A 230,686-nucleotide genomic window follows, 5' to 3' on the forward strand; every position below is an offset into this window, starting at 1 on the left:
CTTAAAATGGGATCTGTAGAAGACCTGATACGCAAGCACAATGCCCGTATCCTGGAGATCAACGAGGTATGTGTCGTTTTGGAAAAAACCGGACATTATGCCGAAACAAAAGCCCTGTTTAAGGAGCTGAGCGAAATGATCGGCGTGTTGCAGTTTATCCGTTCGGGCAGAATTGCCATCAACAAGAGCAAAGTAGAACGGTTGAGCGACATGCTGGCCCTGATGGAAAAGAAAAAACAAGAAAAAGAGAAGGCAACGAATGAGTAAGATCGGAGAATTCCATTTTGTATCTGAATCCTATTTGCTCGATTTCAGAGGACGGGTAACCATCCCGATGATGGGTAATTACCTGCTTCATGCCTCCAGCACCCATGCCGAACAAAGAGGCTTTGGCTTTAACGCCATGGCAAGTCAGGGATGTGCCTGGGTGCTTTCGAGGATGGTGATAGAGATGAAATCCTATCCCACCATGCTTCAGCCCTTCTCCATTACAACCTGGGTGGAAGATGCGAATAAACTCTTCACAAGCCGTTGCTTTGCCATCCGCAATGCAGAAGGCGAGGCGATGGGCTATTGCAGAACACTTTGGGCGGCCATCGATCTGGAGAGCCGTAAACCCACCGATTTGGCGCGCCTGGATAATAACCTGCATTCATTTATTGTGGACGAACCCTGTCCCATCGAAAAACCCGGTAAGATACAGGCGGCAGAGAAAGACACGGAGGGCGAACCCTACAAGGTACGTTACAGCGACCTCGATGTGAACGGACATTTCAACAGCATCAAGTACATCGAGCACCTGCTGGATATGTTTGACCTGTCGATGTTTGCAGATAAAGAGGTGAGCCGTTTCGAGATTGCCTACATGGCAGAAGGAAAATACGGAATGGAAATGTTCCTTCATAAAAAAGAGATAGATCCCCTGCGGTATGTAACCTCCATCTGCGATAAGGATGGAAAGGCGATATGCCGGGCGGAGATAACCTGGAAATAAGAAATAAATTTGGTTTTTAATTTAAAAATAAAGAAAACATGGCAGTAATGAATTTTGGCGGTGTAGAAGAAAACGTAGTTACCCGCGAAGAATTTCCATTGGAAAAGGCAAGAGAAGTATTGAAAAATGAAACAATCGCAATTATCGGTTACGGAGTTCAGGGTCCGGGTCAGAGTCTGAACCTGCGCGACAATGGCTTCAATGTAATTGTTGGTCAGCGTAAGGAATCAAAAACATGGGATAAAGCCGTAGCCGACGGATGGGTACCGGGCGAAACCCTTTTTGATATCGAAGAGGCATGTCAGAAAGCCACCATCATCCAGTATCTGCTTTCGGATGCCGCTCAGATCGAGGTCTGGCCAACTGTAAAGAAGCACCTTACTCCGGGCAAGGCCTTGTATTTTTCTCACGGATTCGCCATCACTTACAAGGAACGTACCGGAATCGTACCTCCTGCCGATGTGGATGTAATCCTGGTTGCTCCTAAAGGATCTGGAACAAGTCTGCGCCGTATGTTCCTTCAGGGACGCGGTCTGAATTCAAGCTACGCTATTTTCCAGGATGCTACCGGCCGTGCACACGACAGAGTAGTAGCTTTGGGTATCGGCGTTGGTTCGGGTTACCTGTTTGAAACCACATTCAAACGCGAAGTATATTCAGATTTAACCGGCGAGCGCGGTACATTGATGGGTGCTATCCAGGGTATCTTTGCTGCACAGTACGAAACACTACGTGCCAACGGCCACACTCCATCCGAAGCATTCAACGAAACCGTAGAAGAACTTACCCAGAGCCTTATGCCTTTGGTAGCCGAAAACGGAATGGACTGGATGTATGCCAACTGCTCTACAACTGCACAACGCGGTGCATTGGACTGGTGGAAAAAGTTCCGCGATGCAAGCAAGCCTGTATTTGAAGAACTTTACAGCGAAGTAGCTAAAGGAAACGAAGCACAACGCTCTATCGATACAAACAGCAAACCCGACTACCGCAAAGGTCTTGAAGAAGAATTGAAAGAACTTCGTGAAAGCGAAATGTGGCAGGCTGGTATGGTAGTTCGTAAACTACGTCCGGAAAACAACTAATCGGATTTATCCATCATAATAAAAGCCCGGAAGTATTCGAAAGAATACAACCGGGCTTTATTCATTTATGCGATATTGCCGCCTTATAAGGGCATGTTGCCATGCTTCTTGGGCGGATGGGTAACACTCTTGTTTTGTGTCATCTCCAGCGCCTGAATCAATTTATAGCGAGTCTGCTTCGGCAGGATAATCTCGTCGATGTATCCCAACTCGGCTGCCCGGTAGGGATTGGCAAATTTTTGGGTGTATTCGCTCACCGCTTCGGCTTTCGCCTCCTCATTTTCGGAACGGTACAAAATATTAACAGCCCCCGAAGCCCCCATCACGGCAATTTCTGCCATGGGATAAGCCAAGTTCACATCGGCACCGGTCTGCTTGCTGGACATTACGATGTAGGCCCCACCGTAAGCCTTGCGGGTAATAAGCGTAATTTTAGGAACAGTAGCTTCGGCATAGGCATACACCACTTTGGCACCGTGACGGATTATACCGTTGTGCTCCTGGTTGGTTCCCGGCAAGAAGCCCGGAACATCCTCGAAGGTAATGAGGGGAATATTGAAACAGTCGCAGAAGCGGATAAAGCGTGCGGCTTTGTCGGATGCATCAATATCCAGCACCCCGGCATAATAGGCCGGCTGGTTGGCAACAATACCCACGGAACGTCCACCCATACGGGCAAACCCAATCACCACATTCTTGGCAAACGAAGGCATCACCTCGAAGAAATAATGATCGTCCACCACCGGCTCTATAATATCCTTGATGTCGTAAGGGATGTTCGGATCGTCGGGTATCACCTGCTGCAGCGACTCCTCTTCCCTCCGTATATCGTCGTTGCAAGGACGAACAGGCGCATCTTCCATATTGTTGGATGGCAGAAAACTGAGCAGCTCCCGTATGGAAGTCAGCGTCTCCTCTTCCGTATCATTCATGAAATGAGCCACGCCGCTTTGAGAAGTATGGGTATAGGCACCCCCCAGATCCTCTTTAGTAACCTCTTCGTGCGTTACCGCCTTCACCACATCCGGACCGGTAACAAACATATGGCTCTTCTCCTTTACCATAAAGATAAAGTCGGTCAGCGCCGGCGAGTAGCAGGCACCTCCGGCACACGGTCCCAGAATGGCCGATATCTGCGGAATCACACCAGACGAAAGCGTATTCTGATAAAAGATGGAAGCATATCCTGTAAGACTCTCCACCCCTTCCTGTATACGCGCCCCTCCGGAATCGTTCAACGCAATAACCGGAGCACCGTTCTTCAGGGCCAATGTCTGTACCTTAAGTATCTTATTGGCATTCGATGCACTAAGCGAACCACCCAATACGGTAAAATCGTAGGCATATACAAAAACCAGTCGTCCATCAATTTTACCATGACCGGAAACAATCCCGTCGCCGGCAATTTTGGATTTCTCCATGTTAAAGTCGGTGCAGCGGTGAACCACAAACTTATCCATTTCCACAAATGACCCTTTATCCAGCAACAGATCAATACGTTCGCGGGCAGTTAGTTTACCGGCTTCATGCTGTTTATCAATCTTACTCAAGCCTCCACCAAGCGAAGCCGCCTTGTCGAGTTCAATAAATTCCTTGTATCGTTTTTCGTTTTCCATCTTATTCTTCCGTCTTATTAATTTCGAGCGTAATCAACACCTGATCGTTTGTAACAGTGTCTCCTTCTTTAACCAGTACCTCCTTAACACAACAGTCGGAGTTAACCTTATAATTGCTTTGCATTTTCATGGCCTCAATCACCACAACCGTATCGCCGGCCAACAGATTGTCGCCTTCCTTAACAAGCACCTTCACCACTTTGCCGGGCATCGGTGCGATTATTTTGTTATCCGGTTTGTTTTCGTCTTTGCGTCTCATGCGCAGATACTTGGCCTGGGTATCCACAATCTCTACCGGATACGAAGAGAAGTAGGTACTCACCTTATATGAGCGGCCGTTTTCTGCCCGGATAAGTTCGGCATTATAGGATTTTCCTTCATGCAGGATGGAGCAATAACCATTTTCTACAATCATTATATCCACCTCAAACTCCTTACCGTCTATTGTAAGTAACACCTTGTTACCCTCTTTGCTTTTCAGTTCTACTTCAGCAACCCTGTTTCCGATATGTATCTCCATAGTGTTTCGTTTAAATTCTTAATACTCCCTTTTGCATACCAAACTCTTTCCACCGGCTGATAGGCCGGTTGTCGGCAGCCTGCGAGGGTTTATTTTCATCCAGGTTCATCAGGTAATCGATGTAGGCCGCAATCAAGGCAATATTTTCAGATTTTTCTTTGTTGATGCTTACGCCCTTAATTAAAAAGTCTGCGTTGGTCTCAATAAACTTGGTATCGTAGGTACCCTGTTCGAAGTCGGGCGTATCCAACAGATGACGCAGGTAGCTGATATTCGTCTTAATGCCCGTAATTTTATATTCGTGAAGCACACGCTTCATCCGTTCGATGGCAAACTTACGTGAAGTAGCCCATACAATCAGTTTACCGATCATCGGGTCGTAATACACCGGAATTTCGTAACCCTCGTAGGCATAACTGTCAATCCGTACACCGATGCCCGTAGGCTCGGCAAGCTGACGAATAATTCCCGGCGAAGGCATAAAATTGTTTTCGGTATCTTCTGCACAAATACGGCATTCGATGGCATGTCCGCGCTGCACGATATCTTCCTGCCGCAAATGCAAACGCTCTCCGTTAGCCACCCGTATCTGCTCCTTTACCAGATCTACACCCAGCACCTCTTCGGTGATGGGATGTTCAACCTGCAGGCGCGTATTCATTTCAAGAAAATAGAAATTATATTCGTTATCGACCAGAAACTCGATTGTTCCCGCATTTACATAGTTTACTGCTTTGGCAGCGGCTACGGCTTTTTTACCCATTTCATCGCGCAGGGCGGGAGTTATAAAAGGAGAGGGCGACTCTTCCACCATCTTCTGGTTTCGTCGCTGGATGGAACACTCACGTTCGCAAAGGTGTATAATGTTTCCGTAATTGTCTCCCAGAATCTGAAATTCAATGTGATGAGACTTTTCAATGTATTTTTCTACATACACAATTTCGGAACCGAACGACGAAAGAGCTTCCGAACGGGCTGCCAGAAAGGCTTCGGCGGCTTCACTCTCTTCACGTATCAGCCGCATCCCTTTGCCACCGCCACCCATGGAGGCCTTCAATATAACCGGAAATCCAATCTCTTTACAGATACGGATGGCCTCTTCCGGACTGTCTATCTGCCTTTCTATACCCGGAACAACCGGTACGCCGGCTTTAATCATTTGCTTTCGGGCCGATATCTTATCACCCATCGCTTCCATGGATTCGGGAGCCGGACCGATAAAAATGATTCCGGATTCGCGTACTTTACGTGCAAACTCTGCATTTTCTGATAAAAAACCATATCCGGGATGGATGGCATCGGCACCACATTTAAGAGCAACCTCAATAATCTTAGGTATATTAAGGTAACTTTCCTGCGAAGCAGCCGGACCGATGGGATAGGCCTCGTCGGCATATAAAACATGTCTCGATGAACGGTCGGCTTCCGAAAAAACAGCAACCGATTTAATATTCATCTCTCTGCAAGAGCGCATTATACGAATGGCAATCTCTCCACGATTGGCTATTAAAATCTTTTTTATCATGTTCCTAACACTCTTTATTATTCAACCAACTAGTTGAATTCAGTTTGACATTACTATATATAACAAAGTATAGACGAAAATGGGTTAGAAGAAATTGAATTTTCATCCGTGCCGGCTATGAAACGAATTAAATGCAAAAACATCTGTCATCTATCATTTTTTGGCTCAAAACCCTTTATTGAAGCGGAGTTTGAAAATGACAGATGCTTTTTTCATCTATCATTCATCTGTTATCTGTCATTCGCTGTAAATCGGCTTTTTATCTTTTAAAAATCAGATATAAATACATGCAAATTTTTGATACGATAAAACAACTTTAAATATTAAGCCAAGATATTCAAAAACAACGATATACAATGATTTTTACTTAAGTGAACTAATCGTTTGACAATTGTCGAAATGCATTACGACAATTGTCAAAAACGATTACGACAATTGTCAAAATACATTCTGACAGCTGTCGAACGATTCCTTTACTTAAGTAATCAAATTTAGTTCCTTAAGTAATAATTTTTTTTCCCTTATGGATGTAATAATGTACTTCGTTACCTAACATTCGCTCATATTGGGATTCAACTTAAGTACGTTAATGATGCAGCAACAGATCCTCTTTACAGCGGAGCTTTTAACTTTGTGAATGGGGCATCAGGTACCGGGACAGAATATGTTTACGATGCAAACGGAAGTTTGGTTCAGGATTATAACAAGAAGATAGCTAAGATTCAGTATAATCTGCTAAATTTGCCATCAATGTTACAGTTCCAGAACGGCAATACAACCAGTTACCAATATAGTAACGATGGAGTCAAGCGTAAAGTGACGCACCAGACAGCCATCGCGAATGTTGTTATTCCTATGGGAAGCATTCAACCTTTGTCTTCGGGACAGATTGCTTATACTTCAACAACGGATTACTGTGGAAATGTAATTTACGAGGATGGCATATTAAGTAAGATCCTGACCAACGAGGGATATATAACATTAAGTGGCACTACCCCCACCTATCATTACTACCTGAAAGATCACTTAGGAAATAACCGGGTTGTAATTGATCAGAATGGTTCAGTCGAACAGGTAAATCATTACTATCCGTTTGGAGGTCTTTTTGGAGAAGGTACCTCAAATACAAATCAAGCCTACAAATACAACGGCAAAGAGTTGGACCGCATGCACGGACTGGATTGGTACGATTACGGCGCCAGAAATTATGATACAGCGTTACCCGTCTGGACTACTGTCGATCCATTGGCTGAGAAGTACTACAATAGTTCAACTTATGCATATTGTGCAAATAACCCGATTATTTATATTGACCCAGACGGTCGAGATTGGGTGAATAGTAAAAAAGATGGGTATATATGGATGGATAACGTAACTTCCCCAAAAAGCACACCTAAGGGATATCGATATGTGGGTTCTGAAAACTCGTCAATACTTTCTGACCTAAATGTAAACTATTCTTTACCTGAGCAATCTTCAAATAGAATTGGATATGTTGCAGCAGATGCAGAAGAAGGTAAATATGCCGTAAGCCACATGACTAATGTTAAAGCAGAAAGTAATGTTGAAATAACAGCAAATGTTCGTTATGATATAAAAAATGGCACAGAGAATAATCAACTTGGACGTAAATTTGAGGGGGTAAATGTTTCTGGAACTTTAATTACTTCAAATACAGCAGTTGATGGAGAGGCTAATGTAGGTGCCATGATGAAAGTAAATTATGGCGGACAAACTTATACATCAACCTTTGCTGAGCCTAATCAAACTTATGTAAAACAAACAGGAACAGGAGTTGGGGTAGCTAATATTAATATCCCGGCTTCAATGTTAAGCTCAGTAACAAGTTTTATAGATGTAAGAGTTAGTGGAAGTTGGTGGGTTACGAATTCCACAGGCTTAAAAACTCCTGTTGTTTACCATTCTCTTGCTCCGATTCCATTGAGTTTTAATCACAATTGGGTTTTTCCCAATAAATAATTTAACACGATGAGTAAGAATTTAATAATTGTAATATTCTGTTTTTTATTCCTTTGCTGTCGAGGTGAGTCTAATGATTGCAAAAATAGCTATCAAAAAGCAAAGATAAACTTAAACAAATATTACGAAGATCGTTCGAGTAGTCATCTTGATTCAGCATTATATTATGCGAATCAGTTAAGTGCTTGTACTGAGTATAAAGTTCGTGCGGTGAATCTAAAAATTACCGTGTATACTCTTTTAAAGAAATATGAAATGGGCTGCAAGTATGTAGATTCTTTGAATGTGAACGATTTTAGTTTACCATATCAAAAGACATTATATATGAAAACATTTGAAGGATTATCTTTTGAGCAGAGAGATGATTACACAAAAAGAGATGCTTGCTACAAAGAAATTGTCGCTGAGATTGAAAGATATCTAAATACAAATCCTTTGGATAAAAATGCAATTGCTGACTTATTTTATACTAAGCTTAAATACGAAGAAAAAAAAGTTGTAATAAATGAAATCAATTTAATGCAATCTCAAAAAAAGAATGACAAAGAGTTTTTTGAAGCTTTAAAAGAAACAATTAATGCAATGGAATAAAAAGATTCTATATCTCATTAACCCAGATGGGTATAATACTCCCCAAAACCTGGACCACTTGTGAAGTCGAATAAAAAGGGTTTAATTTGAATCAAAAAAGAGTATTTTAGAGATGGGGAAAAGAACACATTACACGGCCGAATTTAAGGCCAAGGTTGCTATTTCAGCCTTAAAGGAACAAGAAACGCTAAGTGAGTTGGTTCATCGCTTTGGAGTAAGTGCCATGACGATCAGTAAATGGAAACAAGAGTTTTTAAATGGCAGCAGCAAGGTTTTTGAGGGTGCTCGATCAGCTGAAAAAGAGGACAGTGAGGAGGAAATTCAAAAACTACATGCTACGATCGGCCGCCTGACCGTCGAACGGGATTTTTTAGCAGATGCCTGCAAGAGAGCCGGTCTAAAAAAGAAATGAGACAACTTGTAAATCCCAGGCATAAAGAGCTCAGCGTTCGTTCACAAACGGAATTATTGGAAATACCAAGAAGTACACTGTATTACAAACCGATAGGAGAAAGTCCTGAAAATTTGGAAATAATGCAAAAGATGGATAAGCACCATATTGAACATCCCACTTGTGGCGTGTTGGGGATGCAGGATATGCTTCGTTTAAATGGATTTCAGATAAACCACAAACGAATCCGACGATTGATGCGCTTGATGAATATCCGGGTCAAATATCCTCAAAAAAGCTTGAGTAATCCGGGTGCCCGCAAGTACATCCTCCCTTATCTGCTTCGGGGACTTGATATTGTAAAGACAAATCAGGTGTGGTCCATAGATATCAGTTACATTCCTATGAAACAGGGGTTTATGTATCTAACAGCCATCATGGATGTGCAAAGCCGCTACATTGTGGGCTGGAGCTTATCCAACACACTTGAGAAAAGTGTTTGCCTGGATCTGGTTGAAGAGTCGATCAGAAAGTATGGTGCACCGGAAATCATCAACTCCGACCAGGGTGTTCAATTTACCAATCCGTCTTGGATCGAAACGCTTAAAGAAAATGGTATTAAAATAAGCATGGATGGAAAAGGACGTGCCAAGGATAATATCTGGATTGAACGATTTTGGCGCACGATCAAACAAGAGTATGTATATTTGAATCCGTGTGATGACGGACTGGAGCTTTATAAGGGAATCAGGAAATATATGCAATATTACAACTACAACCGGGCGCATCAGGGGATAGGAAGACAAATTCCCGGTGTGGTGTATAAAACGGTTGCCTGAGCGTTCTTTTCTTTTAAATGCAAAGAAAAGGTATGCTCCGATTCTTGAAAGGCTAAAATGAACAACCCTTCGCTAAAGCTACGGGTTGGCCTTGCATGAATCTACTCATACCTTAAAAAAGCATTGAAAAGAAAAAAACGAATAAAAATATTAAAAGGCCTTCATATAGGTAAAAGGCTGATCAAGTGGTCGAAAAAGAGGGAGTACTATATTTCTATTATTTCGTTGATGTCGATGATTTCAAGGTTCTCAATAATTTCGATGTTTACAGGGATTAAGACCGGCATAGCTAGGGTGCAAGGTTACAATATATATTGTCGAAATAAAGTCCAATCACCCTATAACGTTTGGACTTATTTATTATGATAGAGAAAAACACCTTCCTTTGCTATACGAAAACAATAAAAGAGTAGTACCGTATCATTCTTTGTTTATTCATTCAAAACAAAAATCGGGTATTTTTCTTCTGAGATTTAATGGTATAATGGTTCAAAACTTAAAAATAAAAATTATGGCAAGTAATCTTACAATTCTAGTTGAGACAGCTCTTCCTGCTCTCTCTGGTTCTGCAGTAACATACAATGCAGCAAAGAACATTTACCTATCATCTGGTTATACTAGCGCTGCAGGGAATACCTATTTTCAAGGTATAAGACTCTCAGATCGTATCATAATCAACTATGATTTCGGTCAAGGTTATGCCTATCTCTTCCTGAATGGTATTAGAATCTATGGTTTTGATGGACGTGACAAGAAACTCATAGCCTCTCGCTCATACTGTTGTAAAGGACATTCTGAACAGTTTGCTAAGAGTGAATGCATCAGCATGATCCAAGAATACATGAAAGGCCAGATAAAGATGCTAAACGCATCCATCACCGAGAGTCAAATACAAGATTTTTCGGAAAAGTTGATTGTAGACACATTAAACAATAAGAAAATACTCGCTTAATACTTAACATCATGGCACAACTAACTAGTATATCAAATTCATTATTCGACCAAATGCTTCCTACATTTGGGAATCCCGGCAACAATCTTCCTGTATGGAACGAGGGTCAGAAGATGTTCATTTCTTCGGAGTATGAGAGTGCAGGAGGGAACAGATATTATAAAGGCCTACGCTTTTGCGATCAGCTCGCTATCATTGAAACTTGGGGGACCTATCACACCTGGACATACATCAATTCAGTCGAGATATATACCTTTGATGGTAATAAACCTAGACTTGCTGGTAAGAGAACATTTGATAAGCAATTCTATGATACAGCTTTCATCAAAGGCCTGACTGAAGAGATGGTTCAAGAGTACATGAAGGGTCAATTGAAGATTCAGGATTTAAATCTCCCCGCAGTCCGTTTGCAAGAGCAAGCTAAGTCTATCGTGGACAGAAGCTATAAGAGTTTCTTGGACGACGATTACATCTCCCGCATTCAGATGATTTTACAACTATTAACTACCAACAAGTAAAAGACAATGAATACAATAGAAATGACAAGCAAGCAACAACAGGCATATGACTTGATTGCTAAAACTAACACCAGCTTTTTCCTTACGGGTAAAGCCGGCTCAGGAAAGACATCATTCCTGAAAAAAGTACAAGAGGAAGTCAATAAAAACTTCATCATATTGGCTCCTACTGGAGTTGCTGCTATCATAGCAGGTGGAGAAACTATCCATTCTTTCTTCGGATTCCCTATGGAGGCTATGCCCATATTAAGTGTAGGCAGAATCAGTCAAGAGCGTTATTCTGTATTGCAGAATGTAAATACTATCATCATTGATGAAGTATCAATGGTTAGATGCGACCTGATTGATGCCATTGATGCCACTCTTAGAAGCTGTATGCACACCACAGCACCTTTTGGGGGGAAGCAGATGGTATTCGTTGGGGATCTGTTTCAGCTTGAGCCTATATTAGCATCAGCGACTGACAAGGAAATTATTAAGGAAGATTACAATACAGATAAGCCTTTCTTCTTCAAAGCAATAGTTTTCAATCGCCTCCAATTGCCTTCTATTGAGTTCAACAAAGTCTACAGACAAGATGATGAAACATTCTTGCGCATCTTAAACAATATACGTAATGGCAATGTCGATTATAACGGCCTCGAGATTCTTAACCAAAGGACTAAAGTAGGCATCCCTGAAGACGAGATGGTTATTACACTAGCTTCTATCAACAAGGCTGCTAATCAAATCAACTCTTCTAAGTTGGACGCAATTCTAGAGGAAACCTTCTCGTTCGAGGCAACCATCCTAAAAAATTTCAAGAAGGATAAAGCGCCTGTCGAAGATGTGCTTACTCTTAAGAAGGGCGCTCAAGTAATGTTTTGCAGAAACGATCCTGCACGTCGATGGGTTAATGGCTCCATCGGAGTTGTTTCGAAGATTAACAAAGAATCCATCCATGTTACTCTGAAGGATGGCAATGAATATAAAATTGAGCCTGTTACTTGGGAGTCTAATAGCTACAAGTATGACAAGTCGAATAGAAAACTCGAGAAAACCGTAAATGGTTCATTTACTCAATACCCCTTGAAGCTCGCATGGGCAATCACTATCCACAAAAGTCAGGGCATGACCTTTGATAAGATGATTCTTGACTTGAGTAGAGGCATCTTCTCTGATGGCCAGCTTTATGTAGCACTTAGCCGTGTGAAGACTTTGAATGGCTTGTATTTAACCAGACCTATTCAGCCAAACTATGTAAGAGGCAGTAAAGAAGTGCAACGCTTTGCAAATCAATTCAACAATGAAGCTCTTATCCAGAATGAACTAGAAAAGGGTAAACAAATCTTCAAGTTTTTGTCAGAGCATGACTATGATTCTGTTGCTTTGGAATTACTCAACATGAGTCTCAACAAGGTTCGTGAAGGTAAGATTAAAGAAGCAATCTATCTCATTGGAGACATGTTTAACATCATGATTTCTGATGAGCATATGTTGAACATTCTTACCGATATTCCTTATCTGAAGGAAGATTGCATCACCTGCAATATGCTCAATGCAGTGTTCTCACTCTACAGTGGCAACTACAATGATGGCATTAAGTATGCTGATCGAATCATCTCAATCCACCAGAGCAAAGAAATCATTTATGTCAAAGCTCGTTGTTTGGCTTTGCTTGGTAAGTATCAAGATGCTGATGTCATTCATATACAGCTAGGTGATATCATTGGCAAGGATGTAGATCTGAAAGTGTATTATGCTATAGCTGTTGTTAATGAAGCTATTGGAGACCCAGGTCTTGGCATTATGCAAACAGTGTTCAAGGTTCAGCCTAAATATTTGACCAGTCTGAAAACTCTACGTAAACTCATGAAGGACAAGAAGATAAATTTATTCTACAACAACACAAACGAATTAGTTGATCTATTTAACTCTGATGTTTCAAAGAATGGTTTCATTGAAGCATATATCAAAAAGGACGATAAAGAGAAAAAAGAATTCAACAAAATTGTATTGAATCAGGCTTTCTAACGAAGATATCCATTATTGATAGAATGAATTCCCTTCTCGATACTACTCTAAAATTTACACCACGGAACGCTGTCAAATATACAGTTTCAATCTGGTTGTATTCTTATTGAAAATTAAGAGATTATTTTTCATATCTTAAAGGCTTTCTTTTTATGAGTCGCTTTCTAAGAAAAATAGAAAAATTAAAGAAAGAAAATATAAATTTGTAACCGAAAGTCATTTTGTAAGATCCCAGACTGGGTGGATATGACCGAAAGGGCTGGGTGGGTATCACCGAAATATGCATATTAATTTTGCCTTTTCAAGAAAAAACACGTTCATAATACTATTTTCAACTCAATAACATGAAATCACTTGTTCGGCTATCTGTTGCAATTCTGCTTTTACTTTCTGTAACCAGTTTCTCTCAAGGCATGGGTCCGACGGATCATTCTCCCAATTCGGAACGGGCAAAGTTTGTGCTACTTGATGGACAAGTCGTAACAAAAGGAAACCGCGTTGGAGCCGATGGGAACATTCATCAAGTAAACGCTCCGTTGCTCCACTTGATGCGTACCCAGTCAAAAACGCCCAAAGGTACCGTCCTGTTATTGCCCGGAGGCGGATATGAAGTATTACATGTAACGAATGAAGGCATGAAGACCGCCCGGGAACTGAATTCGGCACACTATGATGTTGCAATCCTCGAATATCGGGTGGCGGCAGGGATGCAATTCCGCGAAATGGCTTTGGTTGATGCGTTGAAGGCTTTCCGATTCCTGAAAAAGGAGCATTCCTCTCTTGGGGTGTGTGGCGATCGGTTGAATATTGTGGGATTTTCATCCGGAGGCCATCTTGCCGCACGAACGGTTCAACGGCTCAATGAAGATGAGCAGCCAAGCGACCTGATCCTGATCTCTCCTTTGTACCTCAAAGAAACAGTGGCAGGAACTGTTTATCCTGCAGTACGGCCGCCCCTAACTCCTTCGGCCCGGCTTGTAACGCTCCTTTCGGGCAATGAAGATAAAGCGCAAATTGCCAGCAGCGAGGAGTACACCAAAACATGGAAAGGGTACGATGGAGAGGCGACTTTGCAAATTCTGACAGACAGCGCGGATGTGTCCGGCCATAAATCAAGTAAAAAAGGGAATCCATCGGATCATCCGGCGAAGCTATCCGGCATACTCGCAAAATTCCTGGAGAATCATACCGGGGTAAAGCCTCTTGAAATCAACCCGGCAACTGTTCCGGTTGCTGGCTATAGCCCGCAAAGGCATGCCGAGAAGCTGGCCCTCGTTGCCAAGGAGAAGTACAACTTGATTCTACTGGGTAATTCCATAACAAATAACTTTGAAAAAACTGAATACCAGGCCGTATGGAATCAATTCTTCGCTCCCAGAAAAGCCTTGAACCTCGGGTTCAGTGGTTACCGAACCGAAAATATCCTTTGGAACATCCGGAACGGTGAGCTGGAAGGTCAGTCTCCCAAAGTTCTTGTCCTGGAGATCGGGACCAACAACGTTGATGAAAAGAACTATCCCACACGCCATACGGCCGGTCAGTTGTCGGGAGGGATCGAAGCGATCGTTAAGCTTCTTCGCGAAAAGCTTCCTGAAACAAAAATCATCCTGCTTAGGTGTTTCCCGGGCTGCTACGGCGGTCCGAATCCCACCTCGCACCGCTTGATCCTCGAACGGGCTTCCGATATCGCATCTAAACTTGCTGATGGAAAGCATGTTTTCTATTGCGATGTGAATCATGTATTCCTTAACCTGGATGGATCTATCAATAACAAAATGATGAGCGACTGGCTGCATCCCACCCCCGCGGGCGCAAAAGCCTGGGCGCAGGCAATGGAGCCTTTGCTGTCCGAATTGATGGGCGACCAATCATTGGACACGGAGATTCCGTCCAATACGGCCCTTGTCCCGGTATCTAAATTGGAAAACGACAGCTACGACTGGTGGGAACGGCATTCGGAAGTGCTTCGGATAAAAGACTCTATCAATCCCGAGGTTGTACTGATCGGCAATTCCATTACCCATTTCTGGGGAGGAGAGCCTCGGCGGAAAAGCCAGAATGGGACGCTCCAAACGCCCAATGGCCCGGAAACATGGAACGCTTTATTTAAAGGCCATCGCGTCCTGAACCTTGGCTTTGGATGGGATCGTACACAAAACGTGCTCTGGCGACTTGACCATGGAGAATTAGACGGACTGCATCCCAAACAGGTCATTATTCACATTGGGACCAACAATACGAGCGAAACGAAAAATGCCCGGATGAATACGGCTCCCGAAATCGTGGAAGGGATCCGTGCCATCTGTTTGCGGGTCCGGTCGAAGGTTCCTGGTGCAAAAATCATACTGATGTCGGTCTTCCCCCGAGAAAAAGATCCGTTTCATCCGCGTAGAGTTTTGATAAATGAGATAAACCAAGCCCTTGATGTATTTGCAAAAGAACAAAATATAACCTTGATAAACATCGGCCCCAAAATGCTGAATGCAGATGGAACAATGCCCAAAGAAATAGCCCCGGACTTCTGCCACCCGTCCGAAAAAGGGTACCAGATCTGGGCAGACGCCCTCCGGCCCTTCATTGAAGAGCCCTGAAATTTAGATCGGGACATCAAGTTGCAAAATCAAGAATGTGAGGAGGCGTTATTTTCCAAATTGATCAATATACCCAAATTGAGTTTTTGTGATGAAAAGTAGTAAAAAATGAAAGCAGTTAGAGTTGGCATCGCTCCACTCTAACCGCTTTCAAATCATGACACTTTATAAAATTAAGGCAACTTTTCTAACGTATAATCTTCTACAAACAAAGAGGTATTCGTTCGATCCCGATGCAAACTCAGGATGGTGGACGGTGATAGCTGCCGATAATAAAGGGAGTCGCGCCCCGTAAAGATAATGATCACCCCGTCAGAATAAGTCCAGTTGCCATGTTCGGTTAACGGTTCAACGTCGTCCATCTCTTGGCTGATAGAACCAATTCTTACCGTTCCGTCTTTCAGGAAAGTAACTTTTGACTTCAATCCATTACACGTAGAGCAATTTACCTCTCCCAAATAAGTTCCAATCACATCGGATTGTTTTCCTGCCTCACGGCAGGAAAACAATAAAACCACAATAATGGAAACAATAAATCTACACATCATCTAATTTGCCTACTGAATTAATGCGACTTCGTTGATGTCGGTTGTATATTTTCCACTGAATTGTTTGATTTTGATCAGACGGATTTTAGTACACTCCACTGGTTTCTTGAATTTGACATAGCAAGCAAGAGACTTGGCGGAAATTTCAAACGCACCATTATTAACCCACTCGCCATTCTCTTCGACCAGTACATCACACCCTTTTAGGGCATAGCCTGAAGTTGTATGTAATAATAAGCCCTTGATTGAGGTCTTTTCTGGTATAATGATATCCAAATAAGAGGCTTCTGTACTGGTATACCATTTATTAACAGTTAGATCTCCATCCTTTAATGACCCCAGTTTGTCCGGACGGATATTCGATTCGAAGGTCAAATTACTATTAAAGAGAGTTCCCTCAATTGGCATATTGCTTGAATCAACATTATCTAACTGGATTTCAACTCTCATTCTGACGAAATAGTTGACGCGAGTTTTGGCTACTTGCAGATTTTGATGAGTTCCTTCGATCTGAAGCTTCAAGGCCATCACATACCCTTTGTTGTTGTTCAACTTATTCAGATTCTTGAAAGTAATTTTGAAAACAGCCTCCGTCTCTCCAGCTTTTACGATGGCTGGTTCAAGTGAATACGTATCTTCGGGAAAGATAGAAATGCCCTCCACTTTCTCAGGAAATTGAGACATAAGATTGTCGTCCTTCACCAAACTAACTGTAACGTTTTCTTTGTAAACGTTAGACAGCTTAACCTTTACCGAATACTCGGTTCCATTGGGAATCGTGGTATTACTTAAATCGTTCTTAGCATTTATTTGCAAGTAAGGAGAATCATAATATCCCAAATAAGCCAGATTCGTAAAAGGATCAATACCTAATTGTTCGCGGATATCTTCTTCAATATACTTCCGATCCATCTGCCAACTTGTGTCTTGCTGTACGACCTCTACTTCGTTTGTATTACAGGCAGAGAATGAATAAAGGAAGCATGCTCCCAAAAGCACTTGAATTAATTGTTGTATTTTTCTCATGATAATTCGTTTTTATGATTATTTGTCCGCTTCAACAATTACTAATTCATCAGCGGGAAACTTCACATTTTCTATAAAAATAATTTTAGTTGGATTAGTTCGCTTCGGAATGTTAGAACCATCAGGCACTTTCAAATCGATGGGATATTTGTACCCGTCAATCTCTTTGGATGCCTCTTTGGTGAAGGGAAGATATGAAATCAAATGAGGGGTATCCGGATTCATCGGCAAGTATAAACAATCGATGATCTCAGCCTCGGTAAGCGCCTTATCCCACAACCGGACTTCACGGATGTAGTCATTGTTATAACTCGTGTTCCCAATGGTAAAGTGTGTATTCTCATTAAAACTTATGGTGCTGTTTTCAAATACTCTTTGAACTTTTCCATTGACGTAAACCGTTGTCTTTTTATCTTTATGAACAAAGCTAATATTCAACCATTTGCCCGCTTGTAACGGAATCTGCGTCCAAGTATCCGCTCCATCGCGTCCATTTTTCACCTGAATACCTTGGGTCGCATCAATACGGGTGTAAAATTCGCCTTTAGCATCATTAAAATAGATGGTTGTCAGGTTACTTCTATTTAACGAAGAATAAATGGCGCTCAGCTGCAAGGTCCATTCCGGCTTATTGTGCATGCCAACAGGCTGCACGCGTACACCGTCTCCGCCTGTCATCTTCCCAACGGAGGTGACGATAGAGCGGTTGAGCAGCAAGATAGCAGAACACTGCGAAGGAATGGTAGTGTACTTAGAGGCCGAAGTGATACTCAACGGAATAGCATATTTCCTGTTTGCAGGAAACTCCTCCGGATTAAGTTTGCCAACTGAAACCCCAACGCGAGTTGAGAAGTCTCCCGAAGGCACCGTAATTGTGGCTGTACCATTGAACTCCTGACCTTCCCCGTTAAACAGCTTGAATGCAGTTTCAGGAAGTGGTTCGTATGCAGTTCCCGCTTCTCTGTTGTACTTTTCCAATGCCTGTTTATCATAACTAAGTTGGATATCTACCGGGACATTGGTAATATTGGCCAGACGTGGAGTTAAGGTGGTAGTTCCCCCCATTGATTCTAAGGTAAAACTAACAACGCCTTTATTTCCGGGGGTTTCTAAGTAAACGCCATTCTCTGAATCGTTGCCAACTCCGTCCGCATAATCACATGAAGCAATGGAGAATACAGTCATCCCGGCAACTGCAATGCAAAGTATATTATATAATGGATATTTCATAATTCATCTTTTTAAATATTATTATCGAACTGATGGATTCATGATAGAAATCGCTTTTCTTACGTTTTGGTACGCATTATTTTCAAATGCGTCTTCGTTGATGTGAAACACGCCGATGCCTCCGATGTTTCCTTGTCTAGAATTTACATAAGGAGCATAAACATCTGAGATTCTCTTGCGTGCACTAGCATTGTTCTGAAAACTTTCGGTCACAATGATTCGGTCTGGTTGTACATCGGGCAGACGACTTTGTGTTCGAGAAATCCAGCCGTCGAAAGTGCCTACCGTGCCATTGTAAGACTGAGCCACAAAATAATCAAAATACTTTGCTGCAGAGGGATCAAGCCAGTCGAGCGAACCGTTCAAATTGAAAATCATCTTCTTATTTTCTTTTACTCCGAGTTCGTCCAATTTCTTTCGCATCTGTTGCATGAAATAGATTTCCTTTTCTTTCCCGCCGTCACGTAAGCAAGAAGTTAGGTCTCCGCAATGGTTGCCCGGTTTGAAAGGTGACTTGTAAGATGGTTCATAGTCATAATCGAAACCATCGTATCCATATTTTGCAATTGTATCCACGATGCTCTGAGCATAATTTTCAATTGCAATTTTGTCATCTACCGGCCACTGGTCGCGGCCCCACTTAATCTGATCGCCAATGTTTTCAATAATCCAACCAATAATCACCTTCGTGCCTTTAGCCTGCACGGAGCGCAATTCTTTGATTTTCTCGTCATTCAGCGAGTGCCAGTTACCCCAGATGGAAACAATGTCCATACTATCCGGAATTAAAGACAGCTTTGGATACTTTCCGGCTCCAGAGGGATCCCAGGCGTTAAACCAGCCGAACATAATCGGGTGCTTGGTTGCTTTGTAGGCACGTAGATTCTCAAGATACTTCTGATATGCAGCCTCATTCTCTTCATGTCTTTTATCTTCTTCGGCCCATTTGATCGAATCTCTTTTTGAATAGAGCTCTTTAAGGGCTGTAGGTTCAATATCCTCTCGCGAAGGCATATTCCAATCATCGCAAGAAACAATACACAACAGGATAATTGAGGTAATAAAGGTGAAAATACTATTTCTCATATTCATATTATTCATATTAGCTGGTTACTTATTCTTTTTGTCCCACCATAGATTTACGGAAGCCTTGTCGAGTCCGCCAAGGTCTTTGTTTATGGCATTCTGCAGATTTTCTTTATTCTGCTCGTATTCCTTGAGTGGATAAGTCATTCGGCGTACTCCCCCCTGATCGAATCCGTTACCGATTAATGCCCCTGCATTAGTACGGTTTTCTACAATCACAATTTGTTTGGGGTAGCCTGTACGTCTCCATTCGGTCCACGCCTCGTGTCCATTCGGGAAAATAGCTAAATATTTCTGCGTAATGATGCGTTCCAATTTTTGCTCTTCATTGGCTGCATTATCCCATTTGATGGTAATGGAACTTGGGGCAGTGGCACTGAGAGAGCCATTAAATCCATCCGTGAAATTGGCGGGCTTATTAGCGATGTTATTGAGATAGGTCTCTGCATTTGAAACGCCATTTTCCTTGAAAGACATTCGAATGCCTTCATTGTAAAATGTCTCGGCCGTTCCGCCCATCTCAAATCCAGCTAACGCACCTTCCGCTTTCAAAAAACAGACCTCTGATGCTTTCATCCAATACAACGGATCTTCATCTTTCACCTTCGGTTTAGAGCAAGTTTCATACCGGCTTCCCGAAGAGGCAATTCCGGAACGGATGGCCTTAAACTCTTCTCCTTTCTCAAAATAGACTTCTGCTCGAGGATCGTTATATCCAACCAAATAAGAATAAATGGTAGCCCCCATACGGGTGTCGTTATACTCCTCTTTGATCATTTTCAACGGATTTCTCATTTGCAGACCTACGCCTTTACCCATCTTGGCTGCCTGGGCATCACTCTCTATTAGGCCCTTCTCGTGTTTAACGGCCTTTTCGGCATATGCTTTTGCCAAGGCCGAATCGGCATACCGCACACGGATGGAAAGCCTCAGCATAAGTGAATTGGCAAACCGAATCCATTTGTTTACATCCCCTTCATAAACAATATCAAAATTGGGAAGCAGCCTGTTGCTGATGTTGGAGTAAGCTGTCAACACAGTGATGGCCTCATCCAGTTCCTTCAAGAAAGAACGATAGACCGCTTCCTGCGAATCGTAAGCTACTTTAAAAGAGCCCTTACCTACTTGAGAATAAGGAATCGGACCGAACATATCCGTGGTACGGTGCAGAGCCGCAATCTTGATTATTTGAGCCAGAGCGAAGATTTCGTCGTTCTTCACACCTTCATCTTGCGACATACGCTTGATCTGCATCCAGGGTGTGTACACATCAGTCACCATGAACCCATATACGTAGTTTACCCAGTTTTCGTACATAAAATAAGTGGTGAAGTTATTGCCTCCGTTGAACTTATTGTCCCGAGGTGACATATAGCCAGCCCAAGCATCGCCCGCCAAATTTACACCAATCTGATAACGGTTTATTTGCTCTGTTCCTTCCGTAAGGCTGCCAATAGGAATTACACTCTTCTGCATACTGGGCAGATAAGAACCATATATTACCCCATCCCTCTTCTGATCTTCTTTTGTGGGAAGTAGAGGGTCTCGGTTGATGTCTTCGTCGATGCAAGAGCTAAACAGCGATACGCAAAGCGCACCTACCAGAAATAGCTGGTTTCCCATTTTTCCTAATATATTATTATACATAGCGTCTCTTTCTAATTTGAAGTTTATAATTCAATCTTAATACTAAATCCGATGTTCCGCAAACTGGGTGTCATAAACGTATCACCTCGGCTGTAAGTACCCGTTGAAGAGGTCATTTCGGGATCGAATGGCGCCTTGTTGTATATCATCAAGAGGTTTCTGCCGATAGCCGAAACGCTCAGCTTGTTGATGTAGTTCCTAAACCATTTTTTAGGGAATGAATAGGTCAGATTGGCTTCCTGCAAACGGATATTGGTTGCGCTGTAGGTATAGTATGCCATAAGTTGTTCACCTCCGATGGTAGAATAGTACTTATGGGCGTCGTACAGATTCCCGTCTATCATAACACCTCCATTCTGACGGGCATCGTAGGTGTCTTTTGATACGCCATAGTCATCTAGAAAAGCTTGTGTAGTAGAAGTAACGATCCCTCCAAAACGTCCGTTAAAAACAACATCCAAAGAGAAGTTGTTCCAATTGATATTGTGTCTCCAACCCATTGAGAAGTCGGGATTAACCGAACCAACCTTGATACGCTGTGAACGGTCCACCTGATAGCCAGACCCTTCTTCTATCAACTTTCCATCTCTCCCGCGCGCCAAGATGCCTTTTACGTATACGTCGCCGATGGCGTCGCCTTCGCGCAAGTAAGCGCCCTTATCCTGCAAGGTGAGTTCGGTGATACTGAATAGTTCGCCATCAAAAGGATTTTGGTAATCATGAACCATCCTGATAATTTTATTCCGATTGGCTGTATACGTCAGACTGGATGAATAGCCGATAGGGCCTAATTTTTCGTTGTAAGATAAAGACAATTCAACACCCTTGTTGCGAACTTTACCGGCTTGTACGTAGAAGCCCGAGTACCCCGAAGCTGGCGACATTTCTGAAAGGAATGTCTGGTTGTACGTATCGGTAAGGTATAGGGTTGCATCCAGGTTAACCTTGTTGAAGAAGCGGATCTGCGTTCCCAACTCATACGATTTTGTCTGTTCCGCCTTGAAGTTAGGAAAAGGATAGATGGAAATCGGATTGATGGTTCCTCCCTTCATGGGGTCGGTAATGGTGCCAGGTGTAAGGCCGGTGTAATTGATTGGAGCTCCAACCTTGGCATAAGATGTGCGCAGCTTCCAGAATGAGATAAATTCAGGAAGGGTAACCATCTCCGAAATGATGCCCGAGAGACCGGCGGATGGATAAAAATAGGTAGGCTGATCCGAGTTGACCAACTGAGAGGCCCACTCTTGACGGCCCGTAAGAGTCAAATAAAGCATGTTCTTGTACCCAAACTCCGCACTGCCAAAAATGGCATCGTTGCGAGTGTGTCTGTGCTGCTGCGAACCTGGTCCTGAAGAGGGATCAAAGTTGTTGGCAGAAAACAAGTTGGGTACAGTAAATAACTTACCCCCAATCCCCAAACCTGTGGTCAGGTGGTCTTCGTAGCTGAAACCGACATTACCGGTTAAATGCAAAGAACCGAAATTCTTATTCACATTCACCATTACATCAGCATACGTTTGCTGATATTCTTCCGCGTTTCTGCTGTAAAAACCCTTGGGAGACTGAGCGAACAAAAGCAAAGTGGAGGCGTAAAACTTTTTCTGAGTGGTGGTGTTGGTGTTGTCCACACGGATACGGGCAGCCACATTCAACCAATTAAACACATCATACTTGGCGTTCGCATAGAACATATAACGCTTCTTATTTGAGGGAAACATTTCTCGATTAACGATCCAATATGGGTTCTCTAAACTTAAACCCTGATCACCATAAGGCCACTCTTGTACGGCGAATTTACGCGTAGCATCGTAACGTTCAAAAATCTTGACAGCCTCGAAATCTTCTCCACGCGGAAACAAATACAACGGGACCAATGGATTAAAATAACGTCCGGCCGAAAGCATATTCTGGTCTCCTTGAAGGATATAACTTGCACCTAAATCTAAATTCAACTTATTGTTCAACATGGATGCCGTGTTACGAACCGTGAAGTTATAACGATAATATTCGTTGTTTGGAATCACACCTTCTGAGTTGGTAGTAGCCACGGACACGAAAGTCTGGTTGTTTTTGTTCCCAACCGACAGGTTGGCCGCATTCATTATATTGGCACCTGTTTGGAAAAAATCCCGAGGGTTGAATTTGGCAGACTGCTCCATGAGTTCGCCCCAGCTCTTGAATGAACCCTTCACATTGCCATACTGATTCTGAAATTGGGGTAAAAGAGAGGGGGTCATAAACTCTGTGTTGTTGGTTATAGTCACCTTCAACTTACCCTCTTCACCTTTTTTCGTATTGATCAGGATGACTCCGTTGGCTGCAGACGAACCGTAAAGAGCTGCGGCTGCAGGACCAGTTAAAACCGATATGCTCTCGATATCTTCCGGGTTGAAGTCGGAGATGCCTTCCCCTCCAGCTGGCGAACTATAGTCGCTGCCGATTTCTCCTTTCGATGAGTTGCCAATTGGCATACCATCAACCACATAAAGCACATTGTTGTTCCCAACAATGGATTTCGCTCCACGCATGATCACACGAGTGGCTCCTCCGATACCGGATGAACTGCGGTTAATCGTAACACCAGCCACTTTTCCTGTAAGTCCGTTCACAAAGTTGGGATCTTTCACGGCATTAACAGCGTCGGACTTCACTTGTTGAACGTTATAACTCAAGGCCTTTTCAGAACGCTTAATACCCAGGGCCGTTACCACGACCTCATCCAACGCTTTTGCGTCTTCCTGTAACACAACGTGTATGGTCGCCCCATCTCCCACTGTAACGAACTTTGAAGCGAATCCAATATAAGAGAAATCAATAACCTCTCCTTTTGCAGCCTGCAAAGAAAATTCTCCGTCTATATTCGTTATCGTTCCAGAAGAAGATCCTTTTATAGAGACATTTACACCTATTAGAGGTTCTCCCTTCTCGTCCTTTACCATTCCTGTTATTTTTTTCTTTTCCGCTACGGGCTTGACCTGCGGAACAATCATGATATACTTATCTTTGATTTTGTAAGAAAATCCAGTACGAGCAAGGATGGTAGTCAAGGCTTTCTCTAAAAAGACCTTATTTAAATTCAAGTCAATTTGTTCTGTTTTCTCTAGTTTAGATTCGTTGAAAGCAACCATATAGCCAGATTGTTTTTCAACTTCCTGTAAAGCCTCTTGCAGTGTGATGTTTTTTTTATTGATAGTAATCTTCACTCCACTTTGGGCAAAAGCAACTGTTTGCAATAAAAAACAGCTAAAAATTATAAAAGAAATTGATTTTAATCGGTAAAAATTCATAGATTTGAACGATTTTTAGTGTTAGATCATAATTTTATTCTCAAAAGTAAAGCATCAACTTTAATGCTAAAAAGCTAGATTTCATATCCGGGATGAGGTGGCACCCTTGTTCCGGATACTTTTTGGCATAAGCATCTATATTTTAAGGTTAAACAAATTCTATTTTGAGCGACTATTTTCGTTGCTTTTGAAGTCCTTTGATATAGCAAATATCACCATCCAAACGATAACTGAAAGTTCCCACAACTTCTTGCATGATTGTCATTATATCATTTATGCTTGATTTTTCATGGAAACGAAAATTATACTTATCGTCATTGAACAAATTGGCGTTATACTGAAAAGTAACCGCATATCTGTGTTCCAAAGTAGCCAAAACGTCCTTGATCGTCACACCCTTGAACACAAAAAGACCTCTTTGCCAAGCCGTTACATCCTCAATATCAGCCTTAAGCAGTTGGACCGCAGATGTATTTCGCTGATAAACAACCTGTTGCCCCGGATTCAATATAAAATTTTTCGAACCGCCCCCAAAATCAACTTTTACCTTCCCATGAATGAGTGTCGTAGTCATTTCTCCATTTCCGGGATAGGCGTCTACATTAAATTCCGTACCTAATGCAGTTATAGACATATGGTCCGATTTTACAATAAAAGGTTGATCTGGATTTTTCTTTACCTTGAAGTTGGCTTCTCCCACCAGATATACGGTACGGGTGGCTCCGTTAAATACTTCTGGGTAAAAGAGCAATGTCTCAGAATTTGTCTGCACTTCACTCCCATCCGGAAGTTTAATCACAGCCATATCACCAGCAGATGTGAAGTGTTGCACCATAGCAACCTCCGACGAAGCGTGATGAGAGATGAAAAAGAAGGTTGCAGAAATAGAAACAGCCAGGATTACTAATGCAGCAACTGAATACTTCCAAACAGATGACAGGAACAGTATTCCCCCTCGTTTGCTTTTACCGATCTTGTTATAGACCTTGTCAAGTGAGATCAATGTACTCATATCAACATTTCCATCCGTCTCTTTCCACAAGCTCTTCAATGCCGCTTCCTTTTCTTCTGCATGCTTTTCATCAACCAACCATCGATACACTTCTTTGGTTAGGTCTTCACTTGGGCTCGAAGCCACAAATGCACTTATTATTCTTTGAATGTAATTCTTCATCTTAAATTGCTCTATATAATAGATACAACTTGCTAAAAGGAACTACTCAATCGAAATAGAAAAAAAATGCGATTAAAATGATTTTTTTTAATTCTTGAAGCACCAGATAAATGTGGCGTTCCACAGTACGAATGGAAAGTTTAAGATTATCAGCTATTTCTTGATTACTCAGACCCATCTGCCGACTCATTATAAATACCTTTCTCCTCTGCGGGGGCATATTGTCTAAAGACAATTTAATTAAAAGTTGAAGTTCTTTAGCGTATAGTTTATCATGGATATCAAATTCAGATAGGGAAGAAAAATCTTCTTGAACAAAGCTTTCCTGATAATTAAGCTCTATGGTTTTTCGTTTTAAGAAATTATACATTTGGTTACGCGCCATCGTGTAGATATAACTATCCCACGTTTCTTTATCATTCCATATCTCCGGATTATCCCACAATTTAACAAATATATCTTGGGCTAGATCTTCAGAATCCTCCTCAGACTTCAAAATTTTCCATGCGAAAGCCTTTACCTTCGGATAAGTGGAGATAAAAAACAGCTCAAATTTTCGTCTTGTTTCCTGTTCATTTAAGTTTACCATATATATTCAATCCTTTAAAAATTGTGGTATTTGTATCATTTATGATTTATTAAGTAATACGATAGCAGTGGATCAACTAATTCTGAGGGTGCAAAAGTATAAATTAAAACAACATCCTAAATGATAATTCGAATTATTGTTACCAACCAACAATTCTACAAAAATGCATTTACCTTAGCTGCGCTTGAGTTTCCATGAGATAGAAACAAGATAAAAGGCAGATGAAAATAGGATATCCTATTCTCATCTGCCTTTTTTATAAGATTGTTGGTAAGCATCTTAGATCTCACCAAAACATACCAGATCGGTTTTGAAACAAGACCGGATTATTGGGCCGGCTTGGGGGATTTGCGGTCGAAGAAGGGGTTCTTGGACGACGCACTGAGGTATGACGTTCCCGGCTCTCATTAACGGTACTGATACAAATTTAAATATAACTCCTCAGTCTCTGCCGGAGTTGGCTACATTCTTGTCAGCAAGTTCTTTGACTGGGACGAATTATTTGACGGCATTTACAAACGAGGTTTGGTCGTCTTCGGGCGGTCCTCAATACGGCGAAAAAACAAAGATAAGCCCTTCGTATCAAACTATCCCTGCTGGGGTTAATTCTCTCAAGTGGAATTCAATTGCTATGACGGCTACATTTACTGTGCCATCTGGTGGGTCTGGGGATCCGGACAGAAAGGGCGGTTTGTGGATTTCGCTTTATGCTCACTTTTACAACGGCTCCACTTATCTAGGTCGGCAGTTTATGGGTACGGTTGGCGGTATGGGTACAACTCGAACTTACAACCTTAGCGGATCAATATCAGCAGGGCAATGCTCTGTGCCAACCAATGCAAATCGGGTGTACCTCTATGCGCAATTTGCTTGCGATGTGAGGTATACAACTCAAATAGCTCCGGATTGCACGCTTAATTTTACAGCACTGCCCTCGTTGGCTTACTTTGCCAGCTCTACAGGGGTTTATAAGACTCAGGTCGCTCCCGATGGAGTTGCAGTAGCCCGTGATGCAAGCAATTACATCCACATTAAAGCTGGGAATAATAAGATGCTTTTGTCATTTATGGGCGATATAGACTCAAACAGTATTGCTCAGAAGCTTTTAACGATGAGTATAGCTGCCAGCGGACTGATCGTTAATAGCGGGGGTTACATGCGGATAGCGGGATTAGCCACAGGATTGTATGTTACAAAAGTGAGTACCGGCGTCTGGAAGATCACGCATAATATTTACTCCAATTGGGGGTTGGGGCCATCCTCCTATACTGTACATCCTACGGTGGCAAATGCTGGATATAACATCCCTGCGTACATCTATCAGTCGGCTTCCGATACTGTGAGCTACAATTGGACGGAGATTCGTGCCATGAATCATCAGGGGGTATTAGTAGATACAGAATTTTATTTAACAATTATGAGGATATGAGAAAGCAGATAGGAAAATACGTGTACTGTCTTAAGGAGGATGGCAACATTGATGTGCTGTTTAACGAGGGAAGTGATGAACATTTGATTATGGTGTTTATCAAGAGAGGGGCGCAAATTTACAGTCAAGGGGAAGTGACAAACCCCGACTATATTGAGATACAAACTAATGCAATATTAATATTCACCGGTCAAATAACGATGGAATAATGGCAGTAAAAGACTATACGGTAATAATACAATCGGCAGACGGGGTTATCTCCGAAACAGTTCTTAAGTCGATATCTCCTTCAAGGCTGGGTCAGATTCTTAAAGATCTTGCCGAAAAAGGTCAGGCGGTTGAATTGACTAAGGTTGATAAGATAGAAGGCAGCTCGCTTATGACACAGGCTCAAAAGGATAAGCTTGAGGGCCTTGTTAACTACGTCCATCCGGCGAGTCATCCGGCTACGATGATTAGCCAGGATTCAAACAATCGTTTTGTGTCTGATGCTGAAAAGGCAACTTACTTGGATAAGTATACAAAGAATGAAGTCGACAACAAGCTGTCGACCCTTGTAACGGGGTTAGACTGGAAGGAAGCTGTAAATACATTTGCGGATCTTGCAACCACCTATCCTAATCCGGATGATGGATGGAGTGTGTATGTTAAATCGGAAGATATAACGTACACCTTTAACGGCACTGCGTGGGTTACATCATCGCAGGGCGATATCCCATTGGCTACGACCACGACAGCCGGTAAAATGTCGGCCGCTGATAAAACGAAGCTTGACGGTATAGCTGCCGGCGCTACAGTTAACGATACGGACGGCAATTTGAAAAACCGCGCAAACCATACCGGAACACAGTTGGCTGAAACGATATCGGATTTCGCAGCAGCATCAAGGGGTGTTGTGTTGGCTGGTTTGTCTTTGCTTTCGTCGGCAGCAATTACAGCTTCAGATACGATCTTGTCAGCCCTGGGTAAGCTGCAAAAGCAAATAACCGACTTATCAGCTGTCGTAAATAGAGATAAGGGCGTCAGTAACGTGTCTACACTGGTTTCTATGCCTACGGCCAAACGTTTGGTTTATGCGACCGTAACAGCGGCGACAACATTGTCCTTGTCAGCCGATTTAGAAGTCGGAGACGAGCTTCATGTCGTCGTATACAACAACTCAGCTTCGGCTATCACTCAATCTCTTCCGAATTCGGGAAGCTTTATGTCCTTGTCTGGCGCTGCGATCAGCATCCCGGCATCGGGACGTGTAGAGATAAATGTCTTATGTGTTGCAGCAACAACCTACCTAATACGAGCACTGTAATGTTAAGGCGTAGGACAATATTAAAAGCGGCTGAGACTCCAACGGGAGATTTAAACACAAAGTTGTTATTGCATTTTGATGGGTCTGTTGTAGACGCGTCTCCCTATTCGGTGCCCGTTTTGGCAGAAGCTGGAACATCCTTCGCTGCAGGAAAATTCGGGCAGGGGTTTATTGGTAAAAACATTTCCTCGGCCGCGGATCCGTCTCCGATAACTACTCCTGATGGGTATATAAGTGACATTATAAAAGGAGACTTTACGTTTGAATGTTGGTTTGAGGAGTCAACAATAAGTAACACCGCAGGAGCAAGTCTTATCACGACTGCTATTAATTCGGATGGAAGTAAGTTTGCTTTTGGAATCGGGGTTTCACCTAAATACAACATACCTCCTATGAGTCGTGCGATAACTGTTACGGAAGGTTTCTCTGGGAGTTATTCTCCTATTGCTGGATCTGTTATTGATGCCTCTTATTTATCTGGGTGGTGCCATCTTGCCCTAACAAGACAGGGGTCTGTTTTGAGACTGTTTCTTAACGGTACTCTTGTAGGGGTTAATAATTCCTATACGTACGATGGAACAGGGAATGATGGCGTGAGGACGTATATCGGTATAGATACCACTTTGATAGACGAATTACGAATCTCAAATATAGCACGTTGGACGGCTAATTTTACACCACCGGCGGCACCTTATTAATATTAATCATTTAAATAAATAATAAAATGGCAACACTTACAACATTAACATTTGCCGCCGACGGAGTTGGCCGCTTTGTTTCATCCGCAGTTCAATTAAACAACCGTGTAGCATCCGTAGCAGTTGCTTTGTCAGCCGCCGGATCTATCTCTATTGAACGCAGCTTAGATAGTGTAAACTTTAGCACCGTGTCCGAATTTTCAAAATCACTTTCGGCTGCAGGTCGTTTAGAATTTGGTTTGTCAGATGCTCCGCAGGGTCAGTTTATTCGGATAGTTACAACCGTATTGCCAACTTCAATCAAGGTGCTGTCATGAAACTAAGTAATTTCAGTTTGTCAGCATTTTCGTTGTCTAGCCGGATATCTACCCCCGGACTAGATAACGATACCCTGCACGGATTCGAATACACGCCCGGGCAAAATGATGACCGGGTAGACTTCATCGGAAACATGGCCTACAACGTCCAAAAGCCTATACAGTCCGCTATGCGCCCGTTTGAGGAGATTATCACCACTAAGCAGCGTTTTTATCAGCACGATAATGTAGCTTTTAGAATTGACGGTTCTGCCTCTCATTTGTTTGATCCGGCTTATCTTCAAAAGGTGAGTATTCCGGAGTTTTGGTATGGAGCGCGTTTTGACTCAGTACGTAACAAAGTGCAAGTGTGGTTTAGTCTTGTGCCTGTGCCCGGGTTTATGCATATTGCTCAACAAGCGGTGTGTCGTTATCCTGGTTATATTGATGGTACTGGCAAGGCTTGTTCTCATTCTGGTTATAAATACCCGAATAATAAGAATCTGATTGAATTTACTACAGCGTGTCAATTAACGAGCGAGGACTTGTTTGTCCTGCCTTACTACACCTACAACGCTCTGTCGTTATTGCTGTTGCATGATATCGGAAGGCGTAACGCTCAAGCGGTTTGGTCAGGCTTGCGGTCAGGATCTACCTATTCAAACATCACTTCTGGGAAAACAGACGTGCTGACGGCGCCTTCTGGCGAGGCTCCGGCGGATGCTGAAACGGCATCAAACAAGCCGTTCCGATGGCGATTTATAGAAAATATCTATGGTGATTGCTGGAAGATCTTGTCAGGTGTGTATTGCAATCAAGTAGGTGCGGATCGTCGTGTTATGGTGTGTCCGGATCCGTATAAAGCGAATACGAGTAGCGTTATATCGGCTGATTATGTTCAAGCTTGCATCATCGCTGCTGGCGAAGGATGGCTAAAGGATACTAATTTGCCGTGGATTAATGCGAAGGCTTACGGAGCTAGTTCGACTACAGGATACTCCGATTATACATACAACAATACAGCGGATAAGACTATCCTGCTTGCTGGTGGGACCTCGGGCAGCGGTGCGAATGACGGTCCTTTCTACTTGTATTCGTACGCCTCTGCTTCGTTCCGGTCCATCAACATTGGCGCGCTCTTTGCCTCGATTGACCGATTGCCCGCGGCGACGCAAGTCGTCGTTCCGGCTGTATAATATATAAGGGTGTGGCGCTTTGCTGATTGCTGGTGGGAACTCGAACAACGGTGCGAATGACGGGCCTTTCTACTTGAATTCGAACAACTCTGCTTCGAACCGGAACATCAACATTGGCGCGCTAATTGCTAATATTTTTTTTGCAAGCGCCACATCCAAGCACCGAAGGTAGTGCGATAATTTCTAATACTTCTTTAAAGGTGGGCTGGTAGCTTTGGCGAACGTCCGCCGGAAGTAGCAAAGATTAACTAAAATTTATTTCAATGAAACGAATAAGAATTGACTATGAAGATATGATACGTATGGACAACCTGCTTGCGGCGGATATAGTTGTTAGGCAGGGAAAGAAATACACAAGGGATATGAGAAAGTGGGATGCCAATTGGCAAACCAATTTCCAGCTCTTGTATGATGATTTGATAAACGAAACGTATACGCCTCTTCCGTGTCGTGAAAGCGTCCGGATGACTGACGGAGGTAAGGTGAGAAACATTAAGGAGGCGATGCACCGGGATAAGATTGTGGCTGAAATGATTGTTCAGGCGCTTGATCCGATCTTCACCCCAACATTCATAAACAGGACGTATGGCAACATTAAGGGCAGGGGTCCATTAAAATGCCAGCATCAAGTCATTAAAGATTTGAATAAAATTGAGAATCCGTATTGCCTTAAAATTGATATTCGAAAGTATTATGAGTCGGTTGATCCTGATATTATGATGGATGTGATTAGCCGAAAGATCAAAGGCAGTCGCGTTCTTAGGCTTATATCTGTCGTCATGAACTCTCACGGACATCTTCCTATTGGCGGTAGGCATAGCCAGTTGTTTGGGAATATCTATTTAAGCGAATTGGATCATTATGTTGTTCAGGTGCTTGGTCTTAAATCTTACGAGCGATACTGTGATGATGTGGTGATATTCGATAAGGATAAAAAGGTTTTACATACTGCTTTGAGGGATATCAGGGAATATCTTACAACAAAGCGAAAGCTGGATATAAAGCCCAACTGGCAGGTGTTTCTTGTTGATTCGCGAGGTGTTGACTTCTTAGGGTCTGTTTTCTATACGTACAAGATCGATTTAAGAACCAGAACGAAACATCGGCACCGGGCAAAGCTGTCAAGGTTGAATAAAAGGCCTTCTGATCCCCTTTACGAGGATCTCTATATGGCTTCTTTAAATGGTATATTAAAGCACAGAGATACTGATAATTTGATTAAAATATGGAGGATAAAGTATGAAAGAGTATTTAAGAGACATGAGCAACGTGCGGCAGTCCGTGCTGCTTTTAATGAACACAAAAGAAGGGTTAAGGCATTGGAGGCTGAACTTCAATATTACGGAGATGTTGCCGACCGAATCAGGCGAAGAGAACACGAGTCAAGGAACGCAGTATGAGTGTGACTTTGTTCCGGAAGAGGGCGGAATTGAGGGTAATCCTCCATTATTTGAAGAGTTTGAGGTGTTGCTATTGGACCGGGGATTGTCTATCGAAGAAATTGAGCAAATAAAAGCGGACTATGATGGATTTGTGGACTCCAACAAAGAAGCGTTTCCTTAAGAAGTCGTTTAAAGGCCGGAGGGTTTTTATAGGATCGGTATTGCGAACCCCTTTAGTCGTCGCAGATTATGAGTTAACGTACTCACAAAAGAGTGAGGATAAAGAACTGCTCGTTTTGCAGCTCATTATAGGAGGTTCTTTAAGAATGTTATGGACGGAAGCATATAAGTTGATTAATACGATCAAAGAGGCTGAGAAGGCGAATAGAGCACCTCCGTTTTATACAAAGATTATTCAATCTAAAGGCTATTATGAGTTTGCAAAACTAACCAAGTCAGAGAAGGATAGTCTTAATTTTAAATAAGATTTAAATACAGGTTAAATGAGATTGAAAATCATTGACCTGTATTTGTTTTAACACATTTCGTTTCAAAAAGCGTTACATTTCGTTTTGCCGATTATAAGTGAGGAGGAAATTCAAAAACTACATGCTACGATCGGCCGCCTAACCGTCGAACGGGATTTTTTAGCAGATGCCTGCAAGAGAGCCGGTCTAAAAAAGAAATGAGACAACTTGTAAATCCCAGGCATAAAGAGCTCAGCGTTCGTTCACAAACGGAATTATTGGAAATACCAAGAAGTACACTGTATTACAAACCGATAGGAGAAAGTCCTGAAAATTTGGAAATAATGCAAAAGATGGATAAGCACCATATTGAACATCCCACTTGTGGCGTGTTGGGGATGCAGGATATGCTTCGTTTAAATGGATTTCAGATAAACCACAAACGAATCCGACGATTGATGCGCTTGATGAATATCCGGGTCAAATATCCTCAAAAAAGCTTGAGTAATCCGGGTGCCCGCAAGTACATCCTCCCTTATCTGCTTCGGGGACTTGATATTGTAAAGACAAATCAGGTGTGGTCCATAGATATCAGTTACATTCCTATGAAACAGGGGTTTATGTATCTAACAGCCATCATGGATGTGCAAAGCCGCTACATTGTGGGCTGGAGCTTATCCAACACACTTGAGAAAAGTGTTTGCCTGGATCTGGTTGAAGAGTCGATCAGAAAGTATGGTGCACCGGAAATCATCAACTCCGACCAGGGTGTTCAATTTACCAATCCGTCTTGGATCGAAACGCTTAAAGAAAATGGTATTAAAATAAGCATGGATGGAAAAGGACGTGCCAAGGATAATATCTGGATTGAACGATTTTGGCGCACGATCAAACAAGAGTATGTATATTTGAATCCGTGTGATGACGGACTGGAGCTTTATAAGGGAATCAGGAAATATATGCAATATTACAACTACAACCGGGCGCATCAGGGGATAGGAAGACAAATTCCCGGTGTGGTGTATAAAACGGTTGCCTGAGCGTTCTTTTCTTTTAAATGCAAAGAAAAGGTATGCTCCGATTCTTGAAAGGCTAAAATGAACAACCCTTCGCTAAAGCTACGGGTTGGCCTTGCATGAATCTACTCATACCTTAAAAAAGCATTGAAAAGAAAAAAACGAATAAAAATATTAAAAGGCCTTCATATAGGTAAAAGGCTGATCAAGTGGTCGAAAAAGAGGGAGTACTATACACTTCAAAAGAGAGATATTAGTGTTTAATGTCATTTCGTTGATAATAACTATTGATTGGAATAATTTAATACGTTAATTAATAGATAGCATTGAATATGGGAGATTTTGGGGAATTATCGTATAAAAACAACAATAACACCGTAAAGGTTACTACATAAAGTAATAAAAGCTTATGGTAAATAAAGTTATTTTAGCATTAGTGCTTTTTTTTGTCTCATGTATTTTACAAGCTCAAACAATTATTAGCGTTGATCGTTACTGTTTAAGAAAAAATGTGGCGACATTATCACAAGCCTTGATTGATTTAAAAGGGAAAGAGTTCGTCACTAATTTGTTGAATGATAATGTTAGTTTTTCCATGATTTGTGCTGTTGACAATGAGTAATTTATAAATTGAACAGCCCGGATTTGCCGATCCGTTTTCATATAATGCTGCAATTGATTTTAATCGTTTGATATAATAGTTATAAAATAGCATTGGAAGTAATATAAACGTAATTAACAGTTATTTAAAGTAATTAGTTATATTTGCCTTAATGATTCAGATTACATACACCATACACTGAATTGAAGATGAAGGGAATGCAAATATACACTAGATATATGAATAGAAAAGTTGCCATTATTGTTTTTAGCTTTTGTGTAAGTATTGTATATTTTGGATGCATTCCTGCAAAAAAGTACACGGAAGCCTTTCGATTCAATAATAAATGCCAATGTGACTCCATATTGATAGAAAGCAATCAATTTTTAATTGATAATGATAGTTCATTATATAGTATATTTAAAAAAGCTCCATTCGATTACAGTTTATTTATTGATACGGGATTTGTAACAATTAATAATAGAAAGTACTATTATTTAATGGCCGGATTAGATATCGACACAATTGGGTTATTAAACATTTCGAACGATAAATATTTATATAAGAGAAATCGTAATGAAGCAGGTGTGTTGTTATTTGATTTTAATTCAAAAATTGGTAATAGTTGGATGATAAACCGTGAAGGCTTCTTTAAAAGCTATAATATTGTGTTAAATGAAATAAAGTATAACTCTTATATTGGAGATAGCGTTTATTGCTTTACTCTAGACTATAAAGGGCCTAAATTTTCTAATGGTTACTATTTTGTTCGGTTTGAGGTTTCCAAATATTATGGAATTACAAGCTTCAGTTTTGATAATGGAATTGATTGTTTATATTCGTTACCCCAAAGAATGTCTAGTGTTCAAACTCTTTCACATTCAAAAGAGAGATAGTCGTGTTTAACCAAGTTAGATGGATATTTATAGTTTAAGAATTAATGCTCTTACATAGATTTAAAGCTTCACAGATTTTAAAAAACATCCGATGTCTGGAGAATGCGGTTTTTATGCTTGTTATCCAATTTTTAATTTTCATTTAATCGTTTAAGGATTACTGGGTCTTTATTCATAGTAATCAATTATATTTGCCTTGACGTTACAAATTAGAAAAGAAAATGCCACAAGAAAACAGTTATTCCTCGTTTGGAGGTCTTTTTGAAGAAGATAACTCAAATACAAATCAAGCCTACAAATACAACGGCAAAGAGTTGGACCGCATGCACGGACTGGATTGGTACGATTACGGCTCAAGAAATTATGATGCAGCGTTACCCGTCTGGACTACAGTGGACCCGTTAGCCGACCGCCCAAAACAGGCTGGAATGTCGCCTTACTCAGCTTTCGCCAACAATCCAATTAGATATGTTAACTCAACTGTAATATGGGGAGACGCTAACCAAGCGGAAAGATTGAATAAGTCCATAATTAAAAGAATCGAAAGCATAGATAAGAATAGTGAGAAAATTCAAGCTAAAATATGAAAAGATATTTGATTTTTATCCTGTTCTGTTTAATAAATACTGCATGTGTTTATTCTCAATTAAATAAGAAGCCTCATATAGAGTCTGGAATCTTTGTTTGTAGAGCTAATCAATATATAATCTATATGGAAAATGAACAATTAGATTCTGAGATGCCAACCTATGCAATTAAAGCTATAAATTTAAAAAGCAATGAAAGGATAGTGCTTGACAGACAAATAAGTAACAAGTGTGTTAGTATGTCTGATACGGCAATATTGTATATAAAGGGTTCTGATCTAATGCTTTGGGACTTTGAATTGAAAAGAAAGACTGTATACTATAAGGCTAACAAAGACATGAATATTATTGGGGTTAGTTACAATAGAAATACTTCAAGTTTGCTATTAATACAGATTAACTTTAAAACAAATGAGCTGTTTGTTAAGATATTAAATAGCGGAAAACAAATTGTCTTTTGTCAGAAGGTTAAATTCAACGAAATGGAAGGTGTAACTCCTATTTTGAACACTTCGAATAATTTCTTTGTTTTTTCTGTTCAAGATAAATTGTATACTATTGATAGTAAGAATTTGGAATTAAAATTTGTTTCAAATAAATGTGATAGTTACGCCCTAAATAGTGAAAAAGTAATATACTATAGGTTTGTTACAGATGAAAAAACCGAAGGCTATTCTATTGATCTATCAACCAGAGAGAGTAAGAAAATAGACAATTCATTGAATGAGAAAATATATAATTGTGAAAAGTCTTTTTTATTTACAGCTAATATTGATAACAGTTTTACCCCTACATATACTATCTGCAATAAAACTTATTTGTGGGTAAATATTAAGTGGGAAATTACGTCAGAGGCTTTTGTTTATAGAGATAATAAACTAATCGTAAAAATGCCTTTTGAAGGGGGAATAATCAAGGATGATCATTTTCAATGGGAGTTCCGATAATAATTTATATTCCTCAAAACAAGCTCACTCCGAGTTTTTATATGTGGTTTTTGTTACAATAAAGCAAAATTGAGTTTAAGCGCAAAAAAACAAATCAATAGTTCACTTCCTGTTCGGTTTCGTCTATTTGGTAGCCAACCGTAGTGCTCAGAATCTTCGCGATTTTCCTTGCAACCTCAATCTCTTTAGAAACTTCGCATTTCATATGTAGAATGCCACTCGTTTATTGCAGCAATTGATTTTGATCGTTTAAGACAATAGTTATTAGATGGCATTGGAAGTAATATAAACATAAATAACAGTTATTTAAAGTAATTAGTTATATTTGCCTTGACGTTACAAATTAGAAAAGAAAATGCCACAAGAAAACAGTTATTCCTCGTTTGGAGGTCTTTTGGGAGAAGGTACCTCAAATACAAATCAAGCCTGCAAATACAACGGCAAAGAGTTGGATCGCATGCACGTTAATGCAGATTAAAACCGCAGATAGTAGTGTGGTTTATGAAAAGCTAAAAGATAAAAAGAAATGAAAAAAGCATTAGTTATATTGATAGTATCATTTCAACTTATAGGATGCTCTTCGGCAAAAGGTCAAAAAACAAATACTCAATTTTCAGGAGTGTATGAGAGGGAAGAAAGTTCAGAGAAGTTAGAATTAAAATCCGATGGGACATATACGCTCTGGAATCCTGAAATCACATTTACCCCTGTAATAGAACAATGCGATTATGCCTCGACAGGTAAATGGACGATTTTAGCTGATAATGTAATAGAGATTACGAGTGAGAATTATTATACAGAGCAGAAAGGGTTTGGATATGACCTTAAAAAAGAGAATAAATTATCTCAAGATAGCCTGTATATCCAAGTAGTTTTTCCAACGGATTTTCATCCTGTAAACTTAAATTTTACGTTTAATCATAAAAACAACAAATCTATTACTACAGATAAGACTTACATTGTTTTGCCAAAATCTAAATATTTATGGAACAGAAGAACTGCAACAAACCAAATTAGTTTCAATCTAAATGCTGACGTATCGGGAACAGAGATTTATAAAGGCAGAATATTATTTAAAATTTTTGAAGAAAGCATCGATACGGAGAAACATAATTATCTTACAATCACTCTTCCCAGTTTTGATAGATGTTTTTTTGAATTTGAACCTTTTTATCAGGACTTGATTTTAATTAAAAACAAGACTACAATAATATGGCAGGGAGATACTTGGAGTAAATAACTTAAAGCCCGCTTTTCGGGCTTTATCATTACATAATACTTTGCAATTTAGTTTGTTTAAGGAAGGAATCGAGCAGTTCCATTACCACGTTTCTTTTATCGTCCGGGAGTTTTTGGATGTCGGCAATTTTCTTTAGCAAATCCTTTTCTAAAACGGTATCGGTTTTGCCAACGAGATAATCCAAAGACGCATCCAACACATCTGCAATTTTGGTTGCAATCTCAATGGAGGGTTTAATCTCGTTACGTTCATATCTTCCAATGGTAACGGCAATCGTTCCCACTTCTTTGGCTAACTCAGATTTGATATACTGTTTGTGCAATACAGGCATACTCTTCTCCTTAAGTTTTCATATTAGGAGTTGTAGTCTGGCTAGTCTTTTAGCCTTCTATTGAGCAAAATAAAAAGCCCAGAATTGCTGGGTTTTTTGCTTTATAGCGTAGCAACATTCTTTTGCAGATAGTTTTTAAATGTTTATACGGGGATGTACGCTAAAATGTGTCAGTGCGAATTTTTATAGAATACTCGTAGCATTTATTCCATTGATAAGCATCCAATCAGTAACTTTACTAAAATGCCAGAGATGTTCTTGAACATAATTGAATCTAAATAGTATGATTTAGTTGTGTACCTCCTATTTATTCAGTTAATTAGAGGGATTTTCTATATTTTTGATTAATTTCATAGAGATTAAATTGATATACAACCTTTTTCGAAAATTATGAGAAACATGAAAAAAACGAATTTATTTTCAGCAATTACATTCTTATTCATAATGGTTGCATGTGTTGGTACAAAAGATCAATTAGAATATGATTTGATTACAGTAGATGTAAACGCAAAATATCCTAAAAAGGAACTTATTCTTCAAGATTTTATGGACGTGGAATACAGAGCTTTAGAATCTTCCGATGAATATATTACTCAAGGCGTAATTAAAGCGGTAGGTGAAAAAATTATAATAGTAAGTAACCGAAGCGTAGATGGGAATATATTTATTTTTGACCGAAAGAATGGAAAGGGTCTGAGAAAAATAAACAGATTAGGCCAAGGTCCTGAGGAGTATTCACAATTTACAGATATAATCTTAGATGAAGACAATGACGAAATGTTTGTAATAGCATATAGTTCAAGAAAAATATTGGTGTATGATCTTTATGGAAATTTTAAAAGAAAGTTCAAGTTTGTAAACGAAATGGAATTTTATAATTACACATTTAATTACGATAATGAGTTCTTGATTTGCCACAAGGGTTACTCTCCTGGAGTTGAAACGGAACGTTCTTCACATATACTTATTTCCAAACAGAATGGGCAAATCAAAAGAGAAATTGAATTGCCATATAGTGGAGTAATTAAAACTCCAGTTATAATAGAAGGAGAGGGAAGTATTACACCTGATTTTTACTTAACTATTCCAAATCAAAAAGATTGGGTAATTATGAGGACATCATCTGATACAATTTATAACTATTCAGCTGATAAAATATTAACTCCTCTCATCGTAAGGACTCCTTCAATTCAAACGATGAACCCTGAAGTTTATTTATTTCCTACCGTTATTACAGATCGTTATTATTTTATGAGAACAATGAAGAAGGAAATAGATTTTACCACCTTTAAAGGATTTCCCGGAACTGATTTAATGTTCGACAAGCAGGCAAAATCTATTTTTGAATATGTTGTGTTTAATAATGATTTTTCACCCAAACGAGAAATTTCGTTAGGTAAGAAACCCAATAGCACTATGGCTACATGTCTGACCTTAAATGCATCTGACCTTGTAGATGCGCTTGAGAAAAACGAATTGAAAGGCGAATTAAAAGAAATTGCCCAAGAGCTAAATGAAGAATCCAATCCCATAATTATGTTAGTAAAACATAGAAATTAAGTCAAGGTTGTATGTAGAAGGTGGAATTAATGAGTGTTTATTGTATTAACAATTGAATCTCGATGACAGATGAAAAAAATAGTTAAGCTAGTTGCAATTCTCTCCATTATTATATTTTGTAAAATAAATAACATATATGGGCAGACTTATGAAGAGACATATAATCTCAATTTCAAAATTGTCGATAATGTTTTTCGCGGATGGATCGCTGATGTAAATGATTCCTATATCAGTTATGTAACTGATACTACTGATCTGAGCGGACCTATCAAATTTTTCCAAAAAGAAAGATGGGGTTTCAGAGAAAAAATGAATTTGAATACGTACAGTTCGGTGATTTTACTTCCACCGCTCTCCGATGACATTTTAAAAGTAGAAATATCCTATAAAAGTAAAAATCTGAAGACCGGCAGATTGTTTGTTTATTCAATGAATCAAAAAATGGATATATTCAAAACGGACAGTATTCTCCTGCAGAACAATGACAAATTTGAAGAAGACTTTGTTGAAATAAACACCAAAGATTTGTGCTTTTTATTTTTCAAACTGCGAGCGGTTGGAAAAGACAGCACCTATACTAATAATTTTAGTTCAGTCAAGACATCCATCCCTCAAGAAATATCAATTAATCGGATAGAGTTGCTGAATGGCAATATGAACATCAACACTCTTCCGTTTCAAGATATTAAGGCATCAACTTTAGATAAATCCAAAGTCCTACCTTTATCATCGGACACTTTGCTGACAGAAAAACAACTTTCTCACATTTCCAAAAGAATTACTGCACTCGGCGAAACGGTGCATGGAAGTGGTAAAATTGGTTGGGCTAGCAGCGAATATATAAAATCGAGCGTACTGAATAATCAGACAAATCTAATTTTGCTAGAACATCCAACATTGATGATGCTTTTTTTCAACAAATATATTCAAGGCAGTAATTCTATTGATGAAGATAAACTAAAAGAAGTTATAAAAATGAATATTAGAGAAGCTGAACCTATGATAGAATTATCAAGATGGCTTAGGAATTATAATAAAACGGCTGTTGAAAAAGTAAATTACTTGGGTATTGACTGTCAATATGAAAATAATGAATTGGATTTTTTCCTAAAAGATTATTTGCTAACACTCAATAAAGAAGCACGTTCATCAGCAGTGGATTCAATAGTGTCCGTTTTGCAAATAAGAGATGTCGAAAAAATAAAGGATATGGCAGTAACAACACTTCATATCATCGAAAATAACGAAAAAGAACTAAGTAGCGCTATAGGAAAAGATCTTGCAATCATTACTTTCTACTTGAAAAGTCTAATAGAAACTGAAATAAAAAATGAAAACAGTTACTACGAAAGAGACTACCGAATGTTCAAAAACGTCTCTTTTTTTATAGATAATCTTTGTAAACCTAATCAAACGATTGTTGTTGACTGCCATCTTGGCCACGCAAATTACATGAATATCATCAACATTCCGTATCATAAATCATTTGGATATTATATGAAAAAAACTTACAAAGATGAGTATGCCTGCATTGCACAAACAGTATATCAAGATACAGTAAAAGCATTTTTTGGTCATGAGCTTGAAAGAAGAGAGCTTCTGTTACCTTCTCAAACCAGTTTGGAGGCTGTTTTTTCAAAATCGGGTATAAAATATGGTTATATTGATGCAAAAGAATTGGATGATATTGTCAAAATACGCATGCAAGGAGCGGGCCATAATCAGTCAATAAACGAAGATTACATCAAACCCAAGGATCAGATACAGGGTGTGTTGTTTATAAATTGATTCTTACAATATAACAGCAAAAGTTGAACCGTATGCACGGCCTGTATTGGTATTATAATTATGGTGTCAGATATAAGGGTGCGGTGAAATCAGAGAGGACTTCTATTCTTATTTTTAAGGGTGGATAGAGTCTTTTGAGTCTTATATATAAAGTAATATTATTATGAAGAAGATATTTGTTTATTGTGGGATGGCTTTATCTCTATTTTGTATGGATGTTTCGGGAGTTGGTGTGGCAGAAGATAAGCCAACAGTACGTAAAGCGGCTGCTCCGCTCTATCGCGACCCGATAACAGACGGTGCTGCAGACCCTGTGTTGATATGGAACAGACAGGAGAAAACATGGTGGATGCTCTACACGCAGCGCAGAGCGAATCAGGAAACAGCGGATGTAGCTTACTGCTACGGCAACGGAATAGGCATTGCTGAGTCTGCCGACAATGGCAAGACTTGGGTATATCGCGGCACCCTCGACTTGAATCTTGAACGTGGTCATAATACATTTTGGGCTCCCGATGTGGTATATCACGACGGCAAATATCATCTTTTCGTGTCTTACATAAAAGGTGTGCGCAATCATTGGGGAGGACAGGCTCATATCGTGCACTTTGTAAGTGACAACCTGTGGGACTGGGAGTATAAAGGCAGTCCTAAACTGTCGTCGGACAAGGTGATCGATTGCACGCTGATGAAAGGCGACGACAATGTGTGGCGTATGTGGTATAAAGACGAGATGGCTGGTGCCCACACTATGCTCTCGGAAAGTAAAGACCTCGACAACTGGTCGCCGGCCAGAGAGGCTATTGGCGGAGGTGCGCATGAAGGTCCGAAAGCTTTCAAGTATGCAGGATATTATTGGATGGTGACAGACGAATGGCATGGCATGAGAGTGTATAAATCGTCGGATCTGGAGAAATGGGAAAAGCAAGGATTGATTCTCGACAAGCCTTCGCAGAGAAAAGATGATACCCCCAGCGGTGCGCATGGTGATGTGGTGGTGCTTGGAGATAAGGCGTATGTGTTCTATTTTACTCATCCGGGCAGAAAGTCTCATACCCAGGATGCGCACGACGAAAACGGAAACGTGCCCTACGAGCTGCGCCGTTCATCTATTCAGGTGGCTCCTTTGGAGTACATAAACGACACATTGGTGAGTAACCGCGATATAGACTTCTACTTCTATCTTCCCGAAATGGCAGATTAAAAGTTAAAATCACATTTATGCAAAATAAATTAAACAATAGAAAATGCGTAAACTATTATTACTGACATCTCTGCTTATGGTGGGAATATCATTCAGCATGGCTAAAAAGAATGAAAAAATAAATCCGCCCTCTTTCCCTATCTCGTCCAACAAAACACTCGTTCCTCAGCCAGAGGGACTGTGGGCTATTGCTACCGGATGGCAAGACGACTGGATGACGGGATGGAAGTATGCCAACCCAACTTCGGAAGAACAAAGCGGCGATTGGCACATATTGAAAGGTTCTATTGTGCTTCCGCAGGGCGAAATGAAGCTGAGGGATGCTTACAAAGAGCTGAAACCGGGTTTGATTAAGTATGTGCGAAGATATGAATGGACTGGCAAGGAGCCGCTCACTCATGCCACTCTTTCTGTGAGATGGCGCATGGAGGGGGAGAATCTTTCCCTTTTTATGCCGGGTATATTGTATTATGGAAATAAGAATGGTGCTGCCGTAAATTCAAATATTATTCCGGTGTATGAAGGTAAAGAGGGCGAATTTGCTATTTTTGAGGATCATCGCTTTCCGATGCCTTTCGTTATGCTTGAAGATGGTGCAGCTAAGAATGCCGCTGCCATTCACACTACCCCGAGTCCGGTTAGAGGAGCCGTGTTGGCAGACCAGTGGTGGTCGATGGGTGTGGAGGCAGGTAAAGGTTACACCGACTTTGTGCTTTATAGCGGACCTATCGGATACAACAAGCAGCACAGCGTTGCAAAGGCTCTGCAGCAACGACCGATGAGATATTCAGACACTTATATCACTATGGAACCGGGAAAGGTGATTGAAAAAGAGTTTTATATAGAAACATATGCCATTTCTCGCCCAGGTACTGGCTTCCAAAAACCGGTTTACACGTCGATAGACATACATAAACCGTATGATGTTGACAAATTTGCCGACTTCCAATCCATTATTGAGAGCAAGTACAGATTTGCGCTGGACCGTTGGTTTGGGTTCGATTCCGAAAAGCAAGGCTTCTGCATGTACGACCTCTCAATGAGAAAGGATATTGTGATGGGGTGGTGCGGTCAGGCTGATTCGCCCGGCTATGCTTTGCAGGTTCTTGGTTCAATAATTGGCGACGGCTCGATTCCTGAGAAAATACAAAAGTCTATGGACTACCTGTCAACTTTCCCGGTGGATGAGACTACGGGTGTTTTCCCTGTAGGATTCAACGGAGAGAAATATCATGGAGGAGATCATGTATCGTGCGGACAGGCAATGTATAATTTCTCGAAAGCAATAGAGTCCGCACGCAAAAGCAAAAAATACAACACCGCAAAATGGGAAGCATTTCTGAAGAAGAGTGCCGAGGGGCAGAGTATACGTATTCTCGACCCGGGCTGGAATCCGGTTTCCACTGCCGAAGGTTTCTATATAGCTCCTCTTATCCGCGCCTCTAAACTGTTTAAGAACAAGAAATATGAGCAGGCAGCCGTTAAAGCCGCTCAGGTGTTTGCCGACCGGCATTTGCAGATGAACGGATGTTATTGGGGTGGTACGCTTGATGCAACCTGTGAAGACAAGGAGGGTTCGTGGGCGGCATTTCAAGGGTTTCTCGAACTTTACGAGCAATTGGGCGAGAAGAAATATTTGGATTGGGCAAAGCACGCTATGGATGTGTGTCTCAGCTATACAGTTGTGTGGGACATCCCTCTTCCTGCAGGCAGAATGGCCGACTATAATTTCAAGACAACCGGATGGACAGTCGTTTCACCGCAGAATCAACACATCGACGTGTATGGTGTTATTTTCACTCCTGAGATTTATAAGATGGGCACATACCTTAAGGATAAACGCTTGCAGGATCTTGCCAAAGTGATGTTTCGCTCGTGCTATCAGCTGACCAACATTTATGGTTCGCAGGGGGAACAGCTTCAGCAGACCAATTTCGCACAGCACGGAGATATGAGTAATGTGTATAAACTGCGTGGCGGATATTCGGAAGGGTGGACCGTGTTCTGGATTACAGCCCACTTCCTAAATGCCGGCGCACGATTCATGGAAATGAATGTCATCCCATGATATTAGTCCATTTAATAATATGTTGTAATACAGTAAGTTGTTGATTTGTATAGATTGCAGATGACAAATGAAAAGCATCTGTCATTTGCATCTGTCATTCTTGAAACCCTTTACTGGAGAGGGTTCTGAACTGAAAAATGATACATGAGAGATACTTTTGCATTTAATTCGTGCTGCAGAATTGCAGCATGAAATTCTTTAAATTTGGTGCTTAAAATAATTTGAAAGAGGCGATTGTATTATACTTATAAGTTCGGAAAAGTATGGAGGTTGTAATTACTTGTCCTTTACCACTTCCTGCTTTAATGCTAATTCTCTATGCCATCTCTCTAATGTATTATTTTTGAAAATGAACATATAGAATTCATCGTCCTTGTAAAAGTCTCTGTAGGATAATACCTCCACTTGTACTCCATTTTCTATTTTCTTTTCAGCAATAGTGTAATTGCTGCCTAAGATCTCTGTAACTTGCTGTTTGGACATTCCTAATTCAAGTTTATTCATCTTTTCGCTTGTCATATTTACTACAGATGAACAGGCGGTTGTTATAAGTACTAAGATAAATAGTATACAGATTCTTGTTTTCATATTTTAATACGTATAGATTGTATTATAAATATAATTAATGTATTTGACAAATGTTTAATTTGATTTATTGATTTTAATTCGTTTTGCTTTTTAGTTCCAAGGTGTGGTAAAATACAAAAGAGCAACTGCTTTTGTTGCAGTTGCTCTTTTGTAGAGCCGAAAGCCGGACTCGAACCGGCGACCTATTCATTACGAATGAATTGCTCTACCAACTGAGCTATTTCGGCGTCTTTTTTTATTTTCGGGTGCAAATGTAATCAGTCTAATCGATATCTGAAAGAAGTTTTGTTAAAAATTCGTCCAATTCAGTGTCCAAATCTTTTAACAAAGGATCGTCTGCACGTAGCATATCATCGTCAACAAACAGAAGTTCCTCTATCTCAACAAAATCATCGTCCGTAAGAGTTACAGATAATGGTTTCATAAAATAGTCGCGGTCAAACACTCCTTTGTTTGCCAGAGAGGTGAGGGCTGCCTTGCTGGATTCGGCCACCCGTTTGTTAAATGCATCTTCGTCGTCGCTGTTGTTTATCCAATCGAATATAATGACCTTATCCAGCAACTTTTCATTGTCGTCGTATATCTGTAATTCGCCGCTTTCCTGGTCTGCTTGCAGAAATAAGTCGCTGATAAAGCCGGCGGACTCATTCTTTGCCACTTTATCGATAGCCGACAAAATTGCAGTTTCGATTACAGCTTGTACCTTTGCATTATTTGTGCTCATATAATATCGTGTTAATTCTTGTTCGTATAATTTGCCAAAAGTAATAAAAAAATAGCAAACAAGGTGTTATTCCTTTCCAAATTGCATGTTAAGTTTGTTGTTGGCTTGTATACGGGAGGTGATTACCTGCTCATAGAGTGTGAGTAGTGCCACATTGCTGTCTTTTTCGTCGCTTGTCTGTTCTTTGAATAGTGCCAACGATTTTTTTGCCCAATCGAGTGCTTCATTAAACTTCCCGACCATTTCGTATCCTACGGCTATATTGGCGGCTGCTTCGGCTTTTGATTTCTTGTTTGTCTGCGCTTCGTAAATGGATTGCCAGATGGTTAAGGCTTCTTCCCATTTCTCTTTGGCTGCAAAGGCTGATGCCTGTTTCCATCGGGTGCCCGAATTGGTGTAATACCAGCGTTGTGCCTGTTCCCAGTGCGGAACAAAGTTTCTGTAGGCTCCGGAAGTCAGGTAGGCTGCTGTTTCTCGTAATGCAACTTCTGGTTTGGGGAGGTAGCTGTCGAGGGTTCTCAGGTTGCTGGCTCCTTCCGACCAAAACAAACTGTCTGTAAGATAGATGGTTGCCATGGAGTTGTTTCTCCCCGGCATATAGGCTCTCAATACGGCGGTTGACTGTACCTTGATGGTGCCTGCCATAACTTCTCCAAAGGGGAATACGTCTTTTTCCATGTTGAACAACAAACGGTCCAGAGAGATTATCGCTTCGGCTCCACTTTCGTCGCAGATCGTTTCTACCTGATCGGGAGTAAGTTTGGTATCCTGGAAGAAAAATTCGTCCTGGCGCACGGCATCGTTGTACAAACGTACGTCTTTAAAAAAAGGCTGATCGGCAATGGCTTCACCCAAGGCCTTGCAGGCATCATACAGGGCGCTGTCGGCCACCATGTGGGTGGTATCTTGTTCTACTCCCATTATTGTATACTTGTACCCCGGTTTTTTAGGCTGAGGTACGGCATTATTCACAATAACAACCGTTTCGACCGTCTCCGGGAATGTAATTTCGGCCGGAGTAAAGGTTTCAATACCAAAGTATTTAACCGAACCGCAGGAGGTTAAAATTCCTGCCAGCAGAATTAAAGCTATGAATATCGTATTTTTCATTTGATCAATTATTATTATGGGACAATGGGAGTAGAAAGGATGCCTTGATCCGTCAGGCTATATCGCTTACTGCTTTGAAATATCCGATTGATTCGGCAATGCCGAGGAAGGGATCTTTCATGTCTTTTTCGTATTCCAGACTACATACGCCGGTATAATTTACTTCGCGCAGCATGCGTATCAATGCCGGAAAATCAATTTTGCCTCGTCCTATCTCAATTCCTTTACCTGCTTTGGATGCTTCTGTTACATCTTTGATGTGTACATCGAATACGCGGGTATGGTATTTCTTGAGGTCGGCCACGGGATCGCAACCGTTGCGCAGATCGTGACCCACATCCAGGCACATGCCGATACGCGGATCGAGCATATGGGTATGATTCCATACGTCTGTAGCGTCGGGATAGGTGGCGATGTCTGGTCCATGCAGGTGGATTGCATAATTAAAGTTGTATTCCTTAACCTTCTTGTCTACATAGGGGAGTAGCTCGTAGTTAGGAACGCCTACAATTGTTTTAACACCTACTCTTTTAGCATAGGCAAAGGCGTTGTCTATTTCTGCTTCACTTTTCATGTAGATGGGGCCAACGGCATAGCCCGTTACCTTTTTGGCAGCGAGTTTGGCATGGAAGGCGGCTATCTGTTCGTCTGTACTTGTAAAAGGTAAATGGAAATCCTTTATGCACAGGTAATGTACATCCAGCTTTTCCATGATATCCAATGTTTTGTCGATATCAAAGTTTACAAAGGTATACCCAGCCATACCCAACCGGAATGGGTTGGTGGCTTTGGGTGCTTTGGGTTTAACCGGGTCGGTTATTCCAGCTCTTGCAAAGGAGGCCGTGCCCACTAAAAGTGCGCCGGCTAATCCTTGCTTGAAAAATTTTCTTCTGGTGTTATTCATGGTTTTTCAAATATAGGAATTTATTTTAAGGCTGCGATACTTTCCTGCAAGCTGTTGATCTTGCTTTCGGCATCGGCCAGTTTCTTACGTTCCATCTCAATAACTTTGGCCGGAGCTTTGCCCACGAAGCTTTCGTTGCTCAGTTTTTTTAGTACCGATTCGCGGAAACCCTGCAGGTATACCAGCTCTTCGTTTAGTTTGGCAAGTTCTTCCTCAACATTCAACAATGAACCCAATGGTACTGCGTATTCGGTGGTGCGGACCAGGAACGAGCCTGCTCCGGCTGTTTTTTCGGCAACGCGGGTAATTTGGGTAAGGTTGCACATTTTGGTTATAACGGCATTGAAGCTGTCGTCGTGTTCTCCTACTATTTCAAGCGTAAGGGCATCTTTGTTAGGGATGTTCTTCTGCAAGCGTACCGAACGGACGCCGGCAATGATTTCCTTAACGATTTCGAATGCTCCGAGGAAGTTATTGTCTACCTGAGCCAACTGAGGCATCTGTTGCATCATGATGCTTTCGCCGTCGTTGCGGTTGTTGGTTGCCTGCCACAGCTCTTCCGTGATGAACGGCATAAAAGGATGTAGCAATTTAAGCAGGTCATCGAAGAATCCCAGGGTGGCGTTGTAGGTCTGCTTGTCGATTGGCTGCTGATATCCCGGTTTTACCAACTCCAGGTACCAGGATGAAAACTCGTCCCAGAAGAGTTTGTATACTGCCATCATCGCTTCACTTAGTCGGTATTTGATGAATGAATCGTCTACTTCGGCAATGGTTTTGGCCAGCTGCATCTGGAACCAGCGGATGGCTGTTGCAGAGGCTTCAGGTTGTTCGATGGTTTCGTCTACCGTCCATCCCTTAACCAAACGGAAGGCATTCCATATTTTGTTGTTGAAGTTACGTCCCTGTTCGCACAATGAATCATCAAACAGCACGTCGTTACCTGCAGGTGCTGCCATCATGAGTCCCATACGTACACCATCGGCTCCGTATTGTTCCATCAGGGTAATAGGATCTGGCGAGTTTCCGAGCGACTTGGACATTTTACGTCCCAGCTTGTCGCGTACAATACCTGTAAGGTATACATTACGGAAAGGCATATCTCCCTTGTATTCGTAACCGGCAATGATCATACGTGCTACCCAGAAGAATAAGATATCCGGACCGGTTACCAGGTCGTTGGTGGGGTAGTAGTAATTGAGCTCTTCGTTGTTTTTGTCCATCACATTGCCGAATACCGACATAGGCCATAACCAGGAGGAGAACCAGGTGTCGAGGCAGTCGGAATCCTGACGCAGGTCTTCTGCCGTAAGCGATTGGTTTCCTGTTTTTTCCTTAGCCAGTTTAAGCGCTTCTTCCACAGTGGAGGCAACTACGTATCCTCCTTCGGGTAAGAAGTAGGCCGGAATGCGGTGTCCCCACCATAGCTGACGCGAAATACACCAGTCCTTTACATTCTCCATCCAGTGGCGGTAGGTGTTTTTGAATTTGGCAGGATGAAGCTTGATATCATCATTCATCACAGCATCCAGTGCCGGTTTGGCCAGATCGGTCATCTTCAGGAACCACTGCATGGATAATTTAGGTTCGATGGGTACATCGGTACGTTCGGAGTATCCAACTTTATTGTCGTAATCTTCCACCTTTTCCATCAAACCGGCTGCCAGCAGGTCTTTCTCAATCTTTTCGCGAACATCGAAACGATCCATACCGGCATACATTTCGCCATGTTGGTTCAGCGTTCCGTTGTCGTTGAATATATCTATGGTCTGCAAGTTGTACTTTTCGCCCAACATGTAGTCGTTCACATCGTGTGCAGGTGTAACCTTAAGGCATCCGGTACCGAATTCCATATCCACATAGTCGTCCATTATGATTGGTACGGCACGGTTGATTATGGGAACAAGCACTTTCTTCCCTTTAAGGAATTCAAAACGGGGATCGTTGGGATTCACACAAACGGCGGTATCACCTAAGATAGTCTCCGGACGGGTTGTGGCAACTACAATGTACTTGCCTTCGCCTCCTTCAATCATATACCGGAGGTAATAGAGTTTACTGTGAACTTCTTTGTACACAACCTCTTCGTCCGAAAGGGCTGTAAGTGCCTTGGGGTCCCAGTTTACCATTCGTACACCGCGGTATATCAATCCTTTGTTGTACAGGTCGATAAATACATCGATTACACTTTCCGAACGAACATCGTCCATGGTGAAGGCGGTACGGTCCCAGTCGCAGGAAGCGCCCAGCTTTTTAAGCTGTTCCAGGATGATGCCCCCGTGCTTGTCTGTCCACTCCCAGGCATGCTTAAGGAAGTCTTCGCGGCTGAGGTCTGTTTTCTTAATGCCTTCCTGAGCCAGTTTATTAACCACTTTGGCTTCGGTGGCGATAGAGGCATGGTCGGTACCCGGAACCCAGCAGGCGTTTTTGCCCATCATGCGGGCACGGCGCACCAGGATATCTTGTATCGTATTGTTAAGCATATGTCCCATGTGGAGTACACCGGTCACATTGGGTGGAGGAATTACAATTGTATAAGGTTCTCTGTCGTCTGGTTTCGACTTGAAGAACCCGTTGTCCAACCAATACTTATACCATTTGTCTTCTACTTCCGCAGGATTATACTTACTTGCAATTTCCATGATCCTATCTAATTCTTTATTTATTATACAATGTATATCGGGTACCTGAATGCCCAATTAATTTGCAAAAGTAAAAATAATATTTAAACGAATCTTTACGTGATGTATAACTTCTATTAATAAATCCTTAATTCCATCGTTTTATTTGAGTTTTAACTGAATCATCGTACCTTTGTAAGCTATTAAACTGAATATGAAACAAAGACGTTACACGGCGAAAGCTAAATCTCGTTCGGCCTCTTCGAAAGGAAGGCTTGTTACGGTAAATGAAGATACAACCTTGCTGCCTTTTCTATTTGAGTTGTTGAAAGAGCAGAGTAAAAGTTCTGTTAAAAGTATATTGGCCAACCGCCAGATTTCCGTAAACGGAAGAACAACTACGCAATTTGATACCCCGCTTAGATCGGGCGATGAAGTGAGAATCAGCTTTCAACGGGGCAGGGAGGATTTCCGTCACCCGATGCTAAGGCTGGTATGGGAAGACGATTCCCTGATTGTTGTTGATAAGCGGAACGGTCTTTTGTCTATGGCAACAGATAAGATAAAAGAAAAAACAGCTTATCATCTGTTGAGTGATTATGTAAAAAAGCTTGATCCGGCCAACAAAATATTTATCTTACATCGCCTGGACCGTGATACTTCGGGCTTGATGATGTTTGCCAAAACCAGGAAAGCCCAGCAGATATTGCAGTCTAACTGGAATGAAATGATTACGGAAAGAAGTTATGTGGCCGTTGTAGAAGGAAAGCCAGCCAAGGAAATGGATTTGCTTACCTCTTTTTTAGTCGAGAATTCAGCCATGAAGGTCTATGTAAGTACACAAGGTGACGGTCAGGAGGCTATCACCCGCTATAAAGTACTTAAAAGTACGAACCAGTATTCTTTGTTGCAACTTGACCTGGAAACCGGACGAAAGAATCAGATCCGTGCACAGTTGGAGTCGATAGGTCACCCCATAGCTGGAGATGAAAAGTACGGAGCGGCTTCGAATCCGGCCGGACGATTGGCATTGCACGCGCGCAAACTGTGTTTTATTCATCCAGAAACAGGTGAAGAGTTGCGTTTTGAAACAGCTATACCGTCCATTTTCAATGCGATAGTTAAACAATAAACAGTTCCATTTGTTTTTTACGAATAAATAAGACCCTATGAAGAGAGTATTTAGTACATTGTTGATGAGTTTTATGTTTCTGGCTGTGCAAGCTCAGATTCACACTCCTGTTAAATGGAAAATTAAACTGGAGGATTCCGGTAAACCAGAAAAAGAGATTGTGTTTACTGCTGTGGCCGATAAAGGATGGCATCTGTATGACATGAATCTTCCGGCTGGAGGACCTGTATCTACATCCATTACGTACGAAACAATGAAAGGTGCCGAGTTGGTTGGAAAGGCCGTATCTTCTGTAGCTCCCACTTCTGTATACGACGAATTGTTTGCAATGAATCTTCGCTGGTATAGCGGTACGGTTACGTTTACACAAAAAATTAAAGTGACGGATGCCAAGGCTTTCAAGCTTGCCGGCGAACTTGAATTTATGGCTTGTAACGACGAAACATGTCTGCCTCCCGAACGGGTGGAATTTTCGTTTAACCGTAAAAATATAACCATGACGGATGCACCTGTTGTAGCTGTTGAAAGTAATGATCAGGCTGCCGCGGACAGTCTTGCAATTGCGCAGGGTGCCGATTCTTTATCGGTTACGGCTGACGGAGAGAATGCGGGACAGCTGGTGAATCCAACTAAAATAGCCGAGGCTTTGTCTGACAACGTGGATCTGTGGACTCCGGTGATAGATGAGCTGAAGGCTTTTGGTGAGAGCCCGCTGGACGGCACGGATTCGAGTCTGCTTTTCATTTTTCTTGCCGGTTTTGCCGGTGGATTCATTGCGCTGCTGACGCCTTGCGTGTGGCCAATGATTCCGATGACTGTAAGCTTTTTCCTGAAGAGGACCAAAAATAAGAAGAAGGCTATCAAGGATGCGGTGATGTACGGGGTTTCCATCATTGTAATCTATCTGGTGTTGGGATTACTGATCACTGGTATTTTCGGTGCCAGTGCGTTGAACGACCTTTCTACAAATGCCGTATTCAATTTGCTTTTCTTTGCCTTGCTGGTGTTGTTTGCTGTTTCATTCTTTGGTGCTTTCGAGATGGTTTTGCCTTCGTCGTGGACCAATAAACTGGATGCTAAAGCGGATTCCACTTCCGGAATTTTGAGTATATTCTTCATGGCCTTTACCTTGGCTTTGGTTTCGTTCTCTTGTACCGGACCGATTATCGGTACGTTGCTGGTACAGGCGGCATCTATGGGATCTATTGTTGCTCCGGCTGTAGGAATGTTTGGTTTCGCCTTTGCGCTGGCTATTCCTTTCAGTGTTTTTGCCATCTTCCCCAATATGCTTCAGAGTATGCCTAAATCCGGTGGTTGGCTTAATTCTGTAAAGGTGGTGTTGGGCTTCCTGGAGCTTGCGTTGGCATTGAAGTTCTTCTCGGTGGCCGACCTTGCTTATGGATGGCGTATCCTGGACCGCGAAACGTTCCTTGTCTTGTGGATTGTTATTTTTGCTATGCTGGGCTTTTACCTGTTGGGTAAGATTCGTTTTAGTCACGATAGCGAATTAAAATATGTTTCTGTTCCGCGTCTCTTTATGGCAATTATCTCGTTGGCTTTTGCTGTTTATATGGTACCGGGACTTTGGGGTGCTCCTCTTAAATCGATCAGTGCTTTTGCTCCTCCTTTGTATACGCAGGATTTCAATTTATACGAAGACGAGGTTCATGCTCAGTTTGACGATTACGAAGCTGGTATGGCTTATGCCAAAAAGAATAATAAACCGGTAATGATCGATTTCTCTGGTTATGGTTGTGTAAATTGCCGTAAGATGGAGGCTTCGGTTTGGACTAATCCGGGCGTGAAGCAAATTATTGAGAATGATTATGTGCTTATTACGCTGTTTGTAGATGATAAAACGAAGTTACCGGAAGTTATCGAGATAGAGGAACATGGTAAAACAAGAAAACTGAAAACAGTAGGGGATAAGTGGAGCTACTTGCAGCGTAGCAAGTTTGGCGCCAATGCACAACCTTTCTATGTATTGCTTGATAACAACGGAAAGCCGTTGTCTCATTCTTATGCTTACGATGAAGATGTAAATAAGTATATTCAATTTTTACAGGGCGGATTAAAGAATTACAAGAAGTAAGATGAGTACAAGAGAGGAAAAAATGGAGGCTTTTGGCCGCTTGTTGGATATTATGGATGAACTTAGGGAGAAATGTCCCTGGGACCGCAAGCAGACGAATGAGAGTCTGCGTACCAACACCATCGAAGAGACTTACGAATTGTGCGACGCGATTATCAGGGACGACAATACCGAAATAAAGAAGGAGTTGGGCGACTTGTTACTGCATATCGTCTTTTATGCCAAGATTGCTGAAGAGAAAGAGGCATTTGATATAAAAGGGGTATGCGATAGTTTGTGCAAAAAACTTATCTACCGTCACCCACATGTGTTTGGCGATGCTCAGGCAGATACAGCCAAGAAGGTTGAGCAGAGCTGGGAGCAGCTTAAATTGAAGGAAAAAGGAGGGAATAAAACGGTTCTTGAAGGTGTTCCTGCTTCGCTTCCTTCAGTGGTGAAGGCTCATCGTATGCAGGATAAGGCACGTAATGTGGGTTTCGACTGGGAGCAACGTGAACAGGTCTGGGACAAGGTTCTGGAAGAGTTTACGGAGTTGAAGGACGAAATAAAAAAGATGGACGCAGATAAGATGGAAAACGAATTCGGAGATCTTTTCTTTAGTCTCATCAATGCGGCCCGTTTGTATAAGATTAATCCGGATAATGCGTTGGAACGAACCAATCAGAAGTTTTTACGCCGGTTTAATTATCTCGAATCTCAAACCATTCAACAGGGGCGTTCATTAAAGGATATGTCTTTGGAAGATATGGATAAAATCTGGGATGAGGCCAAGGCAATGGGTATGTAATTTTCGATTATAGTATAGATAAACGGGTTGTCGCCAAGAGTGATAACCCGTTTTTTTATGCGCTGGAATAGGTTGTCTTATTTATTATCTTTTTTCTATGAAATTAAATGTTTATTAATGGATAATGTATATGAAAAAGATTACATTTGTTGTCAATACTTGACTAATGATTTACCTCACCCTAATTCGGAAAATTATGAATAAAAGAGCTTTGTATTGTACAGTGATTTGTTTGTACCTTTCTTTTTCTGGCTTTGCTCAGGTTTATGAGGACTTTAATCTGAGCGAATATGTAACCCCTGATATCGTAAGATCTCAATTGGATTTCTCTTTAAGGACTGCCGGTTCTTTTACTGATAACGAAACATCAAAAAATGATTTGTTTAGAATTAATGGCGATCTAAATACAGCCTTTGATAAATATAAGAATACACGACCTTATTGGAATAGGCAAATGCTTGTTGTTGGTATGTCCGGCAATTATAGAAATGAGTTGAAAGAGAAAAACAGTGACTACGGACTTACATTTAATTATCAGAACGTAAACCGGTTTTATACGAGCGACATGCGTTTCTTTGAAGTATCTCCTTCCGTAGATGTTCAGTTGCTTGGCTATAAAACAGGCGGTTTGTTGGTTGATGTTAAGACTCATAACAATAGTTATTACGCAAATATCCCAATGTCGGTGGGAAAAGGCAGGATTGAGCAGGTGGAGGATGCCCGTCAGGCGATTTACATCCTGGAGAATCTGGATAAACAGGGTGTGCTGAACCGGAAACTGACCACAGAAGAGATTCATGCATTTGCTCAAACCATTTCAACTGTCAAAAATAAACGTTTTCTGGATGCCCGGTTGCGTATGATTGATGAGATTACGACCGTTGATTCAGTTCTAGTAAATATGGGTGTGCTTTCGTCCGGTGGAGCTCCTTACTTTACTACCTTATATGATTATTGGATGTACGGAGATCTTTTCAGCCGGGGATCGGGTACGGTTTACAAAGTGGGATTAACTCCGTTTATTAATCATCGCAACTATAATAATGTATCCGATCTTCAATCCGTAAAATTAACAGGTACAGGTGTTACTGCGAAACTCTCGTACGAAAATGAAAAACCTTTGAATTTATATTGGCAGCAGAGTATATGGGCAGAAGCTTCCGGAAGTTATTGGCATAGTAAAATAAATTTACCTTCTGATAACACCTCCCATATGGTGGATATGGGACTCAATGGAAGATACACTTTAGGGTATTACCCCACATCGCGGACCAATGTGAATTTTGGATTTGATGAGAGTCTTTATTGGGGTCAAAGAACCTATAAAGATACACCTGAACCCAACGATAAGTATACCTTTCTGACATCGTATACAGGTGCGTTTGTTGATTTATATTATTATATTTCTCCCCAATTCAGATTTGCACTGAATGCCAATCTCGGTTTAAGATATACAGATAATATCAAACCAAAACAAGATGATCCAAAGAATCTGATGTGGACCGGCAACTTTGTGGCAAAGCTTACCTATTCGCTGTTTTGAGTGGGTACTGAAAAATTGGTTTATACTTTGTATTTGTTGGTTTGATAGTTATAATCTTGTTATTAATGAAAAATCCCTGAAAGTTTTATCTTTCAGGGATTTTATCTTATTCTTTGCATGTGGTGCCACCAGGAATCGAACCGGGGACACAAGGATTTTCAGTCCTTTGCTCTACCAACTGAGCTATGGCACCATCGTTTTCATTACGGGTGCAAAGATAGGGAGATTTTTTAATTCTGCAATAGTTTCATTAAAATTATTTACTCTTTTAAGGAGTTCCATCCCTGTGCAATTAACTCAATTTCGTTTCCATCGCGTGTTACCATGTAATTTCCCAGAGAAGCGTTGGTCACATGTCCGATTACTTTAACACCTTTCATCTCTGAAACCTTGTCGTGACAGGTAAGGGGTACTGTAAACAGCAACTCATAGTCTTCACCTCCGTTCAAAGCAGTTGTTACAAGATTCATGTTAAACTGTTCCGCCATAGCTGCTGTCTGATAATCAATCGGAATGCGCTCTTCGTAAATACGGCAGCCTGTATTACTTTGTTTTGAGATGTGAAGCAATTCTGACGATAAACCGTCGGAAACGTCAATCATAGCTGTAGGCACAATTCCGGCCAGCGCAAGTTGTTCAACTATATCTTTGCGGGCTTCGGGTTTAAGTTGGCGCTCCAGTATATATTCCTTGCCGGAAAAGTCTGGAGTGAATTCTTTTTCACCCTTGAACAATTGTCTTTCTCTTTCAAGCAATTGTAATCCCATATAAGCTGCTCCAAGATCGCCGGAAACACATATAAGATCTGTTTCTTTTGCGCCGCTTCTATAGACTACCTTTTCCTTTTCTGCTTCACCAATACAAGTGATGCTGATTGCCATTCCGGTAAGAGAGGCGGATGTGTCTCCCCCTACGATATCTACACCGTATATATCGCATGCAAGCTGAAGACCGTCATAAAAAGATTCCAGGTCTTCCACGCTGAACCGTTTGGATATACCCAGGGATACAGTAATCTGTTTAGGGGTTCCGTTCATGGCGTAAATGTCTGAGAAGTTTACAACTGCAGCTTTGTATCCAAGATGTTTCAGCGGACAATACATCAAATTGAAATGAATACCTTCAAGCAACAAATCGGTTGTAACAAGAGTCTGCTTGTCTTTGTAATCAAGTACTGCGGCATCGTCTCCCACACCTTTTATACTGGTAGCATTTTTTAGTTGTATTCTTTGTGTAAGATGGTCGATAAGGCCGAATTCTCCTAAAGTTGCTATTTCTGTTCTTTTGCTCATTTGCTTAACGGTAAATATTGTTTTTGTAAAATGTAGTAATATGTTTTAATATCATATCATCAAATTCGTCTCCTTTATCCAAATCAAACTTAATCCTGATGGGAAGATAAAAGAGATTGTCTTTCCACTCCTCCGGAACCAATTTGTTGTCCACCAGTCTGGCTGCATCTTTCTCTGTTACAATCAGGAACTTGCGTTCAGTCTTTATCAGGTCTAGTGTAGTCTTGATTTTTTTTACATCCTGCAGCGAGAAGTCGTGATGATCTGGGAACTGTATTGAGAGTACTTTACCCGGATACTTCCTTATCTCGTCGTAGAAACTGCCAGGAGAGGCAATTCCTGATACAACAACGCATGTATCATTTGCCCGTATATCCGAAAGGTGCATTCTATTCTTGTGATTTCCAAATACAGGAATAAGCTCGTCGTAGCTTATTTCGGTGAAAAACACTTTTTGATGGGCCACCAGATGCATATCTTCCTCTATGATACGGTATTCGATTGGCTTTAAATCGGGCTTGCATTTGGTGACTATCACAACGTCGGCCCGTCGTTTTCCTGAAATTGGTTCGCGCAATAATCCCACAGGGAGTAACTTATCCCAACGAAAAAGACGGTCGTACGCTGTAAGCAAAATACTGAATGACGGTGTAACATACCGGTGTTGAAATGCATCATCCAACAAAATGACTTCGGGCCTTTCCTTTTCAGGGAGAGCCAGAAGCCTCTTGATTCCATTACGCCTGTCGGCATCAACAGCTACGGTAACCATCGGAAATTTTCGTTTCATTTGTAAAGGCTCGTCCCCTATCTGCCAGCTTGTACTATGTTCGTCTGCCAGAATAAAGCCTTTGGTTTTTCGTTTATACCCCCTGCTGAGTACTGCAATACGGTATGCAGGTTGCAACAACCTGATGAGATACTCGGTATGAGGCGTTTTTCCTGTTCCTCCAACTGTTAAGTTGCCGATACATAGAACAGGAACAGGGAATTGTTCCGTTGGTAACAATCCCCAGTCAAATAATTGATTCCTGCATCTTACCCCTAATCCATATAGGAATGAAAAAGGAGCTAATAAATGGTTGATTTTTCTTGTGTTGTCTGTCGGCATGTCTTTTATAAAGGTTGCACATCATAGGGTAACCGAGTCTGGATGGCCGGAGCCGACTTGATTAAATTAAGAGTTTTGAAGTATTCAAAATCTTCACCCATAAGTTGTTTCACCACATTCAATTTTACTTCGTCAAGTTGTTTTTCGAATAGATCTTTCAGGAAGTCCTTGCTTCCGGAAACTTCTACCAGATTGTAGTCTTTCAGGTCGGCCAGCTTGGCTGCAACGGCAATTGCTTTTTCGATGCCTCCCAATTCATCCACAAGACCCTTTTCAATAGCTTGTTCGCCAGTCCATACGCGACCCTGACCAATTGAATCGATCGCAGCTTTAGTCATACCCCTTCCGTCGGCGCAGCGTGTGATGAAGGTATCGTATCCAGATTCAATACGGCCCTGGATCAGCGCTTTTTCGTCTTCACGCATGGGACGGCTTACATCACCAAGGTCTGCATAGGTGTTTGTCTTTACCACATCGGTGGTAAGCGCTACTTTGTTAAAGAGTCCGGTCATATTCGGAAACATCCCGAATATACCGATGGATCCTGTTAGCGTATTAGGCTCTGCAACAATCTTATTGGCTGCACATGAAATGTAATATCCGCCCGAAGCGGCAACATCTCCCATGGAAACAACAATCGGTTTTACCTTTTTCAATTCAAGGACCTGTTTCCATATCTGTTCGGAGGTAAAGGCACTTCCACCGGGTGAGTTAACCCTGAGTACGACAGCCTTTATTGATTCATCCTCTTTTAGTTTGATAAGCTCTTTGGCTACCTTTTCAGTGATAGATTTATCCATACTGTAAGGAGAAGTAACCGCTTCGGTAATCTCTCCTTCGGCATATAGAACGGCAATTTTATTTTTGCTTTTACCTTCTTTGGATTTAATGTTCCGTACCTTGTCCACGCCAACAGTCTTTAGTTTCTTGTCGGTTTGTCCGGCAAGGTCCTTAACATACTCTTCCGCTTCAGGTTTGTATTTAAGTTCGTCAACAAGTCCGCATTCCAAAGCCTTTTCGGGTAATGCAATCGCAAATCCCTGATCAGCGTAATGATTTACATCTTCGACGGTTATTTTTCTTGATTTGGCAATGTCGGCTGTTATATTGTCCCAGATGCCATTCATGTAAGAACTTATCTGCTCACGGTTGGCATCGCTCAGTTTGTCAAGCATAAAAGGTTCTACAGCCCCTTTATAGGTTCCTACTTTAAAAATAAGCATTTCCACACCAAGTTTATTTAGCAAACCCTTATAGAACATCGTTTGTGAAGACATACCTGTGAGTAACAGCGCTCCCTGCGGGTTGATGTATACTTTATCGGCAACACTGGCAAGGTAATAGCTTCCCTGGGTATATTGATCTCCGTAGGCAACAACAAATTTACCGCTTTCCTTAAAATCGGTTATTGCACGACGTATTGCATCAATACTGGAAGAACCTGCCGAAAAGTTTCCGGCTTCAATATATATACCCTTAATATTATCGGAGTTTTTAGCCTCTTTAATAGCTTTCAAGATATCTGTAAGAGATAATTCGGTATCCTCTTCGCCCAAAAGCATTGCATACGGATTGTCCGTTTTTTGATCACTCAATGCTCCGTTCAGCGCAATCTTGAGCACCGAATTAGAAGACGGAGAGAAGGCGGTAGGCTGACTCATACTGGCAGAAATGCCAATCAATAGGAAAATTGAAAGTGTAATAAGCAATCCGGCAGCAAGGATGGCACCTAAAGCCGAAGCAAACATCATTTTGAAAAATTGTTTCATATCTCTTATCCGGTTGTAAAGGTTTATTGAACAGCAAATATAACGAACATATTTGGAGAAGCCCTACTTTTTAATCCTTATTTACTAGAAAGATGTTGGATGGAGCGACATACATCCGCGAATAAGTCGTCCGAAAGGAAAAGCTGACTGTACATCTCCGAAAGCAAAGCTGGCGTTATTTTATCAAAATCCGCTTCGTTTTTGGTAATAATCAGTCCCCCTGCGTGAACAGCTCCCGGATTAATAGACAGCTTTACTTTAGCTGGGTTCTCCTCTCCCCAAAAGTAGGGGTGTCTTGGAAATACTACAACGGTCCACGTTCCATCTTCGTAACTACTGATGATATTCATCATAGGTTCCGGTTCCCCATCTGATTCGGGTAATGCCTGGTAGATAAGTCCGAATAGCTTTCGGGCAGCGGTTAATGTTCGGGCCTTGAGTATAAAACAATTCCTTTTTACCGTATCTGAAAGGGCAAACAAGGTAGCGGTAGGTTCGGTGATAATACTTTTACCGTGTTTGTGGAGTAATGTGTCCACTTCATTCATAAAGGGAAGCACTCCTTTGGTGCCTGCCTGGAAATGTGCATGACCAGGTATGGAGGTGCCACACGAGGGTCCGCTGTAATATAAAATAAACCGCTCCAGCCGGATACTTAATTCTAGCATGTCTCCAAATCTGGAAAGAATACGCTGAGGCGAATGTACCCTTGATGGTATGGTGAAATGGTTCGGGAAGATTGGATTTGGATTGCACAGCACGATGTAATCACGACCAAAAACCAATCTTTCTTGCAGGATAGGGAGGTTGTTTACACAAAGCGGGCATCCATTGGCATAGGGAATCCCTGCATTATGCTCCGGCCGCAGCATGATTGTACGTGCCGGATTAAACTGAACTTTAATACTAAAATCATCGAAAGAATAACATTTCTCTTTTACCTTATCCAACGTCTGATAGTTGGTGGCAAAAAAAGGCCAGGTGGCAAACTGTTTGCATAGCAATTCATTTGCCTGTGCGGAACTTATCGTAAAATTAGGTTTCATAGGCTTCGTATACAAGTATACAAATATAATAAAAGTTAATGAATATAAATCAACTTGACCTAAAAAACCATCATACAAAATAGACGAAAGATGCCTGTCAGATTCAAATGAATATTACCCGTTTGAGAATAATATTCTTTTACCTTGCAAGTGGAGTAATTACTGCAGATCTTATCGGATGCTAGTCATTCATAACACCCATTTAGAATTCCTGACCCATGAATGGTTTAATTGAAACGGAAAGACCCTTGCTAATTAGCAGTAGCGTCAAAACTCCTTTTTTAGCCGTTCCAGCAAATTGAATACTGCCGGACAAGTTGCTGCATTTTTTATGGTTAGCGCATGGATCTGATAGAATTTCTTACGGTCGGTATGAGGATATTCCCTGCAGGCTTTGGGGCGATCTTCATAGATACTGCAATAATTATCGGCACCCAGAAACGGACAGGGCATGGTTTTAAATACGTAATCGTTGTCTTCGTCTATTCTTAAGTATGTAGATACCACTTCGTGCTGCTTCATTCGGGTGGCCGACGCTATCCTTTCAATATCCTTGTCCGTAATACGTGGTCCGAGTGAACGGCAACAATTGGCGCACTCCAGGCAATCGATCTCTTCAAAGACCTCTTCGTGAAGGTAGTGGACCATGTCGTCCAGTTCCCGCATTCTGTTTTTCTTTATATTTTTAAAAAAAGACTTTGTTTCTTTTTCTACTTTTTTGGCTCTCTCGTTCAATGAGTCAATATCCATATACTTCTGCTTATGATATTCAATTACGCGTACAAAAGTAATCTATATTTTAAACAAGAACGGCACCTTCTTTAAACTTGTGATTGTTTTCTATATATAAAATATGCTGAACAGCAGCCTTAAAAACAGATAAAAGAACGAATCAGAATAAATAAAGCGATATATATTATAAACCGTAAGAAAAATATTGATAAAAATATCGAATTATATTTGCATGTTACAAAAAAGGCTCTATCTTTGCAACGTTAAAAATAGAAGACAAATGATACAGTATTCAGCAAACAGCATTATTATTATTTCTCTAATTGATATTCTACTCTGGGAACGGACTAGGAAGTGAGACTGCTGTGCTTTTCTGAGCATTTGTAAACAAAGAAAGAGCCTTTCTCACTTCCATGTGAGAAAGGCTCTTTTGGTATAGTTAATTCAAACAAATAAAAAATAGGATTATGTCAGACAAATTGTTTATTTTCGACACCACATTGAGAGATGGTGAACAGGTGCCTGGTTGTCAGTTAAACACCCTTGAAAAGATTCAGGTTGCCAAAGCATTGGAAGAATTAGGCGTCGATATAATCGAAGCCGGCTTTCCGGTGTCAAGTCCGGGTGACTTCAAAAGTGTAGTGGAGATTTCCAAGGCCGTAACCTGGCCAACCATTTGTGCACTCACCCGCGCTGTTGAGAAAGATATTGAAGTGGCTGCCCAAGCATTGAAGTTTGCCAAACGCGGACGTATCCATACGGGAATCGGTACATCTGATTATCATATACGTTACAAGTTTAATTCCAATCAGGATGATATACTTGAACGAGCCAAGGCCTGTGTGAAATATGCCAAAAGATTTGTCGAGGACGTAGAGTTTTATGCAGAAGATGCCGGACGTACCAACAACGAATACCTGGCAAGGGTCGTGGAAGCGGTTATTAAAGCTGGAGCAACCGTGGTTAATATTCCCGATACGACTGGTTACTGTATGCCCGACGAATATGGTGCAAAGATTCGTTACCTGATGGAACATGTGGATGGTATTCATAATGCAATAATATCCACTCACTGTCACAACGACCTGGGAATGGCAACAGCCAACTCAATTCAGGGAGTAATGAATGGTGCACGTCAGGTTGAAGTAACGGTAAATGGTATAGGTGAGCGTGCCGGAAATACAGCTTTGGAAGAAATTGCCATGATTTTCCGTAGCCATAAAGAGACGGGAATTGTTACTAATATAAACAGTACGAAAATTTATTCCACCAGCCGTATGGTTTCGAGCCTGATGAATATGCCGGTTCAGCCAAACAAAGCCATCGTAGGAAGGAATGCATTTGCGCACTCATCGGGGATTCACCAGGACGGAGTTCTTAAGAATCGGGAAAGTTACGAGATTATCGATCCTAAAGATGTGGGAATAGACGACAATGCCATTGTTCTTACAGCCCGTAGCGGACGTGCTGCATTAAAACACAGACTGAATATATTGGGCGTGGATCTTGATCAGGAGAAGCTGGACAAAGTGTACGAAGAGTTTCTTAAGCTGGCAGACCGGAAAAAGGATATCAACGACGACGACGTTTTGATGCTTGCCGGTAAAGACCGCACAGCTATGCACCGGATTAAACTGGAGTATCTGCAGGTTACATCGGGAGTAGGTGTACAATCGGTTGCCAGTATCTGTCTGAATATCGCAGGAGAGAAGTTTGAAGCGGCCGCATCCGGAAACGGACCGGTAGATGCAGCTATTCAAGCGGTTAAATCAATCATCCATCGTACCATGACGATTCAGGAGTTTCTTATCCAGGCTATCAATAAGGGAAGCGATGATGTAGGTAAGGTTCACATGCAGGTGGAATACGATGGAAATAATTATTATGGTTTTTCGGCTAACACGGATATCATTGCAGCGTCCGTTGAAGCCTTTATCGATGCAATTAATAAATTTGTAAAATAAGATAAAACGTATGAATACTCTTTTTGAAAAAATATGGGATAAGCACGTGGTGGATACCTTGGCAGATGGCACCATCCAATTGTATATAGACAGACATTTCTGCCACGAAGTAACAAGTCCCCAAGCCTTTGGAGGTTTACGTGCCCGCGGATTAAAGGTGTTCCGTCCGGAACAGACCCTTTGTATGCCCGATCACAACGTACCTACCCTGAAGCAGGAATTCCCGATTGAAGATCCGATTTCAAAGAATCAGGTCGATACCCTGGCAAGCAATGCTCAGGAATTTGGTATCACCTATTACGGCATCGGAAACAATAAGAATGGAATTATCCACGTGGTTGGTCCGGAAAACGGATATACACAACCGGGTATGACTATTGTTTGTGGAGACTCACACACTTCTACGCATGGTGCCATGGGAGCTATTGCTTTCGGTATCGGTACCAGTGAGGTGGAAATGACTCTTGCTACTCAATGTATATTCCAGCGTAAGCCTAAGACAATGCGTATCACGGTAGACGGAAAGCGCAAACCGGGTGTAACAGCCAAGGATATTGCCTTGTATATTATTTCGCAGATGACAACCGGTGGTGCAACCGGCTATTTTGTAGAATATGCAGGCGAAGCGATCCGGGCTACTTCCATGGAAGAACGCCTTACCATCTGTAACCTGAGTATTGAAATGGGTGCCCGAGGTGGTATGGTTGCTCCGGACGAAACAACATTCGAATACCTGAAAGGACGTGAATTCGCTCCGAAGGGAGAAGAGTGGGAGAAGGCTTTGGCCTATTGGAAGACATTGAAGAGCGATGAGGATGCTGTTTTCGACAAAGAAATTGTTTATCATGCCGAAGATATCGAACCGATGGTTACCTATGGAACAAATCCGGGTATGGGTATGGGCATCAGCGGAACAATTCCTTCCTTGGAAAGCGTGGACGAGGCAAGCCGTATCTCCTACAAGAAAGCATTGGATTATATGGGATTCCAGCCGGGTGAACCTATTCAGGGTAAATCTATCGATTACGTATTCCTGGGTAGCTGTACCAACGGACGTATCGAAGACTTCCGTGCTTTTGCCCACTTTGTGAAGGGGAAGAAGAAGGCTGATAATGTAATTGCCTGGTTGGTTCCGGGTTCATGGAATGTAGCTCGTCAGATTAAAGAGGAGGGACTGGATGTAATTCTTACCGAGGCAGGCTTTTCTTTACGTCAGCCCGGTTGTTCGGCCTGTCTTGCCATGAACGACGATAAAGTACCTGCCGGCAAGTATGCTGTAAGTACAAGCAACCGTAACTTTGAAGGTCGTCAGGGTCCGGGTGCACGCACCATCTTAGCAGGCCCATTAGTAGCAGCCGCAGCCGCCGTAACCGGAAAAATAACAGATCCAAGAACATTATAAGCATCAGATAAAAATGGAAAAATTTGTAACATTGACATCAACGGTAGTTCCTCTTCCAATTGAAAATGTGGATACCGATCAAATTATACCTGCCCGTTTCTTAAAAGCAACAACCCGCGAAGGATTTGGCGATAATTTGTTCCGCGACTGGAGGTACGACAAAGAGAACAATCCGGTTCCATCGTTCGTATTGAATCAGGATACCTATTCGGGTCAGATTCTTGTGGCCGGAAAGAACTTTGGTAGCGGATCGAGCCGCGAACACGCCGCATGGGCAATTTCCGGATATGGATTCCGTGTGGTGGTAAGCAGTTTCTTTGCCGACATCTTCAAGGGTAACTCCCTTAACAACGGATTGCTTCCGGTTGTGGTATCACCCGAATTTCTTGCGGAGATATTTGAAACAGTAACATCCGATCCGAAGACTACCTTAACTGTAGATCTTCAGAATCAGAAAATTACCAACAATGCGACCGGAAAAAGCGAAAACTTTGAAATCAATGCCTATAAGAAAGACTGCCTGTTGAATGGACTGGACGACATCGATTACCTGTTGTCCAACAAAACAAAAATCGAGGCTTATGAGGCTGCCAGGAAATAAACTGATAGAGATAATGGATACAACCCTGAGGGATGGCGAACAGACCTCGGGCGTATCTTTCTCTGCACACGAGAAAGTCAGCATAGCCCGTCAGCTTCTGTCGGATCTGGGCGTAAACCGTATCGAAATCGCCTCGGCCAGGGTGTCTGAGGGCGAATACGACGCGGTAAAGCTTACCGTACGCTGGGCTGAGCGTGCAGGCTACCTTTCGCGTTTGGAAGTATTGGGTTTTGTAGACGGCGAGACATCGCTTAACTGGATAAAATCTGCCGGATGTAAGGTTATGAACCTGCTTTGCAAAGGCTCGTTCAAGCATGTAACCGAGCAGCTCCGTAAAACCCCCGAGCAACATATCGCAGATATTACGGAGGTGGTAAATAAGGCGCAGGAGATGGGGATTGAAGTTAATGTTTACCTCGAAGACTGGTCCAACGGTATGCTTCACTCGCCGGAATATGTCTATCAGTTGATGGACGGATTGAAAGACCTTCCTATCAAGCGTTTCATGCTGCCCGATACATTGGGTATTCTCAATCCACGCAACACCTACTTCTTCTGTAAGGAGATGCTCACCCGTTGGCCGAAACTCCATTTCGACTTTCATGCGCACAATGATTACGACCTGGCGGTGGCCAATGTATATTCAGCAATAGTAGCCGGAGTAAAAGGTGTGCATACAACCGTAAACGGATTGGGCGAGCGTGCCGGAAATCCCCCTTTAAGCAGTGTGTTGGCTGTAATACATGATCAGCTTAAATTAAAGACGAGTCTGAATGAAAAGAAGATCAATCAGGTAAGTAAGCTGGTAGAAACCTACTCGGGTATCCATATCTCAACCAATAAACCCATCGTAGGTGAACATGTGTTTACCCAATGTGCCGGAATTCATGCCGATGGAGATGCCAAGAACAACCTCTATTTCAACGACCTGTTACCCGAACGCTTCGGGCGAACAAGAGAGTATGCGCTGGGAAAAACCTCCGGCAGGGCCAACATCCGTAAAAACCTGGAATCGCTGGGTATTGAGATGGACGAAGAATCCATGCGCAAAGTGACCGAACGAATCATCGAACTGGGTGATAAGAAAGAGGCGGTTACAAAAGAGGATCTACCCTATATCATTACCGATGTGCTTCGTCACGATGCCATCGAGAATAAGATAAAGTTATTAAACTATTCACTATCTTTGACGCAAGGTCTGAAGCCGGTAGCTTCGCTCAAGATTGAAATTGAGGGCAAAGCGTATGAAGAAACGGCCTCGGGCGACGGACAGTACGATGCGTTTGTGAGGGCACTTCGCAAGATTTACAAATCCTTGTCGAAACCCTTCCCTATGCTTACAAACTATTCCGTCTCCATCCCTCCAGGCGGACGTACCGATGCTTTCGTTCAAACGGTAATCAGCTGGAATCACGAGGGTGTCGACTTTAAAACCCGTGGACTGGACGCCGACCAGACGGAGGCGGCCATCAAGGCTACGGTGAAAATGCTGAATAAGATTGCATAGTTTATAAATAATACATCGGATAATGAAAAAACAATTGACGATTGCGCTTGTTGCGCATGATAACCGTAAAGCGGATATGGTTGAGTGGGCTGTTCACAATGCAGACATGCTATCCATTCATAAACTGGTATGTACTGGAACTACAGGTAGTCTGATCAGAAAAGCCTTTCAGGAAAAGGGTATTGAGGCAGATATCACCTGTATGAATTCGGGCCCGTTGGGCGGAGATGCCGAAATCGCAGCTATGGTGGTGCGTAAGGAGGTGAATCTGGCTATTTTCCTAATAGACGATTTGAATGCCCAGCCACACGAAGCAGACATTCAGATGTTATTACGTCAGTGTCGTGTACACAATGTGCCCATTGCCTGCAATAGGTACAGCGCCGACCTGATGATTACCAGCACGTTGTGGGACAACGAAGATTACGTTCCCACCGAGCCAAAGTATATCTATTTTAAACGATAAGAAAAGAATAATAAAATGAAATTGAATATTGCAGTATTGGCGGGAGATGGTATCGGTCCCGAAATCATTGCCGAGGCACTTAAGAGTGTTCAGGCAGTATGTACCAAATTTAATCACGAACTTACATACAAAGAGGCATTGGTGGGCGCTTGTGCAATCGATGCTACGGGTAATCCTTATCCGGAAGAGACTCACAGTCTTTGTATGCAAAGTGATGCGGTGCTTTTTGGTGCGATCGGATCTCCTTTTTACGACAATAATCCTTCTGCTAAAGTGCGTCCGGAGCAGGGCTTGCTTGCCATGCGTAAGAAATTGGGCCTTTTTGCCAACATCAGACCTGTAACTACATTTCCAAGTTTGTTGCACAAATCTCCCCTTCGTTCGGAATTGATTGAAGGTGCCGATTTTATGTGTATCCGCGAACTTACCGGAGGAATGTATTTTGGTCGCCCGCAAGGTCGCAGCGAAGACGGCGATACGGCATATGATACCTGTGTATATACGCGCGAAGAGATCGATCGGATTGTTCGTCTTGCGTATGGATATGCACAGAAACGCCGGAAAAAACTTACCGTAGTTGATAAAGCGAATGTATTGGCTACATCGCGTTTATGGCGTCAGGTATCTCAGGAAATTTCGGCAGAGTTTCCAGATGTGGAAACAGAATATATGTTTGTAGACAATGCTGCCATGCGACTGATTCAATGGCCAAAGAGCTTTGACGTGATGGTAACCGAGAATATGTTTGGAGACATCCTTACCGACGAGGCATCTGTAATTACCGGCTCATTGGGTATGCTGCCTTCGGCTTCGGTTGGTATTCATACATCAGTATTCGAACCGATCCATGGATCCTATCCTCAGGCTGCCGGAAAGAACATCGCTAATCCGCTCGCTACCATTTTGAGTGCCGCCTTGATGTTCGAGTACGCATTCGACCTGAAGGAAGAGGGTAAACTTATCCGCGAAGCTGTTGCCGCTTCAATGGATGCCGGAGTTGTAACCGAAGATATTTCTGAAAAAGGAAAAGCCTATTCTACTTCGGCCGTAGGAGACTGGGTGGCATCCTATATCAAGAATAAATAAGCATACTTTGTTCGGAGTTTATCCGTACAAAGGAACAGAAAAAGAAAAGGTGATTCCGGGCATGCTCAGAATCACCTTTTTAATAGTATCGAATTAATGAACACGCTCTATATCTTAGAGGTATTAAAGTCTGGTGGGAGGTTTATTATTTGCAAAGCTTTATCAGCTCGCGGATTGTTTCCGGATCGTATCCCATCTCCTGGGCTTTTTTGAAATCGATTGCTGCCGAAGGTTTTTCGTACAATGCCAGTTTAACTTTACCTCTCAATACATAGAGGGCGGCTGTAGGAGTAGTTTCGGCAAACACCTTATTTATATCGGACATGGCCCGCGCATTTTTCCCTTTCATGAAATAGAGGTCGGCTCGCCCTTCATACAAAGACCAATCTTTAGGAAGTTCGCTTATCAGGTAATTGTAGATCCGTTCGGATTCGTCAAAGTTTCCTCTCATCTTTTCCAGAATGGCATAACCCACTCTTCCGCGAACCGACTTGTCGTTCACCTCCAGAATCTTCTCAAAATCCTGCTCGGCCGAAAGGTAATTTTTCTGTTGCAGATAGATCAGTCCTCTGTTATACAGAGCCTCTTCGTTTGTGGGAGCCAGAGCCAGCAGGGTGGAATAATCATTCAGAGCCATTTCCGTATCACCCATCTCGGCATATAAGGAAGCCCTGCTTTCCAGGATACCCTGGTTTTGCGGGTGACCGCTTAATGCAGCACTGTAGGAAATCATAGCCTCTTCCAGCTTACCTTGCCGGCGTTGGATGGTACCCAGATTGGTAAGCAACGCAAAATTGTTTGGATTGGCTGGTTCAAGCCGCATGGCGGCTTTCAGACTCTCTTCTGCCGCGGGCAGATCCTTCTTCTCCAGGTAATCGTACGACTTGCTTATAAGCTCCTCATATCCTTGAGCCTGTATGGAGGTAACCCCCAAAAACAGGCAAATCCATAACATGATAATTCTCATCGTTTGTCTCTCAATATTAGTTTGCAAATGTAAGTATTAAAATGTCATCATTTTAACTTTTAAATTTTATTTGTACCTTTGCTTACTAATAACAAACTCATATACGTATGAATATATTGTCTTTGATCTTATTACAGGCCGAGGTAATCTCGTTAACCAAAGCCGAACAGCTGATGAAAGTGCTGATGGATTCGGGTATCGACCTCGGCAAACGAATCATTACAGCGGTAATCGTTTTCCTTGTGGGACGCCTTGTTATCAGCCTGCTCAATAAACTGTTCCGCAAGATTCTTATTAAACGAAATGTGGAATTATCCATCCGGACTTTCCTGAGCAGTCTGGTTAATATTTTACTTACTATCCTCCTGATTGTTTCTGTTGTAGGAGCATTGGGTGTAGAAACCACCTCTTTTGCCGCCTTGCTTGCCTCTGCCGGTGTGGCTATCGGTATGGCTTTAAGCGGGAATCTGCAGAATTTTGCAGGGGGGCTGGTCGTTTTGTTATTTAAACCCTACAAAGTAGGCGATGTGATAGAGGCTCAGGGGGTAAGCGGTACGGTACGTGAAATACAGATTTTTCATACCATATTAACCACCTACGACAATAAAGTGGTATATATTCCCAACGGAGCTCTTAGCAGTGGGGTAGTTACCAACTACAGCAACCAGTCCACACGAAGAGTAGATTGGGTATTTGGTATCGAATATGGCGAAGATTATGCCAAGGTGAAGAGTGTAATTGAACGTTTGGTTGCACAGGATGGACGTATTCTGAATGATCCGGCTCCCTTTGTGGCCCTTCATGCCCTGGCCGACAGCAGTGTGAATGTTACCTTAAGAGTTTGGGTTAAAAGCGAAGACTACTGGAGTGTCTATTTTGATATGAATCAGAAGGTTTACGATACGTTCAACCTCGAAAAGATCAGCTTCCCGTTCCCACAGCTTACGGTGCATCAAAATTAAGTATCGTTTAAAAACTTGTGAAGCCGTCTGGCTTACGTTTTTACGAAAAACATCTGTCATCCCTCATTTTTAGGCCTCAATCCCTTTGGTGGAGCGGGTTTTAGAAATGAGGGATGCTTGTGACAGATCCATTCTATCTGTCATGTGTCATCATAATATCTCTGCTCCCTCCTGTTTCCTTCTGCGTTGATAACGTTGTACACTTTTTTTACTATAGATTTAAAGCGTTTCCCCAACGCCTTTAGTTCTTTTCATCATATATAATAGACGGTTAACCAAAGGTATATTCTTCGTCTTCCAACTGAGGGATCATTGTCACACAGCTGAGGGACAATGGTCACACAGCTGGAGGACGATGGTCCCTCAGCTGAGAGACGAGTAAATAGAGGAATGAAAAAGACTAAGATGTGTATATTCCGGCTTTAACACTGTTATTAAAATGCATATTTAATTGGTCGAAAATTGGTTTTAACCAATAAAGGAAAAATGAATTATCTGAATACTGATTTGCAAGAATTCAATAAATTAGATTATGTCCTTAAAAACATGTAATACGTACAATAAACCTGCATGTACGTACTACAGTTGTATAATTCGTTTTATATATATTATGTAGATAGGGTTAAAAGTATAATTTTGTAATGAATTAATCAGCTTTACGATTTGCTTACTGTCTAATATCCAACTGTTTACATAATAATTGAAAATCTATGAATAAATTAGCCGACCTAAAAATCAAGGCACTCTTGCTTTTCCTGTTTACATGGAGTGGGTCTACTGTGTCAGGTATAAATGACTTTCCTCCTGTGCACGATGGATTAAATTTGTTAACCACACCCAAAATCTTGCAATGGAATAACCAGTCCAGGCTTGAAGCTCCGGTAGCAGGCGGAGCGTTGGTTCAGGGGGTATATCTTTCTTTTTCCGATGGGGGAGAGGGTTCGGTTTGGAACGAAATGGAAGTAAATAAACTTGTGTCGGCACCAGAGACAAATCCTACTACAACAGCCTGGTGGACCGATGGCTCTGCCTTAAATCTGTTTGCCGGAGAGGCTAAGCGGATGGCTGTAACCTTCCAGCTTTCAACCAAATACCTGAAGCAGGTAAATGATTTGGAGATTGTATTGGATGCCAATCGTTTCGAAGGAGCCAATATGGATCTGGATTTCGATCTTAAATTAGAGGTCTTCGACCTGAATGGTATACCTGTCCCTTATAGCTCGGTTTATGCCGGAGGGACCTCTTCTTTTGGTGTAATACCCGGAATTTACAATACGGGCGACGGACGAAAAGTGTTGAATTTTTTCCAACATAGTACGGATCCGGGCGTTCCTTCGCCGTTTATTCCCGGTTCGCTGGATAATAAACTGCTCCGTATTACATTGGTTTCGGGTATTCCGGTAGGCGAAATAGGAGCTCATGCCCCGGCTGCACTGGTGGTAAACCGTATTTCGATACAGTCAGAAACACCGTCGCTAAACCTGCATTTATCCAATTCCGGGGTTTTTGAGGCAGGAATGAATTGTATCACACCTTTTGTACCCGAAAATACCGTTACTTTATCTGCATCCGGACTTACGTTGCCGGCATTTGTTGTTCCAACTTCGCAGGTTACAACCAAAGGAGCTGTGCAAACACCGGATATCCGGATTGTAAGTCCCCTGGGATTCAGTCTTAACGACGGTCAGAATCAACCGGTAGATTCGCGGGAGGTTACGTTGCAGTCCGCTTCCCTGAGTTTCCAATACGCTTTTAACCCTGTCAATATAAATACATTTAACGGATCATTTACGGCAACAGCTCAATTTACCAACCAAAACGATCCGCTATCACCCATCGAAGTGCTGACAACCTCTTCTGCTTCAGTTGCCGGGAATTCGGTTCCGGAGCTTTTTTTATCGGCTAATAAAATAACCTTTAATGAATCAGGGAGCACACAGTCTGTCCAAATCTGGGGAAAGAATATTCCTATGGACGATCGCTCCGATTTTTATTACGAAGGAATCTGCTCTTCCGATGATCCGGATGGCTCGACGTGGAGCTTTGCCCAGGTAGAAAATCACTTTACGGTAAGCAATTTAGGGGTGATCGAAAAACTGCCATCCAATACCCTGGATATTACCTTTGCGCAAGAAATGAATAACCTCTACCTGGATGTGGCTAAATACCTTCGGATCAATACAAATTATTCCATCCCATTGGCTATCAAAGGAGTGAATACGTTTACGGGAGCTGAGTATGCCGATTTCTCCAATGCAGATATCAACCTTTCACCTTTTCCGCAGGTGCTGGTCATCGGAGATGTGGCCGTGGTCTGGTTTGAATACGAGAAGGCCGGGGGAGTGCCGGGTATGGTAGTAGGAGATTTATCCACCGCTTTCTATGCTCCTTACGATGAGACGATTGCAGAAACATTGTACTCCAGACCAAAGACTTTTGTTTTAAAAGGGGCGAAAATCAAACCCGATGCAAATGATGAGGCAGCATTCGAAATATCGTTGGAGAAATACGGCGCGCACGAACTGGATGGTCATCATGCCTTTATGTATAGCACAGACCAAGGAGCTACATGGAAAACTCCGGCTACAAAAGATACGCTTCGCGTAAAATTACTGACCGTGCAGGATGCCGTAGACTTTGCCGAGAAAGGCGTGAAACTGATGGTGCGGTTCAGACCCGATTGCCGTGGGTACGAACCCTGGATGCAAACAGCAACCGCTTTGCCCCAGCCTCACGAGATGTATAAATGGACACCTCATCATAATTTGTTGAAGGCTGTTCAGGTAGGTAAAATGGAAACGGTACATACAGAAGCTCTGGTTTACGGAGATACTCGGGCGGTACTTACCAATACTATCAACAGTTGGCATTTTGAGGATGTGATGGATACAAATTACATGGGTATTTGGGGTAGTTCATTAACGACGTCCAATTTTAGAAAAGACTACGGAATCACCTATCTGAATACGTGTGGAGAACAATCCAACCCCTTAAATAAAGGTGAATTTTATATCACAGGCTATAACCTTATTAATAATGTACGCGTACATTATAATAAGGACGTAAATAATCCGTCAGCTTTTCAGGTTTCGGTGGAGGCTTTGGAGGGCTTTGGCGAAGTGGATGGTCTGACCATTAAACCAAATAAATACGGTGAAGTGGTTGCCCGTGTGTCGGTTGTTTTTGCTCCAACGATGAAGGCTGCTGATTGCCGGACTGTAACAGATTCCATAACGGTAGTCTATAGTGGCAAAGCGATCAGGAGCAGTAGCGATCAGGTGTGGGACCCCAACTTTAATTATAACGATTACTTTAGGGGATACGATGCCGACAATTCCTTTATTTATGCATCGTATAACTATCCGGCTGCACATATAAGGGGACAAGTCTACGAGCCCACCTTCCATAAAGTGGAAGTAGCTGATCTGACTACTTCGGTTAATACTTCAGCTACCGGACGGTTTACCTTTATGGCTACCGATCTGGACAGATCGAAGAAAAAGGTTTCCATTGCTTTAGTGGGATCAAAAACATCCCCTTTTTCCATTACCCCTACGGAATTCCCCATAGATGCCAATGGAAACGTAAGTGCAGAAGTGACGTTGACGTTTACACCTATTCCGCAGAATCTATGCGATAACCAGATAAGTGCTATGACCTACACCTATGGTGATTGCCAGCAGGGAGATCTTCCCTTTTCGGGAGTTCTAGGGACTACAGTGGTTGAACAGCCAGCCTTCCAACCCTTTGAGGCAGGTGATATTCAGGGCGATCGGGCCGATTTGCGTATTGTGCCTGCAATGGGTGCAGACAATTACCAGGTGGGTGTCGGAATCTTAAAATACAGCAAGAAGACCTCTTCCATATTTATGAGCGAAGTGTATGCTAAGAGCAACGTAATCTATGTTGAGTTGTTTAATGGTACGGGCGAAAAGCTAAACGAAGAGATCCTTGTGGAGGGTAGTCCCAATTATTACCTTGAAGTGTACGAGGGAGATAATCTGGTAAAGTCGGTAACCATCGGTACAACCGACAGTCTGCTGTGTAATCCGTACGGAATTACCATCAAGACAATCCCCTTGGATTTGTTGTCTAATCAGAATTACCGGATACAACTAAAGCAAGGCAGACTGTCGCTGGATGTGTATGAATTTACCGGCGATGTAAGTCACAAGACCAAAAGAGACAACTTGCCAGCAGATAGTTATCTGTGTGATACCTTTCAGGAACAATCCTGGACCACCGTAGGCGGTTGGCATACCAGCCTGGGTTATGCCACACATGAACCCCGTTATGCAAGTATGTTTCTGGATGAAGTGAACGGAGCCGGATTCAGGGAATATTTCGATACCCAGTCCGTTGAAAGATCCAGCTACGGATTTGATAGCGGATTATCGGTAAGCGGATTAAAAAAGGGTACCACCTATACGGCCTATGCCTATACAGTATCACCCTGCGAAGGCGTAACAGTTCATGGAACTCCCTCGGTAAAGCTGATTCCCTGCAGCGATTCCGACAGATTATCCGGTGATCCGATGGAGGGTGTTAGATTCGGCTACTTTACAGGTGTGGATAGGCTGGATGCTAAACAAAAGATTTATGCATCCGAAGGAAAAATAGTTGCCGTAGGAATTACAGAACCTTTATCGGTTTACAATGCTTTGGGGATAAAGATGAAAACCGCGACTGCTGAAGAGGCATATTCCGGTATCTCTGTACCGGCAGGCATCTATATGGTTAAGTCGGGAAGCTTATCCACAAAAGTAGTGGTTGGAAGATAATACGTATTGAGTAAGTAATGATCGCCCCGGATTCTCTGTTGCTGAGGATTCGGGGTGTTTGTTTTGATAAGGCTATATTCATTGCCAGTGTTTACATTTCTGTTACACCCCTGTTAAGGATTCATTAACCTCTTTTTTGTAAAAAATGGCACGAAAATGGGTTCGTCCTTAAAACAATGGGGTTTGATAATAAACCCTTGACCTTGGTTGTGACTCCCTGAAATAGGCCTTAAAAACCTATGTAGATTCCCTGTGAATCCTAACTTTGCATTGAAAAATAGTATTTTGAGTAAGAAAATAGAAGGAGATATTTAATAATCCTAACAATTTATCCATTCAAAAAACTAACTTTTTTAGTCGCTTATTTGTAAGAGCGGCTTATTCGATGAGAAACTAATATTCCTTTTATTACTAATTAAATTAAATTTTTTATGATTAAATTTACAAACTTTAGAACGAAAGCTCTCGCACTCGTTGCGATGACAGCTTTTAGTGTCGGGTCGGTATTTGGTCAGGCTCCTAATCCATTTTTTACGGGCAGCATTACAGGTCATCCTAAAATGTTGCAATGGAACAACCAGACTAAGATCGATGCTCCTGTTAATGCAGGTCAGTTGGCTCAGGGTGTAAAGGTAACTTTCTCCGGCAGCACAGATGCTCAACCTTTTGTTGCGGTTTCTCCTGCTGTTGCTTTGAGCTCAACTATTCCTACCACCAATCCTAATCAGTCCAGCTTCTGGATTGGCGAAGATGGTAAATCTCTTAACATTTTTGCTTCTGACCAGAATCGTGCAGCCATCTCTTTCGATATTACTACAAAATATCTTAAGAATGTGAAAGACCTGCAGGTTATGTTGGATGCCAATACATTTGGTGACGAAGCCAATAAGAATGTTAATTGGGACATGCATTTGCAAGTTTATAACCTGAATGGAACATTGGTAGATTATGATGATATTTACCAAGGTGCAGGTGTAACACCAGGACACTGGGCCTATGTTGGCTTTTTCCCCTTTGGATCATGGACTTGGGTACCTGCTGTTGGAGCAGACATGACTATGTGGTATGAAAATATCTACAACACGTCAATGGGTGCAAAAACTTTGAAGTTGTTCCAGATTGCCAATGATGTAATCGAAGATCATCCTTTTATCCCTAATTCATTGGATAACAAGATTATTCGTATTACGTTTGTTTCTGACAGACCTGCCGGTGATGTAATTGATACAGCTCCTGCTGCTACTATTGTTAAGAGTTTGTCAATTGCTTCGGATGTTCCAAGCATGACTCTTTCAAGAACTGCTGATTACAATGGTACAGGTATGTTCAATGCTGGTATGGGTTATACATTGGACGATGCTGATAATTATGTAACAGTTGCTGTTGCCGGTTTAACACTTCCAACTCCCGCTGCAGTTGTAGACGTTACAGCTCCTGCCGGATTTGTGATGCATTCATCTCATGTGGCTCTTGGTCAGGTTTCTTTGACTTCTGCTACAGTATCTTCTCAGTATGATTTTGCTCCTCCTACAATCAATACTTTCTACGGTGCATTTAACGCTGCTGCTCAGTTTGTTAATGCAAGTGATGTTCTTTCTCCAATTCTGTCATTGACTGCTACTTCTGAAACTGTTTATGGTAATTCAGTACCTGAACTGTATTTGGATAAGTCAAAACTGACTTTCGTAGAAAACATGACTTATCAGGATGTTCGTATCTGGGGTATCAATATTCCTATGCCTGACCAGGGTGACTTACGTTATGTAGGTGGATTTATGGACGATCAGGATGATTCTTCTTCTGCTGCTGCTGGCGTATCTAACAATTTCACTGTTGGAGCACTAGGTGTTATTGCAAATACTCCAAGTAACTATTTGAGAGTTAATTTTGCACAATTCTTGAATAATGTAGATGTAAACGTTGCTAAATATCTAAAAATCAGTAGAAGATACTGGATTGATAATGCAATTAAGGGTACACACGACTTTACAGGTAGAGAAGTTGCTTCTTTCACCAATCCTAATGATAATCTAGTACCATTCCCTCAAGTATTGGTAGTAGGTGATATCGCTGCTGTTTGGTTTGAATACGAAGGAACAGAAGGAACTCCTGCTCAGATGGTAGGTGATATCTCAACTGCGTTCTATGCTCCTTACGATGCTACTTTGTTGCCAGAACAACAAGCCGTTTCAAGAACAAAAGCTTTCTATTTGAAGGGTGCTAAGGTTAAGACTGATGCAACTAACGTAGCTAAGTTTGAAATCTCTCTTGATAAGTTAGCTCAACACGACAATGATGGTCACATGGCATTCAGATATAGTGTTGATAATGGTGCAACTTGGAATACTCCGGCTGTTAAGAAGGTAATCAGTATTACTTTGAATACTGCTCAGCAGATTGAAGACTTCCAGACTAAGGGTTATAAGATTCTTGTTCAGTTCAAACCGGATTGCGATGGTTTTGACGCTGCTAACTTTATGGTGCCTAACATGCCTCATCAATTGTTCTATAGTTGGAATCCTCATTTCAATGTATTGATGGCTGAACAAGTTGGTTTCGACCAGGTTGGTACAGGTGCTATCGTATTTGGTGATACAAGAGCAAATCTTGAAAACACTATTCATGACTGGAACTTCGTAGAAGTAATGGACAACAGTGCTCAGGTATTGTGGAGCGGTTCATTCTTGACTAAGAGCGAATTCCGCAAAGATTATGGTAATACATATCTTGGCGAATGTGGCGAACAGAATAATCCTCTTTCTGAAGGTGTATTCTATGTAACTGGTTATAACTTGACCAAGAATGTAAACATCGTTGAAGCTGTTGATGCTTATTATAAAGGCGACAAAAAAGCATTCTTCGTAACAATTGAAGCTTTGGAAGGTTATGGAACAGTTAATGGTATGTCAATCGAACCTAACCAATATGGTGAAGTAGCTGCTAAGGTAACTGTAAACTTTGAACCTTCAGTAAGACTTGCTCAAAAGAGAGACGTTCAGGAATTTATCACCGTTGCTTATGATGGTCGTACAATTGAAGACGGTCGTCGTTGGTGGGATGCTGAATTCAACTATGTTGATATTTTGATGGGTCACCATGAAGACAATGCATTTATCTATCCGATGTATGAATACCCAGAAGCAACTCTTTGCGGACGTGTATATGATCCTACATTCCATAAAGTAAATGTAACTAATATGCAGTCAACAATCAATGTTGCTGTAACACAACAGTTCACATTCTCAGCAACTGATCTTGATAAATCAAAAGGTACAGTTAAGATTGCTATGGTTAAGGGTGCTAAGTCTCCGTTCACAATTGCTCCTACTACATTTACAATCGACGATAACGGTAATGCAGGTGGTACAGTTACTTTGACTTTCAAACCAGACAGCACTACAATCGCTAATTGTGACTATGTTGTTGACGCTATGACTTATACTTACGGTGATTGCACAAACGCTGATTTGGCATTCTCTGGTGTAGAAGGTATTACAGTAGTTGGTCAGCCAACATTCGGAGCATTCCAGGCTGGTGACATCCAGGGTGACCGTGTTGACTTGAGAGTAACTCCTGCACAGGGTGGTAACAACTATGTAGTTGGTATCGGTATCTTGAAATATAACAAGAAGACTTCTTCAATCTTCATGTCTGAAGTTTATGCTAAAGACAACGTGACTTATGTTGAGTTGTTCAATGGTACAGGTGAAACTTTGAATTATGACATTATTTCTGAAGATTCTCCTAACTACTACATGGAAGTTTGGGAAGGTGCAACTAAGAAACAAACTATCATCTTAGGTGCTTCTGAAGCTGCTCTTTGGACTCCTTATGGAATCGCAGTGAAGACTATCAACTATAATCTTTCTGATGATAAGGAATATACACTTGTATTGAAACAAGGTCAGATTACTCTTGACGTTTATAAATTTACAGGTGATGTTACTCACAAAACAAGAAAAGACAATTTGGATGCTGCTGCTTACAAGGTTAGTGCATTCAATGAAGCAGACTGGACAACAGTTGGTGGATGGCACACAAGCTTGAATGCAACTACTCAGACTCCGTTGTATGCTAGCATGTTCCATGCTGAAGTACCTGCAGCAAACTTCAAACAGTATTTCGATGACGTAACTGTTGAAAGAGCTCAATACGGATTCCAGACAGGTCTTTCTGTTAACAACTTGAAGAAAGGTGTAACTTATACAGCTTATGCTTATACTGAACCTACTTGCGACGGTGTAACTGTTACTGCTCATCCTGCTGTTAAACTTGTGGCTGCCAGCGATTCTTACCGTGTTGACGGTGATCCAATGGACGGCGTAACATTCGGTTACTTCACAGGTATTGATCAGGTAGAAGTTGCTAAGAACATCTACGCTGTAAATGGTAAGATTTATGTAGTTGGCGCAACTGAAGCTGTAACAATCTTCAATGCATTAGGTATGCAGGTTAAGGCTGCTTCTATCGAAGAAGCTGCTGCTGGTATTGATGTAGCTAACGGCATCTATATGGTTAAATCTGGAAGCAAAACTGCTAAAGTTCTTGTTAACAAATAATTCCATAAAATAAATTTAAAAAAGGCGTCCCATTGTGGGCGCCTTTTTTTATATTTGTGCATACTCTAAATCACCCAATTATGAAGAAAAATTTACTCCTTACCTTTTTCTTGCTATGTTTGCTTCCATTTGCCGTATTTGCGGAAGTAACACCCCCTGAACTTGATACGGTCAAAGTTGTCAAACCTCAAAACTCAGTTGTAAAAGTTACTTTTACCTCTGCAGTTACGCTTGCACAAAAAGATACGGTTCTTACACAATCTGGAACCTATAACGGATCATTGCTGGTTGTTCATGGTACGCAATTGATTGTTGAAGTAATACCTAATGAATTCTATGATTTTGAGAAAATAATGGTTGGAGAGACTGTGGTAACAAATAATCCTCATACCATTACAAGTGTAGAAAGTGACATTACAATATCCTCTTCTGTTGTTCGTATGCGTAGCCTTACAATCACTAAACCTGTAAATTGTACTGTGAAAGTAAGCTATATACCTAGTCCGACGGTTGGTACAGAAGTACTAGAAGAATCGTACGATTCTTCTAGTGAGGCGGATGTTGTGTTGAAAGTAAAAGATGGTACGCACGTAATCCTAACCGTTATTCCAGATTCCGGATATGCTTTTGAGCACTTGTCAATTGGAGGAACTAATACAACCTCTAATCCTGTCTCTATTTCGTCCATGACAAGTGACCGTACTGTTGTAGCATCCGTTGTGAAAGTACATAGTGTTAAGATTTCAAAGCCTGCTAATTCTACTGTTCAGGTTCATTTTACGGCTCCCCTGGGAAGTACCGCAAAAGATACAACTTTTACAGCTTCGACTCCTTATCATGATGAATTGGAGGTAAAGGATGGGACAGAACTTACCGTTAAGGTAGAACCTAATTTGGGCTATGAGTTTTCAAAAACAATAATGGGTACAACCGAGTCAACTGCCAATCCAACAGTAGTTTCAAGTCTGACAACCGATTTGGAAATTAGTACAGAGGTTGTAAAGAAGAAATATACACTTACCATTACTCCTCCAACTAATGGAACTATTACAGTAATGGCAGGAAGTACTCAGCTAACTTCGGGAGCTTTGGTTGAGCATGGTACTCAGCTTACAGTTACTGCTACCCCACAAGCAGAACATGAATTAACATCGCTTACTGTTAATAGTGAAGATCTGACAAGTGGCTCTACCTATACGGTCTCCGGACCTGTAACTGTTCAGGCTGTATTTACCTATGTGGCTCCTAAATATGCGATTACTTTCGCACAGCCTGAAAACGGGACACTTACTGTGAGAAGGCGTGTTGTTGATGGTTCAAATGAAGCATATGTTTTGGTATCTTCCGGATCGTTGATTGCTAAAGGAACAGTTTTGTATATTTATGCCGATCCGGCCGATACATATGTTGTTTCTTCATTTAAAATAAACAATACTTCGGTAGATGATATTACAGCTTTCCCAGTATTGAAAGAGGTGGAAGGTGCTACTTCCATTGCGGTTACGTTTACGAAAGGTAAACAACTTATTACGATTACTCCTCCTGTTAATGGCGAAATAACGGTTAAGGATAACGATCGTTTTATTAATTCGGGTTCATCTGTTGATAGGGGGACTGTGTTGACTCTGAATGCCTATGCAAAACCCAATTATAAATTTAAGAAATGGTGGGATGGTAATACGGATGCAGAACGTCAACTAACTGTCGATGTTCTGGACATTACCGTATCGGCCGAATTTGCTTTAATTACCGGTATTGAGGAGCTTTATACAGGAATGAGTGTATATGCTGCTGATGGTGCTATTTATTTGAATGGGGTGACTGAAGATGTTACTTCAGTTTCAATCATTGATATGGCTGGCAAGATAGTGTATAATAGTAAACCTGAGTTTGGACAGACTGTTTTATCGCCTGTTAACCGGGGTGTTTATGTTGTACTGGTGAAAGGTACTAAAGGAAATGTTTCAACAAAGGTGATTGTCAAATAAAGCGGTGGTATTTTGGTGATCATTCAAAAAGGGGAGTCCCTACGGATTCCCCTTTCATATTTCTATATTTGCCCCCTAGAGCCAGACTGGTTTCAAATATTCAATTCTCAGAGAGTTCAGTTTGTTGCTGTTTTTTGTTTCAGGTAAGCAAGTCGTTGTTCACTTTTCTGTTTCTCTTTGTTCATCCGGTTGATATCTGAAAGAACAATGGCAAATGCATAGGTTGAAGTTATCGCTTTTTTATCACTGTCGGCTAAGTAGATGGTAAATGGCTTTCCTCCGGTATATTCTACCTTAATCCTTTCTTTTTCGTTGGATGCGATAAACTTTACAGCATCTTCACCCTTCTCTGCCTTATATGTTACGACTTCTGTTGTATTGCCCAAATCCTTGAAACGATAATTTAATCCTCCATCGAAAGGAATACTGGCAGTTTCTGCATAGGAACCATCCTTAATGCTTACTTTTATGCTGGTATGATTGATAGGAGTGTTTCCGAAATAAACACTTGCCAGATACATTTCTCCTTTTTCGTTTACCCCGCTACGTATATAACAACGGTTTATATTTTTCTCAATGGTCTGTTGCTTCCATATATAGTTACCCACTTCTTCGTATAAGCTGTCCTTTTCAAATACGAAATCTTTATTAATCGCAATTAATTCTGCTGTTTTTATGGGGAGCAGGCTGTCGCAGTAGGCAATTGTGCGTTCGTTTTCCTTGATCTCCACCAAGCGCATCAGCGACAGGGTTTGTTTCAATACATCGAACTCTTTTGGGTACAGTGTCCGGATACTGTCAATTTCGTTCTTTGCGGCAAATAATTCATTGTTTTCGTACATGGACTGCGCTTTTGCCAGACGTGCTTTTGCCTCTTCTCCAGTATTGCCACAACTCATCGTCAGTGAGGCGATAAACAATCCTGCTATTAACTTTTTCATTGTATTTGATTATTAATGCGTTCCAAATGCAAAGATATTGGAAAATGGGGAATTAGCAGCAATGGAAGAATTTAATTATCTTTGTACCCTCAAAAGTATTGAACATACTGCATGTATATAGATAAAGAAGTAATAGATAAACATCTCTCCTCGCGTACTTTCAGACAAGTAAGCGAAGCAGCCGACGAATTAGGGCTGGAAGCGTATGTGATCGGGGGGTATGTGAGAGATATATTTTTACGCCGTCCGTCCAAAGATATTGATATTGTTGCTGTTGGAAGTGGTATAGAATTAGCTAAAGCTGTTGCCCGAAAAATGGGACGCAATGCACATCTTTCTGTTTTTAAGAATTTCGGTACGGCTCAGGTTAAATTAGGAGATATTGAACTTGAATTTGTTGGAGCCCGTAAAGAGTCCTATACTCGCGACAGTCGTAAACCGATTGTTGAAGATGGAACTTTGGAAGACGACCAGAACCGGCGCGATTTTACGATCAATGCCCTTGCTCTGTGTTTGAATGCATCAAGGTATGGAGAATTAGTAGACCCATTTGATGGGTTAGGTGATATGGACCGGCTTACTATCCGCACGCCTTTAGATCCCGATATCACTTTTAGCGATGATCCATTGAGAATGATGCGGGCAGTACGTTTTGCTACTCAACTGGGATTTGATATCGATCCGGTCACATTTGAGGCAATTGAACGTAATAAAGAGCGAATTGATATAATATCCAGAGAGCGAATCATTGATGAATTGAACAAGATTATTCTGTCTCCCCGGCCATCTGTCGGATTTGTTTTACTGGATGCTTGTGGTTTATTGCCAATCATATTTCCTGAACTTCATGCCTTGAAGGGTGTGGAAACAAAAGAGGGTATAGGTCACAAGGACAACTTTTCACACACGTTGATGGTACTTGATAATTTGTCTCGCAATACGGATAATCTGTGGTTGAGATGGAGTGCGCTTTTGCACGATATTGCCAAGCCTGCAACCAAACGTTTTGATCAGAGATTGGGATGGACATTCCATAACCATAATTTTATTGGGGAGAAGATGCTGCCCGGTATCTTCCGAAGGATGAAACTTCCTTTGAATGAAAAGATGAAATATGTCCAGAAAATGGTAAGTCTGCATATGCGTCCGATTGCTTTGGCTGATGATGAGGTGACTGATTCGGCTATCCGCAGACTCCTTTTTGATGCCGGGGATGATATTGATGACCTGATGAAGCTTTGTGAAGCGGATATTACAAGTAAAAATCCGGAGAAGGTCCGTAAGTTCCTGAATAATTTTCGTTTGGTGAGAGAGAAGCTGACAGCCATTGAAGAAAAAGATCGGGTGAGAAATTTCCAGCCGCCTGTTTCCGGTGAAGAAATAATGGAGGTGTTTGGCTTAGGTCCTTGTGCTCAGGTGGGGGCGATTAAATCTTCTATTAAGGATGCGATTTTAGATGGAGTTATTCCCAATGAATACGATGCCGCTTATAAGTATATGATGAAAAAAGCAGAGGCAATGGGATTAAAACCTGTAACGAAGTAGTCTTGCTTGATAAAATAAGAGAAAGAGCCCTGTTTACGAAGAATAAACAGGGCTTTGTTATGATTTAGGAATTGAGTCTTTCGACGGATTTTACTCCTTTTACTGTTTTTATTTTCTTTATCAACACATTCAACATATTGGTGTCACGTATCAATACGGTAAAATTGCCCTGGAAAAGTCCGTCAACCGAGTCGATATTGAATGACCTCAGGGTAACCCCGGACTCCTTACTGATAACCGATGTAATGTTGGTTACAATGGCAATATCATCCCTTCCAACAACCCGGAGTGAGATAGCATAACCTGCGTTGCTTTTTCCACTCCACCGAGCCTTGATGATACGGTATCCGAAGCGGCTGAACATCTCTTGGGCATTTGGACATGTCATCCTGTGGATTTTAATGCCTTGGGTGGAGACAAACCCGAATACTTCGTCGCCGTAAATAGGGTTACAGCATTTGGCTAGTTTGTATTCAATGCCCGTAAGGTTTTTGTCAATTACCAGAACATCCTGACGGTTGGATATTTCTTCCACCTCGGTCGTTGTAATGTAGTTTTCGGCACTTTTAGGTCCGCTGTGCTCATATATCTCCTTTTCCTTGCGTTCCAGATCCAGGTATTCGTCAATTACATTGTTCAGATCTAAACGTTCGTCCGATATATCCAGATAGAAATCAGTAACAGTTTTGTATCCCTTTTTCTTGATTAGTCGCATCAACGTACCTTCATCCACATCAATCTTACGGTTTTTAAAGCGCCGTTGCAACATCTCTTTCGAGAAGTCGGCTGTCTTAGCAGCCTCTTCACGCAGGGCTTGCTTGATTTTAGTACGTGCCTTGGATGTAGTTACAAAGGATAGCCAATCTCTTTTGGGACTTTGGGTTGGCGAGGTTACTATATTTACTGTATCTCCATTTTGAAGTACATATTTGATAGGAACATTTTTCTCATTTACCTTGGCCGACATGCATTTACTTCCCAACTTGGTGTGGATGGAAAACGCAAAGTCGAGTACGGTGGCTCCCTTAGGTAATTTAATCAGTTCACCGGTAGGGGTGAACACATATATTTCATCCGAATACAGGTCAAGTTTGAAATCCTGCATCAGTTCGCTGGAATTGGCTCCTTTATTTTCGAGAGCGGCCCGCACCGTATTCATGAATTCATCCAGTCCGTTTTCTGCTTTAATTCCTTTATACCTCCAATGTGCAGCCAGTCCGCGTTCCGCAATTTCATCCATACGTTTTGTCCGGATCTGAACTTCCACCCACTTGTTTTGCGGGCCCATCACGGTGATATGTAAACTCTCGTAACCATTACTTTTGGGAATGGATATCCAGTCTTTCATTCTCTCCGGATTCGGTTGATACATATCGGTAATGATAGAAAATACCTGCCAGCATTCGGAACGTTCCTTATCAACTGGTGTATTAAGAACCACACGGATGGCAAACAAATCGTATATCCCTTCAAAATCAATCTTTTGTTTTTTAAGCTTGTTATTGATGGAGTGGATTGACTTTGTACGGCCCTTAATGTCGAATTTGAAACCCGCCTCTTTGAGCTTCTGCTCAATAGGTGCGATAAACTCTGCGATATAAGCATCGCGAGAACGTTTGGTCTCGTTCAGCTTCTGCTTGATATAATCGTATGTTTTACGATCTGTATATTTTAGAGACAAATCTTCCATTTCGCTTTTGATGCTGTATAATCCCAAGCGATGAGAAAGCGGAGCATACAAAAAAGAGGCTTCAAGGGCGATACGTACCCGGTCGCTGTTATCTTTAAACTGTTTGCCGATTCGGAGCATATGCAGACGGTCGGCAATCATGATCAGAATCACCCGTACATCTTCGGCAAATGATAAAAGCAAGTGGTGGAAGTTTTCCGAATTTACAGCCGTATTACGTGCATAAAGATCGGATGTTTTAAGTAGCCGGCTGATCATAAGAGTTACATCCGGACCAAACTCCTTCTCAATCTCTTCCAGAGTGAGTGCTTTTTTTAGTACGGTACGATAAAGCAAGAGGGCAATTATGGGTGTTCGTTTCAGTCCGATTTCCGAAGTCGCGATAAGTGCCGTATTAATATTTCGCAGCAGTCCGTTAATTCCGTTTTTATCTCTCCCATAACAATCCATCGAAACGGTACGTTGAATAAGGTTCCGCATTTTTCGGACATCATCTTTTTGGAGAGAGAAGTGAATGCTTTGAAGCAGCTTTCTATATTTAAATAGAAATTCCTTCTTTTCTTCGGGTGTAAAGAATGCTTGTGTATTCATACTGTTCTTGTTTTGCCTTATTAGGCCTATACAGGCTGTAAACTTTTGTAAAAGTATCTTTTTTCCTTGAAAACAGAGGTATCTCTAATGGTATTTTTGATACATTTGCATTATTTATAGGATGACACGTTTTCAGTTACGGCGACTGTAATTATTAAAAACAATATACTATGCTTAGTACGAAAGACTTGGCTTTGCTCGGCCAAAAGGGAATAAGCGAGAAGCAAATTGAAGAACAACTTGACTGTTTCAGAAAAGGATTTCCTTTTCTTGAAATTATGGCTTCGGCATCAGTTGAAAAGGGAATCAGCGTAATTGATAAAGAGGCTCAGGTTGGCTACATGGAGGCTTGGGATGCCTATCTGAATCAGAATAAGCGTATTCTTAAGTTTGTACCCGCTTCGGGAGCAGCCAGCCGGATGTTTAAAGACCTTTATGAATTTCTGGATTCGGATTCGAATGAACCTTTTTCCCCCTTTATGGAAAAGTTTTTTGCAGGTCTTACCTCTTTTGCGTTTTATAACGCCTTAGATGCTGTATGTCTGAAAAATGAAAAACGTACCATCCCCCAGTTATTGTCTGATAAAGAGTATAAGGCAGTAGTAAATAATCTGTTGTCGTCAGGTGGGCTTAATTACGGCCAGCTACCGAAAGGCCTGTTGCAATTTCATACGTATCCTGCCAGTGTACGCACTGCTATGGAAGAACATTTGGCAGAAGGAGCCATGTATGCCAAAAATAATGCTGCAGAAGTAAATATCCATTTTACAGTATCACCGGAACATAAGGCTTTATTTGAGCAACTGGTTGCTGCAAAAGTTCCCGCATATGAAAATAAATTCTCGGTTCGGTATGATATTTCTTTCAGTGTACAGAAGCCCAGCACTGATACATTGGCTGCCGATTCGGAAAATCAACCGTTCAGAGATAAGGAAGGAAATTTACTTTTCCGTCCCGGAGGACATGGTGCTTTGATAGAGAATCTGAATGATGTGGATGCAGATATCGTTTTTATTAAAAATATTGATAACGTGGTGCCTGATTCTTTTAAATGTACCACAATTATCTATAAGAAGGTGCTGGCTGGAGTGTTGGTAACTTTACAGAAGAAAATATTCCGCTATCTGCATCTGATTGAAAGCGGACAATATACACACGCTCAGGTAGAAGAGATGATTCGCTTTCTGCAGACCGAATTATGTATAAAACATCCGGAAATGAAAAACCTGGAAGATGCAGAGCTTATTCTTTATATTAAATCAAAGCTGATACGTCCGATTCGTGTTTGCGGTATGGTTAAGAATGTGGGAGAGCCCGGCGGTGGGCCATTTCTTGCATTCAATGAGGATGGTTCTTACTCTCCGCAGATACTGGAAAGTTCGCAGATTGATCTTGCCGATCCCCGTAAAAAAGAAATGTTCGAAAAAGGTACACACTTTAATCCTGTTGATTTGGTTTGTGCATTAAAGGATCACAACGGACAAAAGTTTAATCTGCCTGATTTTGTTGATAAAAATACTGGATTTATTTCAATGAAGTCCAAGGATGGACGGGAACTTAAAGCCCTTGAATTGCCAGGTCTGTGGAATGGTGCTATGAGTGACTGGAATACAGTTTTTGTTGAAGTGCCGATTGAAACATTCAATCCGGTTAAAACTGTAAATGATTTATTAAGACCGGAACATCAATGATATCTATAGATTGTGAATGATTGATGTTATTTTACGATACAAACAAAGGGTTGCCCGCTTATTGGCAACCCTTGTTTATTAAATAGGTATGGGAATCTGGTTATATTTTAGGAAGTTCCCATGGTGAACGGTAGTTGGGAACCAACAGATTGTTTGCTGCTTCATCGTTCGTAAAACGAATCCCGTCCCAGACTAATTTTTTGCCGGTTCGGTAAGCAATATTGCCCAATTGAGAGAACTTGGCGATATGAGCCCCAATCTCAATGCTGGCATTACAATTCCGATTGCGGCTTTTGATGCACTCCAGGTGGTTCTTTACATGTAGATTGAGACCTCCTTCACCGTAGGCCTTCTTTAAAGGAACAGCCTCCATGCGTGTATTACCGTTTACCCGCTCAGGAATTACTTCCCAACCGCCACGATCTAATACCAAAGTGCCGTTTTCGCCAACAAATCCTAATCCGTGGTTCCGTCCGTAGGCTCCGTCATCAATTCCAATAGCATGATCCCACATAACAGTAAAGTCGTTGAATGTATATATGGTTTGAAGTAAATCAGGAGTTTCACAGGCATCATCCGGATATCCGAATTTACCACCCGAAGCCATAATGGAGTTAGGTGCTGTAACGTTCATTCCGTACAAAGCATAGTCAAGCAAATGTACACCCCAGTCGGTCATCAGTCCTCCAGCGTAATCCCAGAACCAACGGAAGGTAAAATGAAATCTGTTTCGGTTGAAAGGTCGTTTACGAGCCGGCCCGAGCCACATGTCATAATCAACACCAGCCGGAACAGGTTCGTCGGCCAATACCGGAATGGATGGACACCATCCCTGATATGAGAATACGCGAACAGTACGTATCTTCCCTAGTTTGCCGCTGTGTACAAACTGCATGGCATCTTGCCAGTGAGGATCGCTGCGTTGCCATTGTCCAACCTGAACCACCCGGTTATACTTTTGTGCCGCCCGAACCATTATATTACATTCCTCAATACTGTTGCCCAAAGGCTTTTCACAATAAATATCTTTGCCTGCCTGACAAGCAGCCACCATTTGCAGGCAATGCCAATGGTCGGGTGTTCCTACAATCACCACGTCTATATCTTTATTGTCGATTAGTCCGCGCCAATCTTTATACAGATTCTTTACCCGTTTACCAGAAATCTTTTCGGTTTCGGCGGCTCGGTTCTGCAACACATTCTGGTCTATATCCGCCAGAGCCACACATTCAACTTCCGGGTTACGCAGAAATGCTTTGAGGTTTTCGAACCCCATTCCATTACAGCCAATCAAGCCAACACGGATTTTATCACTTGGAGCAATGCTGCCCCCGGCTTTAATAATAAAAGGACTAGCGGTAAGTCCTACACCCAACAGGGAGGCCTGTTTTAGAAAATCTCTTCTCGAAGTCATTGATCTTATGAATTTAAGGAAAACAATAGTCTTTTTGCAAAGAACATAAAAATAGGCTTATGTTGTATGTTGCATACTCCATTAATTTTTATTTTATTTTGACATAGGTCAAAACTCTTTCAGGCACTCTCTTTTTGTCTTATTTCCTTTAGGTTATTAAAACAATAATGATAACTTTGTGACTATATTTTTGCCTACAAGGATACTATTAACAAACTATTAAATGAATTACCATGAAGGAAAACACTAAAAAAGGAGTAAGCCGTCGTGAATTTTTGGGTTTATCTGCTTTGGGACTAGCCAGTCTCACGATCCTGCCCAGCTGGAAAATGGCCGGAGTACGTATTGCTCCAAGTGACCGTGTTGTGTTAGGTTTTATTGGATTGGGGCAACAGGCTTTATCGGATTTTGCCGGTTTTGCTGCATGTCCGGGCGTACAGGTTGCTGCCTGTTGTGATGTGGATTCACTAAAACAATTACGTTTCAAGAAAAGAATTGAAACATGGCAAGCCGCCAAGAGCATGGCTCCCCGTTGCGATATGTACGAGTTTTATGAAGATTTGCTGGAACGTAAAGATATTGATGCCGTTGAGGTTGCTACACCCGACCATTGGCATGCTCTTAATACCATTCATGCAGCACAAGCCGGGAAAGATGTTTATTGCCAGAAACCATTAGCTTTTACTATCCGTGAAGGTCTTGAAATGGTAAAGGCCGTTAGAGGAAATAAACGCGTGTTGCAGGTAGGTAGTCAACAGAGATCAAGCAAGGAATTCCAAAAAGCGATTGAATTGGTTCAATCCGGAGCTATTGGTCATATCGAAAAGATTTATGCAAGAGTTGGTGCGCCTCCCAAACCATTGGATTTACCTGAAATGCCTGTTCCTGGAAATTTAAACTGGAACAAATGGATGGGACCACTTAATGATCCAAAGATTCATTATCATCCTGATTTGTGTCCTCCTATAACTGTAGATCCGGAACAGAATGAAAAACTGTGGGGTGCCTGGAGATGGTATCAGGAAACCGGCAACGGATATACGGCTGACTGGGGTGCTCACATGTTTGATATTGCTCAGGCTGCTATAGGAATGGACGGATCTGGTCCGACTGAATTTATTCCTGCCGGCTATAACGGATCAACTTATGCAGCAATGAAATATCAGAATGGTATTGTAATGACAGAACAGCCCTTCCTGGAAGGTAATGATGGAGCACAAGGTATAAAGTTTATCGGCGATAAAGGCTGGATTGAGGTGGCACGTGGTTATCTTGCCTGCTCAGATAAGTCGAAAGTTCCTGCCGAACTTGCCGGTCAGCGTCCTCTTACGATGGAAGAGATGAAGAAAAGATGGGAAGAGATGAAAAAACAGGCAGAAAAACAAGGAAATAAACCTAAAGGTGGTATGGCTGGCAGCTACGAAACCAGCTCTCCGCATATGCAGAATTTTATTGACTGTGTACGTTCCCGTGAGAACCCAATTGCACCGGTTGAAGTTGGATGCAGTACCAATACTCTTTGCTGTTTAGCTAACATTGCACGTGAATTGAATCGTCCGGTAAAATGGAATCCTGCAACATTGAGCTTTATCAACGATAAAGAGGCTGCTGCACACCGGTTGTATGAATATGAATACAGAAGACCATATAGTCTATAATTAATTCTCAATAACAGTATGAGTAACAGACGTGATTTCTTACGAAATGTTTCTTTCTTGACTGCCGGAGGTTTGCTGGCAGGCAATGTTAGTTCATTACACGCATCTACTACGACTTCTTCTAAAGCCGCAGCTGCAAAAAATATAGGTTTGCAAACCTATTCGTTGGGAAAGGAATTGTTTGAGGATGTACCCGGAGGTATGAAGAAACTCAAACAGATGGGTTACACCAATCTCGAACTTGCGGGATACAATAAGGGTAAGATCGGTACGGTCGACATGATGGAATTTAAAAAGATGGCGGAGGATGCCGGATTGAAGATTACCAGTTCTCATGTAAATCCACCGGTTCGAGAATTTTCGCAGGCAAATTTCAATGAAATAAAGGAATTCTGGAAAGTTGCTGCAGCCGATCATGCCAAGCTTGGAGTTAAATATTTAATCCAACCTATGATGCCCAAATGTGAGTCGCATGAGGATGCAGCCTTTATTTGTGAGGTGTTCAATGAATCGGGTAAAATTGTGAAAGAGGCTGGAATTCCATTCGGTTACCACAATCATAATATGGAATTTAAAAGGGTGGTAAAACCAGAGGATGCAGCTCAGGCAGGTAATCCTTGGATACCTAAAGGTGATCAGATTTATGATTTATTTTTAAAAGACACAGATCCTTCTCTAGTGTTTTTTGAAATGGATGTATATTGGACCGTGATGGGCCAGAATGACCCGGTTGAATATCTTAAAAAACATCCGGACCGGATTAAAGTGTTGCATATTAAAGATCGTGCTGTATTAGGTCAATCAGGAATGATGAATTTCGAAATGATTTTCAAACAGGCGTATGCAAATGGCATCCAGGATTATTTTGTTGAATTGGAAGGTTTAAGAACCGGAATGTCTCAGTTTGACGGAGTAAAAGGTTGTGCTGAATATTTATTGAATGCACCATTTGTGAAATAATTACCTCATTATGATAAAGACTCCCCGGATTGATAAATCTGAGGGAGTCTTTTTTATTGTGTATACTACTTCTTAAACACCAGATAAACGGCACAGACCAACAGCACACAAGCCAAAGCATGATTCCATTTGAAGGATTCGGTCTTGAATGCCATCGAACTGAATATCATAAAGATGACAAGAGTGATGACTTCCTGGATAACCTTTAGCTGAATCAGACTGAACGGACCTCCGTTTTCACGAAATCCGATACGATTAGCTGGTACCTGGAAACAATATTCCAGGAAAGCAATGGACCAGCTGAAAGCGATTACACCAAGTAGCGGAAGTGAATCAAACCAACTGAACTGTTGTTTCATCTTTAAATGACCATACCATGCAAATGTCATAAATACATTGGACAGAATCAAAAGTACGATTGTTATAGCTCCTTGCATTATATCTCTTTTTTACGGGGTAAATAATCTTTCTGGATATGTGTCATACTTCCCCATAAATTATATCTGGCATGGGGATTTATCTCTTCAAGTCTGGCAAGGACTCCTTTAAGGTCGGGCCTGCTTGATGTCGACTCATGGGGACAGTTTTTTAAAAGTTTCTTATATCCTTTCCATTCAGCAATCCGGATCAATTCTTTCTCTTCAACCAAGCAGAGCGGACGGATCAGTGTCATGTCAAATTTATCCATTTTTAAACGGGGAGGCATCGTGCCGAATGCTCCTTGGAAAGTCATGTTCATAAGCAGGGTTTGCAATAGGTCGTCTTGATGATGTCCTAATGCTATTTTGTTACATTTATACTGCTTGGCAATATCGAACAGCGCCTTTCTACGTGTCCATGAACACAAGAAACAAGGCGATTTGCGCTTATCAGTCGTCGGATCGAATGACGTTTTATGAACTACAAAGGGTAAATTATGTTCCTCAGCACATCCACGCAAGTAGTCGAGATCTGCATTGTAGGGTATATTTTCCATTATGATGTGAGCTACCACAACTTCAAACTTCGGACGGAATATCTTCTGCCTTCTCCCCAGTAAATCGACTAAGGCAAGTGAATCTTTTCCTCCCGAAAGTCCAATTAATATTCGGTCTCCATCTGCAATGAGGTCGTATTCCCAAATTGCTTTTTGTATTTTTGCTTCTATTTTGCGAAATAGAAGTTCTTCTTCAGTTTTTATAGCCATAGTTTATTTTCGGGCGCAAAATTAGAAAAAAAAGGATTGATTTTTAGAGCTCAATTGCATTTAACATGTTAATTTATGCAATTTAATCGGGAAGGTTGCAGGTTATTTTAGTTATTCCTGTATGCTGGAACAAAAAAATTCATATCTTTGAATCTCTGTAACCATAAACAAAGTCAAGGCAAAATGAATGGGATGTGTTTAAAACTTTTTCTTGTGTCAGGTATGACGTTGTTAAGCAGCGTATTAACAGCTCAAAGCCTTGATCAAGCAAAGAAGTTATATAACGAAGGTAAATTTGAAGAAGCTAAACCTGCTTTTGAGAAGTTAGTTGAACGGACTCCTGGCAATTCATCTTATAACCAGTGGTATGGTGTATGCTTGTATGAAACGGGAGAAAAAGAGAAAGCCGAGAAATATTTACGGGTAGCTGCCAAACGTAATGTTCAGGAAGCTTTTCGTTACCTGGGGGAGTTATGTTACGATACCTATCGTTTTGAAGAATCGGAAGAGATGTTTCAGGAATACATTGATTTGCTTGCAAAGAAAAAACAAGATACGCTTCCATGGGAACAAAGACTTGAACAAGTGAAAAATGCACTCCGAATGATGGAGAAAACTGAAGATGTTGAAATAATTGATAGTTTGGTAGTTGATAAGGAAGCATTCCTCACTGCCTATAAGCTAAGTGAGGAGAGTGGTTCGTTGATGCTTTTTTCTGATTTTTTTCAGCTGTCAGATGCATCGGAGTCAACTGTTTATATGAATCAGAAACAGGATAAGATTTTTTATGCACAAAAAACTCCTGAGAATCAGTTTTGCTTATTCACTCAATCCAAATTAATGGATAAGTGGGGAGACAAGAAGATGTTACCGATGACAATTAATAGTGCTAATAATGAAAACTATCCGTTTGTAATGTCTGACGGAGTGACAATTTATTACGCAAGTACTGGCAATGGGACCTTAGGAGGATATGACCTGTTTGTAACAAGATACAATATTAGTTCGGACAGCTATTTAGTCCCCGAACAGTTGGGAATGCCTTTCAATTCTCCCTCCAACGATTACATGATGGTTATTGATGAATCGAAAGAATTGGGTTGGTTTGTTTCCGATCGCTTTCAACCGGAAGGGAAAATCTGCGTATATCTTTTTATTCCGAATCCTGATCGGAAAAGGTTGCTAACCGATGATCTTGAATTGAAACGTTCCCGTGCAGCTATATATTCAATTAAGGATTCATGGAAAGCATCTGCTAACTATAAAGAACTAATTGATCTTGCACATAAAGAGATAAGGTCTGGAGTAAGTGAGGTTAAAAAAGATTTTGAGTTTGTGATTGTTGATCAGGTCGTATATTTTTCTCTGGATGATTTCCAAAGTCCGGAAGCCCGAAGTTATTATGAAAAAGCTTCCGCTTTGAATCGACAGATAGTTGAAGAGAGTGAAAAGCTTCTTTCTTTAAGAAAGTCCTATGTTGAAGGAGACAAGGCTACAAAAGAAAGGCTATCCAGCTCAATTTTAACTTTGGAGAAACAACTTGAAAACATGATAAATGAGCCGCTTGTTCTTGAGAAAAAAGCCCGGAATGCTGAAGTGAATTTCCTTCGGAACAAACGATGACTAATTAAGGGAAAAAACTTTATTAACTATGATACTAGATATTGCCATTGTTGTTTTTCTACTTGCAGTAGCAATTGTATTGCTTTTGCTAGAAATCTTTTTACTTCCAGGAATAACTGTGGCAGGAATAGGAGGTTTTCTATTTGCAGCAGGAGGTATTTTATATGCTTACAGCGAGTTGGGAGTACAAGCTGGAAATATAAGCTTGATTGTATCAGCAGTAGTATTTGCCGTATCATTTTTTTGGTTGCTTCGTTCAAACTCATTCAATAGGGTTGCATTAAAAAAAGAGGTAGACAGTAAATTGATCTCCACCCGCGATCTGGGAATTGTGCAAGGAGACGAAGGAATTGCTGTTTCGCGCCTTAATCCGATGGGTAAGATCCGGGTAAAAGGAATTACGGTCGAGGCTAAATCAATTGATGGTTTTGTAGATGAAAATACACCAATTGTGGTTACAGGAATCGATGCCAGTAATTTATTGGTTAAAATTAAAAAATAAACAGTATTCACCTTTTAAATACAATGTCTATGGAAATGACCTTTCTGCCGTTGATTCTGCTTGGAGCAGCGGTGTTGCTTTTGTCCATTTTCTTTTATTACGTGCCGTTTCTTTTATGGATTTCGGCAAAAGTATCGGGTGTAAATATATCCCTGATACAGCTATTTTTGATGCGTATCCGTAAGGTGCCTCCCTACATCATCGCCCGAGCAATGATTGAAGCTCATAAGGCTGGTTTAAAACAGCTCACGCGTGATGAACTTGAAGCTCACTATTTGGCTGGCGGACATGTTGAAAGAGTGGTTCATGCACTTGTTTCTGCTTCTAAAGCAAATATCGATTTATCGTTTCAGATGGCAACTGCAATCGATCTAGCTGGTCGTGATGTATTCGAAGCTGTACAAATGTCAGTTAATCCTAAGGTGATCGATACACCTCCGGTTACAGCTGTTGCAAAGGATGGTATTCAGTTAATAGCTAAAGCTCGTGTTACGGTGCGAGCTAATATTAAGCAATTGGTTGGTGGTGCCGGAGAAGAAACAATTCTGGCCCGTGTTGGTGAAGGGATCGTTTCGTCGATCGGATCATCCGAAAGTCATAAAACAGTGCTTGAAAATCCAGATTCTATTTCAAAATTGGTGCTTCGTAAAGGATTAGATGCCGGTACGGCTTTCGAAATTCTTTCCATTGATATAGCTGATATCGATATTGGTAAAAATATTGGTGCATTTCTTCAGATGGATCAAGCTCAGGCTGATAAAAATATTGCTCAGGCTAAAGCTGAAGAACGTCGTGCCATGGCTGTTGCCTTGGAGCAGGAGATGAAAGCAAAGGCTCAGGAAGCGCGTGCAAAAGTAATTGAAGCTGAGGCTCAGATACCACAAGCTATGGCGGAAGCATTCCGTAGCGGTAATCTGGGTATTATGGATTATTATAAGATGAGAAATATCGAAGCCGATACCTCTATGCGTGATGCGATAGGGAAACCGGCTTCAAGTTCATCCAAACCATTAAAAGACTAATTAGTCGTGCGAGTAATTCCACCTTCAGAACTTATAATTAATGCAGATGGAAGTGTATTCCATCTGCATTTAAAGCCGGGTCAACTGTCGGACAAAATCATACTGGTAGGTGATCCCGAGAGAGTGTCGTCTGTTGCATCCCGTTTTGATTCTATTGAATGCGAGGTATCTAACAGAGAGTTTCACTCAATTACCGGTTACTTTCAGGGAAAGCGCATTTCGGTTGTTTCTCATGGAATTGGAACAGATAACATTGATATTGTTCTCAATGAGCTGGATGCGCTGGTTAACATTGATTTTACCTCTCGTACGGTTAAAGAGATCTTTACTCAATTAACGTTGGTTCGGATTGGGACTTCAGGAGGTTTGCAGCATTTTGTTCCTGTAGGTACTTACGTTGCAGCCGAACGTTCAATTGGATTTGATGGCGTACTTTATTTTTATGCAAATAATAAAAATACCAGAGACGTAGCTTTTGAAGAAGAATTACTCAGCCAGCTTGACTGGAAAATTTCAGAAATTCGTCCGTATGTCGTTGCTGCAGACAAGTCGCTGATTGAACAAATAACCAGCAATGATATCCTGAAGGGGGTGACGATTGCAGCCAATGGCTTTTACGGACCGCAGGGTCGGGAGCTACGCTTACCTTTAGCGGATCCGGAGTTGAATAAGAAAATTGAGTTGTTTAACTATAATGGTGCTCAAATTACTAATTTTGAAATGGAAAGTTCTTCTTTAGCGGGACTTTCGGCTATGATGGGGCATCGGGCAATGACCGTTTGTTGTATAATAGCAGGGAGGGTTGATAAAAAGATGAATACCGATTATAAGGAGAGCTTACCCATCCTTATTGATAAAGTGTTAAATCGTATTTAGTATCAATAGGAATTCGAGAGGATTTATTTATAACAACTCGTATAATAACGAAATAAGGGTGTCTTTTAAGACACCCTTATTTCGTTATTTACAATGAATTCAAAATTACATAAATCCCTGATCTTTGAGTACTTTCAAGAACACTTCTGAAAAGTATTCATTATTTTTCTTTGTGTATCTTACATCAGTAAATACTTGAGCCAATGTCTCTTTATTATTTTCGGCTATAAATTTCTTATTCTCGGCCAACGATTCTTTAGCTTCATAATATAGATTTATATCGTCGGCCGTATAATCTTTGTATTTTTCATTATGCACAATCGCTTCCAAAGGGAGTCGTTCAACCTGGGCAGGCAAGCCGTCGGGATAGCCCAATGTGATTGTTGTAATTGGGACGACCAATGAGGGTAGGTTAAGAATTTCGATAATTTTATCCGCGTTGTATGTTGTTGTTCCAAGATAACAAATTCCTAAACCGTTGTCTTCAGCCGCGTTGCAAAACGTTTGCGCAACAAGCATCGAGTCGATAACAGCAGCCATAAAGGTCTGAAAATTGTCAAAGCCAGGTTCTGCATTCCGTTGGGCACACCATCTTACAAAACGGTTTACATCGGCACAGAACGTAATTACCACAGGAGCTGTAGTTACCATGGATTGATTAAAATGTGCCGGAGCAAGTCTTTTTTTCTGTTCAGTATCCTGGGTAATTACTATACTGTAAAGCTGCATATTACCAGTATTGGAGGCACGGCAAGCCACTTCAAGCAATTCATTCAATAAATCATCCGAAATACCTTTATCCAAATATTTGCGGACAGTACGTCTGTTTTTCAATCCCTCTATCATAATTGTCATACTTATATAGATGCAAATATACTGAAGATTTCTTGATTACTTATGTTTCTTCCTAATTCGTCTGATAAACATCCAGTAGCCGGTAATAGGAAGACTTGAACCTATAATGGCTGCTATAAATGTTATTATTTTTGTAATCCAACCTCCCCACGAACCTGTATGCAATACATATACCCAGCCATTCATTTTGCGCTGATTTTCATCCTTATAATATTTTACTGATTTGATTTCGTTTGTTTCAGCATCAAACGAATAAATATCTGTAGCTCTTTCATGAAGCGCATCTACTGGAAGTACTGTTGCCTTATCTTCTCCTAATCGTATATAAGAATATTTCGGGACCTTTTGTTTAATCGTCTCCAGCATAGCATCCCATTGAATAACTGAATGAGAACCTGCTTTTACATCATTCTTCTTTTGTTCGTTTCGACTTCCTTTGGTATTTCCTCCTCCGTGCTTTCCTTCTGACATCTCAATACTGAAGATTCGTCCTACTGCATTTTTATACCAGTCGAAACTCCACATAAGTCCCGTTAATGAAAGTGTAAGCAAAACAATACTTGCGTAAGCACCCAGGACTTTGTGAATATCATAGAGTTTTCTATTAAAGCCGGCTTTCCTTTTTATGGTAATGCTGGATTTTATTTTTTTCTTCTTATTTGGAAACCAAAGAATCAATCCTGTAATTAATAAAATGACCATAAATATTGTAGATACTCCAGTAATCCATTTACCGGTTGTTCGGCTACTATCCATTAACCATCTGTGTAAAGACATCACTTTAAAGAAAAATGTTTCACGGTAAGGAGAGATGGCTAGTACTTCACCCGAGTATGGGTTAATAAAAGCAGATACCCTGAATCCTTCTTTTAGAGTAGCAACAGCTGTACGTTCGGGATCATTATGCAACTGGATCTCAGAAACACTATTGTTGGGAAGTTGCTTATTAACTATGTCTATTAATTGATTTAATGGTAGAGGAGCCTGAGTCGTCTTTTCAACATAATAACGAGACGGATTAATTAGCTGGTTTATTTCATCATCAAAAACAAGGATTGCCCCTGTCAGGCAGATAATCGTTAAAACGATACCTGCCGGAAGGGACAAAACCAGATGAATGTACTTTATTGCTTTTTTCATTTGATTGTCATTCAAGGTTACTTATTAAAAACGATAACTGATTACTGCTGCAGCATTGAATGGATCAGTCGGATTGATATATCCTCCCCGGTAATAAGAGGTATAGCCGATCCCATTAAAAATATTGTTGAATAAGCCGCGCACCTGAAACTTGTCGAATGCATAGGCGATCTGAGCATTTACAGTTGTGTAAGCATCCAAATCAAACGGTTTCATGTTAGGAGTGGTATTTGTATGAGTTGCTTTGTAGGTAAATTCGTTAACCGGACGCTCACCCACATAATATGCTCCCACACCAAGAGATAATCCTTTTAAAGTTCCATTGTTAACAGTATAATATACCCACCCATTTCCAGTATGCTTGGGGGCATTCATCGGAGCTGATCCTTCATGATATGCCGGACTATCCTTGTACTGTGCATCCAGGTAAGCATAACCTAAAATTACTTGTAAATTCTCTAAAATGCGGCCGGTAAGTTCTGTTTCAATACCCCGACGCATCAGCTTTCCAGCTTTTCCATACTTTCCTGTTGCTGTCCAACTTTCATCATAAACGGAATAGGTCAGATTGTCATTCATTATATGGAAGAATGTTAGATTAAAGCGGAGGCGGTTATTAAGCCAATCTGATTTAATACCGGCTTCAAATTGATCAGAACGAGAAGCTCCTACTGGAGTGTTGTCCTCCATCAAGTTGGCTGCAGATCTTAAATCTGTCGTGCTTGCGTAGGATCCAAAAATATTCAAACCCTTCAATGGTGTGATAATTATGCCGGCCATTGGATTCCATGCATCACCGGTTACGAATCCCGTAGATGTATCCGTATTACTATTCCCATAACTATAACGAATACCCAATGTTGCTTTCAAATACTTGTTGAATGTAATAACATCTTGTGCCATAAGTCCGTAGCTGTATGAGTTTGCAACGATAGCCTTACCCGCAATTAATTCAGCTGTAGATGAAGGTAATGTATTGTTAATAGGTTTTAGAACATCGATTGTATCAACCAGGATAGCTCCATAGGCAACCGTTTCGGTATGATTTGTTCGATAATCGAATCCTACCTGGAAAGTATGCTTCGTTTTTCCTGTAAATACATCCCTGCCAATTAAGTCAATCTGTAAAGCACTGTTGTTGTCTGCACGTGTTGAACGTGTAAGAGAGCGGCTGCGCAAGTTGTATAACCCGGTTTTTGATACATTCTTTAAGGTCGAAGTACTTGCTCCGGTATTGTCTGTATCAAGTGTAGATCCAAAATAAGCAACCCGTACACTAAATAAATCAGACAAGGATCGGTCAAACCGTAACGCATAAGTAAGATTGTTTGTCAACGCTCTATCTGTCTCAAAACCCAAGAAATTGTTATGAGGCATTTTATATAAAGCATTCACGCTATCTGCTGCTAGATTTACGGTTCCTCGGTCTGGCGTACGAGTGTCGTGCATGTAGTCCATCTCAACTGTTACAGAAGTTTTTTTGTTTGGCTTCCAGGCAAAGGATGGATTAACATATATACGGTCTTTTGATACATTCGTCCTGTAATTATCTGCACGTTCAAAAGCTCCGTTAATACGGAATCCAATAGCTTGCTCCTTATCTAGAACTGTTTGAACATCAAAAGTAGGACGGAATTGTCCCCAACTGCCGCTTCGCAAGCTTACTTCTCCAGCATTTACAAATTTAGGTGTTTTTGTCGCGATGTTAATTACACCACCGGCACTACCTAAGTCGTTCCCGATACCCTGTGTAATAGCCGCAGTTCCTTTCAATACCTGAATGCTTTCCACACCCTGCATATCTGTAAGAAATCCACCTCCTCTGAAATCGGACTGAACCCGTACGCCGTTCTTCAAGGTTGGGATTCCTCTGTACCCTCTGGTTGACAGACTTTCCTGCGCGTTACCAAAAGAGGCGAATTGAGTAACCCCCACAACGTTTCGTACAGCATCAGTAATGGTCATATTACCCTGCTCTTCGATTACTTTGTTGGATATAATAGAGATACTTTGTATTTGTTCACTCGGACGAAGGGGTAAACGAGTTACTGCATTTAGTTTTTCGGGTTGTTTTTCTCTTACTCCAAATACCTCGATGTCTGTCAATTCGTTAACATCTGGAATAAGCTCGAAGTGCAAAACGGCAGGTCTGCCATCTGCAACCTGTGCTTCAAGAGTCTGTTGTTTATATCCTATAAAACGGGCTGTTACTTGTCTTTTGCCTGATGGGATCTGATTAAAGAAGAATGATCCGTCATTATCGGTCGTTGTGCCAACCATAGATCCTTCAATATATACAGCAGCTGCAGGCAGCGGTTGTCCTTTTTCGTCGACAACCCGTCCTTTAATTAAAGGAACCAGTGCGTCTTTCCCGAAAGCGCTGCAGACGATCAGAAGCGTTAGAATCAAAGTTGTGATTTTAGTCTTTCTCATATATAAAATTGTTACATTAAATTTTTTATGCAAATTTCACAAGTTTGAAATGATCATGCAATCACCTTAAATAATGAAAATATAGACCTGAAATATGCTGAAAAGCATAAAATGAGAAATCTGATACCTATTAATTGGTATTTTCTATGAGTCGATAAATTCAATTTATATGATTTGCTTTATCGATTCGCAAATATTTACCATCTTTGTAACGCAATGTTCCATAACCGTATTCTCGGGGAGGATTAAAAGGGAATCGGGTGTAAATCCCGGACAGTCCCGCTGCTGTAAACTTCATAACGTACCGGATTGATCGCCACTGTTTTTATTTAACGGGAAGGCTTCGGATATGGAAGTAAGTCAGAAGACCTGCTTTGCACACAATTTCAAAAGCTTCGAGGAAAGGCTACTGAAACATATGAACCATCATATCGTTATTACAGATTCCCTGTTGTTTCTTGAATTGTGCTTTATGCAAGTTTTTAATTATCTGCCATAATAATTAGAAAAGAAGCATGAATTTGTATACGTGTGAGCAGCGTATCAGATTTGTGCTTTCTTTATTGTTTGAACTCTTAATGTTTTTCATTTGTTTTCTAAATGAAAAGTGCTTTTATTTGCATGTGAAACCAAGAAAAAAGTTTGTGATGAAAAAGTCAATTGTGTTAGTATTTGTAGCCCTTATGCTTGGAGTATTATATGCTCCATTAAATGCACAAGTGAAATTTGGGGTGAAGGGTGGAGTGAATATAGCTTCGGTCCACTTTAGTGATGATGTTATAGATCCGAACAATGTGACAGGTTATCACATTGGACCAATGATTGAGGCGATGATTCCTGTTACAGGGTTAGGTATTGATGTTGCAGTGCTTTACTCTCAGAAAGGTCTCGAGTTTGAGGATGAAAGCATGAAGACGGATTATATTGACGTTCCTGTAAATTTAAAGTGGAAAACGGGTGTTTCTGTAGCAAAATTGTATGTTGCCGCAGGTCCCTATTTAAGTTTTCGTGCTGGAGGCGATAAAAAGTGGGATTTAATTGAATCACAGATTGAGGCAAAATCTTTTGGAGCGGGAGTCAATCTGGGTGCCGGGGTAGAGTTGTTGAACCATTTACAGGTTGGTGTAAATTATGGTATTGGGCTGACTGATAATTATAGTGTAAATAAAGTTGGATTAGGTGATCTAAATGACGGAAAAAACCGTACTTGGTCAATAACTGCTGCAATTCTGTTCTAAAAAACAAATATTCAGGAAGCCGGACTTTCAGAAGTCCGGCTTTTTTTGTTATTTTGAACTCTCTATGATAGAAAAAATGAAATACGCAGATGTAATTCTCCCTCTTTCTCTTGCCAACAGCTATACGTATCGCATCCCTCAGGATATGCAGGCTGCACTTGTTGCCGGATGTAGGGTTATTGTCCATTTTGGAAAAAGAAGGTATTACACTGCGATTGTGTTGGAAGTTCATAACAGACAACCCCAATCTACACTTGAAGTTAAAGAAATCTATGCATTATTGGATGCCAGTCCGGTTTTACGCAGACCTCAATTGCGCTTCTGGCAATGGCTTTCGGAGTATTATTTGTGCAAGTTGGGCGATGTGTACAAGGCAGCTTTACCTTCCGGCCTTAAATTGGAAAGTGAAACAGCCGTTTCTTGTATCAAAGATTTTGAAGCCCAATTCCCTTTGAGACCAGCCGAACAAGCGGTGTTGGATGCATTTTCAGATGGTCAGAAATTAACTGTATCCGAGCTGGAAAAGAAAACCGGTCTTCGTAATGTTGTTTCCACATTGTCCGTTTTGCTAACTTACGGAGCAGTAGAGGTACAGGAAGAATTGAAAAAAGGATTTGCACCCAAATTGGAGACCTATGTTTCTCTTTCTGACGAATATAGAGGCCATGATGCTTTGCAAAAAGCATTTGATCTACTAAAAAGGGCACATAAACAAGAACTTTTACTTATTGCTTACCTGGATTTAAGTCATATTCTAAACCCTACCTTAGCCACAGAGGTTACAAAAAAAGAGCTTTTACAGCAAAGTGAATGCAGTGTATCTGTGCTGGATGGGCTTGTTAAAAGAGGAATTTTGAAATACTACGATAAGGAGGTTGGTAGATTGCAAGTTCATATATCCAGATTGCAACCGCCGCAGCCTTTATCTCCTGATCAGGAAAAAGCTTATGCTGATATTCATGAATCGTTTAAAATAAAAGATGTTTGTTTACTACACGGTATTACTTCAAGCGGTAAAACAGAAATATATATACGGTTGATATCGGAAGTTTTATCTTTAAACAGACAGGTGTTGTATCTTTTGCCTGAGATAGCGATTACAACACAGATTACCAATCGACTTACGAAGGTATTTGGAGATAAATTACTTGTATATCACTCAAAATATTCCGACAACGAACGTGTGGAAGTGTGGAATAAGTTGCGGGCAGAAAAAAAACCGCTACTTATATTGGGTGTAAGATCTTCATTATTTCTCCCTTTTTATGATTTGGGACTTGTTATCGTAGACGAAGAACATGAACCCGGATATAAACAGCAGGATCCTGCGCCTCGTTACCATGCACGAAACGCTGCAATAATGCTCGCAAATATGCATGGAGCGAAAACCCTTCTGGGCTCTGCAACGCCTTCACTCGATTCATATTTCAATGCGTTGACTGGTAAGTATGGTCTGGTTTCTTTAAATTTACGTTATGGAAATACCCTGATGCCTCAGATTATTCCTGTAAATGTAAAAGAACTGAAGCGGAAGAAGATAATGAAAGATGCTCTTTTTTCGCCTATACTTATTGATAAGATAACCGAAGCTTTGAATAACGATGAACAGGTTATTCTTTTCCAGAACCGACGGGGGTTTGCTCCGGTAATTGAATGTAAATCCTGTGGTTGGGTACCCCATTGTGTGAATTGTGATGTAAGTCTTACTTTTCATAAATTTCGGAACCAGCTGGTTTGCCACTATTGCGGCTATACATATCAACTCCCTCCGGTTTGTCCGGAGTGCAGGGAGTCAGACCTGAAGATGATGGGAGTGGGTACAGAGAAGGTTGAGGAAGAGATTGCATCTTTGTTTCCTGCGGCTAAAATTGGTCGCCTGGATTTTGATACTGCCAGAACCCGCACGGCATACGAGCGGATTATCGATGACTTTGATGGAGGAAAAATATCCATACTCATAGGAACTCAAATGGTTTCAAAAGGGTTGGATTTTGGAAATGTAAGTGTAGTCGGAATTATTAATGCTGACAGCTTACTTAATTATCCGGATTTTCGTGCTCACGAGCGTGCGTATCAATTGATGGTTCAAGTTAGCGGACGTGCTGGAAGAAGAGATAAATCGGGTACTGTTATTCTTCAAACCACTCAACCAGAGCATCCATTAATTCAAATGGTACAGCGTTTTGCATATCAGGAAATGGCAAAGATGCAATTAACCGAGCGAAGCATGTTCCGCTATCCGCCATATTACAGATTAATTGTAGTAGTTCTAAGAAGCCGTAATGAAACCGTATTGCAAGAACAATCTCTATTGTTTGCGGCTAAACTAAAAGAAAAACTGGGCGACAGGGTTTTGGGACCGGTTTCGCCTCCGGTTACAAGAGTTCAATCATTACACATTAAGAAGATTGTTCTAAAAATAGAAATATCGGCCAACATATCTCCTGTTCGGAAACTACTTGATTCGGTACAGTGTGAAATGCAGCAGAATTCCGATTACAAGCAGTTATTGGTACATTTTGATGTTGATCCGGCATAATGGTTTATTTAAGAAATTGATTTGGGTTACTTACCCTTTATTTATTAATAGTTAGTATACGTATGAAACAAGAAAAATTAAGATTATTGTTTGTCTGTTTAGGAAATATATGTCGTTCTCCTTCAGCAGAAGGTGTGATGAAAAAACTGGTTAAAGAGTCAGGTTTAGAACATGAAATCGAGATTGATTCGGCTGGAATACTTGGCATTCATCAAGGAGAGCTTCCCGATCCCCGTATGAGGAAGCATGCTTCTAAAAGAGGCTATACATTGGATTCAAGATCCCGTCCCGTAATAATAGCCGATTTTTATAATTTTGATCTTATCATAGGAATGGACGACCGAAACATACAGGATTTAAAGAAACTTGCTCCTGATTTGGAATCTTCGGCCAAAATACATCGCATGTCCGAATATTTAAGCACACACACATACGATCACATTCCAGACCCTTACTACGGTGGTGCTGAAGGATTTGAACTGGTGCTTGATCTTTTAGAAGATGCCTGTTCCGGATTATTGGAAGTTATTTCTTCAGATCGGGATAACTGATTCTTGTATGGTACATTGTTTTTAATTTTTCACAAAATACATTTTTAATTGTCTCCACATCACGGTAGGTAAGAGGTGTATTTCTAAGCAGACCATCGGCTATTTGCCCTTCGACGATCCGGTTTACAACTTCTTTAATATTTTCTTCAGTGTACTCTTTTAAACTGCGGGATGTAGCTTCCACGGCATCGGCCATCATAAGTATGGCCGTTTCCTTGGTAAAGGGATTCGGTCCCGGATAGGTAAACAGACTTTCATCAATTTCCTGATCAGGATTGAGATTTTTTAGCGAATTGTAAAAGTACTTCGCTTTACCATTTCCGTGATGAGTTCGTATAAAATTAATTATTGCTTTAGGTAGCATTGCTTTCTCTGCAATTTTAACACCTTCAGTAACGTGACTGATAATAATTTGTGCACTCTCGTCAAGTGATAATTTTTCATGTGGATTAACACTGCTTTGGTTTTCAGTAAAGAATGCCGGATTACTCATCTTACCTATGTCGTGATACAATGCTCCGGTACGCACCAATTGAGAGTTCGCACCAACTCTGGATGCGGCATCAGCTGCAAGAATAGAAACATGCAGGGAGTGTTGAAAAGTTCCCGGACAAGTCTCCGACAGACTTTTTAACAGTGGATTATTGATATTTGATAATTCGACCAAAGTTATACTGGATACATACCCAAAGGTTTTCTCTAACATGTAAACCAATAAGTAGGCAAAAGTGAGCAGTATAAAATTAATACCGAAATAAAGCAGCATCATCCAGTTTATTTTCTGGAAATCAGCTTCCTGATAAACCGCCAGACTTAAGTATATTATAACATAAGCTATAAAAATAAAGAAGGATGATCTGATTAACTGTGATCTTTCAGACAACTCTTTCAGACTAAACGTAACTACCATACCTGCTACCGTCTGTAGTAGAAGGAACTCATGAGGAAAAGGAACCATTAACGAACACAAAAGAATGGTTACCAGATGCATGAATAAGGCTGTTCGCGAATCAAAAAATGTACGAACAACAATGGGGGCAATTGCATATGGAAGAATATATACGTTAAATAAGCCATAGGTAACGCAGAATTCCGTAAGCAAACATGGTACAATAATTGTTAATAACAAGAATATAACACTACGCTGATTATGAAAAATCTTTACCCGGAAAGACCACAAATACAACCACATACATAGCATGATTCCCATCACAAGAACAAACTGTCCTCCGAGGATCATTCCCATCCGCTGATTACCTCCTGTCTTATTTTCGTACACTATCTTTAACGACCGTAACACATTGTAAGTATATCCATCAATAATTTCTCCACGGTCAACAATACGTTCTCCAGCTTGTACCATTCCAGATGCAAGTGATACATTTTGTAACAGTTCATCCTTTACTCTGGCTGTCATTGTGCTGTCGTAAGACACATTCTCCACCAGATAATTATTTATATCACAAGCTTTAAGTACTTTCTTGTCTAATCGGGGAGGGCAATTGTTGATAATAAATTCGTAAGCCGTTTTAACCGTAAATAAATCACTTACAAAGTGAGTTTTCGAAACATTGTTCTCAACTACATTTATTTCAGCATAATTGTCCTTATTAAGTTGATTCAGTGATTCGTAGGATACAATTCCTCTGGCATACAGATTAGATAAAGAGTGTTCTACATATTGCATGTAGGAAGATCCGGCAATATGTTTCAACGTTGTTGCATAGTCTTTTCTAAGCTTTTCTTTTTGCGCTGCCTCTATGGTACGATTAATTTTGTAATAGGGCTTGAAATCTTTAAGAACGCTGTCTTTTTCCAGTGCTACCTCTTTATCTGTCTTGTAAATAGGGAAATTGGAGGGCGCAGTCAAAAGTCCGTATTTCCAGGGCTTTCCTTCAAAAAATTGGTATCTGAATTTCCCCTCTCTGGGAAAGAAGTAGGCAATAAGCAGAGCGGTTACAATAAAGTAAACTGCAGAAGGTATTTTGAAGTTTTTTACTGTCATATTGTTCGTTATTTCTGGTCAAAAGTACATATTTTATGGCGAAATGTACATAAAAAAGTTTACTATGAGAAAAAAAAGGTCTACTTTTGCCCAATTATTATAACAATACAAGAACATTATGTCCCAAAGAAAAGTTAGAGTTCGCTTTGCGCCAAGCCCCACAGGTGCATTACATATTGGTGGCGTACGTACAGCTTTATACAATTACTTATTTGCTAAACAAAATGGCGGTGATTTAATCCTTCGTATCGAAGATACAGATTCTCAACGATTTGTGCCTGGAGCAGAAGATTATATCATAGAGGCATTAACATGGCTGGGTATTAAATTTGATGAAGGAGTAGGCTTTGGTGGAAATTACGGTCCATATCGTCAAAGTGAGCGTAAGGAGATATATAAGCAGTATGTAGATCAGCTTATAAGCAATGGGTTGGCATATATCGCATTTGATACTCCATCAGAGTTGGAAGAAAAAAGAAACGCTATTGCCAACTTTCAGTACGACGCTTCTACCCGTATGCAGATGCGTAATTCACTTACTTTATCAGCTGAAGAGACCAACACATTGATTGCTGCAGGTAATCAGTATGTGGTCAGGATTAAGATCGAGCCCAATGAAAATATTGTTGTAAACGATCTGATACGTGGAGAAGTGATCATCAACTCTTCTGTATTGGATGATAAAGTTTTATATAAATCAGCAGATCAACTTCCCACTTATCATATGGCCAATATAGTAGACGACCATTTAATGGAAGTCACTCATGTGATTCGCGGTGAAGAATGGCTTCCCAGTGCACCATTACATGTATTGTTGTATCGCTACCTGGGATGGACAGATACAATGCCTGCCTTTGCCCATCTTCCGTTATTGCTTAAACCTGAAGGAAATGGAAAGTTAAGTAAACGGGATGGCGACCGATTAGGTTTTCCCGTATTTCCTTTGGAATGGAAAGATCCTGTGAGCGGAGATATCTCTTCAGGATACAGAGAAAGCGGGTATTTGCCTGAAGCAGTTGTCAACTTCCTTGCGTTATTAGGCTGGAATCCGGGAAATGACCAGGAAATTTTAACTATGGATGAGCTGGTTAAATTGTTTTCACTTGAACACTGTAGTAAAAGTGGAGCCAAGTTCGATTATGAGAAGGGAAAATGGTTTAATCATCAATATATACAGAAAAAAGATAACGCAACGTTAGCGGCATTATTTCAACCAGTCCTGGCAGAAAATGGAATTGAAGTTTGCTCCTCTTATGTAGAAAAGGTTGTTTCATTAATGAAAGAACGCGTAAACTTTGTCAAAGAACTTTGGGATCAGTCGGCATTCTTCTTTGTAGCACCGCTTTCATACGATGAGAAAACGGTAAAGAAGCGTTGGAAAGATAATTCGTCAGCCCAGTTGACAGAACTTATCGAAGTATTGCGTACTGTAGATGATTTCGGAGTAGAGAATACGGAAGAGATTGTAAAGGGATGGATTGAACAGAATCAGTACCATTTAGGAAATATAATGAATGCATTTCGCCTGGCATTGGTGGGAGAGTCCAAAGGACCGCATATTTTCAATATTACAGAAGCCTTGGGTAAGGAGGAGACTATTGCCCGTTTGCAACGTGCTATTGAAATATTAAAATAACAAGTATATAAGATATGTATAGTCTTATCATCCACCTTTACGCATTTTTTATTGAATTGATTTCTCCTTTTCATAAAAAGGCCAGATTAATGCGTTTAGGCCAATGGAAAACGAACGGAATTCTTCGGGAGAAGATAGACCGGAATGCGAAGTATATTTGGTTTCATGCCTCTTCATTGGGCGAATTTGAACAAGGACGCCCTTTAATTGAGAAGATTAAGGCAGAACATCCTGAGTATAAGATTCTGCTTACTTTTTTCTCTCCTTCGGGTTATGAGGTAAGAAAAAATTACGGAGGGGCCGATGTGGTATGTTATCTTCCGTTCGACACCCCATACCGGGTTAAGAAGTTTCTTGACCTGTCAAAACCTGTGATGGCGATATTTATAAAGTACGAGTTTTGGGATAATTATTTAAGTGAACTGAAAAGACGCAATATTCCGGTATATATCGTTTCAGCCATATTCAGGAAAGAGCAACTGTTTTTCAAATGGTATGGAGGAATGTACAGAAAGGTCCTTTCTTATTTCACTCATATTTTTGTACAGGATGATGCATCGCGCGAATTGCTTTCGAAGTATGGTGTTACGAATGTTTCTGTCTTCGGAGATACTCGTTTTGATCGGGTACAAGACGTGTATAAGAACACTAAGCAAGTTCCAATGGTCGACCTGTTTGTTAATAATAACAGATCCGACAATCAGTTAACGATGGTAGCCGGAAGCTCCTGGCAACAGGATGAAGAGGTTTATCTGAATTATTTCAATGATCATCCGGAGTTGAAACTTATTATTGCTCCACACGAGATCCATAAAGATCACCTGATGCATATTGAATCAATGTTAAAACGACCCTCTATTCGTTTGTCTGAGGCAACGGAAAAAGATATTAAAGGAAAATCTTGTCTTATAGTAGATAGTTTCGGTTTATTGTCTTCTATCTATCGTTATGGAGATTTAGCCTATATCGGAGGTGGTTTTGGTGCAGGTATCCACAATGTTTTGGAAGCTGCTGTTTATGGAATGCCAGTGATATTCGGACCGAAGTATCAGAAGTTTAAAGAGGCTAGAGATTTGTTGCAGGTAGGAGGCGCATTTTCAATAACAGATGAAAAGACTTTCGAATCCAAAATGGAAGAACTTTCTACCTATCGTGATTTACTTGAAGCCGCCGGAGCTGCCGCTGGAGATTTTGTAAAAAGCAACATTGGAGCAACAAATAGAATAATTGCATCGATACCCTTGTGAGGATAAATATATCGGATCAGCAATCATTCAAAAGAAAAAGAAAGGTTACAGTTCAATTGAGCTGTAACCTTTCTTTTTTTACCAAACCAATCCGTCGTGGCGGATGTGCCATAGTTTATTAGGGGCGGAAAGTGTGAGTTCGTAGTACCCAGGTGTTGTATATAATTTAATACGTTTGGCTACTTCGGGTTTGCAGACTTCTTCAGGCTTGAGAGTTGAAACCTTAGAGGCGTATTCGCCGTTGACCGATTTATATTCTTGTTGACGGTAATATAACTGACGCAAAATCCACTTATATTCTTCATCAGGATTTGCTTTAAATACATCTTCTCCTTTTCCTGCTAACTTATTTGATAGTTGCACATATCCCCAATACTCCGGCAAGTGAATATTAATTACTCCGGTGGGAGCCCAAACCCAGTTGTATTCAGCAATTTTATCTTGCCCTTGTTTGGGGACTTTCACATATTTGTTATTCTCAATTTTAGTTGGCCATTGCACGCGTGAGAAGTTAATACGAAGCTGATCACCGTCTTGAGGCTTTTCCTTTCCACGCATAACCTGATAAATGGACTTCCAGGGAATAAACACTTCAACACTCCAGGACTTATCCTTGTCTTTTGGATTATTCAATGTTCCATCTACATACACGGCTTTTTTCATGCCGGCAAATTCCCAGTTATTTAAAACAATATTACCCGGATCGCGATAAGGCTTGTTTAAGAAAAGGTCCCAATCCGTGCCGTAAGCATTGATTTCGTATTCAAGATAGTTATGTGTATCTCCCGAAGGATTCAGGAAAATTTCAAAATCATTGTCATGATATATTACGGCATCGTGCTCCTTGATGGTTGCCCAAACGTGAGGTTCTTCCATCAATACGGCAAAATACATCCCGTCCTGATCGTATGTCATCTTTGCCCGGGTTTGAAGATAGGGGAGTGGTTGCTTATCTCCTTCAATATCTACAAAGTCGGATGTCCAGGGTATCGCATCCCATTCAGATTTAGATAATTTACCGTCTATTGTAATTTTAGAGGGAGCTTTATAACAAATGTACGTAGGAGGATTTAGCGGTTCGGGAGTTTTATACATGATCTCTTTATCTTTCAATGCCGGAAAAGCAGAAAGAGAAACCTGCGATAATGCTACAACGCTTAAAAATAATTTAGTGTAATTCATTGCATATCTGTTTAGAATGTTTTGTTTTCTTTTTGATTCAATAAGTCGGATGCTGCTTTTAGCCAAACATCAATATCGTCAGGATAATGCTGACTTGTATAATTTTCGCCTCTTTTATGTCCAAGTCTCACAACAATGGCTCTTTTGTCGGGAATTACAAATACATATTGTCCAAGCATACCCCGCATGTAAACTACTTCAGATCCTTCAAAATTCAATTTCCAGAATTGATATCCATAGTGCCTGTTAGGTTCATTGTATTTTTTATCTATCAACAAGGTATCCGGAGTAATTGCTTCTTTAATATAAGATGCAGATACTAGCTGATTGCCATCCCAGGAACCGTTGTTTAGAATAAGCTGTCCAAACCGCGCGAAGTCTCGCGCATTAGAATTGAAACAGCAATACGCCTTTTCCGATCCACCTTTATGATCCAGGCTCCACAAAGCATCCTCTTCTGCATGCATTGGAGTCCAAAGTCGTCTTGATACATAAGCGCTTAAACTCTCGCCAGTAGCTTTTTTTAAGTTATCCCCATAATAGAGTTGCGTTGTTGGAGAAAAAGGAGAAACATACGACTCTTCAAAATCAACACCAGCACTCATGGTGAGCAGGTGTTTTATCGTAAGCTTCTTTCCGTTAAATGAATTGAATTCTGGAATAAAATCACTAACAGCCTGTTCAGTGTTGGCAATAAAACCATCATCAATGGCACATCCGATAGCCAGGGAGACTATACTTTTAGCCATAGAAAACGAGTTACTTCTTTTTTGATCCGAATAATCCTCCCAATACTGTTCAAAAACTAATGCACTATCTTGAATCACAAGAAAAGCAACCGTGCCGTGTTTTTTAAACTGGGGTAGATAGGCCGGGTTAATAGACAGTTTGTTGTATACATCAGCTGTTTCCCATGGTTGAGGATCTTTTGCCGAAACTTTTCTGTTTTCAAAAATTGGATATTGATCAATTTTGGGATACAAATGAACGATTGTTTGCCGTAGATAATAGTTGGAGGGTATTAATAGATACCCTCCAACAAAAATACAAACAAGGAGCAATGCGCCTATAATCTTTTTCATTTATTCAGATTCCTCTTTGTACCACGAAGCATACATATGGTAATTGTTCGCTATTTTCTGATTCATCTCTTTAGCCTGTTCCGGATCTACCTTCTTTATAAACTTTGCCGGAGCACCAGCATAGATACTTCCCGGTTCAACCTGTGTATTGCTTAGCACCACGGCTCCAGCTGCAATAATAGCACCTTCTCCAATCACCGCATGATCAAGGATAATTGATCCCATGCCCAATAAAGCTCCATCGCATACTTTAGCTCCGTGAATTACCACGTTGTGTCCAACAGATACGTTGTTTCCAATCTCAATGATCGATTTCTGGTACAACGTATGTAAAACAGATCCGTCTTGTATGTTGACCCCATTCCCGATGCGAATAGAATTTACATCACCTCTTAGCACGGTTCCAAACCATATGCTGCATCCGTCCCCAATTTCAACATCGCCAATGATAGTCGCATTATCGGCCAGGAATGTATCGTTCCCGATTTTGGGAGTAAATCCTCTTACTGATTTTATTAAAGCCATTTTATTTGTTATTTATTTATTGTAACCGTCTGTTTACAGTTCGGCTGTTTTGTTTTTAAGCCATTCCTTTTCTTCTTCAAATAAGAAAGGACTTAGTTTCTCGTATACAAGTTGGTGGTACCTGTTTAGCCATGCGTGTTCGCGGGCAGATAGCATCGAGGTGATCACCAGGTTTCTGTCAATCGGGAAAAGGGTAAGCGTTTCAAAACTATAGAATTTGCCGAATTCCGTTTCGCTTTCTTCCCTGACCAGAATCAGATTTTCGATGCGGATCCCGTATTCGTCTGTTCGGTAAACTCCGGGTTCGTTACTGATAACCATGCCTGGTTGCAGAGCTACCGGGTTTTCCTCCATCCGTATACTTTGCGGACCTTCATGCACGTTTAGGAAATGACCAATTCCATGTCCGGTTCCATGCATATAGTTGATTCCGTTATCCCATAATGCTTTTCTGGCTAATATGTCAAGCTGAGAGCCCCTTGTTCCCTGGGGAAATTTACATTTTGCCAGACTGATGTGACCTTTAAGCACCCGGGTGAAGTCTTTTTTCATTGCTTCTGTAGGTTCACCCAGAGCAATAGTGCGTGTGATGTCTGTTGTTCCATCGAAATACTGTGCTCCAGAATCTAACAGAAGTAATCCGTCGTTGGCAAGTTTCGCATTGCTTTCGGGAGTAGCTCCATAGTGAACAATAGCACCATGAGCATTATATCCTGCAATTGTTTCAAAACTTTCACTTACATAATGGGACTGCTTACTCCTGAAGTCTGCCAACTTTTCACTTAGACTTAGTTCGGTAACCTGTTTCCCTGCAGCCAATGATTTCTCCAGCCAGATGAAAAAGCGGGTAAGGGCAACACCATCTCTTACCATTGCATTGTTAAATCCTTCAATCTCTTTTTCATTTTTGATGCTTTTTAGCAATGCTACCGGCGACGGACCTTCTATAACATCGCAAGAGAATGGCAGAGCGTTATATAGTGCAAAATTTGTTTTTTTAGGATCCAGATATAAGCGCGTATTCTCTTTTAATTTTGCCAGGTAAGAGGTGATTTTGGTGTAATCGGCCAGAATAACTCCTTCTGCTTGTAGCTTTTTAGCCATGTCGGAAGTTAGCTTTCCCGGAAGTACAAAAAGAACTGTCTCTTCTTCCGAAATAAAGGCGTAACTTACAACTACAGGATTATATTCCACGTCGTTTCCCCGGATATTGAAGGTCCAGGCAATTTCATCCAGGGCAGAAAGTACAATGCCATCGGCTCCGGCTTCGTGTAATTTCGTATTTATATCGTCCAATTTATCTCGTGTCGATTTCCCGCTATACTCTATAGGTAATTCAAATAGCATACCTCCGGGTAAAGCCGGCCTGTCTTTCCAAATGGCGTGGATTAAATCTCTTGAAACATCCAGCGAGATTTTCTTTTTCTTCAATACCGAATTTAACTCTACAGCATCAGCCACACTGTAAGTCTGCCCATCCAATCCTACAGTCTCATTTTCATTCAGATTTCGTAATAGAAAAGCTGCAATCCCCGGAGTTTCAGGTAGACCTGCTTTATACAACTCTATACCCGATCCTTCCAGTTCTTTGGATGCTTGAAGAAAATACCTTGAATCTGTCCACAATCCGGCTTTGTCGGCCGTAACGACAACAGTTCCCGCCGAACCAGTGAAACCAGATATCCATTGCCGTGATTTCCAGCAGTCCGCCGGATATTCACTGAGGTGAGGATCCGAACTGGGAATTATATAGGCTCCCAAGCCAAAATGCTTCATAGACTCTCTAAGAGCACTGATGCGTTGCTGAATGATTGTTTTCATCGTATTTTTTATTTAGAGATTCATACTAACTAATGCAAAAATAGGGAATATATTTATATACTACACGAGGTCGTTAACAAAATAAGAAACCTTGCTGCAGAAGAGACATTTCTCTGCGATGTTGTTTTATTAGATTATCCATATATATAACAAAAGTGCATACGTATTCTGTTTTCAATATTTATAATCCGATTTAAATTAACATAGAGTTAAGCAAAAATTTGCAGGTACATTTTCTTCAGAAAGTATATACTTTTTGGAGAAAATGTTATGACTTTTAAAATGAAAAGTACCTGGGATTTTTGATCATTGCTATTAGATTGTTTTTTCATTGTTTATTGAGGGTTTTAAAAGATCTGGTAACCTTGTTTCAAAGTTAAATATATCGATTTCCAAAATATTGAAATTTAGTTCAATGATAGACTAAGTATTTTTTCAAAGGATACGGACAAATTAGTGTTATGATATGAAAATATTACTATTTCGTTTGGGGATTTAAATAAGTTTGGTAGAGGTGTAGGGATGTTCTTTTATGCTGTTTTAGGATTTATTTTTTCAGAGAAGAGATTTTTTCGTAACGTCAACGATGTTATCTTCACTTTTTTTGAGCACTAATTGACAAGAGAGCCGTATTTTCTCCTGTTATATGCTGAAACGTTCCTTATTCACGCTGTATTGCACTTTCTCTTAATATATATAATGTACGCGAGGGGAAATGGGTTCGAAACGGGATGTAGGGGGATTGAAAAAAAGTTTTGTGCGTAACGTTCTGGTATTCAGAGGTTAAGGTGAAATGTGTTAAAATCCTTGTAAAAATAGTTTGCAAAAGGTTTGGAGTGTATGTTGTAAAGCACTACTTTTGCACCCGCATTCAAGAGAGAACGGCACAGCAAACATGATGAGGGAATTTAAATGGATAGCATAAGGTGAGGTTAGCGAGGCTAAGCAAAAATCCTGCAGCGACATTGGAATGGCCCGAAACTTTTTTAAAAAAACTTCCGAAAACATTTGGTAGTTTAAAATAAAAAGTCTTATCTTTGCACCCGCTTTCACGCCGGATCAAAACGGTTGAAAATGCAACAAACAAGAGTTCTTTGAAAGATTTACATATCAACAAAAAGTAGTACAAGAATGAGAAGATCAGTGATGATTTTCTTGGACGTAAAGAATCAAAATTAATACCGTCAATTGTAAACTAATAAAGAAAGAGGGAATTCTGAGCAAGAGATATTAAGACAAACAAATTATACAACGAAGAGTTTGATCCTGGCTCAGGATGAACGCTAGCGACAGGCTTAACACATGCAAGTCGAGGGGCAGCATAGAAGTAGCAATACTTTGGTGGCGACCGGCGCACGGGTGAGTAACGCGTATGCAACCTACCTATCAGAGGGGAATAACCCGGCGAAAGTCGGACTAATACCGCATAAAACAGGGGCACCGCATGGTGATATTTGTTAAAGAAATTCGCTGATAGATGGGCATGCGTTCCATTAGGTAGTTGGTGAGGTAACGGCTCACCAAGCCGACGATGGATAGGGGAACTGAGAGGTTGGTCCCCCACACTGGTACTGAGACACGGACCAGACTCCTACGGGAGGCAGCAGTGAGGAATATTGGTCAATGGGCGGGAGCCTGAACCAGCCAAGTCGCGTGAAGGAAGAAGGATCTATGGTTCGTAAACTTCTTTTGCAGGGGAATAAAGTGCAGGACGTGTCCTGTTTTGTATGTACCCTGAGAATAAGGATCGGCTAACTCCGTGCCAGCAGCCGCGGTAATACGGAGGATCCGAGCGTTATCCGGATTTATTGGGTTTAAAGGGTGCGTAGGTGGTTTGATAAGTCAGCGGTGAAAGTTTGCAGCTTAACTGTAAAAATGCCGTTGAAACTGTCGGACTTGAGTGTAAATGAGGTAGGCGGAATGCGTGGTGTAGCGGTGAAATGCATAGATATCACGCAGAACTCCGATTGCGAAGGCAGCTTACTAAGCTACAACTGACACTGAAGCACGAAAGCGTGGGGATCAAACAGGATTAGATACCCTGGTAGTCCACGCAGTAAACGATGATTACTAGCTGTTTGCGATACACAGTAAGCGGCACAGCGAAAGCGTTAAGTAATCCACCTGGGGAGTACGCCGGCAACGGTGAAACTCAAAGGAATTGACGGGGGCCCGCACAAGCGGAGGAACATGTGGTTTAATTCGATGATACGCGAGGAACCTTACCCGGGTTTGAACGTAGGGAGACAGGGGTGGAAACATCCTTTTCAGCAATGACTGCCTACGAGGTGCTGCATGGTTGTCGTCAGCTCGTGCCGTGAGGTGTCGGCTTAAGTGCCATAACGAGCGCAACCCTTATTTCCAGTTACTAACAGGTCAAGCTGAGGACTCTGGAGAGACTGCCAGCGTAAGCTGTGAGGAAGGTGGGGATGACGTCAAATCAGCACGGCCCTTACATCCGGGGCGACACACGTGTTACAATGGTAAGGACAAAGGGCAGCTACCGGGCGACCGGATGCGAATCTCTAAACCTTATCTCAGTTCGGATCGGAGTCTGCAACTCGACTCCGTGAAGCTGGATTCGCTAGTAATCGCGCATCAGCCATGGCGCGGTGAATACGTTCCCGGGCCTTGTACACACCGCCCGTCAAGCCATGGGAGCCGGGGGTACCTGAAGTTCGTAACCGCAAGGATCGACCTAGGGTAAAACTGGTGACTGGGGCTAAGTCGTAACAAGGTAGCCGTACCGGAAGGTGCGGCTGGAACACCTCCTTTCTGGAGCCTGAGTTCCCTTTTACGGTTTGCAAGGTATTAAGGAAGGAACAAAACTTTATGTTCCTTGTACTACTGCTGTTTGATATGATAAACAATATATGATCTTACAAAACTGGGAAACCAGAAGAGAAACAAGAGGCTGAAGCGCCGCCCGGATATCTGCCCATAAAGGAAGATAAAGAAAAGGAAAGAGCTTCAGGCAAAGGTAAGAAAGCCAGTCCTATAGCTCAGTTGGTTAGAGCGCTACACTGATAATGTAGAGGTCGGCAGTTCAACTCTGCCTGGGACTACGAACGAAAAAAGACGGGGGATTAGCTCAGCTGGCTAGAGCATCTGCCTTGCACGCAGAGGGTCAACGGTTCGAATCCGTTATTCTCCACAACAACCGGAGCCGCAAGGCAAAGGTAAGAAGATCTTTGACATGATGGACAACAAAGCAATAAAGTAACAAAAAAAGAGCAAGCTTTAAAGATATATCAATCCGACACATGCCTGAGGGCGTTATATGTGCACGGAAAGAGAAAGTAAGCAAGGGCAGACGGTGGATGCCTTGGCTCTCGGAGGCGAAGAAGGACGTGATAAGCTGCGATAAGCGCGGGGGATGTGCAAATAACAATTGATCCCGTGATTTCCGAATGGGGCAACCCGGCAGGTTGAAGGCCTGTCATTCCGTAAGGAAGGCAAACGTGGGGAACTGAAACATCTAAGTACCCATAGGAGAAGAAAACAAAAGTGATTCCCCAAGTAGTGGCGAGCGAACGGGGAACAGCCCAAACCTATGCTGTTGAGGCAGTATAGGGGTTGTAGGACTACGATGTGGCAAGAAATTAGTAAAGTGGAACGTTTTGGAAAGAACGGCTATATAGGGTGACAGCCCCGTACACGACTTACTGACGAAGCCTAGTAGTATCCTGAGTAGCGCGGGACACGAGAAATCCTGTGTGAAACTGCGGGGCCCATCCCGTAAGGCTAAATACTCCCGAGAGACCGATAGCGAACCAGTACTGTGAAGGAAAGGTGAAAAGAACCTCGAACAGAGGAGTGAAATAGACCCTGAAACCGTCTGCCTACAAGCGGTCGGAGCATCTATAGGATGTGACGGCGTGCCTTTTGCATAATGAACCTACGAGTTACTGTCATTGGCAAGGTTAAGGACTTCAGGTCCGGAGCCGAAGCGAAAGCGAGTCTTAATAGGGCGCTTAGTCAGTGGTAGTAGACGCGAAACCAAGTGATCTACCCTTGGTCAGGTTGAAGGTTAGGTAACACTAACTGGAGGACCGAATCGGTAAGCGTTGAAAAGCTTTCGAATGAACTGAGGGTAGGGGTGAAAGGCTAATCAAACTTGGAGATAGCTCGTACTCCCCGAAATGCATTTAGGTGCAGCCTTTGTTATTACTAGTATGAGGTAGAGCGACTGATTGGATGCGAGGGCTTCACCGCCTATCAAGTCCAGATAAACTCCGAATGCGTATTAGTTTAGACAAGGAGTGAGGGCATGGGTGCTAAGGTCCATGTCCGAGAGGAGAAGAATCCAGACCATCAGCTAAGGTCCCCAAATAACAGCTAAGTTGAATTAACGAAGTCAGATTGCAAAGACAGCTAGGATGTTGGCTTGGAAGCAGCCATTCATTTAAAGAGTGCGTAACAGCTCACTAGTCGAGGAATTTGGCGTGGATAATAATCGGGCATAAGCTGTTTACCGAAGCTATGGAATCATTTAATTATGATTGGTAGGGGAGCATTCTGCTCGGCTTAGAAGGTAAGGGGTAACTCTTGCTGGAGCGTGCAGAAAAGCAAATGTAGGTATAAGTAACGATAAAGGAGGTGAGAAACCTCCTCGCCGAAAGACTAAGGATTCCTGATCAACGTTAATCGGATCAGGGTAAGTCGGGACCTAAGGATAAGCCGAACGGCGATTCCGATGGAAGAATGGGTTAATATTCCCATACTACTTTATAGAGCGATGTGGAGACGGAGAAGTGACAGTCCTGCTGCCTGACGGAATAGGTAGTTGAAGGGTGTAGACGTTGATTGGGGTAGGCAAATCCGCCCTGAGAGTCGAACCTGATAGTATGCGGAGTGCTTGCACGAAGCAATATGGATGTAAACAGGCTCCCAAGAAAATCTGCTAAGCATAATTTATAGAGTACCCGTACCGTAAACGGACACACGTAGTTGGGTTGAGTATACTAAGGCGCTCGAGTGATTCACGGTTAAGGAACTAGGCAAAATAGTCCTGTAACTTCGGGAAAAAGGACGCCATCAGCAATGGTGGCCGCAGAGAATAGGCCCAGGCGACTGTTTAACAAAAACACATGGCTATGCAAAATAGAAATATGAAGTATATGGCCTGACACCTGCCCGGTGCTGGAAGGTTAAGAGGAGATGTCATCGCAAGAGAAGCATTGAATTGAAGCCCCAGTAAACGGCGGCCGTAACTATAACGGTCCTAAGGTAGCGAAATTCCTTGTCGGGTAAGTTCCGACCTGCACGAATGGTGTAACGATCTGGGCACTGTCTCAACCGTGAGCTCGGTGAAATTGTAGTATCGGTGAAGATGCCGATTACCCGCGATGGGACGAAAAGACCCCGTGAACCTTTACTATAGCTTTACATTGCATTTGGGTAATTAATGTGTAGGATAGGCCGGAGGCTACGAAGCGGGCACGCCAGTGTTTGTGGAGCCGACGTTGAAATACGGCCCTTTGATTATTTGAATTCTAACTCCCGGTATGGGAGGACACTGTATGGTGGGTAGTTTGACTGGGGTGGTCGCCTCCAAAAGTGTAACGGAGGCTTCTAAAGGTACCCTCAGGCCGATTGGTAACCGGTCGTAGAGTGTAATGGCATAAGGGTGCTTGACTGGGAGACAAACAAGTCGATCAGGTAGGAAACTAGAGCATAGTGATCCGGTGGTTCCGCATGGAAGGGCCATCGCTCAAAGGATAAAAGGTACTCCGGGGATAACAGGCTGATCGCTCCCAAGAGCTCATATCGACGGAGCGGTTTGGCACCTCGATGTCGGCTCGTCACATCCTGGGGCTGGAGAAGGTCCCAAGGGTTGGGCTGTTCGCCCATTAAAGTGGCACGCGAGCTGGGTTCAGAACGTCGTGAGACAGTTCGGTCTCTATCTATCGTGGGCGTAGGAAATTTGCGAGGCTCTGACACTAGTACGAGAGGACCGTGTTGGACTGACCACTGGTTTACCGGTTGTTCCGCCAGGAGCACTGCCGGGTAGCTAAGTCGGGATTGGATAAGTGCTGAAAGCATCTAAGTACGAAGCCAGCCTCAAGATTAGATTTCCTTATAAGGGTGGTTGTAGACTACGACCTTGATAGGCTACAGGTGTAAGGGCAGTAATGTCGAAGCCGAGTAGTACTAATAGCCCGAAACTTTCATTTCCGTGTGAGCGGGTTGATATATTGAAAGAGTAAGCTCAGAAGAGTGTTACTGAATTGCTTTGTCCAGCATGCAAACATCTTAAAGATATTAAGGTGGTTATAGCGTTGGGGTTCCACCTCTTCCCATTCCGAACAGAGAAGTTAAGCCCACCCACGCCGATGGTACTGCGTAACAGTGGGAGAGTAGGTAGCCGCCGTTTTTAGAGAAGGAGTTAGTTCAATTGAACTGACTCCTTTTTTTGTTTTATACCCTGTCGGATGGCCATTGCGTATCATATTATAATATTCAATTTTATTGTGTAACTTTGCCAGCTAAATATTGATAGAATTATGCCATTAAATTTACAGAAGAATCTGCCGGCCATTGAGTTGCTCAAGAAGGAAAATATATTTGTAATGGACTCGCTACGCGCATCCGAACAAGATATTCGCCCGCTTCGCATGGTTGTGCTTAACTTAATGCCGCTAAAAATAACGACTGAGACTGATTTTATCCGTTTACTATCCAACAGTCCGTTGCAGATAGAATTGGATTTTCTCAAAATATCGTGTCATACGCCTAAGAATACGCCAATCGAGCATATGGAAGAATTCTATAAAGATTTCGAATCAATAGCAAACGATTATTACGATGGAATGATCATTACCGGAGCCCCTGTCGAATTGATGGAGTATGAAGATGTTAATTATTGGAATGAGGTAACCCAGATTTTTAACTGGGCACATACACATGTAACATCTACACTTTATATCTGTTGGGCTGCTCAGGCAGGTTTGTATCATTTCCATGGCGTTCCCAAATACGAATTACCTGCAAAGATGTTTGGTGTATTTAAACATACACTAAACGACGCATCGAATCCAATCTTCAGAGGTTTCGACGATGAATTTTTTGTTCCGCATAGCAGACATACTGAAATCAGAAAAGAAGATATCTTGAATGTTCCGGAGCTTACGTTATTGTCGGAGAGTAGTGAGTCTGGAGTTTACATGGTTATGGCACGTGGTGGCCGCGAGTTTTTTATCACAGGACACTCTGAATATTCTCCCAACACGTTGAACGAAGAGTATCTTCGCGATGTTGCGAAAGGTATGGATATTGAAGTTCCACGTAATTATTACAGAAACGACGATCCTGCTCAAGGGCCCTTGGTACGCTGGCGTGGTCATGCCAATTTGTTATTTACAAACTGGCTCAATTATTTCGTCTATCAGGAGACACCGTACAATATAGAAGATATCAAAAATCTGGGAAATTTATAACATGCCTAAAGTCCGTTCAATTGAACTCCTGGCTCCTGCCAAAGATTTACAATGTGGTATTGAAGCCATTAATCATGGAGCCGATGCCGTATATATAGGTTCTCCAAAATTCAGTGCCCGTGCAGCAGCAGGTAATACGTTGGAAGATATCCGGACTCTATGCTCGTATGCGCATCAGTTTGGAGCCAGAATATATGTTGCTTTTAATACAATTCTGACAGATGAAGAGCTTTCTGATGCCGAAACAATTATCTGGGAACTATATCGTGCAGGTGCAGATGCCCTGATTGTTCAGGATATGGGAATACTATCGCTTAATTTACCTCCAATCCCTTTACATGCAAGTACGCAGACCGACAACCGTACGCCAGCCAAAGTGAAATTTCTGCAAGATGCAGGTTTTACACAGGTGGTACTTGCCCGTGAATTATCATTAAATGAAATACATGCCATCGCATCTGAAACAACAGTTCCCCTTGAAGTATTTGTTCATGGGGCGTTGTGTGTAAGTTACAGTGGGCAGTGTTACATCAGTTCTGCTTTAAGCGGACGTAGCGCCAACAGAGGTGAATGTGCTCAATATTGTCGGTTACCCTACACTCTGTTGGATGCCGAAGGAAACGAAATATTGAAAGATAAACACTTGTTGTCCCTGAAGGATCTGAATCAGTCGCAACATCTGGAAGCTTTGTTAGATGCAGGTGTAACCTCATTGAAAATAGAAGGACGGCTTAAAGACGTTTCCTACGTTAAAAATATTACAGCCTATTACCGTAAGAAATTAGATGCCCTGTTTGCAAAGCGTCCTGAATACAAAAGAGCATCGGCAGGTCACGAAACCTATACCTTTGAACCGATAGCCGAAAAAAGTTTCAACAGAGGTTTTACCTCCTTTTTTCTTCAGCAACGGCAAAAAGATATTACCTCATTCGATACCCCCAAGTCGGTGGGTGAAAGGGTAGGAACCGTAAAAGAGTTAAAAGGGAATTCCTTCACCATAGCCGGAACAAAACAATTATCCAATGGCGACGGACTTATATTTTTTAATTCTGAAGGCAACCTGGAAGGATTTCGTGTAAACAGGGTAGAAGAAAACCGGGTATTCCCACTAGAGATGCCTCGGATATCTCCAAAAACTATCTTATACCGTAATTACGATCATGCTTTTGAAAAGCTTCTTGAAAAGCCTTCGTCAGAAAGAAAAATAGATGTCTCGATCGAATTTTCTGATAATGCTTTTGGTTTTACATTGTCGGCTACCGACGAAACCGGTTGTCGGGCCATGGTTACTTATGCATTTGATAAGGAGCTTGCCCGTAAACCTCAGGAGGATAATATCCGCACGCAACTTCAAAAACTGGGAGGAACAATCTTCAAGGCAGCAGATATAAAGGTCAACACCACAGGTAATTGGTTTGTTCCATCTTCTATAATCGCCGAAATGCGGAGGGAAGTAATTGAAAAGCTTCTTCAGGTTCGAATCATTTCCTCTAAGCGTGAGCTTGTAAAGCATTCCAACAATCAAATAAATTTTTCGTACCCGGTCAAAGAGCTCACTTATTTGGGAAATGTGTATAACAGTAAAGCGCAGACATTCTACGAAACTCACGGAGTAGAGAGAATTGCGCCGGCATTCGAGGCGAAACCGTTGAAAGAGGTACCCTTGATGTTTACAAAGCATTGCATCCGTTACAGTATGGGGTGGTGCCCGGTACATCAAAAACAAAAGAGCCCTTGGAAAGAGCCCTTTTATTTAGTCTATAAAGATACACGTCTGAAACTGGAGTTTGATTGCAAACATTGTCAGATGCTTGTTTTTCACGATAACAAATGATAAACGGAGACTGGGATTACTTTATAAAAGTGATTCCAGTTTCTTTATATATGCATCGGCTGCATCTTTGTCTTCCGCAGCAGGACTCCAGGGAGCCAGATTGTCTGCAGATAACGGGGCGAATGGTCCTTGTTTCACCTCATAAATTACTGAACCGGATTCAAGAACCACCATTCCATGCCATACTCCTGCTTTTATCTCAGCGCCATACATACCTTCAGCAGGCGAAAGAATGATTGATTCAGTTACATTTCCAACCTCATCAAAAATAAATACCGCAGCCTTACCTCTAAGGAGAATAAATACTTCGTCTTTATCCGGATTGAGATGCCTGTGGGGGCGCAAGTAGGTACCTGGCTCCATGGCATTTAGTAACCTGTTTACGGGATCGTCCAACTCTTCGTGGAAATTATAATTCATTCGCAAGCGAGGATTCGCTTTTGCCTTAGCTGTTGTCTCATCGAGTAAATGCTCTGTAATAAGTTTCATCATCAATACGATTTATGTAATATTTTCCAGTTATACTATAGGTGAAAGAAATAAATATATCTCTTTATTTGGAAAAAAAGTAAATAAGAGATAAAATATATAAGTGTTTGAACTTTTTTAATACGATACTGTTTTAAGGATATAGTGTTTTTTCATGGTATTAGAATTAAGTTAGATTAGGTTATCCGTCTTGTTCGTGAGAATAGGACGGTTTTTTTATGTTTGAGCGGTAGGCGGGGGTCGAACCCGTGACCTTCGGCTTGGGAAGCCGACGCTCTGCCAACTGAGCTACTACCGCATTCATGGCTGCAAATGTATGTAAATCTTTCGAAATATCTTAACTTTGCATCAAAATTATATTAATTCACACATTAATGGACAAGCTTACAATTATAAAGGTAGGTGGGAAAATCGTCGAAGAAGAAGCTACACTGCGTAAGCTTTTACAAGATTTCTCCGCTTTGGAGGGTTACAAGATATTAGTACACGGAGGTGGCCGATCGGCAACTAAAATTGCTTCGCAGTTGGGTATTGAAAGCCAAATGGTAGAAGGCAGGCGAATTACCGATGCAGAAACACTTAAAGTGGTTACCATGGTTTATGGCGGACTTGTAAATAAAAATATTGTTGCCGGCTTACAATCATTAAACGTAAACGCATTAGGTTTGACCGGTGCAGATATGAATCTGATTCGTTCGGAGAAGCGCCCTGTAACAACGGTCGATTATGGATATGTGGGCGATGTGAAAGAGGTTAATTCAACTTTGCTCGTATCGTTGATTAAACAGGGTATTGTTCCTGTATTGGCTCCTTTAACACACGATAAAGAGGGAAATATGCTCAATACAAATGCAGATACCATTGCTGGAGAGACTGCCAAAGCTCTTGCTACTTCATTCGATGTTACCTTAGTTTATTGTTTTGAGAAGAAAGGGGTCTTGAGGGATGAAAACGATGACAATACGCTGATCCCTCTTATAAATCGAAACACCTTCGCACAATTGGTGACCGAAGGTGTTATTCAGGGAGGAATGATTCCGAAACTTGAAAACTCTTTTCAGGCAATTGAAGCTGGTGTAAAAGAGGTTATAATAACTAAAGCAGACGCAATTGCGCCGGGACAAGGGACCTGTGTGAAGTAAAAAGAATATAAATCGTATTAATTCGTATAGGGGGTGTTACAAATTATTTTGTAACACCCCTGTCTTTTTGCAATCCGTTTATGCCTTCTTCGTGTTGTTAACAATTGTTGAATACTGTTTACTAAATGAAATGTACAGGGAATGTGTTATTATGTCAAAAAGATAGATAAGTGTTAAAATAAAAAGTAGAATGTTACTTACAAATCGAAACCTATCAATAATCATAATATTAGCGGTAAGCTTGATGTATAATCAAAAAGATTGCCTAAATGGAAAAATAATAACACAAAACCATAAAAAACGCTTTAAAACGTTGTTTTGTGTTTTTTTATATTACTTTTGCATTTTAATAAAATTAAGCTAAAGTGTGTGTATTTATAAGTTAAATGTTAAAAGTATGTCTATGAAAAAGTTGACTTTTCTATTTTTATGCCTTGTACTAGGCATTGGATTGGCAACCGCTCAGACGCGGGAGATAACAGGTTCTGTTGTTTCAGCCGAAGACGATCAGCCAGTCATTGGAGCGTCGGTAATTGTTAAAGGAACAACTACAGGAACTGTAACGGACTATGACGGTAAATTTAGTTTAAGCGTTCCTTCAGCAGCAAAAACGCTGGTGATTTCTTACATTGGTATGGCAGCACAAGAAGTTGCTATTGCTCCCAATGTACGTGTTCTATTGAAAGCAGATACTCAAAATCTGGATGAAGTTGTTGTAACCGCTTTGGGTATCTCTCGTGAGAAAAAAGCCCTTGGTTATGCAGTATCAGAAGTAAAAGGAGACGAAATGCTTAAAGCCCGCGGTGGTGTAAGTAACCCTATCAACGCCTTGCAAGGGAAAGTGGCCGGTCTTCAGATCCAGGGAGGTGCAGGTTCTATGGGTGGATCTTCAAAAGTAATTATTCGCGGTGTAAAATCAATATCCGGAAACAACCAGCCCTTGTTTGTTATCGATGGAGTACCTATTGAAGGAACCGATTTCAACTCTACCGATGCAGCCAGAGGTGCTGGCGGTTACGACTATGGTAACCTTATTCAAGACTTAAACCCGGATGATATTGAAAATATTTCTGTATTGAAAGGTCCGAATGCTTCTGCACTTTACGGTTCACGTGCAACCAACGGGGTGGTAATGATTACAACTAAAAAAGGGAAAAAAGGAGAAGGTTACGGTGTAACATTCAATAGCTCTTTAGGTTTTGAAGTGGTTACCAAAATGCCACAGATGCAGAAACTATATGGTGGTGGTTATGGTTTTGAAACAATCACGATCAATGGCAACGAGTATTTATATCCAGATATGGCTACAGACGAGACCTGGGGCGATAAGTATGAAGGTCAAGAAATTGTATCATGGTACGACTTAGCCAAATGGGAAGCCGGAGGTAAAGTTGGGAACCCAACTACATCTAAATGGCAGACTCCTGCAAACGATATTGATTCTTTTTTTGAAACCGGAGTTGTTTTTACAAACAATGTATCGGTGGCTCAGGCAACCGACAGAGCTTCTGCACGTATCTCATATACCAACTCAGATTTGAAGGGATTTATGCCAAACAGCTCATTGAAGAAAAATATTTTCAATGTTTCGGCTTCAACTACCAGCGCCGACAAGCGTTTGGAGTTATTCACAAATGTAACCTATTTCAACTCGGCAGCAAAAGGTCGTTCGGAAACTGGTTATGGCGATAACAACGTAATGCAAAAATTCGTTCAGTGGGGACACCGCGAATTGGATATGAAGGAATTGAAATCTTTATATCAAATGCCGGATGGAACGCAGGCAACATGGAACCGTGTAGCTTGGGATGATGCTACACCCAATTACAGTAACAACCCATATTGGAGTCGTTATATGAATTATCAGAATGACTCACGTAACCGTGTCTATGGTAATGTTGGTATAAGTTATAAAATTGCTGAATCCCTGAAATTTCAATACAAAGCTAACTTGGACTTCTTCGTAGACAAGCAATTTGAACGTAATGCTGTTTACTCGCAGGAACAATCCAGATACAAAGAAATGTCTCGTCAGCAGGCGGAAATGAACCATGAATTCTTGTTGTCATTCAATAAAAATATAACAGATTATTCATTCAGTGCAAATCTAGGATCCAACTTGATGAGTCGTAGATATGAATATGTTTATGGTGAGACCGATGGCGGACTAGCAATTCCTGAATTCTATAACCTGAAAAACTCTGTGAACCCTGCAACAGGAACAAATTATTTGAGAAAGAAATCTATCAACTCAATCTTTGCAAGTGGAACAGTGGGTTATAAGAGTATGTTATATCTGGACTTGTCATTACGTAACGACTGGTCTTCTACATTGCCTAATGGTAACAACTCCTATTTGTATCCATCTGTAACAGGAAGTTTCATCTTCTCTGAACTAGTAAAAGAAGATTTACCATGGTTAAACTTCGGTAAAGTTCGTTTAGGCTTTGCTCAGGTAGGTAACGATACAGATCCCTATCAAATTGTAGACACATATACTCAGTATACCAATATTACTTCAACACCAGGTTATGTTTTGGCCAATACATTAAAGAATAGTGGATTAAAGCCTGAAACTACCAATTCTTATGAAGCAGGACTTGAACTTTCATTGTTTAACAACCGTTTCGGTATTGAAGCGACTTATTATTCAAGTGAAACGAAGAATCAGATTATTCCTCTTTCAATTACAGGAACATCCGGATATCTTTACAAAGTTGTTAATACTGGTTTGATGACCAACCAGGGTATTGAGTTAAGCATTCATGGAACTCCGGTTCAGACAGCTGATTTCACTTGGGAATCATCATTGGTTCTAGCTTCAAATAAAAATAAAGTTAAGAAGTTGCTTGAAGATGTAAGCTATTACAGACTCACAACAGCTCCTTTCAAAGTTGAAGTCGGAGCAATGGAAGGCCAGGAGTATGGTGTGATTATGGGAACTGATTTTGTTTATGATGCAAAAGGCAACAGAGTAATTAACGAAGATGGTTCATATGCCGCAACAGATGGTAACGTAAACATCGGTAGTATTTATCCTGACTTTACAGGAGGATGGACTAATACATTCCGCTTCAAGAATTTTGATTTGAGTGTGTTGCTTGATTTCTCAAAAGGTGGCAACTATTTCTCTACTTCTTATATGTGGGGTATGTATTCTGGTATGCTTGAAGAAAGTGCTGCTATAAATGAAAATGGAGTAAATATACGTGAATCTATCGCAAATGGTGGAGGTGTATTGTTACAAGGTGTACAAGCTGACGGAACTCCTAATACGGTTCGTATGGGAGCAGAAGATTTTGGTGCACAACATTACTCAGGTCCGGCTGCTCAGAATGTTTTCAAGTCGGATTATGTTAAACTTCGCGAAATCAATTTAGGTTATACTATTCCTATGAAGAGCAATTATTTTGTAAAATCTCTTCGTGTATCTGCGTACGGACGTAACCTGGCAGTTTGGGGCCCGGATGTAAAGCATTTCGATCCAGAAATGGCTATTACAAACTCAGGTAATATTCAAGGTATCGAAGGTGGAGCACTTCCATCGGTCGCAAACTTTGGTATGAACGTTAGTGTTAAATTTTAATCAATTCGAAATATGAAAAGTTTATTATATAAATTTCTTTTCGTTACAGCATTGTTTACTGCTGTATCGTGTGAGGATTTTGAGACTGTAAATTCAGATCCCAACAATCCCAAAGAAGTGCCTACCAATATGATTATGGCGGGTGTACAAAAACAAATCATGGACAATGTATATGATAACTGGTTTAGCGGTCGCCAGAGCTTGGTGTATAGCCAATATTGGGCACAACGTAACTATACGGAAGAAGACCGTTACCAGATTCGTGAAAGTGTAAACAACAACTATTTTAATTATCTGTACCAAAGTGCAGCCAATCTGGAGGAAATTATTAAACTAAATACTGACGAAGCAACAGCGGTTAAAATGTCAGCTTATGGTGCTAATGCCAATCAGATTGCTGCTTCTAAGATTCTAAAAGTTTGGTTGTTTCAGGTGATGACAGACACATGGGGTTCCATCCCTTATACAGAAGCATCTAAGCTGAAAGAAGGATTGTATTATCCAAAGTATGATGATCAGAAGGAAATATATACTTCACTGATTAAAGAACTTACTGATGCAGCAAACATGATTGACGAGAGTGAGCCCGCTTTTGTAAGTGGAGATCGTATCTATGGTGGTGATGCTACAAAATGGAAACGTTTTGCCAATTCATTGAAATGTCGTTTGGCAATCCACGTGTCTAAAGTTGATTCTAACTGGAAAACGTACATTGCAGAAGCGCTTGCAAGTGGAGTATTCCAAGGTAATGCTGATAATGCTGCTTATCAATATTCATCTACAGCTCCTGAACAATGTGGCTTTTATATCGGATACTTCGAAGATAAACGTAACGACTTCACAATTACCCGTCCATTTGTTGATATATTGAAAGGTCAGAGAGATACATTAAATGCAAAATCTCACCCATGGGAAGGTGTTATTGATCCACGTTTGCCAATCTACACTACATCAAGAAACGGTGCTTATGTAGGTATGCCTTATGGTATTCCAAGCAACACGGTTACTTCAGCTATGAGAAATGCAGCTCCGTCGTGGTATAGTACAACCAATCATCCGTTATGTTTAAATGCTGATTTTACTGTGCCATTGATGACTTATGCCGAGTTGCAATTTATTCTGTGTGAATATAAAGGTTATACAGCTGAAGAGTATAAGAAAGGAATTCAGGCATCAATCGACTATTGGGGTACTTTGTTTGGATCTGTTCCAGATGCATCGGGATATATTGATGCAGTAAGTACAACGGTGAATGCTGAAACTTTAGCATTGCAGAAGTATATTGATCTTTACATGAACGGAACAGAAGCTTGGGTTGAGTACCGTCGTACGGGATACCCGACTCAGATTCTAAAACCTGGAGAGATTTCTGTAATTTCAGGAGGAGAAGAAATACCATTCTCTACTTTGTCAGATACCAAGGGTGATATTATCTCTCGTGTAAAATATCCTACTAACGAAAGTACATTGAATGCACAGAGTTTTACTGATGCTGTAGCCAAACTTCAGGATGGTAGCAACAACTATTATTCAAAGATGTTCTGGGATGTACGAACTACATCAAATCCTCATCCGGCTAACAAATAATAGCCAATCATAATCAATATAAAGGGACTTTCCGTAAGGAGGTCCCTTTTTTTTGCCCGTAAGTTGCTGTTAATAATTGATTTGAATGACTTATATAATGCTAACAATTTTCTTATTTTATACTTACAGTTTATAACATTCCAAAACATTCATAATGCATAAATATGCAAAAACGGAACATATAGATAGGTTTTATGCAGTCATAATTCAAATTTATTCATAAAAATGCATGTAGGTATGCTATAAAACATAAAATATTGTTACTTTTGTCACTTCTAAATTTTTGCACATTAATTAGCTAATGCTAAAATGAACGTGTGGTTTATATATTTAAATTCTTAAAGATTGTCTATGAAGAAGTTGACTTTTCTATTTTTATGCCTTGTGCTAGGCATCGGATTGGCAACCGCCCAGACGAAAGAGGTATCAGGTACCGTTATTTCGGCTGAAGACGCAATGCCGGTAATCGGGGCTTCTGTTGTTGTAAAAGGAACAACTACAGGAACCGTATCCGATTATGATGGAAAATTTAGTCTGAATGTTCCAACATCAGCTAAAACGTTGGTAATTTCTTATATCGGAATGGAAAGCCAGGAAGTGGCTATTGTTCCGAATATGAAAGTTACATTAAAATCAGATACTCAGAATCTGGAAGAAGTAGTGGTAACCGGTTATGGCGTTATGAAGAAAGCAGCTTTCACCGGAGCAGCTCAGGTTGTAGGGGGTGATAACCTTACAAAGAGAACCGATGCTAACTTCATGAAATCGCTGGAAGGAAGCGTAGCTGGTCTTCAGATAAGCAGCTTTACCGGTCAGCCGGGTGCATTCGCGGCAACAACCATTCGAGGAAAAGGATCTGTAAACTCAGGCACAGAACCTTTATATGTTATCGATGGAATTGCTATCTATTCAGACAAAATGGGGGTAAACAGTGCATCTGGAAGCGGTGATATGGCTGCAAGTCCGATGGCTAATATCAATCCTAATGATATCGAAAGTATTACCGTACTGAAAGATGCTACAGCAACAGCTATCTACGGAGCCAGAGCAGCTAATGGTGTAATTGTTGTTACAACAAAGAAGGGTGCTCAGGGAAAAGCCCGTTTTAATTTCAGTGCCAAGGCAGGAACAAGCTTTGTAAACGCACTAGATCATAACTATAAAACCGTTAATCTGGATCGTTATAAGGAAATCTGGAAGGAAGGTCTTATGAACTCCGGTGACGCTGAAAATATGGATGAAGCAGAGAGTGTACTAAATTACTATGTTGACGGCTATTACGGTGTAAATCTGGCAGAAAATATTCAAAGTGTGGATTGGCTGGATGCTGTTTTGCAAAACGGAACAACGCAAGATTACAACCTTAGTGTTCAGGGTGGTAACGAATCTATGCGTTATTACATCAGTGGAGGCTACTTTGAAAACACAGGTGTACTGATTGGTACAGGGATGAAGCGTTATTCCGGACGTGTAAGTCTGGATGGCAACCAGGGCCGTTTAGGCTATGGCCTTTCTGTGAGCGGAGCATTGTCGGATATCGACAACAGTATGACCGAAAGTCAGTATATCAATCCGATCGTTGCAGTATACGACCTTCGCCCTTTCCAGCAAATTAGAAATGCCGACGGATCGTATAATTTGGATGCTTACTATAACCCAGTAGCAATTAATGATAAGGAAAATGGCGACAAGCGTAATCAGAAGCAAACAACTTTGGTTGTTAATCCGTATGTAACCTATAAGCTTACGGATAACCTGACTTGGAAAACCAATGCAGGTTTAAGCCTTATCGACCTGAATGAGTTTTTCTACAGTTCAAAATACAACCCCCAATACTCAGACAGTGGTCTAATGGGAGAGAAAAATCTGGAACGTGCAACTACCTATTCTATTACTAATACATTGAACTTTGTAAATACATTTAATGAAGTACACAATATAAATGTATTACTAGGACAGGAAGCTCAGAAGGTAGCTTTCAATCAGGTTTATGCTGCAGCAAGCGGATATCCCAGCGATGCAGTATTCGAGTTGGACAATGCTTCTACGCCTGTTAGTGCCGGATCTATGAAAAAGGCAAGTACACTTTCCTCTTTCTTTATGAATGCAGAATACAACTATAATAATAAGTATTATGGATCTGCTTCTTTAAGATATGATGGTTCATCTCGTTTCGGTGCCAATAACCAATGGGCTCCCTTCTGGTCGCTCGGTGCTAAATACCGTATTTCAGAAGAAGACTTTATGGAGAACACCAAAGAATGGTTATCTGATCTTACCATTCGTGGTAGTTACGGTACCGTAGGTAACCAGGATATTGGTTATTATGCAGCTATGGGTCTTTATAGCTATGGATATTCGTACAATTCAAAACCCGGAGCTGTTCCTACGCAGATTTCAAATCCGGATTTGAAATGGGAGACTGTAGCAAAAGCAGATATCGGTTTGAATGCTGTATTGTTCAACCGTTTCACAGTAGAGCTAGACTACTACAATCAACGTACCAAGGACATGATTTTTGATGTGCCTTTGTCATTTACTACAGGATTCTCTTCTGTAATGAAGAATGTTGGCGAAATGGAGAATCAGGGATTTGAATTCCTTGTAAATACAAATGTAATGAAGACCGACGAATTCAGATGGGATGTAAATCTAACCGGGACCCTAAATCGTAATAAGATTGTCAAACTGGCAACAGACAAACCTATCGAAAATACAACGACTATCCGTAAAGTTGGCGAAGCATACAACACTTTCTATATGGCAGAATATGCAGGAGTTGATCCCGAAACAGGTTCTCCCCTTTGGTATAAAGGTAAAGAAGGTAAAGAAACTACTTCCAATATTAACGAAGCCGGTCAGCGTATCGTTGGTTCTGCCGATCCAAAGTTTTATGGTGGTGTTGGCATGAACTTCAAATACAAGAATTTTGATTTATCGCTCGATGCAAGCTATACCTTGGGTAATAAAGTATATAACTCCGGTTTTGCATACGATATGCAGGTGGGACATTACTTCCTGGGCCCGGTTTCCAACTATGTTTACGAAAACCGCTGGCAGAAACCAGGCGACATAACCAATGTTCCTAAATTTGAAGCAGGTAGCAGCTCAAACGCTGAGGCTCACTCTACCCGATTCCTGATGAGCGGTTCTTACCTGCGCATGAAGTCAATCGTATTTGGTTATACATTGCCAACCAAGCTTCTTGCACAAGCCGGAATCTCCAACTTAAGAGTATATGCTTCGGCTGACAACCTGTTTACTATCACTTCAAGTGATTACATCGGGTTTGATCCTCAAACAAGACCAACCGGATTCCAATCATGGTCTTATCCTGTACCAACCAATATCATGTTTGGTATTAATTTAGGTTTTTAATTTATAAAGAAAGTAGAGTATGAAAAATATATTTTTGATCGCACTTTCAGGAATGCTGATGATAAGCTCTGTTTCTTGCGATGATTTTCTTACGGAAACACCGTCGGTATCCATTCCGGACAATCAGGCATTTAATACCTCGCAAGATTATACAAATGCATTGAATGGACTGTATCAAACATTGGGCCGTTATTCTTTCTTAGGAAGAAACATTCTTGCTATGGGAGATGCCTCTTCTGATTTGGCAGCACATACTGCTGCTACCTCACATTTCTATAATATTTTCAGATACCAGGTATTGGATACCAATACATATCTGGAGGAAATTTGGGGAACAGGGTATTATGCCATTGACCGTGCATCACGTATCATAGCAGCATCAGAAACTTCGGCTCAGTTTACCGAATCGGAATCTGTTGTGGTAAATCGTTGTGTTGCTCAAGCTTATGCTGTAAGAGCATTAAGTTCATTTTATTTGGTAAACTATTTTGGTTTACCATACTCGGATGCCAATAAGTCTACATTAGGAATTGTAAATGTAACAAAGCCGGTTGCAGCTTTCGAACAGATAAAGAGAAGTACTGTAGGTGAGAACTACGACCAGATTCTTTCAGACATTGCCAAGGCAAAAGAATATTTTGCCAAGGAGGGAGTGGAAGATGTAGATTATATATTTATGAACAAAGCAGCTGTTTCTGCATTGGAGGCTCGGGTTAAACTGTATATGAAAGACTACAACGGAGCCATCGTTGCCGCAAACCAAGCAATTGCATTGAAAGATGGAGCTATTGTGTCAAGTAAAGAAGACTATATCCAACTGTACCGTTCGCTTGTGATTTCATCCGAAGATATATTTGTAATAGCTAAATCGGCCACCGATTATTTGTCGGCTAATTCATTAAATACATTATATGGAGACTATGGTATGTCTTTAAATGAATCGACAATCGCCGAATACCCTTCTACAGATATTCGCCTTGCATTGCTTGGTGGGGAATGGAAGGGCGGAAAGATGGCCGGTGTCTTTGCGAACAATCAGGTTTCAAATTTACCTGTTTTCCGTTTACCCGAAATGTATTTGACGCTTGCTGAAGCCTATGCAAAGACTAACAAATTTGCTGAAGCTAAACAAAGTTTGCTGGAAGTAGCTGCTAAGCGTAATCCTGCGTTGGAAGATTCGGACATTCCTGAAGATGCAACAATTATTTCGTTTATAAACAAAGAGCGAAAATTGGAATTAGCACAAGAAGGACACCGTTTTCTGGATGCACGCCGTTTAGGTGAGAAAATCAGCGTAGGCAATGGTACCTATAAGAATTTTGATGTATCCAAGTTTGTATATCCAATACCTGCTAAGGAGGTGAATGCAGGCTTTGGAGTTGTTCAAACAACTGCCTGGGATGTCAATTTGCCCAAATAATTCAATCAAGTATAATCTAAAATGAAGCGGCTGCCTGTTTTCAGGTGGCCGCTTTTTTTCAATAAACAGCCGTTTGGTTTTATAAATAAATGTATATTTACTAGGTTCAATAGCGTTAAAATTAATATGTCATTTGTTCAACTCTGTAAACAAAGGATTAAAAAACTTTAGTTGCTTACGATTTGTAACAACGACCTGCACTATCAATATGTAAGCATATTATTTATGCCCGTTTGAAGTGTCAAAATGTAGTTTTAATGTTAAATACTTAACCCGCTTGTTCCTCATGTTGAGCAGAATGTTTGTTATTTTTATGTTGTTTAAACTGTTTTTTTGTAAATAATATCGTTAATTGTGTTCAAAATTGTTTTTTTTATTATATTTGCTTCTTAAAACTGAAAACATAAATTAAGCTAAAGTGTGTGTAAATTAGTAATTCAAAAGTTTAACATTAAAAGAATGTCTATGAAAAAGTTGACTTTTCTATTTTTATGCCTGGTAATAGGCATCGGATTGGCAACCGCTCAGACGCGGCAAATAACAGGTACTGTTATTTCTGCTGAAGACGATCAGCCAGTCATTGGAGCGTCTGTCGTTGTTAAAGGAACTACCACTGGTACAGTAACTGATTTTGAAGGTAGATTTAGTCTAAATGTACCTTCTTCAGCCAAAACCCTAGTTTTTTCTTATATTGGGATGGCAAGTCAAGAGGTTGCAATAACTTCTAATATGAGAGTGTTGTTGAAATCAGATACTCAGAACTTGGATGAAGTTGTTGTAACGGCATACGGTGGGGTTATGAAAAAATCCACTTTGTCTGGAGCAGTTTCTCAAATTAAAGGAGAAAAACTTACAAACTTGCCTGTACAAAGTTTTGATCAGGCTATGGCAGGAAAGATGGCCGGTGTGCAAGTAACACAGTCTTCAGGGTTATTAGCTGACGGAGTAAGTGTGCGAATTAGAGGAACAAATTCAATTTCTTTATCATCTCAACCATTAGTTGTTATTGATGGTGTTCCAGTTACTGAAACAAGTAACCTAAACGTTTTTAATAGTGGTAATGGTACGCGTTTTAATCCTATGGCCACAATTAACCCTAACGACATTGAATCAATGGAAGTTCTAAAGGATGCTGCTGCTGCTGCATTATTTGGGTCAAGAGCTGCAAATGGAGTATTGTTAATTACAACTAAGAGAGGTAAAGAAGGAAAGGCGACAGTCTCTTATAACGGATATGTTGGTGTTTCTGAAGCGACAAGATTACCTAAACTTTTAGGGGGGCAAGATTTTATTGATATTAGTAATGAGAAAGCATCCAATAGATGGGGGGAAGGAACAGTTATTGCTGCTTGGGATGATAATAAAACTGAAACCAACTGGTTGGATAAAGTATTTAGAACGGGTTTTACTCATAACCATTCTATTTCCGTCTCTGGTGGAACAGAAAAAATTACGGCCTACGCTTCTGCTGATTGGGCAGATCAAAAAGGTATTACTATTGGTAATGATATGCAAAGAGGTTCTGTTCGCTTAAATACAGACGTACAGGCTAATTCTTGGTTGAAAGTTGGAATTTCTGCAAATTATTCACATACAAAAAATAACGGAGTATTGTCTGATGGATATCTTGCTGGTGCAACAGTTGCTGGATATAATGCTTTGCCAACTAGTGCTGAATATGTAGATGGAAAATATAATCTGGTTAATGGCCTGTTAGGCCCAGGAAATAATAAATATTCATATAAGGGGGTTAATACCTATTTGAATTCTTATTATCATCCTACAGCAACCATCGAATTACAAAGAAATAGAAATACTTCTGAAAGATTGTTAGGTAACATTTATGCCGAAGTTACTCCAATTAAAGGCTTGAAGTTAACTAGTAAATTCAATATTGACCATCTTAACAACTTTGAAGATCAATATAGTCATCCTGCAATTAATGGTTTAGGAAAATCTTACGGAGGTTTGGTTCAGGATAATATAGCATTTATTAAACAATGGAACTGGCAAAATTTTGCTAATTATAATTTTGTTGTTAACAATGACCATACATTTAATGTAATGGTTGGTATGGAATATCAATATAGAAAGTATCAGGACATATATGCTGGAGCAGGATCATTTGTATTTGATACATATCAGAACATTCTAGACGGTTTATATACTGAGAATTTTTCAGGTGGTACAATGAATTCTAGAGGTTTTAGTAGCTATTTTGGTCGTTTAAATTATAATTGGAAAAATAGATATATTGTAGAGGCTTCTATGCGTGCTGATGCATATTCTGGCTTTAGTAAATCTGGAAGAGTAGGATATTTCCCAGGTGCATCTGCTGCTTGGAGAATGAAGGAAGAAGATTTCATGAAGGATATCGAGATTATGAATGATCTCAAAGTAAGAGCAAGTTGGGGTATCGTTGGAAATAGTAATGTGGATCCATATGCAAGCCGTACTTTATTTGCTGGAGGTCAATACGCCGATATTAATGGCGTTAGCATGAGCCAGGTTGGTAACGATAAGCTTAAATGGGAACAAGTTGAAAAAATCGATTTAGGTTTCGATGTTAGCTTCTTCGATAGTAGACTTACTGCTTCTTTTGACTATTGGAGAACAAATGTAAAAGACATGATCCTAGATGCTCCGGTTATACATATTGCTGGTATTCCAGACTCAAAGATCACAACAAATATTGGAGCGATGAATAATAGAGGTATTGAGCTTCAATTAAATTCTGTAAATGTAACAACTTCTGATTTTACTTGGTCTTCATCTTTAAACCTTACTACAGTTAAGAATAAAGTAACTAAACTAGCTGGTTCTGATATTCTTGGTACTGCGAGCGTTATAGTTGGTGAGTCTTTAGGAGTATGGAGAGTATATCGCTATGCTGGAGTAGATCCTGAAACTGGTCGTGCAGGATATTATGATGCAAATAATAAAGTAAAGTATTATGATCCTAATTATTCAGTACCAACTGCTCAAAAATGGAAATATGCAGATGGGTCATTAGCATCACCTCTTGGAACAAGTGATCTATCTGTTGAAAGTGGCAAAACAGGAACACCTAAATGGTATGGTAATTTAGATAATACTGTTAAATATAAGGATTTTGACTTTACACTAGGATTGCAATTTGCAGGGGGACATTATTTGCTTAATCAGACGAGTAATGGATTAATGACTACATTGTTGAATAATAATATTGAACGAATTAAAGATCGTTGGACAACTGTGGGTCAGGTTACTGATATTCCAAAGCTTTATCATGGAGATAGAGTTTCTTTACCCGCTAACTCTACACTATGGTTAGAAAAAGCTGATTTTTTACGTGTACGTGATATTACTATTGGTTATAATCTACCAAAGTCACTGATAACTAAAGCCGGCATATCTATGTTGAGAGTTTATGTAAGAGGCTCTAATTTAGCGGTGTTAACTGGTTATACAGGAACTGACCCTGAGATTAGTACCAATAGAAACTCAAATTACTCAGTTGGATTTGATAATCGTTCTGTTCCTTATCCAAGAACCTTTACATTTGGTTTAAATATTACGCTATAATATTAAAATTTATAATTATGAGATTAATACATAAATACATAGGATTAGTATGTGCGTCTATTTTATTTTTCACATCGTGTGAGAGTGACGTGCTTGATAATAACCCATACTATATGGGCGATTCTGCCGATCAGATTTTCTCTGATCCAGTTAAAATCGCGGCAGCATCTGTAGGTTTATACGATGCACTTCAAAATTCTGAATTTTTAGGTGGACGTGCGCAAATTTATGTTGATGCTAGAGGCATTGATCTGAATCCTCCAACTTTCTTTGGAAACTTGTCAACCTTTCAGCCAACTTCTAGCGATGCTACTATAGAGGATGCTTGGCAAGGTGCATACCGTACGATTTACGAATGTAATTTATTTTTAAAGGGAATAGAAGGTGCAAAAGCTGCTTCTGTTATAACTGAAAGTGAATATAAAACTTATTCTGCTGAAGCGAAGTTTATTCGTGGTGTTGTTTACTTCTATACCCTAAATTTTTGGGGACAGATGTATGCTAAAGAATCTGAAAATTTAGGAGTTCCTCTTGTTTTGCAGGCATTCGATGGTGGATCAGCGTTTACCGAAGCTATTAAAATCACACGTTCAACAATTGATGATTGTTATAAACAAATAATTAGTGATTTTGAATATGCTGAGCAAAATCTTTCTGACACAAGGGATGATGTTTACGAAGGAAGAGCAACAGCAACTTCTAGTGCTGCTCAAGCTATGCTATGTCGTACATATCTTTATATGAAAGATAATGCAAAGGCGATTGCTTATGCTAATAAATTGGACGGAAAGTATTCTCTGGAATCAACTACAATTACAAATTTAACAAATCCAGCTGCATCATCTGAAGTTATCTTCTTTATTGCAATGAATATATCGGATAACCCTAATACAAACAATGCATTAGGACAGCATTATGGAAAAGATGCACGTGCTGATATCACAGTTAATTCGGATTATTTAAATTTATTTTCAAATACTGATAAGAGAAAAACGGATGTTGTAGTTCAAAAGGGCGGCAACTGGTATTGCAATAAATATCAAAATGGAACTAAAGACTGGGCTCCAATTATTCGATATGCTGAAATTTTATTGAATAAGGCTGAAGCTCTTGTAAAAAGTTCAAATACTGTTGATGCTGGTGCTGTATCTCTTTTAAATCAGGTTCATGGTCGATCAGATTCTGGTGTAACTTACTCAACTTCAGATTTTGCGAATGCTCAAGCTTTATTAGATGAAATATTAAAAGAACGAAGAAGAGAGTTAGCCTTTGAAGGTCATGGAAGTTTCGACTTATTTAGAAATGGAAAGGGAATTCCTGCGGGACGTGGTAGTGCTAGTACTCCAGCATTAGAATATCCTAATAATTATTTTGCGCTTCCAATACCTAATTCTGATATTGAAAAAGCCGGAGCAAATGTTCTAAAACAAAATAAGGGATATTAATTGATGTTATTTTGATCTCATTAAATAAGTGAGATTTTACTCTAAATTTTATTTGCCCAGAAACTATTTATTAATATTTTCTGGGCAAATTTTTTATATAACTTACAACAATGATTGTCCTCAGTATTTGATAACTTATATTTTCTAATTTTATGAGAGAATGACTATAAGGGTTAATTCAGATAAAATATAGTTGTGTTTGCTTTTGCAGTTATAGTGAATTTAATATAGATAAAAAATTAAGACGCCTTCACGATAAATATCCATTAAGACATCTGAAAACAACTTAAACAAGATATCTAGAATTCCATGTTACAAACCGAACAAGGTATATTTATACTGTCGGATTGGATTTATATATGATAATACTTTGCAATCGAAACAAACGAATTTACTAACGTAATTGAGCCCAAAATTTGGACTCACCTCTTTTTTTATGGTTTATATTCAGACACCCGAAGGATTTCGTTTGGGTCTGTAACTTGCATAAGTTGTTGTGGGGTTGCGTTGCTTTTGTTTTGGTATGCTTTTACAATTTGCCATCCTAGCCAGGTTCCAGTGTTGGCAGGAGCTCCTATTACCGGGAAGTTGTTGTGTGCGTCTTCAAAGTAGCGTGCTGTTGTAATACGGTCGGCCGCGTTTAATTGTTTGTGTTCTATTATGTATTTCCATAGTACGCCCTCATTCTTTTGCCACCAGTCGGCATCCTGTTGCGTATAGCCCATCAATGTTTCCATCTTTATTCCCGGAAGTGCTTCCAAAACCAGTTGTTTTATTTTCCCCTCGTACACCATCCGGTCCAGCAACTGTTGTTCGTTGCCTGTAAAAGGGAATTCAGACATTAGCCATCCGACCAGATAGTCGGCCGCCACCAATTCCCTTTGCATCTTATTCCGCTGCGGCTGGTTAAAGAAAGCTTTATAAAGAGGATACTCAATACCCATGTATTTGTCGGCCGACAAAGAAAGCAGACTATCAGCCACCAGTACATTCTGGTTTAGTCCGGATACATGCATGTAAACTGCCGGAATCTGCATATCGGGAAACTGACTGTGCAGATAGGCAAAACCGGTTGTTAAGGCTGCTTCAATATCCCCCACCGAATCATATTCCTTAATAGCATCAGCGTACAGATTCTTTAAGGTTGGTTCGCTGTAGTACTTGAATAAATTCAGGCTTACAGCAGATATAGAGCTGTCGGAAGAGTTAAATAGACTCTTGTCCAATATTTCAAGCATTTGCGGATACTCCTTTTCCAAAGCTTGCCGTAACTTTTCATCTTTACTCTCCATACACAGGAAGAGGGCCTTGTCGAAACGATGAATCACTATTTGCGAGGAGGAGCCGGACGGCGTTTGTGCAGACGGCTGCGTATTGCATCCCATAAGCACAAGAGATAACAGAAAGGGATGGAAGAGTTTCTTTACCATGATGCTGTTGTTTAATACCAAATAAAACGGCTGGAATTCCTTTATATTGTTTCAAGCAAATGCATTGCAACAAGTCGTCCCTCCCTTTTGTTAAATAAATATCAATCTTGTAAATATGGTAGTATATGAATACAAGTGTTTATTGGTTTATTTTATTCTTACTAGTTTCAAATTTTATAAATGGGCAGCATATGAGATCGCTTACACCGGAAGAAAAGAGAGTTATCATTGATAAGGGAACAGAGTATCCTTTTACGGGAATTTATACCAATCATAAGGAAAAAGGTACTTACCATTGTAAACAGTGCGATGCTCCGTTGTATCGTTCGGCCGATAAGTTTGATTCCGGTTGTGGATGGCCCAGTTTTGATGATGAAATTAAAGGAGCTGTAAAACGCTTTAAGGATGCCGACGGGCGGCGAACTGAAATTGTTTGTGCTGCTTGCGGCGCTCACCTGGGGCATGTATTTGAAGGAGAAGGGTTCACATCCAAGGATACACGCCATTGCGTAAACTCTATCTCGCTGGTGTTCCGCAAAGATCAGGCAACGACTCCAGCCAAGACGGAGACTGCTATATTTGCCGGAGGTTGCTTCTGGGGAGTGGAACATCTGCTGAAACGTGTGGACGGCGTACTTACTGTAGAGTCGGGTTACATAGGTGGTAAAACGCCTAATCCTACGTACGAAGAGGTGTGTAGTCATACTACAGGCCATGCCGAGGCAGTACGTGTAATTTTTGATCCGGCCAAGGTTACTTACGAAGTCCTTGCCAAAAGATTCTTCGAGATTCATGACCCGGAGCAGATTAACCGCCAGGGACCTGATGTGGGGGATCAGTATCGATCGGAGGTCTTTTACACCAACGAACAACAAAAGGAGGTGGCCCTTAAGTTAATTGATCTGCTTAAGGCCAAAGGTTATAAAGTGGCAACCAAGGTTACGAAAGCTACTATGTTCTGGGAGGCGGAGGCATATCACCAGGATTACTATGAAAGGAAAGGTACGCAGCCTTACTGTCATAGTTATACAAAACGATTCTGATTTACATGAAAAGATCCTTCCCTGCCTTACAGTTTGGGAAGGATCTTATACGAATGTGGATATACTTAAAGTAGCTTTTTAGCTACATCGTAACCAGCTTCGAGGGCTAAGATGTTCATGCCCACTACCTCGGGACCCTTTTTCCCGAAGATATCGCGGATTCCCTGTTCCAGTTTGGTGTATTCGATACCCAGGAACGGAGCAGCAGCTCCCAGCATAACAATATTAGCCGAACGTACCGAACCAATCTCTTTGGCAATATTCTCTACATCCAGCATCACTTTGTGAGGAAGAGCATTGAGTGCTGAATATACCTCTTTGATGTCCGGGTAGTTGGGGATATTAACGAATGGGACCGAATTAGTAACCAGCCAACCATCTTTCTTCAGATAGGGCAGGTAACGCAGACTTTCCATCGGCTCCAGCGAGATGATCAGGTCGGCCGAACCAAGTGGAATCAAATCGGATGCAATGGGTTTGTCGCTGATGCGAAGGTTGGATTGAACATCGCCACCCCGCTGACTCATCCCGTGTACTTCGGCCTGCTTCATGTAAAGGCCATCGTAAAGTGCTGCTTCACCAATAACAGCTGCAATAGAGAGGATACCTTGTCCACCTACGCCTGATAGTATGATGTCTGTTTTCATTTCTTGCTTGCTTTTTTCTTTCTGGCTAAAGTCTGGATACACTCACGGCGTGAGATAATGACGGATAGCCCTTTGTATTCGATTTCTTCGCGGATCAACTGTTTCATCTCTTCGTAATTCTTCTTCAGAGGAATCAGGCTTCGCAAGTGCGCCGGCTCTACTCCGATACCCAGACAGATAGATTCGAGTCTGCCTGTACCGGCCGAATCCTGTCCACCGGTCATACCCGTGGTTTCGTTGTCCGATATGATAAGCAGCATATTGGTATTTTCATTCACGCAATCAAGCAAGCCGGTCATTCCCGAATGGGTAAACGTTGAGTCGCCAATTACCGAAACTGCCGGGAAACATCCCGCATCGGCAGCTCCTTTTCCCATTGTGATGGAAGCACCCATATCCACACAGGTATCAATTGCCCGGAAAGGAGCGAGGGCCCCCAGGGTATAACAGCCAATGTCTCCAAAAACCTTAGGTTCTTTGTATTCATTCAACACTTCGTTCATTGCATCATACAAATCCCTGTGTCCGCAACCCTGGCATAAAGCAGGCGGACGCATCTCCACTACGGGAGGAATCGTATAATAGGTTGCCACCTCTTTGCCCAGGGCACGTCCCACCAAATCGGGCGTTAATTCGCCGTCGCGGGGCAAGGTTCCGTCCAGGCGACCGTGAACGATCAGCCCTTTCCCAAGAAAACCCTTCAGCTGTTCTTCAACAACGGGATATCCTTCCTCAATTACTAACAGTTCGTCGCACGCTTCGGCCAACTTGATCAACTGCTTTTTAGGAAGAGGGTACTGACATATCTTAAGTACCGGATTCTCGAATCCGTTAGGGAAGTTTTCAGACAGGTAATTAAAGGCGATGCCGGTTGTAATGATACCCAGCTTCTTGTTGGGAGAATCGAAGTAGGTGTTGTAAGCAGACTCTTCGGATGCGGTGGTAAATCCTTCCTGCGCAGCCAACAGTGTCTTGTATCTTTTGCGGGCCAGGGCGGGGAGCAGGATAAATCGCTGGCGACCGTCGGCCGGGTATGAAAGTCCGTTTTGTTCTTTAGCCGGACGGGTTACTACGCCCGAGCGTGAGTGTGCCATACGTGTGGTGATGCGAAGTAAAATGGGATAACCCAGTTTCTCGGAAAGTTCGAACCCATCGTACACCATATCGTATGCCTCCTGCTGGTTGCTCGGTTCAAGCATTGGTATCATGGCAAAGTTGCCATATACGCGGTTGTCTTGTTCGTTTTGTGATGAGTGCATAGATGGATCGTCGGCAGTGATGATAATCATACCACCGTGAATACCCGTCATCGATGCATTCATAAAACAGTCGGCTGCTACGTTCAGTCCTACGTGTTTCATGCAACAAAGAGCTCTCTTGCCTGCATAGCACATACCCAAAGCCGTTTCAAGGGCTGTTTTTTCATTTGAGCTCCAGTTGCTGTGGATACCCAACTGCTTTGCAGTAGCGGAATTTTGAATATATTCCGTAATTTCGGTAGAGGGGGTTCCAGGGTAAGCATACACTCCAGACATCCCGGCGTCGATAGCTGCCTGGGCGATTGCTTCGTCCCCTAAAAAAAGATGTTTCTCCATATCGTATATCTTAATACTTTAGTTGTCTTTGTTGAAATGTGACGACAAAGATACTTTATTTACAATAAATTGAAAGGAAAAACCTACTTAATCTGTCGTCTGTTTAGCTCTGCGCGGTATTTGTTTGCGTTTTTTGCATGCTCGGCAAGGGTGGAGGCAAAGTTGTGTCTGCCCGAAAAATCCTCTTTCGCACACATATAAATATAGTCGTGCTGGTTATGATTCAATACGCTGTTTATACCTCCGATAGACGGAACACGAATCGGACCGGGAGGAAGTCCGGTGTGCTTATAGGTGTTGTATGGAGAATCTACCTGCAGGTGTTCAAACAGAATTCGCTTCAGCGTTACATCTCCTACGGCAAACTTTACCGTCGGGTCTGCTTGCAGAGGCATGTTTATGCGCAGGCGGTTCAGATATAGTCCGGCAACCATCCCCATCTCGTCGGCTTTGGCCGTCTCTTCTTCCACAATGGAAGCCAGAATGGAAACTTGTATGGGGGTTAATCCGGCTTTGGATGCTTTGGCAAGTCTGTCTTCATTCCAGAAAGCCTTGTATTCTTTTTGTATACGTTTCATCAGGTTGGCAGGCGTGATATCCCAATAAACTTCGTAGGTATTGGGAATAAACATAGCCTGGATAGTTTCGGGGCTAAATCCCAAAGCTGCACAAGAGGCAGAATCGTTAAACAGAGTAAGCATCTCCTCTTTCGAAACCATCAGCTGATCGTCCAGCCGTTGTGCCAGATCGCTTTTGAGGCGGATGTTGTTAAATGTAATACGGGTAGGAGACTGCAATCCCCCGATCAGGTTCTTCAGCAAGCGAAGATTGCCGGTTCCCGGTTCGATGGCATACCGTCCGGTTTTCATCTTTTCGGGATAGCCAATCAGATAAGCAAGCTGCTTGAAGGTGGTCAGACTTTTACAAGAGGCGGAATCTTTTAACTGAGAACAAAGATCGTTAAAGTCTTTCTTGCTGTCTACATATACATAGGTTGTCTCTTTAATGTCGAAGTTGGAAGCCAGTACCATTCGCCAGGCCCAAAAGCCACAAAGAATGAAAAGCAGGGCCAGAAGGGCAATTCCTCTGCGGATAAAAGTGCGTTTAGCACGTTTTGAGCGAAAAAATTTACTCATAAATTTAGTAATAAGAGGTTGACTATCAGAATCGGGCACAAAAGTAGCATCTTTTTCTTTAAAATTAAGGTTAAAAAGCTTTGTTTATTCAGAAATATACGCTTATCTTTGCCACGCAATTCGAAGGAAGAAGCACAAAACACACAAGGAAGTGTGGGTGAGTGGCTGAAACCACCAGTTTGCTAAACTGACGTACTCGTAAGGGTACCGGGGGTTCGAATCCCCCCGCTTCCGCGAAAGAGAGCTCTATGCATTTAGAGCTCTCTTTTCGTTTATATCCTCCTTATTTCAAATTTTCGCTGAAAAATTCGTTCAGTTTACTCGTAATCTGATTAACATATTCGGGCTTCCAGTAAGTCTGTATATGGGTAGCACCTTCAACTTGAAATAATTCTTTCTTTTGGGAGTTTATAGCCTTACCAAACGCTTCATCTGTCATATATTTTGTGTCTGCCTTACTTCCTGCAATCATCAGCAAAGGCTGGTTTATCAGCTCCATATTCGTTGTTGCATCCCACTGCATCAGATCCAACAGGCTGCTCATTGTATATAAAAATGTAGAATTTGGATGAGCATGGGTTCTGTAATAATACAGATATCCTTCCCTGTACAAGTCGGTCGATGTTTTTGCAATTTCTTCATCTTTTACACTTGACACGCCTGCATAGACAATTTTACCGGTTGTAACCATTTGTGTACGTGCATCTGTTGCCTGCTTCAAACGCTCCTGGATAGTACTTAACTGAGAATTCTGAAACCCATTGCGTCTTACCTCTCCAGTATTAAACATACTTAAGGTTGCAACGGCTTTAAACCGTTTGTCTGTTTGCACTGCTTTTATAGTATAGCCACCACCACCACAGATCCCCAGAACTCCCAAACGATTCGCATCAACACCGGCATATTTTGTGATAAAATCTGCCATACCACGAATATCTTCTGTACGGTATGCCGGATTATCAGTATGCCGGGGCTCTCCGCCACTTGCACCCTGATAAGAAGCGTCTGCCGCCATTGTAATATATCCGGCCTCCGCTAAACGCTGAGCGTATAGTCCGGCTGTTTGTTCTTTGATACCTCCGTTAGGATGAGCTACCACAATGGCAGGGTATTTTCCGGAAGCATCGTAGTTTGCCGGCGTGTACACATTCGCTGCGATATCAATCCCGTTCAGTTTATAAGTTACCGGATGGATATTAACTTTTCCGGGTTCATTTTTGGTTATAGCACCATCATATACCAAAGTCCAGGGATTTTGTGTATACTTTTCGGTTGATTGTGCATTTATCCCATCTACAGCAGCAATTGAAGCTGCTATTGCGATAATAGAGGTCAATTTCTTCATTTTTCAAATTTTAAATATTGCATTTCGATTATTATATTCTATACAGTAATTATATATCTGTCTTATTTATTCTATTAATAATGAACTTGTTAATGCAAAGTTCGAAATTATAAAGTACATAGTTGGTATATAAATTACGGTGATTCCTACCAATATTACTTATCCAGTCCCTTTTGTTTCAGCCATTTTGATAATTCATCTGCTACCTCAATATTATTAAGGTCAGAAAAGGGGAAATGGGTATTGCCCTTAATACCTATTTCTGGAAGGTGTATCACGGTTGCATCTCCACCATGCCGGTTAATCGTAGCTGCCCAGAGTCTGGCCATTTCAAGTCCCGAGCGCCAATGATCTTTATTCCAAACTTCGGTTGGTTTATCGGCGATATTATCGCCATAATAAATCACAATTGGTATTTTGGTTAGTTTGTTAAAGTCGGATAAAGGAATTTCCACCCCTTTTAGTTCGCCAAAAAGACCGTTTGATTTGATAGGCAAAGGAAGCTCTCCCTCAGGAAACACAAATCCACTGTAAGGTTCGTACGCAACTACGGCTTTTACTTTATCATTCTTTATTGCAGTAAGCCAGCCCGGTCCCCCTCCTTGTGAATGGGTGACTAATATGCCATCGCCAATTTTGTCGAATAAGAGTGAAATAGCTTCAGTTATTACTTTTGTATCAAATGGACCAGTATTTGGGGTCATTTGCCTGTAAAACTGTTCGAGTGAAGCCTCATCTTTAGGAAATTGAACATTCGGGAAATAATCAGGATAGATTCCTAACCTAAATTGAGTGAACCAAAATTGCTCATCAGCATTGGGCTTGAAGGTTGTTTCAACCATACTTCTACCTGCCTCTCCACGTCTTGGCTGATCAAGCAGATAAACAGAAAACTTTCTGCGCAGGAATATATTCTGAAATCCCTCCCTGCCATCGGAAGTTGATTCCCATGTTTTTTTTGATTGTCCTGCACCATGCAGAAATACTAAAGGCATATTACGCGCTTTTAACGGAACCTGATAAAATGCGTACAGGTGATCTCCATGAAATGTTTGTCCCTGTGAGTCCAGAGCATTGTTAACATCGAAACTTCCAGGTTCAGTAGCGACTGTTCCTCCAACAGCAAAGCTACCCTGCTCTTTTATTGTTAAGTAGTTGTTTTTTTGCGCCATCGCCACATTTATAAACATAAACATGCATAAGGTGATTTGTAGAATTACTTTCTTTTTTTTATTCATTTCTTACTTCTTTTCTGGTGATTCAAGTCCCGAAAGCCTCAATATACCTGCAGGAAGTCTTTCGCCAACAATCTCAATACTATCTAATTGTTGGGTAAAAGTGGCTAACTCTTCTGCAGTAAATTTAATATTACAAGACGCTGTGTTTTCCAACATGTGTGCCATTTGCGTAGAACCGGGGATAGGAACAATCCATGGTTTCTTAGCCATAAGCCATGCTAAAGAAATCTGCGCCGGAGTCGCTTGTTTTTGTTCTGCCCATTTTTTTATTAAATCCACCAACGCCAGATTTTTTTGTAGGTTCTCGGGCGAAAACCGGGATTCCATACCACGAATATCGCCTTGTGCAAACCTGGTAAATGGATCTATAGCACCAGTAAGAAACCCTACACCTAGTGGACTCCAACAAACAAAACCGATTCCAAGTTCTTCACATAGGGGAAGCATAGTATTTTCCGGACCACGCCATAGTAGGGAATATTCATTTTGTATAGCCGTTATAGGGTGTACTGAGTGTGCGCGCCTTACTGTTTGTAACCCCGGTTCCGAAAGACCATAGTGCAATACTTTTCCTTCATGAATGAGATTTTTAATTTCTCCAGCTACATCTTCAATAGGAACATTTTGATCTACACGATGTTGATACAACAAATCGATACGGTCAGTGCGCAGACGTTTCAACATACCTTCCACTACTTTTCTGATATGTTCGGGGCGGCTATTGGTTCCACCTACCATCCTTCCTGTTTCTTGGTCTATGTTCCATCCAAATTTTGTTGCAATTACAATTTTGTCGCGGAAGGAAGCAACACCTTCTCCAAGAATCCGTTCCACTTCATGTGGACCATAAGCTTCTGCCGCATCGAAAAATGTTACACCATTATCAAAAGCTGTATGGATAATGTTGAGCATCTCCTTTCGGGTAGGTATTGTTGTTTGGTAAGTTCTGGTCATATTCTGAACACCAAGTCCAACACTTGAAACTTCAAGTGAAGTACCCAACTTACGTTTACCAGGAACAGATGCTTGTTGGTTTGCTTTATTGCTGCTGATATCAACCGTTGATTTTGCAAAAGAAACGAACGGAAATAAGGCGCTTCCTGCTAGGGCAAGTCCTGCTTCTTTTAAGATTGTTCGACGATTCATTTTATTCGATCTAATAGTTTCCATTTCATTTTGTTTAAGTGTACTCCTGAAAAAAGCTTTAATACTACTAAGGTCTTATTAATTTTAGGCCCAACTCTTGTCGGTGATTCACCAAGGCCGGTTTGCTCATTTTTATACAAACGATAATCAGAGGGAGATCTATTTTGTTTTGTCTGCAAAACAAAAATATATCAATTCTGTTTTGTGTGTAAAATATAAAGGCATCTTACTCGTATCTGCGAATTAATTCGCTAAAATATCCTTCACATCCTTCACTTTACAGGTTAATATGTTTATATATAGATGGTTAAATGGTTGAATAATGAAGGATATCCTTCACTTTTAGCCGAATATCCTTCACTTTATGTTTCACTTTTTGAATTATCCTTCACCTTTTCATTGCTTTGGATGATTATTGTGGTCTCTGAGGGGTGAGCAGTCTTGTGAATGATAAAGCGGTCAGCTTCCAGCTATCGCCTTGTTTAACATACACCTCTGTAACCATAAAGGGGTTCGTTACTTCATTGCCGCCAACCACAGCCAATAAGTCGATTCTATTTAAAAGAATAGCGGTATTGTCTACAATGTTTACCGAAACTTCATGGATATCCGCTTTTTTGTACCAGATTCCCCCACTTTTGATTACATCGATTTCCCTTTCAGTTCCCCAAGCTCCTCCCATATGTACAAATACAGCCTTCTCATGAAAGAGTTTGCTTAACGTATCCACGTTTTTCTCTGCCATCCATTCCCACTTGTCTTTGGAAAGTTTAATGATTTCTTCGTCGGCTACCGAGGTTTGGGCAAAGGATAACTGCATGCCGGCAATAAATAAAATAAGTCCAATAACGGTTGTTTTCATACTGATTCTTTTTAATCGGTTATATAAATACAAATAATTTAAATTCATTCTTGCAGGGATGCTTTGCTATAAACTATTTCTTTCATAACGACACTCTATTTCTTACATAGCGAGACTTTAATTTTTTCATAACGAACACTTATTCGTTCAACAATTGTGTAACTTGCGTTTGTCATATGTTGAATGCAAGTTACACAATTGTTAAACGCAAGTTATCCATATGACAAACGAATAGTGCTTCGTTATGAAAGAAATAGAAGTATGTAGGCAAAGAGATAGTACATAGGCACTATTGACGATATTCTTCGTCGGTTACAATCTCTTGCCAGATTGTTTCTCCTTTTTCCCTTCCGGTAATGGCAATCTGTACGAAGGCCGAATCGGCACTGGCTCCATGCCAATGTGAAACATTGGGAGGAAATACAACAACATCTCCTTTACGAACCACCCTTTTAGGTTTCCCTTTTTCCTGAACATATCCTACACCATCTGTAACCAACAGTATCTGTCCGGCCGGGTGAATATGCCATTTAGTCCGGGCACCAGGTTCGAAGGTTACATTTCCTATGGAATTGTTATTCTGGCTGTCTGCTTCAACTAACATCTGCAGATAGGCTGTGCCGGTAAAATTACTATTCTTTATTTTTTCTCCCTTCGGAAATAGAAGCGTTTGGTCTAGCCGTGTGCAAGCTGCTTTTTGAGCATTGGTATTTACCGCAACCATAAAAATAAGTAGCAATGTGCTTAATTTAATTGTAAGTCTCATTCGATTCTAATTTTAATATATTTATCAGTCTAAATTCTTTGCTTTAAGTACTTCATTCAAAACGGTCCGGGCATCATGTCCCTCCTTATCGCCCAGGGTAGATCGAATGATATCCACAAATTCTTTTAATTGTTGGGGAGATAATCCTACATTCAGACAAATATTCAAATGGCTGCGAAGCATAGGTTCTGCTCCGCCTATCACACTGATAACGGATACGGTTACCAATTCCCGTTGCGCGTAGGTTAAGATATCTCTTTCAAATATATCAGCAAATAAATGTTCCTTGAGGAATACCTCAATTACCGGTGCAAATGCCGCATAGCCTGCAGGCTTTCCATCTTGCGGCATCTTTGTAAGCTCGGCCAGGATTTGTTTGCCCCGGTCATATTTGCTTGCTTCATTATTAATAGGAGAAATGTCTGGTCCGGTTTCATCTATAAGTCCTTTCTCCTTCCGCTCGTCAACCACCTCCATGAATGTCTGCAAACCTCTTATGCTTCGTGGAAATCCGCAATAAGCATACAGATGTACAATTGCCTCTTTAATTTCGTTGATTGTTAGTCCGCTTTCAAGACCTTTATTTAAAGCAGGCTTTAAATTCACTAAATCGCCTTTTGCGGTAAGCGCCGAAATAGCGATGATACTTTGATCTTTTGGCTGTAAGGCCATACGATCCGTTGAATTGTTTTGAGCAAACATATACTGTGGAAATAATAGAATTGTTGTAAGCAATCCGATGATAAATACTTTATTCATTCTCGTTTTTATTTTTTATTAAGACTCTTCTCAATCACATCTAATCTTGCTTTAGTAGGGTAGGGAGTGTTTACAGTGGATCCATCACGCTGGAATTCAATAATCTCATCCTTCCTGGAATTATAGCTTGGCCATTGGGGCAGACCCGAACCATTGGGATCGCCATTTTTTGCAAAGTTTACCCAGTAGGTATTCATTATTTTGGCAACTTCCTGATCTTTGGATGTAACTGTATCAACGCCCCAGCGACTTTTCAGATTATTAAACACATAGGCAATCTCCGATCCATGGGGAGCGCCATGCGGCATACGGTCTTGCACGGAAGCCGGAACGTACGAGAAAAGATAAATGTATACAGGCAAACCTTTGGCTTCAAAGGCCTTTGCAGTGAATCTGGCAGGTTCTCCCCATACCTTGTCTGTCGTAACCAATGTGAGCAGTTTAGCAAAATCAATGGTTCCTTCGGGATCATACGTTGCGATTGCTTCATTTTTATGTTCTCCGAACAGGTCGAAAAGTTCTTCTTTTGATTTAGCATCGATAAAGCCTGCAGGTACTTCTGCACTATTTGACCCAATAAGGAGTGGAACCTGTGCTTGCCGTCCTTCTTCGTATGCACTTTGAGCAGTTTCGGTTACCAATTTACCGTCCAGAATCGGACCGGCGTATATGGGCAGACCTTCATGAATTTCAATACCTCCGTCTACAATCTCTTCAACACTTAAGGAACGAAGCTTGGCGAGAGCAGCTGCGTCTGTATTATCTATTCCATGTTTACGTGCAAAATTTATTCCGATTGTTTCGGCAGAAACAGGATAGAAAGGATCTGCATTTTCTTTACTGATAGGTCTTCCTGTAAGTACTCCATCACGTCCACCTCCGGATTCGATAATTGCTTTTTGAAACAGACCTTTTGCCCGGGGGATTGTAAGGAGAGAGTGAACCGAAACACCTCCTGCTGATTCTCCAAATATAGTAACATTGTTGGGATCGCCACCAAAGGATTTAATATTATCCTGTATCCATTGGAGGGCTGCTATTTGGTCCATATAGGCATAACTTCCTTTAAGCTCTTCGGGGTGTTCTTCATTTAATGCCGGAAAAGCAAAATGCCCCAGTCGTCCTAACCGATAGTTGAAAGTTATCAGAATTACACCTTGCCTGGCAAATTCTTCTCCTGAAACCGTAGCATCGGAACCACTTCCGCCTACGAAACCTCCACCATGTATCCAGACCATAACCGGTAACTGAGCATCTTGTTTACTATCGGATGGTTGCCAGATGTTTAGATACAGACAATCTTCTGATGAACCCTTCGCAATAGAACCGGAACCCCGGGGCCAGCCGGCTTGCGCACAATTTGCCCCATATTTACTAGCATCTAGTACTCCTTCCCATATCGGAGCTGGTTGAGGCGGTCGCCAACGGAATTCTCCAACAGGAGGAGCTGCATACGGAATGCCTTTAAAGCTGTTAACATTCCCATCTTTTGTCCCACGGATGGTTCCCGATTTTGTCTGAACAATGGGGTTTGTATCCGGATCAGTTCTATCTGCGACCTGAGCTTGCAGTGATGTACAGATCATGATTGTAAAGATTGTTGCTAATTTTTTCATGTCAATTGTTTTTTTCTTTGTTTGTTGAACGGAAAATGCATTGAATGATAGTCCTGTTTTTACTGGACATTATGTGCTTAAAACCAGTTAGTCCAGTTTTTTATCCTTCAGCCATTTCGACATCAAGTCGGCTATCTCAATGTTATTCAGATCCGAGAAAGGAAAATGTGTATTACCTTTAATGCCTATTTCCGGAAGGTGTACAACGGTTACATCTCCACCGTGTTTGTTTACAACATCTCTCCACTTCCTTGCCATAATAAGTCGGGCGCGCCAGCCATCGGCTGCAGCGTTGGGAGAAAGTGTTTCCGGAATATTATCTCCGTAATAAATAATGATAGGAATCTTTGTGAGTGATTTGAAATCGTCCAGCGAAACAGACGTTGCCTGAAGGGCTCCTGACGAACTCTCAACCGGTTGAGGAACTTCGCCTTCCGGGAAAACAAATCCACTGCCTGGCTCGTAGGATACGATGGCCTTTACATTTTTATTTTTAATAGCTGTAATCCAACCCATCCCACCCGAATGGGAATGGGTTACAAGAATAGCCGGACCGGTTTTGTTAAGTAGTTCGGAAGCTGCATCGGTGGTTACATTCAGATCGATTGGTCCGATGCTTGGCGTCATTGCGCGGAAATATTGATTCAGTGTTTCAGAATCGCGGGCAAATTGAACATTGTCATAATAATTAGGCCAGATACCTACACGAAATACACCAAACCAATGCTGTTCGTCGGCAACGGGATCGATGGTAGCAGGTGCCGTACTTCTGCCGGCATTTCCTCTGCGGGGCTGATCAATCACATAAACCCCAAAACCCCGGCGTAAGAAAATATTCTGAAATCCCTCCCTGCCATCGGGAGTAGTCTCCCAGGTTTTCGAGAATTGACCTATACCATGCCACATTATCAGCGGATATTTCTTTGCATTGACAGGAATCTGGTAAAAAACATAGGCATGGTCTCCATGAAAGGTTTGTCCCTCCGGAGTTGGTTTATACGGATCGAATGTGCCGGGGTTAGTAATCACGGTTCCACCCACGGCGAAACTGCCTTGCTGCTCAATTACCAAAGGTTTTTGTTTTTTGAGGGATTGGGCAGAAAGGAATGGTGTAAGACTAACCATTGATAGCAACACGACAAAAGATTTATAAATTGTTCTCTTCATATTGGATGATTATTTATATCGTTCTACTTGTTTGTGGTTTTACTTCCTGATATTTTTTATACATTTGCAAATATAGTAACTGTAAATCAGTGTTTTGTTATATGAATTACTGATTACCTACCAAAATCGCTGTTTTGAGGAAACTCCTGTAAGATAAGGATTTAATTTCTTAATTTTGCTGTAATAATAAATGAAATCGCTATGGATACTATTCTCAACTTCAATACAATTAAAGAGTATAATGCTTTTAATGATCAGGAAACTTTACATCCGTTGATCAGCGTTGTTAATTTGGACAAGGCTGCTCCCCGGAAATTCCAGAAGTTCCGGTATGCATTTTATACAATTTTCTTCAAGAAAGTTAAATGCGGCGATTTGCGGTATGGCTTAAGCAATTACGATTACGAGGAGGGTACGTTGATTTTCCTGGCACCGGGACAAGTAATCGGTCAGAACAAGGATGAATTTTACCAACCGCAGGGTACAGCTTTGGTATTTCATCCGGATTTAATTGCGGGTACATCGTTGGGCAAACATATCCACGACTATCATTTTTTCTCTTATGCCGTTAATGAAGCGCTCCATTTATCGGAACAGGAAAAGAAGATCATATTAGATTGTTTTTCAAAAATTGAGTATGAATTACAGCACCCGATCGATAAACATAGCAAGCAATTAATTGTATCCAATCTTGAATTGTTTCTCAATTACTGTATCCGGTTTTACGATCGGCAGTTTATAACGAGGGATAATAGCAATAAGGGTATTCTGGAAAGATTCGAGAGGGTTTTAAATCATTATTTCTTGTCGGATAAACCCCAGAACATTGGTTTGCCGTCTGTTGCCTGGTGTGCTGAGGAGCTCAATTTATCAGCCAACTATTTTGGCGATTTGATTAAAAAGGAGACCGGAGTTTCTGCTCAGGAGTATGTTCATTCCAAAGTTATAGAAGTAGCAAAGCTACGAATGATGGATACAAACAAGTCCATAAGCGAAATTGCTTATGACCTGGGGTTTAAGTACCCCCAACATTTTACAAGATTCTTTAAACAAAGAATAGGGGTTGCTCCCAACGAATACCGGGCGGCGTATAATGCCGGTAAATCGTAAATCCGTAATAGATTCGGATTCGTTTAATCAATAAAAATCATAACCTATGGACCAACTGAAAGAATTAATTTCCAACGATAGTGTATGGCGGATTCCTTTTGTCATCTTATTTTTTATTCTGTCTTTTATTACTATTTATTTCATATATAATTTTATTGAAAAGAGGTTGAAACGGCATGTGGTAAAAACAAACAAGCCATTGAACGATGTTATTATTAGTTTCTTAAGAGCACCTGTGCTCTGGATTCTCTTCTCTATCTTGCTTAGCATTTATAATCAGTTGTTTATGCCTGCCGAAAACTATTTCGAAGTGCTAACCAATATCAGCCGTATATTGTTGATCGCATCTTTGGGATGGTTTACTATCAAAGTGGTGAAGTCGTTGTCATTCTATCTTCAGAACAAATTGAATATTGAAGATCCAAACAACCTGGAGGCGCGTAAACGGCTAACTCAGCTAAAGATGTTTGAAGGAATTCTGATTGCTGTAATTGTAGTGTTGTTTATTTCAATCAGTCTGATGACCTTCGAGGCCTTAAAAAACATTGGTGTTAGTCTGCTTGCTTCGGCTGGGGTGATTGGTGTTATTGTGGGATTGGCTGCCCAACGTAGTGTAGGGCAGATTTTGTCTGGCTTGCAGATAGCCCTTACACAACCCCTCAGACTGGATGATGTGGTGATTGTTGAGGGCGAGTGGGGGCGTGTAGAGGAAATTACCATTACGTATGTAGTCGTAAAGATTTGGGATGAAAGGAGATTGGTGGTTCCGATAGACTACTTCCTTACCAAGCCGTTTCAGAACTGGACACGCGCTACCTCCGATATATTAGGTACAGTTTTCTTATTTGTCTCCTACGATCTGCCGGTAGATCCTCTGAGGCAAAAGCTCAGCGAGATATTGAGTGAGAATCCAAACTGGGACAAACGTGTATGCAATATACAGGTTACGGACAGCAAGGAATGGTACAAGGTGCTTCGAATATTGGTAAGCAGTGCAGATTCTTCCAGAAACTGGGATCTTAAAGTGGATGTGCGCGAAAAGATGATCGACTTTATTAACCGTGAATTTCCCGGATCATTTGCCCGCTTACCGATAGACGAAAAAAGAGGATAAGTTTAGTTCCTTACCAGTATCTTTTCTGTTATCCATCCTTGTGTGGTTTCCAGAACCAACAGATAGCTGCCGGGTAGTACGCCTTGCATGGACAGGTTGTTTTGCGAAGGATCTCCTTGCTTGATTAGTGCGCCCGAAAATGAAATTAAACGGACCGATTTAAGTTGGGCTCCGTTTATATGTAGTATCTCCCCTTTTCTTACCGGATTGGGCGAAATCTTTACGGTTGGAGTCTGCGGTAGTTCTGCCGACGTGTAAAGCGTACCGTCCATAAAGGCAAGACGTTTCGTGATCCAATCTTTCATGTAGTTAATCTCATCGTTATACGAGCTGGCTACATATTTGTTTGGCCACACCCAAACGTTCCAGCGGGGCCAGGCAAGAGAATTACGGTACTGGGCATTTTCCTTGTTCAGATTATTGGTGAGTGAGTCTACCACATGCATGATGTTTGCATTGGAGTAGTTTGTGCTGCGGTACATAGTCCACCTGTCTTTCATCTCCTTTACATAAGCCGGATCACTCAACAGCCGGTACCACCAGAATGGAATCAATTGTGCTTCGGACGGATTTACATCGTTTGTATTGTAGGCCCAGCTTTGGGGGTTCCATCCATCGTTGTAGTTGGCATTCCCGAAACCCAGATTAAAATCCCATAACGACATTTTGAATCGGGGGTCTACACTGTCGCGGTGTTTATATAAATTGGTGCTTAACCGGTATCCATCCACATTGCGGGCAAACTCGGTCGAAAGCATATAATCTATAAATGAGGTTACATCCAGGTACTTGCGGTAACCCTCCTGCTTGTCCTGATAGTTGGATGCAGCCAGGGAGTTTTCGAATTTATTAATCTGTCCGTGCAGGTAAACTTTCTGTTCGTTGGTAAGATCTCCAAACTCCGGGTACTTATATTGAAATGAGATTTTTTTGTTTATCATGGATGCTCCCCACGAATATTGGGGGTTGTAATTTGAAGTATAGACCACCTCGTCGTCGCGGTCAACTTCCACATGATAACCACCGGTAAGTTCGTCGCCCGAATTTCCGGGTTTGGGTATATTCAGCCGGTTAGCGCCTTGTCGTACCCGCTCACTTAAAATATAGACACCGTAATAGGTACCGTCCAGAACGACTTCGCAATGCACCCCGTCGGGCACATATTCAAAATAGGGCTTGGCCAGTTTGAAGGTAAGCATATCCCGGATCAGACTTTTATCGGAATAGGGCGCAAGCAGACACCAATCGCTATCGGCTCCCATTCCTAGCAGAGCAACCTCCTGTTTCTTACCGCTTTCGTTTTCGGGTCTGAAGGAATAGGGCTTTTTATCCGAGTTGGTAAAAGAGGAGTTACCTCTGTACTTGATCCCGATCCGTCCTTTGTATGCCGTTGATTGATCGGGATGCGCCAGTGTGTCGGCATAGTTCAACTTTCCCTCTCCGTTATAGATGATAGTCATACGCGCCGCGATTCTGTCTTCTCTCAGAATCATGGTATTCCCGGTGTTTATAAAAACAATAGGAAGGTTAGTCTGCGTAAAGTAGACATACGGATTGGTAGGCTTGTAATTGTCCGCTCTTTGAGCAAAAATAGAAAAACACGAAAGAATTGAGAACACTAACAACGTAATTTGCTTCATGATAATATATAGATTAAAAAAAAGATCTGTAAATATAGATATTTAATATTTCTAAACTGTTATTATTATACAAAGAATACGCATCTATTATTTAGTAACAGTAAGGGGTTTAATGGAATATGTAGAATTGGCTGTCGACTTTGTATTACATATCGATAGGTATCTGGCGGAAATGACTGTCCAATACGGAGCCTGGATATATGTAATCCTGTTCGTTATTATGTTCTGCGAGACTGGGTTCTTCTTTATCCCTTTTCTGCCTGGCGACTCGATGCTATTTGTTGCCGGAGCTCTTGCTGCCATGCAATCGAGTACAATTAATGTGCATTTACTGGCATTCTTGTTGATTATAGCGGCGATACTGGGTTACGAGGTCAATTTTTGTATCGGAAAGTATCTGGGAAGTAAAATGTTTAAGAATCCGCATTCCAAAATATTCAAACGCTCTTATCTGGAAATGACACAGGCCTTCTATAAGCGACATGGCGGGAAAACAATTTTCCTGGCACGTTTTATTCCAATTATCCGAACTTTTGCGCCTTTGGTTGGCGGAATGGGAAAGATGCATTATCGGTTTTTTCTTTTATCCAATATTGTAGGAGGGGTCGTTTGGGTGAGTATCTTTACTTATGCCGGTTATTTGTTTGGCGGGCTGACTGTGGTAAGAGATAATATTCAGATTCTTGTGGCTGCAATTATTCTTATCTCTATTATTCCTGCGGTTATAGAGTTCGCCCACAAAAAAAGAAAAATCCGGTAACGGATGAATGTTAATAAAAGAGGGCAACCAGGTTATCCTGATTGCCCTTGTTTATTTAGTACTATAGGAGTGGTATCAAATTACCATCTTCCGTTATTATTCCCTTTCCCAGGCTTATTTTTGCCATGGCCATTGTTTCCTTTACCTTTCTTATCCCAACCTTTATCGCGGTCGTTGTAGCGGTCGCGGTCGTTGTCTCGATCGTATTGACGGCGATCGTCGCGGTAATAACGGTCGTTATCGTAGCGAGGTCTGTAATCACGATCTCTTTCATACCTTGCCTGTTGAGCGTAGTAGTGTTTACGGTGCTCACGATGAACTCTATCCCAATATTTCTCGCGATCGCGCATCATCTTGGCCAGCATTTTATACTTTTTGGAATTGTATTTAGCACCGTAGTGGTACGCAACACGATCCCACGAGTGGTATCTGCGGTATGAGTCTAATATTACTACTACCGGACGGTCAAAGAACCGACTAAATTCGAATGCAAGGGACAGGTCTCCCCAACTGTGATCAACCCCAGCATAATAGTCGCGTACCTGATAGGCCGGAACTCCATAGGCTTTTGTAAACTCTAATTCGAATGAGGGACGATCGAACGATTGTCCGAATGTAGATATGCGGGCACTAAAAGTACCATATTCCCTCTGCGCATATAAGCTAACCGAAGTCAGCAATGCGATGGCTATAATAATTCCTGTCTTTTTCATTTTGCAACAATTTGAATGTTCAACAATATGTTAAGATGGAATACCTGTTAGTTTAGAGTCTGCAATCCACTTGTTGGTATTCATTAACAAAACAAATATAATAATATTTTTGAACCTTACTTCGGGTGTATTGCTCAATAAAGATTAAAAGATATCATTAATTGCATACAGAAATAAAAAAATACTAAAAGTTTGGACTGAATAGGTGAATGTGATAAAAATATTAACGTTTGAGCAAAACCGTCAACCGTAGCGCAAGATCGAAGAAAACCATCTTAGCATTTACATTCTGACCGATATGTTTTTCTGCTTTACTTAACTCCTCCGTAAGATCAAATACATTCCGTTCGTTTACAAAGGGTGAAAACTTGATGGAGAAGGTCGATTCTTCGGGGTTCATGTAATTCAATTCCGGGCTTTGAAAACGGTAAACGAAGTTCTCACGGATCAAATGCTGACAGTAACTTAAAAAGTTTTTCTGACGCTCGCGACCGATGCCTGCCATCTCGTCGGCCATAATCTTCATTCCTTTAACATTCCTGCTCCATGAATTACGCATCATTCCGATAAACTGGTTCAGGTAATATTTGGTCTCTTCTCCAAGACTGATGGTCTCAAGGGCTTTTAGAAAATTACCTCCGGCTATATGAGCCACATAATTTGCATCCTCGGATGTTAAACCAAAGTCCTTTGTTAGTTTGGCTGCTATGGCTTCGGGCAAAAGCGGACGAATCGGGATACGTTGTGAGCGTGACTGAATGGTGCCGATAATATTTTCGGGAGATTCCGAAACCAATAGAAATACGGTATTCTGGGGAGGTTCCTCAATCAGTTTAAGTAATTTATTGGCACAGGTAGGATGCATTTTCTCCGGTAGCCAGATCAGCATGACCCGATAGGTCGCCTCGTAGATCCGGAGACTGAGTTTCCGGATTATCTCATCACTTTCACCCGAATAGATAATAGCCTGCGAATTGCCTGCATCCATGCAGGTAAGCCAATCGTTCAACCCAAAATAAGGACGACCTTTGATAAAGGAGCGCCATTCGGTGATATAATCATCGCATACCTCTTTCTTTTTATCCTTTTTTACCATAGGAAAAACAAAGAAGAGGTCCGGATGTGCCAGTTCATTGTATTTAAGGCACGAAGGACACCGGCCACAGGCATCGGTATCGCTGGGTTGCGTACAGTTAAGATACCTGGCATAGGCAAGGGCCAAAGGAAAGGCTCCCGATCCCTCCTTCTCTGTAAAGAGCTGGGCATGGGGAACTACACCCGATTTCGCCGAACGAATCAAACGGGCCTTTATCTCTTCCTGACCGATTATATCTTTAAAGAACATGTCAATAAATTTCTTTTGCTACACGGTATACACTGTCGGTTGCCATCATAGTATAGAAATGAAGACTCGGAACACCGTGTGCAACCAGATCTTTGCATTGATTTATACACCATTCCACACCAACTTCCCTGGCCTCTTCGTCTGTATTGCACTTTCTAAGTTCGGATGCAAAAGGTTCGGGGATATCCGAACGGAATATTTTAGGCAATACCGTGAGCTGATTTTTAAATACAACCGGTTTTATACCCGGAATGATAGGTACCTGAATGCCTTCGGCCCGGCAACGTTCCACAAAGTCGTAGTACTTCTGATTGTCGAAAAACATCTGTGTAACCAGGTAATCGGCTCCGTTGGCAACTTTTTGCTTCAGATAATGGATGTCCGAATCCATATTGGGTGCCTCTTCATGCTTTTCAGGATAACAGGCCATTCCGTATGAGAATGGAGTTTCGTTTGCTTCAAACGTACTTCCGTCTACAGCTATCCCTTTATTAAAGTTGTTGATCTGTTCCTGCAGGTCGGTTGCATGGTTGTGGTACAGCTTGCTGTTTGCATCGGCAGCCTCCAGTGTCTTAATATCGCCTCTTAGCAGCAATAAATCGTATACACCGAGGAAATTCAGATCGATTAACGCATATTCGGTCTCCTCCTTTGTAAATCCTTTACATATAATATGGGGTACAGCTGTTATGTTGTATTTATTCTGAATGGCGGAAGCAATGGCAACCGAACCCGGACGTTTACGTATATTTACCTTCTCCATCTTTCCATCGGGAAGAGTCTTGTAAATGTATTCGCTGTGATGCGATGTTATATTGATGTATTTGGGGTCGAATTCGCGTAGTTTGTCGATTACATTATACACTTTCTGGATACTGTTACCCTTTAAAGGAGGTAATATCTCGAAAGAGAACGCTGTTTTGCCGCTGCCTTGTATAAGGTCGATTACTTTCATATATTTATATTTTTTGCTGCAAATGTAACAATTATACTCCGAAATAGCTTACTTTTGCAACAACAATCTAATAACAAGGCATATGGAAAATATTAATTGGTCTGAACTATCTTTTGGATATATGAAGACAGATTATAACGTAAGGTGTTACTACCGAGACGGAAAATGGGGAGAGTTGGAAGTTAGTTCTTCCGAGCTTATAAACTTGCACATGGCTTCAACCTGTTTACATTATGGACAGGAGTCATTCGAGGGGTTGAAAGTCTTTAAAGGAAAAGATGGCAAGGCACGCGTATTTCGTATGGATGAAAATGCCAAACGTATGCAATCTTCCTGCCGTGGCATCATGATGCCCGAACTTCCGGTAGAGAAGTTTGAAGAAGCGGTTCGCAAGGTGGTAAAACTGAACGAACGTTTTATTCCTCCTTACGAAAGTGGAGCATCCCTGTATGTGAGACCTTTATTAATTGGATTAGGTGCACAGGTAGGTGTAAGACCTGCTACAGAATATCTGTTTATCGTATTTGTTACTCCGGTAGGACCTTACTTTAAAGATGGATTCAAACCAACTCCGGTTGTTATTCTGCGCGGATACGACCGGGCGGCCCCCCTCGGAACAGGAACATATAAAGTGGGAGGAAATTATGCTGCCAGTCTGGCTGCCGGCGAAAAAGCCCACGAACTGGGATATTCGGCCGTTTTATATCTGGATGCCAAAGAAAAGAAATATGTGGACGAGTGTGGACCAGCCAATTTCTTTGGTATAAAAGACAACAAATACATCACACCCCAATCGACTTCCATTCTTCCTTCTATTACCAATAAAAGTTTGATGCAGCTGGCAGAAGATATGGGGATGACTGTAGAGCGCAGACAAATTCCGGAAGATGAATTGGCTACGTTCGAAGAGGCGGCTGAGTGTGGAACTGCTGCAGTAGTCACTCCTATCGAACGAATTGATGATATCGATGAAAACAAATCGTATGTCTTCTCGAAAGATGGAAAGCCCGGTCCCGTATGCGAAAAACTGTACCATCAGCTGCGTGCCATCCAGTATGGAGACGTGCCTGATCAGTATGGATGGGTTACGATACTTTCTTAATTGATATCTCTAATTATAAATTATTAAATAAAATTGCTATGTCGGAGTTGCAAAACTGGGAAGTTTCTCTAACTTTGTGTCCGATATAGCAATTATATAGTGGAAGCATTTTTTAAGACACATAATTATCTTATAGAGCATTTGCAGTCGCCGGTACGCAGAGGGTTGATGGATGAAATTAACTGGAACGACCGTCTGATTGGGATTAAAGGTTCTCGGGGCGTTGGAAAAACTACATTTCTACTTCAATACGCACGTGAAAATTTTGACCCTAATACGAAAGAATGTCTTTATATTAATTTGAATCATTTCTATTTCACAGAACGTTCGTTAATTGATTTTGCTTCGGAATTCAGAGCAAAAGGCGGAAAGGTTCTGTTGATAGACCAGGTTTTCAAATATCCGGAATGGTCGAAGGAACTACGTTTCTGCTATGATAACTATCCCGATCTCAAGATTGTTTTTTCCGGATCGTCGGTGATGCGACTGAAGGAAGAGAATCCTGATTTGTCGGGCAAGGTTGTATCGTACAACCTGCGTGGATTTTCATTCAGGGAGTACCTTAATCTGATGTCGGGAGCTTCGTTCCCTGCCTATTCGTTTGAAACGATTCTTGAAAATCATCAGGAGATAGCGAAGCAAATATGTGATGAGGTGAGGCCGTTGGCTTTTTTTCCGGACTATCTGCATCATGGATTTTATCCATTTTTCCTTGAAAAGCGAAATTTCTCGGAAAATCTTTTGAAAACCATGAATATGATGTTGGAGGTGGATGTTCTTTACATAAAACAAATCGAACAAAGTTATCTGCCTAAACTGAGGAAACTACTGTACTTATTGGCAACTACAGCGCCTTGTACGCCCAATGTAAGTCAGCTTAGCAAAGAGATTCAGACTTCGAGGGCTACTATAATGAACTATATCAAGTACCTTACGGATGCCCGTCTAGTGAATATGATGTACCGGGTGGGAGAGGAGTTTCCCAAAAAGCCGGTTCGAGTATATATGTATAATTCCAATTTAATGTATCCGATACGACCGATGGCTGTAAATCCTCAGGCTGTAAGAGAGACTTTCTTTTTCAATCAGATGCAAAAAGATAACCGGTTGAATGAGGGAGTAAGGAACGCTCACTTTTTAGTGAACCTGAAGCATAATTTCAGAATTGAAGAAAACCTGAAAGGGAAGATCAATCCCGAATTGTATTATGCCGTTGAAAAAGCCGAAGTGGGAGGAGATAATATAATTCCTCTTTGGTTGTTCGGATTCTTATATTAAAAATTTTTTAACAACAAAATTGTAATAGTCTTATGTCCAAACAGAAGAAATTTTTGACTTGTGATGGTAACCAGGCTGCTGCACATATAGCTTATATGTTCAGTGAGGTGGCTGCTATTTACCCCATCACACCATCGTCGACGATGGCTGAATACGTTGACGAATGGGCTGCTGCTGGTAGAAAGAACATCTTCGGTGAAACGGTGAAAGTGGAAGAAATGCAATCTGAGGCAGGTGCAGCAGGTGCTCTTCATGGTTCATTGCAGGCCGGAGCCCTAACGACAACATTTACAGCCTCTCAGGGGTTGTTGTTGATGATTCCTAACATGTACAAAATTGCAGGGGAGCTGCTTCCTACTGTATTCCATGTGTCGGCTCGTGCTTTGGCTGCTCAGGCATTGTCAATTTTCGGCGATCATCAGGATGTTATGGCAGCTCGTCAGACTGGTTTTGCCATGTTCTGTACCGGATCTGTGCAAGAGGTAATGGATATGGCGGCTGTGGCTCACCTGGCTACTTTGAAAACCCGTATTCCTTTTATGCACTTCTTCGATGGTTTCAGAACTTCGCACGAAATTCAGAAAATTGAAGCTTTGGCACAAGAAGACGTTATTCCGTTGATTGACCAGCAGGCTTTGGCCGATTTCCGTAAGAGAGCTTTGAATCCTGAAGCTCCTGTAGCCAGAGGTACTGCTCAGAATCCGGATATCTACTTCCAGGCTCGCGAGGCTTCAAATCCTTTTTACGATGCTGTTCCTGAAGTAGTAGAAGAATACTTGAATAAACTGGCTGTAATCACAGGCAGAAAATATAATCTGTTTGACTATTACGGAGCTGAAGATGCCGACCGCGTGATTATCGCGATGGGATCTGTTACAGAAGCAATCCGTGAGGTAATAGATATGATGAATGCTAATGGCGAAAAGGTTGGTTTGATTTCTGTACACTTGTACCGTCCATTCTCTGCCAAACATTTCCTTGCAGCTCTTCCTAAAACAGTTAAAAAGATTGCTGTATTAGACAGAACAAAAGAACCGGGAGCTACCGGCGAACCTCTTTACCTTGATGTTAAGGATTGTTTGTATGGAAAAGAAAACGCTCCGGTTGTAGTTGGTGGTCGTTACGGCTTATCTTCAAAAGATACAACTCCGGCACAGATTGTTGCTGTGTACGAAAATCTGGCAATGAATTTGCCTAAGAATCAATTTACTATCGGTATTGTAGACGATGTTACATTTACTTCTCTCCCTCCGAAAGAAGAAATTATATTCGAAAATGGTCCTTATGAAGCTAAGTTCTATGGATTAGGAGCTGATGGTACTGTTGGTGCTAACAAGAACTCTGTTAAGATTATCGGTGATAATACCGATAAGTATTGCCAGGCTTATTTCTCTTACGACTCAAAGAAATCGGGCGGTTTTACCTGTTCTCACCTTCGTTTTGGTGATAACCCCATCCGTTCTACCTATTTGGTTACGACACCCGACTTTGTAGCTTGTCACGTTCAGGCTTACCTTCGTTTGTACGATGTAACCAAGGGGCTGAAGAAGAATGGAACATTCCTGCTTAACACGGTTTGGAATGCAGAAGAGGTAAAGAAGAATCTGCCGGATAAGGTTAAGAAATATTTTGCCCAAAATAACATTACGCTTTACATTATCAATGCTACTATGATTGCTCAGGAAATTGGTTTGGGTAACCGTACCAATACAATCCTTCAATCGGCATTTTTCAAGATCACAAATGTAATTCCTTTTGATCTGGCTGTAGAACAGATGAAGAAATTCATTGTGAAATCGTACGGTAAGAAGGGTGAAGATGTAGTGAACAAGAATAATGCTGCGGTAGATCGCGGTACTGAATTTGTAAAGGTTGAGATTCCGGCAGAATGGGCACTGATTGATCCCCAACCGGAAGAGTCTCATCCGGATGATTCCGATTTCATTAAGAATATTGTGCGCCCCATCAATGCTCAGGCTGGAGATGATCTTCCTGTATCTGCATTTAAAGGCCGCGAAGATGGTACATGGGAACAAGGAACAGCTGCCTCTGAAAAACGTGGAGTTGCTGCTTTTGTTCCGGTTTGGAATGCCGACAACTGTATTCAGTGTAACCAATGTGCTTATGTTTGTCCTCACGCAACCATCCGTCCGTTTGTTTTGGATGAAGCCGAACAGGCTAAAGCTCCTCAGTTCGCAACACTGAAAGCTACTGGTAAGCAGTTTGCCGGAATGCAGTTCCGCATCCAGGTGAATGTTCTTGACTGTCTGGGTTGTTCAAACTGTGTGGATGTTTGTCCCGGTAATAAGCAAGGCAAAGCCTTGGATATGGTTCCAATCGAAGGGGAATACGATGAGCAGGATAATTGGGACTTCATGGTTAAGGAGGTTAAATCAAAACAACATTTGGTTGACATCAAGGCTAATGTGAAGAATTCTCAGTTTGCTACTCCTCTGTTTGAGTTCTCAGGTGCTTGTGCAGGTTGCGGTGAAACTCCGTACATCAAACTGATTTCTCAGTTGTTTGGTGATCGTCAGATGATTGCAAATGCTACCGGTTGTACCTCTATCTATTCTGGTTCTGCTCCTTCAACTCCATATACAACCAACGAAAAGGGTCACGGTCCGGCTTGGGCTAACTCTTTGTTTGAGGATAATGCCGAATATGGTTTAGGTATGCGTCTGGCTACGGTTAAGATGAGAGAGCGTTTGGTTAGATTGATGACTGAAGCGCAGACTTGTTCTTGCTGTTCGGACGAACTTAAGGCTTTGTTCAGCGAGTGGATCGAAAAGAAAGAAGATACGGATGCCAGCATTGAACTTGCAGGAAAGATCAGACCGATGGTTGCTGCTTGCGATTGCGATATTTGCAAACAGATCCACGAACTGGGTCACTTCATGATCAAGAAATCACAATGGATTATTGGTGGTGACGGTTGGGCATATGATATCGGCTTCGGTGGTCTTGACCATGTGATTGCTTCTGGCGAAAACGTAAACATCCTGGTTGTAGATACAGAGGTTTACTCGAATACAGGTGGTCAGTCTTCTAAGTCAACTCCAGTCGGTGCTGTTGCCAAATTTGCTGCTGCCGGAAAGCAGGTGCGTAAAAAAGACCTGGGTCTTATCGCAACTACTTATGGATATGTATATGTGGCTCAGATTGCTATGGGTGCTAACCAGGCACAAACCTTGAAAGCGATTAAAGAGGCTGAGGCATATGATGGCCCATCTTTGATTATTGCTTATGCTCCATGTATCAGTCACGGATTGAAGGGCGGCATGGGTAAAGCTCAAACCGAAGAGGCTGAAGCTGTAGCATGTGGTTACTGGCATTTGTGGCGTTATAATCCAGCGTTGGAAGCTGAAGGTAAGAATCCGTTCTTATTGGATTCAAAAGAACCTCAGTGGGATAAGTTCCAGAGCTTCCTGAAGGGTGAAGTTCGTTACTCTTCGCTGATGAAGCAATTCCCGGTTGAAGCCGCCGAATTGTTCCAGGCTGCCGAAAAGAATGCTAAGTGGAGATATAACAACTACAAACGGTTGTCTATAACCATGGAACCAGAAGCTGCTGAATAAGTAGTATAGAATAAAATCAAAAAGGGCTGCTCCGTTAAGGAATGGCCCTTTTTTAGTTCGCTAGGTTGGTCTAATATATAAAAATTCTTAAATCAATGCATTTAGTTTATGTTGTATAGCATATATTTGAATTATTGTTGTATCTTTGCAGTATAAAAATAAAGAAATAATAAACCGACTTGCTAAAGGGGTAAGTCACAAAAGATGAAAATTATGAATACAATGAAAGAAAGCAATGTTCGCGCATTAGCGATGTTAAAGTACCAGGCCGATCGTTATCAATCTACAGGAAATGGTGTAATGAGTCAGCGTATCAACGCACAGATCAGGTCTATGTTAGTGGAAATGAACAATAGTTCTTCCAAGAATTAATCAGAGGTTTTAAAGAGGTTTCTTTGTGTACTGCTTAGGCAGTTACCAAAGAAGATGCAGTGGAGTCCTTCGCAAAATGGCGGTTGGGGCTTTTTTTTATGTTTGAAGCGTTTCTGTAAAATCTATAGATACAACTGATATAAGTTAGCATTTTAGTAAATTATCATATCCATACAATAAAGAGCATAACCCAGATAGGTCATGCTCTTTATTGTATGGATATGTTTATATATTATTTTACTTACTGGCTTTAAGGCCTCTGATTACAGAAGGAGTAAAGCCTGCCAATTCCATTTCGTTCAATCCTCTGATAGTTATTCCTCCGGGTGTTGTAACCTTATCGATCTCTGTCTCCGGATTGCTTTTGTTGGCTAATAATAAATCGACTGCACCCTTCACCGTTTTCAAGACAATTTCTTTGGCCTGATCCGGATAAAACCCGAGTTCTACTCCACCTTCGCTGGACGCTCTTATGTAACGCATAGCAAAAGCAATGCCACTTGATGCAAGAGCAGTACCGGCAGTCATCAGATTTTCCTCGATCAACATAGCACTTCCCAATTCGTTAAACAGGTTTACAACCAGTTCTTCTTGCTCGTGAGTTGCATTGCATGAGGAAACAAAGGTCATACTGCTGCATACTTCAATAGCGGTATTTGGGATTACTCTAAATACAGCGGGTGTATTGGTGGATTCGGGTCTTGGATCCTTATCAAGAAATTCATTCAAACGATCGAAAGGAATTCCGGCTGCGATAGATATGATAATTTGATTTTCGTAATTCAGGGCATACTTTATTTCGCTTATTACGGATTCGACACGCCATGGTTTTACTGCTATTATAACAATATCTGCATTTTTTACAGCTTCCAGATTATTTTTTGAAATAATGAAACTGTTGTTGGCCTGCAACATCTTGTCCAGATTTTCCTGCACCAGGTCTGTACAAGTAATGTCTGATGCTTTTAGGATCGATCCTTTTGCCAAACCACGGGCAATAGCTCCACCAATATTCCCGACTCCGATTACCGTAACTTTCATTGTGTAAATCTCCTATTCCGTTAAATGATTTTAATCTGCTAAAGTAGCAACAAATGTAATCATAATAATTAAAAATATTGGAATCCGATGTCTAAATCATATCTTTGCGTGTATGAAGTTAACACAATCATTTTTTGAGACCGATGTGCTTGAATTGGCACCTGCCCTTTTGGGGAAGATTATTTGCCGGAAGATGCCCGACGGGGAGGTGTTGCGTTGTCGTATCACCGAGACAGAGGCATACAATGGGGTATCCGATCTGGCTTGTCATGCCAGTAAAGGGCGTACTTTACGAACGGAAGTAATGTATGGGGGCGGAGGAAATATCTATGTATACCTGATTTACGGAATGTATTGGATGCTAAATATTGTAAGTGGCGGAAAGGATAGTCCTCAGGCAGTGCTTATCCGCGGAGTAGAACAGACCTCGGGCCCGGGGCGTGTAGGGCGTTTACTCGCTCTGGATAAATCCTTTTACGGAGAGTCTCTTATAACATCGGACCGTATTTGGCTGGAAGATGATGGAAGCGAGGTAAGTTATGAAACTACTCCTCGAATAGGAATTAACTATGCGGGTGAACCTTGGGTAAGTATGCCCTGGCGCTTTATTATCATAAATAATGCCAAAAACTAAGAAAATACCTCGAAAATTATCTTGTTTAAGTTGTTAAATTTTATCTTTGTCTTCTTATTAGAAATTATTAATAATCCTATAGAATGAAAAAAGTATTAGTGGGTGCCCTGTTATTTGCATGCGCATTGACGACAGTGGCTCAGGAGAGCGGTGACTATGTTTTTACTCCGGTTAAGGAATTAAAAGTAACGCCTGTTAAAAATCAAAATCGTACCGGAACTTGTTGGTCGTTTTCTGGTCTTGGTTTCCTTGAGGCTGAGTTGATCCGTCAGGGTAAGGGTGAATTCGATTTGTCTGAAATGTTTATTGTAGGCCATTCGTATAAAGATAAAGCCGATAAATATGTTCGTCTGCATGGTAAACTAAATTTTGGTCAGGGAGGCTCTTTTGAAGATGTGTTGTATGTGACAAAACATTACGGAGCTGTTCCAGAGTCGGTGATGAACGGTTTACAATATGGAGAAGATATGCATGTGCATGGCGAAATGGAAGCTATTGCATATAATTATGTGAATGCTGTAGTAAAAAATAATAACGGTAAGCTTTCTACTTCATGGAAAAAAGGATACGACGCCGTAATTGATTCTTACTTAGGTGAGGTTCCTGAAAAATTTACATACAATGGAAAAGAATATACTCCTCAGACTTTTGCAAAAGAGTTGGGCTTGAACATTGACGATTATGTATCGCTTACTTCTTATACTCACCACCCTTTCTATTCTGAATTTCCCCTGGAAATAGAAGATAACTGGCGTTGGGCTAATTCATATAATTTACCATTGGACGAGTTTATGGCTGTTTTTGAAAATGCAGTCAACACAGGTTACAGCATAGCCTGGGGATCGGACGTAAGTGAAAAGGGATTCACTCGTAACGGTGTAGCTGTTGTTCCAGACATCAAGGCTATTGAAACATCCGGATCTGACCAGGATAAATGGGTTGGATTAAGCAAAACAGAGAAGGATAATGAAATTAAGAAATTAATCGAAAAACCTTGTCAGGAAATAGCAGTTACTCAAGCAATGCGTCAGGAAGCTTACGATAACTACCAGACAACAGATGATCATGGAATGATTATCTACGGAATTGCTAAAGATCAGACCGGTAAGAAATTCTATATGGTGAAGAACTCATGGGGTACTGATAATAAGTATCAGGGAACATGGTATGCATCGGAAGCATTTGTTGCTTATAAAACAATGAATATTATTGTACACAAGGATGCTCTGCCAAAAACTATCGCTAAGAAGCTGGGCTTAAAGTGATATAAATAAAAAAAGCCTTCCGAAAATAACTTCGGAAGGCTTTTTTTATTTGATCAGTTTCAGAGTGAAGTTAGTCCCGGAATCGGCTTTCTCCAAATACTGATTTAGCAGTATCATACTGTCGCCGGAACTAAGAAAGAACAGAGAAAGATCTCCATTGCTCGGCAGAAGCTCGTAGATTGTATCATTTGGATATTGCGGACTTCCCTTCATGCTTTTTCTGTGACCGTAAGTATAGAAAGTTTTATCTTGTCCCTTATCTGCTTTTAGATAAGTCGTTGCCAATGAGAAAACTCCTTCAACACTTTTCTCCTGAAAAAAAAGATTTAAGTCGTACTTAATCCCTTCACTATTCTCAACCGGTAAAATACCGGAATAAGTTTCTTCAACAACATTTCCCAGGCTGTCTATTATTTGCAACGAATCGCGCATATTAGCGATAGTCGAATCTGCCGGAGTATCTGGTACAACAGGTTTTTGATCCGATTTAGTATTGTTACAAGCCACTAATAGAATCGCCGAAATAGCAATAAGATACTTTTTCATCTGCTTTTCCTGTTTAATAGTTCTATATAATAAGAAACAGCCGTATTAATTCAATTGTTTTATAACCCAAGTACTCGTTTGAAGCGCTGCATAAAATCTTTAGCTTCTTCTAAAGTAAGACAAAGAGGAGGTAGCAGACGGATGGTATTGGTTCCGGCAACACCTGTGAATACCTTTTCTTCAAAAAGAAGCCGGCTACGTATTTCCTTTATTGATCCTTCAAATTCAATACCGATCATGAGTCCTCTGCCGCGAATTTCTTTAATCCCGGGGAGTTTGGCTAGTTCATCTATCAGGTAATCGCCAATGGTTTTTGCATTATCCAGCAGCTTTTCATTTTCCATGATGTCAAGAACAGCGATTGCGGCAGCACAAGCAAGATGATTCCCTCCAAAAGTTGTTCCCAGCATTCCATAAACAGGCTTGAATTCCGGACTTATTAATACACCCGCTAACGGAAAGCCATTTCCTATACCTTTAGCTACGGTAATCATATCCGGCTTGATTCCTGCATATTGATGTGCAAAGAATTTTCCGGTTCGTCCGTATCCGGATTGTATCTCGTCTAAAATAAGTACTACATTATATTGAGTACAAAGCGCACGAAGCTCCTGCATAAAAAGATCCGAAGGCTGCTGTATTCCTCCAACGCCCTGGATTCCTTCTATAATTACAGAAGAAACATCCCCTTTTTGAAGTTCGGCTTCAACAGCTTTAATGTCGTTAAGCGGAACAAATGTAACGGGAATCGTATCGTTGATCGGGGCGATAATAGCCGGATTATCGGTCACCTTCACCGCAGCAGATGTACGTCCGTGAAAGGCTTTTTTAAATGAAACAACTCTTTTCTTGTGATTATGGAAAGAGGCAAGTTTCAACGCATTTTCATTTGCTTCGGCTCCAGAGTTGATTAAGAATAATGAGTAGTCATCGTATCCGGAAAGTTTTCCTAGCTTTTCTGCCAACTCTACTTGCAATGAATTGATTACCGAATTGGAATAAAATCCCAATTTGTTGAGCTGTTCGGTTAGCTTTTGTACATAGGATGGATGACAATGGCCTACTGAAATAACAGCATGCCCGCCATACAGATCAAGGTATTCGTTTCCTTCGGCATCCCACACATGGCATCCTTTACCTTTTACGATATCTATATTGAATAATGGATATACATCAAATAATTTCATGTTTGTATTGTTATATTATCTTTATAACTTATTCCGAATTTAAAAAGCACTGGGTTTAAGATGCAGTCCCACTTTTTCCTCCAGGTTGAACATCAGGTTCATGTTGTGAACAGCTTGTCCCGAAGCACCTTTAAGCAAATTATCAATCATGGAAATGATTAACAATTTGTCGTTATGCTTTTCCAGATGAATCAAACATTTGTTTGTATTAACCACTTGTTTGAGGTCCGGATTCTTATCTGTGATAAATGTAAAGGAATGATCAGCGTAATATTCCTCGTAAATCCATTTGATCTCATCCAATCCAACTTTGCAGTCCAGATAGGTGGTTGTAAATATTCCTCTTGAGAAGTTACCCCTTACCGGAATAAAATTAATTTCGCTTCTGAAGCTGTTCTGCAGAGAGGTAAGGCTTTGTTTGATTTCGGCAAGATGTTGATGTCCAAAAGGTTTATATATGGAGATATTGTCATTTCTCCAGCTGAAATGAGATGTTCCGGAAGGCTTTACTCCGGCACCTGTCGAACCTGTGATTGCATTCACATGCAGCTCTGAATTTAGCATCAGATGCTTAGCCAGAGGAAGTACTCCCAACTGAATGCAAGTGGCGAAACATCCGGGGTTGGCTACATGATTGGCCGCACAAATTTTACGACGATTCAATTCCGGCAGACCGTAAACAAAATCATGATCACCAGTTTCAATTCTGTAGTCGGTGCTAAGATCAATGATTTTCAGTTTGCCCGGTATCTCATGACTTTCAATAAACTTTTTCGTATCGCCATGTGCCGTACAGAAAAAGAGAACATCAATTTCGGAGAAGGGAAGCTGATCTGTAAAGACAAGGTCAGTTTCTCCATACAGTCCGCTATGCACGTCTGTTATCTTATTTCCTGCATTACTGCTGCTGTTTACAAAAGCTATTTCAACATCCGGATGGTTAATAAGCAGACGAATCAATTCGCCTGCCGTATAACCAGCACCACCTATAATACCTGCGCTAATCATTATTGTTTATTTTTGTTTTGAACCGAATAGAAAATCTTCATCTGGTTACCCAATATTTTGGTGAAACCTTTCACATCGTCGGCTGTCCATGCTTTTTGTTCTTCTCCATACACACCAAAGTCGCCTTTCATCAGATCGAAGTCACTTTGTACACCTACCAATGTATAACTGTAAGGACGCAGGTTTATAATAACACGGCCGGTTACATTTGCCTGACTGCTTTGAAGAAATGCTTCCATATCCCGCATTACAGGTTCGAGATACTGAGCCTCGTGAAGGAACATACCGTACCAGTTTCCCAGCTGATCCTTCCAATATTGCTGCCATTTAGTGAGTGTATGCTTTTCAAGCATTTTGTGTGCATTGATAATAAGCATCGGGCCGGCTGCTTCAAAGCCAACACGTCCTTTGATACCGATGATCGTATCACCCACATGCATGTCTCTTCCGATGGCGAATTTGCAACCTACAGCTTCAACTGCGCGGATAGCATCCACTTTATTACTGTACGAAATACCGTTTACACCACAAATCTCTCCCTTTTCGAAATCTATTGTCAACGTCTCTTCTTTCGTTTCTGTCACCTGAGAAGGATAAGCCTCTTCCGGAAGTGTTTTATCGGAATGCAAAGTTTCCTTTCCTCCAACACTTGTACCCCAAAGACCTTTGTTGATGGAATACTCCATTTTTTTGAAATCGGCTTCAAAACCATGTTGTTTCAAGTAATTGATTTCATATTCGCGGCTTAAAACCATGTCGCGGGTTGGGGTAAGTATTTTAATATGGGGGGCCATGACTTCGAAGGTGAGGTCGAAGCGAACCTGATCATTTCCCGCACCGGTGCTTCCGTGGGCTACATAATCGGCTCCGATCTCTTTTGCATATTCAATGATGGCAAGAGCCTGGAAAATACGTTCCGAGCTTACAGATATGGGATAGGTTCCATTACGTAATACATTGCCGAATACCATGTATTTTATACTCTTTTCGTAATACTCCTGTTCAACATTCAGAGCTACGTGCTTTACTGCGCCAAGTTTGTAAGCCTTGTCTTCAATCACTTTCAACTCTTCTTCGCTGAAACCACCAGTGTTGGCAACAGCCGTGTAAACATCGTAACCTTTCTCTTCTGAGAGGTACTTTGCGCAAAAAGAGGTATCAAGACCTCCACTAAATGCAAGTACAACTTTTTCTTTCATAATCTGTATATTTTTTGTATCCTTTATTTATTATCTTTCTCTTCGTTTTTTTTGTTTTTGGGGCTGTTCGGATCGTAAAGCATAGCCGTGCATATACAATAACGTCTTTCAGTACGTGTTAGTACATCATGGTTGATACATCCTTCACATCCTTTCCAGAAGGCCTCGTCATTGGTGAGTTCTGAAAAAGTAACCGGTACATATCCCAATTCAGTATTTATTTTCATTACTGCAGCTCCCGATGTAAGACCGAACAATTTGGCTTTGGGCCAACGTAAACGAGATAAAGTAAATGCTGCATTTTTAATACGTTTTGCTAAACCGTGACCTCGAAATTTTTCCACGACAATCAATCCCGAGTTTGCCACATATTCTTTGTTTCCCCAGGATTCAATATAGCAAAATCCTGCAAATTCAGTTCCGGCCAAAGCAATGATGGCTTTTCCCTCCTTCATCTTCTGAGCAACATACTCGTGGGTACGCTTGGCAATTCCTGTTCCACGTACTTTGGCAGCAGCTTCAATGGTGTCCAAAATGGTATCAACGTATACCTCATGAGAGGCATCGGCCACCATTACATCGATTTCAACTTTATTTTCCATTTTTTATTTTGCGTTCATAATTTACTTAAACAAGTGTGTTTGCTATTTCCGGGATAAATTGTGCCAATGCCTGAAGTACACCTTCGCGGCTTATACCCTCTCGTGGAATAAGCAGAATCGTATCATCACCGGCAATTGTTCCCAAAATTTCGCGGGGAGCCTTTGCATCTATATCTGATGCGATTCCCATTGCATATCCCGGTCTTGTTTTTAATACCGCCAGATTTCCGGAGAATTCAATGTTCCGGTATCCGGTTACAGCTTCAGTCCCCCTATTCCGTATATCTTTATTACCCGGAATCCGTGTCTGGTCAGGAAGCGTATATACATAGTTGTCAGCACCATCGTGTATTTTTGCAATCTGAAGTTGCTTAATGTCTCTTGAGAGAGTCGCTTGAGTTAATGTAAACCCCAGACTCTCCAACCGTTTTTGCAGCTCTTCCTGATTATGGATCGATTCTGATTCAATAATCCTGCATATTGCCTCCATTCGATGTTGCTTTGTCTTCATATGTTGTATATTTATTCAAAAACTGCTGCAAATATACGAGTTAATCTGAATAAATATACAAACAAATGAAATCTTTTATGCTTAAAAACATTAAATAAATCAAAGATCGTTTTCTGTCTGTATGGTGATAGTATTTTGACCTGTTATGAGTGTTTCTTTATTAAATTATGTTGTATTTTTGCATGTTGAACATAAAATCCATAAAATGAAAAAATTAGTAGGATTATTTATTACGGGACTGTTGTTTCTGAGTTCATGTGGAAGTGTTCCTCTAACCGGCCGGCAACAGGTATTACTCGTTTCAGACCAGGAAGTTGTTGCTGCCAGTCTGACTCAGTATAATGATTATTTAAAAACAGCCAAACTCTCTACAAATGCAACGCAATCGGCAAAGGTATTACGTGTCGGACAGAAAATTGCAGCTGCTACCGAGGCTTATCTTAAAGCTAACGGTTTGTCTGCCGATCTGGCAAATTATGCGTGGGAATTTAAATTGGTGAACGACAAGCAGGTAAACGCATTCTGTATGCCCGGTGGTAAGATCGTGGTATATGAAGGTTTGCTGCCGTTAACTACCACAGACGATGAGCTTGCAGTGGTTATTGGTCACGAAGTTGCTCATGCAGTGGCTAAACATGCCAACGAACGTATGAGTCAGCAGTTGGTTGCACAGTATGGTTCGTCCATACTCGGACAAGTATTAAGCGGAAAGTCGGCTGCGGTTCAGACGGTTGCTTCTACTGTTTATGGCCTAGGTGCCGAATACGGAGTAACCTTGCCTTATTCAAGAAAGCATGAGTATGAAGCCGATTATATGGGGCTTGTATTTATGGCTATGGCTGGATACAAACCGGATGTAGCTGTAACATTCTGGCAGAAAATGTCGGCCAACGGAGGTAGTGGTGCTCCTGAATTTATGAGTACTCACCCCAGTGATGCCAATCGTATTGCCGAGATCAACCGCCATTTGCCTCAAATAAAAGCAATGGTGAAGTGATTTAGACCGTAATTCCCATCTGTTTCATCAGGAAACAGGCGTTCATATTCTGAGCTATTCCTTCTCTGAGTTCATACGAGAAGGATAGCTCATTTTCTTTTATATCAGCTTCAAAGCGGTAGTTCTTCAGTTGGTCGGGAAACTCATCCTCAAGAGTACCCAGAACCAGGTCGTGTGTGGCAATAATACCACATGCTTTATAAGAAATCAGTTGTTTCATCAGTGCCAGAGAACCCTTCTGTTTGTCGACCGAGTTAGTCCCTTTCAGAATTTCATCCAATATTATGAAAAGTTCCTTCCCTTCAGCCAGTCGGTCGATAATCATTTTCAGCCTTTTTAGTTCGGCAAAAAAGTACGATTCGTGATTAACAAGCGAGTCGGCCGTACGCAGGCTGGTAATGAGTTGCGCCGGATAGACCGATAATTCCGATGCACAAACAGGCGCTCCCGTCAGAGCTAGTAGATAATTAACACCAACTGTACGTAAGTATGTACTCTTTCCTGCCATATTTGCTCCGGTGATGATCAGGAACCAGGGTCTTTTCTTGATGGAAATATCATTTTTTACGCATAAATCACGGTGAAGCAGGGGATGCCCCAAATCTTTTCCTTCCATACGGAAGTATTCGTCGGCTATTTCAGGATAGATGTAGCCGGGGTGGTTAAACGCAAATCCCCCCAGTGAACTGTATGCATCGAATTCGTATAAGGTATCAAACCACTTGCGGATGTCTTCTTTGTGCTGTTTTCTCCATCGTTCAATATTGCAAGCCTGACGGATGTCCCAGAGAAGTAATATATTCAAAATGAATCCAGCCAGTAGGTTATATCGCTGATCAAGATTTCCGGTGTGTTTTGAAAGCCTTCTTATCGCCACGGATGCTTGCGATTGGGGATTGGAAAGATTCTTGCCTAGATCCATAAGTGCTTCGCATTGAAAAGGATATCTTTCTATACACAGCATAAGTTTGCCATATACATCCAGAATGCTATTCATTTTACTTACGGATTGATGCACCTTGTTAATCTTTTTCGTCTGACTATAGGAAACTATAAAGCTGAGGGTAAACAGGGTAGATAGAAATGGTATACCGATCAGATCGAATGAATACAGCGTGATGCTGGTAATCCATGCAATAGGGAAAAGCCATGCAAGAATTTTCCAAACTATATTTTCTTCAAATAAAATAGCTTCGGCGGTGAGAGCTTCCAGCAGCTTATCGTCATTCTTGTCACCCTTGTACATCGAGCCGGTGGCAAAAAAATGTTGTCTCAGCTGTGTATTCTCTGCAAGCTCACGTACGGCGGCCTGTCTTCTAAGGATTGTTTCTTTTTGGGTGGATGGATTCCGAAACCATCCGGATAATACACTTTTCCCTCCATGTGTAACAGTCCGGTTTATAGACTGAAACAGGGATCTTTCTCCAAAGAGATCAAGATCCAGACCAAAGGGATGCGTCGGATCTGTAAGTTCGGGTGCGCCATCGAACGCGGAAAAATTGTAATCAAGTCCGTTTAGCTCGTCCTTGTCCAACTGAAGTATAGTTTCTGTATATTGCTTTTGCTTAAATAATTTATTGTGGAGAAGAATAAAGCCTAAGAAGGGAATAAAAAATCCACTTACCATCAACAGTATGATAGTCCAGCTTTCATTTCTCACAAACCAAAGGCCCACACAGATGGCACAGACCATAAGCAAGCGGATTGTGCCGATTAAATGTATTTTTTTCTTCAAATTGTCCAGCTTTTTTGTAAAAGCCGTAATCGAATCCTGATAAAACTGATAAATCTCTTCCATGAGGTCAAAGATATGGAAAAATTAAGAAGTGTGCCGGTTTTTATGTATTTTTGCACACACAAGAACATTCTCTGTAATTAGTGAGAGTTTGAATAAACGGGAGGAATGTGTGTATGATGAAAGTTTTATTATTGACACTTGCTTTATTGGTAAGCAGTTTGGTTTCTGCACAGGTTATTGTTTATAAGTACGAACAATTTAACGCAGACAGTGTTCGGCGGGAGCTGGATAAGCGCCCCTATTTTTCTTTAAACAAAGACAATTATCTCATCGTAGGAACCACCCTTGGAGAAAGACCAACCTCATCGAATTCGGATGCAAAATTTCAGCTAAGTATCAGTCAGCGGTTAACCAAAACCGTTTTGCCCTTTGATACCTATCTGTTTATAATGTACACGCAAAAAGCATTCTGGAATGTATTTCAGAAATCCATGCCCATGCGCGACCTCAACTTTAATCCGGGGATCGGTCTGATGCGCCCCATTATATACAAGAATAAATATATAGGGAAAGGTTCCCTTATTCTAGAACACGAGTCCAACGGCAAAGACAGTCTTGCTTCACGTAGCTGGAATAAAGTTACTTTGGCAGTCGCCGTACTTATGCATAAGAATGTTGAGATGCAATTTAAAACATGTATTCCGATTATAGACAGCGACAATAACCGGGATATTCTCAGGTACAACGGTATTGGTCAGCTTGCCACCAGTTTTATGACCGACAACCGGAAGTTCAACGCCGCAGTAATTTTGAATAAAAGAAAAGGCTGGGACTTTAATTTCAATACGACGCTTGAGGTTGGATACAAATTCAATCCGAGGGATAACCAGTACATATTCCTGCAATATTACAACGGATACGGAGAAGGATTGCTGGAATACAAACAGTTTCAAAGCAAGTTACGTATAGGCTTTGTTATAAAACCACAGGATTTTAGCTTTTATTAATACACGATTGGGAATTTGAGCTATCTTTGTTTGACGAAAAAGCAACTTGATGGATGATTATACCTCTTTAATATGCGAGATTAAGTCTGGAAGCCGTACCGCTTTTAATACACTTTATCGTATACATTACCAGGGTTTGTTAGCCTATGCAGAATTATTTCTGGATGAAGGCGGAGCCGAGGATGTAGTACAAGACGTGTTTTTAAATGTATGGATTAACCGGGATAATCTGAATGATTCCTCTTCATTAAAAGGGTACCTGTTGCGTTCGGTATACAACACTTCACTTAATTACCTGAAAAAAGAGAAATATGCCAGGAAGTATTCTTCAGAATATCAACAGCAGATCGAAGAGCTTGGATATCTTTTTTATGATCCGGAATCCAATGAAACCATCCAGAAATTGTATTCCAAAGACCTGCATAAGGAGATTCAGGCTGCTATCGAAGCATTGCCTCCCAAGTGCAGGGAGGTATTCTCATTAAGTTACCTTGGCGAATTATCGAATAAAGAGATTGCACAACAACTTGGCATATCGGTAAGTACCGTCGAAAATCACATTCACTCAGCATTAAAACAATTAAGAATTAAATTGGGAGCTTATAAGACGGTGCTTTTGTTTTTTGTTCTTTTTTTACAAAAATGAAAAAATATTTTCATTTCAACTAGGTGGTTTTTTCTCTTTGATTGTATCTATAGTGTTACAAGTAAAAAAAGAAGTTACTTAATGCATGAATGAACAACTAATACATACCTATCTGTCGGGACACGCAACCCCTGGTGAACAACGTGAACTGCTTGAATGGCTTCGTGAATCGGAAGAAAACAAACGATTGTTTTTCGAGATGAAAGCGGTTTGGTCCGGACTACAGACTATGGATAAACTTGCAGAGAGCGACCGTATGGAAAGTTCGCTTCGCATGCTCAATGAAAAGATAGACCGACGTGCTGCCCACATGATAAAACCAACTGTAAGTAAATCATCATTTACCATTTCCGGGAAGTGGATGCTAATGGTTGCTGCAGTCATTCTTCTGATTCTTTTACCCCTTACGTGGATACTTCGCGAAGGCAGCACATCTGATATAACCCAGCTTTATGTAACAAATCGCAGCAACCTTGTAAAAGTATTATACCTGCCCGATGGAACGAAGGTGTGGTTAAACAAAAATACATCCCTGATATATCCGGAAAAATTTTCGACGAAACAACGTGAGGTAATTCTGGATGGAGAGGCATTCTTTGATGTAACGAAAGATAAAAAGCATCCTTTTGTCGTTAAAACCTCCTCATTTAATATAAAGGTGCTTGGAACCACATTCAATGTCCATTCGTATAAAGAAGATGTACAGGTGTCGGCCGTACTAGAAAGCGGAGTCATTCAGCTTCAAAGTGCCCAGGGTGATGCCCTTGTAACAATGCATCCGGGCCAACAGGCTTTGTACAAACCCGATACAAAAGAACTTGAAATATCGTATGTGGCAGTCAATGAACATACATCGTGGCGTTATAACCTGGTAACACTAAACAATGTAACCATACATGAGGTGGTGAAGAGCCTGGAAGAAAATTACCAGATAAAGATTCAGACTGATAGTGTAACACTTCGCGACCATCGTTACAACTTTACCTACGACAAGGGGGATAGTGCGGAAGAGTCGGTGCGAATGCTGCAATACGTGACCGGGCTGAATTGTAAAATCACAAAAAGATAACAAGATATGAGTTTATATTTATTCGGCAGCGGCTGAATTTGGATTGTAATGGTTTTGAAATGCTATTTTCACTGTTCTGTCTTTTTTGAAACATCTTACTGAAACATGTCGGCCGTACATTTGCAATGTCAATTTAAATGAAGATTGCTTACTGCACAAAGACTGTTTACGGGTATGACAGACCTGTGAAAATGGAAAGAGTATGTGTTTGTTAGTCTTTGTTGTAAAATAAGATAAAATGTAGTTTTAATATTGGAAAACTAGCACGATACATAATTCTATCCGGTATTTTCGAGATTATATGAATCTATCGAATCTGAAATAATACAATTGAATTTTGTAAAGTGTTAATCTAAATCGTAAAGAGGTATGAATAAAAAGAAAAACCTGCTGTTCTCTATCAAACACGCATGTGTAGGGATTTCGCTTTGCTGCATGGTTGCCGGAGCCGAAGCTGCCCCGACCAATTCCAGTGTTTTGAGTCAAAAGTTTGATGTAGAGCTTTATCTGAAGAATGCTACCTTGAAAAGTGTGGTCAGTTCGTTGAAAGAGCAAATGGAGATTGCGTTCTCCTACGATACTGCGCTGGATGTTATCAATGTAAATAATGTATCTGTAAACGTGAAGAACGAGAATATTCAATCTGTTCTCGATAAAGTATTCAATGGTACAGGTATATCTTACCGGATCGAGGACAAGATCGTTGTCCTTTACCGTGCATCAGACAATAAAGAGCTACGATCTTCTGTAAATCAACAAAGTACAAGAAAGGTCACCGGTGTGGTTAAAGACGCATCGGGTGAACCGGTTATCGGAGCCAATGTGGTTGTAAAAGGAACCACTACCGGAGTTATTACCGGAATGGATGGCGACTTCCAGCTGGAGGCTGCTTCCAATGCTGTACTGGTAATCAGCTACATTGGCTATCTGCCTCAGGAGGTAAGTGTTGCCGGCAAAAGCTCGGTAAACGTTGTCCTGAAGGAAGATACACAGAAATTGGAAGAGGTTGTTGTGGTTGGTTACGGCGACACCCGTAAGAAAGACCTTTCAATGGCGGTTTCATCTGTAAAGATGGATGCCAATATCAAAAGCAGACCGTTAGGTCTGGAAGGTATGTTACAGGGACAGATGCCGGGGGTAACCATTTCCAATAATGGTGGCGACCCGATGTCAAGTCCTTCTATCACCATCCGTGGTCAGGGTTCACGTACGGGCGACAATGTACTATATATTGTAGACGGTGTTCCGGGCGCTCCTTTCAATGCCGAAGATGTTGAGTCTATCTCTGTACTTAAGGATGCTGCTTCTGCCGCTATCTACGGTGCACACGTAGGATCGGGTGGTGTAATTGTAGTTACCACTAAACAGGCACAGTCGGGTAAAGTAAAAGTTGATGCCAACGTATATTATGGTATTCAGAGTGCTGCCAAACTTCCGGAAGTGTTAACTGCCGAACAATATGTTAAGGTACGTACAGATGCTGCCAATGCCAGTGGAATCTCGGTTCCTTCGGGATTGAACCCTACTTTGTATCCTTACGGACAAACAACACGTACCGATTGGTTGGACGAGATATTCCGTACCGCCGGTATCCAGCATTACGCAGCATCCATTACCGGAGGTAGCGATAATTTAAAAGCTTTTGCCTCTGTATCCTACGATAAAAAACAGGGTATTTTGCTTAATACCTATAAAGAAAATATCGGAGCACGTGTAAATCTTGATTTCAAGATCAACAACTGGTTGTCATTTTTACAACGCGTTAACTTCGATCATACAAACGGACAGGGCGATTTGAATACAAGTTCTCACACCGGTATCATTGCACAGGCTATGTTTATGCCAAGATCTGCCACTGTTTACGAATACGACCAGCAAGGTAATTTGGTAATGGGCGATAACGGACAGCCTATGTATGGCGGTACAGTTCCTCTCTGGGCAAGCGACCTTGGTGTGGCCGGTACCTTCGGCGAGGTGCAGAATCCGGTTGCCAAATTGAATCGCTTACGTCAGTACCGTCCGGAACAGACTATCTTTTCTACTTCAAGCTTTATCATGAAGCCCCTAGCCGGACTTACCATTAAATCGGATTTCACGGTAAGTTCGTATAACAGACAATTTGAAGAATTTAATATGAAGGTTCCCGAAATAGGAAAACCGTTGAACGAAAACAGTAAAGTTATCAGAGATTGGGCTGATAAGAGCTGGTTATGGGAAACAACTGCCACCTATTCGTTTGCCTTGAATGAAAAGCATCTGTTCTCTTTAATGGGTGGATATACCATGGGATACGATAATTCTCGCTACAATTCAACAACCGTATACGATTTCTCGTACGAAGATGATTGGGCACAGCACTTTGTAAACGGTAACAACTGGTCAAAGACCAAACCGGAAGACAGCTTTTCTGAAGAATCTAAAGTATCCGGCTTCGGTAGAGCCTCTTATTCTTTCGACGACCGTTATTTCCTAACCGGAAGTTTACGTTACGATGCAACTTCCAAGTTGTTTGAACGTTCGGATATATTCCCTGCAGTTTCCGGAGCATGGAAATTATCATCGGAACCATTCTTTAAAGACGTGGTACCTGCCATCAGCTTGTTGAAACTTCGTGCCAGCTGGGGACAGATCGGTAACATTGCCTCTGTAGGCCGTTATGCATACAACGTAAAACTAACGGAATCTCCCTGGTTCACCTACTTCGGAAATCAGGCACAGAATCCGGTTAAAGGATATAGTTTGCAGACATTCCAGAATCTGGGACTTGTTTGGGAAACTTCTCAGCAGCTTGACTTAGGTTTCGACTTGAACCTGATTAACGATAAACTATCGTTTACGGTAGACTATTTCAAGAAAGACACCAAAGACCTTATTGAAGAGATGACCGTGCCTTCGGTTGCCGGTATTCAATCTGCACCTCTGGGTAATGTGGGTAAAGTACGTAACTCAGGATGGGAATTTGCTGCCAACTGGTCTGATAAGGCTGGTGAGGTAACCTACTCATTGGGTGCAAACTTCACAACATTAAAGAATGAAGTGCTGAATCTGGGCGACCGCGATTATATGCCGCACAGCGACGAAGTACGTAGCTTAACTCCGCTGCAGTCGGCCGTTGGTCAGCCTTGGTATGCCTTTTATGTAATTCAGACAGACGGTCTGTTTAAGACAGATCAGGAAGCTGCCGCCTATGTAAATAAAGATGGTAACAAAATTCAGGCTAGTGCCAAAGCAGGCGATATCAAGTTTATCGATGCAAACGGCGATGGCGTTATAAACGATAAAGACCGGGTTTACAAAGGAAGCTATGCTCCTAAGTACACATTTGCACTGAACGGTTCTATGGCTTGGAACGGATTCGATATGTCATTCCTGTTCCAGGGTGTAGGAGGCAACAAGATATTCAACGGTGTTAAAACCATGACTTATCCTGCTGATCAGGGCTTTAACATGTCGGCCGATGTATTGAATTCATTCACCTACAATTCATCTTCCAACATTCCACGTTTGGCAATGAACGACGCCAATAAGAATTATTCAACTACTTCCGATTTCTATCTGGAAGACGGAAGTTACCTCCGAATGAAGAACCTTACCATCGGTTACACCTTGCCTAAGGCATTTATGAGTTCAATCGGATGTGCAGGAACCGGAGTCCGCTTATACGCAACAGGCGAAAACCTGTTTACTGTAACAGGCTACGATGGAATGGATCCCGAAGTAGGCCGTATGGGTCTGGATGGAGGTAAATATCCAGTGGCACGCGTATTCAGTTTTGGTTTGAATGTTAATTTTTAATTGATTAAGTGAATATGAAAAAGTTTATATATAAAGGTTTCGTATTAGCCGCTTTATCGCTCTCGTTAACGGGCTGTGACGAATTTTTGACACACGAACAGGAGGGAGAACCTTCCGTAAGTAACTTCTGGAAAGTGGAAGCCGATGCCATCGCGGCAGCAAACGGACTTTACTTCTGGACTGCTTCAGAAGGTATAACCGGTCGTGGAATGATGTGGTACGAAAACGCAAGTGATGACATGGTAACAGGCAGACCGCAGTCCGGTGCCGCCAACATCAAGAACTTTGTACTTGATAATACACGCGACGTAAAGGAAAACTGGCCGGTAATGTATCAGCTGATCAAGAAGTGCAACGACATGATCAAGAACATTCCTTCCATGAATATTTCTGAAAAGGTGAAGAATGAGACCTTGGGACAAGCTTATTTCTTAAGAGGATGGGCCTATTTATGGCTGGCTCCTTACTACGGAGATAACGGAACCAACGGTGGTATTCCCATTGTAACCGAAAATACGCCATGGGCAGAGATTGATCAGCCCCGTCCGAAGTCGGTTTCCGACAATTACAAGTTCTGTATCGCCGATTTTGAGAAAGCTGCCGAACTGTTACCCTTATTTAAGGATTGGGGAGAAGATAATTATGGCCGTCCACACAAAACAGCTGCCTGGGCATATGCTGCTAAAGCAAGTTTGTATAACGCCCAGTACGATAATACCTATTATCAGAAAACAATCGATTTCTGTGATAAGGTGATTCCTCACCACGATCTGTTGCCTAACTATGCCGATGTATTTAAGATGGCCAATAACTGGAGTCCGGAATATATCTGGTCGTGGACAAGCAGTAACGAAGACGGTTCCAAACTGCCGGGCGTTATGTTGGAAAATAAGGGATGGGGACTATACAACGGCTGGGGCTATTTTATGCCTACGTTGGAATTGTACCGCGAATTTGAAGAAGGCGACAAACGCCGTGCGGTAACTATGTTGGTTCCGGGTGACAAGTTTACCTTCCTGGGCAACGAAAGAACCTACTATTCGACCGAAAGTGCTTCGGGAATGCAGTTCAATAAATATATGGATCCGTTCAGACCGGCCGATGCAATTGGTACTACGGTCAACCCCAACGGCGATAATATGACAACCGATCTTAGCATTCCGTTGATTCGTTTCTCCGAAGTCTTGCTCTGGAAAGCTGAAGCCCTTATCTGGCAGGGAAAGAATGGCGACGAGCCGCTTAACCGTGTACGTGTACGTGCCGGATTGGCTCCTAAGACCAATGCAACCAAGGCCGACCTGAAGCACGAACGTCGTTGCGAGTTGGCAGGCGAACTATCCGGCCGTCACCTCGACCTGGTTCGCTGGGGCGATGCACAGGCTGCGTACAGCAAACCTTTGCACGGTTATAAGACTACACTTAAGAAGGATGAGAATGGCCAAATCCAGATTGATAAAGTTACAGAAATCGAAATTTGGGCTGCCCGTACTTTCAATCCGTCTGTAAATCATGTAATGCCTATTCCAATCAACGAGATAGCAAAAAGCAATAACCTGGTACAAAATAAGGGTTATTAAGAAACATACTTAGATCCCAAATCTATGTAGGCAGGTCGTTTTAAATGTACTATTTAGAATGGCCTGCTTTTTTTTATTAAAAAAACACTTCCGGATAGGTGTTATCGGTTTCTTACTTGTATTTAACTATATATCGTATCATGTCTTTTCCGGAACTGTTGTAATATCAAATAAAATAAAAAAGATGAAAATGAATAGAGTAAATCGGAATTATTGGCTTGCAGCCGTATTGATGATCGCGTTAGGGGCAATGCCTGCCGGCGTATCGGCCCAGAGTAAAAGGGATGTAGAACAGACCTATGTCCTGAATCAACCGTATGAGACCGTGAAGCTGAAGGCTCCCAAAGGAAAGAAAGTGAAGAATGTAATTCTGATGATTGGCGATGGCATGAGTCTGATGCATGTATATAGTGCCTGGACAGCCAACCGCGGGAAGCTGAATCTGGATAATGCGATGGCGGTGGGCCTATCGAAGACCTATTGCCTGGATAAACTTATAACCGATTCCGGTGCAGGTGGAACAGCATTGGCAACCGGACAGAAAACCATTTACCATGCAGTGGGTGTAGATGCCAAAGGTAATCCCCTTACTACTCTTGTAGATGTGGCTAAAGAGACCAAACGTTCGGCGGGAGTGGTAGTTACCTGCCGGTTGAACGATGCTACGCCGGCCGACTTCTGTTGTCATAATATCGACCGGGATGAGGCGGAGGCTATTACGGTAGATTACCTGAACTGTGGCGCCGACTTTGTATTTGGTGGCGGTTCCAAGTATTTTGAGAACCGGACCGATGGGCGGAATCTCTTCAACGAATTGCAGGGCAAGGGGTATCAGGTACTCCGTTCGTGGGACGAGCTGGCCAAGGCTAAAGGAGGGAAGTTGTTTACGGTTACAGATTCGCTGGATCTGCCTGTCCCGGCCCAAAGGGGGGATATCCTTGCGAAAGCTTCTCTGAAGGCCATCGAGGTATTGAATCAGAATAAAAAAGGCTTCTTCCTGATGGTTGAGGGATCGCAGCTGGACGATTACGGGCATTTCAATGATTTGGATATGCTGATGCAGGAGGTGCACGATTTCGACCGGACTATCGGTAAGGTGTTTGAATGGGCCGCACAGGATGGCGAAACATTGGTTATTGTTACCGCCGATCACGAAACTGGAGGCCTCACCCTGGTGGATGGTAACCTGGCCGAGGGTAAGATTGTAGGGAAGTTCTCCACAGGTGGACACAGTGGCGTGATGGTTCCGGTGTATGCCTTTGGTCCCGGTGCCGAACAATTTACCGGTATCTACGAAAATTCCGATATATTTAAAAAGATAACAGCCCTGAAGGGTTGGTAATTTGTTACTTTTGTATAATCTAATAAGATTTATATCATGACGAACAGACGAAATTTTATCAAGCAATCGCTTGCGGCGGCAGGAGCAACCGTAATTCCTTCGGCAGCATTTGCCACAGCAGCGCAAGAGGATAAATCGAAACCCAAATACAACCTTCCCTACAAGAATACCTACCTGAAGGAGCCGTTGGTAACAGAAAACGAATACCGGATTGCTTCGCCCGAAACCCTTCCGGTGCGTTCGTTTGCCGAAGCAAAAAAGATCTTGCCTCAACCTATCTGGAAAGGGCACGACAAGGAGATCGAAATGTATTGGAAAGCCTGGGAGATCGGGATCCGCAACATCAAAGCTCCTGAGAAAGGATCGGGCTTTGTGTCCAGTTATATCGATACGGCCTACAATGGCAATATCTTTATGTGGGATTCGGCCTTCATCACCATGTTTGCCCGTTACGGCACCCGTTTTTTTCCCTTTCAGCGCACCCTGGATAATTTCTATGCCAAGCAACATCCCGATGGGTTTATATGCCGGGAGATCAAAGCCGATGGAGCCGATTGCTTTGAACGTTACGATCCGGTAAGTACGGGGCCGAACATCATTCCTTGGAGCGAGATGATCTACTATAAACAGTTTGGCGACACCGAACGGATGCATAAGATATTTCCGGCTTTGTGTGCTTACTATAAATGGCTCAAACTGAACCGCACCTGGCGCAACGGTACCTATTGGAGCAGTGGCTGGGGAACGGGTATGGATAACATGCCACGTGTGGAGGCCAAATACAACATGATATACAGTCACGGACACATGATCTGGATCGATGCCTGCCTGCAACAATTATTTGTTGCCGGACTTTTACTGGAGATGGGCTTCTATCTGGAGCGCTGGCAGGAGATTGAAGAGTTTGAAGATGAGGCGAAAATGTTGAAGGAGTACATCAACAAACACCTGTGGAGCGATAAGGAGAATTTCTTGTTTGACCAATATGCCGATGGTTCGTTGTCGTCAACCAAGGGTATTCATGCCTATTGGGCGCTGCTTACCGATGTACTGGACAAGGAGCGGCTGGATAAGTTTGTGGCTCATCTGGAGGATAAGGAGACCTTTAACCGCCTGCATCGGATTCCATCCCTGGCAGCCAACAACCCCAAATACAAGGAGAACGGACGTTACTGGCAGGGCGGGGTATGGCCCGGGGCTACCTATATGGTGATAACGGGACTTATGGATAAAGGATATAAGCAGCTTGCCCATGATATTGCAATGAATCATTACCAGAATGTGTTCGAAGTTTATAAGAAAACGGGTACCTTCTGGGAGTATTATGCCCCCGAAAGTGTGGAGCCGGGCTTTATGGCCCGTCCCGATTTTATCGGTTGGACGGGACTGCCACCTGTATCGGTGCTGATCGAATATATCCTGGGTATCCGGTCTAATGTGTACGAGAAAAAGCTTTACGTAGAGGTGAACTTGTTGGAAGAACACGGTATCCGCGAATATCCCTTCGGGAAAGAGGGTGTGGTTTCCTTGTTGGTTAAAGCCCGTTCGTCCAAAGAGCAGGAACCTGTAGCAGAGGTGCAGAGCAACGTTCCCTTCGAACTGATTCTCACCTGGGGCGATAAAACGAAGACAATACAGGTTAAAGCAGGTTCTCAAACGGTTTAATAAAAAGCAATCGGTATGTACAGGTATGTAATGTTTCTTATTTTACCCGCACTGTGTAGCCTGGTGAATCCGGTCCGGGCACAAGTTCGGGATGTTTCGGTGGTGATAGCGGCGGATACGCATTTTGATATGCCTCCGGAAAGCGATCAGTTTTACCACGTAAAGGCTATGAACCGGCTGCCGGGAACCTTTGTGTGGCCGGCCGGCGGACCACAGGCTTTTGCGGGCGATACCCTCAAGCAGCTCAACGGTGTGGTGATTGCCGGTGATATCTTCGATAAGGCGGATCCCCGGATACGGGCTCTTTATAATGCCCGTTACAGTCGGGGTACCGGCGATAAGCAGATTCATTTCCCGGTTTATCCGGGATTTGGCAACCACGATATTAATCCCTTTTCGGAAGATTCTATCCGGAATCTGCAGGGTAGAGGGTTTAATCTCCAGTTCATGGATTCTGTTCTGCAGACTAAACTTGCCAAAGGCGAGATATTGAACCTGCATGCTCCCAGCAGAGCCTATTCGTGGAATGTGGGGGATGTTCATTTTATCCAGGCGCAGACCTTTGCCGGTGATACCTCTTATTCTGAGAGCAATATGGAATGGATGGCCAACGATTTGAAACAGTATGCATCCAACGGTAATCCGGTCGTATACATACAGCATTACGGCGTGGATAAGTGGGCATTGGGCTGGTGGAATCAGACGGCCCGTAACCAATTGTTCGACCTGTTGGACCAGTATAATCTGGCTGCCTTTTTTGTGGGACACACGCATACTCCTTCGATTCAGTATTACCGGGGATATCCTATTTATCAGGTCAATAATGCGTGGCCCGACAAGGATGGAAATGGTTCTTTTGCCGTATTGCGCATCAAGGACAACCAGGTTGGGGTGGCTTCGTGCAGGTGGACCGATAGTCTGGGCCATTACGAGGTGGTGGCGCCCTACATGGAGTCGGCTTTGCCGCGGGTGGTCGACAAACAAATTCATTACAATGCCTTTTCGCATAACGATTACTGGCGGCCCAATCCGCTGAAGGATGCCCTCGCTTTCCGGTTCAACTGCGTGGAGGCCGATCTTTATCTGATTAACGGCGAGCTGTATGTGGCCCACGACCGTCCCGATACATTGGACAGCCGGCTGACTTTCCGCGAACTTTACCTCAAACCTCTGGCCCGGCGAATTCGGGATAACGGAGGGAAGGTTTACCCCGAAAGCGATCGTCCGTTTATGTTGATGGTGGATTGCAAGACCAGTGGCGAAGAGATGTACCCCGTTCTTAAAGCCCAGATGGAGCCTTATAAGGAACTGTTTTGTTCGGTAAACGATGGTACGTACAAGGAGGGGGCTGTGCTTTTCTTTTTGTCGGGCGACCGCCCCATGCTGAGTCTGCCGCAGGAAAAGTCACGCTTTACCTTTCTGGACGGCAAAGTGGCCGATCTTAACAAAGGGATGTCCCGTACGCTTACTCCGGTGGTGAGTGATAACTTTGCCTCTTTCTTTAAATGGAAGGGAAACGGAGAGATGCCGGCCGACGAGCTGAAGCGTATGCGCGAAATTATGAATCAGGCGCGCAGCGAAGGAAAGCTGTTCCGCTGGTGGGGAGCTCCGGATACCGAAAATTATAAACACTTTATTCTGCAGGAGGGAATAGACCTGATTGGGGCGGACGACCTTAATTCGCTTTTCAATATACTGACCGATAAGCGGGAAAGCCTCGGGAAGTAAGCGCGAAAGAATATATATTTAAGTAGGAATCTAATAACTTCCGCACCTCGTCCCCATGGGGACGATAAAATGCGCCCATGGAGCCGTTCAAACGAGCCCATGGGCGCAACGCATATATCCGGATACTTTGCCGGTTAAGGTATACCAGTAATGCCGTTAGGCTATATATAGATATGCCTAATGTGCCGTTATGCTTTTGTTTTATTAAAAAAGCAACTGGTAATACGCCTGCCTTTTTGTATGAGGACTCGTATTACCAGTTGTATGAAGTATGCAGAATGCTGTCTATTCTATATCCTTTATAAAATCTTGTGCCAGCTCGAGGGCATCGGGTTTGCCTATATCCAGTATGTGCAGGTCTGCCTGCTCGAAAGCCTGGATAGGCGTTTTGGCACATACGGCAAGGTAGAAGTTGATGATCGAAAACTTGCCGGTCCACTCGTCCATCCATTCAAATATCTGTGGAGAGATAACATGTATGCCGTTAAAAGCAAACTCGTTGTGTATGGACGGATCAAAGTCGGGGTAATAAGACTTTACTTCGCCGGTCTCCTTGTTTCTCCATCCGCTCAGCTTGTTCTCTTTGTTGAACAACAAATAGCGGGATGTATCCCGTTTGCTTACCAGCAAGGTGGCCAGTGGATTGGTATCCAGGTGGTGTTGATACAATGCTTTCAGGTCTACATTGGAAATAATGTCCACATTGTGTACCAGAAAGGGTTCATCTCCTTGTAAGAACTGAGCCGCATGTTTGATTCCTCCTCCGGTGTCCAACAGATAATCGCGTTCGTCGGATATATGGATAGTAATGCCGAAATTGTCTTTACCGGCCAGAAACTCAATTATCTGTTCACCCAAATGGTGTACGTTGATAATAATTTCAGTAAAACCAGCCGCTTTAAGTTTTAATATAATGTGCTCCAACATTGGCTTTCCGTCAATAGGAATAAGAGCTTTGGGTATGTGGTCGGTGTAAGGCTTCAATCTGGAACCTGTACCGGCCGCAAAAATCATAGCTTTCATAATTTCGCGTCAAAGATTTGTTCTATATTCTGTTCCCTGTGAATCAGGTGTATTTTAATCCCGAATTTGTCGTGCAGATGCTCGGCCATGTGCTGGGCCGAATATACAGAGCGATGCTGACCGCCGGTACATCCGAAGCAAACCATCAGGTTGGTGAAGCCTCTGTCCATGTAACGCTTTACGGAAGCATCCACCATGGTATAGGCCTGGGTAAGGAAATGCGATATCTCGCCATCTTCTTCCAGGAAACTGATTACCGGTTCATCCAGTCCGGTAAAGTGGTTGTATCTCTCGTACTTACCGGGGTTGTTAACCGCACGGCAGTCAAATACAAACCCTCCTCCGTTACCCGACGGGTCGTTGGGGATTCCTTTTTTATAGGCAAAGCTCACGATCTTTACCTCAAGCATCCTTTTCTGTATATCGTCCGAGAATTGTTTCAATCCCGTTAAGTTACGCAAAACTGTACATAGATAGGGATATTCCGGATAGTCGTCGTGCAGCAGCTGACGCAGGTTATTGATCGCGAAGGGAACACTTTGTATAAAGTGAGGCTTCTTTTCGAAATAGCCGCGGAAACCGTAGGCTCCCAACACCTGAAGTGTACGGAACAGGATAAAATGTTTAAGCTGACTACGGAAGTAGGCCTCGTCTACCGGAATGAAGGTGCGCAGGGCGTCGAGATAGTCGCTCAGCAACTCCTGTCGCAGGTCTTCGGGAAACTTGGCTTTGGCCTGCCAGATAAATGAGGCTACGTCGTAATAAACCGGACCTTTCCGTCCTCCCTGGAAGTCTATGAAATAGGGTTCGCCATCCTTTATCATTACATTACGCGACTGGAAATCGCGGTAAAGGAAGGTTGCCGACGAGTTGCGGAGTAATACGTCGGAAAGTTTCTGGAAGTCGTCTTCCAGCTGGCTTTCCTGAAAATCAAGACCTGTAGCTTTCAGAAAACAATATTTAAAGTAGTTCAGGTCCCACAAGATGGCACGCTGATTAAACTCCGGCTGAGGATAGCAATTTGTAAAATCAAGTCCGTCGGCTCCCGAAAACTGAAAGGAGGGAAGAAGCTTGATCGTTTTTTTCAGCATGGAGCGTTCTTCTTCATCAAATACACTGCTTCTGCGCCCTTTTTCAATGGCATCGAACAACAGGGTGTTACCCAGGTCTTCCTGAAGGTAGAAGTATTTGTCTTCCGACCAGCAATGCACTTTCGGTACGGGTAATCCTTTGCTGCCAAAGTGATTGGCCATGTAGATGAAGGTGCTGTTCTCTTCGGCCGAAGTACCGCTCACCCCTATAAGTGTCTGCTGACCGCTCAGACGGAAATACCGCCGGTTGGACCCCGAAGACGGTAGCTCCTCAATGTGATCTGCCTCTTTACCCGTAAAGGAAAGATACAGCTCATTTAGTTTTTTTGTGATCATATTGTCTTGTTTTCGGCAATAAAGGTACTACAATAATTGACACCTCAAAAAAAACAGTTTTTTATATTTTAAGAATCCGGTCTTTTCCTTGATGGTAATTTCATTAAAAAAGGAACACCCTTCACAGAGTATTCCTTTTTATGATCATTAATCTAAATACACTCAATACTGAGGTTGAAAAAGTAAATTGATTATAATATACCTTGTGCCATCATGGCTTTTGCAACCTTCATGAAGCCGGCTACGTTTGCACCTTTCACATAGTTTACAGTACCATCGGCTTCTGTACCGTATTGTACGCACTGTGTGTGGATTGAATTCATGATGCTCTTTAGTTTTTCGTCAACTTCTTCGCGGCTCCAGCTAAGTTTCATCGAGTTCTGTGTCATTTCAAGACCAGATACAGAAACACCACCTGCATTAGCTGCCTTACCCGGGGCATAAAGAACCTTGGCTGCAAGGAATTCTTCAACGGCTTCGGGGGTAGAGGGCATGTTGGCTCCTTCAGAGATTGCGAAGCAACCGTTGGCAATCAATGTCTTGGCATCGTCGCCATTTAATTCGTTCTGTGTAGCACTTGGCATGGCAATGTCGCATTTTTCGCTCCATGGACGTCCGCCTTCTACGAACTTACATCCGTAGTGGTCTGCGTATTCTTTGATACGGCCACGGTACAGATTCTTCAGTTCCATGATATAAGCTAGCTTTTCGCTGTCGATACCGTCGGCATCGTAGATGTAACCGTTTGAATCCGACATGGTAACCACTTTAGCTCCCAGTTCGATCAGTTTTTCTACGGTGTATTGTGCTACGTTACCAGAACCGGAAACAGCTACTACTTTACCTTTTATATCGATGTTGCGTGTTTTAAGCATTTCAAGCAGGAAGTAAACATTACCGTAACCTGTTGCTTCCGGACGGATAAGAGATCCGCCGAATTCTAGACCTTTACCGGTAAATGTACCTGTGTTTTCGCGGGCAAGTTTCTTGTACATACCGTACATATAGCTAACTTCGCGGCCACCTACACCGATGTCGCCTGCAGGAACGTCTGTCTGCGGACCGATATGACGCCACAATTCCAATACGAATGCCTGGCAGAAACGCATGATTTCAGCATTCGATTTGCCCTTCGGGTTGAAGTCGGAACCCCCTTTACCACCACCCATAGGTAATGTAGTAAGTGAGTTTTTGAATGTCTGTTCGAAAGCAAGGAACTTAAGGATTGAAAGGTTTACTGAAGAGTGAAAGCGTATACCACCTTTGTACGGACCAATTGCGTTGTTATGTTGAACCCGGTAACCCATGTTAGTGTGAATAGAGCCTTTATCGTCCATCCAGGTAACACGAAAAGAGAATACTCTGTCTGGAATGCAAAGACGTTCGATAAGATTGTTCTTTTCAAATTCCGGATGTTGGTTGTAAGCTTCTTCAATTGTAGATAATACTTCTTCCACCGCCTGATGATATTCAGGTTCGTTTGGGAAACGTCTTTTTAACGTATCCAATACTTCATTCGCCTTCATAGAATGTTAGTTTAATGTTATACCATTTTGTTATGCGCCGCGTCTTGTTGTAAAGACGCGGCAAAGATAGTTCAAATATTTGTATTGGCAAATATTTGAAAGAAAAAAAGGCATTAAAATAGCATTTCGATTTTATTATTCGATAAAACTATAAAAATGTTAGTTTTCCTTTTTCTTTTTATTTTTATAAATGGGCACAAACACAATGATTGCAGAAGCAATAAGTGTAAAAATTACGGAAAAATCTATTACTTTGCTGTAGCTTAAAAGCATATAGGCGAGTACTCCCCATAGGAGAGTGAGGCATACAATCTGACTATCAGTTAGTTTTCTTCGAGCCATTACAAGAGGTTGTTTATATTAAAAAATAGATCCGGCATATACCAGCAGTGCCAGTAATAATGCTGTAACAATAAGAATGATAAGCAGTTGCTTCTCGAGTGCAAATTTTCTTAAGAATGGAATCTTGCCAACAAATCCGGACATAGGGGCGAGTGGGGCAATTGCCTCGTCTTCCTTGGGTAATTCATAACCGTTGGCCTGCATAACATCCATGGCATGAGGAACCTGATCTTCCATAACCTGAACTTTAATACCTCCGAAATCGACAAAACCTCCATACATCTGATTGATAATTTCGTCTTTGAGGTAACATTCTATCCCCTCAGATTCAAGCAAGCTACGGAGCATAAATGCTTCAGCCTGATTCTGAAAACGGGCAATTTCTACCATTTTGTCCATATTCTTCTTCTTTTATACAAAGAAAAGATTTTTTACGCACATAACAAACGGGTTCATCCGATATTTAAAGCGGCAATCTGTAATTTTATCTTTTTTAATATCACAAGCCCGGATGTTTTGTCTTGTGCTTATCAGTTTATGTTATTCATCTTTTAAATGTATGATTAGTTTCAATGTGTAGCTTTTATTTTGAATTTGATACAGAATTAAACGAAAATTAAAGGATTTTAAACCGGAATATTCGGATGAGACCATTTTAAAGCTAAAATTGACCTTCTGTTTTAAAATTAAACCAACTACATTTGTAATTCACTTAGGTTATTGGTATATTTAGCAAGATAAGGCAAACAGTTTGGTACACTCACTATTAATTTAGCCGGTACCCGCAGATTTATTGAAAATTATTGAACATGGAAGAAATAACAGGATCTATTTCGCAGGTAATCGGGCCTGTGGTTGATGTGCATTTTGAGAGAGTGAAAGGAAAGGTATTGGCATTACCCAGAATTCATGATGCAATGGAGATTACCCGTCCGGACGGGCGGATTCTTATTGTGGAGGTGCAACAGCATATCGGTGAAAATACGGTCCGCACGGTTGCAATGGATAGTACCGATGGTATCAGCAGGGGATTAAAGGCCGTTTCCCGCTATATGCCTATTACCATGCCTGTCGGCAATCAGGTAAAGGGTAGATTAATGAATGTAACAGGCGATTCGATTGATGGCATGAAGTCACTTTCCAAGGATGGTGCGTTTCCTATCCACCGTCAGCCTCCCAAATTTGAAGATCTTACCACCACCCAGGAGGTATTGTTTACCGGTATAAAGGTGATCGACTTATTGGAGCCCTATCCCCGGGGAGGAAAGATCGGTCTTTTTGGCGGAGCGGGAGTAGGAAAAACGGTTCTGATTATGGAGCTCATCAATAACGTAGCTAAAAAACACAATGGTTTTTCCGTATTCACCGGAGTGGGCGAACGTACCCGCGAAGGTAACGACCTGCTGCGCGAGATGATCGAGTCGGGGGTTATCCGCTACGGAGATGAGTTTGTAAAATCCATGAAGGAGGGTAATTGGGACCTTTCCAAGATTGATTACGATGAAGTTGCCAAGTCGCAGGCCACCCTGGTGTTCGGTCAGATGAACGAACCCCCCGGCGCCCGCTCGTCGGTTGCTTTGTCCGGATTAACCGTGGCCGAATCTTTCCGTGATGCCGGCGATGGTTCCGGAGCCAAAGATATCCTGTTCTTTATCGATAATATTTTCCGATTTACCCAGGCAGGCTCCGAAGTGTCGGCTTTGCTGGGACGAATGCCTTCGGCTGTGGGGTATCAGCCCACATTGGCTACCGAAATGGGGGCGATGCAGGAACGGATCACCTCCACTAAAAACGGATCTATCACTTCGGTTCAGGCGGTGTATGTGCCGGCGGACGACTTAACCGACCCTGCTCCGGCTACCACATTCAGTCACCTGGATGCCACCACGGTATTAAGTCGGAAGATTACGGAACTTGGAATATATCCGGCGGTGGACCCGCTGGAATCCTCTTCCCGTATTCTGGATCCGCTTATTGTGGGTGAAGATCATTACCAGACCGCCCAACGGGTAAAGCAGATTCTGCAAAGAAATAAGGAGTTGCAGGATATTATATCCATTTTAGGAATGGAAGAGCTTTCGGACGACGACCGCACTGTTGTTAACCGGGCACGCCGTGTACAGCGATTCCTGTCGCAGCCTTTTACCGTGGCTCAGCAGTTTACCGGTATTCAGGGCGTGATGGTTCCGATAGAAGACACGATCCGTGGATTCCGTATGATTCTGGACGGTGAAGTGGATTACCTTCCCGAACAAGCATTTTTAAATGTGGGAACCATCGACGAGGCAATCGAAAAAGGAAAGAAATTGTTGGAAGACGCAAAAGAAGACTGAGGATGAAGCTGGAAATCGTATCTCCCAAGGGGAGTGTATTTGATGGGGAAGCAGATTCGGTTTTGTTTCCCGGATTAATGGGCGATTTTATGATTTTACCCAATCATGCTCCCTTGTTGGCTGTCCTTTCCAAAGGAGTCATCCGGATCGAACATAACGGAGAAACCCGGCTTGTTGAAGTTGCCGGAGGAGTGGTGGAGGTTGTTGGATCAGGCATACATGTATGCACAGACTAACTATACTAAAAAGAAGATAAAATGGAACATTTCAAATCAATGGGAAGATTAAGATTCAGGTTGTTTCTTTTTGTAACCTGGGTGTATTCGGTTGTAGGTGTATCATTAGGCGGTTTGTTAAACACCATATGGCATACTCATTACTTTGCATGGTTTCCGGCAATTCCGATTTATTTTTATTTACTAGAGATAACCATGTTAATTGTTCTTGAAAAGGCTAATAGAAAACGACCTGATTCTGTTGTAACATCATACATGATAACCCGTTTGGTCAAGTTGATTCTTACTATCGTGTTCTTATGGGTTTACATGGTATTTATAGGAGATAGTCTACGCTCTTTTGCTCTCACTGTTATGTTGTTCTATTTTATTTGCATGTTTTTTGAAACGTATATGTTTTATCTGTACGAAAAAAGGAGAATGAAAAAGAAATATGAGGATGAAAGATAATAAAAAAAGATCAGTGTTGTTTTTGCTGTTTTTGATAATCGCCGGTTTGGGTAAAACAATGTCTCAAGAGGTCAACGTAGGTGAAATAGTTTTTTCGCATATAAAAGATTCATACGAATGGCATATTACTCAGTGGGACAATAAAGAGATAGCCATTCCATTACCGGTTATTGTACATAGTCCCGAAAGAGGATGGTTTGTGTTTCCTTCATCAGAACTAAGCCATGGAAAAGCATACAATGGGTTCTTTATAGCATCATCAGGAGCATACGAAGGTAAGATTTTGGAACGGAATACTGCGGGAGATGAAATCAGACCTTTTGATTTATCTATCACTAAAAATGTATTAGGTTTGATGTTGTCTACTTTTATACTCTTGTTTATTGTATTAAAGCTTGCCAATTGGTATAAAAATAAACCACTGGAAGCTCCTTCAGGGTGGAAAGGTATGATTGAAATGCTTATTCTTTTTATAAAAGATGGAGTTATTAAAGAAAATATAGGCGATGATTATCTTAAGTACACAACTTACCTGCTTACAGTGTTTTTTTTTCATCTTGATAAATAACCTGATGGGGTTGATCCCGATTTTTCCATTTGGAGCCAATGTCAGTGGTAACATCGCTTTCACAATGGTGCTTGCCTTATCTGCATTTGTTGTTGTGAGTGTGGCTGGAACTAAACACTATTGGAAAGAAATATATTGGCCGGATACCCCTTTGTTTCTCAAGTTTCCAATACCCATTATGCCCTTTGTGGAGATATTTGGGGTTTTTACAAAACCCTTTTCGTTAATGATTCGTCTTTTTGCCAACATTATGGCTGGTCATACAATCATTTTAGGGTTAACATGCCTCATTTTTGTAACGGTTAGTCTTGGAGTAGTTGTTCACAGCGGAATGACTGTCTTTTCTGTTTTGCTAACCGTGTTTATGAATTTTATTGAATTATTAGTTGCCTGTATTCAGGCATATATTTTTACGATGCTGGCAGCTGTATATATTGGCCAAGCCCGCGTAAGACATTGATTATTAATAGGATTATTAGTATTAATTTAAAGTTTAAAACGTATGTTATCAGCAATTTTATTGCAGGCTGCTGCAGCCGGATTGAGTTTGTCAAAGTTAGGAGCAACCTTGGGAGCCGGACTAGCGGTAATTGGTGCCGGTTTAGGCATTGGAAAAATTGGAGGGTCGGCAATGGAAGCTATCGGACGCCAGCCCTCTGCAAGTGGAGATATCAGAACATCCATGATTATTATGGCTGCATTGGTAGAGGGTACTGCTCTTTTTGCAATTGTTGTATGTTTTTTGGTTGTATTTCAATAATAACAAGAATTAGATGTCATTATTAATTCCAGACACAGGGTTGCTGTTTTGGATGATCTTGTCTTTCGGAATTGCTTTTTTCATTCTTGCCAGGTTTGGTTTTCCTATGATCCTGAAAGGGGTGGAGAAAAGGAACGAATTTATTGCCCAATCGGTCGAATCCGCTAAAGAGGCCAATGCTAAGCTGGCATCCATTGAAAACGAATGCCAGACATTACTGGCCAGAGCCAAACAGCAACAGGCCAGCATACTGAATGATACGGTGCTTGAAAAGGAGCGTATTCTGAAAGAGGCAAAGGAAAAGGCGGAAAAAGAGACACAACTGGCCATTGATTCGGCCATGCGTCAGATTGAATTTGAAAAGAACAAGGCAATCCGCGACGTGCGCGAAGAGATAGCAACTCTTTCGGTTGCCGTTGCCGAAAAGATTATCCGTGGTAAAATTGAAAAGGAATCCGGTCAGAAGGAGGTTATCAGCCGGCTGATCGACGAAATCACTTTAAGTAAATCGTAGGAATGTATACAGGTAATATTTCTGTCAGGTACGCAAGAGCTTTGCACTCTTTTGCTAAGGAAAACAAGGAGGAAACGCAAGTTTACAATGAGATGCTGATGCTTCTGCATCAGATGAAAGCCGTAGTTGCTTTGGTAAACTCGCTTAACAGCCCCATCATTTCTCTAAGCAAAAAAGCAATGCTGCTTGAAACGGCCTGTGGAATCGATGTAAGCAATTCCACATCGAGGTTTATCAAGTTGGTTTTATCGCAAAAAAGGGAAGATATGTTACGGTATATCTGCCTCCAGTACATAGACATGTACCGCAAGGAGAAACATATATTACCGATAACACTTACACTGGCACAACCGATAGATGCCGAAACAAGCGAACGGATCAAAAAGCTGATACGTATCAAAACACACGATGAGGTGGAATTTACGGTTGTGATTGATCCCAAACAGATAGGCGGCTTTATATTGGATACCGATGGTTACCGGCTGGACGCCAGTGTTCTGTCGCAATTGGATTCCATACGGAGTCAGCTGATTCGGCAAAACCTGTGATTTGCACGATAGATTTACATGTGTTTTGCAGGAAAGATTTACAAATGTATTATGATTAATTGAGAGTTTATGGTCAATGGCTTGAAAATAGGAGAGGTATCGGATGTGTTGCTGAAGCAGCTGCAGGATATTAAACCGGATATACATTTATCGGAGGTCGGAACCGTCCTTCAGGTAAGTGACGGTGTAGCCCGCATCTATGGTTTGCATAGGGCAGAATCCAACGAATTGCTGGAATTCAAGAATGGAATGAAGGCAATTGTAATGAATCTGGAAGAAGATAACGTGGGCGCTGTGTTGTTGGGGCCGACCGACAAGGTTGAAGAGGGTGATGTAGTTACGCGTACAGGTAAGATTGCCTCCATTCAGGTAGGCGAGGGATTGCTGGGGCGTGTGGTAGATGCGTTGGGAAATGCTATAGACGGACTTGGTCCGGTTACCAACGTGCCGTACGAGATGCCTTTGGAGCGTAAAGCCCCGGGTGTGATTTTCAGACAGCCTGTAAATGAGCCGCTGCAGACAGGGATAAAGGCTATCGACGCCATGATTCCTATCGGTCGGGGACAGCGGGAGTTGATTATCGGCGACCGGCAGACGGGCAAGACTTCCATTGCTATTGATGCCATATTGAACCAACGTGCCAATTACGAGGCCGGGAAACCTGTGTATTGTATCTACGTGGCAATAGGACAGAAGGCTTCTACCGTGGCATCCATCGTAAATACGCTGAAGGAGAAAGGTGCCATGAAGTATACGGTGGTGATATCGGCTACAGCATCCGATCCGGCGGCGATGCAGTATTTCGCTCCCTTTGCCGGAGCTGCGGTAGGCGAGTATTTTCGCGATACCGGCAGACATGCCCTGGTTGTGTACGATGATTTGTCGAAACAGGCGGTGGCTTACCGTGAAGTATCCCTTATCTTACGCCGCCCTTCGGGCCGTGAGGCTTACCCGGGGGATGTTTTTTACCTGCATTCGCGCTTGCTGGAACGTGCTGCAAAGATTATCGCCCAACAAGAGGTGGCCAGTCATATGAACGACTTGCCCGAAAGTCTGCGCTCGGAAGTCAAAGGCGGAGGGTCTCTTACTGCCTTGCCAATTATCGAGACACAGGCTGGCGACGTATCTGCCTATATTCCCACCAACGTGATTTCCATTACCGACGGACAGATTTTCCTGGAAACCGATCTGTTCAACCAAGGTGTTCGTCCGGCTATCAACGTAGGTATATCCGTTTCACGTGTGGGGGGTAATGCCCAGATCAAATCCATGAAGAAGGTGGCCGGTACGTTAAAAATAGATCAGGCACAGTACCGCGAACTGGAATCGTTTACCAAGTTTGGTGGAGATATGGACCAGGTAACAGCTTTAACAATCGATAAAGGACAGAAAAATACCCGTCTTCTTATCCAGCCTCAGTATAATCCGATGCCGGTGGAGTACCAGATTGCCATTCTATTTTGTGGAACAACCGGTTTATTGAAGAATGTACCATTATCTAAAGTACATGCTTTCGAAAAGTCTTTCCTGAATATGCTGGAACAAAAACACCGTACAGACATTCTGGATAAGTTAAAGGAGGGAGTTATAGACGACGATTGCAAGCTTAAACTGAAAGAGATTGCAAAGGATATCGCCTCTTCATATTAAAAACGGATGTAAATGGCTTCATTAAAAGAGATAAAAAATAGAATAACCTCCGTACAGGGAACCCAGAAGATAACCTCGGCCATGAAGATGGTAGCTTCGGCGAAGCTTCATAAAGGACAGCGGTTAATTGAAAACGCACTTCCCTATCAGCGTAAAATGGAGGAGATGCTTGCGCATGTTCAGCTGGGGGCAAACGATTTTGATTCGCCCTTTTCTGAAGTGCGTGATGTAAAAAAGGTGGCCATGGTGATCTTTTCGTCCAATACCGGACTGTGCGGAACGTTCAATGCCAATGTGATTAAGCAGGCCAATGAGCTGATTGCCGAATACAAAGGGATGGAGATCCTGATTTATCCTGTGGGAAAGAAAATTGCCAAAGCTTTAGCCAGGGAGGGATACCCTCTGCAGGAGATGTCCGACGAATGGGAGCACGAAGTTTCACCCTCCACAACCAACCAGCTGGCCTCGCAGTTGATGGATCTGTTTCTGGAAAGGAACGTAGATAAAGTGGTATTGTTGTATCATCGGTATCATGGTAAATCTACGCAGCTTCTTACCAGCGAGACATTTCTTCCTTTTCATCCGGAAGCGGATGATAGGTGGGCGATTCAAAATGCCAACTTTATCTTTGAACCCGGATGCGAGGAGTTGCTGACTTCCCTGTATCCCCGCTACCTGAAATATAAGTTGTATGCGGTATATCTGAGTCACAATGTTTCCGAACATAGTGCCCGGATGATTGCGATGCAGACTGCAACCGATAATGCAGATAGCCTGTTAACGGACCTGAATGTCTACTATAACAAAACCCGACAGCAATCCATCACCAACGAATTGCTCGATATCATGGGCGGTTCCGGCAGATAAAAAATAAAGTATTCCTTCCTTTAGTTCTTTCTGTTAAGTTACGTAGTTCTAAGACAGTATTGTTTACTTGTTTTTACTTAAGGGAACTAATCGTTTGTCAGCTGTGTACCTTGCATTCAACATATGTTCAACGCAAGGTACACAGCTGTTCAACGCAAAGTAGACATATGTTAAACGAATAAGTGTTCGTTATGAAAAGATTAGATGATAACGACCAAAAAATAAGGATATACCTGGTTCGGACTAGTTGTTGTATATAAAAAGGCTGTAATTATCGGGTTAGCGTCTACGTGATACCATCTTGTAATGATGGATGACACTGTGTGCTGTGAAAACATTGCAGGCGGCAATGTTTGTAACTGTGAAAGAGATGAGGGCAGGCCCCTCGTAACCGTCTTGCAGGAGATGGTTGCAAACCAGTGTATGTTGCTTTGTTTAAGAGACAAGGTGGTGAGCGATACACCAAAAGGCGATGTAAATCGTCAGGTAACTGTACAAGAGATGACTGCAAGGGAACTATTGATGAAGCATCGAAAACTGTTCAGACGATGTCAGAACCGGGTCTTTAGTGTCAGACCTGGGATAAATCCGGAAGGAACCTGTTTACGGTCCGGGTGGCATCCGGTGCAAAGATAGCATGACTTGTACAGAGGCTTTTTCACGGAACGCAGGAACCTGCGCCGGGATGTTAAGGGAGAAGTTCAAGCAGAAGCCCTGCAAGAACCAGCGTACCGAGGACCGGAGGCAGGGGCGGACTGTTTCGTAGTAGCGACGAAGTTTCTGTAATGGAAATGGAGCCAAGGGAACAGCTTATTCAAGCGTAGTAAATGTACAACTATTAAAACAGGAGGATGCAAATGCAAAACGCAAAGTCGCATGAGATTTCTAAATTTTTAATCATGGATGCCTTCAAACGAGTCAAGGCAAACCATGGAAGTGCGGGTATTGACGGCGTATCGATTGAGCAGTTTGAGAAAAATCTCAAAGACAATCTCTACAAAATCTGGAACCGCATGAGTTCGGGAAGCTACTTCCCTCCATCGGTCAAACTGGTAGAAATACCTAAACCCAATGGAGATAAACGTCCGTTAGGTATACCTACGGTAGGAGACAGGATTGCTCAAATGGCAGCAGTGATGATACTGGAGCCACAGATTGAACCCTGTTTCCACGAGGATTCTTATGCCTACCGGCCCAACCGCTCTGCTCACGATGCCATCGCCAAAGCACGCGAGCGGTGCTGGAAGTACAACTGGGTATTGGATATGGACATCAGCAAGTTCTTCGATTCTATTGACCATGAACTGTTGATTAAAGCTGTCAGACTTCACACCGATTGTGTATGGGTACTGCTTTACATCGAACGGTGGCTCAAAGTTCCCTACGAACTGCAGGATGGAAGTAAAATCGACCGGGACAAAGGGGTCCCGCAAGGGTCCGTAATCGGACCTGTGCTGGCCAATTTGTTCCTGCATTACGCCTTCGACAAGTGGATGAGCAGGTATTATCCGCACATTCCCTTCGAAAGGTATGCAGACGACACCATCTGTCACTGCGCCACCCAATCCCAGGCCGAAGCACTGAAAGTAGCTGTTCAACAACGGTTTGCTCAATGTAAACTGATGTTGAACGATGACAAAACAAAGATTGTGTACTGTAAAGACAGCCGCAGAAAGGGAGAGTTTGATACAATCTCTTTCGATTTCCTTGGCTACACCTTCCGACCCCGGAAGGCAAAAGGCAGAAATGGCATCAACTTTACAGGCTTTCTGCCGGCAATCAGCAACAAGGCCTGCAACCGCATCCGTGAAAAGATGCGCAGCTGGAAAACAAGGAAACAACTGTTTCTATCGCTGGAAACCCTGGCGAAAAGCATCAATCCGGTGCTTCGGGGATGGATTACTTATTATGGTAAATTTTATCCTACCCGACTCAAAATCCTGTTAGATGAAGTAAACAGACATCTGGCCAGATGGGTTACAGCCAAGTTCAAGCGCTTCAAGGGGAAACCCTATCGGGCTTACTACTGGCTGGGAAACATCTCCCGGAAAGAGTCTAAACTCTTTTACCACTGGCAGTGGGGAGTAACTCCAACTGCTAACAAGAAATGGTAATCTTATCAGACTGAATAAGAAGAGCCGTGTGACGGGAGACTGTCACGCACGGTTCTGTGAGAGGCTTGAGCTGAAATGCTCAGGCCTACTCGACTAAAAGTGAAATTTTTCGTTTACCTTTGTGCCAAATCTCAATAAAGGCCAATGGCTGCAGTTAAGCTGACAACCGTTTATTGGGCACAATAGATAACGCTAAAAAACAATCGAAAGATGAAGAAGATATTATTGCTGGTTTGTTTACTTTCCGGACCATTTTACAGCCTGTTACAAGCGCAGACTCCCGAAGTGAAGGGGTTGAATACCATTAACCAACAGACAGCCGAAGCGCATATCGGTTTTCTGGCGGACGACTTGCTGGAGGGGCGTGAAGCCGGATTCAAAGGCGGTCGCCTGGCCGGAGCTTATATTGTTTCCTGCCTCAAGGCCATGGGCGTTTCTCCGCTTCAGGATTCTTACTATCAACCGTTCGAAGCATATAACAGGGAGCGGCAGAAAAGAGGTCGTTACCAGGTTCACCCCGATTCTATTGCTGTATTGAAACAGCAAACGCATCAGTGTCTGCAATTAAATAATGTGCTGGCAAAAATTGAAGGAAAGAATCCGGATGAATATGTAATTGTTGGTGCTCATTACGATCACCTGGGAATGGATCCTGCCTTGGCAGGCGATCAGATTTATAATGGTGCCGATGATAATGCGTCTGGAGTGTCGGCCGTTTTGCAGATTGCCCGGGCTTTTCTGGCTACCGGAGTAAAACCGGAACGTACGGTGATCTTTGCATTTTGGGATGGCGAAGAGAAAGGTTTGCTGGGCTCTTCCTATTTCGTTCAATCCTTTCCCTATATCGACCGGGTGAAGGGTTATCTCAATTTTGACATGATCGGACGTAATAACAACGAGGCTAATCCGGAGCATGTGGTTTATTTCTATACCGAGGCTCATCCTGTGTTCGGCGATTGGCTGAAGCGGGATATCAGCAAATATGGATTAAAGCTTAAACCCAATTACAGACCATGGGATAAACCGATTGGTGGCAGCGACAATGCCTCATTTGCCAAGCTGAATATTCCGGTGATCTGGTATCATACGGATGGCCATCCTGACTATCATATGCCCAGCGATCATTCGGATAAGATTAACTGGAGTAAAGTAGTGGACATCACCAAGGCGTCGTTCCTTAATATGTGGAATCTGGCCAACGAAAAGAAGTTTTAATTCGTTGGTTTATTCCAGTGTAACAGCGAAGCCGGCCAGTTTAGCCACATCTTCAGGTACATTGAAATCTACCTTTTCATTTTTGATGAAGTCGGCAAGCTGTGTCTGCTGATTTTCCGGAAAGTGACTCATAAAGGTTTTAAGCGAATTAAACTTTTTGGGCTTGCTTTTCTGTACAAGGTAATAGGTGTTTTTAAGAACAGTAGAGTAAACCTGGTTAGATCCTTCGTTCGAATGTTGTGTGGACAGGTAGCCTGTAAGGTATCCCGGGTTTATATTTTGTACTGTACCCGAATGGGATACTTGTCCGAATGCCCCTTTCTTACCCAGAAAGATCCGCTTCATACTCCAGTCAATCTGTAATTCGCCTTCGGTCAGCGGAACAACTTCCCTGAATTTCTGCTGAAAGGGAACAAATTTCCGGTTTTCGATAAAGATTGTATCTACCTGCTCCAACCCGTCCAGCACCATCAGTTGCTCCTTATCATAGTAAACCATTTCCCGTTTGCTCCCATCGTAATTAAAAGAGGCAGAAGCTTTACTGCCGTTTTTCATTTTAACGGTTGCAGGTTTGAAGGAATCAAACAGATACACCCTGTTACCTGCTTCCTGCGCAAACAACGTTCCGGATATGGGGGCTAATATAAATGCGAAGAGTAAATACAGTATAGATGCTTTCATCGGATCATTTATTAAGTTATCGGAACAAAGATACTAAATGAAATAAGTTTCCTGCATAACAGATAAAAAAAAGGTGCCTGAATATTCAGACACCCTTTATTGATTATTGAACCTTTATTTTTTCATCACCCACCATAACGGAGTTTGCGTATTATTGTCGCCGCCCAGCAATTGGATTGCCTGCTGGTAACTTTCTTTACTGTTCACCTCCATATTAGACGGATAGCGCATACGTTTTGGATAGAATTCCCAACGGCATTCCTTGGCAGTAGCCTTGGTTAGAGGAACTTCATAACTGCTGGGGTTATAGTCTACTTCCACAGCCTGATTTTCGAAGAATGGAAGTCCCAAACGTCTGTGGTCACTCCATGCTTCCAGTGGTAACCAAGGATGTTGCGCGATAAACTTCTGCGTGATAATCTTTGTAAGATGATCGTTGTTGAACTGTCCGTTTTTGTAAATCGAATTTTTAGGATACGTGTAGGTCGTTGTTTTGTTTTCCTTCGTATATCCATCCACATAGCTTACAGTAAATGGCTGAGCTTCGGCTGTATGGTCGAATGCTACGGAAGTTCCCACTCTGTTGTATGCCTGCGAGGTGAGGTATTGATTCAGGAACTGGGATACACCGTGATACTCGAAGCTTGCAGCAATTCCACTTTCATAGTTTTGCTTGGCAGTGCCAGGTACAGTCCATCCATATTCGGCTGCTTCGGCAAGCAGGAAGTAGGTTTCCCAAGGACCGAACCAAACCCTTTTATTGGTGCTCTGTCTGTACACGTTGGAGATAGCCGGATAGTTCTGAGCAGCTCCGGTAAGTTCTGTTGACAAAGAGCTGTATTTATCCCATTTACCAGCAACCCATGTATTCCATGTCCATTTTGTAATAAGTGTAATGCTGTTTCCATCAATCTGACCGGTTGCCGGATTGGCAAGTGTAGCATCTGTAGCTAAACCCAGATTCGGGAAGTAAACCTTTCCATCATCATATCCCGGGATATTATAGAGCACTGTTGCACGAGGGTCAATCTTGTCTGGTAGTCCGTCGAAGAAATAACCTGCACTCGGATCATTGGTCGATGTAGGTAGATGCTGGTCAAGTCTCATACCCATATAGGTTGTTGCCGGTTTGATTACCGATTTCATATCATCGGGAACTTGAATGTCAATTCCTCCTAAACCGAGGAAAATGTTATTCAAAGTAGGAGAAATAAGCTGAGCGTTCCATGGGCGGGACATAACTCCGTCCAGATCGGTCCATCCGCCTCTTTCCTGAACCTGGGCAATGTCTGCCTGGGTAAGAATCAGACTTCCTTTTGCAGCATCTTCAAATTCACTTTTTGCCTTAGCCGGATCTACTACGCTTAAACGCATGGCACATCTTAGCCGTAATGAATTTGCATATTTTTGCCATTTTGCCATATCGCCGTTGTAGTAAGGATCGGACTGGTTGTTCGTTCCTTTGATGGCCGTCATGTCGATAGTCGGATCCAGTGCGGCACTTGCCTCTTTCAGCTCTTTAAGAACAAAGGTGTAGATTGACTGAACACTCTCGTAGGGAGAAACCGTACCGTCGTATTTGTTCAGCATCGGAATAGGTCCGAAGCTGTCGGCCAATTCTGTAATCAGATAGGCTCTCCAGATACGTGCCATTTGCAATACATTCTTTTCGTAAGCAGGAGCACCTTCGGCCACTCTTTTCTCACCCAGGTTTACGGCCAGGTTTGCCTGGTTAAGCCAACCAACTGCATAACCCGTGCTAAAGTAATCTGTATTCCATCCGTCATTGTCGGTTCCAATAGTAAATCCGCTTGCCCGTTCAAACCGGGCTGCCCGTTTCCATGTAAGTACAAAGATACGTTCGGCGATATGCGGATTTTGCTGAGCCCCCATGAACGATTTATTTAACAAGTGAGCCACTTGCACGTTTTCTTCGCTAACAGAATTGGGGTTTTTATTTATGTCTTCGAAATCACTGCACGCAGTTAACGCGAGCGCAACAGAAGCTAGTCCGATTAATAGTTTATTGAATGTTTTCATATTATTTTTCCTTCTATTTTAGAAACCAACTGTAACATTAAAAGTAAATGTGCGAGAAGTAGGTGCTGCTCCGTATTCAAAGCCTGTAGCATTGGTGTTGGTGGCAGTAACCGATTCCGGATCTATTCCTTCAAGGTGATACTTGATCATCCATACGTTGTTTGCAGTGAGCGACAAACGTAACCTTTGCAGGGCTGTTTTGGAAAGTAGTTTCTTGTCGAAATCATAGCCAATGGTGATGTTACGCAGACGGATATTGGTTGCATCGTATGTAAACGCTTCGCCAAGTCCCACGTTGCCGCTACCGGCTACACGCTCCCAATATAATTGTTGCGTAGTTGATTTGTTATTAGCTGTGTAACTTCCATCTGAGTTGGCAATAACCGTGTTAGGAACAACAAATTCATCCCGTTTCCCATTTGCCACCGTTCCGGCTGCATTACCCATTCGGTACAGGTTAGCCGTAGTAGCAGAGAAGATTTCTCCCCCAATTCTTGCATCAATCAGGAAGCTTAGCGATATATTCTTATAGCTGAAGCTGTTGGTGATACCTAATAAGAAGTCGGGTTGCTGATTTCCCAGCTCGTACTGATCGGATGTAAGCAATGGTAAACCTTGTGCATCTACAATTACTTTACCTGCATGTTCGCCAGTTTCAACACGTTGGAACTTCTTTCCGTAAATGTCACCGTAATAACTGCCTGTGCGGGCAACAATTTTAACATCATCGAAGGTGCGTAATCCATATTCGTTTACACCTTCGTACAGATCGATAATTTTATTCCGGTTTAAGGAGGCATTTACCGTTATATCCCAGTTGAGGCCCTTAGGGTTCTGCAGAATACCACCGTAAAGCATTAATTCCACACCCGAGTTCTGGATGTTACCCGCATTGATCTTGCGGTCTGAATATCCGGAGAACGGGTCCATCGGAAGATTAAATAATTGTCTGGTCGCATTGGATTTATACCATGCAGCATCGATACCCAGTCGGTTGTTGAAGAATTTAAGGTCGACACCAGCTTCCCAAGATTTGATTAACTCGCTTCGTACGGTTGGATCGTACAATGTACTACCTGGTGCTGCGGTTGGGTTACCATTCGGATCTTTCCCCATGGTATATACTGTGTATAATTGATATGGATCCAAGTCGTTACCAACTTCTGCATAGGAGGCTCTTACTTTGGTGAAGGTCAGCCATTCAGGCATGCTTCCTCCGTTTTTGTCGATCATATCTGAAATTACGGCCGATAAGCTAACGGATGGATAGAAGTAAGAACGATTCTCTTTGCTCATGGTAGACGACCAGTCGTTACGTCCGGTTACGTCCATAAACAACCAACCATCCCAGTTCATTTGCAATGAACCGTAAAGAGAGTTCATTTTCCGGCGTACTTCCGATGCATCGACAGATACACTCATCTTATCTACGCTATTGTTAATTGAGAAGAGGTTAGGTATCAACAAGTCGCCTGTGTTGATCGACATCTTTTTCCTGTTTTGTGTCATCAGGTTACCTCCAACGGTAATAAAACCTCCAAATTTGTCGATCAGATTATCCTTTTTAAAGGTAGAAAGAAAACTGTAGTTGTTTTCGAAGAATGTTTCGGATGCTTCGGAATAATATCCTTTAGGCCTTACATTACCTCCGGCATACAGTTTACCTGTTGTGGTAGTGGTGTAATAGTCGGTACCACCCCTCAGTTCAAGTCCCCACCAGTCGGTTATCTGATACGAAAGAGACATGCTTCCCAGTAAGCGATTACGTGTGTCCTGGTTGGTCCTGTATTTAGAAACCCAATAGGGGTTTTCCTGTGGAGTCTGCTCGGTATCCCACCAGATCATTTTACCATCTTCGTTGACTGATCTTTCCAGCAATGTAATATCCAACGATCTTGGCAACAGGTAAATCGTACTAAATGCGTTGGATTGGTTTATACCCTGTATCGGGCGGTTTTTAGCATTGTTATTGATGTAGTTTACTTTACCGTCCAGCTTCCATTGCTTCTTTGAACCGAATTCGGTCGTTCCTCTCAAATTTAAAGAGGTCTTATCAAGTTCGGCACCCGGAACGATACTTTTGTCGTCCGATCTGTTTATAGATGCGAAGACTGAAGTACCTTCAAAACTTTGTTGAAAAGAGATCCCTTCATTAAAGGAAGTCCCGGTATTGAAGTAATTGCCGATATTATCGAATGTCTTTAAAGGAGCCGATTGTCCGTCCCATCTTTCCACCGTTTGTGAGCCGTCTGCCAACGGACCCCAGCTTGCTCTTGATTTAACATCGTAAATGTTGGTCGAACCTTGTCCGAAGTTATTCTGTAGTTCCGGTTTCAGGAAAATACTCTCGGTTGATACTCCCGCATTTACCGTAATTCCCAATCCTGTCTGTTTCTTTCCGGACTTGGTGGTAATCAAGATTACACCGTTACCAGCGCGAGATCCGTACAATGCAGCTGCCGAAGCACCTTTCAGTACGTTCATGGATTCGATGTCCTCCGGATTTATATCCCCAAGACCGTTACCCATATCCGGACCTTCATTACCCCATACGTCGGCTACACCACCGGTAAAGTTATCCATCGGCACCCCGTCGATAACGATAAGCGGTTGATTGGAACCCGTAAGTGAGCTGTTACCGCGAAGTACAATTTTAGATGATCCGCCAGGACCGTTGCTGGAGCGTACTACCTGTAGTCCGGAAACTTTACCGGACAACGCGTTGGCCAGGTTATTTTCTCTGGCTTCAATCAGTGCATCTCCTTTAAGCTCCTGAGTTGCATATCCCAGTGCTTTCTTTTCACGTTTAATACCTAAAGCGGTTACAACAACTTCTTCAATTACTTTGGTGTCTTCAACCAACGTAACGTTGATAGAAGATTGTCCGGTATAACGTATTTCTTGCGTTGTATAACCGATAAAGGAAATCTGAATAGTTTGTCCGTTGCTGATTTCCAGGGAGAAATTTCCATCTATATCACTGATGGTCCCTATGGTTGTACCTTTAATTGCTACAGAGGCTCCTGCGATTGGCCCCATTGCATCCTGGATTTTTCCCCTTACTCTTTGATTTTGTTGTGGAATTCCAGCATTTCCATTTTCAGCTTCATTTGCCGCATATATTGAGCCCGAGGAGCTTAGCAGGGCAAAAAGCAAAATCAAACCGATTTGTTTAATGAAATTTAACATAACAGATGATTTAATTAGTAAATAGTTGATAATTTCTCTTTTTCTGAATAATAAGGCTTATAGTGATTTATAAATAGTAAATGTGTTCCTGACTAATTGTATTTGTTTTTTTGTTAAGTTATCAGCGCGTCGTTTCTTCATCTTTTATTATAACATAAATTACTATTGTTTAGTTTTTTTAAACGCAGGGGTTGCTGAAATTATTTTTAATAACTTCAGGTAATGTTTTGAAAATAAATAAGATATGGTGAGGTTAATTGTTGGGGTTATTGTAAATATTTGTATAATTTGTTTTGAGTTCGTTATACATTCTGAGATAACAGGGCACCTCTATGTTAAGATCTTTCGCACATTGCACAATATAGCCGGTAATAGACTCTAATTCGGTTTGAGCACCTTTAAGAAAGTCGGAATGCATGGACGTAGTAGAATTGTAAGGCATTTTTCGTTGTCCTTCAATTATTTCATCCCGGCTGTTTGGAGGGAAAGAGATACCCATGGCAGTAGCTACTGCAATAAATTCGTCGGCTAAAGCCAACAGATCGTCCGTGTGAAGGTCGAGAACCTTGCCGATCGGAAGATTGTAGTACGAAGTGAGGGTTGCAGCGGTAGAGATGCGAAAGAATTTTTTCCAGATCCGATCGGTGATATTCTCCGGATTAAACGCATTGATCCCTGCAGCAGTCAGAAGAGATAATAACCGGACTTGTTTTTCTTTATTTCCGGACAAGCTCCCGAAATAGAATTGATCGTTTTCAGAATACTTACAGATCTTTCCGGGTTCCGATCTGCGGGAAACGATATACACGCATCCCTGCCATACTTCGTTTGATGGCAGGATGCGTTGTATTTGTTCTGATATATTAGCTCCATTAAGCAATGGGATAATCACCGTCTGTTCCCCGATAAGAGGTTTTAATTGTTGTATGTTAGCCTCCAGATCGTAGCTTTTAGTGCAAAGAAAAAGATAATCTACCACCCCGATATGTAATGGCTGGTCGGTAGCAAGTGTTGGAAATGCCGTAAAGTTTTCAGTAGGCTCTTCAACCTTAAGGCCGTTTTGCCGGATGGCATCCAAATGTTCGTTACGGGCAATAAAAAAGATGTCGGCAACATCCGAATTATGGTAGTAACGGGCAAGTTTTCCGCCGTAATATCCTCCAACTCCTCCAATTCCTGAAAAGGCAATACGTATTTTATGCATGACTACAGACTTTTTATTTTGTAAAACAACAGGGCTACACTCTTTGTTCGTTATCTTTTTTGATACAATGGCCAGTTGGGATCGTCCACATGCGATGCAAGCATTAGCTGCTTTAGTGCGGAAACCATTTCCGGATGGTTGGTAGCCACGTTATGTATTTCTTGCGGATCGGCAGCAATGTTATATAATTCATAGTAACTGGCAGCTTCGTTGTTCGCTTTAAAACGGATCAGTTTCCAGTCTCCTTTGCGAATGGCCTGTTTGCCTCCCTCTTCCTGAAACTCAAAATAAAGAGATTGATGCTCCTCTTGTTTTCCCTTCCCTGTAAGTGTAGGCAGAATACTTAGGCCATCACCTTCTTTTGTTTTTTGTCCGGTTATCTGGGCAAAAGTGGGCATCATATCCCAAAACGAACACATAAACGGTGTTTCTTTACCCTGAGCAATTGATCCGGGCCAAACTGCGATAAAGGGTACCCGGATACCTCCTTCATACAAGTCTCGTTTGTGTCCCCGATAGATTCCGTTCCCGTTGAAAAAATCAGGATCGGCCCCTCCTTCTTTGTGCGGGCCGTTATCACTGGTGAATACAATCATCGTATTTTCGTACAAGCCAAGTTCTTTTAATTTGGAGACAACCTGACCAACGTATACATCCAAACGGTAGACCATGGCAGCGAAGGTTGCTCTTGGATATACCTGCGAACAGTATCCGCCTTTACGGAAAGCGGCTCCGCTATCAATGCCTTTATAGGGTGTTTCGGGATACATCCCTCTGAATTTTTGAATGATACTGTCTTCCGGTACGATTAATTCTGCGTGAGGCAGTACATAGGGAAGAAACAGGAAGAAGTTTTCATCCTTGTTTTTCTCAATAAATTCGAGGGCCTTGTCCTGTATCAGGTCTTGGGTGTACGAACCGTAGCCTCCATTGTAATTACCCGGAAGCTCAATACGCTTGTCGTTTTCCCAAAGATGGTCGGCATAGTAATTGTGTGCCAACAGCTGGCAATTGAATCCATAGAAATTATCCACCCCCTGCTTATTGGGATCTCCTTCAGAACCGGGAGAGCCTAATCCCCACTTTCCAAACGCTCCTGTTGTATATCCTGCTTGTTTAAATATGGAAAAGAGTGTCTGGGTTCCTGCAGGTAAAGCAAATTGACCTTCGGGCTGAACCTCCTTGTTTCCCCGGATTGGGGTATGACCGGTATGCAGACCGGTTATCAGACTGGAGCGGGAGGGGGCACTTACGGTTGTTCCCGAGTAACATTGGGTGAAGCGTAGCCCTTCCTGAGCAAGCTTGTCGATATTGGGCGTTTTGAATTTTTCCTGACCGTAACAACTCAGGTCTCCATAGCCCAGGTCGTCCGCAATAATGAATACAACGTTGGGGCGTTTATTTTTATCCGTTTTTTTGTTGCTGGCAGTTGTAAGCTGAGGCGAAAAAGCTGTTCCTGCTACCAAGCCAGTAAGTAAAAGTGTTTTCATGTCTTCTCGATTTAGTTTGGGGCAAAATTAAGAAGATTTGGCAACTAACAAGGCATGAATATAAAAAAAAGGCAGTTATTATGAAATAACTGCCTTTAGTGACCCGGGAGGGGCTCGAACCCTCGACCCATTGATTAAGAGTCAATTGCTCTACCAACTGAGCTACCGAGTCAACGTTGTTGGTGTATGTGTGAAATCGACATAATGTAGTATTATCTTTTAGTGACCCGGGAGGGGCTCGAACCCTCGACCCATTGATTAAGAGTCAATTGCTCTACCAGCTGAGCTACCGAGTCTTACAGATATATACTATCTTTTTGTTTTGATTGCGGGTGCAAAGATACTGGATTTTATTTTACTGCCAAACTTTTTTCCCGCTAATTCAATCAAATTCGAATATTTCTGAAGGGGTGGTTCGTTTAAGAGCCGTGAGTGTTACATCTTTTCCTACTCGTATCCCTTCCTGAAAAAGCCTGATATTGATGGTTTTACATGCCAATTCCGGATGGTTGTTGTCTCTGCTTAAATGACATAGCCAGATATCTTTTAAATCGGGCGTGTAATTGGTTGCAAGAAACTCTGCTGCCTCGCGGTTGCTCAGATGCCCGGTCGGACTGGAAACCCTTTCTTTTAAAAAGGCAGGGTAGGTGCCGAATTTCAACATCTCCTCGTCGTAATTTGCCTCAATTATAAGGTGGTTGGCCATCGACATGTATTTTTTTACAGTATCTGTTATATGGCCGACATCGGTGGCGAAAGTAAACTTATGATCCTTATAACAGATATGATAACCAACATTATCTGTACTGTCATGCGGAACTTCAAAAGCTACAATAGAGAAATCCCGTATCATGAAGGGTACCTCTTTCTGGATGATTCTTCTGGATCCGTTTAATGTTTCTTCTACATAGCGGCTATTGTCTATTCCGCGGTGCACATCAGCAGTAGAGTATATGGGGAGATACATTTTCTCACCCAGGTATCCAACTGTTTTGATATGATCAGCGTGATCGTGCGTTACAAGTACTGCGGCTATCTTTGATATATCTATATTGTTGTCTTTGAGTACTTTCTTGATTGTCCTGAAGCTGATTCCGGCATCAATAAGAATCCCGAAATCAGGTGTCCCAAGGTAATAGCAGTTGCCGCTGCTTCCACTTGCCAAACTAAAAAAGGATAATTTCATACGAATAAAATTTTAATAAGGAAGGCATGGCAGGCATAAGTAATTTCATACTTGCTCGTTTCATATTATTATGCATCACCGCCTCTCTTTAATCAATTTAAAAATCAGCGTAACGTTTCCGGGATGCTGATTTCGCCTATAAGTGAACAATTCATGTGTTCTTTCACCTCTTCGGGCGAAAGACCGTGTCCAAATAAAAACATCAGTTTGGCTACGGCACTTTCTGTAGTACTGTCGAATCCGCTTATCACTCCCGCTTCCAGAAGTTTATGTCCGGTTTCGTAGCGGTGCATCTCTACACTACCTGCACTGCATTGAGTTATATTTACAATTACAATTCCTCTGTCTACCGCATCTTTCAGCATGTTAAGAAACCACTCCTGACTAGGTGCATTTCCGCTGCCGAAAGTTTCCATAACAATTCCTTTAATACCCGGAATATTCAGGATACTTTCAATCACCAGAGGTGATATGCCGGGGAAGAGTTTTAAAATGGCTACATTTCTGTCCAACAGATAATGTGGCTTCAAGGGCTTTCTGGATACCGAATGGTATATCTGTCGGTCGTCGTATTTTATATAAATACCTGCATGGGCTAAAACCGGATAATTATAAGACCGGAAGGCATTGAAATGATCCGCATTTATTTTGCTGGTACGGTTGCCTCTCATCAAGTCGTTTTCAAAGAAGATGCATACTTCGGGAACGATAGGCTGGCCGTTTTCTTTAGCGGCAGCTATTTCAATAGCTGTTATCAGATTTTCTTTTCCATCCGTACGCAACATGCCGATCGGAAGCTGAGAGCCGGTCAGTATTACCGGTTTGCTCAGATTTTCGAGCATAAAGCTGAGTGCTGAAGCTGTAAACGACATGGTGTCTGTTCCGTGAAGGACAACAAATCCATCGTAGGTATTGTAATTATCCGCAATAATCTTCACAATCTTGGTCCATGATTCAGGTCCCATCTCTGACGAGTCCATAGGTGGGTCGAATTGGATGGTGGAAACGCCATAGCCAAGCTTTTTAAGTTCGGGCATATGCTCTTTGAGGTGCTGAAAATTAAAGGATTCAAGAACTCCTGTTTCAGAGTTTTCAATCATCCCGATGGTTCCTCCCGTATATATAAGCAGGATGGATGCGTTTTCTTGCTGCGTATTCATTTTATGAAGCTTGGAATAAATTACTCACAAAGATACTATTTTTTCTCAATTAACTTTCTTCCCCTTTTAATACTGGTACACTTACATGATATTTTACGGCAATTACACGAATTAAAAATACACTTACAGCCGTAATAAACTGTATAATGGATGAAGACATACCGGTAAATGTACACAAATAGTAGATGAATCCACCAAATACGCATGCTAAAGCATAGATATCTTTTCTAAAGATCAGTGGGACCTCATTTATTAATGTATCCCGCAACATTCCTCCAAAGGATCCGGTTATGGTTCCCATCACAATGGCTACCCACATCGGAAATCCGAACTCAAGGGTTTTAACAATACCAACCACGGCAAAAAGGCCCAATCCGATGGCATCGAAAATAAAGAACGTGTTATTGAGCCTGATTACGAACTTCTTAAATATGATAACAAACAATAAGGCCAGTCCGGAAACAGTTAAATAGGAGGCCTGCTCCATCCAAAATGGAGTAGCGTTAAGGAGTAAATCGCGGAGAGTACCACCGCCAACAGCCGTAACCAGTCCGATTACATAGGCGCCGAACCAGTCAAATTGTTTGGCAGAAGCCAGCCTTATTCCGCTTATAGCGAAGGCAAATGTGCCGGAATAATCGCAAAGTGTAATAAAATCTATCATTGTGTTTTGTGTTTTGCGTGCAAAATTAATTATAATTTATACGTAAATAGGGTGAAAGATAGCAAAAACAAATTGTTTTGACCGATTTCTTGTACATAGTTAACTCCAGAAGTGCAATTAATAGGAAGCCGACCTTTATTTGTTAAGTTTTAGTCCATATTTGATTTAAACTAAACGAGTCTGATTATGTTATAATAATATAACTTTGCACGCGAATTAGCCCTTTGGACAAATTATTAATATACACTTCAGGAAAATAGATGTGTAAATATAATAGAGTGATGAATAAATACCTGATTTTGTTTTTATTGTTAATAGGTGTGGAGCAAGGCATCCATTCTCAAAACTTTCCGCAAATAGATGCAAGAAAATATGAAAGCGATTCCATACGGATTTTGCCTAAAAGGCCCTGGCTTGCAGCATCTGAGGCCTTTGGCGTTAATATGTTGATATGGGGGATTGACCGTTATGTGGCAAAAGTCGATTTTGCATATATCAATTTCAATACTATAAAAGATAACTTCAGGAAGGGGCCTGTGTGGGATACGGATATGTTTTCAACCAATCTGGTTGCACATCCTTATCACGGATCTCTTTACTTTAATGCTGCCCGAAGCAACGGATTAAATTTCTGGCAGTCGGTACCCTATAATGCAGCCGGAAGTTTTATGTGGGAGTTCTTTATGGAGAACGAATATCCGTCTATAAATGACTTGATGTCCACCACCTTCGGAGGTGCGGTTTTGGGAGAAATCACCTTTCGGCTTTCTGATTTATTTATAGATGACCGTACCACTGGCGCTGAACGTGTAGGACGCGAGATTCTAACAGGGATTATTTCACCCATTAGGGGAATTAACCGTCTTATTACAGGTGATTCATGGAGATACAGGGCATCCAAAGGACGGTCGTTCCGATCGGTTCCGGTTACATTCGAGCTAAATATGGGACCTCGTTTCCTTGCAGAGCAGGAAGCATCCAGTAAAGGAACTATCGGGATGCATTTAGGTATGCGTTTGGATTACGGCGATCCCTTTAATGACGATTTCTATTCTCCTTATGAATGGTTTCAATTAAGAGCCGGATTAGATTTCATATCAGACCAACCCATGATTAATCAGGTGAATGCCATAGGTGCCTTATGGGGAAAAACAATCTGGACCAAGGGTAACAGAGGACTTACCACCGGGATATTTCAACATTTCGACTATTACGATTCTCAGTTGCCGGATGGAAGTTCGAGGGAGGTAGTTCCTTATCGTATTTCGGAGGCAGTTGCTTTCGGAGGGGGACTTCTATTTAAGCAATCGGCCGACGAAAATGATAAAGTTGACTCCTATGCAGAGCTTTATCTCAATGGTATTGCTTTAGGAGCCAGTGTTTCCGATTATTTGAAGGTTGATGACCGAGATTATAATATGGGAAGCGGTTACAGCTTTAAGTTCTCGGCAGGGGTTACTTATCAGAAGCAATGGTCTTTTTTGCTAAACCTGGAAAATTATCATATTTATACATGGAAAGGATATGATACGGATGTAGACTGGTCGACTGTGGATCCGGAAACATTAAACGTGCAAGGCGATAAAAGCGATGCACGTTTAACGGTATTTAGTTCTAAACTTATTTACTACTCAAAGAAAAAATGGAACCTGAGTATCACCAATCGTTACTTTTCACGAAAAACGGATTACAGATATCATCAGGATGTTACTTATTCTACATACGATGTAATGTTGAGTCTGGGTATGCGAATTTAGTTTTTTCGTTCAAGTTCCTGCAGGTTTTCAAGTTTCTTCCGCTGTAAGAACTCGTAAATACCCTCCAGATGTTCGGTAACTTTTTTGTTGCCGAACTCGTACACCTTGGTTACAAGTCCATCCAGGAAGTCACGGTCGTGCGATACAACAATCAAAGTCCCGTCGAAATCCTTCAACGCACTTTTCAGGATATCTTTCGTCTTCATATCCAGGTGATTGGTGGGCTCATCCAGAATAAGCAGATTCACCGGCTCCAACAGTAGCTTTATCATGGCCAGACGGGTTCGTTCTCCTCCTGAGAGTACTTTGACTTTCTTGGTGGAGCTTTCTCCACCAAACATGAACGCCCCCAGCAGATCCCGGATCTTGTTACGTATATCACCTATAGCTACATCGTCTATGGTTTGGAAAACCGTTAAATTCTCGTCAAGCAACGAAGCCTGGTTCTGGGCAAAATAACCGATCATCACGTTGTGTCCCAAAGTTAGCGTACCATCGTAGCCAATCTCTTTCATTATACATTTAACTAGCGTAGATTTCCCCTCGCCGTTTTTGCCGACGAAAGCAATCTTATCACCACGTTCAATAGTGACGTTGGCGTTTTTAAACACCGTATGATCGCCATAGCTTTTTGAAAGGTTCTCTATAATGACAGGATAATTTCCCGAACGGGGAGAAGGCGGAAATTTAAGGCGCAAAGCCGATGTATCCTCTTCGTCCACTTCAAGCAATTCAAGCTTCTCAAGCATCTTAACCCTGGATTGAACCTGGAGTGTTTTGGAATAAGTACCCTTAAACCGCTCGATGAACTCTTTTGTTTCAGCAATAAACTTTTGTTGTTCGTCGAAGGCTTTCTGCTGCTGCTCCCTGCGCTCCTTACGTAAATTAAGATAAGATGAGTAATTCACTTTGTAATCGTAGATACGTCCCATGGTCACCTCAATGGTGCGGGTTGTTATATGATCGACAAAAGCCCGGTCGTGACTAATCAATACAACGGCTTTTGCGCTGTTGATAAGGAAATCTTCCAGCCATTGGATCGACTCTAAATCCAGGTGATTGGTGGGCTCATCCAATAAAATTACATCCGGCTTTTTAAGCAAAAGCTTGGCAAGTTCAATTCTCATTCGCCAGCCACCGCTGAAGTCGCTCGTTTGACGATTGAAATCTTCTCTTTTAAAACCTAATCCCAATAAAGTCTTTTCTATATCAGCATCGTAATTGGTCTCTTCGATGGAATAAAACTTTTCGCTGAGTACAGACACTCTTTCTATCAATGCGTAATACTCTTCCGAATCGTAATCTGTTCTGGTTTCCAACTCTTTGTTGATAGCTTCAATTTCCGACTCCATCTCATGTAAATGAGAAAAAGCCTGAGCCGTTTCTTCAAAAACCGTCCGTCCGTCTTCTGTCATCAAATGCTGTGGAAGATAGGCGATTACCGTATCTTTGGGAGCTGATATCTTTCCTCTGGAAGGCTCACGCACTCCAGCCAGAATTTTCAACAGGGTAGATTTTCCCGCTCCGTTTTTACCCATAAGGGCGATACGATCTTTTTCATTAATAACAAAGGATATATCTGCAAATAGTGTAGAACCACCAAATTCAACTGTAAGCCCGTCAACTGAAATCATATTAATCTTTTAAAATGAGGCGCAAAGATAGCCGTTTTATTTGGTAGAATAAAATAATGAGCCTATCTTTGCACCGCTAATACAAACAGCTTTAATAATTTATTCAAAAAGATGGCAACAAAAATCAGATTGCAAAGACACGGTCGTAAAGGTTATGCCTTTTATCAAATCGTAGTCGCAGACAGCAGGGCTCCACGTGATGGAAAGTTTATTGAAAGGATAGGTTCTTATAATCCGAACACTAATCCTGCTACAATAGATTTGAATTTCGAAAGAGCTTTGTATTGGTTACAGGTAGGTGCCCAACCTACAGACACTACTCGTAATATTCTTTCTAACGAAGGAGTATGCTTGAAAAAGCACTTATTGGAAGGTGTTAAAAAGGGTGCTTTTGACGAAGCAGCTGCAGAATCTAAATTCCAGGCTTGGTTAACTAGCAAAAACACTTCATTACAAACTGCTAAACAAAAAGATGGAGAAGCAGCCAGAGCGGCAGCTAAAGCTCGTTTGGAAGCAGAAAAAGAGGTGAACAAGGCAAAAGCAGAAGCTTTAGCTCAGAAGAAAGCTGAATTAGCTGCCGCCGCAGCAGCAGCAAATGCCCCTGCAGAAGCTCCAGAAGCAGAAGCTCCGGCAGCAGAAAGCGCTGAATAATTTGTGTAAAGCCAAATAGAGAGAGGTTACCCGAAAGGTAGCCTCTTTTTTATTGTTTAAAAATTGAATATCAGAAGAAAACCGTACATTTACCGCCTTGAAGAGATTACTTGATGGCAGGCATCCATTCGAGATGCCCAGAGGTAATTGCTTCTGAAATAATAGTAAAATGGAAGAAGATTTATTGAAACAAAGAACACAGCGATGGATTGTTTCATTGTCTGTATTAATTCTGGTAGGGAAGTTTCTGGCTTATTACCTCACTAATTCCGTGGGTATATTAACCGATGCTATGGAAAGCATTGTTAATGTTACAGCTGGATTTATCAGTCTTTTCAGCCTGTACGTTTCCAGCAAGCCCAAAGATAAGTCGCATCCATTTGGTCATGGTAAAGTAGAGCTTATCTCTGCATCAATAGAGGGTATACTTATCATGGTGGCAGGTTTGCTAATTATCTACGAAGCCATTAAGCGTCTTTACGAGCCTACACTTATCAGTAAACTGGATATCGGTATTTTAATTGTTGCCCTTGGCGGATTATTCAATTACCTGATGGGCTGGTATAGTATCTCGATAGGACGCAAACATAATTCCATCGCTTTAATAGCCGGAGGTAAACACCTTCAATCCGATACCTATTCTACCATCGGTCTGGTCTTGGGGCTTACGTTGCTCTATTTTACAAAACTGAGCTGGATCGATAGTGCTTTGGCCCTTATTTTTGGATCCATCATTGTGATAACCGGAGTCAATATTCTTCGCAAAACGGTAGCGACTCTGATGGATGAAGCCGATGTGCAGGTGCTTGAAAGCATGGTGAAGGCCATTTCAACGCACCGGAAGGATGATTGGATTGATATACATAATATGAAGACGATCAAATATGGGAGTCAGCTTTTTGTAGATTGCGATCTTACTTTGCCATGGTTCTATAATATTAATGAAAGTCATAAGGCCTGTGATGAACTAAAGGCTTTGCTTACCAGAGAGTTTTCGGGGAGGGTATTGGTTTCTATTCATTCGGATCCTTGCGATGCAAAACATTGCGAGCATTGTAAAGTGAAGGGATGCTTGTATAGGATAGAAGCATTTAGGGAAGAGCATGAACTTACACTGACCGAGCTTACGCAAACAGACGAAGATAGAAATGAATAATTCATAAAAAAAGCTGTAAATATTTTACAGCTTTTTTTATGTGAATCATCAGGAATCTTATTTACCCAACAAGTAACTGTCTATTTGTTTTACAAACTCTTCTCTAGGAAGAGCACCCGTTGCTTTTTGAGGTTTTCCCTTAACAGGTACAAAAAGGATGGTAGGGATGCTTTGAATGCCAAATGTTTGGGCTAACTCTTTTTCATTATCTACATTAATCTTATAGACTACGATGTCGTTTTTATACAGAATCGCAAGGTCGTGCAAGATGGGAGCTACCTTTTTGCAAGGACCGCACCAGTCTGCGTAAAAATCGATAATGCAAGGTTTATCACCTTCGTAAACCCATTCATTCTGATTCTTTTCGTAATTATAAACTTTAGTCAGGAAACTGGCTTTGTCAAGAACGATCACTTCGCCCTTGGCTGCAGTTTTATTCTCTCCTGATTCCGGTTTTGCGTTCATTACACAGCTAACCAGCAGGAAAGTAAATGAAATAAATAATAAGTTTGTCCACTTTTTCATATAAGACGAATTTCATCTGTTAATATTACTATTACAAATGTAACAATAATAAGTATAGAACGTTTAGCGATCCTGTGGAATTAAAGAATTTTAGGTATAAGTCAAAAAAAAGAATATGAATCCTTGCCAGTGTGGAAAAAAGAACTACCTTTGCACTCGCTATTGAAAATTATTCAAACAGCATGCCATTAGGAGAGATGGCAGAGTGGTCGATCGCGGCGGTCTTGAAAACCGTTGAACTGAGAGGTTCCGGGGGTTCGAATCCCTCTCTCTCCGCTGAAAGGTCTGGATAAAACCAGGCAATAACAGAATAGAAACCTACAAGTCATTGACTTGTAGGTTTTTTTTGTATCCAATTATATTTCTTAGTTGCAATATTTTTTGCCATCCCTTTAAAAATAAATAAATGAAATGGTAGAACCGAATACCAATATAGCCTTCCCCACAGTCCTAAAGGACGGAATGTGGCTGTTTGAATCAATTCATTCGCACTATTTATTTTAAATTCCAACCATGCTTCACCCGGTAGTTTCATTTCAGCGTAAAGCAGCAATCGCTTTTTGTTTCTATCGGCGACTAGCACCCGCCAGAAGTCTAAAGCTTCTCCCGCGAATATTTCAGTATCACTCTTTCTTCCACGTCTAATTCCTGTACCTCCAACAATCTTGTCAAGGAAGCCTCGAATATTCCATAGCCAGTCGGCGTAATACCAACCACGATCTCCGCCAATAGCAAATATATTATCTAACGCTGCGTCAGGCTCATCTAATTTTACTATTTTCTGATCACTAAAACAACCTTTAGTGGGAACAGATATATGTGCCGATATCCCATTTACCAACACCTGGCTGCTTAAGGCATCTGTCCAGCTCGATAATACCTGATTTTGTTCAGTTCGGTCAAAAGCTAACTGTATGGCTTCTTTGTAACTGATAAGCTTTATTGGAAATAGTTGAGGGAGATTGTTGGGTTTGCAGACTACTTCTACTTTCATGCTTTTTACAAGGTTCGTAGCCAGCGAAAAGTTGGTTGATGTTACGAAGTACAACCAATAAGAAGATAGCTTCGGTGTCATAACAGGTACTATAAATATATGTCGTTTCAGATTTCTTACTTCTCCAAACTGGAGTAGCATTTCTTTAAAAGTCAATACATCTGGACCTCCAATATCATAGCTCTGGTTATATGTTTCGTCACGAAGTAATGTTGCCGATAAATATTCGATTACATTCCGAATAGCTATGGGTTGGCATTTAGTTTTAAGCCATTGCGGAGCAATCATAATTGGTAATTTTTCAACCAAATCGCGCATTATTTCAAAAGAGGCACTGCCCGACCCTACAATTATACCAGCTCTCAAGGTTGTTAATGCAACTCTAGAATTAGCAAGTATTGTTTCTACATTTTTACGAGACTGTAAATGTTTCGACAAATGTGCTTCGTTTACAATCCCACTCAGATAAATAATTTGTTTGACATTTGTTCCTTCTATTCGCTTGACGAAATTTTGAGCCGATCGTTGTTCCATTTCACTGAAATCGCCTGATGAAGTAGACATTGAGTGTATAAGATAATATACAACATCTATGTCTGAGGGTATATTAGCTAACGATTCAGGCTTTAAAAAATCTACTTCTATTTTTGTAACTTGTACTGTCCAATCATCGTGAATATAAAATCTTTTTACATCACGTACGCAACATACAATAGTATGTCCGGCATCTACTAAAACAGGTAGAAGTCGTTGAGCAATATATCCCGTTGCACCTGTCAATAATATTTTCATGGCAATTATTTATTAATTAAAAACAATAAAGTTTTTCTTTTTGTTTCTAATTATCTTGAAACTATAGGGAAATATCTTTTTTGTATTCAACTTATCTCTTCTTACCGATATAAAATACATATCCGTAGTACTCCTTATACCGGTAATACAAATTCATTTCATACCGTTCAAAGCCGACGTAGTTTTCTGCAGATTTGTTCCCGGCATGTTTTTTCAGGAACTCCTCCTGCACCTTGGCTTGTGGAGCATAGAAATGATCTGTCCAACAGGTTTCGGGAAGTATAAAGATAGCCGTTGGAATGTAACCAGCCTTTTGCATTTGGGCAACCTTATTTGGAATGGTATCTATTTCGCTGTAATGCTCCATCCAAAAGTCGTTTATTTCCTGTGGCCGTTCATCTGTAAACCAGGATACTTCCGATACGGCTATGTAGCCACCTGTTTTCAGAAACTTTTTCCATTCGTTCAATCCACGTTCGTACCCGATATTGTAGATGGCCCCTTCCGACCAAATTAAGTCCAATGATTCATTTTCAAATGGGAGATTGTCCATTGATCCAACAATGCCTCTTACTCTGTTGGAGAGTTTATCCCTTTCTGCATTCCGGTTGAATATCTTAATAAAATCAGGAAAGAGATCAAGTCCGGTTATTTCTCCCGGAGTGTTCTGTGCCAGTGTCATGGTTTGTCCGCCTGTTCCACATCCGAGGTCGGCTATGTGTGATTGCGGGGTCAGATTGTCGATAAACCCTAATGCCTTAAGCGTTGCCTCTGGACTGCCGGGACCCTGACGCTCCAGGTTTGAATAATACTCACAGATTAAATTGAAATCAAATTCGTAGATTGACTTATTTTCGTTACTCATGATGTTTAATTTATAATGACGCACTACAGAGAATCTTTCTGTATGTACATCAGTGTTGATAAATAA

At 41.6% G+C, this 230,686-nt stretch carries 178 protein-coding genes, 9 tRNA genes, 3 rRNA genes, 1 pseudogene and 1 riboswitch (1 of these 192 running past the window's edge); of the genes and pseudogenes, 108 read left to right on the forward strand and 83 right to left on the reverse strand.

Features of this window, described 5'->3' with window-relative positions:
- The 3 genes in view from ilvN to ilvC are tightly spaced (at most 38 nt apart) and all read left to right on the forward strand, a layout consistent with a single transcriptional unit that may run on beyond the window.
- Positions 1-267, forward strand: partial view of an acetolactate synthase small subunit gene (gene ilvN / locus F5613_RS05330; RefSeq protein ID WP_068180490.1) — the end only. 300 nt of this gene lie to the left of the window's left edge; the window shows 267 of its 567 coding nt (coding positions 301-567); its start codon lies beyond the left edge, outside the window; it ends in the stop codon at positions 265-267.
- A complete protein-coding gene (locus F5613_RS05335) occupies positions 260-994 on the forward strand; it encodes an acyl-[acyl-carrier-protein] thioesterase (RefSeq protein WP_179398997.1) in 735 nt (244 codons plus the stop codon). The genes ilvN and F5613_RS05335 overlap by 8 nt, the downstream gene beginning before the upstream one ends.
- A 38-nt stretch (positions 995-1,032) precedes the next feature.
- Entirely contained in the window at positions 1,033-2,079 is a 1,047-nt protein-coding gene (ilvC, locus tag F5613_RS05340) for a ketol-acid reductoisomerase (RefSeq protein ID WP_079683742.1), read from the forward strand.
- Positions 2,080-2,162: 83 nt separating this feature from the next.
- Here the strand turns inward: ilvC and F5613_RS05345 are convergent, their stop codons facing one another.
- The 3 genes from F5613_RS05345 to accC are packed head-to-tail and all read right to left on the reverse strand — an operon-like array spanning position 2,163 to position 5,740.
- On the reverse strand, positions 2,163-3,695 hold the full coding sequence (locus F5613_RS05345; protein ID WP_179398998.1) for an acyl-CoA carboxylase subunit beta: 1,533 nt from the start codon (positions 3,693-3,695) through the stop codon (positions 2,163-2,165).
- A 1-nt stretch (position 3,696) separates the two neighbouring features.
- Positions 3,697-4,215 (reverse strand): acetyl-CoA carboxylase biotin carboxyl carrier protein subunit, encoded by a 519-nt coding sequence (locus F5613_RS05350; RefSeq protein ID WP_068180504.1) that lies wholly within the window; start codon positions 4,213-4,215, stop codon positions 3,697-3,699.
- 10 nt (positions 4,216-4,225) lie between these two features.
- Positions 4,226-5,740 (reverse strand): acetyl-CoA carboxylase biotin carboxylase subunit, encoded by a 1,515-nt coding sequence (gene accC, locus F5613_RS05355; RefSeq protein WP_068180507.1) that lies wholly within the window; start codon positions 5,738-5,740, stop codon positions 4,226-4,228.
- A gap of 750 nt (positions 5,741-6,490) precedes the next feature.
- Here accC and F5613_RS05360 point away from each other — a divergent pair.
- The 8 genes from F5613_RS05360 to F5613_RS05395 all read left to right on the forward strand — a co-directional run bounded on the left by F5613_RS05360 (position 6,491) and on the right by F5613_RS05395 (position 15,615).
- Positions 6,491-7,720, forward strand: a complete 1,230-nt coding sequence (locus F5613_RS05360) for an RHS repeat-associated core domain-containing protein (protein WP_246303360.1) — start codon at positions 6,491-6,493, stop codon at positions 7,718-7,720.
- A 9-nt stretch (positions 7,721-7,729) separates the two neighbouring features.
- Complete coding sequence (locus F5613_RS05365) at positions 7,730-8,311, forward strand: hypothetical protein (RefSeq protein ID WP_179398999.1); 582 nt, start codon at positions 7,730-7,732, stop codon at positions 8,309-8,311.
- 112 nt (positions 8,312-8,423) lie between these two features.
- Entirely contained in the window at positions 8,424-8,723 is a 300-nt protein-coding gene (locus tag F5613_RS05370; RefSeq protein WP_179399000.1) for a transposase, read from the forward strand.
- A complete protein-coding gene (locus F5613_RS05375) occupies positions 8,720-9,541 on the forward strand; it encodes an IS3 family transposase (RefSeq protein ID WP_068187386.1) in 822 nt (273 codons plus the stop codon). The genes F5613_RS05370 and F5613_RS05375 overlap by 4 nt, the downstream gene beginning before the upstream one ends.
- A gap of 511 nt (positions 9,542-10,052) precedes the next feature.
- Positions 10,053-10,493, forward strand: coding sequence for a hypothetical protein (locus F5613_RS05380; protein ID WP_179399001.1), 441 nt, complete (start codon positions 10,053-10,055; stop codon positions 10,491-10,493).
- Between the two features lie 11 nt (positions 10,494-10,504).
- Positions 10,505-11,011, forward strand: a complete 507-nt coding sequence (locus F5613_RS05385; RefSeq protein WP_179399002.1) for a hypothetical protein — start codon at positions 10,505-10,507, stop codon at positions 11,009-11,011.
- A 6-nt stretch (positions 11,012-11,017) separates the two neighbouring features.
- Complete coding sequence (locus F5613_RS16640; RefSeq protein ID WP_179399003.1) at positions 11,018-13,024, forward strand: ATP-dependent DNA helicase; 2,007 nt, start codon at positions 11,018-11,020, stop codon at positions 13,022-13,024.
- A gap of 344 nt (positions 13,025-13,368) precedes the next feature.
- On the forward strand, positions 13,369-15,615 hold the full coding sequence (locus F5613_RS05395) for a GDSL-type esterase/lipase family protein (RefSeq protein ID WP_179399004.1): 2,247 nt from the start codon (positions 13,369-13,371) through the stop codon (positions 15,613-15,615).
- Between the two features lie 173 nt (positions 15,616-15,788).
- Here F5613_RS05395 and F5613_RS05400 read toward each other — a convergent pair whose 3' ends face one another.
- From F5613_RS05400 to F5613_RS05435, 8 genes are all read right to left on the reverse strand, one after another.
- Positions 15,789-16,163, reverse strand: coding sequence for a copper resistance protein NlpE N-terminal domain-containing protein (locus tag F5613_RS05400; RefSeq protein WP_179399005.1), 375 nt, complete (start codon positions 16,161-16,163; stop codon positions 15,789-15,791).
- A 9-nt stretch (positions 16,164-16,172) separates the two neighbouring features.
- Positions 16,173-17,189, reverse strand: coding sequence for a DUF1735 domain-containing protein (locus tag F5613_RS05405; RefSeq protein ID WP_179399006.1), 1,017 nt, complete (start codon positions 17,187-17,189; stop codon positions 16,173-16,175).
- An 18-nt stretch (positions 17,190-17,207) separates the two neighbouring features.
- Complete coding sequence (locus tag F5613_RS05410; protein WP_179399007.1) at positions 17,208-18,419, reverse strand: DUF1735 and LamG domain-containing protein; 1,212 nt, start codon at positions 18,417-18,419, stop codon at positions 17,208-17,210.
- Between the two features lie 21 nt (positions 18,420-18,440).
- On the reverse strand, positions 18,441-19,505 hold the full coding sequence (locus tag F5613_RS05415) for a glycoside hydrolase family 18 (protein ID WP_179399008.1): 1,065 nt from the start codon (positions 19,503-19,505) through the stop codon (positions 18,441-18,443).
- A gap of 24 nt (positions 19,506-19,529) precedes the next feature.
- A complete protein-coding gene (locus F5613_RS05420; RefSeq protein ID WP_179399009.1) occupies positions 19,530-21,128 on the reverse strand; it encodes a RagB/SusD family nutrient uptake outer membrane protein in 1,599 nt (532 codons plus the stop codon).
- A 47-nt stretch (positions 21,129-21,175) separates the two neighbouring features.
- A complete protein-coding gene (locus F5613_RS05425) occupies positions 21,176-24,439 on the reverse strand; it encodes a SusC/RagA family TonB-linked outer membrane protein (RefSeq protein ID WP_179399010.1) in 3,264 nt (1,087 codons plus the stop codon).
- A gap of 172 nt (positions 24,440-24,611) precedes the next feature.
- The gene (locus F5613_RS05430) at positions 24,612-25,613 is read right to left on the reverse strand and encodes a FecR family protein (RefSeq protein ID WP_179399011.1); all 1,002 of its coding nucleotides are present in this window, start codon (positions 25,611-25,613) and stop codon (positions 24,612-24,614) included.
- 46 nt (positions 25,614-25,659) lie between these two features.
- On the reverse strand, positions 25,660-26,202 hold the full coding sequence (locus F5613_RS05435; RefSeq protein WP_179399012.1) for an RNA polymerase sigma-70 factor: 543 nt from the start codon (positions 26,200-26,202) through the stop codon (positions 25,660-25,662).
- 388 nt (positions 26,203-26,590) lie between these two features.
- Between F5613_RS05435 and F5613_RS05440 the strand changes: the two genes are divergently transcribed.
- The 16 genes from F5613_RS05440 to F5613_RS05505 all read left to right on the forward strand — a co-directional run bounded on the left by F5613_RS05440 (position 26,591) and on the right by F5613_RS05505 (position 38,263).
- A complete protein-coding gene (locus F5613_RS05440; RefSeq protein ID WP_179399013.1) occupies positions 26,591-27,631 on the forward strand; it encodes a hypothetical protein in 1,041 nt (346 codons plus the stop codon).
- The gene (locus F5613_RS16435; protein ID WP_218858884.1) at positions 27,628-27,840 is read left to right on the forward strand and encodes a hypothetical protein; all 213 of its coding nucleotides are present in this window, start codon (positions 27,628-27,630) and stop codon (positions 27,838-27,840) included. Before F5613_RS05440 ends, F5613_RS16435 begins: the two co-directional genes overlap by 4 nt.
- Positions 27,840-28,937 (forward strand): hypothetical protein, encoded by a 1,098-nt coding sequence (locus F5613_RS05445; protein ID WP_179399014.1) that lies wholly within the window; start codon positions 27,840-27,842, stop codon positions 28,935-28,937. Before F5613_RS16435 ends, F5613_RS05445 begins: the two co-directional genes overlap by 1 nt.
- 62 nt (positions 28,938-28,999) lie before the next feature.
- Complete coding sequence (locus F5613_RS05450; protein WP_179399015.1) at positions 29,000-29,635, forward strand: LamG-like jellyroll fold domain-containing protein; 636 nt, start codon at positions 29,000-29,002, stop codon at positions 29,633-29,635.
- 26 nt (positions 29,636-29,661) lie between these two features.
- On the forward strand, positions 29,662-29,952 hold the full coding sequence (locus F5613_RS05455; protein ID WP_179399016.1) for a hypothetical protein: 291 nt from the start codon (positions 29,662-29,664) through the stop codon (positions 29,950-29,952).
- Positions 29,949-31,127, forward strand: coding sequence for a hypothetical protein (locus tag F5613_RS05460; protein ID WP_179399017.1), 1,179 nt, complete (start codon positions 29,949-29,951; stop codon positions 31,125-31,127). Before F5613_RS05455 ends, F5613_RS05460 begins: the two co-directional genes overlap by 4 nt.
- Before the next feature lie 263 nt (positions 31,128-31,390).
- The gene (locus F5613_RS05465; protein ID WP_179399018.1) at positions 31,391-32,527 is read left to right on the forward strand and encodes a reverse transcriptase/maturase family protein; all 1,137 of its coding nucleotides are present in this window, start codon (positions 31,391-31,393) and stop codon (positions 32,525-32,527) included.
- Positions 32,475-32,690, forward strand: a complete 216-nt coding sequence (locus F5613_RS05470) for a hypothetical protein (RefSeq protein ID WP_179399019.1) — start codon at positions 32,475-32,477, stop codon at positions 32,688-32,690. Before F5613_RS05465 ends, F5613_RS05470 begins: the two co-directional genes overlap by 53 nt.
- Positions 32,650-32,994, forward strand: a complete 345-nt coding sequence (locus F5613_RS05475; protein WP_179399020.1) for a hypothetical protein — start codon at positions 32,650-32,652, stop codon at positions 32,992-32,994. Before F5613_RS05470 ends, F5613_RS05475 begins: the two co-directional genes overlap by 41 nt.
- Positions 32,995-33,194: 200 nt before the next feature.
- On the forward strand, positions 33,195-34,016 hold the full coding sequence (locus F5613_RS05480) for an IS3 family transposase (protein ID WP_068187386.1): 822 nt from the start codon (positions 33,195-33,197) through the stop codon (positions 34,014-34,016).
- A 385-nt stretch (positions 34,017-34,401) separates the two neighbouring features.
- A complete protein-coding gene (locus F5613_RS05485) occupies positions 34,402-34,614 on the forward strand; it encodes a hypothetical protein (protein ID WP_179399021.1) in 213 nt (70 codons plus the stop codon).
- Positions 34,615-34,832: 218 nt separating this feature from the next.
- Positions 34,833-35,489 carry a hypothetical protein gene (locus tag F5613_RS05490; RefSeq protein ID WP_179399022.1) on the forward strand — a complete coding sequence of 219 codons (657 nt, stop codon included), beginning with the start codon at positions 34,833-34,835 and terminating at the stop codon, positions 35,487-35,489.
- A 221-nt stretch (positions 35,490-35,710) separates the two neighbouring features.
- Positions 35,711-36,076, forward strand: coding sequence for an RHS repeat domain-containing protein (locus F5613_RS05495; protein ID WP_179399023.1), 366 nt, complete (start codon positions 35,711-35,713; stop codon positions 36,074-36,076).
- A gap of 125 nt (positions 36,077-36,201) precedes the next feature.
- Positions 36,202-37,023, forward strand: a complete 822-nt coding sequence (locus tag F5613_RS05500) for a hypothetical protein (protein WP_179399024.1) — start codon at positions 36,202-36,204, stop codon at positions 37,021-37,023.
- A 355-nt stretch (positions 37,024-37,378) separates the two neighbouring features.
- Positions 37,379-37,501, forward strand: coding sequence for a hypothetical protein (locus F5613_RS16605; protein WP_262890351.1), 123 nt, complete (start codon positions 37,379-37,381; stop codon positions 37,499-37,501).
- Positions 37,502-37,549: 48 nt separating this feature from the next.
- On the forward strand, positions 37,550-38,263 hold the full coding sequence (locus F5613_RS05505) for a hypothetical protein (RefSeq protein ID WP_179399025.1): 714 nt from the start codon (positions 37,550-37,552) through the stop codon (positions 38,261-38,263).
- A 28-nt stretch (positions 38,264-38,291) separates the two neighbouring features.
- Here F5613_RS05505 and F5613_RS05510 read toward each other — a convergent pair whose 3' ends face one another.
- On the reverse strand, positions 38,292-38,594 hold the full coding sequence (locus F5613_RS05510; RefSeq protein WP_179399026.1) for a helix-turn-helix domain-containing protein: 303 nt from the start codon (positions 38,592-38,594) through the stop codon (positions 38,292-38,294).
- Between the two features lie 399 nt (positions 38,595-38,993).
- Here F5613_RS05510 and F5613_RS05515 point away from each other — a divergent pair, with 399 nt between their 5' ends.
- The 4 genes from F5613_RS05515 (at position 38,994) to F5613_RS05530 (ending at position 45,214) form a co-directional block, all read left to right on the forward strand.
- The gene (locus F5613_RS05515; RefSeq protein WP_179399027.1) at positions 38,994-40,154 is read left to right on the forward strand and encodes a 6-bladed beta-propeller; all 1,161 of its coding nucleotides are present in this window, start codon (positions 38,994-38,996) and stop codon (positions 40,152-40,154) included.
- Between the two features lie 69 nt (positions 40,155-40,223).
- Positions 40,224-41,942, forward strand: coding sequence for an erythromycin esterase family protein (locus tag F5613_RS05520; protein ID WP_179399028.1), 1,719 nt, complete (start codon positions 40,224-40,226; stop codon positions 41,940-41,942).
- Positions 41,943-42,105: 163 nt separating this feature from the next.
- Positions 42,106-43,146 (forward strand): family 43 glycosylhydrolase, encoded by a 1,041-nt coding sequence (locus F5613_RS05525; RefSeq protein WP_246303362.1) that lies wholly within the window; start codon positions 42,106-42,108, stop codon positions 43,144-43,146.
- 43 nt (positions 43,147-43,189) lie between these two features.
- Positions 43,190-45,214: a hypothetical protein gene (locus F5613_RS05530; protein WP_179399029.1), complete on the forward strand. Its 2,025-nt coding sequence runs from the start codon at positions 43,190-43,192 to the stop codon at positions 45,212-45,214.
- A 276-nt stretch (positions 45,215-45,490) separates the two neighbouring features.
- Here F5613_RS05530 and F5613_RS05535 read toward each other — a convergent pair whose 3' ends face one another.
- From F5613_RS05535 to F5613_RS05560, 6 genes are all read right to left on the reverse strand, one after another.
- Complete coding sequence (locus tag F5613_RS05535) at positions 45,491-45,802, reverse strand: outer membrane protein assembly factor BamE (RefSeq protein WP_218858885.1); 312 nt, start codon at positions 45,800-45,802, stop codon at positions 45,491-45,493.
- A 154-nt stretch (positions 45,803-45,956) separates the two neighbouring features.
- A tRNA-Thr gene (locus F5613_RS05540) sits at positions 45,957-46,029 on the reverse strand.
- A gap of 35 nt (positions 46,030-46,064) precedes the next feature.
- On the reverse strand, positions 46,065-46,526 hold the full coding sequence (locus F5613_RS05545) for a hypothetical protein (protein WP_179399031.1): 462 nt from the start codon (positions 46,524-46,526) through the stop codon (positions 46,065-46,067).
- 66 nt (positions 46,527-46,592) lie between these two features.
- Positions 46,593-47,636 (reverse strand): DUF6340 family protein, encoded by a 1,044-nt coding sequence (locus tag F5613_RS05550; RefSeq protein ID WP_179399032.1) that lies wholly within the window; start codon positions 47,634-47,636, stop codon positions 46,593-46,595.
- 52 nt (positions 47,637-47,688) lie between these two features.
- On the reverse strand, positions 47,689-48,540 hold the full coding sequence (locus F5613_RS05555) for a sugar phosphate isomerase/epimerase family protein (protein WP_179399033.1): 852 nt from the start codon (positions 48,538-48,540) through the stop codon (positions 47,689-47,691).
- A 20-nt stretch (positions 48,541-48,560) separates the two neighbouring features.
- The gene (locus tag F5613_RS05560; protein WP_179399034.1) at positions 48,561-51,182 is read right to left on the reverse strand and encodes a valine--tRNA ligase; all 2,622 of its coding nucleotides are present in this window, start codon (positions 51,180-51,182) and stop codon (positions 48,561-48,563) included.
- A 193-nt stretch (positions 51,183-51,375) separates the two neighbouring features.
- Here F5613_RS05560 and F5613_RS05565 point away from each other — a divergent pair, with 193 nt between their 5' ends.
- The 4 genes from F5613_RS05565 to F5613_RS05580 all read left to right on the forward strand — a co-directional run bounded on the left by F5613_RS05565 (position 51,376) and on the right by F5613_RS05580 (position 56,715).
- Positions 51,376-52,293, forward strand: coding sequence for an RluA family pseudouridine synthase (locus F5613_RS05565; RefSeq protein ID WP_179399035.1), 918 nt, complete (start codon positions 51,376-51,378; stop codon positions 52,291-52,293).
- A 37-nt stretch (positions 52,294-52,330) separates the two neighbouring features.
- Positions 52,331-54,385, forward strand: a complete 2,055-nt coding sequence (locus F5613_RS05570) for a protein-disulfide reductase DsbD family protein (RefSeq protein WP_179399036.1) — start codon at positions 52,331-52,333, stop codon at positions 54,383-54,385.
- Between the two features lies 1 nt (position 54,386).
- Positions 54,387-55,172, forward strand: a complete 786-nt coding sequence (mazG, locus tag F5613_RS05575) for a nucleoside triphosphate pyrophosphohydrolase (RefSeq protein ID WP_179399037.1) — start codon at positions 54,387-54,389, stop codon at positions 55,170-55,172.
- A 196-nt stretch (positions 55,173-55,368) separates the two neighbouring features.
- Positions 55,369-56,715, forward strand: a complete 1,347-nt coding sequence (locus F5613_RS05580) for a hypothetical protein (protein ID WP_179399038.1) — start codon at positions 55,369-55,371, stop codon at positions 56,713-56,715.
- A gap of 120 nt (positions 56,716-56,835) precedes the next feature.
- Here F5613_RS05580 and F5613_RS05585 read toward each other — a convergent pair.
- The 6 genes from F5613_RS05585 to F5613_RS05610 form a co-directional block, all read right to left on the reverse strand.
- Positions 56,836-56,908, reverse strand: a tRNA-Phe gene (locus tag F5613_RS05585).
- 67 nt (positions 56,909-56,975) lie between these two features.
- On the reverse strand, positions 56,976-58,007 hold the full coding sequence (gene thiL, locus F5613_RS05590) for a thiamine-phosphate kinase (protein WP_079683794.1): 1,032 nt from the start codon (positions 58,005-58,007) through the stop codon (positions 56,976-56,978).
- A 4-nt stretch (positions 58,008-58,011) separates the two neighbouring features.
- The gene (gene lpxK / locus F5613_RS05595) at positions 58,012-59,118 is read right to left on the reverse strand and encodes a tetraacyldisaccharide 4'-kinase (protein ID WP_179399039.1); all 1,107 of its coding nucleotides are present in this window, start codon (positions 59,116-59,118) and stop codon (positions 58,012-58,014) included.
- A gap of 5 nt (positions 59,119-59,123) precedes the next feature.
- Positions 59,124-60,887 carry a signal peptide peptidase SppA gene (sppA, locus tag F5613_RS05600; protein WP_246303363.1) on the reverse strand — a complete coding sequence of 588 codons (1,764 nt, stop codon included), beginning with the start codon at positions 60,885-60,887 and terminating at the stop codon, positions 59,124-59,126.
- 77 nt (positions 60,888-60,964) lie between these two features.
- Positions 60,965-61,933, reverse strand: a complete 969-nt coding sequence (locus tag F5613_RS05605) for a DUF4922 domain-containing protein (RefSeq protein WP_179399040.1) — start codon at positions 61,931-61,933, stop codon at positions 60,965-60,967.
- 267 nt (positions 61,934-62,200) lie between these two features.
- Positions 62,201-62,683, reverse strand: coding sequence for a YkgJ family cysteine cluster protein (locus tag F5613_RS05610; RefSeq protein WP_179399041.1), 483 nt, complete (start codon positions 62,681-62,683; stop codon positions 62,201-62,203).
- Between the two features lie 449 nt (positions 62,684-63,132).
- Between F5613_RS05610 and F5613_RS05615 the strand changes: the two genes are divergently transcribed.
- The 6 genes from F5613_RS05615 to leuB are packed head-to-tail and all read left to right on the forward strand — an operon-like array spanning position 63,133 to position 69,691.
- A complete protein-coding gene (locus F5613_RS05615; RefSeq protein WP_179399042.1) occupies positions 63,133-64,629 on the forward strand; it encodes a 2-isopropylmalate synthase in 1,497 nt (498 codons plus the stop codon).
- A gap of 10 nt (positions 64,630-64,639) precedes the next feature.
- Entirely contained in the window at positions 64,640-66,031 is a 1,392-nt protein-coding gene (leuC, locus tag F5613_RS05620; protein ID WP_079683800.1) for a 3-isopropylmalate dehydratase large subunit, read from the forward strand.
- A gap of 13 nt (positions 66,032-66,044) precedes the next feature.
- On the forward strand, positions 66,045-66,632 hold the full coding sequence (gene leuD / locus F5613_RS05625; RefSeq protein WP_068180573.1) for a 3-isopropylmalate dehydratase small subunit: 588 nt from the start codon (positions 66,045-66,047) through the stop codon (positions 66,630-66,632).
- Complete coding sequence (locus F5613_RS05630; RefSeq protein ID WP_446771308.1) at positions 66,613-68,139, forward strand: alpha-isopropylmalate synthase regulatory domain-containing protein; 1,527 nt, start codon at positions 66,613-66,615, stop codon at positions 68,137-68,139. Before leuD ends, F5613_RS05630 begins: the two co-directional genes overlap by 20 nt.
- Before the next feature lie 22 nt (positions 68,140-68,161).
- Complete coding sequence (locus F5613_RS05635) at positions 68,162-68,605, forward strand: methylglyoxal synthase (protein WP_079683801.1); 444 nt, start codon at positions 68,162-68,164, stop codon at positions 68,603-68,605.
- Positions 68,606-68,620: 15 nt separating this feature from the next.
- The gene (leuB, locus tag F5613_RS05640) at positions 68,621-69,691 is read left to right on the forward strand and encodes a 3-isopropylmalate dehydrogenase (protein WP_179399043.1); all 1,071 of its coding nucleotides are present in this window, start codon (positions 68,621-68,623) and stop codon (positions 69,689-69,691) included.
- A 145-nt stretch (positions 69,692-69,836) separates the two neighbouring features.
- On the opposite strand, the gene F5613_RS05645 is transcribed toward leuB, so the two are convergent.
- Entirely contained in the window at positions 69,837-70,658 is an 822-nt protein-coding gene (locus tag F5613_RS05645) for a tetratricopeptide repeat protein (protein ID WP_179399044.1), read from the reverse strand.
- Positions 70,659-70,831: 173 nt separating this feature from the next.
- Here F5613_RS05645 and F5613_RS05650 point away from each other — a divergent pair, with 173 nt between their 5' ends.
- The 4 genes from F5613_RS05650 (at position 70,832) to F5613_RS05665 (ending at position 82,948) form a co-directional block, all read left to right on the forward strand.
- Positions 70,832-71,620, forward strand: coding sequence for a mechanosensitive ion channel family protein (locus F5613_RS05650; protein ID WP_245832575.1), 789 nt, complete (start codon positions 70,832-70,834; stop codon positions 71,618-71,620).
- A gap of 710 nt (positions 71,621-72,330) precedes the next feature.
- Positions 72,331-76,401, forward strand: coding sequence for a hypothetical protein (locus F5613_RS05655; protein WP_179399045.1), 4,071 nt, complete (start codon positions 72,331-72,333; stop codon positions 76,399-76,401).
- Between the two features lie 431 nt (positions 76,402-76,832).
- Positions 76,833-80,960 carry a hypothetical protein gene (locus F5613_RS05660; RefSeq protein WP_179399046.1) on the forward strand — a complete coding sequence of 1,376 codons (4,128 nt, stop codon included), beginning with the start codon at positions 76,833-76,835 and terminating at the stop codon, positions 80,958-80,960.
- An 80-nt stretch (positions 80,961-81,040) separates the two neighbouring features.
- Positions 81,041-82,948, forward strand: a complete 1,908-nt coding sequence (locus F5613_RS05665) for an InlB B-repeat-containing protein (protein WP_179399047.1) — start codon at positions 81,041-81,043, stop codon at positions 82,946-82,948.
- 116 nt (positions 82,949-83,064) lie between these two features.
- Here F5613_RS05665 and F5613_RS05670 read toward each other — a convergent pair whose 3' ends face one another.
- On the reverse strand, positions 83,065-83,889 hold the full coding sequence (locus F5613_RS05670) for a hypothetical protein (protein WP_179399048.1): 825 nt from the start codon (positions 83,887-83,889) through the stop codon (positions 83,065-83,067).
- A gap of 111 nt (positions 83,890-84,000) precedes the next feature.
- On the opposite strand from F5613_RS05670, the gene F5613_RS05675 reads away from it, so the two are divergent.
- Entirely contained in the window at positions 84,001-85,434 is a 1,434-nt protein-coding gene (locus F5613_RS05675) for a CCA tRNA nucleotidyltransferase (RefSeq protein ID WP_179399049.1), read from the forward strand.
- Positions 85,435-85,498: 64 nt separating this feature from the next.
- Here F5613_RS05675 and F5613_RS05680 read toward each other — a convergent pair whose 3' ends face one another.
- Positions 85,499-87,715 (reverse strand): RelA/SpoT family protein, encoded by a 2,217-nt coding sequence (locus tag F5613_RS05680; RefSeq protein ID WP_179399050.1) that lies wholly within the window; start codon positions 87,713-87,715, stop codon positions 85,499-85,501.
- A gap of 170 nt (positions 87,716-87,885) precedes the next feature.
- Between F5613_RS05680 and F5613_RS05685 the strand changes: the two genes are divergently transcribed.
- A complete protein-coding gene (locus tag F5613_RS05685; RefSeq protein WP_179399051.1) occupies positions 87,886-89,406 on the forward strand; it encodes a DUF4301 family protein in 1,521 nt (506 codons plus the stop codon).
- A 100-nt stretch (positions 89,407-89,506) separates the two neighbouring features.
- Here F5613_RS05685 and F5613_RS05690 read toward each other — a convergent pair whose 3' ends face one another.
- A complete protein-coding gene (locus F5613_RS05690) occupies positions 89,507-90,820 on the reverse strand; it encodes a Gfo/Idh/MocA family protein (protein WP_179399052.1) in 1,314 nt (437 codons plus the stop codon).
- 233 nt (positions 90,821-91,053) lie between these two features.
- Here F5613_RS05690 and F5613_RS05695 point away from each other — a divergent pair, with 233 nt between their 5' ends.
- Together F5613_RS05695 and F5613_RS05700 are read left to right on the forward strand one after the other, a co-directional pair.
- Positions 91,054-92,478: a Gfo/Idh/MocA family protein gene (locus F5613_RS05695; protein WP_079683812.1), complete on the forward strand. Its 1,425-nt coding sequence runs from the start codon at positions 91,054-91,056 to the stop codon at positions 92,476-92,478.
- Between the two features lie 18 nt (positions 92,479-92,496).
- The gene (locus F5613_RS05700) at positions 92,497-93,438 is read left to right on the forward strand and encodes a sugar phosphate isomerase/epimerase family protein (RefSeq protein ID WP_079683813.1); all 942 of its coding nucleotides are present in this window, start codon (positions 92,497-92,499) and stop codon (positions 93,436-93,438) included.
- 65 nt (positions 93,439-93,503) lie between these two features.
- Here the strand turns inward: F5613_RS05700 and F5613_RS05705 are convergent, their stop codons facing one another.
- Both F5613_RS05705 and F5613_RS05710 read right to left on the reverse strand, forming a co-directional pair.
- Entirely contained in the window at positions 93,504-93,875 is a 372-nt protein-coding gene (locus tag F5613_RS05705; protein WP_079683814.1) for a DMT family protein, read from the reverse strand.
- Complete coding sequence (locus F5613_RS05710) at positions 93,875-94,624, reverse strand: tRNA 2-thiocytidine biosynthesis TtcA family protein (RefSeq protein WP_179399053.1); 750 nt, start codon at positions 94,622-94,624, stop codon at positions 93,875-93,877. The genes F5613_RS05705 and F5613_RS05710 overlap by 1 nt, the downstream gene beginning before the upstream one ends.
- Before the next feature lie 222 nt (positions 94,625-94,846).
- On the opposite strand from F5613_RS05710, the gene F5613_RS05715 reads away from it, so the two are divergent.
- The 4 genes from F5613_RS05715 to F5613_RS05730 are packed head-to-tail and all read left to right on the forward strand — an operon-like array spanning position 94,847 to position 98,647.
- Positions 94,847-96,247: a tetratricopeptide repeat protein gene (locus F5613_RS05715; RefSeq protein ID WP_246303382.1), complete on the forward strand. Its 1,401-nt coding sequence runs from the start codon at positions 94,847-94,849 to the stop codon at positions 96,245-96,247.
- 28 nt (positions 96,248-96,275) lie between these two features.
- Positions 96,276-96,749: an NfeD family protein gene (locus F5613_RS05720; protein WP_179399055.1), complete on the forward strand. Its 474-nt coding sequence runs from the start codon at positions 96,276-96,278 to the stop codon at positions 96,747-96,749.
- Positions 96,750-96,778: 29 nt separating this feature from the next.
- Positions 96,779-97,771 carry a flotillin-like protein FloA gene (floA, locus tag F5613_RS05725; protein WP_079683818.1) on the forward strand — a complete coding sequence of 331 codons (993 nt, stop codon included), beginning with the start codon at positions 96,779-96,781 and terminating at the stop codon, positions 97,769-97,771.
- 6 nt (positions 97,772-97,777) lie between these two features.
- Positions 97,778-98,647 carry a nucleoside phosphorylase gene (locus F5613_RS05730; RefSeq protein ID WP_179399056.1) on the forward strand — a complete coding sequence of 290 codons (870 nt, stop codon included), beginning with the start codon at positions 97,778-97,780 and terminating at the stop codon, positions 98,645-98,647.
- Between the two features lie 105 nt (positions 98,648-98,752).
- On the opposite strand, the gene F5613_RS05735 is transcribed toward F5613_RS05730, so the two are convergent.
- The 3 genes from F5613_RS05735 to F5613_RS05745 are packed head-to-tail and all read right to left on the reverse strand — an operon-like array spanning position 98,753 to position 103,075.
- Positions 98,753-99,493: a nitroreductase family protein gene (locus F5613_RS05735; RefSeq protein ID WP_179399537.1), complete on the reverse strand. Its 741-nt coding sequence runs from the start codon at positions 99,491-99,493 to the stop codon at positions 98,753-98,755.
- Positions 99,494-99,538: 45 nt separating this feature from the next.
- On the reverse strand, positions 99,539-100,642 hold the full coding sequence (locus F5613_RS05740; RefSeq protein WP_179399057.1) for a PepSY-associated TM helix domain-containing protein: 1,104 nt from the start codon (positions 100,640-100,642) through the stop codon (positions 99,539-99,541).
- A 24-nt stretch (positions 100,643-100,666) separates the two neighbouring features.
- Complete coding sequence (locus F5613_RS05745; RefSeq protein WP_179399058.1) at positions 100,667-103,075, reverse strand: TonB-dependent receptor; 2,409 nt, start codon at positions 103,073-103,075, stop codon at positions 100,667-100,669.
- A gap of 199 nt (positions 103,076-103,274) precedes the next feature.
- A riboswitch (cobalamin riboswitch) is annotated at positions 103,275-103,466 on the forward strand.
- A 256-nt stretch (positions 103,467-103,722) separates the two neighbouring features.
- Between F5613_RS05745 and F5613_RS05750 the strand changes: the two genes are divergently transcribed.
- The 3 genes from F5613_RS05750 (at position 103,723) to F5613_RS05760 (ending at position 107,403) form a co-directional block, all read left to right on the forward strand.
- Positions 103,723-104,313: a porin family protein gene (locus F5613_RS05750; protein ID WP_068181131.1), complete on the forward strand. Its 591-nt coding sequence runs from the start codon at positions 103,723-103,725 to the stop codon at positions 104,311-104,313.
- A 76-nt stretch (positions 104,314-104,389) separates the two neighbouring features.
- Positions 104,390-106,852, forward strand: coding sequence for a replication restart helicase PriA (priA, locus tag F5613_RS05755; protein ID WP_179399538.1), 2,463 nt, complete (start codon positions 104,390-104,392; stop codon positions 106,850-106,852).
- A 62-nt stretch (positions 106,853-106,914) separates the two neighbouring features.
- Positions 106,915-107,403, forward strand: coding sequence for a low molecular weight protein-tyrosine-phosphatase (locus tag F5613_RS05760; protein ID WP_179399059.1), 489 nt, complete (start codon positions 106,915-106,917; stop codon positions 107,401-107,403).
- Here F5613_RS05760 and F5613_RS05765 read toward each other — a convergent pair.
- Positions 107,378-109,408 carry an HD family phosphohydrolase gene (locus F5613_RS05765; RefSeq protein ID WP_179399060.1) on the reverse strand — a complete coding sequence of 677 codons (2,031 nt, stop codon included), beginning with the start codon at positions 109,406-109,408 and terminating at the stop codon, positions 107,378-107,380. The genes F5613_RS05760 and F5613_RS05765 overlap by 26 nt on opposite strands.
- A gap of 118 nt (positions 109,409-109,526) precedes the next feature.
- Between F5613_RS05765 and gltX the strand changes: the two genes are divergently transcribed.
- Both gltX and F5613_RS05775 read left to right on the forward strand, forming a co-directional pair.
- Positions 109,527-111,044, forward strand: coding sequence for a glutamate--tRNA ligase (gltX, locus tag F5613_RS05770; protein WP_179399061.1), 1,518 nt, complete (start codon positions 109,527-109,529; stop codon positions 111,042-111,044).
- Between the two features lie 14 nt (positions 111,045-111,058).
- On the forward strand, positions 111,059-112,291 hold the full coding sequence (locus F5613_RS05775; RefSeq protein WP_179399062.1) for a 3-deoxy-D-manno-octulosonic acid transferase: 1,233 nt from the start codon (positions 111,059-111,061) through the stop codon (positions 112,289-112,291).
- A gap of 78 nt (positions 112,292-112,369) precedes the next feature.
- Here F5613_RS05775 and F5613_RS05780 read toward each other — a convergent pair whose 3' ends face one another.
- Genes F5613_RS05780 through F5613_RS05795 form a run of 4 tightly spaced genes read right to left on the reverse strand, consistent with a single transcriptional unit; the run spans position 112,370 to position 116,901 of the window.
- Positions 112,370-113,473: a carbohydrate-binding family 9-like protein gene (locus F5613_RS05780; protein ID WP_179399063.1), complete on the reverse strand. Its 1,104-nt coding sequence runs from the start codon at positions 113,471-113,473 to the stop codon at positions 112,370-112,372.
- A gap of 11 nt (positions 113,474-113,484) precedes the next feature.
- Positions 113,485-114,555: a serine hydrolase domain-containing protein gene (locus F5613_RS05785; protein WP_179399064.1), complete on the reverse strand. Its 1,071-nt coding sequence runs from the start codon at positions 114,553-114,555 to the stop codon at positions 113,485-113,487.
- Positions 114,556-115,080: a gamma carbonic anhydrase family protein gene (locus F5613_RS05790; RefSeq protein WP_068180661.1), complete on the reverse strand. Its 525-nt coding sequence runs from the start codon at positions 115,078-115,080 to the stop codon at positions 114,556-114,558. It abuts the gene before it with no gap.
- A 33-nt stretch (positions 115,081-115,113) separates the two neighbouring features.
- Positions 115,114-116,901 (reverse strand): aminopeptidase P family protein, encoded by a 1,788-nt coding sequence (locus tag F5613_RS05795; protein ID WP_179399065.1) that lies wholly within the window; start codon positions 116,899-116,901, stop codon positions 115,114-115,116.
- A 1,248-nt stretch (positions 116,902-118,149) separates the two neighbouring features.
- On the opposite strand from F5613_RS05795, the gene F5613_RS05800 reads away from it, so the two are divergent.
- The 7 genes from F5613_RS05800 (at position 118,150) to F5613_RS05830 (ending at position 126,174) form a co-directional block, all read left to right on the forward strand.
- Positions 118,150-119,676, forward strand: a 16S ribosomal RNA gene (locus tag F5613_RS05800).
- Between the two features lie 216 nt (positions 119,677-119,892).
- Positions 119,893-119,966: transfer RNA gene (locus F5613_RS05805), tRNA-Ile, on the forward strand.
- A 15-nt stretch (positions 119,967-119,981) separates the two neighbouring features.
- Positions 119,982-120,055: transfer RNA gene (locus F5613_RS05810), tRNA-Ala, on the forward strand.
- A 139-nt stretch (positions 120,056-120,194) separates the two neighbouring features.
- A 23S ribosomal RNA gene (locus F5613_RS05815) occupies positions 120,195-123,077 on the forward strand.
- Positions 123,078-123,166: 89 nt separating this feature from the next.
- Positions 123,167-123,277, forward strand: a 5S ribosomal RNA gene (gene rrf, locus F5613_RS05820).
- Together the 16S, 23S and 5S rRNA genes with 2 tRNA genes alongside form the textbook arrangement of a ribosomal RNA operon.
- Positions 123,278-123,407: 130 nt before the next feature.
- Positions 123,408-124,340, forward strand: coding sequence for a homoserine O-acetyltransferase MetA (gene metA, locus F5613_RS05825; protein ID WP_179399066.1), 933 nt, complete (start codon positions 123,408-123,410; stop codon positions 124,338-124,340).
- A 1-nt stretch (position 124,341) separates the two neighbouring features.
- Positions 124,342-126,174 carry a peptidase U32 family protein gene (locus F5613_RS05830; protein WP_179399067.1) on the forward strand — a complete coding sequence of 611 codons (1,833 nt, stop codon included), beginning with the start codon at positions 124,342-124,344 and terminating at the stop codon, positions 126,172-126,174.
- Positions 126,175-126,195: 21 nt separating this feature from the next.
- Here F5613_RS05830 and F5613_RS05835 read toward each other — a convergent pair whose 3' ends face one another.
- Both F5613_RS05835 and F5613_RS05840 read right to left on the reverse strand, forming a co-directional pair.
- Positions 126,196-126,663 (reverse strand): WbuC family cupin fold metalloprotein, encoded by a 468-nt coding sequence (locus F5613_RS05835; protein WP_179399539.1) that lies wholly within the window; start codon positions 126,661-126,663, stop codon positions 126,196-126,198.
- A 225-nt stretch (positions 126,664-126,888) separates the two neighbouring features.
- Positions 126,889-126,961: transfer RNA gene (locus F5613_RS05840), tRNA-Gly, on the reverse strand.
- A gap of 76 nt (positions 126,962-127,037) precedes the next feature.
- Here F5613_RS05840 and argB point away from each other — a divergent pair.
- The 7 genes from argB (at position 127,038) to F5613_RS05875 (ending at position 142,785) form a co-directional block, all read left to right on the forward strand.
- On the forward strand, positions 127,038-127,805 hold the full coding sequence (gene argB, locus F5613_RS05845; RefSeq protein ID WP_179399068.1) for an acetylglutamate kinase: 768 nt from the start codon (positions 127,038-127,040) through the stop codon (positions 127,803-127,805).
- Positions 127,806-128,208: 403 nt separating this feature from the next.
- A complete protein-coding gene (locus F5613_RS05850; protein WP_179399069.1) occupies positions 128,209-131,391 on the forward strand; it encodes a SusC/RagA family TonB-linked outer membrane protein in 3,183 nt (1,060 codons plus the stop codon).
- Positions 131,392-131,403: 12 nt separating this feature from the next.
- Complete coding sequence (locus tag F5613_RS05855; RefSeq protein WP_179399070.1) at positions 131,404-132,978, forward strand: SusD/RagB family nutrient-binding outer membrane lipoprotein; 1,575 nt, start codon at positions 131,404-131,406, stop codon at positions 132,976-132,978.
- Between the two features lie 351 nt (positions 132,979-133,329).
- On the forward strand, positions 133,330-136,356 hold the full coding sequence (locus tag F5613_RS05860; RefSeq protein ID WP_179399071.1) for a SusC/RagA family TonB-linked outer membrane protein: 3,027 nt from the start codon (positions 133,330-133,332) through the stop codon (positions 136,354-136,356).
- Between the two features lie 19 nt (positions 136,357-136,375).
- A complete protein-coding gene (locus F5613_RS05865; RefSeq protein WP_179399072.1) occupies positions 136,376-137,776 on the forward strand; it encodes a RagB/SusD family nutrient uptake outer membrane protein in 1,401 nt (466 codons plus the stop codon).
- Positions 137,777-138,241: 465 nt separating this feature from the next.
- Positions 138,242-141,340 (forward strand): SusC/RagA family TonB-linked outer membrane protein, encoded by a 3,099-nt coding sequence (locus F5613_RS05870; RefSeq protein WP_179399073.1) that lies wholly within the window; start codon positions 138,242-138,244, stop codon positions 141,338-141,340.
- Between the two features lie 17 nt (positions 141,341-141,357).
- Positions 141,358-142,785: a RagB/SusD family nutrient uptake outer membrane protein gene (locus F5613_RS05875; protein WP_179399074.1), complete on the forward strand. Its 1,428-nt coding sequence runs from the start codon at positions 141,358-141,360 to the stop codon at positions 142,783-142,785.
- Between the two features lie 434 nt (positions 142,786-143,219).
- Here the strand turns inward: F5613_RS05875 and F5613_RS05880 are convergent, their stop codons facing one another.
- Positions 143,220-144,215, reverse strand: a complete 996-nt coding sequence (locus F5613_RS05880) for a gliding motility protein GldB-related protein (RefSeq protein WP_179399075.1) — start codon at positions 144,213-144,215, stop codon at positions 143,220-143,222.
- A 191-nt stretch (positions 144,216-144,406) separates the two neighbouring features.
- On the opposite strand from F5613_RS05880, the gene F5613_RS05885 reads away from it, so the two are divergent.
- Positions 144,407-145,258: a bifunctional methionine sulfoxide reductase B/A protein gene (locus tag F5613_RS05885; protein WP_068182425.1), complete on the forward strand. Its 852-nt coding sequence runs from the start codon at positions 144,407-144,409 to the stop codon at positions 145,256-145,258.
- A gap of 65 nt (positions 145,259-145,323) precedes the next feature.
- Here the strand turns inward: F5613_RS05885 and F5613_RS05890 are convergent, their stop codons facing one another.
- The 3 genes from F5613_RS05890 to mltG form a co-directional block, all read right to left on the reverse strand.
- The gene (locus F5613_RS05890) at positions 145,324-145,905 is read right to left on the reverse strand and encodes an indolepyruvate oxidoreductase subunit beta (protein WP_179399076.1); all 582 of its coding nucleotides are present in this window, start codon (positions 145,903-145,905) and stop codon (positions 145,324-145,326) included.
- On the reverse strand, positions 145,902-147,500 hold the full coding sequence (locus F5613_RS05895; RefSeq protein WP_179399077.1) for a thiamine pyrophosphate-dependent enzyme: 1,599 nt from the start codon (positions 147,498-147,500) through the stop codon (positions 145,902-145,904). The genes F5613_RS05890 and F5613_RS05895 overlap by 4 nt, the downstream gene beginning before the upstream one ends.
- An 83-nt stretch (positions 147,501-147,583) precedes the next feature.
- Complete coding sequence (gene mltG / locus F5613_RS05900) at positions 147,584-148,636, reverse strand: endolytic transglycosylase MltG (RefSeq protein ID WP_079684554.1); 1,053 nt, start codon at positions 148,634-148,636, stop codon at positions 147,584-147,586.
- Positions 148,637-148,783: 147 nt separating this feature from the next.
- On the opposite strand from mltG, the gene F5613_RS05905 reads away from it, so the two are divergent.
- A tRNA-Ser gene (locus F5613_RS05905) sits at positions 148,784-148,870 on the forward strand.
- Between the two features lie 49 nt (positions 148,871-148,919).
- On the opposite strand, the gene F5613_RS05910 is transcribed toward F5613_RS05905, so the two are convergent.
- The 8 genes from F5613_RS05910 to F5613_RS05945 form a co-directional block, all read right to left on the reverse strand.
- Positions 148,920-149,981 carry an alpha/beta hydrolase gene (locus tag F5613_RS05910; protein WP_179399078.1) on the reverse strand — a complete coding sequence of 354 codons (1,062 nt, stop codon included), beginning with the start codon at positions 149,979-149,981 and terminating at the stop codon, positions 148,920-148,922.
- Positions 149,982-150,136: 155 nt separating this feature from the next.
- The gene (locus F5613_RS05915) at positions 150,137-151,219 is read right to left on the reverse strand and encodes an alpha/beta hydrolase (protein WP_179399079.1); all 1,083 of its coding nucleotides are present in this window, start codon (positions 151,217-151,219) and stop codon (positions 150,137-150,139) included.
- Positions 151,220-151,222: 3 nt separating this feature from the next.
- Complete coding sequence (locus tag F5613_RS05920) at positions 151,223-152,389, reverse strand: aldo/keto reductase (RefSeq protein WP_246303364.1); 1,167 nt, start codon at positions 152,387-152,389, stop codon at positions 151,223-151,225.
- A gap of 388 nt (positions 152,390-152,777) precedes the next feature.
- Positions 152,778-153,227 carry a nuclear transport factor 2 family protein gene (locus F5613_RS05925; RefSeq protein WP_179399080.1) on the reverse strand — a complete coding sequence of 150 codons (450 nt, stop codon included), beginning with the start codon at positions 153,225-153,227 and terminating at the stop codon, positions 152,778-152,780.
- Positions 153,228-153,516: 289 nt separating this feature from the next.
- Positions 153,517-153,993 (reverse strand): (R)-mandelonitrile lyase, encoded by a 477-nt coding sequence (locus F5613_RS05930; RefSeq protein ID WP_179399081.1) that lies wholly within the window; start codon positions 153,991-153,993, stop codon positions 153,517-153,519.
- 24 nt (positions 153,994-154,017) lie between these two features.
- Positions 154,018-154,752, reverse strand: a complete 735-nt coding sequence (locus F5613_RS05935; protein ID WP_179399082.1) for a carboxymuconolactone decarboxylase family protein — start codon at positions 154,750-154,752, stop codon at positions 154,018-154,020.
- Between the two features lie 8 nt (positions 154,753-154,760).
- Complete coding sequence (locus F5613_RS05940) at positions 154,761-156,368, reverse strand: carboxylesterase/lipase family protein (RefSeq protein WP_179399083.1); 1,608 nt, start codon at positions 156,366-156,368, stop codon at positions 154,761-154,763.
- Positions 156,369-156,455: 87 nt separating this feature from the next.
- A complete protein-coding gene (locus F5613_RS05945; protein ID WP_218858886.1) occupies positions 156,456-157,535 on the reverse strand; it encodes an alpha/beta hydrolase in 1,080 nt (359 codons plus the stop codon).
- Positions 157,536-157,736: 201 nt separating this feature from the next.
- Here F5613_RS05945 and F5613_RS05950 point away from each other — a divergent pair, with 201 nt between their 5' ends.
- Both F5613_RS05950 and F5613_RS05955 read left to right on the forward strand, forming a co-directional pair.
- Complete coding sequence (locus tag F5613_RS05950; protein WP_079683626.1) at positions 157,737-158,645, forward strand: helix-turn-helix domain-containing protein; 909 nt, start codon at positions 157,737-157,739, stop codon at positions 158,643-158,645.
- Positions 158,646-158,691: 46 nt separating this feature from the next.
- Positions 158,692-159,759 carry a mechanosensitive ion channel family protein gene (locus F5613_RS05955; RefSeq protein ID WP_179399084.1) on the forward strand — a complete coding sequence of 356 codons (1,068 nt, stop codon included), beginning with the start codon at positions 158,692-158,694 and terminating at the stop codon, positions 159,757-159,759.
- Positions 159,760-159,761: 2 nt separating this feature from the next.
- On the opposite strand, the gene F5613_RS05960 is transcribed toward F5613_RS05955, so the two are convergent.
- On the reverse strand, positions 159,762-161,399 hold the full coding sequence (locus F5613_RS05960; RefSeq protein ID WP_179399085.1) for a CotH kinase family protein: 1,638 nt from the start codon (positions 161,397-161,399) through the stop codon (positions 159,762-159,764).
- 112 nt (positions 161,400-161,511) lie between these two features.
- On the opposite strand from F5613_RS05960, the gene F5613_RS05965 reads away from it, so the two are divergent.
- Complete coding sequence (locus F5613_RS05965; RefSeq protein ID WP_068182509.1) at positions 161,512-162,159, forward strand: DedA family protein; 648 nt, start codon at positions 161,512-161,514, stop codon at positions 162,157-162,159.
- An 80-nt stretch (positions 162,160-162,239) separates the two neighbouring features.
- On the opposite strand, the gene F5613_RS05970 is transcribed toward F5613_RS05965, so the two are convergent.
- The 3 genes from F5613_RS05970 to metF form a co-directional block, all read right to left on the reverse strand.
- The gene (locus F5613_RS05970; RefSeq protein WP_179399086.1) at positions 162,240-162,872 is read right to left on the reverse strand and encodes a hypothetical protein; all 633 of its coding nucleotides are present in this window, start codon (positions 162,870-162,872) and stop codon (positions 162,240-162,242) included.
- A gap of 223 nt (positions 162,873-163,095) precedes the next feature.
- Positions 163,096-164,217 (reverse strand): DNA polymerase III subunit, encoded by a 1,122-nt coding sequence (locus F5613_RS05975; protein WP_179399087.1) that lies wholly within the window; start codon positions 164,215-164,217, stop codon positions 163,096-163,098.
- Between the two features lies 1 nt (position 164,218).
- Positions 164,219-165,172, reverse strand: a complete 954-nt coding sequence (metF, locus tag F5613_RS05980; protein ID WP_068182515.1) for a methylenetetrahydrofolate reductase [NAD(P)H] — start codon at positions 165,170-165,172, stop codon at positions 164,219-164,221.
- Positions 165,173-165,242: 70 nt separating this feature from the next.
- On the opposite strand from metF, the gene F5613_RS05985 reads away from it, so the two are divergent.
- The 4 genes from F5613_RS05985 (at position 165,243) to F5613_RS06000 (ending at position 171,502) form a co-directional block, all read left to right on the forward strand.
- A complete protein-coding gene (locus F5613_RS05985; protein ID WP_317171225.1) occupies positions 165,243-166,274 on the forward strand; it encodes a branched-chain amino acid aminotransferase in 1,032 nt (343 codons plus the stop codon).
- A gap of 99 nt (positions 166,275-166,373) precedes the next feature.
- Positions 166,374-167,552 carry an ATP-binding protein gene (locus F5613_RS05990; protein WP_068182521.1) on the forward strand — a complete coding sequence of 393 codons (1,179 nt, stop codon included), beginning with the start codon at positions 166,374-166,376 and terminating at the stop codon, positions 167,550-167,552.
- A gap of 32 nt (positions 167,553-167,584) precedes the next feature.
- Complete coding sequence (gene nifJ / locus F5613_RS05995) at positions 167,585-171,130, forward strand: pyruvate:ferredoxin (flavodoxin) oxidoreductase (protein WP_179399088.1); 3,546 nt, start codon at positions 167,585-167,587, stop codon at positions 171,128-171,130.
- 213 nt (positions 171,131-171,343) lie between these two features.
- Entirely contained in the window at positions 171,344-171,502 is a 159-nt protein-coding gene (locus F5613_RS06000) for a hypothetical protein (RefSeq protein ID WP_176421703.1), read from the forward strand.
- 237 nt (positions 171,503-171,739) lie between these two features.
- Here F5613_RS06000 and proC read toward each other — a convergent pair whose 3' ends face one another.
- Entirely contained in the window at positions 171,740-172,543 is an 804-nt protein-coding gene (gene proC, locus F5613_RS06005) for a pyrroline-5-carboxylate reductase (RefSeq protein WP_068182525.1), read from the reverse strand.
- 112 nt (positions 172,544-172,655) lie between these two features.
- Between proC and F5613_RS06010 the strand changes: the two genes are divergently transcribed.
- Together F5613_RS06010 and F5613_RS06015 are read left to right on the forward strand one after the other, a co-directional pair.
- Positions 172,656-173,177 carry a DNA-3-methyladenine glycosylase gene (locus tag F5613_RS06010; protein ID WP_079683634.1) on the forward strand — a complete coding sequence of 174 codons (522 nt, stop codon included), beginning with the start codon at positions 172,656-172,658 and terminating at the stop codon, positions 173,175-173,177.
- A gap of 83 nt (positions 173,178-173,260) precedes the next feature.
- Positions 173,261-174,442 carry a C1 family peptidase gene (locus F5613_RS06015; RefSeq protein WP_179399089.1) on the forward strand — a complete coding sequence of 394 codons (1,182 nt, stop codon included), beginning with the start codon at positions 173,261-173,263 and terminating at the stop codon, positions 174,440-174,442.
- A 45-nt stretch (positions 174,443-174,487) separates the two neighbouring features.
- On the opposite strand, the gene F5613_RS06020 is transcribed toward F5613_RS06015, so the two are convergent.
- From F5613_RS06020 to F5613_RS06045, 6 genes are read right to left on the reverse strand one after another with little or no spacing between them, the layout of a single operon-like run.
- Positions 174,488-174,988, reverse strand: a complete 501-nt coding sequence (locus F5613_RS06020) for a copper resistance protein NlpE N-terminal domain-containing protein (RefSeq protein WP_179399090.1) — start codon at positions 174,986-174,988, stop codon at positions 174,488-174,490.
- A gap of 59 nt (positions 174,989-175,047) precedes the next feature.
- A complete protein-coding gene (locus tag F5613_RS06025; RefSeq protein ID WP_179399091.1) occupies positions 175,048-176,175 on the reverse strand; it encodes an aspartate aminotransferase family protein in 1,128 nt (375 codons plus the stop codon).
- 39 nt (positions 176,176-176,214) lie between these two features.
- A complete protein-coding gene (argC, locus tag F5613_RS06030; RefSeq protein ID WP_179399092.1) occupies positions 176,215-177,183 on the reverse strand; it encodes an N-acetyl-gamma-glutamyl-phosphate reductase in 969 nt (322 codons plus the stop codon).
- Complete coding sequence (locus tag F5613_RS06035; RefSeq protein WP_176134060.1) at positions 177,183-178,385, reverse strand: argininosuccinate synthase; 1,203 nt, start codon at positions 178,383-178,385, stop codon at positions 177,183-177,185. The genes argC and F5613_RS06035 overlap by 1 nt, the downstream gene beginning before the upstream one ends.
- 20 nt (positions 178,386-178,405) lie before the next feature.
- Complete coding sequence (locus F5613_RS06040; RefSeq protein ID WP_068182545.1) at positions 178,406-178,984, reverse strand: N-acetyltransferase; 579 nt, start codon at positions 178,982-178,984, stop codon at positions 178,406-178,408.
- 25 nt (positions 178,985-179,009) lie between these two features.
- Positions 179,010-179,495 carry an arginine repressor gene (locus F5613_RS06045; protein WP_079683639.1) on the reverse strand — a complete coding sequence of 162 codons (486 nt, stop codon included), beginning with the start codon at positions 179,493-179,495 and terminating at the stop codon, positions 179,010-179,012.
- Between the two features lie 205 nt (positions 179,496-179,700).
- Between F5613_RS06045 and F5613_RS06050 the strand changes: the two genes are divergently transcribed.
- Positions 179,701-180,492 (forward strand): M48 family metallopeptidase, encoded by a 792-nt coding sequence (locus F5613_RS06050; protein ID WP_179399093.1) that lies wholly within the window; start codon positions 179,701-179,703, stop codon positions 180,490-180,492.
- 1 nt (position 180,493) lies between these two features.
- Here F5613_RS06050 and F5613_RS06055 read toward each other — a convergent pair whose 3' ends face one another.
- On the reverse strand, positions 180,494-182,290 hold the full coding sequence (locus tag F5613_RS06055) for a MutS-related protein (protein ID WP_179399094.1): 1,797 nt from the start codon (positions 182,288-182,290) through the stop codon (positions 180,494-180,496).
- A gap of 113 nt (positions 182,291-182,403) precedes the next feature.
- Between F5613_RS06055 and F5613_RS06060 the strand changes: the two genes are divergently transcribed.
- The 8 genes from F5613_RS06060 to F5613_RS06095 all read left to right on the forward strand — a co-directional run bounded on the left by F5613_RS06060 (position 182,404) and on the right by F5613_RS06095 (position 195,059).
- Entirely contained in the window at positions 182,404-183,237 is an 834-nt protein-coding gene (locus F5613_RS06060) for a phospholipase A (RefSeq protein WP_079683642.1), read from the forward strand.
- Positions 183,238-183,286: 49 nt separating this feature from the next.
- The gene (locus F5613_RS06065) at positions 183,287-183,883 is read left to right on the forward strand and encodes an RNA polymerase sigma-70 factor (RefSeq protein WP_179399095.1); all 597 of its coding nucleotides are present in this window, start codon (positions 183,287-183,289) and stop codon (positions 183,881-183,883) included.
- Between the two features lie 85 nt (positions 183,884-183,968).
- On the forward strand, positions 183,969-184,952 hold the full coding sequence (locus tag F5613_RS06070) for a FecR family protein (protein WP_179399096.1): 984 nt from the start codon (positions 183,969-183,971) through the stop codon (positions 184,950-184,952).
- Positions 184,953-185,321: 369 nt separating this feature from the next.
- On the forward strand, positions 185,322-188,747 hold the full coding sequence (locus F5613_RS06075) for a SusC/RagA family TonB-linked outer membrane protein (RefSeq protein ID WP_179399097.1): 3,426 nt from the start codon (positions 185,322-185,324) through the stop codon (positions 188,745-188,747).
- Positions 188,748-188,761: 14 nt separating this feature from the next.
- Positions 188,762-190,324 carry a RagB/SusD family nutrient uptake outer membrane protein gene (locus F5613_RS06080; protein WP_179399098.1) on the forward strand — a complete coding sequence of 521 codons (1,563 nt, stop codon included), beginning with the start codon at positions 188,762-188,764 and terminating at the stop codon, positions 190,322-190,324.
- A gap of 232 nt (positions 190,325-190,556) precedes the next feature.
- Positions 190,557-191,666: an alkaline phosphatase gene (locus F5613_RS06085; protein ID WP_394353450.1), complete on the forward strand. Its 1,110-nt coding sequence runs from the start codon at positions 190,557-190,559 to the stop codon at positions 191,664-191,666.
- 36 nt (positions 191,667-191,702) lie between these two features.
- Positions 191,703-193,331 (forward strand): MGH1-like glycoside hydrolase domain-containing protein, encoded by a 1,629-nt coding sequence (locus F5613_RS06090; protein ID WP_179399100.1) that lies wholly within the window; start codon positions 191,703-191,705, stop codon positions 193,329-193,331.
- A 15-nt stretch (positions 193,332-193,346) separates the two neighbouring features.
- Positions 193,347-195,059 (forward strand): metallophosphoesterase, encoded by a 1,713-nt coding sequence (locus tag F5613_RS06095; RefSeq protein ID WP_179399101.1) that lies wholly within the window; start codon positions 193,347-193,349, stop codon positions 195,057-195,059.
- A 285-nt stretch (positions 195,060-195,344) separates the two neighbouring features.
- Here the strand turns inward: F5613_RS06095 and F5613_RS06100 are convergent, their stop codons facing one another.
- The 5 genes from F5613_RS06100 to F5613_RS06120 form a co-directional block, all read right to left on the reverse strand.
- Complete coding sequence (locus tag F5613_RS06100; RefSeq protein WP_179399102.1) at positions 195,345-196,082, reverse strand: nucleotidyltransferase family protein; 738 nt, start codon at positions 196,080-196,082, stop codon at positions 195,345-195,347.
- The gene (locus tag F5613_RS06105) at positions 196,079-197,509 is read right to left on the reverse strand and encodes a RapZ C-terminal domain-containing protein (protein ID WP_068182587.1); all 1,431 of its coding nucleotides are present in this window, start codon (positions 197,507-197,509) and stop codon (positions 196,079-196,081) included. The genes F5613_RS06100 and F5613_RS06105 overlap by 4 nt, the downstream gene beginning before the upstream one ends.
- Before the next feature lie 191 nt (positions 197,510-197,700).
- Positions 197,701-199,035, reverse strand: a complete 1,335-nt coding sequence (locus F5613_RS06110; RefSeq protein WP_068182590.1) for an NADP-specific glutamate dehydrogenase — start codon at positions 199,033-199,035, stop codon at positions 197,701-197,703.
- A gap of 159 nt (positions 199,036-199,194) precedes the next feature.
- The gene (locus F5613_RS06115; protein WP_079683656.1) at positions 199,195-199,377 is read right to left on the reverse strand and encodes a hypothetical protein; all 183 of its coding nucleotides are present in this window, start codon (positions 199,375-199,377) and stop codon (positions 199,195-199,197) included.
- Between the two features lie 18 nt (positions 199,378-199,395).
- Complete coding sequence (locus tag F5613_RS06120) at positions 199,396-199,776, reverse strand: putative signal transducing protein (protein WP_179399103.1); 381 nt, start codon at positions 199,774-199,776, stop codon at positions 199,396-199,398.
- Positions 199,777-200,186: 410 nt separating this feature from the next.
- On the opposite strand from F5613_RS06120, the gene atpD reads away from it, so the two are divergent.
- The 12 genes and pseudogenes from atpD to F5613_RS06180 all read left to right on the forward strand — a co-directional run bounded on the left by atpD (position 200,187) and on the right by F5613_RS06180 (position 210,632).
- Entirely contained in the window at positions 200,187-201,710 is a 1,524-nt protein-coding gene (gene atpD / locus F5613_RS06125) for a F0F1 ATP synthase subunit beta (protein ID WP_179399104.1), read from the forward strand.
- Between the two features lie 2 nt (positions 201,711-201,712).
- Positions 201,713-201,946, forward strand: a complete 234-nt coding sequence (locus tag F5613_RS06130) for a F0F1 ATP synthase subunit epsilon (RefSeq protein ID WP_079683663.1) — start codon at positions 201,713-201,715, stop codon at positions 201,944-201,946.
- Between the two features lie 21 nt (positions 201,947-201,967).
- Complete coding sequence (locus F5613_RS06135; RefSeq protein WP_179399105.1) at positions 201,968-202,396, forward strand: hypothetical protein; 429 nt, start codon at positions 201,968-201,970, stop codon at positions 202,394-202,396.
- Positions 202,380-203,424: pseudogene (gene atpB / locus F5613_RS06140) on the forward strand (F0F1 ATP synthase subunit A). Before F5613_RS06135 ends, atpB begins: the two are co-directional and overlap by 17 nt.
- A 42-nt stretch (positions 203,425-203,466) precedes the next feature.
- Positions 203,467-203,724, forward strand: a complete 258-nt coding sequence (gene atpE / locus F5613_RS06145; protein WP_179399106.1) for an ATP synthase F0 subunit C — start codon at positions 203,467-203,469, stop codon at positions 203,722-203,724.
- Between the two features lie 13 nt (positions 203,725-203,737).
- A complete protein-coding gene (gene atpF / locus F5613_RS06150) occupies positions 203,738-204,238 on the forward strand; it encodes a F0F1 ATP synthase subunit B (RefSeq protein ID WP_179399107.1) in 501 nt (166 codons plus the stop codon).
- A 2-nt stretch (positions 204,239-204,240) separates the two neighbouring features.
- Positions 204,241-204,786: a F0F1 ATP synthase subunit delta gene (locus F5613_RS06155; RefSeq protein ID WP_079683668.1), complete on the forward strand. Its 546-nt coding sequence runs from the start codon at positions 204,241-204,243 to the stop codon at positions 204,784-204,786.
- A 69-nt stretch (positions 204,787-204,855) separates the two neighbouring features.
- On the forward strand, positions 204,856-206,436 hold the full coding sequence (gene atpA, locus F5613_RS06160) for a F0F1 ATP synthase subunit alpha (protein WP_179399108.1): 1,581 nt from the start codon (positions 204,856-204,858) through the stop codon (positions 206,434-206,436).
- A 12-nt stretch (positions 206,437-206,448) separates the two neighbouring features.
- Positions 206,449-207,303 carry an ATP synthase F1 subunit gamma gene (gene atpG, locus F5613_RS06165; protein WP_179399109.1) on the forward strand — a complete coding sequence of 285 codons (855 nt, stop codon included), beginning with the start codon at positions 206,449-206,451 and terminating at the stop codon, positions 207,301-207,303.
- Between the two features lie 306 nt (positions 207,304-207,609).
- Entirely contained in the window at positions 207,610-207,939 is a 330-nt protein-coding gene (locus tag F5613_RS06170) for a hypothetical protein (RefSeq protein WP_179399110.1), read from the forward strand.
- 221 nt (positions 207,940-208,160) lie between these two features.
- Positions 208,161-209,417 carry a group II intron reverse transcriptase/maturase gene (ltrA, locus tag F5613_RS06175; protein ID WP_179399111.1) on the forward strand — a complete coding sequence of 419 codons (1,257 nt, stop codon included), beginning with the start codon at positions 208,161-208,163 and terminating at the stop codon, positions 209,415-209,417.
- A 210-nt stretch (positions 209,418-209,627) separates the two neighbouring features.
- The gene (locus tag F5613_RS06180) at positions 209,628-210,632 is read left to right on the forward strand and encodes a M28 family metallopeptidase (protein WP_179399112.1); all 1,005 of its coding nucleotides are present in this window, start codon (positions 209,628-209,630) and stop codon (positions 210,630-210,632) included.
- A 9-nt stretch (positions 210,633-210,641) separates the two neighbouring features.
- Here F5613_RS06180 and F5613_RS06185 read toward each other — a convergent pair whose 3' ends face one another.
- The 10 genes from F5613_RS06185 to F5613_RS06230 form a co-directional block, all read right to left on the reverse strand.
- Positions 210,642-211,313 (reverse strand): hypothetical protein, encoded by a 672-nt coding sequence (locus tag F5613_RS06185; protein ID WP_179399113.1) that lies wholly within the window; start codon positions 211,311-211,313, stop codon positions 210,642-210,644.
- Between the two features lie 114 nt (positions 211,314-211,427).
- On the reverse strand, positions 211,428-213,353 hold the full coding sequence (locus tag F5613_RS06190) for a SusD/RagB family nutrient-binding outer membrane lipoprotein (RefSeq protein ID WP_179399114.1): 1,926 nt from the start codon (positions 213,351-213,353) through the stop codon (positions 211,428-211,430).
- Between the two features lie 18 nt (positions 213,354-213,371).
- Positions 213,372-216,542, reverse strand: coding sequence for a SusC/RagA family TonB-linked outer membrane protein (locus F5613_RS06195; protein WP_179399115.1), 3,171 nt, complete (start codon positions 216,540-216,542; stop codon positions 213,372-213,374).
- A gap of 253 nt (positions 216,543-216,795) precedes the next feature.
- Positions 216,796-217,746 (reverse strand): ketopantoate reductase family protein, encoded by a 951-nt coding sequence (locus tag F5613_RS06200; RefSeq protein ID WP_179399116.1) that lies wholly within the window; start codon positions 217,744-217,746, stop codon positions 216,796-216,798.
- 50 nt (positions 217,747-217,796) lie between these two features.
- Positions 217,797-219,236, reverse strand: coding sequence for an arylsulfatase (locus F5613_RS06205; protein ID WP_179399117.1), 1,440 nt, complete (start codon positions 219,234-219,236; stop codon positions 217,797-217,799).
- A 99-nt stretch (positions 219,237-219,335) separates the two neighbouring features.
- Positions 219,336-219,408: transfer RNA gene (locus F5613_RS06210), tRNA-Lys, on the reverse strand.
- A 51-nt stretch (positions 219,409-219,459) separates the two neighbouring features.
- Positions 219,460-219,532 (reverse strand) — tRNA-Lys (locus F5613_RS06215).
- A gap of 86 nt (positions 219,533-219,618) precedes the next feature.
- Positions 219,619-220,422, reverse strand: coding sequence for an MBL fold metallo-hydrolase (locus tag F5613_RS06220; RefSeq protein WP_079683677.1), 804 nt, complete (start codon positions 220,420-220,422; stop codon positions 219,619-219,621).
- 104 nt (positions 220,423-220,526) lie between these two features.
- Positions 220,527-221,582 carry an asparaginase gene (locus F5613_RS06225; protein ID WP_079683678.1) on the reverse strand — a complete coding sequence of 352 codons (1,056 nt, stop codon included), beginning with the start codon at positions 221,580-221,582 and terminating at the stop codon, positions 220,527-220,529.
- Between the two features lie 49 nt (positions 221,583-221,631).
- Entirely contained in the window at positions 221,632-222,246 is a 615-nt protein-coding gene (locus F5613_RS06230) for a trimeric intracellular cation channel family protein (RefSeq protein WP_079683679.1), read from the reverse strand.
- Positions 222,247-222,527: 281 nt separating this feature from the next.
- On the opposite strand from F5613_RS06230, the gene F5613_RS06235 reads away from it, so the two are divergent.
- Positions 222,528-224,003, forward strand: a complete 1,476-nt coding sequence (locus F5613_RS06235; RefSeq protein ID WP_179399118.1) for a DUF3943 domain-containing protein — start codon at positions 222,528-222,530, stop codon at positions 224,001-224,003.
- Here F5613_RS06235 and F5613_RS06240 read toward each other — a convergent pair.
- Positions 224,000-225,637: an ABC-F family ATP-binding cassette domain-containing protein gene (locus tag F5613_RS06240; protein ID WP_179399119.1), complete on the reverse strand. Its 1,638-nt coding sequence runs from the start codon at positions 225,635-225,637 to the stop codon at positions 224,000-224,002. The two genes, F5613_RS06235 and F5613_RS06240, sit on opposite strands and share 4 nt — an antisense overlap.
- Before the next feature lie 111 nt (positions 225,638-225,748).
- Between F5613_RS06240 and F5613_RS06245 the strand changes: the two genes are divergently transcribed.
- Positions 225,749-226,288: a 30S ribosomal protein S16 gene (locus F5613_RS06245; RefSeq protein WP_079683682.1), complete on the forward strand. Its 540-nt coding sequence runs from the start codon at positions 225,749-225,751 to the stop codon at positions 226,286-226,288.
- A 169-nt stretch (positions 226,289-226,457) separates the two neighbouring features.
- Positions 226,458-227,444: a cation diffusion facilitator family transporter gene (locus tag F5613_RS06250; protein WP_179399120.1), complete on the forward strand. Its 987-nt coding sequence runs from the start codon at positions 226,458-226,460 to the stop codon at positions 227,442-227,444.
- 57 nt (positions 227,445-227,501) lie between these two features.
- On the opposite strand, the gene trxA is transcribed toward F5613_RS06250, so the two are convergent.
- Positions 227,502-227,969 (reverse strand): thioredoxin, encoded by a 468-nt coding sequence (gene trxA, locus F5613_RS06255; RefSeq protein ID WP_179399121.1) that lies wholly within the window; start codon positions 227,967-227,969, stop codon positions 227,502-227,504.
- Positions 227,970-228,160: 191 nt separating this feature from the next.
- Here trxA and F5613_RS06260 point away from each other — a divergent pair.
- Positions 228,161-228,245 (forward strand) — tRNA-Ser (locus F5613_RS06260).
- 49 nt (positions 228,246-228,294) lie between these two features.
- On the opposite strand, the gene F5613_RS06265 is transcribed toward F5613_RS06260, so the two are convergent.
- Together F5613_RS06265 and F5613_RS06270 are read right to left on the reverse strand one after the other, a co-directional pair.
- Positions 228,295-229,755: an SDR family oxidoreductase gene (locus tag F5613_RS06265; protein WP_179399122.1), complete on the reverse strand. Its 1,461-nt coding sequence runs from the start codon at positions 229,753-229,755 to the stop codon at positions 228,295-228,297.
- Positions 229,756-229,846: 91 nt separating this feature from the next.
- Positions 229,847-230,620 carry a class I SAM-dependent methyltransferase gene (locus F5613_RS06270; RefSeq protein WP_179399123.1) on the reverse strand — a complete coding sequence of 258 codons (774 nt, stop codon included), beginning with the start codon at positions 230,618-230,620 and terminating at the stop codon, positions 229,847-229,849.
- Between the last annotated feature and the right edge of the window lie 66 nt (positions 230,621-230,686).

Origin of the sequence: Macellibacteroides fermentans (assembly GCF_013409575.1) — a bacterium.
Lineage (GTDB): Bacteria > Bacteroidota > Bacteroidia > Bacteroidales > Tannerellaceae > Macellibacteroides > Macellibacteroides fermentans.

Excerpts from the sequence above, each read along its gene's own strand:
- F5613_RS05870 (WP_179399073.1), top strand. The coding sequence starts at position 138,242 with ATGAAAAAGTTGACTTTTCTATTTTTATGCCTGGTAATAGGCATCGGA.
- F5613_RS06115 (WP_079683656.1), bottom strand. The coding sequence starts at position 199,377 with ATGGCTCGAAGAAAACTAACTGATAGTCAGATTGTATGCCTCACTCTC.
- F5613_RS05775 (WP_179399062.1), top strand. The coding sequence starts at position 111,059 with ATGTATAGTCTTATCATCCACCTTTACGCATTTTTTATTGAATTGATT.
- atpF (WP_179399107.1), top strand. The coding sequence starts at position 203,738 with ATGTCATTATTAATTCCAGACACAGGGTTGCTGTTTTGGATGATCTTG.
- F5613_RS05405 (WP_179399006.1), bottom strand. The coding sequence starts at position 17,189 with ATGAGAAAAATACAACAATTAATTCAAGTGCTTTTGGGAGCATGCTTC.
- F5613_RS06075 (WP_179399097.1), top strand. The coding sequence starts at position 185,322 with ATGAATAAAAAGAAAAACCTGCTGTTCTCTATCAAACACGCATGTGTA.
- F5613_RS05880 (WP_179399075.1), bottom strand. The coding sequence starts at position 144,215 with ATGGTAAAGAAACTCTTCCATCCCTTTCTGTTATCTCTTGTGCTTATG.
- mltG (WP_079684554.1), bottom strand. The coding sequence starts at position 148,636 with ATGAGTAAATTTTTTCGCTCAAAACGTGCTAAACGCACTTTTATCCGC.
- lpxK (WP_179399039.1), bottom strand. The coding sequence starts at position 59,118 with ATGCCGACAGACAACACAAGAAAAATCAACCATTTATTAGCTCCTTTT.
- F5613_RS05885 (WP_068182425.1), top strand. The coding sequence starts at position 144,407 with ATGAGATCGCTTACACCGGAAGAAAAGAGAGTTATCATTGATAAGGGA.
- F5613_RS05630 (WP_446771308.1), top strand. The coding sequence starts at position 66,613 with ATGAGGCTGCCAGGAAATAAACTGATAGAGATAATGGATACAACCCTG.
- leuD (WP_068180573.1), top strand. The coding sequence starts at position 66,045 with ATGGAAAAATTTGTAACATTGACATCAACGGTAGTTCCTCTTCCAATT.
- F5613_RS05765 (WP_179399060.1), bottom strand. The coding sequence starts at position 109,408 with ATGACAGTAAAAAACTTCAAAATACCTTCTGCAGTTTACTTTATTGTA.
- F5613_RS05385 (WP_179399002.1), top strand. The coding sequence starts at position 10,505 with ATGGCACAACTAACTAGTATATCAAATTCATTATTCGACCAAATGCTT.
- F5613_RS05930 (WP_179399081.1), bottom strand. The coding sequence starts at position 153,993 with ATGAGACTTACAATTAAATTAAGCACATTGCTACTTATTTTTATGGTT.
- F5613_RS05970 (WP_179399086.1), bottom strand. The coding sequence starts at position 162,872 with ATGAAAAAGACAGGAATTATTATAGCCATCGCATTGCTGACTTCGGTT.
- F5613_RS05565 (WP_179399035.1), top strand. The coding sequence starts at position 51,376 with ATGAAACAAAGACGTTACACGGCGAAAGCTAAATCTCGTTCGGCCTCT.
- F5613_RS06230 (WP_079683679.1), bottom strand. The coding sequence starts at position 222,246 with ATGATAGATTTTATTACACTTTGCGATTATTCCGGCACATTTGCCTTC.
- leuC (WP_079683800.1), top strand. The coding sequence starts at position 64,640 with ATGAATACTCTTTTTGAAAAAATATGGGATAAGCACGTGGTGGATACC.
- F5613_RS05465 (WP_179399018.1), top strand. The coding sequence starts at position 31,391 with ATGAAACGAATAAGAATTGACTATGAAGATATGATACGTATGGACAAC.
- F5613_RS05445 (WP_179399014.1), top strand. The coding sequence starts at position 27,840 with ATGGCAGTAAAAGACTATACGGTAATAATACAATCGGCAGACGGGGTT.
- F5613_RS05780 (WP_179399063.1), bottom strand. The coding sequence starts at position 113,473 with ATGAATTACACTAAATTATTTTTAAGCGTTGTAGCATTATCGCAGGTT.
- F5613_RS06120 (WP_179399103.1), bottom strand. The coding sequence starts at position 199,776 with ATGGACAAAATGGTAGAAATTGCCCGTTTTCAGAATCAGGCTGAAGCA.
- F5613_RS05760 (WP_179399059.1), top strand. The coding sequence starts at position 106,915 with ATGAAACAAGAAAAATTAAGATTATTGTTTGTCTGTTTAGGAAATATA.
- F5613_RS05735 (WP_179399537.1), bottom strand. The coding sequence starts at position 99,493 with ATGATAGAGGGATTGAAAAACAGACGTACTGTCCGCAAATATTTGGAT.
- F5613_RS06250 (WP_179399120.1), top strand. The coding sequence starts at position 226,458 with ATGGAAGAAGATTTATTGAAACAAAGAACACAGCGATGGATTGTTTCA.
- F5613_RS05560 (WP_179399034.1), bottom strand. The coding sequence starts at position 51,182 with ATGGAAATTGCAAGTAAGTATAATCCTGCGGAAGTAGAAGACAAATGG.
- gltX (WP_179399061.1), top strand. The coding sequence starts at position 109,527 with ATGTCCCAAAGAAAAGTTAGAGTTCGCTTTGCGCCAAGCCCCACAGGT.
- F5613_RS05570 (WP_179399036.1), top strand. The coding sequence starts at position 52,331 with ATGAAGAGAGTATTTAGTACATTGTTGATGAGTTTTATGTTTCTGGCT.
- F5613_RS05665 (WP_179399047.1), top strand. The coding sequence starts at position 81,041 with ATGAAGAAAAATTTACTCCTTACCTTTTTCTTGCTATGTTTGCTTCCA.
- F5613_RS05940 (WP_179399083.1), bottom strand. The coding sequence starts at position 156,368 with ATGAAAAAATTAGCAACAATCTTTACAATCATGATCTGTACATCACTG.
- F5613_RS05515 (WP_179399027.1), top strand. The coding sequence starts at position 38,994 with ATGAAAAAAACGAATTTATTTTCAGCAATTACATTCTTATTCATAATG.
- F5613_RS05520 (WP_179399028.1), top strand. The coding sequence starts at position 40,224 with ATGAAAAAAATAGTTAAGCTAGTTGCAATTCTCTCCATTATTATATTT.
- F5613_RS05495 (WP_179399023.1), top strand. The coding sequence starts at position 35,711 with ATGCCACAAGAAAACAGTTATTCCTCGTTTGGAGGTCTTTTTGAAGAA.
- F5613_RS06100 (WP_179399102.1), bottom strand. The coding sequence starts at position 196,082 with ATGAAAGCTATGATTTTTGCGGCCGGTACAGGTTCCAGATTGAAGCCT.
- F5613_RS05890 (WP_179399076.1), bottom strand. The coding sequence starts at position 145,905 with ATGAAAACAGACATCATACTATCAGGCGTAGGTGGACAAGGTATCCTC.
- F5613_RS05425 (WP_179399010.1), bottom strand. The coding sequence starts at position 24,439 with ATGAATTTTTACCGATTAAAATCAATTTCTTTTATAATTTTTAGCTGT.
- F5613_RS05720 (WP_179399055.1), top strand. The coding sequence starts at position 96,276 with ATGATACTAGATATTGCCATTGTTGTTTTTCTACTTGCAGTAGCAATT.
- F5613_RS05375 (WP_068187386.1), top strand. The coding sequence starts at position 8,720 with ATGAGACAACTTGTAAATCCCAGGCATAAAGAGCTCAGCGTTCGTTCA.
- F5613_RS05795 (WP_179399065.1), bottom strand. The coding sequence starts at position 116,901 with ATGAAAACAATCATTCAGCAACGCATCAGTGCTCTTAGAGAGTCTATG.
- F5613_RS16435 (WP_218858884.1), top strand. The coding sequence starts at position 27,628 with ATGAGAAAGCAGATAGGAAAATACGTGTACTGTCTTAAGGAGGATGGC.
- F5613_RS05435 (WP_179399012.1), bottom strand. The coding sequence starts at position 26,202 with ATGGTAAACTTAAATGAACAGGAAACAAGACGAAAATTTGAGCTGTTT.
- F5613_RS06015 (WP_179399089.1), top strand. The coding sequence starts at position 173,261 with ATGAAAAAAGTATTAGTGGGTGCCCTGTTATTTGCATGCGCATTGACG.
- F5613_RS05960 (WP_179399085.1), bottom strand. The coding sequence starts at position 161,399 with ATGAAGCAAATTACGTTGTTAGTGTTCTCAATTCTTTCGTGTTTTTCT.
- F5613_RS05695 (WP_079683812.1), top strand. The coding sequence starts at position 91,054 with ATGAAGGAAAACACTAAAAAAGGAGTAAGCCGTCGTGAATTTTTGGGT.
- F5613_RS05460 (WP_179399017.1), top strand. The coding sequence starts at position 29,949 with ATGAAACTAAGTAATTTCAGTTTGTCAGCATTTTCGTTGTCTAGCCGG.
- F5613_RS06045 (WP_079683639.1), bottom strand. The coding sequence starts at position 179,495 with ATGAAGACAAAGCAACATCGAATGGAGGCAATATGCAGGATTATTGAA.
- F5613_RS05615 (WP_179399042.1), top strand. The coding sequence starts at position 63,133 with ATGTCAGACAAATTGTTTATTTTCGACACCACATTGAGAGATGGTGAA.
- F5613_RS06055 (WP_179399094.1), bottom strand. The coding sequence starts at position 182,290 with ATGGAAGAGATTTATCAGTTTTATCAGGATTCGATTACGGCTTTTACA.
- F5613_RS05545 (WP_179399031.1), bottom strand. The coding sequence starts at position 46,526 with ATGAGCACAAATAATGCAAAGGTACAAGCTGTAATCGAAACTGCAATT.
- F5613_RS06000 (WP_176421703.1), top strand. The coding sequence starts at position 171,344 with ATGAATACAATGAAAGAAAGCAATGTTCGCGCATTAGCGATGTTAAAG.
- F5613_RS05530 (WP_179399029.1), top strand. The coding sequence starts at position 43,190 with ATGCGTAAACTATTATTACTGACATCTCTGCTTATGGTGGGAATATCA.
- F5613_RS05790 (WP_068180661.1), bottom strand. The coding sequence starts at position 115,080 with ATGGCTTTAATAAAATCAGTAAGAGGATTTACTCCCAAAATCGGGAAC.
- F5613_RS05685 (WP_179399051.1), top strand. The coding sequence starts at position 87,886 with ATGCTTAGTACGAAAGACTTGGCTTTGCTCGGCCAAAAGGGAATAAGC.
- F5613_RS05690 (WP_179399052.1), bottom strand. The coding sequence starts at position 90,820 with ATGACTTCGAGAAGAGATTTTCTAAAACAGGCCTCCCTGTTGGGTGTA.
- F5613_RS05915 (WP_179399079.1), bottom strand. The coding sequence starts at position 151,219 with ATGAATAAAAAAAAGAAAGTAATTCTACAAATCACCTTATGCATGTTT.
- F5613_RS05360 (WP_246303360.1), top strand. The coding sequence starts at position 6,491 with ATGTTACAGTTCCAGAACGGCAATACAACCAGTTACCAATATAGTAAC.
- F5613_RS06025 (WP_179399091.1), bottom strand. The coding sequence starts at position 176,175 with ATGAAATTATTTGATGTATATCCATTATTCAATATAGATATCGTAAAA.
- trxA (WP_179399121.1), bottom strand. The coding sequence starts at position 227,969 with ATGAAAAAGTGGACAAACTTATTATTTATTTCATTTACTTTCCTGCTG.
- mazG (WP_179399037.1), top strand. The coding sequence starts at position 54,387 with ATGAGTACAAGAGAGGAAAAAATGGAGGCTTTTGGCCGCTTGTTGGAT.
- F5613_RS05670 (WP_179399048.1), bottom strand. The coding sequence starts at position 83,889 with ATGAAAAAGTTAATAGCAGGATTGTTTATCGCCTCACTGACGATGAGT.
- F5613_RS06195 (WP_179399115.1), bottom strand. The coding sequence starts at position 216,542 with ATGTTAAATTTCATTAAACAAATCGGTTTGATTTTGCTTTTTGCCCTG.
- F5613_RS05945 (WP_218858886.1), bottom strand. The coding sequence starts at position 157,535 with ATGAAGAGAACAATTTATAAATCTTTTGTCGTGTTGCTATCAATGGTT.
- F5613_RS06240 (WP_179399119.1), bottom strand. The coding sequence starts at position 225,637 with ATGATTTCAGTTGACGGGCTTACAGTTGAATTTGGTGGTTCTACACTA.
- sppA (WP_246303363.1), bottom strand. The coding sequence starts at position 60,887 with ATGAAACAATTTTTCAAAATGATGTTTGCTTCGGCTTTAGGTGCCATC.
- F5613_RS05500 (WP_179399024.1), top strand. The coding sequence starts at position 36,202 with ATGGAAAATGAACAATTAGATTCTGAGATGCCAACCTATGCAATTAAA.
- F5613_RS05950 (WP_079683626.1), top strand. The coding sequence starts at position 157,737 with ATGGATACTATTCTCAACTTCAATACAATTAAAGAGTATAATGCTTTT.
- F5613_RS05650 (WP_245832575.1), top strand. The coding sequence starts at position 70,832 with ATGAAAGTGCTGATGGATTCGGGTATCGACCTCGGCAAACGAATCATT.
- F5613_RS05370 (WP_179399000.1), top strand. The coding sequence starts at position 8,424 with ATGGGGAAAAGAACACATTACACGGCCGAATTTAAGGCCAAGGTTGCT.
- F5613_RS05335 (WP_179398997.1), top strand. The coding sequence starts at position 260 with ATGAGTAAGATCGGAGAATTCCATTTTGTATCTGAATCCTATTTGCTC.
- F5613_RS06060 (WP_079683642.1), top strand. The coding sequence starts at position 182,404 with ATGATGAAAGTTTTATTATTGACACTTGCTTTATTGGTAAGCAGTTTG.
- atpG (WP_179399109.1), top strand. The coding sequence starts at position 206,449 with ATGGCTTCATTAAAAGAGATAAAAAATAGAATAACCTCCGTACAGGGA.
- F5613_RS05345 (WP_179398998.1), bottom strand. The coding sequence starts at position 3,695 with ATGGAAAACGAAAAACGATACAAGGAATTTATTGAACTCGACAAGGCG.
- F5613_RS05785 (WP_179399064.1), bottom strand. The coding sequence starts at position 114,555 with ATGAAAAAGATTATAGGCGCATTGCTCCTTGTTTGTATTTTTGTTGGA.
- F5613_RS05525 (WP_246303362.1), top strand. The coding sequence starts at position 42,106 with ATGAAGAAGATATTTGTTTATTGTGGGATGGCTTTATCTCTATTTTGT.
- F5613_RS05925 (WP_179399080.1), bottom strand. The coding sequence starts at position 153,227 with ATGAAAACAACCGTTATTGGACTTATTTTATTTATTGCCGGCATGCAG.
- argB (WP_179399068.1), top strand. The coding sequence starts at position 127,038 with ATGGACAAGCTTACAATTATAAAGGTAGGTGGGAAAATCGTCGAAGAA.
- F5613_RS05645 (WP_179399044.1), bottom strand. The coding sequence starts at position 70,658 with ATGAGAATTATCATGTTATGGATTTGCCTGTTTTTGGGGGTTACCTCC.
- F5613_RS06200 (WP_179399116.1), bottom strand. The coding sequence starts at position 217,746 with ATGCATAAAATACGTATTGCCTTTTCAGGAATTGGAGGAGTTGGAGGA.
- F5613_RS05895 (WP_179399077.1), bottom strand. The coding sequence starts at position 147,500 with ATGGAGAAACATCTTTTTTTAGGGGACGAAGCAATCGCCCAGGCAGCT.
- F5613_RS05975 (WP_179399087.1), bottom strand. The coding sequence starts at position 164,217 with ATGTTCTTTAAAGATATAATCGGTCAGGAAGAGATAAAGGCCCGTTTG.
- F5613_RS05485 (WP_179399021.1), top strand. The coding sequence starts at position 34,402 with ATGGTAAATAAAGTTATTTTAGCATTAGTGCTTTTTTTTGTCTCATGT.
- F5613_RS05610 (WP_179399041.1), bottom strand. The coding sequence starts at position 62,683 with ATGGATATTGACTCATTGAACGAGAGAGCCAAAAAAGTAGAAAAAGAA.
- F5613_RS05705 (WP_079683814.1), bottom strand. The coding sequence starts at position 93,875 with ATGCAAGGAGCTATAACAATCGTACTTTTGATTCTGTCCAATGTATTT.
- F5613_RS05910 (WP_179399078.1), bottom strand. The coding sequence starts at position 149,981 with ATGAAGAAATTGACCTCTATTATCGCAATAGCAGCTTCAATTGCTGCT.
- leuB (WP_179399043.1), top strand. The coding sequence starts at position 68,621 with ATGAAATTGAATATTGCAGTATTGGCGGGAGATGGTATCGGTCCCGAA.
- F5613_RS05395 (WP_179399004.1), top strand. The coding sequence starts at position 13,369 with ATGAAATCACTTGTTCGGCTATCTGTTGCAATTCTGCTTTTACTTTCT.
- F5613_RS06220 (WP_079683677.1), bottom strand. The coding sequence starts at position 220,422 with ATGAAATTATCCTTTTTTAGTTTGGCAAGTGGAAGCAGCGGCAACTGC.
- F5613_RS05535 (WP_218858885.1), bottom strand. The coding sequence starts at position 45,802 with ATGAAAACAAGAATCTGTATACTATTTATCTTAGTACTTATAACAACC.
- F5613_RS06270 (WP_179399123.1), bottom strand. The coding sequence starts at position 230,620 with ATGAGTAACGAAAATAAGTCAATCTACGAATTTGATTTCAATTTAATC.
- F5613_RS06135 (WP_179399105.1), top strand. The coding sequence starts at position 201,968 with ATGGAACATTTCAAATCAATGGGAAGATTAAGATTCAGGTTGTTTCTT.
- F5613_RS05605 (WP_179399040.1), bottom strand. The coding sequence starts at position 61,933 with ATGAAACCTAATTTTACGATAAGTTCCGCACAGGCAAATGAATTGCTA.
- F5613_RS05875 (WP_179399074.1), top strand. The coding sequence starts at position 141,358 with ATGAGATTAATACATAAATACATAGGATTAGTATGTGCGTCTATTTTA.
- F5613_RS05700 (WP_079683813.1), top strand. The coding sequence starts at position 92,497 with ATGAGTAACAGACGTGATTTCTTACGAAATGTTTCTTTCTTGACTGCC.
- F5613_RS06205 (WP_179399117.1), bottom strand. The coding sequence starts at position 219,236 with ATGAAAACACTTTTACTTACTGGCTTGGTAGCAGGAACAGCTTTTTCG.
- F5613_RS05855 (WP_179399070.1), top strand. The coding sequence starts at position 131,404 with ATGAAAAGTTTATTATATAAATTTCTTTTCGTTACAGCATTGTTTACT.
- F5613_RS06095 (WP_179399101.1), top strand. The coding sequence starts at position 193,347 with ATGTACAGGTATGTAATGTTTCTTATTTTACCCGCACTGTGTAGCCTG.
- proC (WP_068182525.1), bottom strand. The coding sequence starts at position 172,543 with ATGAAAGTTACGGTAATCGGAGTCGGGAATATTGGTGGAGCTATTGCC.
- F5613_RS06110 (WP_068182590.1), bottom strand. The coding sequence starts at position 199,035 with ATGAAGGCGAATGAAGTATTGGATACGTTAAAAAGACGTTTCCCAAAC.
- nifJ (WP_179399088.1), top strand. The coding sequence starts at position 167,585 with ATGTCCAAACAGAAGAAATTTTTGACTTGTGATGGTAACCAGGCTGCT.
- F5613_RS06070 (WP_179399096.1), top strand. The coding sequence starts at position 183,969 with ATGAATGAACAACTAATACATACCTATCTGTCGGGACACGCAACCCCT.
- F5613_RS06225 (WP_079683678.1), bottom strand. The coding sequence starts at position 221,582 with ATGAATACGCAGCAAGAAAACGCATCCATCCTGCTTATATATACGGGA.
- F5613_RS05935 (WP_179399082.1), bottom strand. The coding sequence starts at position 154,752 with ATGAATAAAGTATTTATCATCGGATTGCTTACAACAATTCTATTATTT.
- F5613_RS06105 (WP_068182587.1), bottom strand. The coding sequence starts at position 197,509 with ATGATCACAAAAAAACTAAATGAGCTGTATCTTTCCTTTACGGGTAAA.
- argC (WP_179399092.1), bottom strand. The coding sequence starts at position 177,183 with ATGATTAGCGCAGGTATTATAGGTGGTGCTGGTTATACGGCAGGCGAA.
- F5613_RS05955 (WP_179399084.1), top strand. The coding sequence starts at position 158,692 with ATGGACCAACTGAAAGAATTAATTTCCAACGATAGTGTATGGCGGATT.
- F5613_RS06085 (WP_394353450.1), top strand. The coding sequence starts at position 190,557 with ATGATCGCGTTAGGGGCAATGCCTGCCGGCGTATCGGCCCAGAGTAAA.
- F5613_RS05550 (WP_179399032.1), bottom strand. The coding sequence starts at position 47,636 with ATGAAAAATACGATATTCATAGCTTTAATTCTGCTGGCAGGAATTTTA.
- F5613_RS06190 (WP_179399114.1), bottom strand. The coding sequence starts at position 213,353 with ATGAAAACATTCAATAAACTATTAATCGGACTAGCTTCTGTTGCGCTC.
- priA (WP_179399538.1), top strand. The coding sequence starts at position 104,390 with ATGAAATACGCAGATGTAATTCTCCCTCTTTCTCTTGCCAACAGCTAT.
- F5613_RS05415 (WP_179399008.1), bottom strand. The coding sequence starts at position 19,505 with ATGAGAAATAGTATTTTCACCTTTATTACCTCAATTATCCTGTTGTGT.
- F5613_RS05830 (WP_179399067.1), top strand. The coding sequence starts at position 124,342 with ATGCCTAAAGTCCGTTCAATTGAACTCCTGGCTCCTGCCAAAGATTTA.
- F5613_RS05710 (WP_179399053.1), bottom strand. The coding sequence starts at position 94,624 with ATGGCTATAAAAACTGAAGAAGAACTTCTATTTCGCAAAATAGAAGCA.
- F5613_RS05660 (WP_179399046.1), top strand. The coding sequence starts at position 76,833 with ATGATTAAATTTACAAACTTTAGAACGAAAGCTCTCGCACTCGTTGCG.
- metF (WP_068182515.1), bottom strand. The coding sequence starts at position 165,172 with ATGAAAGTAATCGACCTTATACAAGGCAGCGGCAAAACAGCGTTCTCT.
- F5613_RS05635 (WP_079683801.1), top strand. The coding sequence starts at position 68,162 with ATGAAAAAACAATTGACGATTGCGCTTGTTGCGCATGATAACCGTAAA.
- F5613_RS05480 (WP_068187386.1), top strand. The coding sequence starts at position 33,195 with ATGAGACAACTTGTAAATCCCAGGCATAAAGAGCTCAGCGTTCGTTCA.
- F5613_RS05430 (WP_179399011.1), bottom strand. The coding sequence starts at position 25,613 with ATGAAGAATTACATTCAAAGAATAATAAGTGCATTTGTGGCTTCGAGC.
- F5613_RS06265 (WP_179399122.1), bottom strand. The coding sequence starts at position 229,755 with ATGAAAATATTATTGACAGGTGCAACGGGATATATTGCTCAACGACTT.
- F5613_RS05965 (WP_068182509.1), top strand. The coding sequence starts at position 161,512 with ATGGAATATGTAGAATTGGCTGTCGACTTTGTATTACATATCGATAGG.
- F5613_RS05470 (WP_179399019.1), top strand. The coding sequence starts at position 32,475 with ATGTTGCCGACCGAATCAGGCGAAGAGAACACGAGTCAAGGAACGCAG.
- F5613_RS06180 (WP_179399112.1), top strand. The coding sequence starts at position 209,628 with ATGAAGAAGATATTATTGCTGGTTTGTTTACTTTCCGGACCATTTTAC.
- F5613_RS06080 (WP_179399098.1), top strand. The coding sequence starts at position 188,762 with ATGAAAAAGTTTATATATAAAGGTTTCGTATTAGCCGCTTTATCGCTC.
- F5613_RS05835 (WP_179399539.1), bottom strand. The coding sequence starts at position 126,663 with ATGAAACTTATTACAGAGCATTTACTCGATGAGACAACAGCTAAGGCA.
- F5613_RS06185 (WP_179399113.1), bottom strand. The coding sequence starts at position 211,313 with ATGAAAGCATCTATACTGTATTTACTCTTCGCATTTATATTAGCCCCC.
- thiL (WP_079683794.1), bottom strand. The coding sequence starts at position 58,007 with ATGAGCAAAAGAACAGAAATAGCAACTTTAGGAGAATTCGGCCTTATC.
- atpA (WP_179399108.1), top strand. The coding sequence starts at position 204,856 with ATGGTCAATGGCTTGAAAATAGGAGAGGTATCGGATGTGTTGCTGAAG.
- metA (WP_179399066.1), top strand. The coding sequence starts at position 123,408 with ATGCCATTAAATTTACAGAAGAATCTGCCGGCCATTGAGTTGCTCAAG.
- F5613_RS05750 (WP_068181131.1), top strand. The coding sequence starts at position 103,723 with ATGAAAAAGTCAATTGTGTTAGTATTTGTAGCCCTTATGCTTGGAGTA.
- ltrA (WP_179399111.1), top strand. The coding sequence starts at position 208,161 with ATGCAAAACGCAAAGTCGCATGAGATTTCTAAATTTTTAATCATGGAT.
- accC (WP_068180507.1), bottom strand. The coding sequence starts at position 5,740 with ATGATAAAAAAGATTTTAATAGCCAATCGTGGAGAGATTGCCATTCGT.
- F5613_RS05410 (WP_179399007.1), bottom strand. The coding sequence starts at position 18,419 with ATGAAATATCCATTATATAATATACTTTGCATTGCAGTTGCCGGGATG.
- F5613_RS06065 (WP_179399095.1), top strand. The coding sequence starts at position 183,287 with ATGGATGATTATACCTCTTTAATATGCGAGATTAAGTCTGGAAGCCGT.
- F5613_RS05420 (WP_179399009.1), bottom strand. The coding sequence starts at position 21,128 with ATGGGAAACCAGCTATTTCTGGTAGGTGCGCTTTGCGTATCGCTGTTT.
- F5613_RS05745 (WP_179399058.1), bottom strand. The coding sequence starts at position 103,075 with ATGAGAAAGACTAAAATCACAACTTTGATTCTAACGCTTCTGATCGTC.
- F5613_RS06040 (WP_068182545.1), bottom strand. The coding sequence starts at position 178,984 with ATGGAAAATAAAGTTGAAATCGATGTAATGGTGGCCGATGCCTCTCAT.
- F5613_RS05475 (WP_179399020.1), top strand. The coding sequence starts at position 32,650 with ATGATGGATTTGTGGACTCCAACAAAGAAGCGTTTCCTTAAGAAGTCG.
- F5613_RS06050 (WP_179399093.1), top strand. The coding sequence starts at position 179,701 with ATGAAAAAATTAGTAGGATTATTTATTACGGGACTGTTGTTTCTGAGT.
- F5613_RS05850 (WP_179399069.1), top strand. The coding sequence starts at position 128,209 with ATGAAAAAGTTGACTTTTCTATTTTTATGCCTTGTACTAGGCATTGGA.
- F5613_RS16605 (WP_262890351.1), top strand. The coding sequence starts at position 37,379 with ATGCCACAAGAAAACAGTTATTCCTCGTTTGGAGGTCTTTTGGGAGAA.
- F5613_RS05510 (WP_179399026.1), bottom strand. The coding sequence starts at position 38,594 with ATGCCTGTATTGCACAAACAGTATATCAAATCTGAGTTAGCCAAAGAA.
- F5613_RS05505 (WP_179399025.1), top strand. The coding sequence starts at position 37,550 with ATGAAAAAAGCATTAGTTATATTGATAGTATCATTTCAACTTATAGGA.
- F5613_RS06235 (WP_179399118.1), top strand. The coding sequence starts at position 222,528 with ATGAATAAATACCTGATTTTGTTTTTATTGTTAATAGGTGTGGAGCAA.
- F5613_RS05455 (WP_179399016.1), top strand. The coding sequence starts at position 29,662 with ATGGCAACACTTACAACATTAACATTTGCCGCCGACGGAGTTGGCCGC.
- F5613_RS06010 (WP_079683634.1), top strand. The coding sequence starts at position 172,656 with ATGAAGTTAACACAATCATTTTTTGAGACCGATGTGCTTGAATTGGCA.
- F5613_RS05920 (WP_246303364.1), bottom strand. The coding sequence starts at position 152,389 with ATGGAAACTATTAGATCGAATAAAATGAATCGTCGAACAATCTTAAAA.
- F5613_RS05350 (WP_068180504.1), bottom strand. The coding sequence starts at position 4,215 with ATGGAGATACATATCGGAAACAGGGTTGCTGAAGTAGAACTGAAAAGC.
- F5613_RS05440 (WP_179399013.1), top strand. The coding sequence starts at position 26,591 with ATGACGTTCCCGGCTCTCATTAACGGTACTGATACAAATTTAAATATA.
- F5613_RS06090 (WP_179399100.1), top strand. The coding sequence starts at position 191,703 with ATGACGAACAGACGAAATTTTATCAAGCAATCGCTTGCGGCGGCAGGA.
- F5613_RS05380 (WP_179399001.1), top strand. The coding sequence starts at position 10,053 with ATGGCAAGTAATCTTACAATTCTAGTTGAGACAGCTCTTCCTGCTCTC.
- F5613_RS05490 (WP_179399022.1), top strand. The coding sequence starts at position 34,833 with ATGAATAGAAAAGTTGCCATTATTGTTTTTAGCTTTTGTGTAAGTATT.
- F5613_RS05365 (WP_179398999.1), top strand. The coding sequence starts at position 7,730 with ATGAGTAAGAATTTAATAATTGTAATATTCTGTTTTTTATTCCTTTGC.
- F5613_RS06155 (WP_079683668.1), top strand. The coding sequence starts at position 204,241 with ATGTATACAGGTAATATTTCTGTCAGGTACGCAAGAGCTTTGCACTCT.
- F5613_RS05675 (WP_179399049.1), top strand. The coding sequence starts at position 84,001 with ATGTATATAGATAAAGAAGTAATAGATAAACATCTCTCCTCGCGTACT.
- ilvC (WP_079683742.1), top strand. The coding sequence starts at position 1,033 with ATGGCAGTAATGAATTTTGGCGGTGTAGAAGAAAACGTAGTTACCCGC.
- F5613_RS05580 (WP_179399038.1), top strand. The coding sequence starts at position 55,369 with ATGAATAAAAGAGCTTTGTATTGTACAGTGATTTGTTTGTACCTTTCT.
- F5613_RS06170 (WP_179399110.1), top strand. The coding sequence starts at position 207,610 with ATGATGGATGACACTGTGTGCTGTGAAAACATTGCAGGCGGCAATGTT.
- F5613_RS05740 (WP_179399057.1), bottom strand. The coding sequence starts at position 100,642 with ATGAAAAAAGCAATAAAGTACATTCATCTGGTTTTGTCCCTTCCGGCA.
- F5613_RS05400 (WP_179399005.1), bottom strand. The coding sequence starts at position 16,163 with ATGATGTGTAGATTTATTGTTTCCATTATTGTGGTTTTATTGTTTTCC.
- F5613_RS05715 (WP_246303382.1), top strand. The coding sequence starts at position 94,847 with ATGACGTTGTTAAGCAGCGTATTAACAGCTCAAAGCCTTGATCAAGCA.
- floA (WP_079683818.1), top strand. The coding sequence starts at position 96,779 with ATGGAAATGACCTTTCTGCCGTTGATTCTGCTTGGAGCAGCGGTGTTG.
- F5613_RS06020 (WP_179399090.1), bottom strand. The coding sequence starts at position 174,988 with ATGAAAAAGTATCTTATTGCTATTTCGGCGATTCTATTAGTGGCTTGT.
- F5613_RS05555 (WP_179399033.1), bottom strand. The coding sequence starts at position 48,540 with ATGAATAACACCAGAAGAAAATTTTTCAAGCAAGGATTAGCCGGCGCA.
- F5613_RS05655 (WP_179399045.1), top strand. The coding sequence starts at position 72,331 with ATGAATAAATTAGCCGACCTAAAAATCAAGGCACTCTTGCTTTTCCTG.
- F5613_RS16640 (WP_179399003.1), top strand. The coding sequence starts at position 11,018 with ATGAATACAATAGAAATGACAAGCAAGCAACAACAGGCATATGACTTG.
- F5613_RS05680 (WP_179399050.1), bottom strand. The coding sequence starts at position 87,715 with ATGAATACACAAGCATTCTTTACACCCGAAGAAAAGAAGGAATTTCTA.
- F5613_RS05860 (WP_179399071.1), top strand. The coding sequence starts at position 133,330 with ATGAAGAAGTTGACTTTTCTATTTTTATGCCTTGTGCTAGGCATCGGA.
- F5613_RS05865 (WP_179399072.1), top strand. The coding sequence starts at position 136,376 with ATGAAAAATATATTTTTGATCGCACTTTCAGGAATGCTGATGATAAGC.
- F5613_RS06130 (WP_079683663.1), top strand. The coding sequence starts at position 201,713 with ATGAAGCTGGAAATCGTATCTCCCAAGGGGAGTGTATTTGATGGGGAA.
- atpD (WP_179399104.1), top strand. The coding sequence starts at position 200,187 with ATGGAAGAAATAACAGGATCTATTTCGCAGGTAATCGGGCCTGTGGTT.
- F5613_RS06245 (WP_079683682.1), top strand. The coding sequence starts at position 225,749 with ATGGCAACAAAAATCAGATTGCAAAGACACGGTCGTAAAGGTTATGCC.
- atpE (WP_179399106.1), top strand. The coding sequence starts at position 203,467 with ATGTTATCAGCAATTTTATTGCAGGCTGCTGCAGCCGGATTGAGTTTG.